This is a genomic window from Lysinibacillus sp. FSL M8-0134 (assembly GCF_038069745.1).
GTDB lineage: Bacteria > Bacillota > Bacilli > Bacillales_A > Planococcaceae > Lysinibacillus > Lysinibacillus irui.
Genome location: NZ_JBBPAJ010000002.1, coordinates 1 through 230,686, shown reverse-complemented (window position 1 = coordinate 230,686; position 230,686 = coordinate 1). Strand labels below are relative to the sequence as shown.

Here is a 230,686-nt window from a genome sequence, read left to right as displayed (position 1 = left end):
AGTACATTACATCAATTAATGGCCTATTTGGTCTCAGGTGAAAAGAAAAATACTGGACAAAATGATATCCCAGAACTAGAAGCAAAGTTGATGAAGCAATTAGATGAAATACTAGAGGATAGTAAAGCACAGTTTGAAGAGGTGGTTGATTTGTTAAAAAGTTATTCGGGATAGGGGGTGTGACGATGGAAAATGATATTGTGAAAAACAATGATCCAATACAGCTCCAACAAATGATTATTTTTTTAAGGGCAGAGTTAGCTAAGTATAAAAATGAAGTAAAAAGACTAAGGGACAGTGATTATTACGCATTGGTACTACGACTTGAACGAGAGAATGTACAATTAACAAGGCTTAGAAAAGAACTTTCGATGGAGCTTTTAAAGTTGAAGAGAGACTTTGATAAGGAGCTGCAGGCATATGATGAAGAGATTCAAAAGCGAGAAGTCCAAAGAAAAAAACAAATTGCATCAATAGAGTCTTTATTAAAGGAAATCGCTGAATTGCGGGCTGAAAATAAATTATTAAAGGAAAGCCAAAAAGTTTCGAATGAAGCTACAATTGATATTGACTATAAAGCGATTGTCGGAGGGCTTGAAAAAAAATTAAGCGACTTTACATCAGCAGCAGGTAGTCATATGGAAAAAATGATAGAGGTCTTGGAAAAATCATATAGAGACAAAATAGAAACAGATAGCCTTCATCAACACTTGATAAAAGAGTTGGAGAGGAAAAATTCAGAGATTGAAAGATTATCAAATGAAATGGAAAAACAAACTAATGATATGAATAAGGAAATGAAAAAGTCCATTCATATGGAGGAGCAAATAGATTACAGATTACGTATACTCGATGAATTAGATCAAAAATTAAATGAGCTGGCATTAGAAATCAATAGAGAGCGGGTATAGCTATGAATTTATACAGACTGTTTCAAAATGTTTACTTTTGAAACAGTCATTTTTATTCTGGAATGGAATCCTCTCAATGCGGTTCTCGAACCGCTCAGAAGGTAGGTGAACCCGCTCAAAGGTAGGGCATAACCACTCGAAAGTATGGAGAATCCGCTCAAAGGTAGGGAATAACCGCTCGAAAGGATGGTGAACCCGCTCAAAGGTAGGACATAACCGCTCGAAAGGATGGTGAACCCGCTCAAAGGTAGGGCATAACCGCTCGAAAGGATGGTGAACCCGCTCAAAGGTAGGGCATAACCGCTCAAAAGGATGGTGAACCCGCTCAAAGAAAGGTCATAACCCCTCAAAAAGAAGATGAACCCGCTCAAAGAAGGCATCAACCATCTAAAGGAATCCGCTCAAAAGAAGGATAACCTTAATCCCTAACGGTTACTTTCTTCAAATTACTTCGTTTCTCTGTGTAGTGTCTTGCGTTTTAAGCGAGGAGAGTACTTTTTTAGCTCCAACCTTTCAGGGTTATTACGTTTGTTTTTAGTTGTTATATAGTTTTTATCACCTGTTTCGGTGCAGGCTAATGTTACTTGTACACGCATAAATAGGCCTCCTTTTAAATAGTAATGATTACGATTTAATTATTGTATTTAAGATTAAATATTGTCAAGTTTATTTTTGAAGGTAATAAAAAGCTTTGCATTTTTCAATATTGTATGTTTAAATTACAAATTGTAAATAGTAATAATTACGATTTAGGGAGTTGTAAACATGACAAAGAGAATTCCTGTTACTGTATTAAGTGGGTATTTAGGATCCGGTAAAACGACGATGATGAACCATGTATTGCAGAATAAGAAAGATTTACGTGTTGCTGTTATCGTCAATGATATGAGTGAAATTAATATTGATGCTGGGCTTATTGCGAATGGTAGCGGTATTTCACGAACGGAAGAAAAATTTGTGGAGCTATCCAATGGCTGTATTTGTTGTACATTACGAGAGGATTTATTGCAGGAGGTGGAACGTCTCGCTAAACTTGGTAATATTGATTATATATTGATCGAATCAACAGGGATTAGTGAGCCAATACCCGTGGCACAAACATTTAGTTACTTAGACGAGGAGCTAGGAATTGATTTAACGAAATTTTGTCAATTGGATACGATGGTTACGGTTGTAGATGCACATCGCTTTTGGCATGATTTTCAGTCAGGGGAAAGCTTGTTGGAGCGGAAGGAAGCAGTTGGCGAATTAGATGAGCGTGATGTTGCAGACCTGCTTATTGATCAAATTGAATTTTGTGATGTCCTTGTGGTAAACAAGTGTGATTTAGTATCTGTGGAAGAGCTTGAACGATTAGAACGTATTTTGCGTGCGCTGCAGCCCGAAGCAAAACTGATTCGTACAACAAACGGTGTTCTTGATCCAGTTGACATATTAAATACAGGTCGCTTTGACTTTGAGCGTGTATCAGAATCAGCTGGTTGGTTAAAGGAGTTAGAACTGGGCCATGAGAATCATACGCCAGAGACAGAGGAATATGGGATTTCTTCGTTTACTTATAAACGCAAAAGACCATTCCATCCTATGCGCTTTGTTGAGTGGTGTGATCAAATGCCAGACTCGATCGTACGAGCAAAGGGGATTATTTGGAGTGCAAGACACCAGGATGTTGCGTTATTACTATCACAAGCAGGATCATCTGCAAAAATTGAACCTGTTTCATATTGGGTAGCAGCTTTGTCTAGTACTCAGCAACAGGATGTATTCCAACAAAGTCCAGAAGTGTTGGAGGATTGGGATGAGGAGTTCGGAGATCGATTGACTCAGCTTGTTATGATTGGTATTGATCTAGATAAAGAGGAGATTATCAAACAGTTAGACAGCTGCTTATTAACAGATGAAGAATTTCGTAACCCATGGGAGCTTCTACAAGATCCGTTTAACTGGGAATGGCATTAATAAGAAAAGAAGATTTCGGTTAAGACTCCGAAATCTTCTTTTGGAATACGTTATTATAATTTGTTGCATCTCGCAATGCCTTTTCTTCTATAGGGATTCGTACAGAGAGCATTGTAATGTTTAGTAATGTAAAGCAAAACGCGGTAAAGTAAGCTTGAAACATAATCGGTAAAAGGAGAATTTCCAAACAAACGACAGCATAATTTGGGTGACGCATATATTCATATGGACCTTTACGAACAACTTGAGCATCAGGTAATATGAGGATTTTTGTATTCCAAAAAGTCCCTAAGGAGCGAATACACCAGATCCGTAATGCCTGAACAGCTATAAATAATATAAAAAATAATGGAAATAAGGGCGAGAGACCATTGTTATTTGTAACGACTTCCACAATTAAAAACAAGAAAAAACTAATATGCATAGTAACCATATACGGGTAGTGAGAAGCACCTTCTTCATAAGCTCCTTGTGAAAGCATCCACTTCTCATTGCGCTTGGCAATGACTACTTCTGTCAGTCTTTGTAGAATGACAAGAGTTAAAATTAGATAGAAGATCATGTTACTCCCTCCAGTTTAATAATACAGCTTCTGCACAAAAACCAGGGCCAAGAGCGACGAGTAAACCTGTATCCTCCACTTGTCCTTCATGTAGCATAAATTGCTCTAATACATATAACACTGTTGGTGATGACATGTTGCCATGGTGGCGTAATATTTCCCGAGAAATGTCGGTTTTTTGGGAAGAAAGATAAAGTGTGTCCTCATATGCTTGTAATACTTTTTTTCCTCCAGGATGAGCAATGAAATGAGTAAGTTGTTCGCTGTACATTCCTTGTTCCATTAAAAATTGTTCAATGAAAGGTCCTAGCCAATTGGTGATAATGGCAGGAATACTTTTTTGAAAGATGACATGGAGCCCATTATTTTTAACATCCCATCCCATGACACTTTCTGAATCTGGCATCCATTTAGAGCCTGTAGCTAGAATAGTAGGGGACGGAACTTTTGTGTCTATTGCTATTTCATCTCCGCAAATGAGAATACAAGCGGCACCATCTGCAAAAAGTGATGCACCGATTAAATTACTTTTAGAATAATCATTTGGCTGAAAAGTGAGGCTACATAACTCAACACAAACAACAAGCACCTTCGCATGGGGATGTGCTTTACAAAAATCATAAGCTCTACTAATTCCAGCTGCTCCACCTGCGCAGCCAAGCCCCCAAAGTGGAATACGTTTAAGTCGATCTGAAAAGGTAAGCTTGTTCATAACACGCGCATCAATGCTAGGTGTTGAAATGCCCGTACTACTAACAAAAATAATGGCATCAATTTCTTCGGGAGAAATTGGGGAAAATAAAAAGGCGTTATTTTCTAAACACGCTTGGATGACGTTCACGCTATATTGTGTAGCTAATTCAATATATAATTCGTTACGTTCCTCAAAAGAGTGATTCGTACGATGCCATTCTGGTGGTACACAAAAATGTCGTGTGTCGATACCACCATTTTCAAAAACCTTTAAATATCGCTCTAGTTTTGGGATTTTTGCATAGAAAAGCTCTTTCGTTAGTTCCTCTGCATTTGCTTGCTGTAATGTGTAGGGCGGTTGATGTGTGCTAATAGAAATGATTTTAGGCAATCCAACATCTCCTCGCAGTTAGTGGTCTTGTTCATTCTATGCGTTGAGGATTGGAATAAATGCTTATAAAATTGGAATTGACAATTTCTGAAAATTTAGCTATATTAATAACAACAAAATGGAAAGTAGGTGATGTGACATGATGAATAGATCTGTTTTTAGTGAACTGCAATTCGGTTTGTTCAATTTCACACGCCTAAACTATACAACATGACACCGTGCTATAGCTCGGAGTATTTGTGTACCTTTTAAACGTGCCTGTGAAACCTTGTAACTGCCGAATTGCAGATACAAGGTTTTTTTATCGTGGTCCCAAATTGCTGAACCGCGATATAGCCTATGGTGTAAGTGTCAATTGCAATTACGCTAAAAGGCATCATGATATGTACGTTTAGGAGGAAAATAAATTGAAATTAACAACATTAGGTTTTACAACTTATTTTGAAGAGCAAATGATAGAAATGAAAAAACAGCTAAAACTGAAAAACTGTGTGCCTGCAAGGGTTACCTTAGAACATAAACATTCTTATCGTGTGTTGGCCGAAGAGGGAGAATGGCTAGCGACAATTGCTGGTCATTATGCCTATACGTCTTTAGCTCGTGAGGACTATCCTGCGGTTGGTGATTGGGTACTAGTAGAGAAAATGCCAGGTGAGGAACGAGCGATCATTCATCAATTATTCCAGCGCAAGTCTGTCTTTTCACGTAAAGTGGCAGGTCAAGAAATTCAAGAGCAGATTGTCGCATCGAATGTCGATATTGTATTACTTGTTATGAGCTTGAATGCGGATTTTAATATTCGACGTATGGAACGCTATTTAGTGGCCGCATGGGATTCAGGTGCAAAGCCTGTTATTGTACTGACAAAAGCGGATTTATGTGAGGATGTTGCAAGCCTAGTTCAAGAAGTGGAGACCGTGGCATTTGGCGTAGATATTTTTGTAACGAGTGCTTTATCTGGTGAAGGATTAATGGAGATTCAGGCATTATTTCAAGAAGGAGTGACGGGGGCGTTACTGGGCTCTTCAGGGGCAGGTAAATCAACATTAACGAATGCATTATGTGGAGAAATGCTGATGAAGGTAGCGGGTATTCGTGAGGATGATGCTAAAGGACGTCATACAACGACACATCGAGAGTTAGTAATGTTACCTACTGGAGGCTGTTTGATTGATACGCCAGGAATGCGAGAACTTCAATTATGGGATCAAGGTGATAGCTTGGCGTCGAGCTTTCAAGATATTGAAGAACTAGCAACAGCTTGCCGCTATCGTGATTGCACCCATCAAACAGAGCCTTATTGTGCAGTACAGCAAGCTATTATAGATGGTGATTTGGACCAATATCGTCTGCAGAGCTACTTTAAGCTACAACGAGAATTGGCTTATATCGAACGTAAAACAAATGCCCAGGCAAAGCTTGAGGAACAGCGTAAGTGGAAGCAAATTACAAAGGGATTGAAAAAAAGAAATAAATAATCATTAGGAGCACTTCTATGACAGTTCAACATATCAATCATTTACTATTTTCGGTTTCTAATTTAGAGGAATCCATCGCTTTTTATGAAAATGTTTTCGATGCTAAGCTATTAGTAAAGGGGAAGACTACAGCCTATTTTGATGTAAATGGGCTGTGGCTTGCCCTTAATGTAGAAAAGGATATACCGCGCAATGATATCCAGCATTCCTACACACATATTGCCTTTACGATCTCTGAGGATGACTTTGATCAAATGTATGATAGATTAGTGCAATTAAAGGTTAATATTTTAGCAGGTAGAGAAAGAGACGAAAAGGATAAAAAATCGATTTACTTTACGGACCCTGATGGCCATAAATTTGAATTTCATACGGGAACTTTGCAAGACCGTTTGAGTTATTATAAGAAGGAAAAGCTGCATATGGAGTTTTTTGATCATTAATCAAGGAGTGATTCAATGAATAAAGCGTTTATTTTTGATATGGACGGTACATTATTTCAAACCAATCTCATTTTAGAGCCTGCACTTGATGCAACATTTGATGTACTACGTTCAAAGGGCTTATGGCAGGGAGAAACGCCGATAGAAAAGTACCGAGAAATTATGGGTGTACCATTACCTGTTGTCTGGGAAACATTATGTCCTATGCATTCGGTAGAAATACGTGAAGAGAGTAATGTCTTATTTCATGTAAAGTTGATTGAGCAAATACGTAATCGTAAAGGGGCATTGTATCCACATGCTGAACAAGCCCTTGCAGCATTGTCAGAGAATTATCCGTTATACATAGCGAGTAATGGGCAGGTTGACTATTTACAGGCAATTGTTGAAACATATCAATTAGGACGCTTTATAAAGGGAATATATAGCATTCAATCTATTGCAAGTGGTCATAAATCCGAATTGGTCAAAAAGGTAATAATTGAAAATGGAGTACAGGACGGAGCAGTAGTAGGAGATCGATCTTCTGATATTCAGGCTGCACATGACAATCAGCTACTGTCGATAGGCGTTCGTTTTGACTTTGCGCAAGATAACGAATTAGCGAAGGCCGATATTGTCATAGAGGATTTAACAGCATTATTAAACATAACGCTAGATTAATTACCTACAAACATTCCTCCCTCAACTTTTGGTGAAGGGCTGCTATAACGACAATCATTGCAATCTCGCACAAGAAAGAGTAAAATAGTGCCAATCCTATAAGAAAAGCATTGAAAAGGAAAAGTAAATTGGACTAGCATTTTGTAGAGAGCCTCTGTTGGTGGAAATGAGGTAAATGACCCCTTTTGAAAATGACCTTTGAGCTTCGTACCGAAAGCTTTTTAGCAAGTAGATTACGACGAGATGGGCACTCGTTACAACAGCGGCAGTATCTTTTATTTATTGAATGAGACGTACTGATAGAGGCAAATAGTGTGAGCTATTTGTAAATATAGGTGGTAACACGGGTATACTCGTCCTAATCAGATTTGATTAGGGCGATTTTTTTTACCATTTTTTATGTGAGGGGAGCAATTTAGAATGACAATTGTTATTGGAGGAGCTTGGCCGTATGCAAATGGCTCTTTGCATTTAGGTCATGTTGCCGCATTATTACCAGGTGATATTTTGGCTAGATATTACCGACAAAAAGGCGAGCAGGTGTTATATGTATCGGGCAGTGATTGTAATGGCACGCCTATTTCAATTCGTGCAGCACAAGAAAATACTACAACAGAGGCTATTGCCAATCATTATCATGATGAATTTACAAGATGTTTCAATGACTTAGGATTTACTTATGATTTATACACAAGAACGGACGCAGAGCATCATCATGAATCGGTTAAGGCTTTATTTTTACAGCTGCTTGCTAACAATTTCTTATACAAGAAAAAAATTGAACAGGCTTACTGTGAGACAGATAAGCAATTTTTACCGGATCGTTTTGTCGAAGGGATATGCCCGAATTGTGGTGCGAAGGCAAGAGGTGACCAGTGTGATAACTGCTCAGAAATTTTAGATCCGCTAGATTTAATTGATAAGCGCTGCAAAATTTGTGGGAATGAGCCAGTGATTAGAGAGACAGAACATTTTTATTTTACCTTTAGTCAATTTCAAGGAAGGCTCGAGTCTTATTTAGCGGAAGCAAAGGCAGAAAAGCGTTGGCGGGATAATGCTATAGGATTGACGGAGCGCTATTTGGCAGAGGGAGTCCCTGACCGAGCGGTAACAAGAGATTTACCAAATGGTATAGATGTTCCAGTGCCTGGCTTTGAGGGGAAAAAGATATATGTTTGGATTGAAGCAGTTGCAGGGTATTTAACAGCCAGTCTAGAATGGGCAAAAGAGCATCAAATAGCAATAGAAGACTTATGGAATGAAGAAACCATTTCGTATTATGTCCATGGTAAAGATAATATTCCTTTCCATACGGTTATTTGGCCTGCAATTTTAATGGGAATCGGAGCTAAGGCTTTACCAACACATATCGTATCGAATGAATATTTAACATTAGAAAAACGCAAATTATCTACTAGTCAAAATTGGGCTGTGTGGGTACCTTATATTCTAAGTCGCTATGATGCAGATTCTATTCGTTACTTTTTAACAATAAATGCGCCAGAAAACCGTGATACTGATTTTTCATGGCGCGAATTTATTTATAGCCATAACGGTGAACTACTAGGAGCCTATGGTAATTTTGTGAACCGTACATTGAAGTTTATTGAGAAATCATTCTCTTGTCAGGTGCCACAAGCGGAAGTGGATAGCGACATTCGTAAACAAACGATTCAGCTATTTAATGAAGCTGGTACTCTTATAGAGGCTGGTCATTTCAAACAGGCGTTAGAGACTATTTTTGAGTATATTCGAGGGGCTAATCGCTATTTTGACGAACAACAGCCATGGCTACAGGTAAAAGAAAATGTGAAGGCTGGCAATCATACATTAGCAACCTGCGTCTATATTATTGCTAATCTAGGCCAGCTACTACATCCGTTTCTACCGTTTTCAGCTGAGAAAATAAGAAACATGTTAGGCATCAATGATATGATGTGGCATGAACAAGTGGAACTGCCTGCAATCATTCAAGATGTGACGCCATTGTTTGAACGTCTAGATGTAGAGCGAATTGATGAGGAGTATCAAAAATTAGTGAGGGACAGTCTCTAGCATCAAAAAGCAGTATGACTCTTAAAGCCATACTGCTCTCTTCTATTATTTAATTCATCACAGGTGTTAATTTTGCCACGACAATGCTATTGATGGCATTAATATAGGCAAGGGCGCTTGCCTTTAATATATCTGTATCTGCTGCTTTAGCAATATACTTTTCACCTGCATGCTCAATCGTAATTTTTACTTTACCTAAAGCTTCTTTGCCTCGTGAGACACTATTGATATTGTACTCCACAAGCTTTACATCAATGTTTGTAATTTCTGCAATGGCTGAATATAAAGCATCAATTGGGCCAGAGCCCACTGCACTTGCTTTAAACACCTCGCCACCTTTACAGATCTTAACACTTGCAGAAGGGAAGCTTGCATTGCTGACGACTTGTAGATCTTCGAAATCAAAGAATTGGTCACTGTAGTGTGTAGCGTTCTTATTGTTGGCATCATGCTTTTCATAATAGCTTTCAACAATAACGTATAAATCGTGATCGTATACTTCTTTTTTTGCATCGGCTAGCTTTAAGAAGCCTTCAAAAATCCCTTCAAATTCATCTGTTGAAAGATTAGAAAACCCTAATTTTTCAAGAGCATTTTTTACGGCATGACGACCAGAACGAGCTGTTAGTACTAGCTCCATATCATCAAGACCTACGTCTTCGGGATGGACAATTTCATAAGCATCACGAGATTTTAGCAACCCATCTTGATGGATACCAGAAGAATGAGCAAATGCATTATCTCCTGTAATGGCTTTATTGACCTGAACATCTAAGCCCATAAAGCTAGAAACAAGACGAGAGGTATTGATAATCTCTTTTGTATTGATGCGTGTTTCAGCATTATAAATAGAGCTACGAGTTTTTAGGGCCATGACAACTTCTTCTAATGCAGCATTACCTGCACGTTCGCCAATACCATTAATTGTACACTCTACTTTATCTGCACCATTTTTAATGGCAGCAAGCGTATTAGCCGTTGCCATTCCAAGGTCATTGTGGCAATGAACACTTAAAAGAACGCTGTCATCTAAATTTTTCATACGGTCATTTAATTTAAAAATCATTTCTCCAAATTCCTCTGGTTCTGCAAAGCCTACTGTATCAGGAACGTTAATCATAGTTGCGCCAGCTCTCATAACAGCTTCGATCGTTTTCCATAGATATTCAAAATCTGAACGAGATGCATCTTCTGTTGAATATTGAACTTGTGGTAATAGTGTTTTTGCGTATTTCACAGCATCAACGCCAATTTGAAGAATTTGATCCTTTGATTTGCTGAATTTTTTCTCCACATGAATATCAGATGTACCAAGTACCATATGAATCATTGGGTTTTCAGCGTATTTGACAGCATTATAGACGGCATCAATATCCGCCTTTACAGCACGTGCTAATGCCGTAATCATAATGTCATTTGTATTGCCAACCTTTTCAGCAACAGCTCTGACGGCATCAAAATCACCTTGTGAGGAAGCAGGGAATCCAGCTTCGATAATATCGACCCCTAATTTTTTTAGTTGCTGGGCAATCTCAACTTTTTCATACAGATTTAGTTTAGCTCCTGGCACTTGTTCGCCATCACGTAAAGTTGTATCAAACACCCAAATTTTTCTTCCCATTTTCAAACACTCCTTTTGTAGTAATCAGTTTAAAATCTACACTTAGGCCAATGATTTAATAAAAATAAAAAAAACCCGTCTCTATAAAAATAGAGACGAGTTTATGCTCGCGGTACCACTCTAATTGACATTTTCTTTACAGAAAATATCCTCTTATCGACAGCTATCACTGTCTATCCTGTTAACGGGGGAAACCGACATCCCTTACTAATATGTTCAGGGAGTAGCTCATGGACGAGTTCAAAATGTGTGTCTACCGATTTACACCAACCATCGGCTCTCTACAAGTACACAACCACTTTTACTATTTCCAATCTTGGCCTGCAATGTGTTATTGAAAGCAATATTACTTGGATATTAATGCGCTGTCAATAATTTTCTAAAAATTTTTTTAATTCTGTCTAAAAGGCGTGGCAATTTAATAAAATTTTGATATTCAATGGTATGTGCAAATGCCTATTTTATATAGTAATTAATGGTATATAATTAAATTTATGGATTAACATTATGGATAGAAGAAAAGTAGTTTTACATAATATGAAGGAGCTGTTTTCAATAAAGAAAAAAGTTATTTGTATTCTAGCATTATTTTTAATAGCAATGATCTTATTAAATTTTTACAATGTATACAAAACAAAATACCTTATAAAGGATTTTCTTTCTACAGATCATTTAGGTGAAGAAAGTTCATAAAATTAGTATCTTAAATGAATCAACGACCAAGATAATAAACATTAATAAAGATAATCCTTTATTTCTCTCGTTAACCGAATCACTAGAAGATTTAAAAGTAAAACGGTCTAACTCACATTTTTCTTATACCGAAGGATATATGTTTATTATTTATCACAAAAACAGTTCATATCATATTTCTATCAATGAAAAGGGGATGCTACGAATTGATAGTGAAAATTATAGAATACAAGAGGAAAAAGCTATAAAGGATTTGATTGCTCTTATAAAAGAAGCATTCAAATAAGTAAATAAAAAACTACTCATTTTCTATAGGCAACACACCTAAAGAAAATGAGCAGTCTTTTTCTTGTTTTAATCTAATTTAAAGCGAGAGACTTGCGTATGAAGTTCTTCTGCCATATTGGAAAGAGTTGATGCAGAAGCTGCTACCTCTTCAATTGTAGCTAATTGTTCTTCCGAGGCAGAAGCGACATTTTGCAAATTGGATGAGGACATTTGAGCAATCGTTGCTATTTCATCAAAGGAAGCATAAATTTGCTCCGCGCTCGATGACATTTCCTCAGACACGGTTGTGGCCTCTTGAATTTGCATGGATACTTGTTCAATAAGCTCAACAATTTTGGCGAAGCCTTCTTCAGCCACTTTTACTACTTGCATACCAATTTGAACTTCTTGGGTACCTGTATCCATCACAGCTACAGCACGGCTTGTATCTTGCTGAATTTCGGAGATCAAAGTAGCAATTTGCTCTGCAGATTTTTTTGATTGCTCAGCTAATTTTTTCACTTCGTCTGCAACCACAGCAAAGCCGCGCCCATGATCACCTGCACGGGCTGCTTCGATAGCAGCATTGAGGGCTAATAAATTTGTTTGCTCTGCTATGTCAGTAATAATGCTAATAATATTGCCGATTTCAATAGAATGACCATCTAAATTTTTAACAACACTTGCAGACTCTAGGACGGCTGTGTTGATTGTAGTCATTTGGGAAATGACACGATGTAATGATTCATTACCTTTTTTAGCTTCTGAGTTTGTTTCCATTGCTAATTCAGAAACAGCTGCTGTTGTAGAAGCTAATTGTTGTATACCATTTGTCATGTTTTTCATTGCTTCAGAGCTTTCTGTAGCATTTTTACCCTGAGCCTCCGAGCCACTAGCAACCTCTTGAATAGAAGAAGTGATTTGTTCGGTAGCCTGTATAGTTTGATCAGCACTTGCTGTTAATTCTGCTGCTGAGCCACTAACTTGCACAGTGTTCTGACGTACATTCTTAATTAACTCCTTTAAGTTTGTAGCCATTTGATTAAATGCTAGTGCTAAATCTCCAACCTCATCGCGATTTTTAATGCGAATTTGTTCGGCTGTTAAATCACCTTCAGCTATTCTTTTCGCTGCCTTAGCCATGCCATTGATAGGACGAGACATTAAACTACCTACAACCATAGCAATTATCAGACTTATGACAACAGCGAAGACCCCAAGAAGAATCATTTGGAATTTAATATCTTGGATTTGTTTTGATGTAGCAGCCATCTTTTCTTCAATATATTTACTTTGATAATTAGAAAGGTTTTCAACACGTTCATCGAACTGTTTGATAATTAATCGACCTTGAGTACTATCAAGCTTTTCATACTTTTCTGTTTCTCCTTCAGCTTTTAAAGAAAACATTCGGTCCGCAAATTGTTGGACGTTTTGCTCGCTTTTGTTAATAGCTTCTAGGAATTTAATAGATTCTTCTGAATCCAAAGTGGCCATTAACTCTTCAGATTTTTTCTTAAATTCCTCTCGTGAATCTTGATTACTTTGTAAATTTTGTTTGTCTCCAAGAAGTAAATAACCTCGCATACTTACAATTTCTTGTTTAGCTATTACACGTAATTCCTGAATACTTATAGATTTAGTAGTTTGCTCCTCCAGTAATAATTGATATGTTTTGTTTACTGAATCCAGCTGTTTTATATTTAAGCCGATTGTTGTAACAAGAACTAAAATAACTATAAAAAAACCGAGTAATAATTTCTTGTAGATAGTAAATCGCATAGTTGAAATATCCTTTCTCAGTAATTAGTAGAAATGTTACAAAATAATGAAATATGTATATATATCATTTATATCAGATTATATGGATTTTACAAAGTATTATGAGTATTTTTACAGTAGTTAATAGTTTGAAGATAGTATTAAATTATGATTAGAGTAATAAAAAATGGAGATTTTTCGGCTATAATACTGCTAATAATAGGGATAATTAATGGCCTGTATTGAATACTAAGTCAATTTTCGTGAATTTTGAAACTTAAACCGTAATTGTACGTAGAAATAATAAAGGAAATGAACAGAGGTGGGAAAAATGTATAGGCCAATTTTAAAACTACCAAAAACTAAATCAGAAAAGATATGGGACTATATTGGTGGTAGTGCATTTATTGTATCTATCCTTTATATTATTTTACTCTGGGGTAAAATACCTAGCGAAATTCCTGGTCATTTTAATGGTTTAGGTGAGGTTGATCGTTGGGGTTCGAAAATAGAGCTATTTATTTTACCATTCATTGGTTTGTTTTTATGGATTGTATTGGGGCTTCTAGAAAAGGTACCACATATGCATAATTATCCAGCACGTTTGAATGAAAATAATGTAAAAGCATTTTATTTAAATAGCAGAAAAATACTAAATGAAGTAAAAAACCTGTGTCTCATTTTATTCGCATTTATTTCGATTCAAATGGTTCGTATAGGTCTTGGTGAAGCCAATTCCATAGGCTGGTGGTTTTTACCGGTCATTATAATAGGGACGGCTATTCCGATTATTAAAGGGATTATGGCTACCGCTAAAATAAAATAAAGTAACAAACTAAACCTTGGGATTATTTCAAGTGATTAGACTGTAAGTAAAAGGAATCGAGAAGTACCATCTCGATTCTTTTTCTTTTTCCGAAAAATATCACCTATGGGGGGCATTCATCTCTAACTAGAGGAAAACTTGAAATATTTTTATACCCAAGTTTTGAATATTTCAGTATACTATCAAAACTAAGATGTAAATGTATGAGCAGTTTGTTAAATGCTAAAATTGAAATAAAGAAGCAGTAGGAGAGGAATGTAAGCTATGCAGAAAAAATTTAAACTGAATGATGAATTATCAGTTTCTATAGTCAATCAACCACAAGATTTGCCATTAGAAGGGATTTCTCAGGTAGGAGAAGCACCTTTTGATCGCATTATTTCATTTGTGTTCTCTGTGGAGGAGATGGTAACGTATTTACAAAAAGTGTTAAAAGGTACTCGTCTAAAAGAACAAGGTTACTTATTTTTTGTTTATCCTAAAAAGGGGAATAAAAAATATGAACAGTTTATCCATCGTGATGAAATTTTTCCAGCAATCCAAGTTGACGACGAAAAGTACATCGTTGGTAGTGATTTGAAATTTGCTAGCCTAATGTCATTAGATGATACATTTTCAATTTTAAGCATCAAGCGAGATGGTAAAGGAAAAGGGAAAAAGAAGACGGCAAGTAGTCAATGTGTAAGTGATTATGAAAGGATGATTCCTCAATTACGTGATTCACTTGCAGACAACCCTTATGATTTAGCATTTTATGATGAGCTAACACCAGGCTATCAAAAGGACTGGGCGCGTTATATTTATAGTGCTAAAAAACAGGATACACAAATAGCCCGCCTACAAGAGATGCGCGAAATTATTGGATTAGGCTACAAAACCAAGGAGTTATATCGCAAAGCAAAAGCTGAGGCAAATGAATAAAGATTTTAAAATAAATGATAAAGTGAGGCAATAGGTATGGAGAATATATACATGGAGCAAGTTGAAGAAAAATGGCGTGTTGCGTTTAGCCAGCTTGTAGATGTTGTTGCAACGAATATACCAGATGGATTTGAACAAACAATGCAATATGGCGTGGTTAGCTATGTTGTTCCTTTAACAGCCTATCCAGATGGCTATCATGTTACACCAAATACCCCATTACCTTTTATTAGCCTTGCAGTCCAAAAACGTCATATTGCGCTATACCATATGGGGATATACGCAGATCCAGCATTGCTCTCTTGGTTTCAGGAAGAATATGCGAAGAGAGTATCAACGAAGTTAAACATGGGGAAAAGCTGTATTCGTTTTACAAGTACAAAATATATTCCATTTGATTTAATAGGAGAGCTTGTTTCAAAAATGACCCCAGCACAATGGATCACTCACTATGAAGGAGCAAAAAAATAGATGAAAAGTGCAACTACATTTTTAATGTTTCAAGGGCAAGCGAATGAAGCTATTGAACAGTATCAGCAATGGTTTACAGATTTAGAGGTTGCCAGTCTGTCGTATACGGAAAATTCACAGCAAGTGGCGATGGCAGTTCTCCATTTAAAGGGATTAAAATTAATGGTGAATGATAGTGTTATCCAGCACAATTTCACATTTACCCCATCCACGTCTATCTTTATAGAGTGTGATTCGGAGGAAGAAATAAGCTATTTAGTTACGCACATATTAGAAGGTGGACTTGCATTAATGCCTCTTGATAATTATGGGTTTTCTAAAAAGTTTGCGTGGATTCAGGATCGTTTTGGTGTGTCCTGGCAGCTATCATATAATTGACGGTCAGGGATATGAATATATTCTTAAAGAATGTTAAAAAATACAATGTTAGTAAAGGGGAATAGTAGATGGCGGTAACTTTAGTGAAGCATGATATTAAATATGCTGAAGCCATGCATGAATTGTCTTCTATGCCACAGGTTCGAGATGCGCTTGGGTTACCTGCTGGTAAGGTAGAGGATACAATTAATTTTATTAAACGTGAATGTGTGGATGAAGAAGAAGGTAAAACAGTTCCTCGTGTTGTCTTGAATGAGGAAGGGCAACTAATTGGCGTGACATCATTAATGTTTATAGACCATCAAAAAAAGAGCTGTCATATTGGGTCTTGGCTTGGCTACCCATTTTGGGGAAAGGGCTATAATCTTGAAGCCAAAACAGCTATCTTAGATATTGCTTTTTTTGAACTTGGTTTATTACGTGTTTTTGCAGGTGCAAGGAAGGTTAATATCCGTTCACAAAAGGCACAGGAAAAGCTATCTTTTATTCGATTAGGAGTTGAAAGTGAATATCCAGAAGAGCATTCATGGTTAGAGGTAAAAGAAAAGCAACCATGTGTGTTAAATGTCTTTGAACGGGAGGATTTTGTTCGTTACAGAACATCGCTAGAGAAAGTAGATGGTAAACGTGAAGACTTCTTACCGCAGCTCTTACTAGCGGATGACAGTGAAAAGGTAGTTCGTGACTACCTAGATCAGGGTACCTTATATAAAATTAAGTGTGGCGAGGTGCTAGCTGGGGTAGCCTTAATAATTCCCCAATCTAATACAACAATTGAGTTGAAGAATATTGCTATTATTCCAACGTATCAAGGGAAGGGAATAGGTAAGGAAGTATTACGACAACTCACTGAAATATGCCAGATGGAAGGCTATAAAACCGTTCTAGTTGGAACAGCAAATTCAAGTATTGATAATATTGCCTTTTATCAAAAAGCAGGCTTCCGCATGGAGGCTATTGAAAAAGATTTCTTTCGTAAATACCCAGAACCAATTTATGAAAACGGCATTCGTGCCTTAGATATGATTTTCTTTTCAAAGCAATTATAAGAATCTTCATAAAGAAATACCCGTCCAACAAGTGTTGAGCGGGTATTTTTACTTACCTAGCAAAAGAGCCATTAATTTTTCTTTAGAATGTAGGAAATCATCTAAAGTGTAACGATCTAGCACACTTAAATAGGCTTGTAAAGCTTCGTACAGAACACCTTTTAGCTGACATTCTGGGGCTATTTTACATAGATTATTTTCTTTGTCGAAACATTCTACAAGGTGAAAATCCTCTTCTGTATGACGCACAATTTCACCAATAGTAATAGTTTTTGGATCGATAGCGAGGCGAATACCGCCACCACGACCACGGATTGTTTCAATATAGCCTAATAATCCAAGCTGATGTGTCACCTTCATTAAGTGGTTTTTCGATATATTATAAGCATCTGAAATCTCTTGAATAGTTGATAATTGGCCGTCTTCCTTTGCACCTAGATAAATAAGCGTACGCAAAGAGTAGTCTGTGTATAAAGTTAAGCGCATTAGAACACCCTACTTTCTATAATTCAAAATTATTATAGCATTTTTACATTGAAGTATAATATTTTCAAACGTTTTTTAAAGATGTATTTAAAATACATTAATTATGTCCATTTTGTTAAAGATGTATTTCATATATTGCTTTAAGGAAATGAAAGCGTTATATTGTAATCACGAAAGGATGGTAAGCGATATGTTAAAACAAGAAACTATTAAAATTATTAAGGCAACAGTACCTGTATTAGAAGTTCATGGTGTTGAAATTACAAAGACGTTTTACAAAAATATGTTTCAAGCTCATCCAGAATTACTGAACATTTTTAATCACACGAATCAAGAACAAGGCCGTCAACAAACAGCATTAGCTAACACTGTTTATGCTGCTGCTGTTCATATTGAAAACTTAGAAGCGATTTTACCTGCTGTAATGCTTATAGCACATAAACACCGTAGTTTAGGCATTTTACCTGAACATTACCCAATTGTTGGAGAACATCTATTAAAAGCAATTAAAGAAGTACTTGGTGACGCAGCAACAGATGATATTATTAATGCATGGGCTGAGGCTTATGGCGTTATAGCTGATATTTTCGTTCAAGTGGAAGAAGAGTTATACCAAAAGGCTGAAAATAATGGTGGATGGCGCCTATTTAAACCATTAAAAGTGGCGAAAAAAGTTGTAGAAAGCGACTTAGTTACATCTGTTTATTTTGTAAATGAAGATGGTTCACCATTACCGACTTATGAACCAGGCCAATACATTAGCATTCGTGTAAAAGTGCCGGGCGAAGAGTATTTAATGAATCGTCAATACACACTTTCACAGGCAAGTGCAGAAGATGGCTATCGTATTTCAGTAAAACGCGAAAGCGATCATACACCAAATGGTAAAGTCTCTAACTTTATTCACGATAACTTACAAGTTGGAGATTTAGTAGATGTAAGTGCTCCAGCTGGTTTATTTGTTCTAGAGGAAACTGCTGCACCAATTACATTTGTGAGTGGTGGTATTGGGGTAACACCTTTAAACAGTATGCTACAATCTTTAAAAGAAGATGCAACAAATAAAGTTAACTTTATCCAATGTGCTCGTAATGAGAAAGTTGTGGCATTTAGCGATGACATTAAGGAGAAAGTAAATGCGTTGCCAAATGCTTCATATACAGCTTTATATTCTGATGAAGACAAGCTTATCACAAAAGAATTATTAGCAGAAAAAGTAGCTGATAATGCAGATGTTTATGTATGTGGACCTGTAGGCTTCATGGAAGCTGTTATTAAAAATTTACAGGAAATTGGCGTGAAGGATGAGAAAATTCACTATGAGTTCTTCGGACCAGCCATGCAATTAGCTAAATAAAAAGAGGATTCCCTGTTATGAGAAAAAACTCATAGCAGGGTTTTTTTATTGTGGGCATAGTGACGGGTAGAAATAAAAAAGTGAAGAGACCAGAAAGAGGCATATAAACGACGGATTACAGTCCTTAAAGAAAAAAGGTTGAAGCTTTCGTGTTGACAATATACCTATAGGGGTATAATATGAATCTCGTAAGTAAGTTCAATCAATCGTTTTGGAAGGGGGCATAACAGAATGGCATATGGCTCAAACACTGCAAATCGTGTGAAACGTATGGAAGGTCAATTGCGTGGTATTTTACGCATGATGGAAGAAGGTCAAAGCTGTAAGGATGTGATCACACAGCTATCTGCCGTTCGTTCTGCGGTTGATCGGACGATCGGTGTTATTGTAAGTGAAAATTTATTGGATTGTGTATCGACTGCCGAAGGTGATGCAGAAAAAATGAATCTAGCCATCCAAGAGGCAATGGATCTAGTTGTGAAAAGCCGATAAATTTATATACCCTTTAACGTATAAAGAAGGAGGAATGATTATTTGGAGATATGGATAATTATTGCGTTAATCGCTGTATTTTTTATTTGGCGAATGAAACCAACAAAGGGCGTTCAGTCAATCTCGACAGCGCAATTAAAAAATATGCTGAATGATAAGGATAAGATATTTATCGATGTACGCACACCTGCTGAATATAAAGGTCGGCATATCTCTCAATTTAAAAACATGCCACTTGGATCGAGCTTTGACAATTTGCCAAAGGATAAAGAAGTAATCGTTATTTGTCAAAGTGGTATGCGAAGTAGTCAGGCGTGTAAACAATTGAAAAAGCAAGGCTTTGAACGTGTTACCAATGTTCGAGGTGGTATGAGTGCTTACTAGGAGGAGATAGAATGAAGGAAATTACGGCGAATGAAGTACAACATTTGATAGATCAGGGGAAAAAGCTGAACCTTATTGATGTTCGAGAGGTAGATGAGGTACAAGCTGGACATATACCAGATGTTATGCATATACCGCTTGGTTTATTGGAATTTCGACTGCATGAATTAAATAAAAATGAGTCGTATATTATGGTTTGTCGTTCAGGTGCCCGTAGTGGTCGTGCTACCCAGCTATTAGAAGATAATGGCTTTGATGCATCGAATATGGCTGGTGGTATGTTAGCTTGGGAGGGTAAAGTACAAATATAGATAATATCTATATTTTTTTGTTAAAAATAATACCGGGTATGGTATATGGAGGTTGTCGAAAATATGAAGGTGGATTTTCAGCTAGATGCCAAGGGCCTTTCTTGCCCGATGCCGATTGTGAAAACAAAAAAAGCTATGGTTGATTTAGTGGATGGTCAAATTTTAGAAGTATCTGCGACAGATAAAGGGTCAAAAGCCGATATTGCGGCATGGGCTGAAACTGTAGGCCACCAATATATAGGTACTATAGAAGAGGATGGCGTGCTGAAACATTATATTCGTAAATGTACCAACGATCAAATAGAAGACATAACGTTTGATCAAACAATTGATCTAGAACAAATCACTAGTCGTGAAGGATTAATTCTTGATGTACGTGAGGAAGCGGAATTCGCTTTTGGCCATATTGAAGGGGCAAAATCTATCCCAATGGGCGAACTAGAGGCACGTCTTTCAGAGCTTGATAAAGAGCAGGAGATTTATATTATTTGTCGTACCGGCAAACGCAGTGATATGGCTGCGCAGAAGCTTGCTTCACATGGTTTTACAAAGGTATTTAATGTCTTACCAGGAATGACATCCTGGAAGGGTGAACTTACAAAAAACATTTAAATTGGAGGAATTTTATTATGTCAAACAAGGTAGCAATTATTGCAAGTAATGGTGGTTTATTTGATGCTTATAAGGTGTTTAATATCGCAACGGCAGCGGCAGCTTCAGAAAAGGAGGTAGCAATCTTCTTCACATTTGAAGGATTGAATTTTATTCATAAGCAAGGTATGCATGCGCTACCAATGCCTGCTGGGGCAGAGCATTTTGCGGAAGGTTTTGCAAAAGCAAATGTTCCGGCCATTCCTCAATTGGTGGAAATGGCACAGGAATTAGGTGTGAAATTTATTGCTTGTCAAATGACTATGGATGTAATGGGTTTATCGACGGAAGATTTTATTGATGGTATTGAGGTTGGCGGAGCTGTAACATTCCTTGAATTTGCGAAAGATGCAGCGCCATCTCTAACTTTCTAAAGACTTGTACTTCAAGGCGGAGAGTGGAGAAAGCTCTCCGCTATAAAAAACATTAAAATTATACCTATGGGGGTAAACTGTATGTCAATTCAGAAGTGGAATGCGTCACAAGTTGCTAAAAAGGTTATTAACAATGAAGAATTGTTTATTTTAGATGTTCGTAATGCGGATGCATTTGAAGATTGGAAAATTGATGGTCGCCGCTTTGAGTACTTAAATATTCCGTATTTTGAACTGTTAGATGGAATTGAGGAGATTTTACCGGAAATCCCATCAGATAAAGAAGTATTAGTAGTTTGTGCAAAAGAGGGGTCATCATTGATGATCGCGGAAATGCTAGCTGAAGCAGGTCGAGATGTTGCTTATTTAGCAGGAGGTATGAAATCTTGGAGTGAATACCTAGAGCCGATTAAAGTTGGCGATTTAACAGGTGGTGGCGAGCTTTATCAGTTTGTCCGTTTAGGAAAGGGCTGTCTTTCTTATATGATCATATCTGAAGGAGAAGCTGCTATCATTGATGCTGTTCGTTTTACGAATATATTCACAAGCTTTGAAGAACAACAGAACGTTAAAATTAAACATGTTTTTGATACACATTTACATGCAGACCATATTTCAGGTGGTCGCCATATAGCAGAAGCAACTGGTGCAGCTTACTATTTACCACCAAAAGATGCGGAAGAGGTTGTCTTTCAATATACGCCATTAGTTGATGGAACAACTGTTCAAATCGGAGCATCTAAAATAGATGTAGGAGCTATCTATTCTCCAGGTCATACAATTGGTTCTACTTCATTTGTGGTCGATAACAAATATCTGTTAACAGGAGATATTTTATTTATTGATTCAATCGGACGTCCTGATTTAGCGGGACTTGCTGATGATTGGGTTGGAGATTTACGTGTTACGCTTTACAAGCGTTATCGCGAATTGTCTGATGAACTTATTGTATTACCAGCGCATTTTATGATTATTGATGAGTTGAATGAAGATGGAACCGTGGCAAAACGCTTAGGAGATTTGTTTGCCCAAAACCATGGTTTGAATATACAAGATGAAGAAGAATTTAGACATGTGGTGACCGATCAACTGCCTCCACAGCCGAATGCTTATCAAGAAATTCGTCAGGTCAATATGGGAAAAATAACACCTGCACCAGATGAACAAACAGAAATGGAAATTGGACCAAATCGCTGTGCTGTACGATAGAGCATGCTAAAGTGCAATGAGTACGCATGCATGCTTATAGCATGTAAATTCCGTGGATTGAAGGCGCTCTTCCTTCATGAAGATAAAAAACAAGAAGACTCGGCAAAATCACTTACAAGCTTTGCCGAGTCGAAGGAGATTATGATGAAACCTAATTTACAACTAGATGCAAAAGGCCTGTCTTGTCCAATGCCTATTGTGAAGACAAAAAAAGCAATCGACACCTTAAAGGCAGGGGAAGTTTTAGAAGTTCAGGTGACAGATAAAGGAGCTTTAGCGGATATTCCTGCTTGGGCAAAAGCTGGGGGTCATATCATTTTAGACCACTCCGAAGAGGCTGGCATCATTACATTTTTAATTCAGAAAGCATAGAGCGGATTGAGGGTTGTCTATTACAGTAGAACAACCCTCCTTTCTCTTTATTGATTGCAGTCAGAAAGAAGGAAAAACAAATGGATATTGCATGGATCTTAACCATTTTACTTATTGGTTTTCTTGGTTCATTTGTATCGGGGATGTTGGGGATTGGTGGTGCTATCATTAATTTCCCGATGCTACTATATATCCCGCCATTATTAGGTTTTGCGGCCTTTTCTGCACATGAGGTGTCAGGGATTAGTGCGATTCAAGTGCTTTTTGCTGCGCTTGCTGGAGTTTGGGTATATCGCAAAGGGGGATATTTAAATAAATCACTTATAATCTATATGGGGAGCTCCATATTAACAGGAAGCTTTGTAGGGAGCTTTGGTTCAAAATTTTTATCAGAGTCCGGTATTAACATTGTCTATGGTATCCTTGCGTTGATTGCAGCTGTGATGATGTTCATCCCGAAAAAGCAAATTGATGATAAATCGATGCAGGAGATTACTTTTAATAAACCACTTGCAGTCATATTAGCATTTATTGTTGGTATCGGTTCAGGGATTGTGGGGGCAGCTGGTGGCTTTTTATTAGTGCCAATAATGCTTGTTGTCTTAGCAATCCCAACACGTATGACCATTGCGTCAAGCCTTGCTATTACTTTTATTTCCTCAATAGGAGGTACCGTTGGAAAATTAATGACAGGACAAGTTGAATATCTTCCAGCGCTCATCTTAATTGTATCTAGTCTAATAGCGGCTCCACTTGGTGCGAAAGTAGGGGGGAAGTTAAATACGAAATTCCTACAAGTTATTTTAGCGGTTCTTATATTAGCAACAGCGATAAAAATTTGGATGGACATTTTATAAGGGGGGATAGCTTTGAAAATTGAAGTCTTTTCTGATTTCACATGTCCGTTTTGTTATATTGGCAAGCGAGAACTAGAACGGGCAATTGATATTGCAGGCTATACAGGACTAGTGGAAATTGAATATAAAGCATTTCAATTAGACCCAGATATACCAAAAGTGAATGCACCAACCTTTTACGAGGCGATGGCTAAAAAATATGATATCACGCTAGAAGAAGTAAAAGAAATGGTCAAGGGCATAGCTATGAGAGCAATGGAGGTTGGTTTGGATTATGAATTTGCTAAGATGTCCACTTCCCATACTGAAAAAGCACATCGTTTAGCGAAGTGGACACAGCAATTTGGTAAAGCGACGGCTTATACAGAAGCATTAATGGCTGGTTATTTTAAAGAGGGTAAAGATGTAAATGATGACGATTTTTTATTAAAAGTTATTGCGAAATTAAATTTAAATGTGGAAGAAGCGAAGAAAATCATAACATCGGCTGACTTTAGTGAAGCATTAGAACAGGATCGCTATGATGCCCAACAACTGGGGGTACAAAGTGTACCATTCTTTGTGTTTGAAAATAGATATGGTATTAAAGGCGCTGAACCAAATGAGGTTTTTGTAAAAACTTTACATCAAGCGGCGGAAAAAGCGGGTATCCAACCAATAATAAAGATAATGGGAAATGGTGAGTCTGTATGTGCCGATGGAGTATGTAAATTGTAAAAGGCTAGATGAGTGTCGAGTACATGATGTGCTCGACACTTTTTTATTCAGATATGGCTATATACTGCAAGAGGTATTAAGTCTTGTTTTCTTTGTTGTAGGACAATAACAAATGTATATTTTAACCATTTTTATCATCTTAATGGTTCTGTTTTAGGTATGTGTGAGAAAAATCACATCCAAATAATTGCTATGTTGCTAAAATGAAAAGGAAGATACAAAGGGGGGTATTATAGATGAAACCTATAGTAGCAGGAGTAGCAGGGACAGTACTGTTAGCAGGCTCAATCTTTGTTGGAACAATTGTCAGCGACAAAATTTCAGTAGAGTCAAATGCTGGCAAGGATGAAAAGACAGTGCAGACACAAATACCAACAACAGCAGCTGCTCAGTCGTTGGTCTATGCTCCACCAAGTATTGAAGAGGTGCCGGATGGACCTATGAAAGAGGCGATATTATACGGCTATGAGCTAGTGAATAACACACATGTTGCAGCAGATGAATATGTGGGGAATCAATTATCTTGCACAAGCTGTCATGCAGGAGCAGGCTATGATGAGCAAGCATCGTCGTTAGTAGGGGTCATGGCAAATTATCCACAATATATTGGACGCTCTGGTGATGTTGTGACGATAGAAGAGCGTATTAATGGCTGTATGGTTCGTAGTATGAATGGTAAAAAATTTGAAATGAATAGTGATGAATTGGAGGCCATGGTAGCGTATTTTGCTTATATTTCTGAAGGTGTACCAATAGGAGCAAAACGTGAATGGGCTGGTACAAGTGATATGAAGAATGTTCCGATTCCAGATGTTGCAAATGGTGAGGAGCTTTATGGACAGTCCTGTATAGCTTGTCATGCTGCTGATGGTTCTGGTACGGGTGCAAATACAGGTCCTGCATTATGGGGAGATAATTCCTTCAATGATGGAGCAGGGATGGCGCGGATATCAAAAATGGCTGGTTATATTCAAAACAATATGCCAGTCGGAGCAGCAGGTACTTTAACAGATCAGGATGCTGCTGATTTAGCCGCTTTTATTTTATCGCAGGATCGACCAGAATGGGCAAACCACGATAAAGACTGGCCAAAAGGCGGGCGCCCTAATGACATTATGAATAAAGAAAAACGAGAACAAATTAAAAATGGCACAATTGATTGGGAAAAAGTGCTTTCTACTAACTAATGAATGAAGGGATGCTGGCTGACAGCGTCCCTTTCCTATTTGTTAAGTTAAGCGGCTCATGGGCAATTTTGGATAACAAAATATTAGTTATGATCCTTGTAAAAGAAAGTTAGTACATAAATTTGCTATACTAGCGGTAGTAAGAGATGGAAATGGTGCAGGAGGTGACACTGTTGATTTTTTTGAAGTTTTTGATCCAAATTATCATAGTATCTGGTTTGATTTACATTGTTAGTGGACGATTAATTGGCTCCAATATCAATTTTGTTCGTAGAGTGCTATCGGTTGTTATTAGTGTGACATTAACCTCTTTTGTTTACTGGTATTCTTATTTGCGCCATACGGATTTTTTATCAGAAACGATGATGCAAACGGTGACAGAAGTCAGTACGCTCATTTGGATTGGGAGTATGCTACTCATTTCTATGTTACTCTATTTAGTTTTTGAACTGTTTGATCCAAGTGGTATAGCAACAGGAGACCGGCGAAACGGCCAAAAATCCATGTTATTTCGACTGCGTAGCTATTGGCGACAACAGAAACGTTTAAGGCAAGTACTAAAAATTGCTGTCACAAACGGTGTTGTGCAAACGATTAAATATGCTAGGCAACGTGAAAATGAAAAAGAGCTTGCCATTGCCTTAAGAGCAACATTAGAGCAATGTGGTGGGATTTTCATTAAATTTGGACAAGTACTGTCAACGAGGAAGGAATTATTTTCGCCCATTTTTATAGATGAGCTAGAAAGACTTCAGCACCGTGTGAAGCCTTTACCAGAGGAGCAAGTTACACAAATTTTAGAAGGCTCACTTCCACAACCAATGAATGAAATATTTAGCCATTTTCAAATGGAACCCATTGCGGCTGCCTCTATTGGTCAGGTGCATAAGGCGCGACTTAAAAATTATGAAGATGTTGTAGTTAAGCTTTTGCGTCCAGAAGTAAAAGGAATCATGCGTGATGATCTTGAAATTTTAGAGGAGTTTGCCAACTGGCTTTCAACAAAATCAACTTGGGCAGAGTCATTAGGCTTTCGGGAGCTAGCTGGTGGATTTGCGGATGGATTACGTGAGGAGATTCATTTAGATATTGAGGTCCGTAATACTTTACAGGTCAAAAATGCTCTAGCGAAAAGTGACTATAAAGTTCGAATACCTAAAATATACACAGCCTACAGTAATGAGAACGTCATTGTGATGGAATATATTCGAGGGCAAAGCGTAGCAGATGGGGCAGCTGAATTCAAACGGTTGTCTATCGATCGTAGGCAATTCGCAAGAACAGTATTATATTCATTTTTTGAACAAATGTTATTCTCTGGAATTTTCCATGCAGACCCGCATCCAGGAAATATCCACATCGATGAAACAGATGGCACACCAGTTCTGCTTGATTTTGGTGCAGTTGGGCGATTAGGCGCTACACAGCAGGAGGGTTTGAAGCTATTCTTGATGGGCATTCAGCTTAATGATTCAAGCGTTTTATATGATGGCTTAACATTATTAGTGGAAAATGCTGATCACGCAGACCGTGCAAGGATGGAGCAAGCAATTGATCAAATTTTATTAAAAATCTCCTATGTTGATCGTATACCGACTGAAGAATTAATTCATGCATTATTTACAGTAGTAAGGGACTTTGGTTTAGCGTTCTATCCTGCAGTAGGGTTGGCTCTTCGATCCTTAGTGACACTGGATGGCACTTTACGAGTAATTGATTCCCGTTTTGATATTTTTACCGAGGCAAAGGATTTTTCTGCTACATATATGCGTGCCTCTTTCTTAAAGCCATTTAAAGAACCAATGGCTACTAAAGAGCGACTTCAGGAAGAACTGTCCATGCTTATACCTACTTTACGTAAAATGCCAAGAAGAGTAGATCAGCTAATTCAACGCGTTGAAAGCGGGAAGATTATTTTACATCATGATGTTTTTTCAGATGAACATAATGCTCGTTTTATTACACATTTGTTTTCTCGCTTTGTGCTGCTTTTAGTAGGGATCACCTTTGGCATTATATCCGTGGCGCTTTTAGCTATCTCCCAATTTATTCATGATTCTTATGCGGTTTACTTAAATACTGCCGCCTATTTAGGTTTATTTTTATGTGCCATTTTATTAGTAAGATTATCGATACAAGCTCTAAGATCAATGAAACAGTAGATAGGGAATCTTTTCCCTATCTTTTTTTTGAAACATTGTAGAGAAATATTACAAAAACATTACAAAACGATGCGTAGGTCTAATGTCGAATAAGCTATTTTTATCGCTATGTAGATTAAATTGGTTATTTGTAGAATAAATACGCATTATATCTAATGTTACAGAAATATTTCGAGTTTTACTAATGTATTAAATAGATGAGAAATAGTATAAAAGTTATGCCGGAAATGCTAAACTTTAAAAGGCTAATATAAATATAAGAACAATTAATTAAAATAGAAATCGTTCAAGTGATTACATAGGATATCGAGAGCGAAATTGATAGATGAAGGGAAATGAAGGTAACGTGGGAAAGCGCAATAAATGGCGTAAGTCGATGGTGCTAGCATTGGCACTAGCAGGCGGCTTATTATTTAATACAATTCAACCAACAGAAGTACATGCCGAAGAAACTTCTCAACAAATGATCGAGAAAAAGGCTGAAATAGATAAACAAGTGAAGAAATTAGAGCAAGAATTAACAAAGCTACAACAAGAGATCGACGCAAAAGTTAAAGTATTTAAACAAGTACAAGCTGAAATTAAAGAAGTAGATGCTAGTATTGTTGAAACACAAAAACGTATTGAACAACGCTCTAAAATCTTAAGTGAGCGTATGGCTGCATATCAAGCACAAGATAACACTGTAGGCGTTTATTTAAATGTCGTTCTTGAAGCAAAAAGCTTTGCAGATTTAATGGACCGTGTCGTAGCGGTTAAAACATTAATGGATGCTGACCAAGAATTAGTGGATCAACAGGAAGCAGATAAAGCAAGCTTAGTGCAACAAAAAGCTACATTAGATGAAAAGCAAAAAGAGCTTCAAAAACAATTCCAAGAGCTTCAACAAAAGGAAAGCGAAATGGAAGTGAAAAAGGCTGAAAACGAAGCGAAATCACTTGCATTAAAAGCTCAAATTGCAACGAAACAAGAAGAAGAACGTTTAGAAGCGGAGCGTAAAGCAGCTGAAGAAGAAGCAGCTCGTTTACGTGCTCTTCAAGCAGCAACGCCAGTAGTACAAGCAACTCAAAATACTGGTGGTGGTCAACCACAAAAAATTATTGTTGGCTCTGGAGCTGGTACAGCATCATCAGGAGATGCTATTTCAACTGCTAAGCAATTCCTAGGTCGTCCTTATGTTTGGGGTGGTAGCAACCCATCAACAGGCTTTGACTGCTCAGGTCTTGTACAATGGTCTTACAAACAAGCAGGTGTTTCTTTACCTCGTACAGCATCACAACAATATTTAGCAACACAGCGTATTTCAGCAAGTGAAGCACGAGTTGGTGACTTAGTATTCTTCAGCTACGGGTCTGGGGTAGCGCACGTAGGTATTTACTTAGGTAACAACACAATGATCGATGCTCAAAACAACGGTGTCGTAATTGAATCACTTGATTGGTGGAATCAATACTTAGTAGGCTTCGGTCGTATTCAATAAGCAAGCCTCTTTAACTAATAGACGATTGACATGAGAAAAAGGTCATCTTTGTAGAGAAAAAATACAAAGATGACCTTTTTTTTATTTAGCTTAAAAATTTTTAAATTTTAAAGTTTAACTTAATGACACCTGTCTCTTTCAATGCAATAAAGAAAATTATAACAAAGGGACCGACAAGTAAACCGATAATACCAAATAACTGAAGACCAATGAACATGGCGATTAATGTTGGCAATGTAGATAAACCGATATGGTCTCCCATTAATTTAGGCTCGACTACTCGACGAATAATAAGTAAAATAGCAGCTAAGATGAATAATTTTACAGCAATAGCTGTGTTACCCATCAGTAAATGATAAAGTCCCCATGGAGCTAAAATAATGATAGAGCCTAGGAAAGGGACAATATCTATTAACCAAATAATAATCGTCATTGTTATGGCATATTTGGGCTGGATTAATAGAAGTCCAATAAGTGTGACGCCTCCAATAATAAAGCTTACAAATAAGTGTGCCTTCATATAACCGAAAGTTGCATCCTTTAGACGATTAAGGATAATCTTTATTTTCTTTGCAGTGTTGGGCTTTAAATATTTATAAGTGATTTGCTTTAATTTAGGCAAATCAAGCATAAATAGGAATAGAGCAATCATATAAACGAGAAGACTGATAAATAGGCTTGGAATTTCTGAAAAGAAGGCTGAAACTTTGCTATAATTAAAGAAGCTTAAAAAGAATTCTTCAACTTTTTTTATGAAATCCATTGTGGTTTTTTGAAGTGAAGCACTTACTTCTGGTGGAAAGTCTTCTGTATATTTAGAGATATTTTCTTGCATATGGAGCCACATATCTGATAGCTTGGAAATATAATAGGGAGCTTGCTTAGATAGTAAAATTATTTGCGACATGATTTGTGTAATGGACAGATAGCAAATAATAGATATAACCATAACACTCACTATGTATATAAAAGCAACTGCTATTTTCCGTGACATCTTCCATCGCCTTTTAAAGAACATGACGATTGGTTCTAAGAAAAATGCACTTATACCTGCAAATAGTAAAGGCATGGACACAGGGATAATAAAATAGGCAGCTACAAGTAAGGATAGAATCACAATTACTCGAAAAATCAATTTCCTAGCATTAAATTTATTCATAAACTCACCTTCTTTGCGAAAAAATTAAGTTAAGTGTACCATAAATCAAATTTTATTACGTTCTGAATCAATAAAGGTAGGGATAAATTATGGAAAAAGAGATTTTGCAACTTTTTAGTAATCTAACAGAGCGTGACCACGATATTCAATATGAATCTTACGAGGAACTAATGAAAATTATGCAGGAGCCCGTAGATTGGACATATGCAGTATGGGAACAGCTTGTACAAGCACTTACATACAAAGATGGACATGCTCGTGCACGTGCTGCACAAATTTTATGTGCCTTAGCCGCAAAAAGTGATCCAGAAGAAAGGGTATTGGAAGATTTTTTGAAAATTTGGGCTGTGACGTATGATGAGCGATTTGCCACGGCGAGGAACGCGTTACAAGCTATTTGGAAAATTGGATTAGCAGGTCAAGTACAAAGAGACTTAGTTGTCTCGTATCTAGCTAAGAGATTTCAAACCTGTTTGGATGAAAAGCATCCCTCTCTTATTCGCTATGATATTATTATTTCTTTTAAAAAGCTTTATGATGAAACGAATGACTCTAAATTAATAGCTATTGCACACCGCTTAATTGATGAAGAGCCCGAAGTTAAACACAAAAAGAAATATAAGGCAGCCATCCGTTCAAAGTAGCGAGATGGTGTTTTTTTGTACAGATGTAAAGTTTCTATTTGGAGTACAACTGTTTTTTCCTATTAATATATGGTAAACTGCTTTACAAATGAAATATTCTTGCAGAATAAAGGTGCTAACTAGCACAATCGGGAATTCGGTGAAAAACCGAAGCTGTTTCCGCAACTGTAAGTACAGCCATTATAAAGATATACCACTGTCTCCAAGGAGATGGGAAGGTTCTTTATAGCTCATTAAAATTCATTAATGAACTGTACAAGCCAGGAGACCGACCTTTATTTGAACGTATAACAACTCTTCGGAAGCTAGGAGGATATACGGCAAATTACATAGGTAATGTCATAGTAATTGGCAATCATTATGTTATTTTCGTCGTTCCTTTGCTTAAAGGAGCGGCGTTTTTTTATGCTATCGTTCATGTAAGAATTTATCAAAATGGGAAGGGGGTACATCAAGTGAAAAAGGATGCACGTTATTCTTGTTATCCGTTTATGCGTGAAAAGGCTTCAACGGTTGATTATGAGATTCGAACAGATAGTCTCACAACACATCTAGGGGTTGCATTAGCTGCAGTAAAAAAGGAGGATGTACAAGTTGTCGTAGATGATTTGCTGCTTATGTTACCTATGGCTTACCATGTCAATGGTTCAGTCCGAGGAAAGCTAGCAGTAACAGAAGAAGATCTTTCTTGGTTAAGCGAACGCTATGACTTTTATGTTCGTCATGTGAAGGAAGAAATACAAAGTTTTGTTTTACCTCAGGGCACAGAGGCTGCTGCTGCTTTACATCTTTGCCGCAGTGAAGCCAAAAAATCATATCGTACATTACATAAGGTTTCAGAGGAACGAGAGGTACCAGCTATCCTTTTCGACTACTTAGGCTTGTTAGCAAATGTATGCTTTGTCATGGCAGTCTATATGAATCACCAAGCAGGTATAGCTGAAATACCGTTTATTAGTAAATCCTATCCAATGAAAAAGAAAAGGGAGAGTAAGAATGAAGAAAGTATTTAATTTCCAATGGCTATCAGTGCTAGTACTAATATTAGTTTTAGCAGGTTGTGGTACCTCAGAAGATACAAAAAATAAAGAGGCTTCACAGGATACGCAACAAACTGAACAAACAACCTACAAAGTAACAGATGATCGTGGTGTAGAAGTAGAATTTAAAGAAGTACCAAAAACTATTGTTTCCTTACAACCAAGTAATACGGAGATTTTATTTGCACTAGGTGTTGGTGAGAAAATCGTAGGAGCAACAGAGTATGACACATATCCAGAAGCAGCACAAAAAATCGAACGAGTATCTGATTCTCAGAATTTCGATAGTGAACGCATTATAGCCTTAAAGCCAGATGTGGTCATTGCTTACACAATTGGCTCTAAGGATGCATTGAAACCATTAGAAGATGCGGGACTGAAAGTTTTTGTTATTGAATCTGCCACATCATTTGATGATGTTTATGGGGATATTGAACAACTAGCTGCTGTAATGGGTGTTGAAGATAAAGGAAATGAATTAAACGAACAGATTAAAGCGAAAATTACTGAAGTACAAACAAAGGTGAAAGAAGTAAAAGCACCGAAAAATGTTTATTTAGAGATTAGTCCTAAGCCAGATATTTATACGGCAGGCGCTGGAACTTTCCAGCAAGAAATATTAAATGCAGCCAATGTTAAGAATGTCTTTGCTGATTTAGACAATTGGGCGCAAGTGTCTGAGGAAGAGGTTATTGCGAAAAATCCAGAGGTTATATTAACAACAGTAAACTATACAGAAGATCCTATAGGGGAAATTTTGACACGTGATGGTTGGAATACTGTGAAAGCTATTCAAGATAAAGCTGTACAGTCTCTTGATACTGATATCTCTAATCGTCCTGGTCCACGTATTGGAGAAGCAGTAGAATTAGTAGCTAAAGCTGTGTATCCAGAGTTATTTAAATAACAATTCAAGGCTAGCTGATCTAACGGCTAGCCATTTTTATATGGTTAGTTATTACCTAGCGTGAAAATTGGAATTAATTTAATTTGTTCTATAGAATAAAGGTAAGAATGCTTAATAATTTAGGGAGGGTAGTGAATGGAACAGTTAGATACACAGGTTATTCCGTTTGAGGCAGTCTATAATTTCCGAGATATGGGGGGATATAAGACAAGGGATGGACGTATTGTAAAGAAGGGTTTATTCTACCGCTCTGCAGCACTTGCTAAAATGACATCAGCAGATAAAGAGCGATTTGAAATGTTAGGTATTAAAACTATTTTTGATTACCGTGACAACAAGGAAGCACAGCATAATCCTAACCCCGTGTTCTCACATGCTCGATATATTCAAATACCAGCAAAGGGTAATCATGCTTTTGAAATGCCCACAAATGCTGGTGGTAAAGATTTTTATAAAGTAGTAAGCCCCGAAATGTTCCGAAATTTTTATGCGCAAATGCCTTTTAATAATCCCTCATTTAAGGAGCTAATGAAAACCATTCAAAATCCTGATAATTTAGGTCTTGTTCACCATTGTGCAGTTGGAAAAGATAGAACAGGTATAGGAGGCGCCCTGATTTTACTAGCTTTAGATGTACCAGAGGAAACAATCATGGAAGACTACCTAGACACTAATATACACTTACAACCCATGGTGGAAAAAATGGCTCAAGCTATTCAGCATCAGTATAATGAACAAGAATTACAGCAATTTTATGCATTGATGTCTGCTCGTGAAGATTATTTACAAGCAGCATTGGATGCTATGGATGATCTCTATGGCTCAAAGACTGCCTTTATGGAACAGGAATTTGGACTAACAGCTGAAAAACGTAAGCAATTACAGTCTTACTGTTTGATGTAAGGAAAAGCCCTTTCACAAAGCTATGTGAAGGGGATTTTTTGTGTGGAAGCGCTGTCTTATCATAAACCTCTTTACAGTCTGAAAATTTGTGATAAGATACAATAGATTTTCAAGAAAAAGATAGGAGAAGTGAAAGTATTGGCAGACACAATTAAAGAGACAAATAAGTTAAGTCTATTCCATTTAACGTGGCCTATCTTCTTAGAAGTATTTTTATTTATGTTAATGGGACTAGCTGATACTTTTATGCTCAGTGCTTTATCAGATAATGCTGTATCAGGAGTAGGTGCAGCCAATCAATATATCCATATAGCTATCTTGATTCTTGAAGTGGTTGGTAATGGTGCATCCATTGTAGTTTCCCAATATTTAGGTTCAAGACGGTTCTTCGAAGCAGCAAAAATATCAGCTTTAGCTGTTACAATGAATTTGGCCGTTGGGCTTTTGATGAGTATTCTATTTTTCTTCTTTGCTGGTCATTTAATGACAATGATGAATTTACAGGGAGAAGTACTCCACTATGCGCAAAGCTATTTAGCAATCATCGGGAGTTTTATTTTCCTTCAGGCTATTATCAATGCTTTAGCTGCAATTATCCGCGTACATGGTTGGACGAAGCAAACAATGTACGTATCACTTGGTATGAATATATTACACGTGGTTTTAAATTATGGTCTTATTTTTGGGAATTTAGGTTTTCCAGAGCTTGGTGTTAAAGGTGCAGCTATTTCTTCTGTTATTAGTCGAGGTTTAGCGGTACTCGTATTTTTCTGGTTGTTATATCAGGTCATGGAAGTGCGTATAAAGATTCAATATTATTTCGAGTATTCTAAGGAATATGTAAAAAAAATATTGAACATTGGCCTACCGTCTGCATTTGAGCAGGTTCTTTATCAGTTTTGTCAAATCATCTTCTTGTATTATGCAACATATTTAGGAGCAGAAACATTAGCGGCACGACAATACGCCATGAATATTTCAATGTTTACCTATTTATTTGCGATTGCTATTGGTACAGGAACAGCAATCATTATTGGTCGTCATGTAGGTGCAGGGAAAAAGGACGATGCTTATCATCAGCTTTGGACTAGCGTACGTGCGGCATTTGTTTTTACGATTATAATGGTCGCTTTTGTCACGATTTTCCGCAAGCAGCTTATGCATGTTTTTACAGATAACCCTAACGTTATAGCAATTGGAGCATCCGTGTTAGCTTTAAGTATTTTACTTGAGACGGGCCGCACGATGAATATTGTTGTCATTAACTCGTTACGTGCTTCAGGGGATGCGAGGTTCCCTGTGAAAATCGGATTTCTGTCAATGGTTTGCATGAGTCTTCCATTGGGTTATTTATTTGTCTTTGTACTGGATTGGGGCTTGGTTGGAATTTGGCTAGCCATTTCAGCAGATGAATGGTTGCGGGCAATTATCGTATACTTTAGATGGAAGAGCCGTAAATGGGAGCGATTTGCCCTCGTTTCACCTAACGAACAGAAGGAGGCATAGCAATGGGTGCATTATCTAAACGTGCAATAGGGGCAGCATTAATGGATCAACAGATTAATCTTTTTGCTTGTCCGGTTTGTCAGCAATCGATGTATGTTTATGAGCAAGGGAGGTTGGTTTGTTCTGCCAACCATTCATTTGATATTGCCAAGCAAGGCTATGTCAATATGCTAACGAATAGCGTCTCCTCTAAATATAGTAAGAGTCTTTTTGAATCCCGCAAGGCTGTAATTGATAGCGGAATCTATGATGTAGTGGAAGCTAAAATCAGTGAGATTGTAGCGCCTGCAAAAAAAGTGCTTGATACTGGATGTGGAGAAGGATCACATTTAGCTCGAATTATGAAGGCCAAAAAGTATGGGATAGGTATAGGAATTGATATAGCAAAAGAAGGCATAATGGCTGCAGCTCGTCATTATCCACAACAAATTTGGTGTGTAGGTGATTTGGCGAAAAGTCCGTTTGCGAAAGCAAGCTTTGATGCAATTTTAAATATTTTATCACCTGCCAATTATGAGGAGTTTAAACGGCTTCTTGCGCCTGATGGCTGTATTGTAAAGGTTGTGCCACAAAGCGGATACTTACAGGAACTGCGTGCTCAATTATATGCAGATTCAAGCAAAGAAACCTATTCTAACGAGCAGATTGTTGCACGTTTTCAAGATAGCTTTCATGAGGTTACCAAAGAACGTGTTACCTATACTCTACCACTTGATGAGAATCTTGTGCCCGCGTTATTAGAAATGACACCAATGGGCTGGCATAAAAAAGAGGATAAAGACCTCATATTAAATGCAATTACAATCGATGTAGATCTACTAGTGGGGAAGGCTTAGATGGTCGCAGGCAATTGCAGTATACTGGTCTTTTCGATTACAATGGGAATAACTATTGAATAAGGTAGGAATGTAACAGTGTATAAATTAGCAGCAAATGTTGTCAAAGTAATATTGAAATTAATGGGCTCAAAGGCTCGTGTATATGGAGAAGAAAACTTACCAAAAGACGGTGGGTTTATTATAGCTTGTACACATACAGGCTATGTTGATATTTTAAACCTTGGTGTAGCCATGTATCCACGGGAAATTCATTTTATGGCAAAGAAGCAATTATTTGAAATGAAAGGCCTTGGATGGCTTATTGAGCGTTTAAATGCCTTTCCGGTAGACCGTGATAATCCTGGTCCAAGCGTGATTAAAATTCCTTCACAGTTATTGAAGGAAGGCAAAATCGTGGGGATTTTCCCATCTGGAACTCGAAATGCAGAAGGCTCTGATTTAAAACAAGGAGCGATTACAATTGCACAGCTGGCAAAGGTGCAAATTGTTCCTGCTGCTTATGTTGGTGCACGCAATGCTGGAGATGTAATGAAGCGTGGCAAAGGCTATTTAATTTATGGTGAGCCGTTTTATGTAACAGGTAAAGGCAAAGAAGGTCGTGAACAATTTACACAACACCTTGAACATGAACTGATTGCTTTAACAGAAGAATTACAGAAACGAATTGCAGTCAAATAAAATAAAGTGGCACTCAGAATCAACTTGATTTTGAGTGTTTTATTGTGGGAGGATAGTAGAATGATTCGAGTACTTTTCGTGTGCTTAGGCAATATTTGTCGCTCTCCAATGGCAGAAGCTGTCATGCGTGATTTAATAGAGAAAGAGCATTTGAATGATAAAATTGAAGTGGATTCTGCTGCTACGAGTTCGTGGCATGTTGGTGAGCCCCCTCATCGTGGTACACAAGATAAGCTTAAAGAGTATGGCATTTCTACTACAGGAATGCGTGGTCGACAATTGCAACAAGCTGATGTTGAAAAATTTGCTTACATTATAGGTATGGATGAAAGTAATATTCGCAATATCCGTACGATGTTAGGTGATCCCCATTCACCAAAGATATTTCGTTTTTTAGATTTAACAGAGCATCATAAGGACGTCCCTGATCCTTACTATACGGGAGATTTTCAAGAAACCTACGATTTAGTACGTGAGGGATGTCAGGCGTTACTCGTAAAAATAAAACAAGAGTTGTTGTAAGGCGATACTAAATAGCGCAAATTTTAACAGTTATTGCTTTAGAAAAAGTTCGCTTAAACATTGGTATATCTAGCTTTGTAAGCATCATTGTGTTATTATTTGCAGAGTAAAGATACGATAAGTATTTAATTACCATTTTCAGATATGCAAAGGTGTATCTATTATTTTTATAAAATTATCTTTTGAAAGAGAGTGGAAACAATGGGTCGTAAGTGGAATAACATTAAAGAAAAGAAAGCGTCTAAAGATCAAAGCACAAGCCGTGTCTATGCCAAATTTGGTCGAGAAATTTATGTGGCAGCTAAATCAGGCGAACCAGATCCAGAGTCAAACCGTGCACTTAAGGTAGTTCTTGAACGTGCTAAAACATATAGTGTTCCAAAACATATTATAGAAAAAGCCATCGATAAAGCAAAAGGTGGCGGTGATGAAAGCTTTGACGAATTACGTTATGAAGGCTTTGGACCAGCAGGCACAATGATTATCGTGGATGCTTTAACAAACAATGTGAATCGTACAGCATCTGATGTTCGTGCAGCATTTGGTAAAAATAATGGGAATATGGGTGTCAGTGGTTCTGTAGCTTATATGTTCGATTCAACAGCAGTAATTGGTTTAGAGGGCAAAACTGCTGATGAAGTACTAGAAATTTTAATGGAAGCAGATATTGATGCTCGTGATATTCTAGAAGAAGATGAAGCAGTTATTATTTATGCAGAGCCAGATCAATTCTTTGCTACACAAGAAGCATTAAAGGCTGCAGGTGTTGAAGAGTTCACAGTAGCAGAACTATCTATGCTACCTCAAACTGAAGTAACATTAACTGGTGACGATGTAGCGAAGTTTGAAAAACTAATAGATGCTTTAGAAGATTTAGAAGATGTACAAAACGTCTTCCACAATGCAGATTTAGGTGAATAAACCGCTAATCTAAATGAGTAAACCAGTAGCTATAAGGCTACTGGTTTTTAATTAGGGAGGAAAATATGCAGACTACTTTAGCGATTATTTTATTTTTAGTTACATTATTTTTCGTTATTGTACAGCCGCGTAAACTATCAATTGGCTGGTCAGCCTGTATAGGAGCAGCTATTGCGCTATTAATTGGCGTAGTCACCTGGCAAGATGTATTAGAGGTAACTGGGATTGTTTGGAATGCCACGCTTTCATTTATCGGTATTATTTTAATTTCGCTTATATTAGATGAAATTGGTTTTTTCGAATGGGCAGCTCTGCATATGGCACGGCTTGCTAAGGGGAGCGGGATTCGTTTATTCGTTTATATTGCCTGTTTAGGAGCTATTGTATCGGCTTTATTTGCTAATGATGGTGCCGCTTTAATATTAACGCCCATTGTTTTAGCAATGGTGAGAAAGCTGAACTTAACGGAAAAAATGATTTTCCCATTTATCATTGCAAGTGGTTTTATTGCAGATACCACATCTTTACCCTTTGTTATTAGTAATTTAACAAATATCGTATCAGCTGATTTCTTTGAGATCGGCTTTATAGATTATGCTATTCATATGGTTGTACCTAACTTCTTTTCTTTAATAGCAAGTATAGTAGTCCTGTACATTGTTTTTCGTCGATCCATTCCACAAGATTATTCTCTGGAGGCAGTTGAGCATCCTAAGCAGGCAATTCGAGACCCGAAACTATTTGCAATAGCTTGGTATGTGATTGTTATTCTATTAGTGGGGTTCGTGATTGGTGAAGTTTTGCACATCCCTGTATCCTTTATTTTATGCGGTGTTGCGGCAATTTTCTTATGGTTAGCACAACGCAGTACGTTTGTTGATACAAAGAGAGTTATAAAAGGGGCCCCGTGGAATATTGTGTTCTTCTCAATTGGTATGTATGTGGTTGTCTATGGCTTGAAAAATGTAGGTATGACGGGGTTATTGGCAAGTTTGCTAGACCAAGCTGTGCAGCAAGGCTTTATAGTAGCCACTATCACTATGGGATTTGTAGCAGCCATTTTATCAGCGATTATGAACAATTTACCCACTGTCATGATTGATGCTTTAGCTATTTCCGAAACAAGCGCAACAGGTATGATGAAAGAAGGTCTAATTTATGCAAATGTCATTGGCACCAATTTAGGACCAAAAATGACACCGATTGGCTCACTCGCGACATTATTATGGCTTCATATATTGGCTCAAAAGGGCATTAAAATTAGCTGGGGGCAGTATTTTAAAATCGGCATTATTCTTACAATCCCAACATTGTTCGCTACTTTAGTCGGATTAGTTATTTGGATAAGTATCATATCTTAGTTTTATTATTGAAATAGGGCACAATTCGATTTCTTTAAAAGGACAAGTTATAAGGCAAATAAAAAAGGCTTGGATGTCTGCACTGAAGAGCTCTTAAATACAAGCTATTGATTAATTTGAACTATTTTTCTATGAGCGTAGATCTTGTAGAAAAATAGTTTTTTATTTTGTTACATAAATTAAACAGTACTACCATCAATGTGTCATTTTGCATATTAAATGTAGAATTAAACCAGATTAAGGGAAATTAGAAAATAATTTGTCGTTTACCCATTGTGAAAACTATCAAACCATAACATAATATAAATTAATATATTTGAACGAAGAAAATAGGGGGGTCTAAAGTATGAGATTTTTACGTTCGATACAGGGGAAACTAATTATTATTTCATTAGCACTATTGACTATTCCAAGTTTGATTATTGGAATGGTTAGTTACGGTAAGGCGAAAAATGGAATGGAGGAGATTGGAGAGCAAGTACTATACAATAGTGTTGAATCGGCTTTGCAATTGATTGAACTCGCAAATGAGAGTGTTGAAAAGGGCGATATTCCTTTAGAAGTAGCACAAGAGCGAGTACGAGAAGCTTTACTTGGTCCTAAAGATAGTGAAGGGAAGCGACCAATTAACTATCCTGGTAATTTAGGTGAATATGGCTATATTTATGTGCTAGATGATAAGGGTACTTTAACAACACACCCTACTAGAGAAGGAGACAATCTATGGAATGACCAAGATAGTAGTGGTAATTATTTTATTCGAGAAGTAACAGAAAAGGCACTTGATGGTGGTGGCTTTACAGAATATGAGTTTGAACTTCCAGGTCAGGATGTTTTAGCTGATAAAATTATCTATTCTGAGAAAGATCCGTATTGGGGATGGATTATTGCATCTGGTACGTATATGCAAGACTTTAACCAAGGGGCACATTCCTTACTGATAGTGATTGCTGTAACATTAATTGGTGCCATTATTATAGGGACCATTGTTGTTATTTTAGTATCTAGACATCTGGCATTGCCCGTACAAAAATTATCGAAGCGTGTGCTCGAAGTAGCTAAGGGGAATTTAACTGTAGACATTGAACATTTAAAGCGTTCAGATGAAATTGGACAGTTAAATGCAGGCTTTAATGAAATGGTTGATCAGCTCAAAACGCTTATTTCGGATGTAGAGGAAGCGATAGTAGAAATTCAATCAACATCAGCGAACCTATCAGCAGTAGCTGAAGAAACAAATGCGTATGGAGATGAGATTGTTAAAGCCATTAATGAAGTATCGGAAGGCGCAGTCCAGCAAGCATCTGATGCGGAAGATACAAATCGAACAGCTATAGAATTTGCGCGTCTAATAGAAGGATTACATGAAAAAAATGAATTAATGCTCGATGCATCCCAGCATATGAAGGAATCAAATGAAGAAGGTCTTGTTAATATAGATAGCTTGAAAGTAAAATCCAATGAGTCTTCAACGTTGATTCAGAACATGCAGTCTGTTTTTAGTAGTCTAATTGTCAAGGTGCGTGAAATTGAAGGTATTGTAGGGACGATAACCGAAATTTCAGATCAAACGAACCTACTTGCTCTTAATGCTTCAATAGAAGCAGCTAGAGCTGGTGAACAGGGCAAAGGATTTGCAGTTGTTGCAGAGGAAGTACGAAAGCTTGCTGATCAAACAGCTGTAGCGACTGAGCTTGTACGCACGACGTTAAAGGGTATTGAAAGTGAAACAAACTTAGTCAACAATGAGATGCAGAAGACACATGTGATTGTGCGTCAGCAAAATGATTCTGTCATAGTAACAGAGACGTCCTTTAAAGAAATTAAATTGGCTGTTGAAAAGATAATAGCCTTCATAGGAGATATGACAGAGGGTGTAGAATATTTAAATAACTCTAAGAATGATATGATGCAATCGATCGAAAGCATAGCCTTGATTAGTGAAAAGAATGCTGCTGCATCTGAAGAGGTCACTGCGTCTGTAGATGAGCAACAACGAGCAATCCAGCTTGTTAGTGAATCATCTAATGATCTAACTGATGAAATATCTGCATTACAGGAGTCCATTAAACGCTTTATATTGAGATGATGTTTCAGGATGCTTGTTGACCAAGCATCCTTTTTACTTTATCCACGTTAATAAAAGGTAAAGGAGGGGTGATTTGTGAAAAAATGGGTGATAAGTATATGTATTCTTCTAGTAGGTATGGGCATTGTTCTTTATATCTGGTTGGGAAAAGAAATCGAGCAGGGAGTTGAACCAAATGCCAATGGCTCTGCCGATTATATGATTATACTTGGAGCAAAAGTAAAGCCTGGTGGTGTACCATCGCTGTCGTTAAAAAGTAGATTAGAGGTGGCGGTACAATACTTAACAAACTATCCGCATGTTAAGGTTATTGTGTCAGGTGGGCAAGGACCTGATGAAGATCGAACAGAGGCATCTGTCATGAAAGATTATCTGGAACAGAAAGGTATTGAGGCTTCAAGAATTATCATTGAGGATCAATCTACATCGACTTATGAAAATTTAGTATTTTCTAAAGAACTATTACCAAAAGAGACAAAGAAAATCACCATCGTTTCTAATGACTTTCATTTGAAACGTGCCAAATATCTAGCTGAAGCATTAAATTTTGAAGTGGATGTCGTAGCGGCCAAAACACCTAAGTCAGTAGAAGCTAAACTAAGAATAAGAGAAAGAGCCGCATTATTAAAAACATATATTATAGGCTATTAAATAATTATGTCCTTCGTTGAAAAATTATCTAGTGCTTCCTCGTAAAAAAACTATTGCTCAGTGTAGATAATTGTTTCTTAATAGGTTTCATTTGGCATATAATAGAAATATTACGGGGATAGGCCAGAAAGAGGGGACTTCAATGAAAACGTTTAAAGACTATGAATACAACCGTCCAAATGTGGCAGTTATGAAAGAGCAACAATTAGCTCTCATCGAACAATTTAAAAATGCACAATCTATGGACGAGCAAAGTGGCATCATTGAACAGTTAAATACAATTAGTAATGACTTTGCTACAATGGCTAACTTAGTATATATTCGTGCTTCTATTGATACAAATGATGAATTTTATCAAGCAGAACGTGATTATTTCGATGAAGTTGGTCCAGAGCTAGAGGAAGTAACTACAGAATACTATAAAGCATTAATTGCTTCACCGTTCCGTCAGCAATTAGAAGAAAAATGGGGTCAGCAATTATTCGATCTAGCAACCTATCAAATTAAAGGGTTCTCCCCAGAAGTGATTGATTTAATGCAAAAAGAAAATAAGCTTGTTTCTGAATATAATAAGCTTGTTGCTTCCGCACAAATCGAATTTAATGGAGAGACATTAACACTTGCTCAGCTTGGCCCATTTTCGGAATCAACTGAACGAGAAACACGTAAGGCTGCGACAGATGCTCGTTTTGGCTTCTTTGCTGAACATGAGGAAGAATTTGATCGTTTATATGATGAGCTTGTAAAGGTGCGTCATGAAATTGCTGTTAAACTAGGCTACAAAAACTATGTAGAGCTAGGTTATATTCGCATGAATCGTATCGATTATAATGCTGAAATGGTAAAAAAATTCCGTGATCAGGTTCGAGATTTAATCGTACCTGTTGCAACGAAGCTATATGAGCGCCAGGCAAAGCGTATTGGTATTGAAGATTTTAAATTCTATGATGAAGCATTAAACTTCTTATCAGGCAATGCTACACCGAAGGGTAATCCAGAGTGGATCGTAGCAAATGGTAAGAAAATGTATGAGGAGTTATCACCAGAAACAGGAGAATTCTTCAACTTCATGATTGAGCATGAATTAATGGACCTTGTAGCGAAGAAAGGTAAAGAGAGTGGTGGTTATTGTACATTTATTGAAAACTATCATTCCCCATTTATTTTCTCGAACTTTAACGGAACGTCAGGTGACATTGATGTGTTAACACATGAGGCTGGACATGCCTTCCAAGTGTATTCAAGTCGTAATATTGGCATACCAGAATATTTGTGGCCAACCTACGAATCTTGTGAAATTCACTCAATGAGTATGGAGTTTTTCACGTGGCCATGGATGGAACTATTCTTTAAAGAAGATACAGAGAAATATAAATTTACACATTTAAGTAGCGGTCTTCTATTCTTACCATATGGTGTTGCAGTAGATGAGTTCCAACATGTTATTTATGAAAATCCTACAATGACACCAGCTGAACGTAAGGCAGCATGGAAGAAAATCGAGGAAACATATTTACCACACCGTAACTATGACGATAATAGCTATCTTGCAGCAGGGGGCGTTTGGCAACGTCAGGGTCACATTTATGCGAGCCCGTTCTATTATATTGATTACACGCTAGCCCAAATTTGCGCCTTCCAGTTCTGGAAGCGTTCACGTGAAGAATTTGAGGCTGCTTGGAAAGATTATTTACATTTATGCGGCTTAGGAGGATCTATGTCCTTTACAAAGCTAGTAAAAGAGGCAGGCTTAATTTCGCCATTTGAGGACGGCTGTGTTGAATCGGTTATTGGGGAAATTGAGGCATACTTAAATTCAGTTGATGACTCCTCACTTTAATTAATCTATAAATTCGCTCCACTTCCATGAAGTGAGCGAATTTTTTAATTGATCATCTCCATACAATTTTATTTTGTCTAAAAATACTAGGATACTTGCGAAATGGTTAATATATCAGTAGTATTTTCAGTAACTGTGATAAAAGGAAGTGAATGAAAGTGACGAGGAAAGTTTGGTTTCAAGTAGGCGTAGGGATATTACTTACACTACTAATCATTAAATATTTTATAGAGATTCATTGGATTTTTTCACCACTAGTCATTATATTAAAAGCTATTTTTGTGCCTTTATTACTTGGTGGTGTCCTATATTATGTGACTGAACCGATTCAGAGATTTTTAGAAAAACGGAGAATGCCTAGATGGGCAAGTATATTGACAATTGTATTTGGGTTAATAGCGATTGCGGGGATATTTGGCTGGATTATCGGTAATCCGATTGCCGAGCAAGTTAATAAATTAGTGAAGAATGCCCCTATGATTAGTACGAGTATTAGTACGAGCATCCAACAACTAACAGACTATGTAACGCAAAATAAAGATAATTTCCCACAGCAATTAAATGATGTTATTGAAAAAATGGCGAATTCTGTACAGGATATCGCAGTAGTAGCGAGTAAGGGATTTGTGTCCTTTTTACAATCCATTGTTTCTGTGTCGTTATTAGCTATTTTAATTCCATTCTTCTTTATTTTTATGCTAAAGGATCATGAAAAATTTGCCCCATCTATCTATAAATATTTCAGTGGCGAGCGTCAACAATGGGTAAAAAAGACATTAAGTGAAATTGATGATGTATTACGCAGTTATATTCAGGGACAACTGCAGATTAGCTTTTTATTAGCACTCATCATGTATGTCGGTTATTTAATTATTGGATTAGAATATTCGTTACTGTTAGTGATCTTTGCGTTCTTTATGAATATGATCCCATTCATTGGGCCTTGGATAGCCTTTGCTCCAGCATTGATTGTGGCAGTTATTCAAGATCCTATTCTAGTTGTTTGGGTATCTGTTGTAACCCTTGTTGCACAGCAAATAGATAGCAACTTTATTACACCAAATGTCATGGGGAAATCACTCGATATTCACCCATTAACCGTTATTACAATTATTTTAGCAGCGGGTAATATTGCAGGCTTTATTGGTATTATTATTGCTGTACCATTTTACGCGGTACTAAAGGTTATCGTATCTAATATTTATGATCAACGTAATGCGATTAAGAAAAAAGCGACGAAGTCAGTATAGGAGCCGAAAAAATGGAACAAGAAATTGTAAAAGTGTTTAACGAACTGCATGAGCAAATTGGCACAGCGACACGGGCAGAAGTACATGAAAAAGGGCTTTGGCATGAGACATTTCATTGCTGGCTTGTCAATGAAGACTATATTTATTTTCAAGTACGTAGTTCGCAGAAAAAGGATTACCCAGGGTTGCTTGATATTACAGCAGCAGGGCATCTATTAGCTATTGAAACAGTTGAGTCAGGTATTCGTGAAGTAAAAGAAGAACTGGGTCTCGATATAGATGTCCATGAAGTAGTGAAAATGGGCATGACCTCTTGTAGTATCGTTTCTGAAAATATGATCGACAATGAATTTTGCCATGTCTACATATATCCCTTCCAACATGATTGGGATTCCTTTGTATTACAGTATGAAGAAGTCTCTGGTGTAGTGAGAGCAAGACTTGATGAAGCAGAGGCATTTTTCTTAGGCGAAACAACGACGTTAAATATTGAAGGCTACGAATATTTTCCAGATGGTCAACGCATGAATATTGTCCGACCAGTTAGTAACGCACAATTTGTTCCTTATCGAGAACTATATGTTGCACAAGTAATAAAATTTGCACGCGAAAAAATATTTAATCAGACATGATATTTTTTATAGGATAGGCTGTTAGTATAAGCTTGTCCTATTTTTATTGGCAAAAATGATTTAGAAACGTCACGATAAAAAAACGAAAAATACGTTATACTGTAAGATAGATTGTAAAGAAAAGGAGCATTTTTTATATGCTAACATTTGAACAAAAACAAGCGGTTATTGAATCGTTTACTGAACTAACAAGAAAGGAAATTTCATTAAAACGCTTAAATTATCACTATATGGACAGTCTTTATGAAAAGACAGTTGTAGTTGAAAAGCTACATCCCAATGGCAATGGATTTGTCTTTGTTGGGGATTTATTACGCTATGAGCATGTGGCTAACGAAAAAGGATTAGTGAATATTCGTGATTTTGATGAGCAACAGCTTCGTGAAATTATTGAAGATTCGATTCAGTACTTATCAGAAGAAGTAGAAGAGCAGGAGCCGATTATAGAGATTTGGCATAGCCGAGAAGGTGCTCAATTGCAACTTGCTTTTGAGCAACGTTCTTGGAATGTATATCATGGGGAAAATCTTGAAGAGGCATTTGGTACGTATGATGCAGCAAAGGAATATTTACTAGAAGAGGGCTTTCGTACAAAGAAATAAAAATACGGGGGATAAATATCAATGAACGGGAAAAAATTAGTGGGAATTGTTATTGTTGTGGTGATTGCAGCATGTTTATTTTCAGTTTATACCATTACTAATTTTTATAAAAATCACGAAGAACAACCAAATCGAGAGAATCGAGAAATTAATAAGTCAAAAAGCTTGAATTTAATTTTGCCACAGGCTACAATTATCTCGAATTCAAGATAATTGAGAGGTGATTGTCAGTGCAACACATTTTTTATAAAGGGACAGATGAAACAAAACCGACGTTATTGTTGTTACATGGCACGGGAGGTAATGAAGAAAGTCTAATTGGGCTGGCAAAAGAGATAGATGAAACAGCTAATATTTTAAGTGTACGTGGAAATGTACTTGAACATGGAATGCCGCGATTTTTCCGTCGACTAGCAGAAGGTGTCTTTGATATAGAGGATTTAATCTTTCGTACAAAGGAGCTATATGAATTTTTACAGGAGGCAGCACAGCAATATGGCTTTGATCGGCAACGAATTGTAGCGATAGGTTATTCAAATGGTGCTAATATTGCGGCAAGCTTGCTATTCCATTATGATGATGCATTAGCGGGAGCTATTTTACATCATCCAATGGTACCAAGACGTGGAATTGAATTACCGCAACTTTCTTCTATTCCTGTATTTATCGGTGCTGGTACGAATGATCAGATGTGTACTGCACAAGAATCTGAGGATTTAGAAACACTGTTAACTTCAGCAGGTGCTAAGGTTACGACAAAATGGTTTGATTTTGGACATCAGCTTACTATTCCTGAAGTACATGCAGCAAAAGAATGGTATAACAGTATCTATGCTTAATTGAAAAATCCGCCTCTTTTTATGAAGAGGCGGATTTTAATTCGTTTATTTACTTTTCTTTGAAAATGGTAGCCACCAGTTCCAATCGCCAAATAGTTTCATGAGACTAGGTACAAGCATTAGACGAATAATTGTCGCATCAATAGCAACAGCAATGGCAATCCCTACACCAATTTGTTTTACAGGCATGACGTCCGTAAAAGCAAATGCTCCTGTGATAACAATCATGATAAGCGCTGCCGATGTAATAATACGGCTAGTAGATGTCAGCCCATCAATGGTTGCACGTGTATTATCTGCCCCTTTTAAATATTCCTCTTGGATACGAGAAATTAAAAAGACTTCGTAGTCCATACTTAAACCAAACACGAGACAGAAAACAATGACAGGAATAATCAAGACAATTGAGCCTGCCTCAATACCAAAATGTCCATATTGGAAAATATAAACGAGTATACCGAATGCAGATGAAAGACCAATAATGTTCATGATAATCGCCTTTAATGGAATTAAGACTGAGCGGAATGCAAGCATTAAAATAAAGAATGTAGAGACGATGATAATGGCGATAGCCAAAACAATTTTACTAGCAATTTCATCGAAAATCTCTTGGTTAAATTTAGCTGGCCCCCCAAGAGCAAAACTTACATTTAAATCTTTTTCCATCCATGTTCGTGCAAACGTTTGAGCAGTAGTGGAAGAACCTGCTGCATCAATGGTAATTGGGATAAATAGTTGTGTATCCTTTGAAAAGGTATGAATAACAGGTTTTAATTGTTCCGCGACCTGTGGAATAGCTAAAGATGCTGATAATTCTTCAGGTGTTTGAATATTCGCGGCTGTATATATTGTAGAGACCTCTAAGACTAACGGATCCTTTAATAGCTTTTCTTGAATAGTATAAATAAGCTCTCGTGCCTCACTATCTTCCCAACCTTCTTTGCGTTCAGCTAACAAATATAAAGTAGATGATTCACCGAGTCCAAATGTTTTATCTAATTGGTCATATGCTGAACGTGCATCATATTTGGTTGGTAAGGAGTCAACCTGTGGAATCACTAGTTTGATGTCCTTTAATGGGAGCATACCAATACCAAGTAATAATAATGCTGAAATGACAATCGCAACTGGATGTTTCATGACAAAACCAGCGAAGCCACGCCAACGGTTCGCACCACCTGGTTTAACACGCAATATACGCCATTTATTAAGTCTATCTCCTAAAAGCATCATTGTGGCAGGGAGTAATGTTAGACCAGAAAGAACGGCTAATAGGACGACGATTGTGCCCCCGAGAGCGATATTGTGAAAAATCTCTACATCAATAACAATCATTGCGCCTAAACCTATCATGACACAAACTGCGGAGAAAATAATGGAACGTCCTGCTGTCTGTATAGCAGTTTGAATAGCTTGTCCAATAGAGGTATGTGCACGCTCTTCTCGGTAACGATTGATAAACAGTAGGGCAAAATCAATACTTAAAGCAAGCCCAAGCATTGGAACAATATTTAACACGAAAATAGATAGATTCACACTGCCGCTAAGTAATGTCATTATTCCGAAGGCAGTAACGACTGTAACAATACCAATGACAATGGGTAGGATAGAAGCAATCACTGTACCAAAAGCCAATAAAAGAACAACAATGGCAATTGGTAACCCAATGGCTTCAGCTGACGCTAAATCTTTTTGGCTGGCTGTATTAATGTCAGCAGAAATAACGGGTCCTCCAGTAATGCTAATGCCGTCTCCTTCAATTAATGAACGGAATTCCTCGACAATCTCCGGAAGATTCTTAACATCATTTTTTAAATGAACCATCGCATAGGCAATGTCATCTTTACGTAAAGAGGAATCTTCTAAAGGCGATTGAATTGAATGTATTTCATTTATACGATCGAGTTTTTTTAAAGTATCTTCAATTTTTTGATCTTTTGCTTGATCAAAGACAATCAAAATCGTATCAGAAGGCAAATCAAAGTTTTCTGCTAGCTCATTTGTAACATAGGTATGATCGCCTTCAACAAAAAAGCCATCCCCTTGAAGTTTACCCGGAAGCTGTAAAGCAAAATAAGCCATAGCTAGAAAAATAATAAGCCATATAGCTACGATTGCTTTCGCATGTGCTGTAATAAATGTCGAAATTGTTTTCATAGTTATTTATGTATCCCCCTTTTCAATTAGTGTAATGGATGTGTCGCTTTTTGTCGTGTGACAAAGTAAAGGCTCCCATCCAGCCATTGGATAGGAGCCTTTTTCGTTAAAAGAATAATGATAATATGAAATAAATAACGGATGCCATCACTGCTGAAATTGGCATCGTAATTACCCACGTAGTAACAATTTTTCGAGCCATTCCCCAGTTTACACCACGTACGCGCTGTGCAGAACCAACACCCATAATAGAGGAAGAAATAACATGTGTTGTCGATACTGGTAAGTGAATTAACGTAGCACCAAAAATAACTGTAGCGGATGCTAAATCCGCCGCAACACCATTAACTGGACGAATTTTCATAATCTTACCGCCAACTGTTTTAATGATTTTATATCCACCAATAGATGTACCTAGACCCATTGCTGTAGCGGCTGCAGCACGTACCCAGAAAGGTATTTCATCTCCAGTATGCAAGCCACCAGCAATTAGCGCCATTGTCATAATCCCCATTGCCTTCTGTGCATCGTTTGTCCCGTGAGTAAACGATTGAATGGCTGCGGTGAAGATTTGCATTGTTCGGAAACCTTTATTTGTTCGATATAAATTTAAATTTTTAAACCATAATTTAAAAAGTGTCATCATGATAAAGCCAGCACAAATGGCAAGTAGTGGGGATAGCACTAATGCCATAATAATTTTAGTAAAGCCGCCGTAGTTTAACACATTAAAGCCTGCTGATGCGATAGCAGCACCTGCAATCGAACCAATTAACGTATGTGAAGAACTAGATGGAATACCAAAGTACCAAGTCAATAAATTCCAAATAATAGCTGAAATTAATGCAGCTAAAATAACAACTGAACCTGTTGTGTCTCCTTCAAAGGCATTTAAAGAGAACGGGTCTACAATGTCTTTAGTTAGAGCTTTAGCAACTCCTACGAAGGTGATGGCACCGATAAAGTTCATAGTCGCTGCCATAATGATCGCTGTGCGAGGTGGCAATGCCCGAGTGGAAACCGAAGTTGCGATAGCATTTGCTGTATCATGGAAGCCATTGATAAAGTCAAATGTAAGGGCAAAGATGACGACCAGTATGGTTAGTATTATGATTGTATTCATTGTAAATTGCCCATCTCCTAATTATGCGTTACGCATGATAATTGTTTCCATAGTATTGGCTACGTTTTGACAATGATCAGCGATATCTTCAAGTTGTTCATATATATCTTTAAATTTAATAAGGCGAATCGGATCTTTTTCGTTTAAAAACAGTTTTTTGATGGAAGTACGCTGTACCTCATCACATTCACGTTCATAGTCTTTAATAAGAATGGCGTGTGGACGCATGCCAATTAGATTCTTTTTCTTTAACTCTTCAGTCGCTTTGACAATTTCATCAGCACTCTTAGAGATATATCCTAGGAAAGTGCGCATGGATTCATCAATCTCTGTAAGTGAAAACATTTCAAAGTGTGCAATACAATGTTCTGTGCCATCTAAAATATCATCCATACGAATGGCAAACTCTAAAATATCCTCACGTTCTATAGGTGTCATAAATGATTTGTTTAACATTACGATCAGTTCGTGAATGAGCTTATCGCCAGCAGTTTCGTAATTTTTCATTGTAATGCTAATCTCTTTAAGGTCAGCTACACTGTGAATACGAAAATCATTTGCGTAATGTACAGCCTCTCTCATATTTTCAGCAATTTTATGCAATGCAATAAAGAAAGGGTCTTGTTTTTTTGAGTTAAGCATGTAAATCGAATCCTCCTGGATATAAATAAATTAATCGACCTCTAAACTTTACTATCATAACAAAATCTTTAATTTATCTACATAAAAATTTACTATTCGACAATAAAATTTACATTGCTGTAATATACAATTCGTTCACAAAATAATGATGACTCCACTGTATTTGTTTTTTATAGTACAGAGAATTACCTTTAATACTAGGTTTTTTGAAGAGTTCTCCTCTGTTTAATACAGATTTATAAGAGAAAAATAGTGTAAACATTTGATTTAGCATGTTGAATTGTAAAGGGAATGTAAATACGTTTTATTTTTGAAGGACTCTCTTCTTATTCTTAAGAATATCTTCATTTTTATCCTTCCTCTTTATTAAGAATTATTCTCTACAATGGGAAATGAAGGAGAAAGGAGCATTATTTATAATGATTCAAGTTGAAAACTTACAACATACATTTTTAATTGGAAAAAAGGGGAAGGAGAAACAAGTACCAGTATTGAAGGGTGTGAACTTCGAGGTCAATAAAGGAGAAATTGTTGCTATTGTGGGAAAAAGTGGATCTGGTAAATCGACCTTATTGCAAGTATTAGCTGGATTTATGAAAGCTGAACAAGGATCTATTAGAGTGAATGGTAAGGAAACTGCCAATCTGACTGAAACAGAAAGTGCTGCATTTCGTTTACGCCACTTCGGCTTTATTTTTCAAAACTTTCAATTGATGCCTGGTTTATCTGCTTTCGAAAATATTGAATTGCCTTTAAAACTACAAGGTTTACGTAAGGCTGTACGTAAGGAAAAAGTAAAGAAATTGATGGACAAGGTTGGTTTGACTGAAGTAGCAGACCATTATCCAAATGAACTATCGGGTGGGCAACAACAGCGTGTCAGCATTGCTCGAGCGCTTATTACAAACCCTCCAATATTGCTTGCTGATGAGCCAACGGGAAGTCTTGATTCAGAAACAGAGCAAGATATATTATTGCTTATTCAAAGTTTAAATCGTGAATTGGGGCTAACCTTTGTCATTATTACACACGATGAAGAAGTAGCCTCTATCGCACATAGACGACTCCGTATGTATGATGGCGAACTCGTAAAGGAGGAGGCTTAAAATGTTATTTAAGGACCAAATCGATTTTGTAACACAGCATATCAAGAAAAATAAATTACGTGTGTTTATGACAATTTTAGCAGCAACAATGGGCTGTGCGTTCCTTATCGTGCTAGCTTCGGTTGGCTTTGGTTTACAGGAATCACTACGCAATGATATTCTTTCGAATGAAACCGTTACGAAAATTCAAATATATGGAGATAATCAATTCACCGAAGAACAGGTTCAAGAAATTAAAAAGTTGGACCATGTGGAAACAGTACTTGAAACGATTAATGTGAATGCTTCTGCACAGTCGTTTTTAGGAGATCGTGAGACAGCCTCTACTTTGACTTTATCGGATATGCAGGACTTTGAGCAGGTAAATGGTAAGCTTGCAGAAGGTCGTTATCCAACAAAACCAAATGAAATCGTTGTAGGTTATCACTTCGCTCAAACATTATTGAATGAAAAAGAACGCGATATTATCGAAGAAAAGAGTAAAAAGGCTGAGGCAGAAGGAACCTACTATGATGGCAGTGAAGAAGGCTATAAAGAGTCGTTGATTGATAAAAATATTGAGCTGTCCTTAGTGCCTCAGACTGGCACAAATGAAAACTCGCCAAAAATGAGCTATACAATTGTTGGTGTGATGGAGAAGCCTTCTTATGACTGGATGGTTGATAATTCCATTCATATGGATAAAGCTCAAAAGTCAGTATTGGTTGAAAATTTATCCACTGATAGTGCTAGTAAAGAGGATGAGTTGTTTTACTCAGAATTTAATATTTATGCTGATACTTTAGAAAATGTAAAGCCGATTTTAGAGAAATTAAAAGATAAAGGCTATAGTGTATATTCAGTAACTGAACAATTAGATCAAATGAATGTATTTTTCCTTGTCTTAAAAATTGGCTTAATCTTTGTAGGGACAATTGCTGTATTGATTGCTTCAATTGGTATTTTTAATACAATGACAATGGCTGTCACAGAGCGTACTCGAGAAATTGGTGTGTTAAAAGCTATTGGTGCAAGTCCGAAGCTTATCCAAAGACTATTTTTAATGGAAAGTACGTTTATTGGTATTTTGGGGACGCTTATTGCAGTTGCCATCTCGTATGCCATTAGCTTTGCGGCAAATGCAGCATTACCCTTGATTCTTAAAGCAGCAACAGGAGAGGATGCTTTTGCCACAAATGATATTACATTTTCTCTTATTCCGTGGCAACTAGTCATTATTGCAGCTGCCATTAGTATAGGGGTAGCGATGATTTCAGGCTATCGTCCAGCACGGAAAGCTACAAAGATTGATGTTATTCAGGCTTTACGACAAGAGCTTTAATCTACGACAAATCGGCGGGGTGTACAAACACTTGAAACACCCTCAGCCACTGTGGGTTAAAATGATAAACAAAGATAAAAAGGCGTCCAATATTGTTTGGGGCGCCTTTTTATTTGAGAAGATTTTCATAAGTAGTCTTTTAGCTCATTTGCTAAAAATGGTGTGGCATTTAGTAATTGTAGAAAGGCATTATAGCTAGTACGCTGCTCTTCACTAGGTTTTTTACCTGTTTTATATGCTCTAATTAAAATGTTTTTAGGTGTATTCTCCATATCAATAAATTCTAAAAGTTGAGCCTCATAGCCAACGAGGTTTAAAATTTCTGCACGAATAGCATCTGTAGCCAGTGCTGCAAAACGCTCTCGGACAAGTCCATGTTGCAACATAATATCAAGAGCTGGTGTATTTAATTGACGATTTAACTCATGCTGACAACAAGGAACGCTTAATATAACACTTGCTCCCCATTTTACAGCGCGTGCTAATGCCATATCTGTGGCAACATCGCAAGCGTGTAAGGTCACTACCATATCCACGGACGATTCTTCATTATAATCATTAATATCTCCTACCAGAAATTCAAGCTGGTCATAACCTAAATCCTGTGCGATTCTTGAACATTCTTCAATAACCTCTTTTTTCAAATCTAAACCAGTAACACGAATATCTAAGCCCTTTTCGATTTTTAAATAATGATACAAAGCAAAGGTTAAGTAAGATTTTCCTGAACCAAAATCTAAAATACGCACTTGTCGATTCTGAGGTAAATAAGATAAAGCATCATCAATAAATTCAATGAAGCGGTTAATTTGTTTAAACTTATCGTATTTTTGTTTTTTAACTTTCCCATCCTCAGTTTGAACTCCTAGTCGAATTAAAAAAGGATATGGTTGATCATCTGAAAGTAAGTAGTTTTTCTTCCGATTATGGGCTAAATTAACCTCTTTCGGTGAAGCTGATTTATCTGATTTCCAAAGTACTTTATTCTTTTTCGATAATTGGATTTGTACTTTTTCATCTAAGAAATCAATATGGGCTTGTCGATAATCTTCAAAAATGGCTTCAAGCTTAGAAGGGAAGTCCGCCAATAAAATATTCTCATGTTTTAAAATGCGTTCATATTGGTATTCAATTTGTATATGGTAGTGATTTTTTAATAGTAAAGGCTTTAATTTTATACGTTTTATTTCATTCGATTTCATACGAGGTTGACTAATAGTAGCAGTCACAAGTTGTTGCTGCAAAATTTGCTCAGTGAGCAGAGTTTTCATTTCTTCAAATGTCATACATTTTCGCCTACTTTATTGTGTAATAGATGGCACTAGTTTATCACATTTTATAATGTACAATGACTACTTTGGCATTCAGAAAAAATTTCACGAAAATTTAGAGTAATCATATGTAGTGTTGTATAATCGTGGTATCTTTAATATAGATAGTGAAATTAAAGATTGAACAAAGGAGGAAAAATATGACGGATAACATGTATCAATTATTGGCGATTATTATTTATATGATAGCCATGCTAGCAATTGGTTGGTATGCATTTGCTAGAACGTCGAATTTAACAGACTATATGCTAGGAGGTCGTTCCTTAGGTCCAGCAGTAACTGCGCTAAGTGCAGGAGCCGCAGATATGTCAGGATGGCTTCTAATGGGTTTACCAGGTGCAATATTTGTATCAGGACTTGTAGAGGCTTGGATTGCAATAGGACTGACAATAGGGGCTTATTTAAACTGGTTACTTGTTGCTCCACGGTTACGTGTTTACACACAGGTTACGAATGATTCCATTACGATTCCAAGTTATTTGGATAACCGCCTACGTGACAATACGAAGCTAATAAGAATTGCGTCAGGTATTATTATCTTAATATTCTTTACATTTTATGTATCATCAGGAATGGTAGCAGGTGGTAAATTCTTCGATAGTTCATTTGGTTACGAGTATCACACAGGATTACTAATTGTTTCGGCAGTAGTAGTTGCCTATACACTATTTGGAGGATTTTTAGCGGTTAGTTATACAGATTTTTTACAAGGACTTATTATGTTTTTAGCACTTATTACTGTACCGCTATTTGGTTTATTTGTAACGGGTGGATTAGGGGATACAATTTCTTCAATTAAAGCCGTTAGTCCAGATCTTCTAAATTTATTACCAGCCACTGCAACAGCAGCAGGGATTATTTCTTCTCTTGCTTGGGGATTAGGCTATTTTGGACAGCCACATATTATTGTACGCTTTATGGCTATTAGTTCAGTAAAGGAAACAAAGCAGGCTCGACGTATTGGTATTGGTTGGATGATGTTAAGCTTATTCGGGGCCATTGGGACAGCTTTAGTAGGTGTTGCCTATTATGAGCAAAACGCTGGTGAGTTAAAGGATGCCGAAACTGTTTTCATTGTACTTGGGCAAATTTTATTCCATCCATTTATTGCGGGTATTATGTTAGCGGCTATTTTGGCAGCTGTTATGAGTACTATTTCATCACAACTAATCGTCACTTCTTCAGCACTTGTTGAGGATATATATAAAGCGTTGTTCAACAAAACAGCCGATGATAAACATTATGTTTTTGTTGGACGTATGGCGGTATTAGTAGTAGCGATTATTGCCGGTATCCTAGCGTGGAATCCAGATAGCTCTATCTTAAGCCTAGTTGGTTTTGCTTGGGCAGGGTTTGGTGCAGCATTTGGACCTGTTATATTGCTTTCTTTATATTGGAGAAAATTAACCAATTATGGAGCGCTAAGCGGAATGATAACAGGTGCCGCAACTGCGTTTATTTGGGGTAAAGTGGATGCTTTATCAAGTGCTTTATATGAAATTGTTCCTGGTTTCTTTGTTTGTTTAATCGTTGCGGTTGTTGTTAGTATGCTGACATATAAGCCGAATAAAGAAATTGAAGAAGAATTTACTCGCTCAGAAGTATTACTAAAAGAAGAAAGAAAGTAATGAAAATGCGCCTTTTAGAGAGGCGCATTTTTTAAAAAAATACGGATGGTCCACAAATACGAAAAAGAGTATTTTATGGTAAGATGAAGAAAATTTGTCGTAGGGACACCAGGCTTTGGTGGGAGGTTTCTAATGGATAGAATTAAGGAAGTTGATGTATTAGTTGAAAAGGCCATACTTGTTGGCGTCAATTTACGAAATGACGAGCATTTTGATTATTCAATGGAAGAGTTACAAAATTTAGCCGAGGCTTTGCATGTAGAAGTGGTAGGAATTGTTACACAAAATTTAGAGCGTGTTACACCTTCACACTATGTTGGTACAGGTAAAATAGAGGAAATCAAAAGTTTTTATGAAGAAGCACAAGCAAATCTTGTTATTTTTAATGATGAATTGTCTCCTTCACAAATCCGCAATTTAGAGCGTGATTTAGCAACGAAAGTTATTGATCGTACGATGCTTATTTTGGATATTTTCGGAAGACGAGCAAAAACAAGAGAAGCACAGATGCAGGTGGAATTAGCTCAGTTGCAATACATGCTACCTCGCTTAGTAGGCCTACATGCTTCTCTAAGTCGTCAGGGTGGTGGTACTGGAGGCGGCTTTAAAAACCGTGGAGCTGGTGAAACGAAGCTTGAACTGGATAGAAGGAAAATTGAAGATCAAATTGTCAAAATTAAAAAGGATCTCGAACACGTGAAAGAGCAACGAGAGACACAACGTAAACAACGCCGTAAAAATGCACTTCCCGTTGTATCAATCGTTGGATATACAAATGCTGGTAAATCAACAATCATGAATCAGTTACTTACACAAATAGGGCAGGAAGAGCATAAACAAGTATTTGAAAAAGATATGCTTTTTGCTACATTGGAAACTTCTGTTCGTCAGATAGAATTACCTGATAAAAAGACGTTTTTACTTACAGATACAGTAGGTTTCGTAAGTAAATTACCACATCATCTGGTAAAAGCATTCCGATCTACATTAGAAGAGGCGCGAGATGCTGATCTTTTATTGCATGTTGTAGATGTTTCAAATGCAGAGCATGCATTTATGATGGATGTAACAAATGAGACATTGAAGGCAGTTGGCGTTGAAGACATTCCAACTATCTATGTATACAATAAGGCGGATATTGCAAATGTTCCTTACCCTGTAGTAAGTGGTGATAATATTTGGATATCAGCGAAACAAGGGATTGGTTTAGAGGAGTTATTACAATTGATTCGTCAGCATATCTTCTCCCACTATGTAACGTGTGATATGTTAATACCGTATGATCAAGGGAATGTTGTTTCTTATTTAAATGAATATGCCTCTGTTTTTAATACTTCTTATGAAGAGGATGGTACATTATTATCCCTTGAAGTAAAAGCATCTGATTATGCAAAGTACCAGCAATATGTAAAATAAAATGAAACCAAGCATGCCAAAAGAAATTTTGGCATGCTTTTTGTCATTAGGGGGAATAGTAGAATCTAGAACAAAGCTGTAATCAAAATCTTAGACGCAATAGTGTAAATTTGTAAATAAAGTTATAAATCTGAATTTTAGATATTTTAGAATAATTAAATGTTATTATGGTGTTTATCGACAATTAAAGAGTGCGAAAACTTAGATATATCAAAGGATTTAATAATTTCTTTATCAATCAGTCAGAATTTATTGAAAAATGATAAATTTTCAACATTTTTTAAAACTCTTGCTAAAGTTTAAAAAACGCTTTAGTATGATGAAACAAAGATTTTTTATCCTTAAATTAGGGTAATGATGTTTTTTAGAGAATAATTTAATCGGGAGAGGGTATTGTATGTCTAGTAAAGATGAAGTTGTAAAATCTGTCCCTCAAAATGGCTTTGTTGGACACCCTAAAGGGCTCTTTACTTTATTTTTCACAGAATTTTGGGAACGCTTCTCGTATTATGGTATGCGGGCAATTCTCATCTTCTTTATGTATTATGAATTGAATGAGGGTGGATTAGGTCTAGACCGCGGAACAGCGAACTCAATTATGGCCATCTATGGTTCACTCGTTTATATGTCTGGTATTATTGGTGGCTGGATAGCCGACCGAGTTTTAGGGACACGTAGAACCATTTTTTATGGTGGTGTCTTAATTATGATCGGTCACTTGCTGCTAGCATTGCCTGGTGGTGTCAGCATGCTATTTGCCTCAATGGCATTTATCGTTATGGGGACAGGTTTATTAAAACCAAACGTTTCAAGTATTGTTGGGGACATTTATGCTGAAACAGATAGTCGTCGCGATGCAGGTTTTTCTATTTTCTATATGGGTATTAACATGGGGGCATTCATTGCACCATTTATTGTCGGAACAATTGGACAAAAGTATAGTTTCCACCTTGGCTTTGGTTTAGCAGGTCTTGGGATGTTTGTTGGTTTAATTGTCTACAAATTAACAGAGAAAAAATATTTAGGCTTAGCTGGCTTACAAGTAAATAATCCATTAAAGCCTGAAGAACGTAAAAAAGTCTTTACACAATTCGGGATTGTAGCATTACTTCTTATCATTTTAGGTGCTATTGGTATTAAAACGGGTACATTAACAATGAATGTATTTAGTTTAATTATTACAGCACTTGGTGTGATTATCCCAACGGTGTTCTTTATTTATATGTACCGCAGTAAAAAGACGTCGAAGGATGAGAAATCTCGTCTACTCGCTTACATTCCATTATTTTTATCAGCGGTAATGTTCTGGGCTATTCAAGAACAAGGAGCAACGATTTTAGCGACCTATGCAGATGAGCGTACACAGTTAAGTATTGGTGGTATTCAGCTTCAATCTTCATGGTTCCAGTCGTTGAATCCGTTATTTGTCATAACATTAGCTCCATTATTTGCTATGCTATGGCTTAAATGGGGGGACAAGCAACCGACAACACCACGCAAGTTCTCATATGCATTGTTCTTTGCGGGTCTATCATTCATCGTAATGATGATTCCAGCACACTTATCTGGTGGAGAAACGTTAGTAAGTCCTTTATGGTTAGTTCTGTCATTCTTCCTAGTAGTTGTTGGTGAACTATTATTATCACCAGTTGGTTTATCAGCTACAACGAAACTGGCACCACAAGCCTTTGCAGCACAAACAATGTCCTTATGGTTCTTAACAAGTGCAGCAGCACAAGCTATTAATGCTCAATTAGTAAGAGTTTACGAAGTTGTAAGCGAATTCACATACTTTGGTTTCTTAGGATCACTATCTATAGTGATTGGAATTATAATATTAATTCTTTCACCGGTTATTTCAAAGGCGATGAAAGGTATTAACTAAAGAAAAGATGTAAGTACAGTAGTTAGTAACTGTGCTTGCATCTTTTTTTGCTGTCTAAATAAATGTCTATCTATGAGCTTTAGAATGAAATATATTATCATAAGTAGTTATTTTGTTGAATGCGGGTATAAGTTTCTATGTAGAACATGATTATTTTCGTTATAATAATTTTAATAATAAGAAAATTTAAGGGGTTGGAAGCCATGAAAGAAGAGTTAGATTATTTGAGGCCAAGGCTAATGGAGATTTTTACATACTTACATGCTCATCCTGAAATTAGCTGGCACGAAGTAGAAACAACCAATTATATAGTGGAGCTATTAACACAAGAAGGATTTTCACCAATACGCTTTAAGCATTCTACAGGGCTATATGTTGATGTGGGCAACGGAAATCCGAAAGTGGGGTTACGAACAGATATAGATGCACTATGGCAGGAGGTTGATGGTCATTTTCGAGCGAATCATTCCTGTGGACATGATGGACATATGACGATGGCCATTGGTACGTTATTACTTCTAAAAGAACTAAAGCAATCATTCAATGGTACAATTCGTGTTATTTTCCAACCTGCTGAAGAAAAAGGGACAGGGGCGTTATCCGTTTTAGAAGAAGGCGTTATAGATGATTTAGATTATTTATTCGGTGTTCATTTAAGGCCTGTTCATGAATTAGAGGATGGTACTTATTGTGCTGCCTTATATCACGGGGCTTCTCGCTTACTAGAAGGTGAGATTATTGGAGAGGATGCCCATGCTGCAAGGCCACATCTGGGCGTCAATGCAATTGAAGTAGGTGCAACAATCATTGAAGATTTACGAACCATCCATACAGATCCTATGGTACCTGTGTCTGTTAAAATGACCAAATTTCATGCTGGAGGAGAGTCAGGCAATATTATCCCTGGCAATGCTTCATTCACTATTGATATCCGCGCACAACAAAACGATGTAATGGATGATTTAGCTCAAGGGGTTAAACGTGTAATTGATTCCTCTAAAATATTGCATAAGGTGCAAATTGAATTACGTACTGTTGCCAATATTGTAGCTGCTGAGGTCGATACAAGTGCTCAATATATTATGGAGCAAGCAATTATACAAGCAGCTGGTTTATCGAATTTAAGAAAGCCTGTTCATACGCCTGGTGGTGAGGATTTTCATCACTATGCTGTACAACGACCACATTTAAAAACAACGATGCTGGGCTTAGGCTGTGGGCTTACACCAGGCTTGCATCATCCTAAAATGAAATTTAAACAAGCAAGACTTGTCACAGGAGTTGAAATTCTGACGAGAGCGGTCTTGCTAGCATTGGAGTCTAGGCATATAAAGGAGGCGTCAGCATAATGTTAGAGAAAGTGCGTATTCACAAAGTAGTGACACCTATAGAAATTGCAGAAGTACAGAAATTGAATGCAGAAATTTGGGGCAGCCAAGCAATTCCCTCCCATCAATTATTAGCTGCTGTTCAAAATGGTGGATTAGTATTAGGGGCATATTTAGATGAAAAATTAATTGGTTTTAATTATTGCTTCGTTGGCTATCGAGATAGAGAAATGTATTTACATTCGCACATGATTGGTGTTGAAAAGGCATATCGTGAACAAGGTGTAGGTGAGTTATTGAAGCACGCACAACAAGAATACGCAAAAGAGAATGGATTTCAGCTTGTTCGCTGGTTAATTGAGCCGTTAGAAGCTGGCTTAGCTAATCTAGCATTTCTTAAACTGAATGCTACGAGCTTTCAATATGAAAATGATTACTATGGCCCGCTCCAAGATGATTTTAATGAAGGACTACCTTCGGATAGGTTGGTCGTTGAGTGGTGGATCGAACGTGAACAGGTGACAGATAGCCTTGATGAGTTAGAAGAAATAGCACAGGAAATCGTGCCGTGGACATTAACCGTAGATGGTTTGCCAGTACTTGATATAGAAAATGAATTTCAGATGGAACAATCCTTTTACAATGATGCCTATCTATTAGCAATCCCTCAATCTTTACAGAAGATGAAAGTCGAGAGTCCAAAACTTGCTGAGGACTGGCGTTATAAAATACGGACAATCTTAACTACATTATTTAATCAAGATTACGCCATTGTACGCGTGAAGAAGCACAAGGAATATGTTCATAGCTATCTGTTAGTCAGACGCTCCTTATTAGCCTTATAATAAGGCTGAGGAGTGAATGTTGTGAGATTAGAAAAGATTATTTTAAGGCACATTAAAATGCCAATGAAAGCTCCGTTTACAACGAGTTTTGGAACAGTGGATGAAAAAGAACTGTTATTAATAGAGGCAAAAGATGCATCAGGAATAACAGGTTGGGGAGAAACGGTAGCATTTGTAGCACCTTGGTATACAGAGGAGACTTTAAAGACGACATGGCATATGCTCAAGGATTATTTAATACCTATCTTGTTAAATAAAGAGATTGGGCATCCTGATGAGGTAACGTCGTTGTTTGCCACTATTCGTCGTAATTGTATGGCTAAGGCTTCGATAGAAGGGGCTGTATGGGACATTTATGCCCAACAAACAAAGCAATCACTTGCACAGGCATTAGGTGGTCATAAGCAACGAATCGAGGTCGGCGTCAGTGTAGGTATCCAACCTTCTACCGCTCAATTAATAAAGTTGATAAAAGGCCATATTGAAAAAGGCTACAAAAGAGTGAAGGTGAAAATTAAGCCTGGTTATGATATCGAGGTAGTACAAGCAATCCGTGCTGAACTACCAGATCTACCTTTGATGGTAGATGCGAATTCTGCCTATACATTAGACGATATCAACATGTTGCAGCAACTAGATGATTATCAATTATTAATGATTGAACAACCACTAGCCCCTGATGATATTGTCGATCATGCAACATTACAGCGAAAAATAAAAACGCCTATTTGTCTAGATGAAAGTATTACTTCTTTTGAAGATGCAAGAAGGGCGATTACTCTTGGGAGCTGTGGTGTAATCAACATCAAAATTGGACGAGTAGGTGGTTTAACGGAAGCGAAGCGAATCCATGATTTATGTAAGGAAAACGGCATTCCTGTCTGGTGTGGTGGCATGTTGGAAGCAGGTATCGGACGAGCACACAATATTGCCTTAACATCACTAAGTCATTTTATATTACCTGGAGATACGGCGGGATCTAGTCATTATTGGTTCGAAGATATAATTGAACCTGAAGTTATAGTTAAAGATGGCTATATTGAGATACCCCAATCAGTTGGCATTGGTTATGCGCCTAATATGGCTGTCATTGATAAGTTAACAATATGTACGGAAGTCTATAAGTAAACCTTGATTGTCAATGCTCTAATAGAAGAAAAAACGAGGAGAGAACTGATTGAAAAAAAGCTTGCAAATCGGCGGTGCCTATGTAGGAATAATCGTTGGTGCAGGATTTGCGTCAGGGCAGGAAATTGTCCTCTACTTTACAAGTTATGGCTTTAAAGGAATATATGGTGCATTGTTAGCGATGATTGGCTTCTCTATAGTCGGAATGTGTGTGGCACAAGTTAGTTCAAGACTGCATACAACCTCTCATAAGGATTTGATTTATCAAATTTCAGGGAATTTTGTTGGCTTTTTATTGGATTTAATATTATCGCTCTTTTTATTTGGAGTTGCTGTCATTATGTTTGCGGGAGCGGGTGCAACCTTTCAGCAAATGTTTGGACTACCTATTTGGTTAGGTAGTATTTGCATGGTTATCCTTACAGTAGCTACCGTTATGCTGGATGTGAAAAACATCATTAATATTATTGCTCTTGCCACCCCTTACCTATTAACAATTGTGTCCATCATCGCTATTTATGCTATCGCAACTATGGATCTCACCTTTGTAGAGCAGGCAGTTATTGCTCAACAAGCTCAAATAAGCGGGAACAGTTGGTGGGTTACAGCCCTACTCTATATGTCATTTAACGTAGGGGTTAGTTTTTCATTGTTAACCGTGATGTGTGGCTCTATACGCAATGATAAGGTAGCGGGTATGGGAGGTATAATAGGTGGTATCTTGTTAGGAGCCTTAATATTACTTATTAATTTCTCTCTTCTTGCAAAAATGAATATTATTGTTGGATTAGATATTCCAATGCTTGCATTGGCTAATGAAATACATCCTATTGTGGGCTTGCTTATGACTTTCTCTCTTTTAGGCATGATCTATAATACTGCTGTGGGGATGCTATATTCTTTCATGGTAAGGTTTATCAAGCCCAATAGAGGTAGCTTTAGGGTAGCCGTTATTATTATTGGAGGCTTGGGGTTTTTAGCGAGTCTTGTGGGATTCACAACATTGGTAGCAAAACTATATGCAGTTATGGGTTATGTAGGTTTAATATTAATTATTTTCATTATTTCAGCATGGTTCAAAAGCGGAACAAAGAAAATTGTTTACTATAAAAAAGGTAATTGAGATATAAATTTGTTCTCAATTACCTTTTTTGCTTGGAGAAGAATATGTAGAAATAGAGAAATGCTTTAGTTGAAAAGATTAGCGAAATAACTGATATTTCGTTAAATAGACACGTTTTTTAGTTAATACTCAATAAAACGAGAATAATTCTCAATTGTTGGTTGACTGATAATAAAATCATGCTTATAATGGGAATCGTGAGTAATGATAATCATTTTCATTGAATAAATGCGTTACACACAAAAATGAAATCTACCGGGGATTACTATGAAAATAAGATATCTTTTAACAGCAACTGTTGTGTTGTCTATTGTGTCGCTATTTATAGGAGTAGTTGATATAAAGCCTAGTGACCTATTAGACTTCCAATCAGAAGAAACAAGACTATTTTTAATTAGTCGAGTACCTAGACTTGTTGCAATTTTGCTAGCAGGTGCAGGTATGAGTATTGCTGGTTTAATTATGCAAAGCTTAAGTAGGAATAAGTTCGTATCACCAACTACAGCTGGTACGTTAGATGCCACTCGGTTGGGTGTCTTGATTTCCATGATGTTCTTTACGAACGTCACGTATTTTCAAAAAATTTCCTTCGCTTTCATATTTGCTTTAGCCGGCACATTACTATTTATGCAAATATTAAATCGAATAAAGTTTAAAGATGCGATTTTTATACCGCTTATTGGCTTAATGTACGGAAATATTTTGTCCTCTGTTACAACGTTCTTTGCGTACAAGGCGAATATTATCCAAAACATTTCTGCATGGTTACAAGGAGATTTCTCATTAATCATGAAAGGCCGTTATGAACTGTTATACATAAGTATACCAGTACTGATTTTAGCTTACATTTACGCAAACCGTTTTACAGTGGCTGGAATGGGAGAGGATTTTGCTAAAAATCTTGGTCTATCCTACAAATTTGTAGTGAACTTAGGCTTAGTATTGGTAGCTCTTATCTCTACAACAGTGGTGTTAACAGTCGGTGTCATTCCATTCCTAGGTTTGATCATTCCGAATATTATTTCACTGTTTAAAGGTGATAATTTGGCAAAGACATTGCCGCATACAGCATTACTTGGTATGTCATTCTTATTATTCTGCGATATTTTAGGACGCGTCTTGATTTTCCCTTATGAAATACCAATTAGTATGACTGTTGGTGTCATCGGAAGTGCAATCTTCCTATTTATGTTGTTTAGGGGGAGAGCATATGCGTAATCGTACAAGAATGTTCATTTTAATAGGTATTGCCGTCATAGCTGTTTTGCTATATTTATTTTGGGAGTTAAACGGTAATTACCATTATGCATTTCCACGTCGTGTCATAAAAGTAGTAGCGATGGCGTTAACAGGTATAGCTATTGCCTATTCAACTGTCGTTTTTCAAACAATTACACACAACCGTATTTTAACGCCAAGTGTCATGGGATTAGATGCACTATACATGCTAATTCAAACATTCATCTACTTTTTCTTTGGCTCTACGTCGATATTGGTAATTAATATTTACTACAATTTTTCACTTGCTATTGTAGCAATGATTATATTCGCTTTAATTTTTTACAGAGTATTGTTTAAAGAAGGCAAGCGACCAATTTATTTCTTACTGCTTGTGGGTATGATTGTCGGAACGTTTTTAGGTAGTATTACAACGTTCTTCCAAGTATTAATAGATCCAAATGAGTTTTTAGGCTTACAAAGTAAAATGTTTGCAAGCTTTAATAATGTCAACTCAGATTTAGTTTGGCTAGCAGGTGTCGTGATTTTACTAACGTTTATTTACGGTTGGCGCCATATGAACCAATTAGATGTCATGTCATTAGGAAGGGATACAGCCATTAACTTAGGCGTACCTTATGATAAGTTGGTTCAACGTATGTTAATCTTAGCTTCCATCCTGATTGCTGTATCAACGGCACTCGTTGGGCCAATTACATTCTTTGGTTTAATCGTAGCAAATTTATCTTATCAGTATTTCAAAACATACAAGCACTCCATCTTAATTGCTGGTTCTTGTGTGATGAGTATTATTGCTTTAGTCGGTGGACAGTGGATGGTTGAAAGACTATTTACTTTCAGTACTACACTTAGCGTCATTATTAATTTTGTGGGTGGGGTCTACTTCATCTACTTATTATTAAAAGAAAGTAGGTCAGCAGGATGATTCAAGTCAAAGAAATTACAAAGTTTTTTGGGAAAAAGCCTGTCGTTCAAGATGTAAGTGTTGATATTGTTTCAGGAAAAATCACTTCATTTATTGGACCGAATGGCGCAGGGAAGTCTACACTACTTTCAATGGTGAGCCGTTTACTAAATGCAGATACTGGTGAAGTACTACTCGATAAAGCAGATGTACGACGCTGGAAATCAGATGATTTTGCGAAGCGGGTATCGATCCTAAAGCAATCAAACTTTATGAATGTTCGTCTAACAATTCGTGAACTTGTATCGTTTGGCCGTTTTCCTTATTCGAAAGGGAACTTAAAACCAGAAGACGAGGAAAAAGTTGACGAAGCTATTCGTTATATGAATTTAGAGGAGATTCAACATAATTATTTAGATGAGCTTTCGGGTGGTCAACGTCAGCGTGCTTTTATCGCAATGGTAATTGCACAGGATACAGAATATATATTACTTGACGAACCATTAAATAATTTAGATATGAAGCATTCCGTACAGATTATGAAGATTTTACGAAAGCTTGTTGATGAGTTAGGGAAAACGGTGGTTATTGTTTTACATGATATAAATTTTGCCTCTGTATACTCTGATCATATTGTTGCATTAAAAGATGGACGCGTAGTTAAAAATGGTCCTACAAACGATATTATTAACTCCCATGCTTTAAAGGAAATCTATGATATGGATATCCCTGTTCAAGAACAGAATGGCTGTCGAATTTGTGTTTATTTTAATTCGTGAAAATAGTTACAGATGGACGAACCATCAAAATACTATCAAATAAATTAATTAAAGGAGAAATATCATAATGAAAAAATGGAAATTACTTACGGTATTAATGGCAATGATGTTATTAGTATTAGCTGCTTGCGGTTCAAAAGACGAAGCAAAAGAAGAAGATAAAGGTACTTCAACTGATAAACCAGCAGAGGAGCAAAATAGTGATTCTTCTGCATATCCATTAACAATTCCAGGTAGCACAATTGAAGGAAAAGATGGTAAGACTACATTTGAAGATGTAACACTTGATAAGATGCCGGAAAAAGTAGTTGTTTTTGATAATGGTTTCCTAGATACATTAGATGCTTTAGGTGTTAAGCCTACTGCGGTGGTACAAGATTCATTACCATCATATTTAAGCAAATTTAAAGATAGCACTTATGTAAATGCTGGTACTTTATTTGAGCCTGACTATGAAAAACTTTCTGAAATTAACCCAGATATTATTTTCATCTCTGGTCGTGCATCAGCTGCTTACGCTGAATTATCTAAAATTGCGCCTACAGTCTATATTGGTGTAGATAACAAAAAATTCTTAGAATCATTTGAAGCTAATACAGAATTAGCTGGTAAAATTTTTGGTAAAGAAAAAGAAGCAGCAGATGCGATTGCTGCATATGAAGCAAAAGTAGAAGAAGTAAAAGCTAAAGCAACTGCCTCAGAAGAGAAAGCATTAATTGTTTTAGGTAGTGAAGGTGCTTTATCAGCCTATGGCTCTGGTTCACGTTTCGGTGTGATTCATGATGTATTTGGTGTGAAAGCTGCTGATGAAAAAATTGAAGCTTCTACACATGGTGCAAACGCATCATTTGAATATGTGCGTGATACAAATCCTGATATTTTATTTGTAGTTGACCGTGACGCTGTTGTAAATGAAAATGGTGAATCAGGTACAAAAGCTGCGATTGAAAACGAAATCGTTAGTGCAACAAACGCTGTGAAAAACGGCAAAGTATTCTACCTAGACCCAGAAATTTGGTATCTATCAGGTGGCGGCTTACAATCTGAAACACAAAAAATTGATGATGTATTAAAGGCGTTTAACTAATATGTTTGTACAAATTAAACGTATCGTTGTAACGGAAGGGAATTCGGATAAGGTTGTGGAACGTTTTGGCGCTAAACCTGATGGTCCGTCATTACTTGAACAACAACCTGGTTATATTGATAAGCAGGTGCTTGTAAAAAAAGTTCGCCGTGGTGATGAAGAAGTGCTAATTATGGTTCGCTGGGAATCAGAAGAAGCATGGAAAAACTGGGAAAAGAGTCCCGAGCACATTGCGGGTCATAAGGCAAACGCAGGTAAACCGAAACCTGAATACGTCATTGAAAGCGGACAAGAAGTTTATTACGTAAAAGGTTAATACGTTAAAGGTGTCTCAAGTAAATTGAGACACCTTTTTTGTTATATATAAAGCAGTCAGCACAATTATTATGACTGCTTAGTTAATTGTACTTTAATGTTTGATCGATGTTTTTCTCCATCCGCTAAATGTTGAATCCAAATTAAAGGAAATAGAGCTTTCGTTAATGGATAATCCTGAGATGTTGGCATTATTGAGCCCATCCAACTCTTGAATAGTCTTCTTCGTTTCTAGTCCTCTAGCATTAATGATGGTGTATTGTGGCGTTACATAAATAGAAGGAGATTCAATATTTAATCCAAAAGGAAATGGATGAATGGATGGCATACTAGATAAGCTCTCATCCGATATTCTTATAATGCCGTACTGCTCCATATACTGATCTCTTTTTTGTTGGAAACAATCCTCAAATCCAGGGGTGTCACTAATAAGGCATGAAAAGGTTGAAATGTTTTTATAGGTTGCTAACGTTTCTTGATAAGCTTTTAACTCAGATTGAATAATTATTTGCTCAATCTGTAGTTGATCAGTTGTAGGCTGTTTAATTGTAATTTCTTCAGCTGAGACAGAGATATTACATGAAAAAGTAGCCGTAAGTATTAAAAGCGATTCGTTTAATCCATTTTTCATTTTTAAATCACTCCCAGTGCAAAAGAATTTATATGTATCAATTTATTCACATCTATTCTGACTTTATATCTATCAAAATCTTATTAATATAAGCGTAACATCTATCAGAACGCCATTTCAATGGTGAGTTTACGCCACTTTAATGGCGGGACATGGTTCTCCACCGCCATTTTTTTAGCATTAATTAACAAAAAAATGGCGTGCTTTATGTAAATAACGCCACTTTTTGGCGGTCATAACCTTTTTGTGAGGTTTGATGGTATTAAATGTATTTAAAATTGTTTTGTCTAGTATTATTTGCCACTAATATATATAATATCTAGTAATAAACGGGAGGGGAGAGAGGACTATTGAACGGTTTTGATGAACGTATTCATGAATCATTGGACATTCTTATAGAAAACGAAACATTACTTGGTGATGAGCTTAAATTGCTGTTAAAAAGTTTTCTAGAAGAGAAAACTGCCGTAGGTTTTTCTTTTGGTAAGTTATGTTTTTTGCATTATGAAGCATTTTCGGATGGCATAAATGAAGATATCTATAAAGTAGCTGCAGCAATTGAACTTCTAATATTGTCTTTTGATATTATCGATGATCTGCAAGATAAGGATTCAGACTATATTTGGAACAATACACCTGAGCTATCATTAAATGTTGCCCTAGCAATGCTGATCATGGCCTCTAAAGCAATAAATGAAACGTCATTTGAGCATAAAAGCGCTGCTATAAGACTACTTGAGAAATACGCCTTAATGAGCATTAGTGGTCAACAATTAGACTTACTTAATATTTGTCGTGATGAGGAATCTTATGTCCAAATGATTACTCAGAAATCGGGCTCTTTAACAGCGATGGGTTGTTTAATAGGCGAGGTGCTTGCAAAGGGGGAAGTTACGAAAGAAGTAGAGGAATACGGGAAATACATAGGTATTATCCAACAAATTAAAAATGACATTCAAAGTTTGAAAGTATGGGGCCCTAAAAATGACCTGCTAAATAAAAGATACTCCTTGCCTATTATTTATCTCTTATCAAAGAAAAATGATGTTTCAAATTCTGTTGCCAGCTATTATAATGATGATATAGTTACAGTTTTGGATAATAAAGCAACAGAAAACGAGTTGACAAATGGTGGGGCAATACGTTATGCCATTACGATAAAGAATATTTACAAGTTTAAAGCGCTGAATTATCTAGAAAATGTAGCTTTAAATAACCTAGGTAGAGAGTATCTAGAAAAACTATTGAGATGAGGAGAGATTAAAATGATTAATGTAATCCAGTATTTAGAGCAAAATCCTAGCCTAGTTGCACTATTAAAGGAACAAAAAGCCGCATTAATTGGTGTCTCATCTACAGAACAAAAAGCAATTTTAGAATCGTTTAACGGTGATATGAATGCAGAAAGTGAAATTTGGAACTAAAAACATTGCGTAATAAATTATTTTGGCCTGCTATAATTCTCTATTTAATTATAGGTCTGTATTTAAATTATGTGAATTATAGCGCGCCGTATATTGAAATAGAGGTAGAAAAAGAAGATGGAAAGTGGCTAGTAACAAGACTGTATTATAAAGACTGGGCTAATAGGCAAAATTTATCCATTGGCGATGCCATTTTAACTGTAGATAAGCGTCCAATTGACTCTTTTGATCAGCTAAGGTATAAATCTAGAATACTATCTGCCAATGATTTAACCATAATGAAGCCCAATGGAGATTTAATTAATATACATATTAAGCATTTGGACATCCCTCAGCAGTTTATCTATGTATTAATCATACCAGCTTGTTATTATTTACTAACGTTATTTGTTGCGTTCTACTTACATTTTAAACAAAGGAATTCAAAGTTAGTAGACTTACTTATTCTTTTTGTATTATCTGTTTCATTAGCATATGTAAGTAGCGGTGTCTCTGGCAGGTTAGATGCTATTGGAATTATTGTAAATCGTAGTAGTATGCTGTTATGTTTAGTCGTCTTATTACATTTTTTAAGAAATTATTATTCATTTGTGAAAACAAATTGGATGTTTACCAATAATATCAGGCTCTTTTATATACTTCCTATATTCGCTTTTATACTAGGGTTAATGGGCACTATTTACCCTACTGCTAACGATATTCTTTCAAATATTGTATTAGCTATGTTTCTAATTCTCCTTGTGATTATCCTTAGTATTTTATTAATAAGCTATTTCAAATATAGCTCACCTCAGTTGAAAATTTTCTTAAATAGTATTTTAATACCGTTTCTACCGTTCCTATTTTTATATGCACTCCCAAAAGTACTTTTTCATACGTACATTCTTTCATCTGAGATTAGCTCATTATTTCTATTGCTTATCCCTTTTAGCTTTATCTTTACACAATTAGCAGAAAGGTTATTTGATATTGAGTACCATATTACAAGATTACGTTATTACGTTATTTTTTCTTTAATCTTTACAGTATGGTTTACTGTGGGACTTTATTTTATTGCTGGTCAGTATTTAACAATGACTGCTGTATCAGGGGTTGCTTTCTTTACATTTTCCTCATTAGTTATCCTTTTTTATATAAAAGAAAAGGTCGATTATCGAAAACGGAAGATACTATTTTCGACGAAGGGTGATTATATTCATCAACTATATACTGCTGTGGATAAAATCAGTAAGACCATTAAAATTGACGAGCTCTTAGAAAAATTTGCTTATGAGGTTTCTATGCACCTTGAGCTGGAAGATGTTTTTGTCCTAACATATAACTATGAAACAAATGAATTCATGACAGTTGCTGAGGAAAATTTCACGATCCATCCTGATACAATGGAAGAAATAAGGTTAGGAGAAATAAGAAAGGTTGACAAGGTTTATGTAGCCTTTCTTCATCAGGATGCACGATATAAGAGAGCTTTAGTGCTAGGGCATAATAATACGATTCATTTAAAAGATGAAGAGCTTTTATGGCTTGAGTTACTCCTATTGTATGTAAATAATTTTATTGAAAATACAAAGATGGTAGAAGAACTATTAGAGGAACTAAAGCATATGAAGCAAGCTGACGATGGTCAATTACCATGGCTGAATAAGCTATTATGGATGAGATTCGAAGAAGAAAAGTATTTGCTAGCCCAAGAGTTGCATGACACCAATTTACAGGAACAACTCCATATAGCCCGAGAGGTGGATGTCCTAGTTAATGCAAAAGATACAACGAATATGCAAGAAAAGCTGGCAGAGATTCATAAACAAATGATTACCTCTCTACATGAATTACGTACCTATTGTGAAAATCTAAAGCCGCCGTTACTAGACACACTAGGTTTAAACGCAGCATTGGAAAAATTAATAAGAAAAGTTCAGGAGAGGGCTAACTTTTTGTTAATTTATACGATTGATCGTCTCTATTTAGAGGATGAGCGTATGAATTTAATGATCTATCGATTGTTTCAAGAGCTACTGAATAATGCTTTAAAACACTCTTATGCAACTTCAGTTGAGATTCATTTAAAAGAAAAGAATGATGGCTTTGAAATTGTATATATAGATGATGGTGTAGGATGTAACGTGGAGGATATAATTGTAGCAGAGTCGATGGGTATTCGAGGTATGCAGGAGCGTGTGAAAGCATTTAATGGACAATTTTATATTGACTCAAACGTCAACAGAGGAATGGCTATTAGAATAATTGTGATAGAAGGGAGTGAAACACATGATTACGATGCTCATAGTGGATGATCACCCTATAGTGTTAGAAGGAACTAAAAATTTATTTCAAGACAATGAAGATATTATTATTGATACTGAAAGTGATGCTACCTGTGTCATTCAAAGAATAAATAATAAGCCATATGATATCTATTTAATCGATATCAATATGCCTTTAGAAAATGGAATTAACTTAGCTCGTAATATTAAAGCCATTCAGTCAAATGCTTCCGTTATTCTCTATACAGGAGATGATATCACGGATTATTATCCACTCATTTTAGAAAGAAAAATAGAAGGAATTTTAGCTAAAACTGCCTCTAAGGAGCAAATTTTAAGAACAGTAAGAGCGATTGCAAATGGTGAAATTGTTTTACCTAAAAACTTCTTAGATTTTCTGGATGATAAATTTAAACTGCAGGATGCTAAAGATATTCATTTAAATGAAAAAGAAAAGAAAATATTAAGACTAATAGCGGAGGGGCATACGAATAAAGCCATTGCTATTGAACTCAATATTCCACAGCGCACAACAGAGAGATATTTAACTCAACTTTTTTCTTTGTTAAATGTAGATTCACGAACAGAAGCTGTGAATCTTGCTGAAAGAATGAATTTACTCTAATTTCGTACTATGCTATACTGTTGGTATATTTTTCAATAAAGAGGGTACTTATTGAAAATAAATAACCAACTCTTAACTTAGTAAAATAAATCCAAAATTCTATGTAAAATAGCCTATAGTATAAGGGAAACACCGCCAAAAAAGTGGCGGTGTTTTTCTATGTCCGCCAAATCACGCCAAAAATTGACCTGAATCACGCCAAAAAATTGGCGTAAACCCGAAGTTGAAAATACGGTATAACAACTGGTACGCTTAATTTAACCGTGGTTAAGTAGATTTGCTATAGTAAGTAATATACAAATGATTTTATTAATAAAGCAGCCTGACTATCTATGAATAAAGTAACGTTAGTAGATTGTAGAATGTTACTAGCTAGTCAATATACTTCACCATAAAACTTTATAAAGGTAGGCGTGTATTGTGAAAGTAGAACTTGAAAATTTGTTTTCCATAGATGAAACTAGTGAAGATCAAGTTATTAACGTTTATAATCGTCATGGTATTGCTATTGGTGCGCCTGAAATTAGAAAAAGAAATTTAAAAACAAAATTTAATCCCATTTTTACACTCAACGAAGATGTAACATACGAGAAGGTTACAGCGTTGTACGAATCCTTAGAACGTGAATTTGGTATTGTGTCAATAGGAGAACGTTTTTATTTTGAATTTTCAGATATTGAATATGAAAGGGCACCTTTATTTACTTTAAATTCAACAGGGAATTCTCCAGAAATGTTCTTAGAAGACAAAGGGACACTCTTCTCTTTAAGTACCCATTGTAAATGTTGCGGTCTTATGGATAAAGAGCAGTTATCACCAATAGTAATTGATACAACGCAGATGAAGGATAGACATTTGGTCCATGTAAATGGTTATTGGGTAGCCTCTGAGGAACTGGTGTCATTAATGAAAAAGGAAAATCTAGAAGGCTACGAGCTTTTGGAAGTTATCCATCAAGGACCTGAAGAAGGAAAACAACCAGCTTATCAAATCATTCCTAGACAAATGCTACCTGAAAGTAGCAAGGACAGAGTGAAATTATACTTTGCCACTGAACAGCCTCCATGTAGCTGTGGTTTAAATGGAGTAATCACTGGCCCTGATACTTATCATCATGAGGATTTAAAGGATTTAAAAGGTGATGTGTTCTACTCAGCTGAGTTTAGTCATGATGGATTATATCTTTATAGAAAGACATTGTTTAGTAGAAGATTTAGAGAAGCTATTATAAAAAATGGTATTTCTCGAGAAGTAAGAGGAGAGAAAGATCCAAACTTTGGTCCTACAGATTGGCTGTTTGATCCGGTATTAATCAAGTAACCAAAGTTGGAACAATAAAAGGATAAGGGAGTGTTTAGGATGTTTAGAAAAATACTACCTATAGTAGCCATTTTATTTATTGTTGCCTTAGCAGTTTCCGATTATTTTCACAGACAAGATGAAGAATCAATCATGATTTATCAAGAATACAAGAATATAAACCTTTCTTAATGCGAAAGCCTATATTTTCACTTAGGAAGAACGTATTTGTGTTATGATGTGAAGAACATAGCATAAATGTTTTAGAGGTGAAAGTATGAAAAAATGGGCTTATCCATTAGCAATTTTAACATTAGTTATCTTTATTGTTTTAAGAGCAACTTATCAAAAACCGTTTATGAATACATTTGATGCGAAAGTGGCAGATATTTTTTTAGGTAATCGGTTTATCGAGTTCTTTCATTATATAGGGGAGCCCAAATTTGTTGTGATTGTGGCAGTAGTGTTAATCGTTTATTTAGCATGGAAGGTAAAAAATTATCGAGGTATGCTATTTGTTGTGTTAACGTTTGCTGCGGGCAACGTATTAAATCAATTACTAAAGAAATGGGTTCAACGACCACGACCAGAACTGGAGGATCAACTGACATCCTTTAGCTTTCCATCTGGACATGCTATGACAGGTATTTTGTACTTGTTCACAACTGCTTATCTTTTAGCTGAAAATAATAGTAAGAGCCGGAAAATCCTTTTATGGCTTGCAGCAATTATACTTATGATACTTATCGGACTATCACGTATTGCTGGAGCCCGGCATTTTGCTACAGATGTGCTTGCTGGGTGGTGTATGGGCTATACATGGTTTGTCATCTGTGTCATTTGGTATGAACGTCGTAAACGAAACTTTCAATTGAATCATAAATAAACATGTAAGCAGTATCATTCAATATTTGTGTGAATTGATACTGCTTTTTTATGTTCTATTGGGCCTTAGTAAAGAATGATATTCACCTTATAAAAAAGAATTGCGTATAGGAAACTTCTACGTTAAGATGAGTACAATAAGAAAAAGAGAAAAGGAAGAAGGGAATGGACGGAAATGTTTTACTGGCATTGGGATTGACTCTTTTTGCCGGGCTTGCAACGGGTGTAGGTAGTTTAATAGCATTTTTTACATCACGTACAAATACAAAATTTTTATCATTAGCATTAGGTTTTTCAGCAGGGGTCATGATCTATGTTTCCCTAGTAGAGATTTTTGTTAAAGCTAAAGATGCTTTAACCAATGCATTAGGCACAACAAATGGCTATTGGATGACAATCCTCGGTTTTTTTGGGGGGATGTTATTTATTGCTTTGATCGATAAATTTATTCCTAAAGCGACTAATCCTCATGAAGTAAAGCTAGTTGAAGATGTCAATGCGATTAAACCAAAGGTCAATGAAGATCATTTGATGAAGATGGGGATATTTACTGCTCTCGCTATTGGCATTCATAATTTCCCAGAGGGGATCGCCACATTTATGTCAGCTATTAATGACCCGAATGTTGGGATTGCCATTGCCATTGCGGTAGCCATTCATAATATTCCAGAGGGCATTGCTGTATCCGTTCCAATTTTCTTTGCAACGGGTAATCGTCGAAAGGCTTTTAAATTATCCTTTTTATCAGGATTAGCAGAGCCTGTCGGTGCATTAGTAGCATTTTTGCTTCTTATGCCATTTTTAACGGATGTAATGTTTGGTATCGTCTTTGCAGGTGTTGCTGGAATAATGGTCTTTATTTCATTAGATGAATTATTACCCGCAGCGCAAAGATACGATGAAACACATTTGTCGATGTATGGTTTAGTAGGGGGAATGGCGGTCATGGCCATTAGCTTAGTGTTATTAGCATAATAAGTAGAAAACAAGAGAGCCATCTTAGTAAAAGTGGCTCTCTTGTTTATTCTCACATTAAATAGTGGGAACAGTGTTTGTTGAATCCAGAAGTTCTTGGACAATGTGTAAACAATCATGGAAAGTAGTAAAAGGTTTATAAGGAACATGAAGCTCCTCACAGCGCTGGATAAGGTGGTCTCTAGCAAGGACTATATCGGCTAGTTTGGCTGCCTCGAAATCAGATAAAGAATCACCAATCACAATTTTATAATGATCTTCTGTAGCAACCTTCCGCATAACGCTAGGCTTGCAGCAGCCGCAACCTTGCGTGCTAAATTTAGTACATGCCTCGTCACAGCTATTTGGATAAATCAGCTCTATCTGATCACCAGAAAAATCTGCTTTATTACAGTAAATACCTGAAAACGGCCCATATTTCTCAACTAAAGGTTTAATGAAAAAATCAACCCCACCACTTACAATATAAAATGGAATATTGTTGTCTTGGGCATAGCGAACAAATTCGCCAAAGCCTTCACGGATGACCGCAGAATTCATAAGGTACTGTATTACATCATCCTTTTGTTGAGTAGAAAGTAAACGAAACATAGCTGAAAGCCCATCTTTAAAGGAAATTGTTTGCTCCATCATAGCTTTGGCAATTTTCTCAGATTCCTCGGGTACAAATTCAGTCATAAGTGAAAAGATATTATCAGTTTCTGTTATCGTGCCATCGAAATCACAGAATATTATTGGTTGCAAGATAGTTCCTCCTTAGAAACATAAGTTCCTAGTAATCTATAAATGTCTAACCTTATACTTCTATAATATTAGTTTTAACCATACTTCCTTTCAAGAAAAAACGCCTACTATTATAGTAGACGTTTCTTCCAATTATCTATTAACTTGTACACCATGTTCATCGGCTTTTGTCAAAATAACCTGATGTTCAGGGAATTGCTCTTTCATTAAATGAACGAAGTCAGAGGCAATAGCCGAGGGAATGATTGAAATCATTGTTGGACCCGCTCCGCTTAATGCTGTTCCATAGGCACCATTAGCTTTTGCAGCTGTACGAATTTCTGCATACGCAGGAATAAGCTTTGCGCGAAACGGTTCATGGAATAAGTCTGCTTCCATATAACGACCAGCACGCTCGAAGTCCCGTGCCATTAAGGAAGCTGCTAACATATTCGCATTTGCAGAAGCACGGACTGTATAGGATCGATTCAATTGTTCTGGTAAAACAGAACGGGACTCACTCGTTTTTAGTTCAACATCTGGTACATATACAACAAAGGATGCATCGATATCATTAATATGAAATGTATCGACTAGGCCGTTATCGTCCATAGAGGATATGGTTAATCCCCCTAAAACAGAAGCGGTTGCGTTATCTGGATGCCCCTCAATTTGTGAGGATAGATTGAGTTTATCTTGAGTAGTTAAATCAAGCTCACATACTTGGTTAGCAAGCTCAATACCCGCAACAATAACAGCTGCACTACTTCCGAGACCACGTGCTAACGGGAGTTCACTAGCCATTTCAACACGACAAGCAGGTAGTTGTTGACCGTATTGTTGGGCGATTTTTTTAGCAATGACGTATAGTAAGTGTTCTTCTAGCTCAAACTCTTTAGGACCATTATCATCAAGATGAATAATATCCCAATGATCTTGTAAAGTCACGGTAAGTTTTAAGTAAAGAGACAAGCCGAGTCCTATTGAATCAAAGCCGGGACCTAAGTTGGCTGTGCTTCCAGGAACTGAGATTTGCCACGTTTTACTCATAGTACACCCTCAATATATGCACGAATTTCTTCTTCATCATTTTTGAGGGATACAACTTCGACAGAAGAAACATTCATTGCAGTATCAGGATCTTTTAGCCCGTTACCTGTAAAGATCGTTACAACTTTAGCGCCCAGTGGAATTTTTCCACTTTCTACGGACTTAATAACACCTGCTAAAGAAGCAGCTGAACCTGGCTCAACAAAAATACCTTCTGTACTTGCAATTAATTTATAGGCAGCTACAATTTCTTCATCTGTAACCGAATCAATCATACCACCAGATTCATCGCGAGCTGCTTCTGCCAATTTCCAACTAGCCGGATTACCTATTCGAATGGCTGTTGCTACTGTCTCTGGGTTTGCAATCGGTTCGCCTTTGACGATTGCTGCGGCACCTTCAGCCTCAAAGCCATACATTTTTGGTAGACCGCAATCTTTTGCAGCATGATATTCTTTAAAGCCTTTCCAGTATGCTGTAATATTCCCTGCGTTCCCAACTGGAATACACAAATAATCTGGTGCTGAACCTAAGGCATCTACAATTTCAAAGGATGCTGTTTTTTGACCTTCAATACGATATGGATTTACCGAATTTACAAGTGCAACAGGAGTTGTTTCACTCACCTGGCGAACGATATTAAGAGCATCATCAAAGTTACCATCTATTTCAATGATTTTTGCACCATACATGGTAGCTTGTGCTAGTTTACCAAGAGCAACTTTCCCTTTAGGGATGACAACGATTGATTGAATACCAGCACGTGTTGCATATGCAGCGGCAGCAGCCGAAGTGTTTCCTGTAGAAGCGCAAATAACACATTGACTTCCGTCCTCAATAGCTTTTGCAACTGCAAACACCATTCCTCGGTCTTTAAATGATCCAGTCGGGTTTGCACCTTCAATTTTTCCATAAAGCTCAATACCTAGTTTCTTTGATAAATTCACTAAATGTATAAGAGGCGTATTGCCTTCGTTTAAAGTTAAAGCGGGTGTATTTTCAGTTACGGGTAAAAATTGTTTATATTCTTCAATAAGGCCTTTCCACATAACGTTACGATCTCCTTTTGTTCTTATAGAAAGAACAGTTGTTTTTGTATAAAAGACATTTTAACGCAAATTGCACTATTATTTCAATAGCATTTCGTTAATTGTCGAAACAATTCGGTAATTTGAATTTTACTTGTCACTTTCTTGAAACAACTGTATAGTAATCTTGTAATGTAAAGTCAAGTGTAAAGACAGGTGATTAGGATGACAATAAATACAGCCGTAACAAATAGACCTCAACAACCCATTTCAAGAAATAAGCTTTTGGGTGTTGCAGGGGTAGGGTGGCTCTTCGATGCAATGGACGTTGGTATATTATCTTTCGTCATTGCAGCGTTAGCAGCAGATTGGGGACTTACACCAAGTCAATCTGGCTGGATTGGTAGTATTAATTCAATCGGGATGGCAGTAGGGGCTCTCTTTTTTGGGGTATTTGCTGATAAAGTAGGACGGAAACAAATTTTTATGTGGACACTTGTTCTCTTTTCTGTTGCAAGTGGTTTGTCTGCTTTTACTACGTCATTAACTGCATTTTTAATTTTGCGCTTTTTAGTTGGGATGGGTCTAGGTGGAGAATTGCCCGTTGCCTCTACATTAGTATCTGAAAGTGTAGCAGCAAAAGAAAGAGGGCGAGTAGTTGTTTTACTAGAAAGTTTTTGGGCAGCAGGATGGTTAATTGCAGCGCTTATTTCGTATTTTGTCATTCCTACATGGGGGTGGCGAGTGGCATTGATACTAACAGCGCTTCCAGCATTTTATGCTATTTATCTTCGTTGGCATCTGCCTGATTCACCTCAATTTACTGTGAAGGAAGAATCTAAAAAAAGAAGCATTAGCCAAAATATGAAAGAAGTTTGGTCGAAGAAGTATGCTAAATCGACATTGATGCTGTGGATTTTATGGTTTACAGTTGTATTCTCCTATTATGGTATGTTTTTATGGCTTCCAAGTGTAATGGTTGGAAAGGGCTTTGATATGATTACAAGCTTTAAATATGTTTTGATCATGACATTAGCTCAATTACCAGGATACTTTACAGCAGCTTGGTTTATAGAAAAATTTGGACGCAAATTTGTCCTTGTTTCTTATCTAATTGGTTCCGCTGTGAGTGCATTAATTTTTGGGAATGCAGATACTCTTGCCATGCTGTTAACTTCGGGTATGTTTTTATCTTTCTTTAACTTAGGAGCTTGGGGAGCATTATACGCTTATACACCGGAGCAGTATCCTTCTATCATTCGTGGAACAGGTGCGGGAATGGCGGCAGCAGTAGGGAGAATAGGTGGTATTTTTGGTCCATTGCTTGTTGGTTTTCTATTAACAGCAGGGTATGACATAGGTTTCATCTTTGCTATCTTCTGTGGAGCAATCATTATTGGCGTTGTGGGTGTTATCTTCCTTGGGAAAGAAACGAAGCAACTTGAATTAGAATAGACATGAAATTGAATGTTCTGGATCTGAATAATGGATCCAGGACATTTTTGTCTTTATTCGCTAGTTTAAGAAGTAAAAATGAGTATTTATTAATTTTTATTTAATTTAACTAAATTATTTGTTAAAATGACAAATCAATAAAAAAGTTAAATTATAAACTAAATTGCTATATTAGCAGGTTAATGCGATAAAGATTTTTCAGAAAAGTCATTGTATTCAAATTGTAATCGTGATACTGTATTTTTAATCGAATTTTGAGCCAGTAGGAAACAATCTCCCATTCGTGATAAGGTCATTGAAAGAAAGGTTGTTAGGAATGAGTATTCATGAGGATATAAAGAAAAGGTTTGTAAGGCTGTCAAAGGGTCAACGCAAAGTAGCGCAATTTGTAATGGATAATCCCACTACTGTTATTGCTAATGGGGCTGCAGAGGTTGGCAGACTTGCTAATGTAAGTGAATCTACAGTGATTCGTTTTTGTTATGCCATGGAATTATCAGGGTATGTAGAACTTCAAGAGGAAATAAGAAATGATATCATGTCTCAAAGTGTAGGAACTAACCTACAGCCTACATATATTGCTAAAAAGCTGACCAATTCTAACTTTGGTAAGATTATGCATCGAGATAGCCAACATATTCAAGAAACAATTCAGCTAATTAACGAGCAACAAATTCAAAAAAGTTCAAAATGGATGCATGAAGCAGATAATATCTATATTCTAGGTACCTGTCATCATGCATCTGTGGCGAATTGGCTTTCAAACACATTAAAAACGTTACGTACAAATATTAAGCAACTTCGTTTGGACTCGGAGGAGCTAGTTAATCAAATGAATAGCATGGGCGAACATACGACTTTAATTGTGCTATCTTTTGATAAACAAATGAAAGATATTAAGACAATTATTGAAATTGCAAAGATAAAAAAGGTGAAGATTATTGCCATTACCGGTTCTGCATTTTCGCCTATTCGGGAATATGCTAGTGCATTATTTGCTCTTGGCACAAATAATCATTCTTCGCTAGACATCGCTCCTGTGTTATTTTCTTTCTTGCATGCACTGATAGAGGAAATGATAAGTCAGGACAAGGGGCAGTATGAAAAATATCAGCAATCCTATGAGCAAGTGGAAAATAATGTACTGTTTTTAGATACTGTTAGAGAGAAACAGGTTTTTTAAGGGAGACAACGCATAGATGGTGTGTAACAACACACAAGTCTATGCGTATTTTTTTGAGAAATTAAAAAAGATGTCCAAATATGATTTAGACATCTAGGAAAAGTGAATTATAGAATTTTACTTAAGCAATATTCGTTAACATAAGTATTATTTAATTTAATAGCATTTTGTCGAATGCCTTCTTGTTGGAATCCTAGCTTTGTAAAAAGATGTAGAGCCACATTGTTATGCTCCATAACCGTTAATTCTAAACGAGAAATATCACGTTGTTTAGACCAATTTTCAACAGCCTTCATTAGTGCTGAGCCAATGCCCTTTTGTTGATGTTCTTCCTTCACAGCTAGACGAATAGAGGCAACATGTCTCACTTTTGATTGTTTATACCCATGTACGACAGCATAGCCTGCAAATATCCCATTTAAAACACAAAGTAGAATTGTACGATTTTTTAGTTGCTTCCAATAGGCTAAATTTTTACGAAGTTGTTGAACAGTTAGGTCTAGCTCATTTTGAACATTATACATGAAGTCAGTTTGTTGGAAAATCTCCTCTTGTAAATGAATGAATGAACGAGCATCGGATGCTTCAATCCCTCTAATTATGTATGCTGAAGGGTTTTCCTCATTGTTAGCAGTATTGTTTTCAGTAGTCTTCATTTGAGTGCGAGAGAAAGTGACACTAGTACCTAATTTAACATCAATGACATAATAACCTGCATTTGTCCATGATAAATAATGTGAGAGAGGGGGCTTCGTTTTTTTCCACCAGCTTTTATTTAAGTAGGCGGCGTTTGGTAGTGCTTGTCCCATAATGTTTTCTAACTCACTAAAGGATAAAGTGATTTCTTGTTGTAAAGCTACTTCAAAATAGTTTGCTAAAGGAATGTACTTTTTTTCCATCTTCTTTGTCATCGTAATCCCCATTTCCTGAATATCCAATAATATAGACTATCTGATGATAGCATAAAATTATGATGACTTAAATATGAAAACACAACTAAATATCTATGTAAACTATATATTTTTAAAAAAAGATATATTTTTACTATTGAATGTTAAAAAAAGGCTGGTAAAAATAGATAATAGTATAAGAGGATTTAATCGCCTTTGAATTGTACATTACAGGTCAAGGGGGTTATAATCTATCTATCCTATTCGAAAAGTAAGTTTTTAAACGTTTAGGATTATTTTTCTATAGTAAATTTTAGACAGAACGATTGTAGTCTGAGACAAATTGTACCGGTTTTGAGAGAGTTTTTGAGAGATCAGATAGTAAACAACTGTCCAAGATAGGACACCGGCTTTGGGGAATGTGGACCCTTATTTTGCAGAGGCATTAATGGATTCAAAGTTTGACTTTATCGCTTATAAGGCTATAAAGTATGATAAAATAAAATACAAATGTAAGTGCTATTTTAGGAGGAATTGATTCAATGAGTAAAGTATTAGTTTTTGGACATAAAAATCCAGATACAGACACAATCACATCTGCTATTGTATATGCCTATTTAAAACAACAAATTGGTGAGGAAGCTGAGGCAGTGCGTCTTGGAGATGTTAATAATGAAACTCAGTTTGCATTAGACAAATTTGGTTTTGAGGCACCTCGTTTAATCACATCTGTAGTAGGGGAAGCGGACAAAGTAATTCTTGTTGACCACAATGAGTTCCAGCAATCTGCAGACGGTATCGAAGAAGTACAAATTACAGAAGTAATCGACCACCACCGTATTGCCAACTTCCAAACAGCTGATCCATTATATTATCGCGCTGAACCTGTCGGCTGTACGGCTACAATTCTAAACAAAATTTTCAAAGAAAACGGTGTTGCAATACCTGCAAACATCGCTGGTTTAATGTTATCAGCAATCGTTTCTGATACATTACTTTTTAAATCACCAACTTGCACAGAACAAGATGTTAAAGCTGGTGAGGAACTAGCTCAAATTGCAGGGGTGGATGCTGCAGAATATGGATTAGCGATGCTGAAAGCAGGTGCTGATTTATCTGATAAATCTTTAGAAGACCTATTATCATTAGATGCGAAAGAATTCCAATTTGGCGAATACAAATCTGTTGTGGCTCAAGTCAATGCAGTTGATATTAACGATGTCCTTAATCGCCAAGAGGAGTTAGAAATCTTATTAAATAAAAATGTTGCAGAAAACGGCTTAGATCTATTCTTCTTCGTTGTTACTGACATTTTAAATAACGATTCAACAGCTGTTGCCATTGGACAAGTAGCTGAAGTGGCTGCAAAAGGATTCGGTGCTGAGCTTATCAACAATCGTGTTGTATTACCGGGTGTTGTGTCTCGTAAAAAACAAATTGTACCTGTATTAACAGAAGCTTTAAAATAATATATATAAAAGAGGTTGTCTATAAAGACAGCCTCTTTTTTTAATCTAGTTTTAATGGTTGTACTGCTGGGCCCTCTAGCACCTCTCCTTTTGCATTAAAACGAGAACCGTGGCATGGGCAGTCCCATGTTTCATCCGCTTCATTCCATTTCGTTTTACAACCTAAATGTGTGCAGGTCGGAGCTGTGACATTCTTCATATAACCAGCTATATATTCCTTTGCGACAAAACCACCTACTTTGAGCATCTGCATGAATTGCGCACCGAATTTTGTACGTGATGGTGAATAAAGGGCAATGGCTCCATCCTCACTTCTTGCACCGGTAATAAGGGAGGATAGGATGTCCCCAGCGACAAAGGAATTTGATATACCCCATTTTCGGTAGCCAGTGGCAATGAGCACATTTGGCAATGAGTTTGTTATTCTACCTACATAAGGTACAATATCTGGTGTTTCAATATCCTGAGCAGACCATCGATAGAGTGGTTGCTGCTCAAAATGCTCCTTCATTTCATTGGATATTGCTTCATAATAAGGCTCTGTATTTACGGTCTCCCCAGCAATATGATTCGCTCCGCCAAGTACTAAGTAATGTTCGTTGTTAATAGTAGCTGTTCGGATAGAACGAGAAGGGAAGTCAACTGATAAATATTGTCCTTGCATCGTCTCTGAAACCTTACTAGCAACCATGTATGAACGACTATTAGACAATTTGAAAAGGTGTAGTCCTCTAAATGCCTCAATTGGATAATGCGAGCACAAAATAAGCTTGTTATATTGAACCGAGATGTTTTTTTCGGTATGTAAGTTATTTTGTGGTATGTTTAATTGCTGCACACGGGTATTTGAATATAGTCTTGCGCCCATAGCCTGTGCCTCTTTTGCAAGAAAATTACTAACCTCTAAAGGATTTATTTGTGCCTGTTGTGACATACATAAGGCTTTTGTAATAGGGAAGGGTAGCTCAGTGTCAGAAGTAATTTTTGACTTAATATTTAAAACCTTATAAGCATTCCACTCTTTTAATAATTGTGCATACCCTTCTTTCGATTGACAATATAATAGCGAATCTACTTGCCGCACACTATTTTCCGGAAGTATTTGTCTGGCTTGATCGATGGCTTGTTGATTAAGCTGATAGTAGAGCTGTGCTTCTTCGACCGATAGTTTTTCTAAAAGATTAGCATACACGATGCTGTGCTGCGCTGTTAATTTCCCTGTGGAATGGCCAGTTGTACCGTGTCCAAAATGGGTATTTGCCTCAAGTAGAACCACATCGACACCAGCTTTTGCTAAGGTGTAGGCTGTATATAAACCAGTCAATCCTCCTCCGATAATACAGACATCACAAGTTACAGAGGAAGTAAGTGAAGAGAGTGATACTGACTCGGCAGTAGCGAGCCAAAGAGATTGTGTCATAGATAAACCTCACATTGTTTTTAACTTCAGTATGTAGATAGGCTTGAAAATTTATGCAATGAAGCATAAATATTGCCTTGGGATTTGCTCTGCCGCTACAATGTAGCAAAAGGAGTGAGTTTAATGAAAATTGAAATTTGGTCTGATTATGTATGTCCATTTTGTTATATAGGTAAAAAGCAATTAGAAAAGGCAATTGAAGATACTGGCTATGGCGGGCAAGTGGAACTAGTCTATAAAAGTTATCAACTAGACCCTACTACTCCAGTGGATTCGAATACTACTGTTTATGAATCCTTAGCGAAGAAATACGGAATGTCTATAGAGAAGGCTAAAGAAATGACACTTGGCGTAACGGAACGAGCGAAAGAAGTGGGCTTAAACTATGATTTTAGCAATTTGATGGAAGAGAATACGCTAAAAGCACATCGACTTGTAAAATGGGCTGAGCAACAGGGAGATGTTACGGCACTAGTGGAGACGCTTTTACACAGTCACTTTATTGAAGGAAAGCGCATAGGTCAAGAAGCTGTTTTATTAGAAATTGCTGAGCAGGTTGGATTACAACGTGATGAGGTTGCTAAGGTTATTGCAAATGATGATTATAAAAATGAAGTGGAAGCGGATATTCAAGAGGGTCTACAGCTTGGCGTTCGCGGGGTACCATTCTTTGTTTTAAACCGCAAATATGGTATTTCAGGGGCACAGCCACAGGAGGTATTCGAAGAAACCTTGCGTAAAGTAGCCGAGGAAGAGGGCTTACAACCAAAGCTAAAGATGGCTGGTTCAGAGGATACTGGTGTATGTACAGATGATAGCTGTAATTTTTAAGAGGGTTTAAATACCTCTTATAATACCGAAAAAATCGTAACATAATATTTCAGTCTAAAGTCTGAGGGAAGGAACATTGACTTTTTAGGTGAAATTTTTTAAGATAAACACATATCTTGAATTCGAGATATCAAAACATGAAATTTAGGGGAGAATTTATATAATGAACGTTTTAGTAGTAAAAGCTAATAACCGTCCAGACGGTATTTCAACAAAAATGTATGATACATTCATGGAAAATGTACAAGGTGTAAACGTTACAACTTTTGACGTATTTGCAGAGGATATGCCTTATTTTGGACAAGACCTTTTCAATGCATTCGGTAAAGTACAAAATGGTGGAGAGTTAACAGACATCGAATCGCGTCTTTTAGCTGCTAAACAAAAAGCAATGGATGCATTAACTGCTGCTGATTTAGTTGTATTTGCATTCCCACTTTGGAACTTAACAATTCCAGCACCATTACAAACATTTATCGATTATGTATATCAAGCTGGATACACATTCAAATATGGCGAAAATGGTGAATTAATTAGCTTAATGACTGATAAAAAAGCGATTGTTTTAAACGCTCGTGGTGGCTACTATTCATTACCAGAAGCACAACCAATGGAAATGTCAGTAAACTACATTAAAAATGTTGTCGGTGGCGTATTCGGTATGGAAATTATCGAAGAAGTAATAATTGAAGGTCACAATGCTTCACCAGATAAAGCACAAGAAATTATTGCAAATGGCCTAGAAGAAGTGAAAAAAGTAGCGCAATCACTACAAACTGTAAATGCATAAAAAATATTTTTTAATAAAAGTCCTCTCATTTTAGAGAGGACTTTTTTATTTTGTGAATAGATGTATGGTGTGGTATGGAGGTCGGACATATTGATATTAATTCATTATTTAGAATTTACATTTACTAACATCCTATTGTGACTATAAAAATAAAAATGATAGTAATCTATTATTTCGGAGAAAAGTAAATACCCATTCTTTTAAAAATACATATATTTAGGACTTTTTATTCAGTAAAAAATAGAGTTAGTTTAATATAATAGGATTTGTAGGAAAATACTTGATTATTAAGGAGGTTGTTGTATGAACAAGAAATTAATAGCTAATTTCTTTGCGATGTTACTAGTTCTATTCGCGTTTATACCATTTGGGCTCTCTGCTGATGCTGCTTCCAATGATGTAACACGTGCAGATTATGTAAAAGAATTAGTAAAAAGTTTAGATGTAGAGCTAGGAGATGGATCTTCTCTTCCATTTACCGATGTCTCTAAAGATTTAGCACCCTATGTAGAAAAGGCCGTACAATTAAAGCTTATTAAAGGTAAAACAGCTACTACATTTGGTCCAGACGATCAATTAACTCGTCAACAAGCATTTGTTATATCCGCTCGTGGACTAGTTAGTGAAAACGCTTCCCTCTCTGTTTTAGAGCAATTTAAGGATGCAGATCAAATAGCAGAGGCATATAAACAAGACTTAGCTAATGCTGTCGCTGCAAATATTTTGCAAGCATTTGAGGATAATACTATTCGCCCTCGCGATTTTGTAACGAAAGAGCAAATGGAGAGTATTGTAGAGCGCTTTGTAGCAGAATACAAAGCACCTTCAACTGGCGTGTTAGTAGACCTTCAAATTTTAGGAACGACAGATATCCATACCAATTTAGCTAATTACAATTACTATCTTGATGCACCGTCATCTGAGGTTGGTTTAGCGAATACAGCTACATTAATTGAACAAGCACGCGCTAAAAATCCAAACACATTACTATTCGATAATGGAGATTTAATTCAAGGTACACCACTTGGCTCTTATAAAGCATTAGAAAGTGTCTTAAAGCCGGGTGAAATTCATCCAGCTATAGCAGCACTAAACGCATTGAAATATGATGGTGGAACATTAGGAAACCATGAATTTAACTATGGTCTAGACTTTTTAGATGAAGTATTAAATGATGCAAAATATCCTGTAGTGAATGCTAATACTTATGATGCAAAAACAAAAGAACGCATGTATACACCTTATGTTATTCTTGATAAAGAAGTGGTTGATAGTACAGGCAAGAAGCATACGCTTAAAGTTGGTGTAACAGGCATTGTCCCAACCAAAATTGTTGAATGGGATGCCATTCATTTAGCAGGTAAAGTTGAAATGCAAGAACCAGTCGAAGCAGTTAAAGAGGTAGTACCAGAAATGCAAAAGGCTGGAGCAGATATCATTGTTGTTCTTTCACATTCAGGTATTGGAGAGGACACTTATGTAAAAGGTGCTGAAAATGTTGGTTACCAACTTGCAGAAATCGAAGGCATCGACGCTTTAATTACAGGGCACTCTCATTTAACATTCCCTGGTGACTATAAGGATTTGAAAGATGTCGATCAAGAAAAGGGTACAATTCATGGTGTTCCTACTGTAATGGCAGGTAGCTATGGTAGCCATCTTGGTGTCATTGATCTAAAATTGGAACAAAAAGGCTCAGAGTGGGTTGTGGTAGATGGCAAAGGTTCATTACAATCGATCAAGCAAGAAGGCTTACAACCATCGACAACCGTGTTGGATGCTATAAAAGAAGCACATGAAGGCACATTAACATACATTCGTCAGCCTGTTGGAGAAACAACTGCGCCAATCCATAGTTATTTCTCAATGGTACAAGATGATCCTTCTATTCAAATCGTAACACAAGCTCAAAAATGGTTTATTGAACAAGAGTTAAAGGGCACTGCTGATGAAAAGACACCAATTCTTTCAGCTGGTGCACCTTTCAAAGCAGGATCTCGAAATAACCCATTGGATTATACAAACATTCCTGTAGGGCCACTTGCTATTAAAAATATGGCCGACATTTATCACTATGACAATACTGTTGCTACTATTAAAGTGACAGGCGCTCAAGCGATTGAATGGCTAGAGATGGCTGCAGGTATTTTTGCAACAATTGACCCGAATAAAACAGAAGAACAAAATATTATTGATCCAGAAGCACGTTCTTATAATTTCGATGTGTTAGATGGTTTAACATATCAAATTGATGTGACATCACCAGCTAAATATGATCGCCGTGGTAATCTTACTGATGAAAAGGCAAATCGTATTAAGAATGTACAATATAATGGTAAGCCAATTGATTTAAAACAAGAATTTATTATTATCACAAACAATTACCGTGTTGGTGGCTCATATGGGGCGACTTTCAAAAATGCTGACGGCTCCAATGTAACAAACTATGCTTATGAAAATCGTCAAGCTGTTGTTGATTATATTATGACTAATAAAACAATTAATCCTGCTGCGGATAATAACTGGTCATTTGTACCGTTCCCGGCAAATACAAAGGTGATATACCAAACTGCAAAAGACGCACAAAAGTTTATTCCTGCAGATAGTGGTATTGAATTTTTAGGAGATACAGAATCAGGCTTTGCTAAATATTTAATTAAATAATGTAAAGCAAAGGAGAGTACGAATTATTCGTTACTCTCCTTTTTATGTCTAATAAAGTTTGAAACCGTGTGCCTTGATAGGTTAACATTCCGCTATCGCCTTCAACTAGTTAACCATAGTCGTAGCCATTCACTTTTAGTTCAAGACCTCTCCATTAGGTCCTTCTAATGTGACGTAATAGGAGGTATATGCCCCAGTATTATTTGAGCCACCGCGTATATTAGTACGTTTTGAAACAACCTTGGCAGGTACTGTTAAAATCAGCGAATGGTTATTTTTAGACCAACGATACTGCCAAAAACAATTAAAAAGATGATAGAAATATAAACAGACTCAAATGGTAAACCATGCTCAAACCATAGCAAATGTGTTCTTCCTTTCATTTAAGGTAGAAACTAACATTAAAGAGGGTTTAGCTCAAGGTCTATGACAATGTCTATTTCGTCACTGATTAATACTCCGCCAGTTTCTAAAAACGTATTGTAGACTAAATTAAAATCACGACGATCGATTTGTGCTTTTGCTTGGAAGCCAAATACTTCTTGTGCCCATGGATTGACACCTTTCCCTGTATATACTGTTGTAAATACGATAGGCTTCGTTATGTTTTTGATTGTTAAATTTCCGTGAATCGCAAAATTTTTTTCACTTAGTTTATCAATATATGTAGAGGTAAATACTATTTTTGGATAGACGTCTGCATCAAAAAAGTCAGGAGACACGAGATGGACATCGCGGTCATAATTTTTGGTAGAGACACTAGCCACAGCAATCGTAAAAGAAATGTTTGTATCTTGCATTTGCTCAATATTGGTGGCAACTATGTCAGCGTTGTACGATTCAAACGTACCATGAATTCGGGAAATCATCATATGTCGCACTGAAAAGCTAATTGTTGAATGACTGAAATCAATAGTGTATTTTTTCATTTAAAAACCCCCTAAAACAGCATTCTACAACGATGATAAAGTAAGTAATTGGTTTATTCAATAAATTTTTCATAATTGTGGAAGTGTTATCTTTGAAAAAAGTGTAATCTGTGAACATAATACGAAATGAATTTATATGAGGTAGTCATAAAATTGTCAACGTGTGCATTTTATTAATAGCAGTGTTATTACGCTTTTGCCCTATTAATGACAATATTGATGTATAAAGTTACTTTTTGTAATTAAATATATAAAAGTTAATTAATTATTTTACGTAAATAAGTTACTCCAAATTTACATTTACTGCAATAATCGTTACAATAGTTACATAGAGGTGAAAAATATGAATGAGACTACTTTATGTCCTCGTTTAGCAAAAGCGATGGATTTAATTGGAAAACGATGGACGGGTTTAATATTATATCAATTACTAGACGGGCCACAGCGTTTTAATGAAATTGAGTCTGCATTACCTGTCAGTGGACGCTTGTTATCAGAACGTTTAAAGGAGCTTGAAAAAGAGGGGCTTGTTGAACGAAAAGTATATTCTGAGGTGCCAGTTCGTGTTGAGTATTCATTAACAGATAAAGGTCGTGCACTAGAAGGTGCGATTCGCAATATAGAAACATGGGCAAGTAGTTGGCTTTAACATGAAATGTAATATTTGTGCCAAAAACGACACTTGGAATGATGGTCAATTTTCTTTATAATATTCATCATCTCTGCACAGGTCTTACCTGTCTTGTAATGTGAGATAAAAATACCCTTCATTTTACTTGTCAAATTGGGGTTCTAAATCCATACTGGTGTAGAGTAAGAAGGACGTTAGAAAGGAATTAGCTCTCATGTCAAAAGAACAATGGGCGATGGATTTAGCAAAGAGCATTAATCCTGCCAATATTAAGTTAGATGAATCATTACAGCAATACACAATGACAAAATTAGGTGGCAAAGCAGATGTTTTTGTTCTTCCTGAATCAGAAGAAGAAGCAGCATCAGTTATTCGCTATGCATATATAAATAATATTCCTTTATTAATGTTAGGTAACGGATCTAATATGGTTGTTCGCGATGGCGGTCATAGAGGTATCGTTGTAACGTTTTCACGCTTAGATGAAATTCGAATTAACGGTGAGCATGTTTATGCACAAAGTGGCGCGCTGATCAAGGATGTATCAAAGCTATCTGCAAGAGCTTCTTTAACAGGTTTTGAATTTGCCTGCGGTATTCCTGGATCAATTGGAGGAGCAATGGCTATGAACGCAGGTGCATATGGCGGAGAAATTAAAGATATTATTATTTCGTCTAAGGTGTTAACGAAAGAAGGAGACATTTTAATATTATCTAAAGATGAGCTAGAGCTTGGTTATCGTCAAAGCATCATTGCCAAAAAGGGCTACTATGTATTGTCCTCTGAATTTCAATTAGCCGTAGGAGTGCAGGAGGAAATTGATGCGAAGATTGCTGATTTAACATTCCAGCGTGAATCAAAGCAGCCTTTAGAATATCCGTCAGCTGGAAGTGTTTTCAAACGCCCACCTGGTCATTTTGCAGGTAAGCTTATACAAGATAGTGGCTTGCAAGGTAAAGGGATAGGTGGAGCAGAAGTCTCTACCAAGCATGCCGGCTTTATTGTCAATAAAGGGAATGCCACTGCTTCTGACTATATTGAGACAATCCAAATGGTGCAACGTGTCGTGAAAGAGAAATTTGGTATTGAGTTAGAAACAGAGGTTAAAATTGTTGGTGATGATCTATAATATGACGCCCTTCGCTGAAGTCGGAGGGCGTTTTTCTTAGGAGTGAGGATGAATTGAAATTAATATCGTGGAATGTTAATGGAATACGAGCTTGCTTAGGAAAAGGCTTTTTGGAGTTTTTTAATCAGGTAGAAGCGGATTTCTTTTGTATTCAAGAAACTAAATGTCAAGCTGGACAAGTGGAACTGCCTCTCGATGGCTATGAACAGTATTGGAATTATGCACAGAAAAAAGGCTATTCTGGAACAGCTATATTCACCAAGCACACACCATTGTCTGTTAAGTATGGAGTAGGAGATGAAGATTCTCAGGATGAAGGTAGAATCATTACCTTGGAATATGAAGCGTTCTATTTAGTAAATGTTTATACGCCTAATGCACAACGAGACTTAGCAAGATTACCACTGCGGTTAGAATGGGAAGAACGTTTAGCCTGCTATTTACAGGAGCTCAATAGCAAGAAGCCCGTAGTCTATTGTGGTGACCTCAATGTAGCACATACGGAAATTGATTTAAAAAATGCAAAGTCGAACATAGGAAACTCAGGATTTACATATGAAGAACGTGAAAAATTCTCAGAGCTATTAGCTAGTGGCTTTGTCGACTCCTTCCGATATAAGCATCCTGAAGAAACTGACCATTACACATGGTGGTCCTATATGAATAAAGTACGCGAACGTAATATTGGATGGCGTATTGATTATTTTATTGTGTCTGATCAGCTGAAGGAACAAATCGACGTAGCAACGATTCACCCTCATGTTATGGGCAGTGATCATTGTCCAATTGAATTGCAATTACATTTCTAGTTTTAAAAATCGTATTTTCTATAGAAAATACGATTTTTTTTTGCCGTTTTAGAAAGCCAAGAAGGGTGTTTGATTGCATACACTCGAATGAAGAATTCACTCAAGAATGGGACTTAATATGCTGGGGGCTTACCATCAGGGAGAGAGTTCGGTCCACATGCAGAGGAAATCGCTCAAAAGAAGATGGAAAAGCACTCCAATGAGGATAACCTTCTGGTCAAAGAATGAGGGAAGGTGCTCCTATCGGGGGAGAAACCGCTCAAAGGTGGTCAGAAAGCGCTCCAACTAGTGGAGAAACCGCTCAAAGGTGGTCAGAAAGCGCGCCAACTAGTGGAGAAACCGCTCCAATCGGGGGAGAATCCGCTCAAAGGTGGTTGGAAGGCGCTCCAATCAGAGGAGAAACCGCTCAAAGGTGGTTGGAAGGCGCTCCAATCAGAGGAGAAACCGCTCAAAGAATGAGGGAAGGCGCTCCAACCAGGAGAGAAACCGCTCAAAGGTGGTTGGAAGGTGCTCCAATCAAAGGAGAAACCGCTCAAAGAATGAGGGAAAGCGCTCAATCGGGGGAGACTCCGCTCAAAGAATGAGGGAAAGCACTTCAATTGGTAGAAAAACCGCTCAAAGATCATGGCAACGCCCCATCAATAGAAACCCTCGCCCAAAATAGCTTCTATATGAAAATATCATTGCACGGTAGCCTTCATAATTCTTATTGTTTATACTATTCTAATAGCGAATAAATATAAAATTTTGTATTTATGGACTATTTTACATACATAACATACGGAAATTTGTAAAAAAATTGTTGATTAAGCTAAGTTTTAAGGGGTTGGGAAGGTAGTACAAGAATATAGTGCAAAGAGGGGGTATTAGATGGGGAAGAGAAAGTTTAAATGGAAAAAGTGGCTGCTTGTTATGGCTGGCATACTGGCAGCTGTAGTGATTGTAGCTTTTATTGGATTTACATGGTTTATGAATAAATCTAAGCCTGTAATTGATGGTGAGTTGGCTGTGGAGATTCTTGATCAGGATGTGACAGTTACAAGGGATGACAAGGGAGTTCCGCATATCTTTGCAAAAACAGATGCTGACTTATATCGTGCGCAAGGCTATGTTCAAGCACAAGATCGACTTTTTCAAATGGACTTAGCTAGAAGGCAGGCAAGTGGTCGATTGTCTGAAATTATTGGGGAAGCAACAGTTAATTCGGACAAACATTTCCGTACATTTAGTTTACGTGATGCAGCCGAAAAATCATTGGCAGCTTATGATGAAGAAAGTAAGCAAGTACTCGAATGGTATGCTGAAGGGGTAAATGCATTTATTGCACAGGCAAAGGAAAAAAATACATTAAGTTATGAATTTGCTTTGTTGGGTTATGAGCCAGAGGAGTGGACCGTCGTTGATTCCTTAACAATTGGTAAGTATATGGCTTATGACTTAGGAGGAAATTGGAATACATTAGCCTTCCGTCATTGGGCTTTACAAAACTTTGAAGAGGAAAAGGCGAAAGAATTATTTATCAAATATCCTAAAAATGCCTCATCTATCATCGAGGCTAACATAAAAAATCCTGTTGCAGTGGCAGGGCAATTCAATGCAGACTTGTTACCAAATGAGTTTAACGGTAGTAATAACTGGGTTGTAGCTGGTGATAAAACAAAATCAGGAACACCGATTTTAGCAGATGATCCACATCTAGGATTAAGCACGCCATCTATTTGGTATCAAATGCATCTCCAATCGCCGGAACAAAATGTTAGTGGTGTTATTTTTGCAGGGATTCCAGGTATTATTTTAGGCCATAATGATGAAATTGCATGGGGTGTTACGAATGTGGGTCCTGATGTTCAGGACTTATACATTGAAATACCAAATCCGGATGATCCAACACAGTTCCGATATGATGGTAAGTGGGAGCAAGCAGAGGTACGTGATGAATCTATCAAGGTGAAGGATGGGGAAACGGTAGACTTTGAAGTCGTTGTGACTCGTCACGGGCCCATTATGACAGATTTAGCATTCAAGGATACAGAGCCAACAGCACAATTTTCAATGCAATGGACGGCACTTCAATCTACAGCAGAACTGAGAGCGGTGCTTGGCTTTAATAAGGCGAAATCTTGGGGTGACTTTGAAAAAGCACTAGAGGATTTTAAGGCGCCAGCTCAAAACTTTGTTTTTGCATCAAAGGATGGCACTATAGCCTATAAAGCCAATGGTCAAATACCAATTCGTAAGCAAGGGGATGGTCAATTACCTGTTCCAGGTGATTCTAGCGAATATGGTTGGGAGGGCTTTATTCCTTGGGAGGAGCTACCAACTGTGGTGAATCCAAAAGAAGGCTTTATTGCAACAGCAAATAACCAAGTAATAGGAGAAGACTATCCATATCACATCACAGATTTCTGGGCTCAACCTTATCGTTTCGAGAGAATTAAGGAAGTGCTAGAGGCAAATGATTCTATCACCGTAGAGGATATGATGGCTTTACAAATGGATCAACATAACCTTTATGCAAGAGAGTTCTTACCCGATTTATTAACTTCTATAAAAGCTCAAGATCAGGATGGTAATTATGCAGAGATTATTGCTATGTTAGAGGATTGGGACATGGTGGATGCAAAAGAATCAGGTGCACCTCTCGTCTTCCATACACTTATGATAAAGCTACAAGAAGTATTGTTTAAAGATCAAATGCCAGAAGATATGTACAACATTATGTATGGGAAATTTAATATTACAGACCAGCTTTTACGAACAGCGTATGCAGGGGAGAAAAGCATTTGGATAGAGGAACAGGGTGGCGTGGATAAAGCAGTTTTCAAGGCACTCGAGCTCACAGTTGCCCAATTAGAGGATCAATTCGGTAAAAACGCTTCGAAGTGGCAGTGGGGGGATTTCCATCAGCTTACTTTTGATCACACATTAGGGAGCGCGTCCCCAATTCTTGCAGCCTATTTTAATGCTAAAAAGGTACCGATTGGCGGCTCCAAGGTTACGGTGCAGGCAGCAGACAATGATTTAGCTGGTAATGTGGATCACGGTGCATCTTGGCGCTTTGTCGTGGATGTCGGTGATCTAAGCTCCGCCTATCATATTGTCGGTCCAGGTCAAAGTGGACATGTAAAGTCTGATTGGTATCAAGACCAGGTACTTGATTGGTCGAAAGGGGAATATCATCAAACATTTGTGAAACAAGAAGAGATAAAAGGTAAAACATTACAATTAAAGGCACAGTAATAAAAGGTTAGCGTACTTATTAAGTGCGCTAATCTTTTTTTTTTCTTGATTCTGTAATTTTCTATATTGACTAGAAAATACAATGATATAAATCATTATCATTCAAATGCACATTTGAATATGATGGATTAATATGTTACATTGAATACAATCAAACGAATATTTGAATGAGGTGATAAAATGCCAAAGGAAATATGTGAAACGACACATGTAAACGAAGAAGCGGTTACAAGGGTACAGCAACAAATGCCAGATTTATCGGGTGTAGCAAAGTTTTTGAAAGCCTTATCTGATGAAACTAGACTTAAAATTGCCTATGCTTTAAAGGTAGAAGAGGAGTTATGTGTGTGTGATGTTGCTTCTATTATTGGTTCATCAGTTGCAACAGCATCACATCATTTACGTTATCTAAAAGACAATAATTTAGCAAAATCACACCGCAAAGGAAAGCAAGTGTATTACTCTTTAGCGGATGAGCATGTATACCAAATCGTAACAATTGCCTATGAACATGCGAAAGAGGGGATTGCGAATGGCAGCGACACCAACTAAACAAGAATACAGGCTAGAAAATTTATCGTGCGCGAGTTGTGCTGCAAAGTTTGAGAAAAATGTAAAGGCTATTCCTGAGGTACAAGATGCACAAGTCAATTTTGGTGCTTCTAAAATAACTGTAGTTGGCTCTATTAGTGTGAATCAAATTGAAGAAGCCGGCGCATTTGATGGCATTAAAGTTACTCAGTCAGTGGCAAGAACACTCGAAAAATCCACACCATTTTACCGTAAAAAGGAAAATGTATTAGCAGGGATTTCTTTGTTCTTTGTTATTCTAGGCTACTTATTTGTTAATATGCGTGGGGAAACAAACCCACTTCCAATTACAATGTTTATCCTAGCTATCCTTATGGGCGGTGTGGGTATTTTTAAAACGGGCTTTCGAAATCTAGCACGTTTTGAATTTGATATGAAGACTCTGATGACCATCGCTATCATTGGAGCTGCCATTATTGGTGAGTGGGAAGAAGCGGCAGTAGTCGTGTTTTTATTTGCTGTCAGTGAAGCATTAGAGGCGTATTCAATGGATAAAGCACGTCAATCAATCCGTCAGTTAATGGATATTGCTCCGCCAACAGCGATTATTAAAAGAGCCCACGGTGAGCATTTCCATGAGATTGAACTGCCTACTGAAGAAATTCAAATAGGGGATATTCTAATTGTTAAGCCAGGCCAAAAAATTGCGATGGACGGCATTGTCATTAGCGGTTTATCGGCAGTAAATCAAGCAGCCATTACAGGCGAATCGATTCCAGTTAATAAAACGGTAAATGATGAAGTTTTTGCAGGTACATTGAATGAGGAAGGTGCACTAGAAGTCCGTGTAACAAAGCGTGTTGAGGACACAACCATTGCTAAAATTATTCATCTTGTTGAAGAAGCACAGGCCGAAAAAGCTCCTTCACAGCAATTTGTTGATCGGTTTGCTAAATATTACACACCTGCCATTATGATCATTGCTTTTCTAGTAGCTATAATTCCACCTTTATTTGTAGGGGATTGGCAACACTGGATTTACCAAGGATTAGCCGTGCTAGTTGTAGGATGTCCATGTGCACTTGTTGTTTCTACTCCGGTTGCGATTGTCACTGCTATTGGAAACGCTGCAAGGCAAGGTGTTCTTATTAAAGGCGGTGTTTATTTAGAACAATTAGGTCATATTGAAGCGGTAGCCTTTGATAAAACGGGGACGTTAACTAAAGGGCAGCCTGCAGTAACAGACATTTTGACAACGGATGAACGGTCCGAGGATTATGTTTTGCAATTAGTGGCTGCGGTAGAAAAACAATCACAGCATCCTTTAGCAAAAGCTATTTTAAATACTTTGCATAATAAAAACTTACAAGAGCTAGTACCAACAGATTTTCAATCAGTAACTGGCAAAGGTGCCTATGCTACTGTAGACAGCCAGAGAATATATGTAGGTAGCCTGAAATGGGTGGCTACATTAGCTTCTGTTGATAAAAATATTGAAAACAAGGTTAAGAAACTTCAAGATCAGGGTAAAACAGTAGTAGCAGTTGTTTCCAATGATCAACTTATTGGCTTGATTGGAATTGCTGATCAATTGCGTCAAGAAAGTAAGGATGTCTTGCATAAATTAAATGCCTTAAAAGTAAAGCATATGGTGATGTTAACAGGTGATGCAGAGCCTACTGCACAAGCTATTGCTACAACATTAAAAATGACAGATGTGCGCGCTAGTTTATTACCAGAAGAAAAATTAATGGCGATTAAGGATTTACGTGCACAATTTGGTGCAGTAGCAATGGTCGGGGATGGTGTAAACGATGCACCAGCATTGGCCACAGCGAATGTAGGAATTGCCATGGGAGGCGCAGGCACGGATGCTGCCCTTGAGACAGCTGATATTGCCCTAATGGGTGACGATTTAACAAAGCTGCCTTACACAATTGGCTTAAGCAGAAAAACATTACGGATCATTAAAGAGAATATTATATTTGCCCTAGCTTTAAAATTAATAGCGTTACTACTTGTCATCCCAGGATGGTTAACATTATGGATAGCCATTTTTGCTGATATGGGAGCTACGTTATTAGTGGTCTTTAATTCATTAAGACTAATAAGAGCAAAAAAGTAGTAATTAAGGTATGTATCAATAGAAATAAGTAGGATATTAACCTTACTTTGACACTATACATTATATGTAAATAGATGCTACTAGTGATTCTTGAAAAAGACTTTTATTAAGGCTATTATAGTTTCAGGAGTAATGTAACAATTAAATATAAATGAGGCGAAAGTTTGAATATGTCAGATCCTATTTTAGTAAATGTTACAGAAGAAATTGTGCGTGGTTTAGTAAGCTTTTTACTACGAGGACCAGAATATCAAACATTTTGTAAATGCACAATCTGTGAATTCGACACGGTGGCACTTACACTCAACGCATTGCCAAGTAAGTATGTTACATCTATGGAAGCTAGAGATGAGGCATTTAAAGAAATGAATACTCCTGAAAGTATTGAGCGCATCAACAAAGAGATTATTCATGCGTTACATGTGGTAAATAAGTATCCTCGACACAAAGTAGAGCCTACTTCTTAATAGAAGGGGCTCTATTTAAGTTTTACAGCGAGTGTTTTTCTGGCATATGTATTTTCAGTTAACTTTTAAGCCAAGCTTGTAGTAAACTAGAGATAAGAAAAGGAAAGAGAGGGAAAAGGATATGCCAACACCAAGTATGGAGGACCATATCGAACAAATATATTTATTAATTGCCAACAAAGGATATGCACGTGTGTCTGACATCGCTGAAGCATTATCTGTTCTTCCTTCTTCTGTTACAAAAATGGTTCAAAAATTAGATAAAGATGGTTATTTAGTTTATGAAAAGTACCGTGGACTGACATTGACGCCTAAAGGAGAAAAGCTTGGAAAGCGTCTTGTGCAGCGCCATGAATTGCTCGAGCAGTTTTTACGGATGATTGGTGTGGATGAAGAGCGTATTTATGATGATGTTGAGGGAATTGAGCATCACTTAAGCTGGAATTCAATCGATCGTATTGCAGATCTTGTGCAAGTAATGGAAGAGAATCCAGACATCGTGAAAAAATTGGAAGCATCTAAGACACAGCACCATCTTTAAAATGATGGTGTGAAGGAAAGGAAGTCAATATGAACGAATTAAAATCGGGTGAAGTCGTTACGTTAACGGTATTAGAGCAACAAACATCGAAATGGATTTTAACAAATGGAGTTGAAGAACTACCTTTAAATGCTTCAGAGGTAACAGAGCCACTTACTGTAGGTGACCGCCTTGAAGTATTTTTATTTGTGGATCGCCGTGGCGATTTAGCTGCTACTACTGCTATTCCGTCTTTTACACAAGGTGAATATGGCTGGGCGCGCGTCTTGAAAGTGGTGGAGCGTGAAGGCGCATTTGTAGATATTGGTACATCACGTGAGGTTTTAGTAAAGGCAGAGGATCTACCTGCTATAAAAGAGTTATGGCCAGAACCAGGCGATCATTTATTTATGACATTGCGTACAGATCGTAATGGTGAGTTATTTGGACGTTTAGCAACGGAAGAAAAAATTTCGGAGCTTTACGAAGGTGCATTTGAAGATATGCACAATAAAAATATCCTAGCACGTCCGTACCGCTTGTTACCAGTGGGCTCATTTTTGCTAGGTGTAGAAATTCCTTACCGTATCTTTGTTCATGAATCGGAGCGCAATGCAGAGCCTCGACTAGGACAAGATGTCGTTGTTCGTATTATCGATGTAAAAGAAGATGGTTCAATGAATGCATCTCTTTTACCGAGAAAACATGAGCGTCTTTCAAATGACGCACAACAAATATTGAATTATCTACAAGGTGTGGGAGGTAAAATGCCATTTGGTGATAAATCATCTCCTGAAGAGATTCAAGACATGTTTAACATGAGTAAAGGTGCATTCAAACGTGCCTTAGGAACACTCATGAAGGCAGGTAAAGTAAAGCAAGAAAACGGCTGGACAGAAGAAGTTTAGTGAATATAAGTGGAAAAGCGACGAGAAACATCTTTGAAACCTTCTCGTCTTTTTTTCGTACTAATTATTGTATAATGACATACATTATACAGGCTAATTACGAGGTTTTAACGAAAGGGGTCACACGATTTGAAAAATACATGGATTAAAATACTAACAGCTACAATGTTGGTATTCGGAGTGATGGCACCAGCAACGGGGTTTGCATCTGATAATACGCCTCCGAAAGCAATTGATGAAAAACTAGGCGTACCTATTGTTGTGTATGGAGCCAATTTATCTGAGGATGAAAAAGAGTCAGTAAAGAAATCATTAAAAGTAAGTGAAGAACCTGAAATCGAAGAAATTACTGTGTCAGGTCAGGATCTGGTTAAATACATTAAAGATAGTAATTCAAGTTCTCGTATGTATTCTTCTGCTAAAATTACACGTCGGGATGCAGGAAAAGGTCTAGTGATCGAGATTGTAACACCATCCAATATAACGCAAGTTACTTCAGAAATGTACGCGAATGCCATGCTAACAGCAGGGATTCAAGATGCAACAGTACAAGTAGCTGCACCGAAAGCTGTTACAGGTCATTCAGCGTTAGTAGGTATCTACAAGGCTTATGAGGTTACAACAGGTGAAACACTTGATATTGATCGTACAGATGTAGCAAATGAAGAATTATCAGTAGCAACATCCATTGCAGAATCGGCTGGGGTAGATGATGCAAAGGTTGCAGAATTATTGACAGAAATTAAAAAGCAAATTGCTGAATTAAAGCCAGCAACACGAGAGGACGTTGAAAAAATCGTCCAGGAGCAATTAAATAAGCTAGAAATCAACTTAAGTGAAAAGGATCGTCAATTGCTAGTGGATTTAATGGATAAAATCAGTAAGCTAGATATTGATTTTAGTAAATGGTCCGAACAATTAAATGATATTAGTAACACCATTCAAGAAAAATTCGGTTCCCTTATGGAAGATAAAGGATTCTGGGAAAGTGTGAAAAGTTTCTTTGCTAATTTAAAAGATACTATTTCTTCTTGGTTTAACTAACGATTTAATAGTAAAAGAATCTGTGATACTCACATACTAGAATGAGTGCACAGATTCTTTTTTGTTTAGGAGAGTTAGGAAGTTTTGTGAAAATATAAAAAGCTATGGTACTATGAATAAAAGGAGTGGTGAGAAATGGAATTCCAATTACAACAACTAGCGGAAAATAAGTTTGCATTTGTAAATGAGCAAGATGGGGAAAGACTAGCAGAAATTACATGGCAGCAAAATGGTCAAGTAATGGTAATGGATCACACATATGTATCAGATAAACTCCGAGGACAAGGTGTGGCTAAACAATTACTCGATCAGGCTGCATCCTATGCACGTGATAAAGGCTATAAAATGGAAGCTGTTTGTTCCTATGTTGTTGCAGCATTTGAAAAATCAGATGCATATAATGATGTGAAACAATAAAAAATAAGGCAATCTGCTTATGAGATAAGCGGATTGCCTTTTAATTTTTTGAGCAAATCATTTTAGCAGCTCCTTACAGTAAGATGACACTATAGATTAATACAGTTAAGAAGCCAGCTCCACCTATTAATGACGCCATATCTACCCAATCATACGCTAAGTCGAAATCTTTCATCCTAATCACTCTCCTGTTTTAGTATTAATTCATTAATTCCCTTTACTTGCCTTTTATAATCATAAGTAGTTACAAAATTATGATGAATGAAAAAAATGATGGTAAGAGACTCGATTTAAATAGAATCTAAGTGTAATTGCCTCCCATCATGGCAAGACGAAGAGTATAGAAATAGTGAAATGGTTACTAGATAACAAGGCAAGGTTTAGCTGTACATTGATATATATGCTAGAGGTTATAAAAAAATAATGTTTATTCTTTTAAGAATAGGGAAAAACTATACTACAGAGCTAGTTTCTATATTTTTAGGAGGTAATAAATCATGGCAAAACGAAAAGGAACAGGTGTTGTCATTGCAGGATTAGCAGGATTAGCAGCATCTTATTTTAGTAAAAAAGAGAATCGTGATAAAGCTTTAACAATGTTTAATGGTTTGAAAGCCAAGTTAGAGTCATTTCTTACAGCAGGTCCTGAAATGCATGACAATATTGCGGAGCGTGTTTCAACAGAGGTTGCAACAGAGGCAGGCACCTCACCAACAAAGATTGCCTCAAATGAAATGGTAGCTGAAGGCGGAGGACATACAGGTGTCCATTTCTATAATGAAGAAATTCAAGAAAAAGAAAAATAACGAAAAAACCTTCTCATCTATGCGTGAGAAGGTCTTTTGTGTGGAAGTAGGATGACTCCCGCGAAGATTAGTAATACTATTCCCGTAAAGATAAAGCCGCTAATAATGCCCAGTGACAGCCAACCTAGTAAAGAGGAGCCAAGCACTACGCCAAGGGAGAAAAATGCATAGAAATAGCCGTATGCTTTTCCACGTACTTCAGCAGTTGTGGAGTCAATTAGTAGGGAATTTACTGAAGGGAATAGGAAACCGAATCCGATTCCATAGCAAGCCATCGCCATATATAGTAAAGAGCTAGAATCAGCCTGACTAATTAATAATTGGCTTATTCCCATTAAACCTATACCAAAGGACAATGTTTTGAGTGGTGAGACCTTATCAAATATACGGTTAGTTGGTAATAGAAAAACTAGGACAGCAATAATACCAAAGGTGCTCATTAAAGTTCCACTTAAACGCGAGTCAAATCCTAAAGATTGAACTTTAAGTGGGAGTAGGTAGGCAATAACACCTTGAGAAAACATTAAGAAGAATGCGCCTAAAAAGGCTTTTAATGTACCCGTGTTATTAAAAAATACACTGATCGAAATATATGTACTGGGTTCTGCTTTTTCTCTTTGTACCTGCTTTGTTTTCAACATAAAGAACGCTAGAATACCTAGCATAAGCATAGAGCTTGCCGTGATATTGAAAACGAATGGGACGCTTGTTCGACTTGCTAATATACCACTAAATGCAGGGCCGATAATTGCTGCAATCCCTACAAATGCGCCGGAAATAGCACTGCCCTTTCCCCTTTTTTCTTGTTCAGTAGCGTTTGCTAAAAAGGTAAAGGCAGCTGGAACTATAAAGCCTGCAACAAGTCCATGGATAAAACGTACAATTAAAAGAGCAATTGGTTCTTCTATTAAATTATATAGTGTTAGCGATAAACCTGTTGTCAGAAGACCTGTTATAAGGATGATAAAAGGTCCTTTACGATCTGTTAAAAATCCGGAAATGATATTACCAAAAGTGTTGGACAGCGAATACATACCTACAGCAAGACCTGTTAGGAATGCAGAGGCACCTAGAGATTCAGCGTATGTACTCATAACAGGCAACTGGGTAAAAAGATCGAAAAATGAAAAGAAAATAATGACATAGATAAATTTTTTCATAGTTCCTCCAATGAAATCGAGCAGTTTAGCAAGGTAGTTTCATATGGTCCTATTATAGCATTTTCCAATAAAAAAGAACGTCCAATAAGTTTGACTTATTAGACGTCCTAAAAAGTAGTGATTAAGCTTTTGCAACTTCTTTTTTCATTGTTTTGTTTTTAGCAAGGTTTACATGCCAAGAAAGTGCTTCTTCTAAAATATGAGGTGTTTGGTGGTTACCAGTTGCTTCAACTGCACGGTTGTAGTAATCCCATAATTGTTCTTTGTAATCTGGGTGTGCACAGTTTTCGATAATTAAAGGTACACGCTCTTTTGGAGCTAGACCACGTAAGTCAGCAATACCTTGCTCAGTTACGATTACATCTACATCATGCTCAGTGTGGTCAACGTGAGAAACCATAGGCACGATAGAAGAGATTGCTCCACCTTTTGCATATGATTTTGTGACAAAAATACCTAGACGTGCATTACGTGCGAAGTCACCTGAACCACCGATACCGTTCATCATACGAGTACCAGATACATGTGTTGAGTTTACGTTACCATAGATATCTAACTCAAGAGCAGTATTGATTGAGATTAATCCCAAACGACGGATAAGCTCTGGGTGGTTAGAAATTTCTTGTGGACGTAAGCAGATTTTGTCAGCATATTTTTCTAAATTGCCGTATACTTTTTTCTGCAATTCTTCAGTAAGTGTAATTGAAGTAGCAGCGGCAAATTTAACTTTACCTGCGTCAATCAAGTTAAATACAGCATCTTGTAGTACTTCAGATGCAACAACTAAATCTTCGAATTCTGAATCTGCAAAACCGTCTAATACGGCATTTGCTACAGAACCTACACCAGATTGTAGTGGCATTAATTGTTTTGTTAAACGACCCGCTTTAATTTCATCACGGAAGAAGTCTAATAGAATGTTTGCCATTGTTTGTGTTTCTTCATCTGGTGGTACGATTAATGAAGGCGCATCTGGCTCTTCAGAAATAACAATTGCTTTAATTTTTGCTGGATCAACTTTGATACCAATATCACCAAGGCGCTGCATAGCATCTGTCATTGGGATAGCTTCACGGTTACCTTGTTCACCAGGTACATAAATATCGTGGATACCGATTAACGCTTCTGGATGAGAAATGTTTAACTCGATAATAATATTTTCAGCATATTCTGCGAAGATTGGTGAGTTACCTACAGAGTTTGTTGGAATGATAAATCCATCTTCAGTAATAGCAACTGCTTCAAGAATTAGATATTTAATTGGTCCAATAATTCCTTGGCGCACTAGCTCAGCATTGTGTGAAAGATGAGCATCTACATAAAGCACATCTCCTGAGTTAATTAAATTACGGATACCCGCGTCACCTTGGAATGGTCCACGTTTACGAATTGCACCAGCTTCTGCTAAGTACTTGTCTACTTCTGGTCCTAATGATGCACCTGTATATACATCAATTTTGAATTCTTCATTTTTTGCGCGCTCAACTAATGCCATTGGCACAACTTTTGCGTCCCCAGCACGAGTAAAACCACTCATACCAACTACATCACCGTTAGAAATAAGTGCTGCTGCTTCTTCTGCAGTAACAATTTTACTCTCAAGTTCTTTTAAACCTAGGCGTTTTTGAACATTTGCATCCATAAAAAATCCTCCCCTAAATAATTTTGATGGAAACCGATTACAAAACTAGAAAAAACCTTTATGAATTTTCTGTTTATTCAGTTGTAGTATGACTCCAACCATTTGAATAATACTATCACCAAATTGTCACAAAAACTTTAGAATTAGCATTAAATTGAGTAAAAAAAGGAAAATCGAGCATTAAGATGATTTTTCGACAGAGAAAACGTTTTATTGTAGAGCTGTATAAATTTAGAGGATATCAACATAAAAACGATGTAAAAAAGGGAAGAGGGGAAAGAAAAGGAATTAAATTTTTTCGTAAAAAAGTACAGCGAACAATTTACAAATTGTTCGCTGTACATAGAAATTAGAAACCTAAAGAACGACGGAAGTAGCTTGCATAGCGTTGGCTTACAGGAATACGAGTACCGTCCTTCATAATTAATAAAAACGTTGAGTGTGAATCTGGTTGAATTTCATCAATGTAGTCAATATTAACGATATATGAGCGGTGACAACGAATAAATGAATCAGGTGCTAAAAATAGCTCTAAATCACTTAGGTTTAAACGGTGATAACCTTCACGAGTCATTGTTTTAACAAATGTTTTACGGAGTTGTGTTTCTAAATAAATAACTTGATCATGTTGAATTGGGTACCAGCAATCATCGATTTTGATTGTAATGTAGTTTGTTAAGAATGCTGATGGTTTTTGCGGGAAGATAGCAGTGATTGCTCCTTTTGTTTCGCCTTCCTCTATTAATGGAATACTCATTCCGTAGTAAGCGACACCGAATACATCGGGTTCGATGTAAGAGCTAATTTTTTGACCATAGCTTAGTGCTTTGTGTGCGGCTGAACCTTCTTTAATAGGGTCACCAGGTTTAATTTTTAAATCAACTTTTTTGCTTGGCTGGTAATATAAATATTCATTGGTATCAGAAATAGCAATGGAAGTATTCTCAGGGAAGAATTCCTTAATAATCTCCATTATTTCTTCTATTTGTTTTGGATCCACTATAAACACCTCGTCTAAACTTTTAAAAATAGTATTATCATCTATTTTACTACATATTCATATAAATTATATAGAGAAGATTTAGGAATAAAATAGAAAAATGTCGATTGACACATTAGAATGACGTCAGAAGTTTTGTATAATTTGTAAATTAATTTATTTAATGACTAATTTTTTTTGATAGGTATATGGTAAAATTTAATTGTTAGAGATAAGTTTACGAGGTTTCTACTATGCCTATGTGATTAATTAGCACTAGAGTAGCAATTAAAATGTGGTTGAAAGGAACTCGCAGAATATGGTAAAATTCACTGTATAGTCTATTTTTTTAAGATCTGGTGTTTTAGTTGGGTTATATTTGAGTTATTTTTTATAAAAAATTGTGAAATAGGACTCAATTCTTATATTGAATTAACAAATACTATTTTCTTATTTTTAATTTGTAAGGATTGGTGTCAAATTTTGTCATGCAATTCGTGTACTCTGAGGAAAGATGGGGAAGATTATGCAACTACATCAACATTCTATGTCAGAAACGATTTCAAAAAGATACTTCCAAGAAATCGATAATATTAATCAATATATCGGTGTCGAAGAATTTTTTAATATTGAGTCGAAATTAATTTTTGAAATTTACCATTTAGAATCTGCCAAAGCTAAAAAATCTTTGCATGAATTAATTGATATTCTTTCAATACGTTTTGGCAAGCAGGTCATAAAAATTGTTCGAAGTTATTTTTCCGTTTTGTCCTCCATTGTGGCCCGTAAATTGCTGGACAATCAAGTGCCTTCGAAAAAAGCTTTTGCTTTTAATATTGCTTGTAACGATATGATAGAAAATCAAATGAAAGATGCAGAGTTTTTACAATTTGCTGATGATTTAATTGATTTCTTTGTCTACTTTATTGCAGATCGCAAACAACCGACTTTCCGACATCAAACTGTCAACAAAGTGATCATGTATATAAATGACGAGCTTGAAAATGATTTAACAGTGGAAAGTATCGCTAACAATTTTCATATAAGTACGAGTCACTTATCACGTATTTTTAGAGAACACGTTGGCATTACATTAGTAGAGTATTTAAACGTGCGACGTGTAGAAGAATCACAATACTACTTACGACATACCAACAAGAGTATTACTTCTATCTCCGATCAATTCCATTTTTGTAATCAAAGTTATTTTACTCGTATTTTCAAAAAATATACTGGGGTAACGCCTAAGCATTTTAGAGATGAACTACATCATGAATTTTACCGTTTTGAAATGGCAGAGACTGAATTACTAAATGTTTAAAACATTGAGCATAGAACAAGAAAAGGTGCGAACGTATTAGCATAGCTAAAACTCGCATCTTTTTTATGAATTAATTTATGGAATGGTGACGAGAATTAGTAGCACTTGCTATTTGATAAAGATAGACCCTATAAGGTATACTTCACAGTAGTTGATAAATAATAGTAGGTGGAAAAATGAAAAATTGGAAGCTATTTTCAATGCTTGGACTGGCTGTTTTTGTTCTTAGTGGCTGTCAAGCTGTGCAAAACAAAGAAGGTTTTTTCTACAGTATCTTTGTAAAACCTATGGAGTTTTTACTGGAATTTTTCGGGAATGATATTTTTTCAGGAAGCTATGGTTTAGCAATCATTGCGATAACAGTTCTTATTCGTTTAATCTTAATGCCGATTATGTTGAAAAACTATCGTCAACAACAATTGATGAAAACGAAAATGGATGCGTTTAAACCTGAAATGGAAGCTGTTCAGAAAAAAATGAAAGAAGCTAAAACGAAAGAAGAGCAAACACAATATCAACAAGAAATGATGGCTCTGTATCAAAAGCATGGCATTAATCCGCTCAATATGGGTTGCTTACCGATGTTGATTCAAATGCCAATTATTATGGGTCTTTATTTCTCGATTTTGTATTCTACAGATGTAAAATCACATGAGTTTTTATGGTTTAGCTTAGGTTCACCTGATATTGTTATGACCATTATCGCAGGGATTGTTTATCTAGTTCAAGCTCGTGTATCATTATGGACTGTACCTGAACAACAAAAGGCTCAAATGAAAATGTTTATTTATATTTCACCAATTATGATTGTCTTTATCTCGATGTCTTCAATGGCGGCCCTACCACTATATTGGTCTGTCAGTGGTGCATTGTTGATTATTCAAACATATATTGGACGTAAATATTATTCGGAGCATCCCGAAAAAGCAAAATCATAAATTCATTGTTGTCGAGGCGCTTCTGTTGCCTCGATTTTTTTAGGAGGACAGCAAGATGAACAGAAAGTGGCTATCATCAATTTTTGTTGCAATTTTTAGTATTGCGGCACTAGTATTTATAATAATGGGGAAATTTAATTTTGCGGTATTGGCAATGACAATTATGTTTACCTTATCGAACGGGTTTAGAGCAAAGAGTTTTGAAGAGCAGGGCTATGTAAAAGAGTCGAAATGGATGAAGTATATGGCAATTTTTTTCGCCATAGCTTCTATAATAGTATTTGTCATTATTCTAACAGACTAAACTGTAAAGATTTGCGTGGGAAAATTGCACTTAAAAATGTGAACAGTGCTAAAATGAGATTATATCAAACAGGTAATATAATAAAATCGGTATTTCAGGATGAACCTTTTAAAAATCATCCGTTGGGATACCTGATAATTATTAAAGGGGCATAAATAGTGAAAAACAATCGTCTTCCGCTTATCCTTGGTGCTTGCATTTCTATCGCTTTAATTGTTGCTATTTTTGTAGTTTATAACTATAAAAATAATCAAGTTAATAATGCAGCGGATGAGCAACCAAAAACAACAGAAACAAATAATTCAGAGAAAGATTCTACTGCAACAGAGAAGCCAGTTAAAGAAAAACCAGAAACACCTGCAAAGCCAGAGCAACAACCTGATGAAAATGGCTATCTACCAAATCAAACATTACCTACTGAACCAACTTATATAAAGGGCGTTCTGCTAGCGAATAAAATTTATCCGCTTCCTTCAACTTTTGCACCTGAGGAAAATCCAGAAGCACGACAAGCGCTAAATCAAATGTTAGCTGCTGCCAAGCAACAAGGGTTTGATTTAGTCGCATTTAGTGGTTACCGATCATTTGAATATCAAACAACGCTTTATGAAAACTATGTTAAACGTGATGGACAAGCAGCTGCAGATCGATATAGTGCCCGTCCAGGCTATTCGGAGCACCAAACAGGTTTAGCGTTCGATATAGGCGAGCGCGGAAAAGAAGATTTATGGCTGACAGAAGAATTTGGAGAAACACCGGCAGGACAATGGCTATTCGCTCATGCCCAAGACTATGGTTTTATTCTTCGATTCCCGCAAAACAAAGAAAACATCACAGGTTATATGTATGAGTCGTGGCATTATCGCTATGTGGGCAAAGATATTGCAAAAGAGATTGCAAAACAAAATATTACGTTAGAAGAATATTTGGGCGTTAAATAAAAAAAGGAAGAGGAGTGGTTCTATAAGAACTAGCTCTCTTCCTTTTTCTATTTTATAAAATAGGTGTTAATAAACGAGAAATGGATTCTTTAAATTTAATAAGTGCTGAGCGGTTTTTGTACATTTCCCATGTTAATTCCGTACAATCAAAAATATCCTTTTCAAACAGCTCTGCAAGTTGGTGCGATATATTGGCATCATAAATAAAGGCATTGACTTCAAAATTAAGACTGAAGCTTCGTACATCGATATTAGCTGTTCCGACAGAGGATGCCTCGTCATCAATAATGATGGCTTTTGCATGGATAAAGCCTTTTTCATAAATGTATACTTTCGCTCCAGCACGTAATAACTGTCCTACATAGGAATAAGTCGCCCAATAAACAAACATGTGGTCAGGTTTATTAGGAATCATAATACGTACATCAATGCCAGATAACGTAGCAATTTTAATGGCATCTAAAAAACTTACATCGGGAATAAAATAAGGTGTCTGAATGTATATATATTTTTGAGCCATGTTAATGAGTTTTAAATAACCGATCTTAATTTGTTCCCAGTCCGAATCTGGTCCGCTTGAAACAATTTGTAAGCCAACGTCTCCTTTTTTAGGAATCGCAGGGAAGTAACGATCAGAGTAACCCATTTTTTGTTGTGCACTTGCTTGGTTCCAATCAAGTAAAAAACGTGTTTGCAAAGGATGTACGGCACTTCCCTCAATGCGTAAGTGAGTGTCTCTCCAGTAACCAAACTTTTTCTGTAACCCTAGGTATTCATCACCGACATTAAAGCCTCCAATATAGCCAATTCGGCCATCAATGACAACTATTTTTCGGTGATTTCTAAAATTTAGGCGGGGATTAAGGAGTGGCAAAATAGAGGGGAAGAAAACTTCTACTTCACCACCAGCATTAAGCAATTCCTTAAAATTGCGCTTTTTCACATTACGTGACCCCATCTCATCGTAGAGAAGACGTACCTTGACACCTTGCTTTGCTTTTTTAGTTAGTGCATTGACGATACGAGTACCTAAGTTATCAAGGCGGAAGATATAATATTGAATGTGAATATGATCTTTTGCTGCTTCAATATCTTTAAGGAGTTGTTCAAATTTATCGGCACCATCGTCAAAAATATCTAGATGGTTGTCCTGGGTTAATACCGCATTATTTGTTCTGAGGTGCATGTAAATCATCTCTTGATAGTTTTCGGCATTTGCAATGCGAAATTCAAATGTTTCATCACGAATGGCTTCCATTTGGTAAGTAATAAGGTTGTCTATCCCAATATCCTTACGTCCTTCCCAACGGAATAAATGTTTTCTTCGTAACTGTCTTCCGAGTAATAGGTACAAAATAAATCCAGCTAATGGCAGGAAAAATAGTACGAGAATCCACGCCCAAGTAGAGGTAGCATCTTTACGTTCTAAAAAAATGATGGTCATAGCTAATAAAATATTAAAAAATAAAGTTAAAGGGACTAAATATTGTATATCTGTAAAAATGCTCATTCCTACACCTGCCTTTACTATTGTTAACAACATACTTTAGTATAGCCTACTTCAAAAGAGGAAAGAAGATACGAAATGGCTAGATCATATGGAAATGGCGTAGCTCGGAAACTGATCAAAGATACTCCAACACCTTAATCAAGTCCTAATCCAAAACCAACCTCCAATGATAACACATTTTAGCTTGAAGTAGCTTGATATCTCCATTTAAAAAATAAGAGCAGCTAGCTATTTTCTTCATCCTATCAGAACAGGAGAGGGGAGAAAGCATTGTCCATGATAATCTTGTTTAAACATAAGCACTTGCATAGAATTGTAATCATGACTTAGCAATACGAAATGTGCTGTAGAAGTCAAAACTATTCATAACGCAATGATTTTTTTGATGCCTTATATATATAAATAAGACTTATCGACAAAATAGCAATCACTGCCGAAGTATAATAACCAAGACTAGCTTGTACTGTAAATAGCCAAGTGAAAAAGAGTGGGCCGAGAATACGACCTAAGTTATCCATTGAATAGGAGAGCCCTGCGGCAGTACCATATTGTCCTCCAGATTCTTTAGAGGAGAGCGATACCACACATGTTCTAGCAAGTGCATTACCAGCTGTAAAGACACAAAGGGCTAGGCCAGCCATAAAAAGGTTAGTAGTTAGTGTGAATAAAAGCATTCCTATAGCTGTTACAATTTGTGCGCCGATTAACCAGGTTGTCTCGCTACCGTTTTTTATACGCCGAACGACGCCACCTTGAATTGCAGCATCAACAAAGCCACTAAACATAAATAAATAACCAATTTGCAATGGTGTAATGTGAATTTTTTCGATTTGGAATAATTGGAATGTAGCCTCAACACCTGCTAGCATAAAGGTTACTAAAAATGAAAACAGAAAGAGATAACGCACTCGGTATTGTAGCATTTTACCAGCGCCTTTTGGCACAATAGCACGTTTATTCGAATCTTTTCGTTTTTCTGGTTCTTTTAAGACGAAACTTGCATAAATAAATAATAGTGCAATTAATATTGCGGAAGCGATAAACGGTAATTGCAAGCTATAATGTCCTAGCATACCGCCGATTGCTGGACCGAAAATAAAACCAAGACCAATGGACATGCCCATAAAGCCCATATATTTATTACGATCCTCTTCACTGGACATATCTGCGATAAATCCTGTTACTGCTGTATATAATGCTCCTGAAAATAAACCACCAATAATACGAGAGACATACAAAATAGTCAGGTTATCAATAAATAATGAAAAAATAACAAAGCTAAGGCTAAATCCAACAAGACCTGTTAAAATTAAATGTTTACGCCCTACCTTATCGGATAGCATGCCCCAAAATGGTGCTGTGAAAAAACTTGCAAGTGAGTAGACAGTTAATAATCCACCAACGTGGAGATCATGCCAATTTTGCTGTACAATCACCTCTGGTAAGACAGGAATAATAATGCCAAATCCAAGATAGACGAGGAATTGAACAGACATCAATAATAAAATTGCCTTCTTCATACAGTTCCCTGCTTTCATACGATATTTCAATATGTATATTCTAACCTTCTTAATCTTGCGATTACAAGAATGTGGAGGGAGATCTTTGGATAATGAGTAATGAATCGGTAGGAAAGAGGTGCCGCTTAAAACAAAAGAGCAAGTCAGTGAATAAAATAAAGCCACTTCGGGCAGTTTAAATATGTTTGATAGTAAAGAGTGATGGGTATAAAAAATTTACAATGTAACAAAATTGAAAAAAATTTTATGTAAGTTAAGTGCTATGATAAATTTGTCAGACATCTACTCTTAGAAAAATGAAACTTTTTTGTAAATAAAACGTTATATAAAATCGAGGAAAGATTGAGGTGGAATGTATGACGAAAGAAGTAGATTTGAAAAAGATTGTTTCGAATTTATCTAAGTTGGGTGTAACAGCCACTGTAACAAAGTCTCGACTAGAACTTTTAAAAGTGCTCACACCACCAACGCAGACACCGCAAGTTCAAGCTTAACTCGTTTACAATAGAAAAAGGGAAGTCTCCATGTAAGAGACTTCCCTTTTTCTATATGTTTATTCATCTTCATCATGTGTTGTAAACATGTATGTGCGATAGTGGAACCGCATACTAAAGACAAGACCAATAGCTAAAGCATTTCCCATTAAAGAACTTCCTCCGTAGCTAATAAACGGAAGCGGAATACCTGTAATAGGTAATAATTGAATTGTCATTCCTATATTTTCGAAAACGTGGAAGGTAATCATAGCAATAATACCAGCACAAACATATGTTGAAAATGGATCTTTTAATAAGAGTGTTGTTTTTGTTAAGTGATAAATTAATAAGAAGAAAATACAAATAACAATACTAGCTCCAATAAAACCCCATTCCTCACCAATTACTGTGAAAATAAAATCGGTATGGTTTTCTGCTACATATACTTCTCGATTTCGAAAACCTTTACCAAAAATTTCACCTGACCCAATGGCATTTAACGATGTAATTAAATGATAGCCATCACTAGATGAATAGGAATAGGGATCTAGCCAGGAGTAAATTCGAGCAAACTGGTAAGCTTTAAAGCCAAATGTTTTCTCAAGGAAATCCTGCATGTAAAGTGCCATCCACAATAGTGAACCACCTGCTAGCACGCCACCTAAAAATGTAGGAAGAATGATTTTCCAAGAGATACCCGCTACAATGATGAGAGCTGCAGTAATCGCTAAGAATACAAGAGCTGAACCAAGGTCAGGCTGTTTTAAAATAATCCCTAAAGGTACGATTAATGTGATACCGATTTTACCAAGTAGTAAAAAATCAGTTTTTAAAGATCTTAATGAATAAACTTCATGATGCTTACTTATCAATCGTGCTAGTGCTAAAATGTAAAAGGTTTTCATAAACTCAGAAGGCTGAATATTTCCAATCGGTGTGTGATACCAGCTTTTAGCACCATTAACGGGTGCACCGATTTGGCCTTCTCCTTCAGGCATAAAAATAAGCAGTACCAATAAGGCAATCCCTGCTCCATACATATACCATGACATTTTTTTGTATTGATCTGGTTCAAAAAACATCACAATGCCAATAATTACGGCACCAATTATATACCATTGCATTTGTTTTGGTACGTAATTAATGCCATACTGACCTGATGTTTGTGCAGATGCAATAGCTAACAAACTAATGACTAGAAAAGTGAAAAGAATAAAAGCAAGGGTCCAGTCAAAACGATTTGCGAAATTTCGTTTATTTTCCATAAAAGCCACCTAAATTAAAATAGTATCTCAGTATGAGTAAATGTGATGCGTTTCTTCCTATTTCGTTTATAATTGTTCAAAGAAGAGAGCAATTTATAGGAGTTAGGTATTGGTGAAAAAATAACCTTCATCTACTGATAAGCTTGCAATTTGCTTTGAATATTGTCAATGGAATTTTAAGCAAATACTTGTACTCAATGAGTAGTCTTAAATTTGTATGCAAATGCATGTTTAACATTCCTATTATAACGCAAAAAACACTTTTATGCCTGCGTATATAGTTGTGACGACAATTAACATAAAATGTTTCAAAAAAATGATGTTTAGTCTTATAATGTATTGAAGAATGGGGTGATGGTTGTGGCTAAAAAATTAAAGTCAGCTGATGATTTTATGTATCATATTTATGTTCACATGAACGATGTCGATAAATTTGTCATTTTTAGCGGGTTAAAATTCTCGCAATTTGTGGCTGCGCTTGAACCACTGCATCACTTACTGTTATTAAAACATTCCTATGAAGACGGTTCTTTTAATATGCATACACAGTTTGAGTATGTACTGGAAGAAGAGGTTCCTCGTTTTGTGAAAAAATCAGCAGAATCGAAGGAATTGTGTTGGGTTGATTTTATGGACGAAAAGAGGCTAGATCATCTAACACCGATGGAACAAGGAGAACTGCTCTACATAAGTCATAAAAAAGAACCGATTACGTCTGCATTTTTTAACAAATTACAAAATAGATTCGTTTATTATTCTTCAGATTTAGAAAAAATGACTAAAATCTATTTCCGGCACTTAAGTGATTCGGATTTACTAGTTGCAAATGTTTTTAATAGTTTAATTCGTGAAAAGGAGCGGAGTACTGGTTTTTGGCGTCGAAAGGTCAAATCGAGTATTCCATCCATATCGCCCGACTTTTTACGTTCTTATCGATCCTTTGCTAAAGATGGAGCGTTATTATCTTTGTATAGGATTGAAAAACCAAAAGCAGCTTACGGGATAGAAGTTCGTAACCTATCAGAATATTCCTTTCCCGATGAAGTTTGGGATGACTTAAATACCATATTGAAAACGGAGCATGATGAATTGATTTATATTATTTAATCTTCATAATAAAGGCAGATGTTTTTATATCTGAATCAAATGAAGATAAACTGTTGGCAGATGTGATAGATTTTGAAGTGTGGATCTAGACAGGACAAAATCCAGACGCAATGAGGCCAAGGTATAAACGTTGAAAAGTACACTCAAATCTCACCGTCAAAATTACGGTGAGATTTTTATGTCATTTGTCAAGACGTTTCATGATAAACTAATAGTACTCAAGAAGTATGTGGAGGGCACAAAAATGAAAAAAAGAATCGGTTTATTATACGGCGGAAAGTCAGCGGAGCATGAGGTGTCCTTATCGACAGCTCGTGCAGTTACAGGAGCTTTGAATTTCGAGGAGTATGAAGTATATCCGATTTTCATTACATCTGATGGGGAATGGCGACGTGGTGAACGTTTAGAAAAACCTGTTAGTACAATTGAAGAATTACAATTTGGTGATGATACCACAATTTTAGAGAATAATATTACTGATTTTTTAATTGATAAGCATGGCAAGATGGTGCAGTTTGATGTTATTTTCCCATTACTACACGGTACAAATGGTGAAGATGGAACGGTGCAAGGTTTACTTGAGGTTCTAAATCTACCGTATGTAGGGAATGGTGTTTTAGCATCTTCTGCTGGTATGGATAAAGTGGTAATGAAGCAATTATTTGAAATTGCTGGGTTACCGCAGGTGCCCTATACGTATTTTATTCGTAGCGAATGGAAGAATGAGCAACAGGTAATTATTGAACGCTGTGAAGAAAAATTAAATTGGCCGATGTTTGTAAAGCCAGCAAACTTAGGATCAAGTGTTGGAATTAGCAAAGCAATAAACCGTGAAGAATTAGTAAAAGCAATTGACGTTGCCTTACAATATGATCGTAAAATTGTAGTTGAGCAAGGAATCACTGCTCGAGAGGTTGAATTAGCCGTGTTAGGAAATGATTATCCTGAAGTTTCTGTTCCAGGTGAGATTAAACCAGTTACTGAATTTTATGATTATGATTCGAAATATAAGGACGGCTCCACAGCATTAATTATTCCTGCTGAGCTTCCGATGGAAACAGTATCTAGCTTAAAGGAACTGGCGAAACGTGCATTTAAAGCAATAGATGGTAGTGGATTAGTTCGTGCTGACTTTTTTGTAACAGCAGATAATAGCATTTTTATCAATGAAGTAAATACAATGCCAGGTTTTACACCTGTCAGTATGTATCCTTTATTATGGCAACATACAAATGTGAGTTATCCAGAGCTGATTGATCGTCTAATTACCTTAGCGATTGAACGTTTTGAAGAAAAACAACAGCTTCACTATAAAAAAGACTGAGTGGGATTATTGTGAAAAAAACATTAAAACAATTAGCTGCATGGTTAAATGAGGATGTGTCAGTTTTTGGTGACACAGTTGTATCAGGTATATCCATTGATACAAGAACAATTCAACAGGGCGATTTATTTGTACCATTCCGTGGAGAGCATTCAAATGGGCATCAGTTTGTGAATCAAGCATTTGAGAAAGGTGCTGGAGCTTCTCTATGGCAAAAAGACGAGCCAAATCCACCAGAAGGGGTCCCTTTATTATTTGTGGATGACCCAGAGTTAGCTTTGCAGGAAATGGCACGTGCGTATCGTAACGAACATAAAGCAACATTTATAGGCATAACAGGGTCAAATGGTAAAACATCAACAAAGGATATTTTAGCAGGGACACTTGCTCCATTTTTTAAAGTACAAAAGACTATTGGGAACTTTAATAATCAATTAGGTTTACCAATTACAGTTTTACAGCTCGATGAAGATACTGATGTAGCTGTCCTTGAAATGGGTATGAGTGGTTTTGGGGAAATTGAATTTTTATCTAAGCTTGCTCGTCCTCATATGACAGTTATAACAAATATCGGTGAAGCCCATATGCAAGATTTAGGATCACGAGCAGGTATTGCGAAAGCGAAGTTTGAAATTATTCAAGGAATGCAGCCAGATGGCCTTTTATTCTATGATGGAGACGAACCACTGTTACAGGAGTTAGTAGCTAAGGAGTCACACTTACAGTCAGTGCCATTTGGATTAGACCCAAGTAATCTTTTATATGCTGAGAATATTCATGCCAATGCAGATGGAAGTAACTTCACAACGCACGGTATAATTGAGGGTGATTTCTTTATTTCAGTTCTTGGCAAGCATCAAGTGAAAAATACACTAGTGGCGATGCTAATTTCTCATAAGCTTGGTTTAAGCAATGAACAAATTCGTACATCCTTAGAGCATGTAGTGTTAACAGACATGAGAATGCAACAAGTACAGGGATCGAATGGTGCTCTCTTTATAAACGATGCCTATAATGCAGCTCCAACCTCGGTGAAAGCCGCTATTCAATTTATGGCTACTTCAACTATTCGTCCTGAAAAATGGCTTGTATTAGGAGACATGTTAGAGCTAGGGCCAAATGAACAAAGTTTTCATGAAGAACTAGCGGAGCATATAAATGAGCAGGAAATAGATTATATCTGTTTATTTGGTCCTCGTATGGCACATCTTTATAAAGTATTAAAAGAGCGCTTTGATGCACAACGGTTACTGTATGTAGAAGATGATTATTCGGCTATTATTGAAAAGCTAAAGCAAGCAAATGAATCCTCTATCGTTTTACTGAAAGGCTCACGTGGTATGAAATTGGAGACAGTTTTAAAAGCATTTGCATTATAGTATTAATGAATCGGTGGGATCAAACCCACCGATTTATTCATATAGTTTATCTTTGTTAAACGAGGTGAGGATGTTGTCAGTAGGTGTACTAAGTATACATGGTTTTTCAGGTGGTCCTTATGAGGTGGAGCCATTCACAGCATACTTACGGGCACATACAGATTGGTTAGTTGAAGAGCCTACATTATCAGGCCATGGAGAAGAATTACATATGAGTGGGTTTACTGCAAGGCATTGGTTAATGGATGCTGAACTCGCCTTCCGGTCATTAGCAAAAAAAGTTGATGAGGTCATAATTGTTGGTTTTTCGATGGGAGGGATTATCGCGTTATATTTGGCCAAGCGCTATAGAGTAAAAAAGCTCGTATTGCTGAGTGCCGCTGCTAAATATGTAAGCCCTAAACAATTGGTAAAGGATTTCAAAATGTTAGCTTCTGAAGCCTATCATCATAATTTAACGAATAATGAACTTTTTTTACGCTATCAACATAAGTTTAACAATGTACCATTAGCGTCAACAATAGAATTTATGAAATTGGTTAAAATGGTGGAACCTTATTATCAGCATATTCAAATTCCAGTTTATATCGTGCAAGGGAAAATGGATGGAATAGTACCCTACCAGACGGCACAATTTCTCTTTGATGAATTATCCTCTAAAGAAAAAAACTTGTATTTTTCTGATAAAGGTAAGCATCATATATGTTTTGAAGAAGATTGTTCTGAATGGTTTCCTCAAGTTTTAATGTTTTTAAAGGGTGAGTAAAGTAGTCAGATTATTACGACTCATGCGTTATCGTTGCATACGATTTAAAGCCATGTTAGACTAGTGTAAGCAATGGATACATTTTGTGCGAAGACTCTTCATATTTGGTTGAAGAGTACTTTTTTTTGAAACATAACGGTTTTATTCTAAAGTGAATAATTACGACAGAATCGAACCGCTCGGTAAAGACCGGGCTTTCCTTTTCATATAAGAGAGCTCTATATGAACTATCATGTAGAGAAAATTTTTAAGTAACGGAAACGTTCCACTACACAGGCTCGAATTTGCCGACAACTTCATCTGAAAATGTAACCATTTGTCAACTTAAAAGGAAAAAAAGGAGATTGAGAAGTTTGACAAATTTTTCAGAATTAAATATTAGCGAATCTACATTACGCTCAGTAAAGCGTATGGGATTTGAAGAAGCAACACCAATCCAAGAAGGTACTATTCGTTTTGCGATTGAAGGCCGTGACGTATTAGGTCAAGCACAAACTGGTACTGGTAAAACTGCCGCTTTCGGGATTCCACTAATTGAAAAAATCGATCCAAAAAACCCTAATATTCAAGCGTTAGTCATCGCACCAACTCGTGAGTTAGCTATTCAAGTTTCTGAAGAGCTATATAAAATTGGTTATGACAAACGCGTAAAATTATTATCAGTTTACGGAGGTCAAGAAATTGGCCGTCAAATTCGTGCACTGAAAAATAGACCTCAAATCATTGTTGGTACGCCAGGACGTATTATTGATCATATTAATCGTCGTACGTTAAAATTAGAAGATGTTCAAACATTAGTATTAGATGAAGCAGATGAAATGTTAAACATGGGCTTTATCGATGATATTAATTCGATCTTAGAAAACGTGCCTGCTGAGCGTCAAACATTATTGTTCTCAGCAACAATGCCACCAGCAATCCGTAAAATTGCAGAAACATTTATGCGCGATCCAGAAATTGTGAAAATTAAAGCGAAAGAATTGACTGTAGACAATATTGATCAATATTTTGTTAAGTCAGCTGAACGTGAAAAGTTCGATATTTTATCTCGTCTTTTAAATGTTCACCAGCCAGAGCTTGCGATTATTTTTGGTCGTACAAAACGTCGTGTAGATGAGCTTGCACAGGCCCTATCAATTCGTGGATATTTAGCTGAAGGTATTCATGGTGATTTAAGTCAAGCGAAGCGTATCTCTGTATTACGTCAATTTAAAGAAAATAAAATTGATATTCTTGTTGCGACAGATGTAGCAGCTCGTGGACTTGATATTTCTGGTGTAACACATGTTTACAACTTTGATATCCCTCAAGATCCAGAATCTTATGTTCACCGAATCGGACGTACTGGCCGTGCGGGTAAATCAGGTCTTGCTGTAACATTTGTTACTCCACGTGAAATGGGTTACTTACGTATTGTAGAAGAAACAACGAAAAAACGTATGACACCACTTCGTCCACCAACATCTGATGAAGCATTAGAAGGTCAACAACGTTTAGCTGTAGAAACACTTGAAGGTCTTATTGCTAATAATAATTTAGGTGATTACCGCACATTTGCAGCGGAATTACTTGAAAATCATGAAGCAATTGATGTTGTGGCAGCTGCTCTTCGCTCGTTAACGAAAGAGCCAGATGATACACCGGTAACAATCACAGAAGAACGTCCATTACCAATGCGACGTGAACGTTCTAGCAATAATCGTGGTGGTGGTGACCGTGGCCGCAGTAACCGTAGCTATGGCGGACGTCGTGACAATGCTCGCAGTGGAGATCGCCGCAACAGCCGTCGCGAAGGTGGTCGCCGTGAAGGCGGACGTCGTGAAGGTGGACAAGGTCGTTCTCGTTCTCCACGCCGTCACGAAGACTAATCTTAATCAAATATACGTAATCTTTATGTTAAACCTTACAGTCTTATTGGCTGTAAGGTTTTTTTCGGCTATAGTTGAAACAAAAAGGTAACTAAATCCGTATACCTAATGAAGAAAGCGAGGGGAACGACTATGAGATCACAACCGATTCATCAAATATCCAGAAAAGGGCTAACTGTGTGGCGTTTATATGGAGTCATACAAACATTGGTGCTATTCATTATAGCGGGGCTAGTAAGCTACGGTACTTATTATTTTGATTGGCCATCATTTATTTATTTCGTTGCTGGTGCAGTAGTAATACTAAGCGCCATATTATCCATATTTTTATTCCCAAAAATAAGATGGGAACGATGGCGTTATGAGGTCCGAGAACATGAAATTGAAGTACAACATGGTTTATTTGTAGTGAAACGGACTTTAATCCCAATGGTTCGGGTTCAACATGTTGATACGACACAAGGGCCGATTTTAAAAAAATACGACTTAGGTAATATTTCTATCTCAACAGCAGCAACTGTACATACGATTCCAGCACTTGTAATGGGTGAAGCAGATTTACTTCGTGCTCGTATCTCTGATTTAGCAAGGGTGGCTGAAGATGATGTCTAAGGAGATTAATCGTTTACATCCAATATCTGCTGTGATTACGAGCGTCAAAGCATTAAAAAGTATGATATTACCAATTGTGATTATTATCGTAAGTAACGGCTTTAATTTTTCTTTAAACTTCCGTAGTGACCATTTTTTTGATACGATTTTACTTTTCGGAGTGTGGGGAGTCGCGGCCCTTCTTGCGCTCATTGGGGGAATTATAAAATGGCGGACATTTGTTTACTGGTTTGAAGACGGGGAGTTACGTGTAACATATGGGTTATTTGTTAAAAAGAAGCGTTATATTCCATTTGAACGCATTCAAAGCTTAAATTACAACGAGGGTATTTTTCATCGTCTTTTTGGTTTAGTGAAAGTTCAAGTAGAAACGGCTGGTAGTAAGGGAGGTAAACCTGAGGTCGAGCTAACAGCCATTCGCAAAGCCGCAGCAGATGTTATTGAATTAGAAATGCGTCGCGCTAAAAATGAAACAGTTCTACAACGGGATGATCAAGAGCAAGTACAGATCATGGAGGAAGCTAGATCAACTCCAACGATTTACCATATGTCCATGCGTGATTTACTCGTATTAGCAACAACATCTGGTGGAATTGGCGTGGTACTGTCAGGTCTTGCAGCTGTTGCCTCACAGTTTTCCGATATTATACCGTATGAAACAGTTTTTCATGAGTTAGCTGACTTTGTGAAAGTCGGTGCATTTTTAATAGCGTTAACGGTAATGTTGGTTTTAATTGTAGCTTGGGTTGTATCGGTGGTCATAACATTGATTAACTATTATGATTACACGGTTCGTATTGAAGATAATAAACTGATTATCACAAAAGGTCTTTTAGAGAAAAAGCGTATAACGCTGCCATTGAATCGAATTCAAGCCATTCGTATTGTTGAAAATCCATTACGTCAATTAACAGGATTTGCTACGGTGGTTGTAGAAAGTGCTGGAGGTAACGGTGAAGATGGAAATGATAAAAAAATTACGTTGTTTCCACTTATTAAGAAGCATGATTGTTTGCAAACATTAGATCAGCTTTTCCCAGATATGGATTGGAATCCAACATTTATTCGATCACCAAAAAATGCGAGACCATTCTTTTATCGTATTGATTTTATTTGGTTAGTCCCTGTTATAGGTGCATGTAGTTATTTCTTTTATCCATATGGACTATTGTCGTTGCTATTAATCCCATTAACGATACTACTTGGTATATGGCAACATAAAACAGCGGGTTTCCAAATTAATGGAAAACAACTAGCTATGCAGTATCGAGTATTTAGTCGAATTACATTGATCATGGAGAAAAAACGAATACAGTCTATTGAAAGTACACAATCGTTCTTTCAAAAACGAAAGAATGTTATGTCTATTAAAGCAACAGTAATGTCAGGGGCAACAGGTACAAAAGGAAGTGTATCAAGCCTTGAGCAACAAGATGCGGAAAAGATCTTAACGTGGTATGAACATTAATTAACAAAAAGCCAATTCTTACAATTTTATGGTAGGATTGGCTTTTTTAGATACAAAAAACTATTTCTGCGTTTATAATAAAATAAATAAAACAAAAGGGGTGGGACTTTGTTTAAATATGTTATTAATGAAAGTGCTTATCTGAAGCTATTGGATTTAAGTGATGTAGATGAATTATTTGCCTTAACTGACCGTTCAAGGGATACATTACGTGAATGGTTACCTTTTGTAGATGATGTCAAAACAGTAACAGATACCGAGCGATTTGTAAAAAGGGCTATGCAACAATATGCTGATCACAATGGTATACAGGCGGGGATATACTATGATGGAAAGCTAGCGGGTGTGATAGGGTATCATCAAATCAACTGGCAGCATAAATGGACAAGCATTGGCTACTGGTTAGGGAATGAATTTGTGGGTAAGGGACTTGTAACGAATTCCATGAAAGCATTGATTGATTATGCTTTTTACTATTTAAAGTTAAATCGTATTGAGGTACGTGTAGCTGTAGGAAATATTCGTAGTCGTACAATTCCAAAGGTGCTAGGCTTCCATGAGGAAGGGCGCCTAAGGGATGCGGAATGGCTTTATGATCATCATGTGGATCAAGTAGTTTATGGTATAACAGCAGCGGAATGGAAAAAAATAAAGATGGCAAATGAAGCTACAGTAGTTTTGTAGCTGAAGTTATGTAACAAAAAAGGAGCTGCCTGTTATGAGCTGCTCCTTTTTAGATGTTATGGTCTACCCGCCATTTTCTGTTTACGCCAGCTTAAGATTCTTTTCGGATGTAAATAGACAAGTCCTAGAATGAACCCTGTTACTAAACCGCCTAAATGTGCATAGACATTCACATTTGGTTGAAGAAAAGTCATAATGACACTGATGACGATGATTGGTAAAATGAGCTTACGAAGCATTGGCATTGTACGACGCGTATAGTAAACCAATGCCCCAAAAGCACCAAAAATACCAAAAATAGCCCCACTTGCACCAAGACTCGTATAACTACTATCATAGAATACATAGGTTGCCATGTTGCCTACAATGCCTGAAACTAAATAAATTGTAATGAAGCGTGCTTTGCCTGCGATTTTTTCTAGCTCTGGTCCAAAGAGATATAATGAAAACATATTAAAAAACGTATGCATAAATCCTGCATGTAAAAACATTGCAGAAAATACACGCCACCATTCACCACTTTGAATCAGGAAATTTGCTTGGATTCCGAAATTCCACAAAAGTGTTCCTATGCCGGGTAAAAGAGACAATACATAGAGAATTAGATTAATTGCTATTAACGTTGAAACAATAGGGTAATACTTTGTGTATTGCTTAAAATTTTCTGTTCTACTAAACATGGCTCCACCTCAACTTACATTTATTATACATGCCTTGTTGGAAATTGGTAAAGGAGAAGGTCATATGATTAAGGGAATTGGTCTCGACATTGTAGAAATAGACCGTATTGCAAAAGCGATGAAACGTACAAATAAATTTAAAGACCGTATTCTAACCGATAAGGAAAAAAGTTTATTTGAAGCCTATTCAGAAACTCGTAAAATAGAATTTTTGGCAGGACGATTTGCTGCTAAAGAAGCATTTTCGAAAGCGATGGGAACTGGCCTTGGGGAACAATGTAAGCTCCATGATATGGAGATATTAAAGGGGGAGGCAGGGAATCCGATTTTATATTTTAAAGGGGAGCTTGTCAATGGATTTGTTAGTATTACACATTCCAAGCAATATGCAGCCGCTCAAGTAATCTTATTAGAATAATGTTTAACTTGTCTAAAAGGTTGGCTTAGAAATTTAAATATATTGCTCTTTCTTCAAATGACATAACTGACAAATACGGTTCATATATTGTCGTAGTGGATTTGAAAGAAGAAAGGGTGAAAGCGTGGGCAACCGTATAGTTAAATGGCTCGTCTTACTTTGTACGATATTACTTCTGTCGGCATGTGGTGCAGCCTCACAGGAAAAAGTGTTGAAGAAAGTGAATGGTAAATGGGCAGAGACTAATGGCTATGAGTTAAATGCAACGATGGAGATTAAATCTGGAGGAGAGCCAAGAAATTATGATGTTACAGTATGGCATACAAAACCAGATTTCTATCGAGTAGAGGTAATGGAAAGTGGGAAAGATGTTTCACAAATGATTGTGCGTAATGCTGATGGCGTTTTTGTTGTAACACCGACATTAAACAAAATGTATAAGTTCCAAAGCGATTGGCCGAAGAAAAATAGTCAAGCCTATTTAATTGGAGCTCTAGCAGAAGATTTAGCGGAAGATAAAAATCTTGTCATGAAAGAGGAAGAAAAAGCATATATATTTGAAGCGGCTACTAGAAACAGCTATAAGAATAGTATGCCTCATCAAGTGATTACAGTAGATAAGAAAACGCTATTGCCAACTTCTGTTGTCATTATGAATGATGTAAAAGAAGAACAAATTCGCATTAACTTTAAGAAAATTAAGCTAGGTGTACAACATGCTGCAAAAGAGTATGCAGTTGAGCAATTTACAGATAAAGATAACACGAAAGGTGAACAAGCTACACCTACTGACAAAGAGGGGCAAGAAGAACAAGACGACAAAGAAGCTGTTGGTGCAGAGGTTGAATATCAAGAATTCCAAACACATTATCCTGTCTTAAGTTGGGCACAGTTGGCTAATGAGAAAGTTGTGCAGGAAGGTGGAATGGAAAGAGTTATCTTAACATTCGATGGTGAAAAGGCATTTACAGTTATGCAACAACCAGTTACGAAGGAAAGCGCAATGTTGCCAGTTGCATCACCTGGTGATCCTGTTGACCTAGGCTTTACAATTGGTGCTATTACAGATACATCGATTAGTTGGGAAAAAGATGGTGTTGAATTCTTTGTAGCTTCAAGCAAATTAACACGAGAAGAAATGATTGAAGTTGCTACATCCATGACGATAAGTAGTATGAAGTAGTAACTTTCTAGCTACAGCTTTCAAAAATGAAGGCTGTAGCTTATTGCCAATATGAAAGTAGTTTTCACCGTTTAGAAATTGTTAAGTCACATTGTTTAAAGTGAAAATAATAAAATAATTTCTCTTACTATTGGACAAGCTAAAAATGAAATGTATGTAATACATAATGTTTTAATTAAAAATAAAGAGGGTATTCTTATGAAGACACAGCAATATTTTCGACCAACCAAAGCAATGATAAATTTGAAAGCAATCCAACAAAACGTTAAAAATTTAAAAGAGTTTTTACAACCTAATGTTCAAATAATTGCTGTAGTAAAGGCAAATGCATACGGTCACGGAGATGTAGCTGTTGCAAGGGCAGCTCTTGAGGCTGGTGCCACAATTCTTGCGGTTGCTACGCCCGATGAGGCATTACATATTCGAGCACATTTTGAAGAACCAGACATACTAGTATTAGGAGCATCTCCAGTTTCATTTGCGCCATATGCTGCACAGCAGCGTATAATTCTTACAGTCTTTGCAGAAGATTGGATTCAGCAAGCTGCTCCTCTGTTAGCAAACGAATCACTTCCTTTACGACTACATATAAAAGTAGATAGCGGGATGGGGAGAATAGGCATTCGCTCAGAGCAAGAATTATTAGCCCTATATCAAACAATACAGTCTATAGATAACGTGGAAATTGATGGAATTTTTACACATTTTGCAACAGCAGATGAAGAAGAAACAACTTACTTTAATCAGCAAGTACAGTTATTTGAGAGATGTTTATCCGAAATGCCTTTTAAGCCTAGACTTGTTCATGCAGCCAATACAGCAGCCTCCTTTATAAAGGATTCACACTTACAATATGACGCTGTTAGATATGGAATTTCTATGTATGGATTAGCACCTTCATCTTACGTGGAAAGCAATTTACCATTTCCATTACATCCTGCATTTGCGCTTGAAAGTGAACTTGTTCATGTGAAGCAAATCAAATCAGGTGATTCGGTTGGATATGGAGCTACATATGTTGCTCCAACAGATATGTGGATAGGAACGATTCCGATTGGCTACGCGGATGGTGTTATTCGCAAGTTGGGCGGACAAGAGGTATTAATTGATGGCCAAAGAATGCCGATTATCGGACGAATTTGTATGGACCAATGTATGGTTGCACTACCAAAAGCATATGCTATAGGTGAGAAGGTAACACTCATTGGCCAACAAGGGCAGAGTGTAATTTCTGTTGATGAATGGGCAACTAAACTTGATACAATTAATTATGAAGTACCATGCATTATAACTGCAAGAGTTCCTAGAATATACTTTTAATTAATCTTCATAAGAAATAGTCTCTTATAGATAGTAATCATTCTCTTGAATAGTTTCAATGTAGTGTAAAGAGTAACGTTCCGACATAAAAAGTTGAATTTAGCAAGCAAACAAACTGGAGAACTTTGTTTCATTTCAAACTTTAAGTGACTCATATTTGGAAACGTATTGCAATGATAATTATTCAGCATATACCTTCGACAACCAACATATTTTTACAATTTGTACTTCAAATTGTCAGATATTTTGTCATTTCATGTCTTTTCAACAATATCTTTCAATGATAGAATGGGAAGTAATGAAAAGTGTATGGTTCCGTTGGAGGTGCTTGCTGTGTACGAGAAAAAGTTAAGAGAAGCTACAATTGCTGTTCAAGACAGACTATTTCTACAAACAAAGGAAGTAATTGAAGGTGAATCTTTTGTGCGTATTTTGGCGCGCAAAAATTTAATGCAGGAGCAACCAAATCAAATACGGGAAGCTATGATAAAAGGATATGTTGAAATGTCTCATATTAATTTAATGATTGCGAGTGAATGCTTGCATGCAGAATATGAAGCACAGCATATGGTGGAGCGTCTCGTTAGCGGGGGATGACACTTTGAATGTAAAACGTGGTGACGTTTTTTTTGCAGACTTATCACCGGTAATAGGTTCTGAGCAAGGAGGCACTAGACCGGTGCTGATTATTCAAAATGATATTGGCAATCGATTTAGTCCGACTGTCATCATCGCAGCTATCACTGCACAGATTCAAAAGGCAAAGTTACCGACACACGTTGAAATCAATGCTGAAAAGTATGGTTTTGAACGTGATTCGGTTATTTTGCTAGAACAAGTGCGGACAATTGATAAGTCAAGATTGACGGATCGTATTACGCAACTTGATCATGCTGTGATGGAAAAAGTAGATGGGGCGTTGATGATTAGTTTAGGTCTGGTTAAATTTTGATATACATATGTGTATAGAAGCATCGAGATAATTAAATCTCGATGCTTTTTTTGTTCGACATCCTCAGTACCTTTTTACCATAATTTCAACTTACTAATTTACTTAAATTTGCTTTTATCTCTCTACAGACATGAAAGTTAATTGTGCCTGATGATTCATTTTCAGAACAATAGAACTGCTAAGGTTAAAAAATACTCCAGCTAAAGGTACGAATATTGTAGTAGGACTTTTCAATCAAGCTCGAAAAAATCCGGAAGTAATAGCGCTAAGGTGTAATTGATAAATAATACAAAAAGTTTTAAGATATATTCAAGATTTGTAATAAAAATAGATTTTTGAAAAAATTCTTAAAAGGTATATGAAATTTTACATAGAATATTCCATTCTATAGAGGTTATTAAATTTATATGAAGTCAGGTCGAACTAAAGTGTAAGAGTATTACTCCGTAAGGAAATGGAGGGACAGCAGTGACATGTAAGTCTTCGGTTGAAATTATTACAGAATGGGATATTGTTGCAGCAAGACAACTGGGGCGCAAGGAAGCAAAAGCACTTGGATTTGGCACTGTTGATCAGGCTCGCATCACCACAGCAGTAAGTGAATTAGCAAGAAATATATATTTATATGCGAGTATTGGTAGAATTGAGATTGAAAGAATTGAGACGGAAACTGAAAAGAAAATAGTGGTTATTGCAACTGATCAAGGACCAGGTATTGAAGATGTTCGAAAAGTAATGGGAGAAGGCTATTCTACTTCTGGAGGGCTAGGCGCTGGTTTACCGGGCGTTAAGCGATTGATGGACAGCTTAGATATTCAATCTGTAGTTGGGGTAGGTACAACAATAAGGGCGGAAAAATGGTTGCGTTAGGACGTGAAGAAATTGAAACAATTAGAAGCACAGTATAGAAAAATATTATCAGATTTTATTGTTAATCAAACTGAAAGAAATTTATATATCGCTCAAAATTTCACACGTCAGTTAATTCAAAAAAATATATCTCCAGAGGATGTTGTTAGTATTCACAAAAATGCTGTTGAACAAATATTCCCTAATCAAATGAATGAAACACAACCAGCCTATGATTTTCTTATTGAAGTAATGGTGCATTATGGCATGGCCCATAGAGAGCACCAAAGCTTACTGCAAAAACAAGCAGAATATGAGATGGAAATGAAAATAGCAACAAACATTCAAAATACTCAATTGAAAACACATGTACCACAGCTACAAAGTTTTGATATAGGAATGATTTCGGTTCCGATACGTAAAATGAATGGAGACTATGTCCATTTTTTTCATGACGGTGACGAATATTTAAGTGTAGCTGTAACAGATGTTGTTGGAAAGGGAGTGCCGGCGGCTTTATGTATGTCGATGGTGAAGTATGGTCTTGAAACATTGGTATATGCATATAAAGATCCCTCCTATGTTTTAGAAGTTATTAATAGGGTAATAGAAAAAGGTGTAGATGATAGTATGTTTGTTTCCATGTTTTATGGGTGCTTAGATGTACAACAAAATATCTTTGCCTACGCCTCAGCAGGTCACGAGCCAGCGTTGCATTACAGTGCTAAGGAAGATCAATTTATTTCCTTAGATGCTAAAGGTTTATTACTTGGTGTATTGCCAGAAACAACATATTCGTTTCATGAAATCGTTTTAGAAGAAAATGATTTAGTAATTATGATGACGGATGGAGTAACAGAATTTAGAGCACAGGAAAGCTTAAATTCACGAGAGGTTATTACTGCTTTAATTAAGGAGAATAAGCATTTAACAGCTCAGCAATTGTGCCAAATTCTTTATAAGGAAATAGAGAAAGTGCAGAATTTTAAACTAACTGATGATTTTACTGTAGTTATTTTAAAAAAATAGGTTTACGTTTTAATTGAACAGGGAAGAGAAAATAGTCTAACAAATATGGTGGAGGTGTGCTATATGGACGTGACAATACATTTTAAAGAAATTGATCATAAATTATTTGGTTTTGTTGAAGGTGAAATTGATACATTTACTGCTTCTGGATTACGAGAGGAATTAGAAGCTGTAAAGATAACTGAAGGGTTAGAGATTGAACTTGATTTATCAAAGGTAAATTACATGGATAGTACAGGTCTTGGGATTTTTGTTGCCTTTTATAAAAGAGCGTTACGTGAAAATGGCAAAGTAAAGCTGGTTGGTTTATCAAATAGATTAAAAAGATTGTTTGAAATTACAGGACTAAGTGATTTGATGGATATCGAAACTGATAAAAAGGTGGAATTAAGATAATGAAGGAATTTGACTATATTGAAATTAGAGTTCCTGCTAAACCGCAATTTGTCAGTGTCATTCGATTAACTGTCTCGGGCTTAGCTAGTAGGATCGGTTTTAATTATGATGATATCGAAGACTTAAAAATTGCAGCAAGTGAAGCTGTAACGAATGTTGTTCACCATGCTTATAAAGAAGATGAAGAAGGCGAAATTGTCATTGGATGTGCGCTATACGACAATAAAATGGAAATGATGATTGCGGATTATGGCAATAGCTTTAATTTCGAAGAGATCAAGTCTAAGATTGGACCATATCATCCTGAAGAAAGTATTGCGGGGCTTAGAGAAGGTGGTTTAGGACTTTATTTAATGGAAACTTTGATGGATGAGGTGATGATCAATAACGATGGTGGCGTAACTGTCTTTATGACAAAGTATGTCACTAGGGAGCAGGTGGAAAAAAATGTCGAAAGAATCACTACATAAATCTTCATCCAAGGAAGATGTACTAAAGTGGATTGAATTGTACCAGTCAACGGAGGATGATGAAGCACAAACAAACTTAGTGATTCATTATCGATATCTAGTTGAATCAATAGCACGTAAATATTCGAATGGTAAATCTTACTATGATGATATTGTTCAAGTAGGGATGCTGGGTTTATTAGGTGCAATCAGACGTTTTGATCCGAATGTTGGTCGTAGTTTTGAGGCATTTGCGGTGCCAACGATAGTTGGGGAAATTAAGCGATTTTTACGTGATAAAACATGGGATGTTCACGTGCCTAGACGAATAAAAGAACTAGGACCGAGAATCAAATCAACGGTGGAGGCGCTGACAATTGAACTACAGCGCTCTCCTTCTATTAAAGATATTGCAGAACGCTTAGAGGTTGCTGAAGAAGAAGTTTTAGAAGCTATGGAAATGAGCCGTAGTTATCAAGCTCTTTCTATGGATCATTCGATAGAGTCAGATTCAGATGGTAGTACAGTCACGTTATTCGATATTTTGGGTAGAGAAGATGACGGCTACGAAATAACTGATAAACGAATGATCGTTGCTGATGCGCTAGTTGTGTTGAATGAGAGAGAAAAACAGATTATTCAGCTTACATATTTAGAGCAACTTAGTCAAAAAGAAGCTGGAGAACGATTAGGAATTTCTCAAATGCATGTATCAAGAATACAAAGAAAAGCAATAAAGAAATTACAAGAGGCTATTCTAGCGAGTGGCAGTGTTTCGCTCTAATCTATCTATCGGTTTGTTAATATGCAAAAAAATAGTCTACTCAAACAGATATGAGTAGACTATTTTTTTGCATTTTTAGTAAAGTGTAATGGTAAAATGAAAAGAAAAAGGGTAGTGATGATGTGGAACAAAAACAAATGTTACAGCTCATTGCAAAAGATGTAGCGGTCAAACCAGGGCAAGTAGATGCTGTTATAAAATTATTAGAAGAGGGAAACACGGTACCATTTATTGCGCGTTATCGTAAAGAAGTAACAGGATCTCTCGATGAAGTGCAGATTAAAGCTGTAGAGGATCGTTATCACTACATACAGCAACTTGAACAACGGAAAGAGGAGGTTATCCGTTTAATTCAGGAACAGGATAAACTTACGCCCGAATTAGAAAAGGCGATTCTTTCAGCAACAGTCTTACAGCGCGTGGAGGATTTATACAGACCGTATAAGCAAAAACGACGTACAAAGGCAACTGTTGCGAAAGAAAAAGGCTTAGAACCACTGGCAGACCTTCTATTAGCATTTAGTAATGATACATTAGAGCAATTAGCTGTTGATTTTGTAGATAATGAACAAGTTGCCAATACAGAGGAAGCTCTAATGGGAGCTCGAGATATTTTAGCAGAACGTTTTGCTGATGATGCTGCAATTCGTGAGAAAATCCGTGCGTACTCATGGAAAGATGGAGTCCTTGTAACAACTGTGAAAAATGCTGAAATTGATGAAAAAAATGTTTTTGAAATGTATTACGAGTACGAAGAGCCTGTTAGTCGTATCGTTCCACACCGTATTTTAGCCATCAACAGAGGAGAGAAAGAAGAAGTTTTAAAGGTTTCAATCCATGTACCAGTGGATCGAGTATTAATGATTATGTGGAAGGAATGGATACCTGCCACTGGTTCATCTCCTGCTATTGCAGAAGTTAAACTAGCTATAGAAGATTCATACAAGCGTTTAATTCAGCCTTCTATTGAAAGAGAATTACGAAATGAGCTTACAGAAAAAGCGGAGGCTCAAGCTATTCACATCTTCTCTGAAAACTTAAGAAATTTATTACTGCAACCACCAATGAAAGGGAAATATGTATTGGGAGTTGACCCGGCTTACCGCACAGGCTGTAAGCTAGCGGTTGTAGATGAAACTGGGAAAATGCTAGAGGTAACAGCTATTTATCCACATCCCCCTAAGCCCGATGTGGCAAAATCTAAAGCTACGGTGAAAGGTATTTTAGCTAAGTATCCAATAAGTATAATTGCAATCGGTAACGGAACAGCATCCAGAGAAACGGAACAATTTATTGCGGACGTATTAAGTGAAATTACGACCGATGTGGCTTATGTTATTGTCAATGAAGCGGGAGCGTCTGTCTACTCGGCGTCTGATATTGCACGTGCAGAATTTCCTGATTTGCAGGTTGAGCAACGCAGTGCTGTTTCCATTGCACGCCGTTTGCAGGATCCTTTATCAGAGTTGGTGAAAATTGAACCAAAAGCAGTAGGGGTAGGTCAATATCAACACGATGTTTCTCAAAAAAAATTAAATGAATCGCTAACATTTATAGTAGAAACAGCTGTTAACCAAGTGGGGGTTGATGTTAACACAGCTTCCTCATCACTCTTACAATATGTTTCTGGTTTATCGAAAACAGTTGCTGAGAATATCGTGAAGATGCGAGAGGAAAATGGTCAATTTACTACACGAGCACAATTAAAGAAGATTCCAAGGCTTGGTGCTAAAACTTATGAACAAGCTATTGGATTCTTGCGTGTTCCTGAAGCAAAAAATCCATTTGATGCGACGGGAATTCACCCTGAGAGCTACAAACTTGCTGAGCAAATTTTAGCTGAGGCACAAATAGATAAAAAAGAGCTCGGAACATCCAAGGCAGAAGCAGCAATTGCAGCTTTAGATATTGACAAGTTAAGTGAAGTTCTTGGCATAGGCGTTGTGACCATTCAAGATATCGTGGATACTTTAATGAAACCAAGCCGAGACCCACGTGATGCCTTCCCACAACCATTGCTGAAAACCGATGTGTTGAAAATGGAAGATTTAAAAATAGGGATGGAGCTCCAGGGGACAGTTCGAAATGTAGTAGATTTCGGTGCATTTGTTGATATTGGAGTGAAACAAGACGGACTTGTGCATATTTCTAAACTACAAACTAAGCGCATTAAACATCCATTAGAAGTTGTAGCTTTAGGTGATATTGTCACTGTTTGGGTTGAACAAATAGACGTAAATAAAGGGCGTATTTCTTTAACAATGCTTCCGCCTAAAAATCAAACATTAGAATAAGTAATAAATTTTTACCACACTGTCTATACTACGCAGTGTGGTATTCTTGTTGTTAGAGGTGATCATTATGAACAATGAGGAATTACAACAGCTTGTTCGTCGCTTATCCTTGGAAAGTTTTCAAAAGCCATTTCAACATCAAGCCTACTTTAACGCTAGATTACGTTCAACAGGAGGGCGGTATCTTTTACAATCCCATAATATAGAAATTAATCCTAAAGCCTTTGAGCTATATGGCGTTAAGGAAATTGAAGGTATAGTCCTGCATGAACTATGTCATTATCATTTACATATAGAAGGTAAAGGGTATCAACATCGAGATCAAGACTTTCGGGCATTATTAAAAAAAGTAAATGCACCTCGATTTTGCTCAGTTTTACAACCTCCTAAAGCATCAACTACCAAATATAGTCGTCGTTATACTTATACTTGTGTCAATTGCCAACAATTATATGTTCGAAAAATAAAAATGAATGTTGAAAAGTATTGTTGTAGCAAGTGTTTGGGGAGATTAAAACTATTAGAGTAAAAAAATAAAAAAACAGTTGACGTTTTATTAAGTTGTCCCTATAATAGTAAAAGTCGACAAGATAACGACGACAACATTACATGATTATTCCGAAGTAGCTCAGTTGGTAGTAGCACCTGACTGTTAATCAGGTTGTCGCAGGTTCGAGTCCTGCCTTCGGAGCCATGGCCCCTTGGTCAAGTGGTTAAGACACCGCCCTTTCACGGCGGTAACACGGGTTCGAATCCCGTAGGGGTCATTTTCTTTATATTTTAAATTACAATAATTTGGTCCCGTGGTGTAGCGGTTAACATGCCTGCCTGTCACGCAGGAGATCGCCGGTTCGATCCCGGTCGGGACCGCCACTTATTGGGGTATAGCCAAGCGGTAAGGCAACGGATTTTGATTCCGTCATGCCTAGGTTCGAATCCTAGTACCCCAGCCATTCATTTCTTAATTTGAGCCATTAGCTCAGTTGGTAGAGCATCTGACTTTTAATCAGAGGGTCGAAGGTTCGAGTCCTTCATGGCTCATCTTATTTTAAGAAAAAAGGTTGACTTTTTTGGTTATCGTAGTATAATGAGAAAGTTACTAATCGAATGCGGTCGTGGCGGAACGGCAGACGCGCTAGGTTGAGGGCCTAGTGGGGGCAACCCCGTGGAGGTTCAAGTCCTCTCGGCCGCACCAAGTCATTTAATTTTATATGCGCCCGTAGCTCAATTGGATAGAGCGTCTGACTACGGATCAGAAGGTTGTGGGTTCGACTCCTGCCGGGCGCGCCAATTTTAAACAATAAATACGCGGGTGTAGTTTAATGGTAAAACCTCAGCCTTCCAAGCTGATGTCGTGAGTTCGATTCTCATCACCCGCTCCAAAAAAAGTGTTGACAACCAAATGGTTGTGTGATAACATAAAGAAGTTGTCTGAAAGACGACGTTATGAACCTTGAAAACTGAACAAGCAAAACGTAATCAATAAAGTTTTAAGTAACTAGTTTCGGCTAGTGAACAAAACAAAATTTTGGACATCAAAATTGATGCCAGCAAAACAATTTGAGCTAATCAAATTTCTTTTATGGAGAGTTTGATCCTGGCTCAGGACGAACGCTGGCGGCGTGCCTAATACATGCAAGTCGAGCGAACAGAGAAGGAGCTTGCTCCTTTGACGTTAGCGGCGGACGGGTGAGTAACACGTGGGCAACCTACCTTATAGTTTGGGATAACTCCGGGAAACCGGGGCTAATACCGAATAATCTGTTCCACCTCATGGTGGAACACTGAAAGACGGTTTCGGCTGTCGCTATAAGATGGGCCCGCGGCGCATTAGCTAGTTGGTGAGGTAACGGCTCACCAAGGCGACGATGCGTAGCCGACCTGAGAGGGTGATCGGCCACACTGGGACTGAGACACGGCCCAGACTCCTACGGGAGGCAGCAGTAGGGAATCTTCCACAATGGGCGAAAGCCTGATGGAGCAACGCCGCGTGAGTGAAGAAGGTTTTCGGATCGTAAAACTCTGTTGTAAGGGAAGAACAAGTACAGTAGTAACTGGCTGTACCTTGACGGTACCTTATTAGAAAGCCACGGCTAACTACGTGCCAGCAGCCGCGGTAATACGTAGGTGGCAAGCGTTGTCCGGAATTATTGGGCGTAAAGCGCGCGCAGGCGGTCCTTTAAGTCTGATGTGAAAGCCCACGGCTCAACCGTGGAGGGTCATTGGAAACTGGGGGACTTGAGTGCAGAAGAGGAAAGTGGAATTCCAAGTGTAGCGGTGAAATGCGTAGAGATTTGGAGGAACACCAGTGGCGAAGGCGACTTTCTGGTCTGTAACTGACGCTGAGGCGCGAAAGCGTGGGGAGCAAACAGGATTAGATACCCTGGTAGTCCACGCCGTAAACGATGAGTGCTAAGTGTTAGGGGGTTTCCGCCCCTTAGTGCTGCAGCTAACGCATTAAGCACTCCGCCTGGGGAGTACGGTCGCAAGACTGAAACTCAAAGGAATTGACGGGGGCCCGCACAAGCGGTGGAGCATGTGGTTTAATTCGAAGCAACGCGAAGAACCTTACCAGGTCTTGACATCCCGTTGACCACTGTAGAGATATAGTTTCCCCTTCGGGGGCAACGGTGACAGGTGGTGCATGGTTGTCGTCAGCTCGTGTCGTGAGATGTTGGGTTAAGTCCCGCAACGAGCGCAACCCTTGATCTTAGTTGCCATCATTTAGTTGGGCACTCTAAGGTGACTGCCGGTGACAAACCGGAGGAAGGTGGGGATGACGTCAAATCATCATGCCCCTTATGACCTGGGCTACACACGTGCTACAATGGACGATACAAACGGTTGCCAACTCGCGAGAGGGAGCTAATCCGATAAAGTCGTTCTCAGTTCGGATTGTAGGCTGCAACTCGCCTACATGAAGCCGGAATCGCTAGTAATCGCGGATCAGCATGCCGCGGTGAATACGTTCCCGGGCCTTGTACACACCGCCCGTCACACCACGAGAGTTTGTAACACCCGAAGTCGGTGAGGTAACCTTTTGGAGCCAGCCGCCGAAGGTGGGATAGATGATTGGGGTGAAGTCGTAACAAGGTAGCCGTATCGGAAGGTGCGGCTGGATCACCTCCTTTCTAAGGATTATTTCGGAATACAAACCTAGGGTTTGTAAGATTACGTTTTGCGTTCAGTTTTGAAGGTTCATTCTTCCGAATGAAATACTTCAAAACTTGTTCTTTGAAAACTGGATAAAACGACATTGAAATTGTAACAAACACATTTATTTTTTAAGTTTTTTATAGGCTTAATAACATTAGTAAGGTTTCAAGACACAAGCAGTTCTAGGAAGCAATCGAGTGAATGAAGGAGCGTACTTCAGTACGTGACTGATTGAACGAGTGAAGCTGACAACGAAATGCGATGTGTATTGAAAGCTGTAGGTTAAGTTATTAAGGGCGCACGGCGAATGCCTTGGCACTAGGAGCCGAAGAAGGACGGCACTAACACCGATATGCTTCGGGGAGCTGTAAGTGAGCTTTGATCCGGAGATTTCCGAATGGGGGAACCCACTACGTTTAATCGCGTAGTATCTTGACGTGAATACATAGCGTCTTGAAGGCAGACCCAGGGAACTGAAACATCTAAGTACCTGGAGGAAGAGAAAGAAAAATCGATTCCCTGAGTAGCGGCGAGCGAAACGGGAAGAGCCCAAACCAAGAGGCTTGCCTCTTGGGGTTGTAGGACACTCTATACGGAGTTACAAAAGAGCGAGTTAGATGAAGCGACTTGGAAAGGTCCGCCAGAGCAGGTAAAAGCCCTGTAGTCGAAAGTTCGTTCTCTCCTGAGTGGATCCTGAGTACGGCGGAACACGTGAAATTCCGTCGGAATCCGGGAGGACCATCTCCCAAGGCTAAATACTACCTAGTGACCGATAGTGAACCAGTACCGTGAGGGAAAGGTGAAAAGCACCCCGGAAGGGGAGTGAAAGAGATCCTGAAACCGTGTGCCTACAAGTAGTTAGAGCCCGTTAATGGGTGATAGCGTGCCTTTTGTAGAATGAACCGGCGAGTTACGATTACGTGCGAGGTTAAGCTTTAGAAGGCGGAGCCGCAGCGAAAGCGAGTCTGAATAGGGCGAAATAGTACGTGGTCGTAGACCCGAAACCAGGTGATCTACCCATGTCCAGGGTGAAGGTAAGGTAACACTTACTGGAGGCCCGAACCCACGCACGTTGAAAAGTGCGGGGATGAGGTGTGGGTAGCGGAGAAATTCCAATCGAACTTGGAGATAGCTGGTTCTCTCCGAAATAGCTTTAGGGCTAGCCTCGTGATGAGAATACTGGAGGTAGAGCACTGTTTGGACTAGGGGGCCATCCCGGTTTACCGAATTCAGACAAACTCCGAATGCCAGATATTTATACACGGGAGTCAGACTGCGAGTGATAAGATCCGTAGTCAAAAGGGAAACAGCCCAGACCACCAGCTAAGGTCCCAAAGTAATCGTTAAGTGGAAAAGGATGTGGCGTTGCACAGACAACCAGGATGTTGGCTTAGAAGCAGCCATCATTTAAAGAGTGCGTAATAGCTCACTGGTCGAGTGACGCTGCGCCGAAAATGTATCGGGGCTAAACGATTCACCGAAGCTGTGGATTGACATCTACGATGTCAGTGGTAGGAGAGCGTTCTAAGTGCGTTGAAGTCAGACCGGAAGGACTGGTGGAGCGCTTAGAAGTGAGAATGCCGGTATGAGTAGCGAAAGACGGGTGAGAATCCCGTCCACCGTATGACTAAGGTTTCCTGAGGAAGGCTCGTCCGCTCAGGGTTAGTCGGGACCTAAGCCGAGGCCGACAGGCGTAGGCGATGGACAACAGGTTGATATTCCTGTACCACCTCCTCACCGTTTGAGAAATGGGGGGACGCAGTAGGATAGGGTAAGCGCGCTGTTGGTTATGCGCGTCCAAGCAGTAAGGCGTGTGTGTAGGCAAATCCGCACACTGTAACGTTGAGCTGTGATGGCGAGTCCGTATGGACGAAGTTCCTGATTTCACACTGCCAAGAAAAGCCTCTATCGAGGTGAGAGGTGCCCGTACCGCAAACCGACACAGGTAGTCGAGGAGAGAATCCTAAGGTGTGCGAGAGAACTCTCGTTAAGGAACTCGGCAAAATGACCCCGTAACTTCGGGAGAAGGGGTGCTCTTGAGCGTGCAAGCGCATGAGAGCCGCAGTGAATAGGCCCAGGCGACTGTTTAGCAAAAACACAGGTCTCTGCAAAACCGTAAGGTGACGTATAGGGGCTGACGCCTGCCCGGTGCTGGAAGGTTAAGAGGAGTGGTTAGCGCAAGCGAAGCTGCGAATTGAAGCCCCAGTAAACGGCGGCCGTAACTATAACGGTCCTAAGGTAGCGAAATTCCTTGTCGGGTAAGTTCCGACCCGCACGAAAGGCGTAACGATCTGGGCACTGTCTCAACGAGAGACTCGGTGAAATTATAGTACCTGTGAAGATGCAGGTTACCCGCGACAGGACGGAAAGACCCCGTGGAGCTTTACTGTAGCCTGATATTGAATTTTGGTACAACTTGTACAGGATAGGTAGGAGCCAGAGATCTCGGAGCGCCAGCTTCGAAGGAGGCGTCGGTGGGATACTACCCTGGTTGTATTGAAATTCTAACCCATGCCCCTTAGCGGGGCAGGAGACAGTGTCAGGCGGACAGTTTGACTGGGGCGGTCGCCTCCTAAAAGGTAACGGAGGCGCCCAAAGGTTCCCTCAGAATGGTTGGAAATCATTCGTAGAGTGTAAAGGCACAAGGGAGCTTGACTGCGAGACCTACAAGTCGAGCAGGGTCGAAAGACGGGCTTAGTGATCCGGTGGTTCCGCATGGAAGGGCCATCGCTCAACGGATAAAAGCTACCCCGGGGATAACAGGCTTATCTCCCCCAAGAGTCCACATCGACGGGGAGGTTTGGCACCTCGATGTCGGCTCATCGCATCCTGGGGCTGTAGTCGGTCCCAAGGGTTGGGCTGTTCGCCCATTAAAGCGGTACGCGAGCTGGGTTCAGAACGTCGTGAGACAGTTCGGTCCCTATCCGTCGTGGGCGTAGGAAATTTGAGAGGAGCTGTCCTTAGTACGAGAGGACCGGGATGGACACACCGCTGGTGTACCAGTTGTCTTGCCAAAGGCATCGCTGGGTAGCTATGTGTGGACGGGATAAGTGCTGAAAGCATCTAAGCATGAAGCCCCCCTCAAGATGAGATTTCCCATTACGCAAGTAAGTAAGATCCCTCAAAGACGATGAGGTAGATAGGTTCGAGGTGGAAGTGTGGTGACACATGGAGCTGACGAATACTAATCGATCGAGGACTTAACCAAATTGTTTGAAGCATTCAATGTACGTTTATCTAGTTTTGAAAGAACAACCCTTTCAAAAATGAGAGCTTCAAGACACAAGTAGAACAAGGAAGCAACCGAGTGATTGAGGGAGCGTACTTCTGTACGTGTCTGATTGAGCGAGAGCAGCTGACGCAGTAATACGCCGTGTATTGAAGATTGAATATAGTCTAGTGATGATGGCAAAGAGGTCACACCCGTTCCCATACCGAACACGGAAGTTAAGCTCTTTAGCGCCGATGGTAGTTGGGGGCTTCCCCCTGTGAGAGTAGGACGTCGCTAGGCAAGAAAGCAGTCAGCTGTGAGCTGGCTGTTTTTTTATTTAAAAAATTAAAGAATAATTACATTTGTAATTATTCTTTGATGTTATTGTTTATTTATAAAATAATGAGTTCCTTTGGAGAGTGGGTAAGTACTTCCACACCGTCTTTCTTAATGATAACGTCATCCTCGATACGTACGCCGCCTATATTTGGTATATAAATACCTGGTTCAACTGTTAATACCATATTCTCTTCTAGAATATCTTCACAGACCGTAGACATAAATATATTTTCATGGATATCTAATCCTATACCATGTCCTGCACCATGTCCATAATTATGTCCATAACCTTTTGCTGTAATATAGTCACGAGTATAGCTATCTGCCTCTCGTCCTGTAATACCTGCTCTCATTTTGGAAAGGGCATGTTGGAGAGAGTCATAAACGATTTGGTATACTTCCTTTAAGTGGTCTGATGGCTCCCCAATTGCAATCGTTCTAGTCATATCCGAACGATAGCCTTGAAAATAAGCGCCAAAATCCATTATCAGCATATCACCTTGCTCAACTACTTTAGAGGACGCTACACCATGCGGTAATGCTGAACGATAACCTGAAGCGATAATCATGTCAAAGGCTGCCCCAGTGGCACCATTTTTTCGCATATGAGATTCTAATGCATGGGCAATATCAAGTTCAGAAATGCCTGGTTCAATGATAGTTAAAATATATTTAAATGCCTCATCCGAAATCCATGCTGCTTTTTTTATTATTTCAATTTCTTCGGGTGTTTTAATCTTTCGTAAATCTTCTACAATAGTAGACAATGGCTTCAATGTGGCTGTCAATTTATTATTCATTAATTGATAACTATGATATGTAACATGATGTTGCTCAAAACCTGCTGTTTTAATTGAATCCTGTTCAAAAATTTCCTGAATGGTTTCATATAAACGGTTGCGATCAATTTCTAGAACCTCAAAAGCTTTACATTGATCCTTTGCCTGTTGTGTATAGCGGAAGTCTACTAATAAGAGAGCGCGAGTGTTTGTTACGATAACTGTTCCTGCACTGCCTGTAAACCCTGTTAAATAACGGCGATTCTGAGCGTTTGTAATAATAATTGCGTCCGTATCTTGTCCTTGTAAAGATTGTCGTAATTCGTTTAATTTTGACATATAATTTTCCCCCTTTACGTTAACTATACTGCAAATTTTGCATCATGTTTAGAGTCTACAAAAAATAGATACGTAGATAATTTTTGAATAAAAAATATGAAAATATTTGTTGCATATCTAATTTTTTTATGATATATTTATAAATGTCTTAAAGAGGTCCCGTGGTGTAGCGGTTAACATGCCTGCCTGTCACGCAGGAGATCGCCGGTTCGATCCCGGTCGGGACCGCCATTTATAATTAAATATATAGCCCTTATGATTGTTAAAGTCATAAGGGCTTTTTTGTGTTCAATCGGATATTCATTCAGTTATACACCTCCAAAGTGAACTTTTTCAAATATGCTGGAAGCGTCAATGTTAAACTTCATGAGGACCTAGTTCATAGCGTATCAACATTGGGGCTTAAAGCTTTATAGTCGGCGAAGGACTCATGACGAACCTACCGTTATTTTATAAAAAATAACATCTAACGTCCTAAATAGCTCATCAAATTCTCTTAGAAAGACGTCTAATCGCTGTAAAAGCTTTTTATAAGCGTAATAAATAAAACTTATTACATATATTTAATATTATCTAAAGATAGTAAAAATTACCGATAAATGATGGCGTTTCTATAAGGTAAAATTAGATATGTTTCTAAAATAAAAATTAGGGGTAAACATTAGAAGTAATCGGATTGGCTACGGAGGTGTTAATATGAGCAAAGACTATTCTTTTAAACGTCTTTATTTACCTTTGCTTATTGGTTCCATGATATTGATGGTAGGCTGTGGAGATCCTATTATAGAGATAGAAGAATCAAATGCGTATCACTGGCAAAAAAATATGAATGAAGCAGAATTTGAGAAATTAAAAAATGATATGTCATATATTGAAGTAGTAGAAACAGTAGGCGGCGCAGGTAAAAAGCTCAAAAATAATGAATATCGGTGGAATGATGAAATCCTGATGACACAGGCTTATTTATTGAAATTTAAGAATGATAAACTAATTGATAAAGAGATTATTGCTGTTAAAGGCCATTCCAATAGATAGATAGTTGACACGTCTTCACAATAGAAGGCGTGTTTTTTTAATTCAATGGTTACCCTTCTTACAAGCACAATATCAAAGCCAAGACACATTGCTTCTTTAGTTAGAACCATTTCAGCAAGATATAATTCATATTGGATTCTTTGAACATTTCCGCTAGTTTAGGTAAACTAGAGGTAATGTAGTGATGAGAGGAAAAAGAGTATGTATGAAATAATCATGAATTCAGTTGATGATACAGAACGCTTTGCCGTGAAGCTAGCAAATTTACTAGAAGCGCAAGACACCATAACATTAGAGGGGGATCTAGGCGCTGGTAAGACAACATTTACAAAAGCTTTAGCGAAGGGACTTGGAGTCAAAAGAACAGTCAACAGCCCAACTTTTACGATTGTTAAGCAGTATGAGGGAAGGTTACCCTTTAATCATTTAGATGTCTATCGGTTAGCAGAAAGTGATGAGGATCTTGGTTGGGATGAATTGTTTTATGGAGATGCGGTATCAGTGATCGAATGGGCACATTTAATTGAACAAGATTTGCCACAGGATCGCTTGGCGATAGAGATTTACCGAATCGGAGAAAATGAACGACGCTTTGTGTTATTACCTCGTGGGGAACGCTATGAGGCACTATGTGAGGAGCTAATGAAATGATTTGGTTAGGAATAGAAACAGCGAATACACCGCTTTCTGTTGCAGTTGTGAAGGATGGCAAAGTGGTGGCCGAAATGATACAAAATATAAAATTAACCCATTCAGCAGGTGCGATGCCAGCTATTGAGGAGATACTAGCTCGAGTAGGTATTAAACCAAACGAATTGGATGCAATTGCCGTATCTGAAGGGCCAGGTTCTTATACAGGTGTCCGTATAGGAGTGACGCTAGCCAAAACCCTTGCATGGACATTGCAGAAGCCTTTAGTGGGGATATCTAGTTTAAAGGCATTAGCTGCAAATGCCGCCTTATATAATGGGTTGGTTTGCCCAATTTTTGACGCAAGAAGAGGCAATGTCTATACGGCCGTTTATCAAGGCCAAGCATTAGAGGCTATTGTCGAGGATTATCATACACATATCACTGATTTATTAGAGCGTTTGAAGGCATTAGAGGCACCTATTTTGTTTGTGGGAACAGATGTAGATATTTTTTGGGACAATATTGTAGAAGTTCTTGGTGATACAGCAGTACGTGCACCATTTAGTCTTGACTTGCCACGAGCGGCGGAAGTAATTCGTGTTGCGACTAAAATGGAACTTCCAAGTGTTGAAGCTACCCATCACTTTGTCCCACAATATAAACGTATTGCGGAAGCAGAGGCAAATTGGCTGAAAGAACAGAAGGAGAAGGAACATGAGTAGTACTGTAACTTATCGTAAAATGGTCTCTGATGATGTACCTGCAGTCTATGAAATTGAAGTGGCTTCTTTTCCTGTGCCATGGACACTAGATTCATTTTACTATGAGGTACATGAAAATCAGTATGCACACTATGTATTAGCCATCGATGCAGATGACACTATTATTGGTTTTTGTGGCATGTGGATGGTTATAGATGCAGCCCAAATTACAAATGTAGCTGTTATAGAAGCAGCACGTGGCCGAGGGATAGGCGAGGGGCTAATGCGTGAGGCGATGCAAATAGCTCGTTTACACGGAATGGAAGTTATGACTTTAGAGGTACGTGTGACAAATAGCATTGCGCAAAACCTTTATCGCAAGCTACAGTTCCAAGATGGTGGCATACGTAAAGGCTATTATACTGATAACGGGGAGGATGCCCTTGTCATGTGGGTGAATTTATAATGAAAAATGGATTGATATTAGCAATAGAATCGAGCTGTGATGAAACAGCAGCAGCAATCATTCGAAATGGACATGAAATCGTATCGAATGTGGTTGCTTCTCAAATAGAAAGTCATAAGCGATTTGGTGGCGTTGTACCTGAAATTGCCTCACGTCATCATGTCGAACAAATTACAATGGTGATAGAAGAGGCATTAGCACAAGCTAAGTTAAAGCCAGAAGATTTAGATGCGGTTGCTGTTACAGAGGGTCCTGGTCTAGTAGGGGCCTTGTTGATTGGCATTAATGCGGCTAAGGCTTTTGCTTTTGCAAACAACTTGCCGATTGTTGGTGTACATCATATTGCGGGTCATATTTATGCAAATGCACTCGTTCAGCCAATGGAATTTCCCTTATTAGCACTTGTCGTATCAGGTGGTCATACAGAGCTTGTCTATATGAAGGAACATGGTTCTTTCGAGGTCATTGGTGAAACGCGAGATGATGCAGCTGGAGAAGCCTATGATAAAGTGGCACGTGTATTAAATTTACCTTACCCAGGTGGCCCACGTATTGATCAGCTTGCTCATGAGGGCGAAGAGGCTGTTCCATTTCCAAGGGTATGGCTAGAAGAGGATTCTTACGATTTTAGTTTTAGTGGCTTAAAATCAGCCGTCATTAATTATAAACATAATATGGATCAAAGAGGTGAAGACATTTCACCTGCAGCTGTTGCAAAAGGCTTCCAGGAAAGTGTTGTAGAAGTATTAACTGCTAAAACGTTGCGAGCTGCTCGACAATATCGAGTGAAACAGGTCATTGCAGCAGGCGGTGTAGCTGCGAATAAAGGCTTGCGTGCTTCATTAGAGGCTGTATTTTCAAAGGAAGGTATTCCGTTTTTTGTACCACCACTTAAATTGTGTACGGATAATGCGGCGATGATCGGTGCTGCAGCTATGCCAATGTTGGAAGCGGGCGTTAGAGGAAATTTAACGATGAATGGACGTCCAGGAATGGAGTTAAAATCCTGGGTGTAGAGATGAAAGAGGTATCTATTTTTTAGATATCTCTTTTTGATTGTCGAAAATATGTAGATAATATAAGAATGATGCTAAGAGAATAGGTACTATTTAAGTTTAATTGACAAATTTTTCAGAAAATTATCCACAGGTAAAGTACTGAACTAAATAGCGAACACGCGTACTTATGCACAAAATGTTGATAACTTGTGCATAACTTGTGATTATTCAATATATAGTAGCTCTTTTTACGTGAATATATGTGGATAAAATAAATTTTGGTTGTGGACAATGTGGAAAACTCTGTTGATATGTTGGTATTACTAGATTTTTAGTGTGTATAAAACTGTGGGCATTTTTTGTCGAAAAATAGCACTTGACCAATATATATGAAAAATAAAGAGGAGTAAAGAAAAAAGCCATATGTGAAGGCATATGGCTTAAATCAAATTACATATTAATATTTTCTAATTCCTCATTCAACTCAAGCCATTCTAATTCCAATAGCTCATGCTGTTCTTTAGCAGTGGCTAATTCATTTTGTAGCTGTGAAATTTTTTCATGGTCAGTGAAAATAGCAGGGTTGCAAAGGGCTTCCTCTAGATTTTCAACAATAGCTGTTGTTTCTTGCATTTTACCTTCTAAATCTTCGATAGAACGTTTAATTTGACGTTCACGTTTTTTTGCTTCTTTATCAATTTTAGAGGTGGAAGTTTTATCAGGAAGGTCTTGCTGTACTTGTGGTTGAGAAGCTGCCTTCATTTGAGCTAGCTCCAATAGTTCCTGTTTTTTCTCCACATAATAATCATAGTCACCTAAATATTCAAATGACCCAGTTCCAGATAATTCAACAACTTTTGTCGCAATCCGATTAATGAAGTAGCGGTCATGTGAGACAAATAGAAGCGTGCCAGGATAATCGATTAACGCATTTTCCAGCACTTCTTTACTATCTAAGTCTAGGTGGTTTGTAGGCTCATCCAAGATTAAAAAATTTGCCTTTTGCAACATTAATTTAGCGAGAGCAAGTCGTGCTTTTTCTCCACCAGATAAAGAGGATACGACTTTGTCTACATCTTCTCCACTAAAAAGGAAACGCCCCAATACGGTGCGAACATCTTTTTCATTCATGAGCGGCCATTCATCCCATAGCTCTTTCAAGACACTTTTATTGCTTGAGAGCTTGGCTTGCTCTTGATCATAATAACCAATTTGTACATTTGTACCATAGCGAATATCGCCTGAAATAGGTGGTAAGTCTTTCACAATTGTTTTTAATAATGTCGATTTACCAACCCCGTTAGGACCTACAAGCGCTATCCGGTCTTCGCGAAAAGTTCGGAGGTTGATGCCATTAGAAATAGGAAGATTATAGCCGATTGTTAAATCATCAACTGATAAAACATCATTACCACTTTGTCTTTCAATAGTAAAACCGAAACTAGCAGATTTTTCATCACCGTCTGGTGAATCCATCCACTCAGTTCGTTCAAGCATTTTACGTCGACTCTGTGCCATTTTTGTTGTGGAGGCACGAGCAATATTCTTTTGAATAAAATCCTCTAGCTTGGCCTTTTCGTCTTGCTGACGTTCATAGAGCTTAACATCTCGTTCGTAGTTTTTAGCTTTTTCATCTAAATAAGCACTATAATTACCTGTGTATTTAGTGACACGATGGCGGGATACTTCATAGACAATAGAAACAACTTGGTCTAAGAAATAGCGGTCATGGGAAACAATTAAAATAGCGCCTTCATAGCTCTTTAAGTAGGATTCCAACCATGATAATGTTTCGATATCTAAATGGTTTGTAGGCTCATCGAGAATTAACAGATCAGGTTTACTAAGCAAGAGCTTAGCAAGTGCTAAACGTGTGCGCTGTCCGCCGGATAGTGAGCTAATTGGTTTATCATAGTCTTCTGGATAGAACTGCATTCCATGAAGTACTGAGCGAATGTCTGACTCATATTGATAACCACCAGCATCCTTAAAATTATGTTGTAATTGATCGTATTCAGACATAACTTTCGCATAGACAGTTGGATTTTCGTATACTGCAGGATCAGCCATTCGCTGTTCGAGCGAGCGTAGTGTTTGCTCTTGGGCTAAAAGTGATTCGAAAATTGTCATCATTTCATCCCAAATAGTTAGTGTAGAATTTAATCCAGCATGCTGCTCTAAATAACCAATCTGAATATCCTTTGGAATAATGATATCGCCTGAATCATAGGACATTTGACCAGCGATTATTTTTAATAATGTCGATTTACCTGCACCGTTTCGCCCTACTAAGGCAACGCGATCACGGTGTTGAACTTCTAATTTAACGCCACTTAAAATTTCATCTGCAAGAAAGGATTTTGTTAGTTGATTGACCTGTAAAACAATCATTCTTGACACCTCAATTCTACCTTAGTTTAATGGATGAACGATCTACGTGCAATGTCGGTGCTTTACTTATTCCTAGCAGTCATGTAAGATTGAAACGATTTCTTTTTAGTTAGCTGCGTAAAAGCGCCGTTAACTAAAGAGAAATACTAGAGGGTAAGCAAAAATTTAGTATATAGTTCAGGATGAATGTATTAAAATTATTAGTTATATAAAGTAAAATGGACTGAGGTACATTGTAAGGAGGAAAAAGTTTGAAACAAGAATTAAAAATTCCACAAGCCACTACAAAAAGACTTCCTCTGTACTATCGATTTATTCAAAACTTTGCACAAGAAGGTATGGAACGTATATCGTCAAAGGAACTGAGCGAAGCGATGAAAATAGATTCTGCAACCATTCGCCGTGATTTTTCTTACTTTGGTGCTCTAGGGAAGAAAGGCTATGGCTACGATGTGCAGCATCTATTACAATTTTTTAGCCAGACGCTTGATCAGCATGAAACAACAAAAGTAGCGTTAATTGGCGTGGGGAATTTGGGCAGTGCATTATTAAAATATAATTTTCAAAAAAACCATAATACCCATATTGTCGTAGCTTTTGATTCAAAAGCGCCTAAGGATGGCAAAATGATTAGCAATATTCCTGTTTTTCATCCAGATTTATTGGAGGAGAAATATGCGGAGTATGGCGCAGAGCTTGCCATTTTAACCGTTTCGCCACGCTCTGCACAAAAAATGGCAGATCGCTTAGCGGCAATGGATGCAAAGGGCATTTTGAACTTTACACCAGAGCGGTTAACAGTACCTGATAGAATGCAACTCTTAACTATTGATTTATCGGTAGAATTGCAAGCGCTTATTTATTTAATTCGTAATCAGGAAGAGTGAAAATTATACATATTTTTTAAGTGTAGTTCACCGTTTCTGTCAAATAGAAATTGTAAATAAAAGGCGGTAAAAACTGTGAGAGTGACGAAAAACTTTCACATATAATTAGTTAGCAAAATGGCGAATTATGCGTTAAAATGATGGATATAAAGAGGAGGTGGCTGTAATGGGTGGTATTGGTCCTATGAGCCTCATTATTATCGGAGTTGTCGCGTTACTAATTTTTGGTCCTAAAAAGTTACCAGAGCTTGGTAAGGCATTTGGTTCAACACTACGTGAATTCAAAAATGCTACTAAAGGTTTAGCAGACGAAGATGATGATGATAAGAAAAAGAAAGAACTAGATAAGTAAGTTAGGATGTTTGAGGAATGAATCCAAAAGATCTAACTGTTATTGAGCATATAGAAGAATTAAGAAAACGGCTGTTCATTGTTGCCGTTTTCTTTGTTCTAGCTATGGCTGGCGGTTTTTTCGTCGCAAAGCCGCTTGTAAAATACCTTCAAGCTACTGGAGCAAAATATAATATAGAGCTCCATGCATTTGACGTAGTAACACCGCTTGCAATTTATATCCAAATTGTATTTTTAATAGCATTTATTCTTTCATCGCCTGTGTTAATGTATCAATTATGGTCGTTTATTAGCCCTGGACTAAGGGAGGTAGAACGAAGAGCAACCTTAAGCTATATACCGTATTCATTTTTATTGTTTATCGCAGGGTTATCCTTTTCATACTTTTTGCTATTCCCGTATGTCATAAAATTCATGATGAATTTATCAAATGATTTAGACATACAGCAAACCATTGGTATACATGAGTATTTTACATTTTTGTTTAAGCTCACAATACCGTTTGGTTTCCTTTTCCAGTTACCAATTGTTGTATTATTCTTTTCTCGAATTGGGCTTTTAAATCCTGACTTGTTAATACGTATCCGTAAATATTCATACTTTGCTTTATTCGTCTGTGCTGCTATCATTGCACCGCCTGAGCTGGCGTCACATTTAATGGTTTCGGTACCTTTGTTTATTTTGTATGAAATTAGTATTATGATTTCTCGGATTGGTTATAAAAAATACCTTAAATCTGAGGAGATCCGATTAAAAGAAGAGCAGGAAGCTGAGCAAAAGCGTCAGATTGAAGAGGCACTTGAACAGCAAAGAAGACAAATAGAAGAATTCAATCAACAGTAATAAATAAAGCTCGATGCCAAAATAAAGGCATCGAGCTTTTTTTTTGTTACAATTCCTTTTTTCAATAAATTTACATAGCTTTACAAAAAATTATTGCATTTTTTCTAGTTCTTGAAGAAACTTTTGCAATGGTTCTGCATAGAATTGTACAAGTGTTACAAAACCATTGAGCATGACGTGTGCAATAATAGAAGTCCAAATACGTTTTGTTTTGTGATACAAAAAGGCAAAGATTAAACCACAAATAGTATAAAGCAAGATATGAGAGAAGTCGAAATGGATAATCGCAAAGAATATAGCACTTACGATTGCGGCCACCCAGAAATTTGTTGTTTGGACAAGCGAACCGAATATAACTCTTCGGAAAACAAACTCTTCTAATATGGGCCCAAATACTACAATTGCTAATATAGCAATAGGAGCTCCTTTTGCTATAGCAACGATATCTGCGGTATTTTGGGAGCCTCCTTCGATACCAAAAACAGCCATTTCAATGGCGGCACCAATCATTTGACCAAAGAACACCAGGAAGAAGCCGATGATCCCCCAAACAATCGTGAGAGGTATCGTTTCCTTTTTTCCTTGATAAATGTTCCAAAAGGCTTTATCACGAGATGTAAGGATTAAGCTCAAAATGAGTGCAACAGCAAAACTAAGGGCAATATACCAGCCTTGCGTAATGGGGGCCGCTTTTTCAGAAGCTAGACCAGTTATCTTCATAACGAGCTTATGGAACGGTAAGAGCAGCCATCTGCTTGAAATCTGCATAAGAATATAAATCAGCAAAACATACAGCGCTGTTTTTTTATGTTTCGTTATTTTTTGAGAATTAGTCACAATCAAAATCCTTTCCATTTATATGCTTCCTTTCTATTGTAGAGGAATATGGAAAGAAAACAAAATTTTTCGAAGTTCTGACTTGCAAAAAAAAGAGCGATTGATTATCATAATAATTGTGTTAGCACTCATTGAGATAGAGTGCTAATAAATTTAAACAATTATTTATTATTAGGAGGTTGTTTCACTTGTTAAGACCACTAGGAGATCGTATTGTAATTGAACTAATCGAGGTAGAAGAAAAATCTGCATTCGGTATTGTACTACCTGACTCTGCAAAAGAAAAACCACAAGAGGGTAAAGTAGTAGCAGTTGGGACAGGTCGTGTATTAGAGAACGGACAACGTGTAGAGCTTGACGTTAAAGTTGACGACCACATTATTTTCTCTAAGTACTCTGGTACAGAAGTTAAATTTGAAGGTAATGAATACCTAATTTTACGCGAAAGCGATATCCTTGCAATTATTGAATAAGAACATGTAAAGCACCTTAAGTAAGGTGATTGCCTATTGTTTCTTAACATAAGTGACAATAAGGTGAAATTGATATAAATATATTGAAGAAGCTTAACGAATATTCCATTTCAGGAGGGTAAATTCACATGGCAAAAGATATTAAATTCTCAGAAGACGCTCGTTCATTAATGTTACAAGGTGTAGATAAATTAGCGAATGCAGTGAAAGTAACATTAGGACCAAAAGGACGTAATGTTGTATTAGAAAAAAAATTCGGTTCACCACTAATTACAAATGATGGTGTTACAATTGCAAAAGAAATCGAGCTAGAAAACCCATATGAAAACATGGGAGCAAAATTAGTAGCAGAAGTTGCTTCTAAAACAAACGAAATTGCGGGTGATGGTACAACTACAGCAACAGTATTAGCACAAGCAATTATTCGTGAAGGCTTGAAAAATGTAACAGCTGGTGCAAATCCTGTAGGTATCCGTAAAGGTATTGATAAAGCAGTTGCTGCTGCACTTACAGAATTACACGCGATTTCTCGTCCTGTAAGCAATAAAGAAGAAATTGCACAAGTCGCTGCTATTTCGGCTGCTGATGATGAAGTTGGACAACTTATTGCTGAAGCAATGGAGCGAGTTGGTAACGATGGTGTTATTACAATCGAGGAGTCTAAAGGCTTCACAACAGAATTAGATGTAGTAGAAGGTATGCAATTTGACCGTGGCTATGCTTCACACTATATGGTAACAGACACAGATAAAATGGAAGCGGTTCTTGATAACCCATACATTTTAATTACTGATAAAAAAATCACAAACATCCAAGAAGTATTACCATTATTAGAACAAGTGGTACAACAAGGTCGTCCACTGTTAATTATTGCTGAAGATGTTGAAGGTGAAGCTCTTGCAACACTTGTAGTGAACAAGCTTCGTGGTACATTTAATGCTGTAGCAGTAAAAGCACCTGGCTTCGGTGATCGTCGTAAAGCAATGCTAGAAGATATCGCTATCTTAACTGGTGGGCAAGTGATTACAGAAGAATTAGGCTTAGACCTAAAATCAGCTGATATTTCTTCACTTGGTCGTGCAGCAAAAGTTGTTGTGACAAAAGATAACACAACAATTGTTGAAGGTGTAGGCGGTGCAGACGCAATTGAAGCACGTATTACTCAAATCCGTTCACAACTTGCTGAAACAACTTCAGAATTCGATAAAGAAAAATTACAAGAACGTCTTGCAAAATTAGCAGGTGGTGTAGCAGTCATTAAAGTTGGTGCTGCAACTGAAACAGAGCTAAAAGAACGTAAACTTCGTATTGAAGATGCGCTTAACTCTACTCGTGCTGCTGTTGAAGAAGGTATCGTATCAGGTGGTGGTACAGCTCTTCTTAACGTCTATGGTGCTGTGGAAAAAGCAGCTGAAGCTGTAGAAGGCGATGTAGCTACAGGTGTGAAAATTGTTCTACGTGCTTTAGAAGAACCAGTTCGCCAAATTGCTAATAACGCTGGTCTAGAGGGCTCTATCATCGTGGATCGCCTAAAACGTGAAGAAGTGGGCATTGGTTTCAATGCAGCTACTGGCGAATGGGTAAACATGGTAGAGGCAGGCGTAGTAGACCCAGCGAAAGTAACTCGCTCAGCGCTACAAAACGCAGCATCTGTTGCAGCATTATTCTTAACAACAGAAGCAGTTGTTGCTGATATCCCTGAAGCAGCACCAGCAATGCCAGATATGAGCGGTATGGGCGGTATGCCTGGAATGATGTAAGAACCTTACCCCTTTCGTTAGGTATGTAAGGCTAAACATAGTGAATTAGTAGAGGCTTCTCATTAGTTGTGAAAACTTTTGAGGAGCTTCTATTTTTTTGCTTTTCTTCCGTGGGAAATTATATCTCAAAATATGATGTAAAACCAGTTCTCAATGCTTCAGTTGGGAACTGGTTTTTTACTAGCATAATAGCGTTGCTATTGAACCGATTAAGAATGATGTTGAAAACTATGAAAATAATTTTCCTGTTGTTTTTCAATAGATTATCACTTACAATACATATTGATAATGATAATCGTTATCAATAATGATTAATTTTATAGGTAGAGGTGAAATTTTGGATAAACAGGAAGCTAACAGAATAGGGATGGGTACTATTTATTATGTTATTATTTTACTTTTAATCGGCTCCATTATAGTCTCAGCAGTTTATTCTGTATCAATAGGACAGGTTAGTATTCCTTTTAAGCAATCAATGGATATTTTGCTTCATGCTATAACCAATGGAAGGCTAGGCTCGCTTGACAATGTGGATAGTGAATCCTACTTGAATATTATTTTACAAGTCAGAATGCCACGAGTAATTTTTGCCTTATTGATTGGGATTGGACTTGCAATATGTGGGACTGTTATGCAGGCAGTTGTGCAAAATCCTCTGGCTGATCCATACATACTTGGTATTTCTTCAGGCGCTTCGCTGGGAGCAACTTTTGCCATTTTGGTTGGATTTGGTAGTAGTGCATTGTTAGCGCAGTTTGGTGTGGCCTTTGGTGCGTTTGCTGGGGCGATGATAACTTCTATGGCTGTGCTTATCTTATCTAGCATAGGGGGTAAAGCCACATCTGTAAAACTCGTTTTATCAGGTGTTGTCATCGGTGCCTTATGTAGTTCATTTTCGAGTCTTATCATCTTTTTTGCGAATAATGCTGAGGGCATTAAAACAGTTACATTTTGGTCGATGGGGAGTTTAGCTTCTGCCAGTTGGGACAAAACACCGATTTTAACCATTGTGATTGTACTCGGGGCTACCTTATTTTTGTTCCAGCATCGAGTGCTTAATACGATGCTACTTGGGGATGAATCAGCTATTACATTAGGTATCAATTTAAGTGTTTATCGTAAATTATATATGATTCTAACTTCTTTAATTACAGGAACAATGGTCGCTTATGCAGGTATGATTGGCTTCGTCGGCTTAATTATTCCCCATATTACGAGAGGTATTTTCGGAGCAGATCATAAACGATTAATGTTAGGGACATTACTCTTAGGAGGCCTTTTCATGATTTGGGCAGATATTCTGTCTCGTACATTAATCCAAAATGTTGAATTACCGATTGGCATCATTACTTCTGTCATTGGGTCACCATTATTTATCTATATGATTGTAAAAAAAGGTTACAACTTCGGAGGGTAGAGCAATGGAATTAGTAGCAAAAGAAATAGAAGTAAAGATTGGCAAAAAGGAAATTGTAAAAAACATATCGATTCACGTGAATAAGCAGCAATTTGTGGGTTTAATCGGACCAAATGGATGTGGAAAGTCAACTTTATTAAAAAGTATTTATAAAAGCCTTGTGCCACAAAAAGGAATGGTCTTTTTAGATGATTTAGATGTTTTGAAAAGTCCCGAAAAAAAGATATCACAGCACTTGGGTGTTGTTGGGCAATTCAATGAAATGCACTTTGATTTAACGGTACAGCAAATGGTGATGTTAGGCAGAACACCCCATAAAAAAATGCTAGAGTCAGATAATCAAAAGGATTTTGACATTGTGGAAGAGGCATTAACACGCACGAATTTACAAGCATATAAGGGACGTAGTTTTCTTTCATTATCTGGAGGTGAAAAACAACGTGTTATTTTAGCCAGAACAATTGCTCAGCAGCCTCAATTTATGATTTTAGATGAACCGACAAACCATTTAGATATTCGCTATCAAATTGAAATACTATCCTGCGTGAAAAGTTTAAACATTGGTGTATTAGCGGCGCTCCATGATTTAGAGATGGCAGCACATTACTGTGATTATCTTTATGCAGTTAAAGATGGCGAAGTTTATGCACATGGCGTACCAGAGGATGTTTTAACACCAGAAACAATAGAAGCTTTATATCATATAAAGTGTAAAACGTTTACGAATCCAGTGACGAATGGATTAGGTTTTGCTTATGGACTATAGGAGGAGCAAGATGAAGAAAAAACTACTAATAGGAATCGGACTAGCGGCGCTATTAACATTAACAGCTTGCGGTAACACATCCAAAAATATAGCTGAGGAAACACAGGCTAGAGATCATTATCCGCTGACAGTTGAAAACTTTTCAAAAACAGAGGGTGGATCAACATGGGAAAAGAAAGATCAAGTATTCGATAAAGCACCTGAAAGAATTATGGCAAATACACGTCCAGCTGCAGAATTATTATTACATTTAGGATTGGGCGATAAAATTGTTGGTGTTGGAGCAAACTTTGGTGCAGTAGATAAATCTGTGGAAGGGGAATACGCTAAACTGACTATTTTAAGCGATGAATATGTTGGCAAAGAGGTTACATTAGGAACAGACCCTGATTTAGTATTTGGCCGCGGAGGCTTATTTGATAATGCTGAATGGGGAGTAGGTACAGTAGATTCACTTAATGAAATGGGCATTAAAACATTTGTTTTAGAGTCGTCGGTAACAGGTGGTACATATGATTCTATTTACAATGATATCAAAAATATTGGTGAAATTTTTAATGTGCAAGATAAGGCGGATAGCTTTATTAAAGAACTAAAAGGGAGACAACAAAATATTTCTTCAAAATTAGAAAGCATTAAAGAAGAGAAAACATTTGCTTATTTGCATACAAATGATCCAAAAGAGCTTTTTGTCTTTCCAGCACACGATGAAACATTCTTTAATGATGCATTCAAAATGGTTAAGCTAGAGAATATTTTTAAAGATGAAACAGGTGATGTAAGTGTCGAAACACTAATAGCAGCAGATCCAGATGTATTAATTCTTCCTAACTGGGATGGCTCTGATTTAACAAAAGTACGTGAAGAAATTTATGCTAATCCTAAACTTTCAAGCATGAAGGCTATTAAAAATAAACAAATGTACATTGTAGATTATAATTATATGTTCGGTTATGGCTATAACACAATTGATGGAATGGAAGCCTTAGCTAAGGAAATGTATCCTGACTTATTTAAATAATATTGAAAGAGCTATCCCTGAGAGTCGAATAAAGGACATGATGGGATAGCTTTTTTGTTATCTCTGTAGAAGCTGCTCTCTATTTAACTTTGTGGTTTTTATAGTGGAGGATACGTTGTTCCAGCATATAGATACAGGGTGTAGTGGATCGAGATAAAATAACTGTGTTGAAAGGTCTTTTCTTGTTCTTTTAATATCAACCGTATCCAGCAAATGGGGTGAACGACTCGGCAATAGGCCTGTTTTAAAGAATGCTTCTTTTAAAGTCCAAAGCTCATAAAAAACATGGTGAGACTGATGAGAGACTAATTGTTGCTCTGCCTTGGAAAGTGCATAGTGCATGAGCTCTTTACTCACAGGCTTTATTTCTTCAACGTCGATGCCTACTCGCCCACTAGGTGTTACGGCTAACACAATCCAATCACCAGAATGAGAAAGATTAAAATCACCTTGCCAATGGGGATGGCCTGCAATATAAGGGCGACCATGTTCATCCTGTGCCGTGTGTAATAAGGCATCATCTAAATATGGAAGAAGAGCCCATCTGATGAGAGTCTTACCTAGTAATGCTCTTTGACGGTCCTGCCAATGCTTGTAATGATTAAGCTTTTTTTTCACATCAGAAGGGAGTACTTTGCTGAAAGTATCCCATTCTGATGGTGTTAACTGAGGCCCTAGAGGCGTGGCAAATAGTTGTATATCCTGTTGAATCATCTTATGTTGACTTGTTGTGGTTCAGGGAAGTAGCCTGTATCAATGCCGTATTGAAGCATTCTTTGAATAAAAGCTGTATTTGGTACTGCACATTCAATTTTCGTATTAGCTAAAAATTCTAGAGTTTTTTTGCAATTGAAGATAAACGGTGAGTCACTTGCTCCATCACCTTCAAGCTGTGCAATAGCTAATGATAAAAATTCCTGTACATCTTTCGAATGCTCACCATTTAATAACCAATTTGTATATTCCTGAGTAGACACAATTGTTAAGTCATAACCGAGTTCCTTAATAGTGTCGATTAATTCTAAATAAGTAATCGACACAGGGTTACATAAGTGGAAGACATGACCATTCACCGCTGATTGTGCTGCCAGAGAAACGAGGGCCTGACTTGCATAATTAATTGGGGTAAAGTCAACATGCCATTGTGCCGTAGGTGTCTTACCTAAATAAAGCATTGATTTAATCATACGGTAAAAGGCGTTATCATCGATATTACGTTGGAATTTTCCCGTTTCAGAATGACAGCTTAAATTACCTACACGATAGATGGAAACAGGAATTGCATCTTGAACCGCATTTCGAACAAGATTTTCTGCCTCTAGCTTACTTTGTGTATAAACATTATCCAATTTCACGTCGTAATTAAAATTCCCTTTTTCTTCATTTGGTCCCCATTGAAGGGCAGCTAACTCCTCTGGAATACCAATTGTTGATATGTAATGGAAATGTACACCTGGTTTCTTTTTGGCTATTTCCAGCAAATAGCGAGTACCGTTAACATTCACATTATTAAAGTGGTCAGTCGCACCGAAATGACGTACATCTGCACCACAGTGAATGATGGTAGTGATTTCTTCCATTATCTTTTGTTCATCGGCATCAGATAATTGAAGGCGTTGCTTTCCTAAGTCGCCTTGGATAACAGTAATACGGCCTTTTATCTGATCAGCAAAAGCACTGCCAAAATAAAATTGCATACTGTCTATTAGCTTTTCTTCAATTGTTACATGAGCACTTGGTCGAATAAGACAATAAATATGTGCAGCAGTTGTAGTTAACAGCTCGTATAATACATGGCTACCTAAATAACCTGTGGCCCCTGTTAATAATACGGAAGTCATTGGCAATGGTTTCGCAGTTTGTGAGACTTCTAACGGGCTTGGTTCCATAAGATCCTTGAAAATAATTGGAGCTGCATTTTCCTGAACATCAACAGCTTCAGGCTGATAGCTAAGAATATATTGATCGAGCTCCGCAATTGTTTGATACTGGAAAAAGTCCTGGATTTTTAAGAATGGTATATGCTTTTTCACTTGTACAAGAATTTCCAATACTTTTAAAGAATGTCCCCCAATGTGGAAGAAATTATCGTGAATACCTATTGGTTCGATACCTAGCACATACTCCCATGCGGCAGCTAGCATACGCTGTGTATCATTTTCTGGTGCAATATATGTAGTGCTTCTTGATAAGGTTACTTCCAGTGAGGCTAATTGTTTTCGATCAATTTTTCCTGTAGGAGATAGAGGCATTTCAGGTAATTCCATAAAACGCTCAGGCACCATGTAATCAGGTAAAAGATTCGCTAAGTAATCTCTTAACATATCTTCGTCAAGCTGCATACCACTTGCTACCGTATAGTAGGCAAATAAATGATTATTACCATCAGACATTTTCTTTGCAATAATGACGACTTCTTGAATGCTTGGATGATTACTTAATACGGTTTCAATTTCTCCAAGCTCAATACGGAAGCCCCTTACTTTGATTTGTGAATCCTTACGTCCGACAAATTCGATATTACCGCTAGGCAATAGGCGAACTAAATCACCTGTTCGATACATTTTTTCGTTTGGTTTCAATAGATGTGGAACAAAGACCTCAGCCGTTTTCTCAGGCTGATGTAAATAACCTGCTGCTAAACCAACACCTGCAATACATAACTCTCCTGTTACATGAACAGGGCAAAGCTGTTCCTCTGCATTTACAACATACATCTCATAATTAGCGACAGGTCTACCAATAGGGATGCTAGATTGCATGTCTGTTATCTGACTCTTTACTTTAAAATAGGAAGACAGTACTGTACATTCAGTTGGCCCATACACATTAATAATCTCTGTAGATAGCCCGAATTTTTCCTGCCATTTTTGAACAATAGCAGGCAGTAGGGCTTCCCCACCAACAGATAAATAATTTAGAGTAGTTAGCTTTGTTCGGTATTCTTTAGGTAAATGTGTCGCTAGTTGTGTAAAGAAAGCATTTGGTATAGTGGCAGTTGTTACTTGCTCACGACTAATCATTTCAGCAAAAGCTTCAATCGATAGACGCTCTACACTTGTTAGCATATGAAGTCTTGCTCCTGAAAAGAAAGCAGTAAAAGTTTCTGTGACAGAAGGGTCAAAACTATAAGAGATAAATTGAGAAAAAACATCATCTTCCGTTGAATGGTAGATTCTTTGATTATCTGTAATTAAATTAATAACAGCTCCATGCTTAAGCAAAACACCTTTTGGTTTGCCTGTTGAGCCAGATGTATAAATGATATAAGCTAAATCAGATGGATGTAATTCACAATGAATATTTTCCTGTGAATAGCCGTTCTCTGATTGGCTTACAGTTAACACGGTATGTTTTTGAGAATCACTATGTATGAAATCGTTCAATAAAGCTATATATTCGCTTTTCGTTAAGATATATGGAGCACCTGTATCGTTTAATAGATATTGACAACGTTCTTTTGGATAGCTTGGATCTATAGGAACATACACTCCACCTGCTTTTAGGACACCGAGTAAGCTAATGACAGTTTCTTTACTACGCTCCATAAAAATTGCCACATGATTTCCTTTTTGAAGACCGTTTGCAACTAACATATGAGCGACTTGGTTGGATTGTTCATTTAGCTGACGGTATGTCAATTTGCCACCCTCATATGATAATGCAATTCGTTCAGCAAACTGTTGTGCAGCCTGATAAAATACGTCAGGTATTGTTGCATCTTTATCGTAGTCAGCTATTGTTTGATTCAATTTTTTGTATGCCCGTAAATCTTCTTCATTTAAAAGTTGAATACGATCGGATGGAAAACTTTGTGGCTCAAAAGAGTACGTATGATTATGCGATGGGTGTACATCAAAATTATGTTTAGTATTCAATTATGACAACTCCTATTTTAGAAAAGGGCAGACACTTATGAAGGAGTGTTTGATGTATTAGTTCCACAGAATGAATTCTCTGCGGGAGCTAATGGACATCAACCTCCTTATAAGAGCAGCCCTTTCGTTTTTTATTTCACTACAAAAGTATGAACAACATTTAATAATTCGTCAGATAACTCGGATAAGACTTGAGCTTCTTCAGAAACTCGCTGTACCGTGTTCAGCTGAGAAGCAGACGTTGCTGCTACAGCTCTTGTATTATCTTTAGAATTGATTGAGAACTCTTCCATATCTTTTACAGCGGACGTCACTTCTTCCATACCAGCTGCCATTTCCTCAATTGTGGCAGAGAGTTCTTGAATTTGACCTGTCACATGATGAATGGAAGTTAATATTTGACTAAATGATTTTTCTGAATCATTGATCATGACAATTCCATGATCTACTTCTTCCACAGCATGAATCATGATGTTGACCGATTCATTTGTATCGTGCTGGATATGAGAAATAAGGGTAGAAATCTCTCTTGCAGATGCCTCAGATTGTTCGGCAAGCTTACGGACTTCGTCTGCTACCACTGCAAAGCCGCTACCAGCTTCTCCAGCACGTGCTGCTTCAATAGCTGCATTCAATGCAAGTAAATTGGTCTGAGAAGCAATACCTGTAATAATCCCAACAATTTCTTCGATCTTATTAGAATGCTCACCAAGCAATTTGACAGAAGCAGCAGACTGATTAACCGCTTTACTAATAGCATTCATTTGTGAGACGGATTTATTTGTCGATTCATTGCCTCTTTCAGCTTCCTCTGATGCTAAGATCGAGGACTCCGAAATTTCGTTGGAAGTCATTGCAATACGTTGAATTCCTATACTCATTTCTTCAATTGTAATCGTACTTTCTTTTGCCTTTTGAACTTGGAGGTCAGCACCACTTGCAATTTCTTGCATAGAAGAAGCTACATTATTGTAAGAATCAGTTGCTTCCTGCATATTGGCAGATAATACATTAGCAGTGTTTGAAACACGTGCAGAAACATTTGTTGTGCTTTTAATAACATTCTTTAAAGTTTCAATCATAGAGTTAAAGTTTTGTGTAAGTGTTCCGATTTCATCCGCTGATGTAACTGGTAATGGGTCAAGCTCTAAATTACCTTCTGCTACTTTTTTAGACTGTAGGGACAGTTGTTGAATAGGTGTTAATTTTTTTCTTAAAAGACTGTATACAGCAATGGATGAACCAATTAAGAAAATAACAGTTACTAATAATGTCCAGAGTGCTTCAGACATTGCTTTTGCAGTTACCCTGGATACATCATAGTCAATGGCATAAGCAGCTAAAATGTTACCATCCTCATCTAATATAGGTGTAAGACCAGTTTTGTAACTACCAAATTCATCGCTATAAATGTCAGTAGCCGTTGCTTTTTTTGTATTAAAAATTTCTTTGATTCTTGCTAGGAAATCTGGAGATAGCCCCATGGCAATCATATCTTGATTATACTCAGCTCCTAATTCCAATATACTAGATGAAAGAACAGGAGCATTAATATTCTCCCCATTAACTGTAATTAAATATAGATTGGTAATACTATCAGAGTTTTCATTGATCGCATCCATTTCACTTGTTAAACGAAGGGCATCAGAGTTATTTTTTGATGGATTATCTAATATGGATCGTAATGTATCGATATCAATGGTTTTTGCTAATATCATGCCTTTGTCAGATAGTGATTGATCCATGTCTGTTAAATTACTGTTTCGTACTATATAATAAGAAAGACCTAAAGTAACTAATCCAAATAATAATAAAATACTTACCATTATCGCAGTTAATTTTTTACTTATGGACATATGTTGCTTCTTGCGTTTTTTCATGTTTTTCCTCCTAGTATGGTATAACAAATATTTCATGCAAAAACTATAAATGGATAATTCAGTAAATGTGTTGTATACTTAGAGCCTGATGTTATTCGTAGAAGCTAAAGTACGCTCAAAATATGTATAAATGCAAAATAATCTATTTATCCCCCAACATTAAACTACTATACTGCCAAAAAAATTGATTCACAACCCAGAAAACTTCCTATTTAAAGGTTGGTTTAATAAAGATAAATATAAATTTTTAGTTCAATTGTCTATTTATTTCATATCGTAGGATGTATTTTTACGAAAAGTAGGGTGATTTCTAGTACAAAAAAGAAGTATGCTCAAAACTGAGCCAATTTCACTTGAATAAAAAACATTGGCTGTAATCCCTTTTTTTAATTTCGTTATAGGTCTTTTGTACTTATTTGATTATTGCTTGTGCTTGGAAATATTATAGTTTTCCATATTTTTTTATTATCGGGATAAAATGAAAAAAGGCTATTTCTTTATTCAGCAAACAAAGAAATAGCCTTTCTAGTTGTTATTATGGTCGTGGATTACCAAAGTTACCTGGTAGTATATTCGGAAGTCCTGGTATTAATGGTGGTGGAAAACCAGGATATTGGCCCCCAGGACGTGGCGGATATGGTTGCGGTGGATATGGCATTGGTGGATAAGGTTGTGATGGGGATGGCTGTGGATACGGACGTGGTGGGTAAGGTTGTGGTGGATAAGGTGATGGGTATGGATAAGGGTATGGTGGAGGGTAGGAGCCTCCAGGTGGTGTTCCTGTACCTGCTGCAGTTATTTGACTAACATCAACAGTCACTATTTGACCATTATCAAGTTGGATTTCTGCAGTTCTTCCTCCAGTTCCAAATGTTCGAATTAATGTACCAGAGTAAGTGCCTGTAGGGAGAGTCACCCATATTTTCATACCAGGGCGAAATTGACTGTTGAAATCTTCTGGAGCTAATCTAGGATAAACCAATTAAACACACCTTTCTTCATTTTTTCTAACATATGCCTAGAGCGATTTTTATTATAGGCTTTTGGCCAGAAGTTGTTTAAATCAAATTTGTTATAAAATATAACAATTTTCATTATAATAGGGAAAAAAGCTAAAAGGATGTTTAGCAAATGGCAATCATTAAAATAAAAAAAATGAACATACAAAATCTTCGTAATGTACGACATGGGGAAATTAAACTCGCAGTAAATTTTGAGACATTTTTTCAAGCAACTGTTGTAGGGCTTTATGGACAAAATGGCTCAGGAAAGACAACCATTGTGGATGCATTCGGTATATTGAAAACACTGTTATCAGGTTGGTTTACTGAAGGGAAGTTACCTTCACAAGAGAAGCGACTCATTTTAGCAGGGGAGCATACAGCCAGCATTCATGTTGAGTTTTTAGTTGAAAACCAATACGGTACTTTTTTTGTGGATTATTATGTAGAGCTACAGGAGGATCAGCATCGACTATATACGACGCTGGAACGACTCTCTTATCGAGAAAATGCTAAAGGGAAGCGTTCAAAAGTTTTATTTGCTGCGAAAGAGAAGGATGTACAAATCCGTAAATTAAGACTAACAGATTTGAGTGAACAGGCACGTATTCAGTTACTCGTTATTCAACAGATAGCAAGAAAGCGTTATACGTCTTTTTTATTCCATAAAGATTTAAAGCCTTTATTACAGGAACGACTTTCAGAGCAAGAAATGGAGCTCATGCAAAATATTGCTGTTGATTTTAGTAGAGATTTACATGTTGTTAATAATCATAATATTGCACCATTATTTGAAGAACGTATCATGCCATTTAGTATACATTTAGAGAAAACGAGGGGTCTAATTCCTTATGATTTAAATGGACCAGCTATATTGCCAGAGGATGCATTCTATGCCTTGTGTGAAGTAATTGAGCAAAGTAATCGTGTTTTAACAGCTATTATTCCTGGACTGACCATTAAAATTAATGTGATTACAAAACAAATGATGGATAATGGAGAGCCGGGAATACGGTTTGAGTTTTTATCACAGCGCGGGGAACGGGAATTACCACTACGAACAGAATCAGAGGGGATATTAAAGATCATTTCTGTTCTTAGTGTCTTGATTGCCGTATACAATAATCCGAATGCTTGTGTCGTTATTGATGAGTTAGATTCAGGTGTTTTTGAATATTTGTTGGGTGAGTTGTTAACAGTGATAGATGAGGGTGGAAAAGGACAACTTATTTTTACATCCCATAATCTACGTGTGTTAGAGGTGTTAGCTATTAAAAATTTATGGTTCACAACGACAAATGAACATCACCGCTATATCCAGCTTAAAGGTATTAAAGAAGTGAATAATGCTAGAGACGTCTATCTGCGTGCTATCCAACTTGGCGGACAGGATGAAGAGGTTTATAAAGAAACTAAAACATTTAAAATAAAACGTGCCTTTCGTAAAGCGGGGGTTCAGCATGACTAAAAAGGTATTGTTGATCATTGTGGAAGGACAGACAGAGCAAATCATTTTAGAGGATTATTTAGATGCTCATTTTGCTAATTCAACCATACGTTTTGATGTGCAACGCGAAGATATTTTGACAAAGTGGGATGCTCATAAACGTATACCGAATATTAAAAACAGTGTTGTAAGGGTGATTCAGAGCTATCTTGAAAAATATAAGTTTTTAGCAAATGACTTAACTGCTGTCGTTCATATTACAGATGCAGATGGCTGCTTTATTGCACCAGAATGTGTCAAAGTGGATGAGAATATTGAGCACAGTCTGTTTTATACGGAGGACGCTATTTTAGTAAAAACGGCAAAGCGTAAAGAGCAAATTGAACAACGCAATGATATGAAAGCAAAGAATGCTAAAATTTTAATAGCCAATGACCACTTTAGCATTAATCGAATGAAAGTACCTTATCAATTATTTTATTTTTCTACGAATTTAGAGCATGTCCTATGGGATGAACGCAATGAAATTCCAACAGAAAAAATACAAAAAGCAGACGAGTTTATCGACAATCTGTCTGGCACAATTGAGGACTATTTAGGTGCTTACCTCCCGGTTAGTGCAGAGCTTCCTTATAGGGAAAAAATAAAAAAAAGTTGGTCATTTTTGATGGAAGGCTGCCATTCATTACAACGAGGGACGAATGTACCGTTACTATTTGAAATGATTAAAACGAATGGACAATAAAAACAGGTGACTGATATAGATCGTCACCTGTTTTAATTAATGTTTGTTAAAGCATTTGTTCATAGCTCCGAATATGAGCTAGTATGGCAGGATCTTTAATTTTTGTATCTTCACTTAACAGTAATAGTTTTGACATAATTTCAGCTGTGCGTGGATCGTCATCCACCATTGGTAAGAAGATTCGACCACGATGTTGCGATGGTACTGCAATTATCGGTATCATTGATCCACCTATTTGATGTACCACGCCACTACCTAAATGCAAGGAATAGCTTGCTAGTTTACCTTCGATTAGGGCATGCTGTTTTTTCACTTCCACGTTGTTTAGCTTTAATAATTTGGCCAATTCTTCTACGATGATACTGCGCATTTCAACGGTAGAATGGCTAGCTTCTGGGTCTACACCACCAACATGAGCGACGCTAACAACGAGGTCAAGATCCCGCATGATTTCCGAGAATATCGTTGCAGGAATGTCATCTAAGACGATATCTTTACCAGTTAAACGATCATAGAAATATATCCCTTCAATTGCAGGTGCTTCAATTTCTGCTGGGGTAAACCAATCTGCTTGAGCATACAAGGATGCTACAATATTTTCCTTGTAATAAACTTTTCTTGGCCCTGTTTCATAACTAATTTGCCAGCCTCTTGTTTTCAACAAGGCTACAGTTTGGGATGGATTTACTTGATGTCCAGCATAACGCAATGATTGTTTTTGTGCTTTTTCATCTGCATTGATAAGGTACAACTCACGGAACACTTGCTTAAATGGTTGCTGTATTTTGTGTTCGAACATATGAGCTTGCCACTGTCTCCATTGACCACTTTCAAGAAGATGATGTGGGTGAGCAATCTTGATAGTAGATGTTGGGGCAAGCGACATCGTATCATTCGATACTAAACGTAAACCGTCAGCTGTAAGCATTCCAACATGCTCATCACTGATAAAGATTAGCTTTTGTAATAATGGAGCCAGTATTGGATGGGCTAATAAATTGATGAGCTCCTTAGCTGAAAATACTGTTTCTAATTCCATTGCTTGCTCAAGTGCTGGCCTTGCCCGTTTATACTGCTCTTGTAAACTTTTTCGAGCTTCTTGCAAGGTTACAATGTCGGCATGCTTCTTTAATGCAGCAGGAATGCTTTTTAGACGTTTGCCATCTTTTTCAACGATAATGCTAACAGATGCATCTTCTTCAATTTGCAAATGAGCTGTTATTTGCTCAATCTGTTGTGCTTTAAATAAATGCTTGATATCGTCAAAGGCTGATAACTCCATACGCCATGTGAAGCGAGTAGCTTCTCCATCACCTGCATTACGTGCTAAATTTTCCATTGCTATACTTGCAGCCCGTGCCTCACTTGCGCGACGTTGAGCGCCAAATTGCTTACTTTCCTTTAAAAACTGTTGAATAAATTGGTAGCGTGTTAAGGCATCTTTATCATCTGATTTTTTTAGTGGGATAAGGCCTAATGCACGTAGTTTATCTTTATTACGCTTGTCTTGGATTTCTTGCATTAATGGTTTTGAACTAAGCTTACCAATGGCAGTATCTGCATAAAGCTGTGCCCTACGATGATTAGCTCCTTCTGAAGCATATTTTGCTGCATCATAGACAAGTTTGAAATTTTTTGCACCGAGTGTTTGGTAGGCACTTTGGAACCAGGCTAAATCGAATGCACCATCACGAAAATCTTCAGCTGTTATGCTGGAGAAGAGGGCAATCTGATCTTTAGCAAAGTCCGATAAAGAATCGGTTGTATGCGCGATAAAATACCAAGCTGATTCCTTTAGTCCTTTCCAACCAATTACTTCACTAACCAGGTCAATCCAATGCTGGTTATACATCATGGCTTCAATTAAACGTTCTATAGAAATTTCTGTTTTTTCCCATGCTTCTTTTAATTGCTGTGCTGTTTCTTCTTTTTTAGGGTAGCAGCTAGTTAACAATCGCGAGAATACATCCTTTTTTGTTTCAGCTTGCCAAATATAGCCTCGTGCAAGTTTTTCTCCATCTAAGGCCTGGAGAATTTTGAAGAAATAATCGATTCCTTCAAAATACGAAATACTACTCGCTAGCTTTGTAACAGCAGTAGGTGTATCACCACGTTTGAGCTCAATGGCTAAAATACGATCGATTGCTTGTTCACGAATGGCAAGGAAATCGTTTAAGTCTTCAAATAACGGTTGATAACGTTCAAGTAATTTAGTTGGTTCATTAAAAATTTCTGATGCGAGCGTGTTGGTAAAGATTGCTTCGAATAAATGGTCGCGAGTTAACAAGCCAGTCTTCATAGCTTCTAAATATTGGAATATAGATAAATTGTATAAATTTGGGCTATAGCTCTCTTTGTTCATGCGTTTTGTTAGCTCTTCATTGATAGCTAACATTTTGACAAATTCGCCATACGTTGAGTAATCAGACCAGCATCGATCAACAAATACTTCTATAACATCTAAATCAATAATGGTTGATGTAGAACGATAGTAATAATAACCTTTATCTCTAACATCAAGTTGCCACTGATCTGCAGGAATTTCGTTGAATAGCTGTAGCATGATACCTATTGCCTGCTCAAAGCTGTTAAATTCAGGTGCATGCTTTTCTAGCAATGCGAGTGCTTCCTTATGCAGCGCCATCTCTCCTGAAATAGTGTCAATGTCCTGTGACAAAACTGAAAAAATTTGTTGCAGTGTATAGTTATATTTCAAGGAATTAAATTGTGCAACACGTTTTTTGATTTCTTTATAATCGAAGAAAGGTTTGATAAGAGTTTGAGCTGCATTGGAAAGATCACGAGCAGCAGGATATACTGATAGACCATTGTAAAAATTAAAATAGGCTAAGTCTTCTTTACTAAACATAGATGTCTTTATCCATTGAACAATGTTCTCAGGAATAGGGTAAACATCAAGACTAGCATGTCGTTTATTATCTGTTTTAGATGCTAGGACACTATATCTTTGACCTAATGTAGTAGCAATTGGCGTGTCATTCCATTGGTATGTTTCATACTCCAATTCAGCGTAATCATCAAGTATTTCAATAAGTTCTTCAAGCTTTGTTAATAAGTTTTCAATATCATATTGTAAGAACTTTTCAAATGGTTTAGGTGTCTGTACATAGAAAGGAACTAGCTGCTGCCAAGGTTCTTCATCACTCATCTGAATAGCACCATCGGTAATACGATCGTATTGAATAGGATGATGGGGTGTATATAAGCCAAAACCATTGCTCTCGTTATACTCCGGTACATTCTTTGTAATTAATTGTTCTAATAGCACTTGTTCGTTTTTGGTTACTTTTGGTAATAAGGTGCATAAAGCGCTAATTTGTTCGCTTGCTAAGTCATATTCCTTAGAGGCTTCTAATAATAATTCAAGTCCTCCAAGTCTTTTCAATTGTTTGCTGTCTTTTATTAGTCTTTCAGCACTTTGCAGTAAATGGTCCTGTGGCTGAACTTTCAAGAGAGAGATAGCCTCTTTGCGAAGAGCCCCTGATTTATTAGCTAAAAGATCTTCGATTCTGATAATTTCATCTTCAGTTGGTGTTAAAGCATGTATTTTCTTTAACGCAAGGGAACGATTGATGGAGCTTCGATCTCGTAAAGAGTTAAATAAAAATTCACGTTGACCTAGTGTGATAGGGTCAAGGCAATAAATATTCAGTAAGCCAATTCTACTTGATGGCGAGTACGAATCTGCGTGTGCAATAATTCGCTGGAATAATGCCTCGTCTTGGATATGATAGGCTAAAATAATTTGTGTTGAAATTAAATCCTCTAAGGACAGATGGACTTGCACAAAGGATAAAGGTTTACCTGTAATAGTTAGTCCATCTCTCGTGATCTCATTTTTAGCCCATTCAAGTTGCTCAAATAAGGGATATTCAATGCCTTGTAGTTGAGTATTTTCATTCATAAAGTCTTGAAGGATTTGATCCCATTCATTATCGCTTGCATACTCGCTATTAATATAATGGTTGGCATAAAGGAAATTACCCCATGCAAAGGCAAATAACTCAATATCCTTTGTTGTTAACATTAAATCCTTAACATACGGTGCAGTAAAGGAGATTTTAGATAAGTTTTTCAAGAATGCAAGTGTTGTCAGTTGGATATGTTTATCGCGTTTTAAAAGTTCTGTTAGTATACTATCTAGCTTTGTATAATCCTTTGTGGAGATGGCCCATAGCCCGACATAAATATCGATTGTTCGTTCACTTTTTAGTAGTTGCTCGACGAAATTGTCCTCTTCCATTGCTTGGATGGCTAAGGCCAAAACTTCCTCTGTTATTTTTTGATTTTCAAAGCTATTATAGCCAAGACCCATCCATGTATCGATTGCTCGTATTACTGAGGAGAAACGAGTTAATTGATGTTCCTGAATAAGTTTCATCATCGCTACTTGTGCTTCCAAGTTTCCGTGATCTATGTTTTCCACAATCACTTGTCGTAGCCCTTCCTGACGCGCAGCTGCTACTAATAATTTACCGACTGCTTCATGCATACGACAATTGCTTGATTTGAAAATGCCACGGATTAATGGATGGCCAAAAAAGGTACTATGATGCTCATCGAATAAAATACTCTCGACTGCCTCTTCAATCAAAGGATTATTTAATGACAGTTCTTCAGCAAGCAATTGCTCAAATACAAGAAAGCCCATTACTTTTACATTGTCATTTTTCAAGACATAGGAGCTATAGTTCGGATAGGAACCATGCTCATATTGACTATGGTTTGCCAATAACTCCTGTAGACTTATTTCCTCGAATGTCAGCATTTCTTCTATTAATTGTAAACATTGAAAAAGATGATCTTGGACTGGTTGAGCAGAACGGAAAGATCGACGTAAAATACCAGTTTGGAACATCGTAGTATCAAAACGTAAAGCTAATTGCTTCATTTTCAGTGCACGTTCCGGTGAAGATAATAGCGAAAGTACCTCAAAAAAAGGTCCACTAAATAGCTCTTCAAGTGTATGATTTTGCTGAGTAGCGATAAGCTGTTCAATGTCATAATCTCTATTATCCATATACTTTAGTAATGCTGCTGCTAGTGGCTGTAAACTGGCAGGTGCGGAATCGATTAAATTTTGAAAATGCATTTTTTGTTCATGTGAAAGTGTCATGAAAAACCTCTCCTTACCAAATGCGTCCTGCAAGCATTGTTAGTTTAATAAATGTAAAAACATCATCTTCCTGTAAGGTTAATGGTGTTGTAAGTGAATCGAGTGACTCCTCATTATGAAGGACTAAGAAAAGCTCATCTTGAAAGGCTAGAAGCATTGTAGAGATAGCTTGGTCAACTGACTGTAAGGTGTCATTTTTTTTCTCTCCAAAATGTACTTTTCCATGCTGGGCTGCGTCTTCTATTTGTTGATCTGTTAAATAAAGATGAAGCGGGGTATCTACCTTTTTATCGTTATACTGTTGTACCTGCTGTGTCACAAGCTGGACGAGTAATTCTTGTAAAGTTGTAACAGGTTCCTCAATGGAGAATGGGATTTTTTGAAGCTTACGAGATTTCTTACCGATTACTTTTTGTTGGTAAAATAAGCGCAATCTAACACCTCCTTACAATAATTTCATTATACAAGAGTGATAACCTTGAAAAGAATAAGGCATATGATGCTAGTTGTATAAATTATTTTGGGAAAAGTGTAACGAAAAGTAGTAGGGAGAGACGTACTGATAAGGTAGAAAGTGGGGTGAAGTTTTGTCAAAGAAGTATCGAAAATAGAACATTTGTACGATTGATGACATGGTGGAATGTAGCATTTTGCGCTTTATTATAAAAATAACAAAGAAAAAGTAGAAGATATGACATAAAAGAAATTTTCAATATATGAAACAATGGGCTAATTTAAAAAATGAATGATGAAATAAAATACGAACTAACCGATAGCTTACCAATACACTATCAGAAATACATAAAGCAAAGTCATTAAAGTTATATACATTCAAAATGTATTTTCCTAAAAATCATTTGTATAAGAAGCAATGGTTTTTTGTGAAATCGTTGAAAGGCATCTTTTCTTTTCGGAATTCATAAGCTTTATAGGTATGATTTTATCAAGCTAGAAGGAGGCAAAACCATTCAAATACATGTTGTACGAGCTGGTGAGTCTATATGGGGTATAGCGCAAGCATATGGGACAACGGTACAGAGTATTGTAGATGCCAATCAAATTCCAGAGCCAAATCGTTTAGTTGTGGGGCAAGCTCTTGTAATACCGATTATCGGGAGCTTTTATTATGTACAGCCCGGGGATAGTTTGTGGTCAATCGGACAACGCTTCGGTATTAATTATGTAACACTAGCTCAAGTAAATGGTATTAATCCGAATCAGCCATTAACTGTTGGAATGAGATTGTATATTCCACAACCTCCAAAAACAAGGGCAGAAACATTAGCGTACTTAGAGCCAAGAGGAACGTCTGTTAGTGAAACACTCTTGAATCAAGCTAGAGAAGCGGGTCCCTATTTAACATATTTAGCTTTATTTAGTTATGAGGCAAGACGGGACGGTACTCTACAAAGTCCACCAAGTCAAGGTGTGACACAAATTGCAAATGATACTGGGGCATCTCTTGCTATGGTCGTTTCGAATCTGGAAAATTTTAGTTTTAGCGGAGAATTAGCAAGAGATATTTTTCAAAGTACTGCTGTTCAGGATTTACTCTTTGAGAATATTCTTGCGGAAGCTAGACAACTTGGAGACGTTAAAGACATTCACTTTGATTTCGAAAATTTACCAGGTGACCAACGACAAGCCTATAACGATTTTTTAAGAAGGGCAGTAGAAAAATTCCATGCACAAGGATATACAGTATCTACAGCCTTAGCACCAAAAATAAGTGCAGGTGAGCGCAATCCATGGACGGAGGCGCATGATTATAAGGCACATGGAGCAATCGTGGACTTTGTTTTACTAATGACCTATGAATGGGGATATTCGGCAGGCCCACCAATGGCTGTTTCACCTCTCCCAGAAGTAGAAGAAGTTGTAAAATATGCAATTAGTGAAATGCCTGCAAATAAAATTATGCTAGGGCAAAATTTATATGGCTATGACTGGACATTACCATTTGTCCAGGGAGGACCAAATGCAGAGGCGCTTAGTCCGCAAAGAGCTATTGAAATTGCCAAACGTTACAATGCTGCGATTCAGTATGATTGGCGTGCCCAAGCACCATTTTTTGAATACTATGATGAACAAGGCAGAGCTCATGTGGTGTGGTTTGAGGATGCTAGATCTATTCAAGCTAAATTTAATCTTGTCAAACAGTATAATCTTCGTGGTATTGGCTATTGGAAATTGGGATTACCATTCCCACAAAATTGGGTATTAATAGGTGCTAATTTTGACGTGGTGAAGAAATGATACAGTCAAAGGATTACCCAATATATGTTTCCTTTGTGGAAATTTACTGTCAAATGCATTTCTAATTATAGTAAAGTATATTATAATTATGGTAAATAGTATTTTAGGAGGGATATTTTGGGTAAATTTAAAAAGTTAGGTATTATTTTAACGGCTACAGCATTTTCAGTTGGTGTTCTTACACCAATTTCCCAAGCATCTGCAAATGTGAAGGAACCATCAGAGCGCATTGAAATTCAGCTTGCAGCATCAGAGACAAAGGTTACAAAAAGCATGCTGATTAAAAAATTACGTGCACTATTCCCTAATGAGTTCAGTTTTGTAACGGATAACGACTTTAATTCTGGGGGAGGTCATTTCTATAGAGATGATACAACTGTCCGTTATGATTTAAACTTCCATAAAACAGTGAATGGTAAAGATATTTATGGTGGCTTTACATTTAAAGGAGAAGATTTAGAGTTAGAGCATTTCTATTACCAGCCAGCTAATATTACAGAAGCAATGTATCCCGCAAAATATTCAGAGAATGAAGCAAAAAAAATTGCAGAAGATTTCCTGAAAAAATTTGCAAATACAGAGAACTATAAACTTCGTAATGATGGATTAAACTATATTAACATGGGATTCAATCGACCATTATCCCAACCAATTACGTATTCATTCTCTTATTCACCAACTTATAATGATGTGCTGATTGGTGATCAAAGTATTACTATTGATGTTCTTGCTAATGGAGAAATAACAGGAATGTATCGTAATACAGAATCTATAAATAAAGCATCCTTTGATAATGTAAGTGAGAAAAAGAATGAGGAAGAAATGGTTTCACAAGTACGTGATAATTTAGCGGTTGAACTTCGTTATTATGTTGATTATTCTTCAGATACACGTAATGTGAAGCTTGTCTATATGCCAGCTTCAGGATTTAATGGTGTACATGCTTTAACGGGGCAATGGCAAACAACGAATGGCTTTTCTACACAAGTTCCAAAAACGAAGAGTGCCATAAAAATATCTTCACAGCAGTTACCACCAAGAAAAAGTGGTATGACAGTAGCAGACGCTGAAGAATTTGCTAAAACTTTCTTAAAAGTTGACGATGACAAGGCGAAGCTCAATATTGAAATGGTTGATGAAAGAGAAAATGAAAATGGTGAGACAATTTATTCAATAAATTATATGTATATGTACAGTAATGGTGGTTCTGGTACCACTTTTGAAATTAATAAGGCCACAGGCGACATTGTACAGTATCACGATCTAAAGAGAGACTTTACAAATTCTGATAAAACAAATGTCCTTTCTAAGGATGCTGCATTATCGAAGGCGATTGAATACTTAAAGCAATGGTCTCCTTCTTATTTACATGAGTATTCAATGCCGATCGATGAGCCCGCAATTGATGAATATAGTAAAACATATTACTTCTCCTTCCCACGCATAGTGAATGGTATTGCAGTTGTTGGAGATGAAATAAGTGTAGGTATTGACTCTGATGGATCACTACTTTCATTGAATGTTAATAAACAAAAGATAAATAACTGGCCGTCTATTAGCCAAGCAATACCAAATGAAAAAGCAAAAGAGGCATATAGTAATGCACTTACATTACAGCTACAATATGTAAAACAAAATACAGAAGATAAACAACAGTATGATTTAGTGTATGCTCCTATCTTCAATGGTAGTGTAGTTAATCAAATTGATGCAATTACTGGTGAGTGGTTATATCAGGTAGATAGCTCAAAAGAGAAGCCTACGATTTCACACCCTACAGCAGCCAATGAATTAAATTATCTTTTAAATCAAAATGTGTTAGAAGTTAAAGATTTAGCAAACTTTAACGCGGATGCTGCTATAACAAAGGGTGAGGCATTAAAGATTTTACTGAAATCGTTAACATATGGCTATTACGGTGGCGGAGATGGAGAGAAGCAATCGTTCAACAATATCGATAAAAATCATCCATTATATGGAACTGTTGAACAAGCAGTAAGAATGGGAATTTTACAACCAGCAAATCAATTCGCAATTGATGAAACGTTAACACGCCAAGAGCTAGCAGTTTGGTCGGTTAAAATTTTACAATTAGAAAATGTTGCGAAATTAAAGGAGATTTACAAACTAAACTTTGCTGATGCGGCATCTATTGATCCAGCGTATGCAGGTCATATTGCCATAGCAAATGGTATGGGACTAATTGATTTACAGCAAAATAACTTTAATGCCACTAAGAATGTGTCTTATGCAGACCTTGCTGTTTCAACTGTCCGTTTAGCAAAAGCAATTCAAGAAAATACAAGTGATCGCAACTTCTACTATTAATAAATCCAAAGACATCTCCTCAATTTGATCTGACCCAAAAAAGTTAGACATATTTAGTTAAGCTACTTCTAAGACCTGAGTTCGGTACTCCACCGGGCTTAGGTCTTTTAATTTTGTCTTCATTCGTTTGTGATTGTAATAATGAATATAGTCATGAAGTTCCTGTTCGAAATGTGCCATGGATTCAAATTTTTGTAGATACAGGAGTTCAGATTTTAATAAGCCAAAGAAATTTTCTATGACTGCGTTATCTAAACAATTGCCCTTACGGGACATACTTTGCGTAATCCCATGTTGTTTTAAGGTTCGTTGATACTTTTTCATTTGATAGTGCCAACCTTGATCCGAATGAAGAACGACTTGATCACCTGATTGAATGCGCTCCAATGCTTGTTCTAGCATATCATGGACGAGGTTATACACTGGACGATTCATTACCGTGTATGCAATAATTTCGCCATTACATAAATCAAGGACTGGTGATAAATAGCGTTTCTCACCAAATAGATGGAACTCTGTCACGTCTGTTACCCATTTCTCGTTCATTTTTTTCGCTGTAAAATCACGTTGTAATATGTTTGGGGCAATTTTTCCGACTTTTCCTTTATACGAACGATATTTCCTCATGCGGACTTCACATTTTATGCCAATGGCATTCATCAAACCGTTAATCGTTTTGGGATCATGAACAATGCCGTATTTTTTAAGTTCTTTAGCAATCCGACGATAGCCATAACGTCCCTTATGTTCATGATAAATGGACTGAATTGCGACTTTCACATCAGCGTATTTATCAGTACGATTCAAACGCTTTTCCCAGTAATAATACGTACTACGTGGAATATCAGCGACTTTGATTAATTCCACCACTTCATAGATTTCCTTTAGTTCGTAAATTACTTGCGCTTTGATTTGGTTGGTAATTTTTCTTTCATTTGAACTAAAGTATTCAACTTTTTTAAGTAGGCATTCTCCATTTCTAATTGTTTAATACGTGCTGTTAACGCCTCAACAGACCCTTCAGCTGGTATTGATTTCGTTGTTCTTTTTGTGTCTTTTTTCATGGATGGACGCCCCTTTTTCTTGGAAACAAGAGCATCATAACCACCAACTTCAAACTTTAATTTCCAACCCCGAATTAAGCCAGAAGATGAAATATTAAAGAGAGCAGCTGTATCAACTGAAGATGTACCTGTCTCGTTCATATAATTTAGTACATTCATTTTATAGTCAGCTGAATAGTTTGTATAGGACTTTAAGAAAGTCTCTACACCATTTTTTTGATATCGGCGAACCCATTCACTTACAACCCTTTTTGTCACTCCGATGTCTTCTGCGATTTCAATCATAGATTCATCTCCATTTAAGTATCGCTGGACTGCTTGAATACGTTGTTCAGCCTTTACTTTTGCCATAAAAAAACCCCCGTAAAAGTTAGATTGGTGTCTAACTTTTACGGGGCAGTTCAATTGAAGGGGATGTCTTTTTTAGGTTAGTTTGAAAGGAAACGGGGAAGAATATGTAAGAAAGGAGTGTCTATATGAAATGTAAACTTTTATTAGCAGTTTCTTTAGTAACTGTCATTCTTTATGGTTGTAATAAGGATGAAGTTAAGGATGTACCTGCTAATGCACCAGCAGGTCAGAATGCTAGTCAACAAACTGGTGAAACACCTACAGACCAAATGACATTTAATTTTATTGAGTTTTCATTAGATGTTGATTACTCTGCAACGGAGTCTTATGAGGTAGAGTATGAGGATAAGAAAACAGGGATAGAGGCAAAGTTACAAGATGATCGAAAAAATGAAAAACTGCAGGGTGATGAGGCTTATACAAAATTAGAGCCGTTATTTAAGCAGTTGAATTTTGATTCGACAACGCCTAATGATAAAGTGATTGATCAAGTAATCAAAGTATTTAATATTGATGATAGCTTTCAATCCATTGAGGTGGATGTAGAGTTTGTTGACGGCAATGAAAAGGAATTTAAACGAATTAAATAATATGAGCCAGCTAACAAACGTTAGCTGGCTTTTTGATTAGCGTACCCAATGTCGATGTTTTGCAAGTAAATGAATAAAAGAGTTTAGATTGTTTGTCACACCATTTTGATTGGCAATATGCTGTAAAAACGAAATATTTTCTGTAAAGCCTATCGTTTTACAATGTTGATAGGCCTCTTCAATGAACTGTTCTGATTTTACTTGTAGTGAGGAATCTTGGAATGTCCCCGTAACATAAACACCATCATAGAGCACTGAAGAAGTAGTAGAAAATGTTTCGTGAACTTCATAACCATTTATTATGCCCTGTTTAGTACTCACAAGTTCAACTACTATATTTTCACTTAATAGAGTAGCAATCAGATCATTTAATTTTTCATTCGTGTTTTCTGAAACGATTACCGCTACTTTAGAAGTTTGGGCACTTTCAACAGCATTGATGATCTGGCTAACAGCAGGTGAAGTTTGTGTAATAGGGGGTACCTCTTTTTGTACTGGCGGAATAATACCAATATTATCTGCGATAGACGCTGCGAGTGTATAACTGACATGAGCAAACATATCTACAACTTGTTTTCGAATCGATTTATTCTTTACTTTTCCTAATTCAAAGCTAAAGGCATTGATGATATGCTTTTTCTCAATTTCTGTCATACTAAGCCAGAATAATCTCGCTTGTGAAAAATGGTCTTTAAAACTATCGCTACGTGCACGTACTTTATGGCCTTCCACTTTTTCCTGATAATGTGTGTATCCTCCATCTGCTTCAGAGACAGGGCTTGGTGTATTACTAGCTAAGGAATTTTTATGATAGCTAACTTGCCCAACATTGATTGTTTGTCGGCCATAGCCATCACGCTGATTATTATGGAAAGGACAGATCGGTTTATTAATAGGGATTTCATGGAAGTTTGGTCCTCCAAGTCTTATTAACTGCGTATCTGTATAAGAGAATAAGCGACCTTGTAATAAAGGGTCGTTTGAAAAATCAATACCAGGTACAACATGTCCGACATGGAATGCAGCTTGCTCTGTTTCAGCAAAGAAATTATCAACGTTTTTATTTAATGTCATCTTACCAAGAATGCGTACTGGAACTTCCTCTTCTGGCCATATTTTTGTGGCATCGAGAATATCAAAACTAAATTTAAACTCATCTTCAACAGGAATTAGCTGCACACCCAACTCCCACTCTGGAAAATGACCACGCTCTATTGATTCCCATAAATCTCTACGATGGAAATCGGGATCTTTTCCGGCAATGATTTGTGCCTCATCCCAGACAAGTGATTTAACGCCAAGTTTAGGTTTCCAATGAAATTTAACAAAATGCGCTTTTCCTTCTTTATTGACGAAGCGGTAGGTATTCACACCAAAGCCCTCCATCATTCGGTAACTTCGTGGAATGGATCTATCCGACATATGCCACATCACCATATGAGCAGATTCCTGATTGTTTGCAATGAAATCCCAAAATGTATCATGGGCACTTTGAGCTTGAGGAATTTCGTTATTCGGTTCAGGTTTTACTGCGTGTACAAAATCGGGAAATTTAATAGCGTCCTGAATAAAAAATACAGGAATATTATTGCCGACTAAATCGTAATTACCTTCCTGTGTATAAAATTTTGTAGCGAAGCCACGTGCATCACGGACAGTATCTGCTGAGCCTCTTGAGCCTGCAACAGTAGAAAAACGAACAAAGACAGGTGTTTTGGTTCCTTTTCCGTTTAAAAATTGTGCCTTTGTAATGTCACTTGCACATTCATATGTTTCAAAAATTCCGTGTGCTGCAGATCCACGTGCGTGTACTACTCTTTCAGGAATTCGTTCATGATCAAAATGCGTCATCTTTTCACGAAAATGAAAATCTTCCATTAAAGTAGGTCCTCGTTCACCTGCTTTTAATGAATGTTCATCTTCTGATATTTTCAAGCCTTGATTGGTTGTGAGAGGTTGACCTTTATCACTTACTCGGAATGCTTCTAGCTGCTGTTGTTTTTGATTTACATCTTTTTTCATTTAGAATCCTCCTTTATAAGTTACAACTACCTTCTACCCGTACAAGAAGATAACAAACATGAAGAAAGAAAATAGTTGCCGATTAAAAATGAATGTGTTATTATTATCTCGAATTAAAGATAATTGAATTCGAAGTAAAAGAGGGAGTCGTATGAAGGATAACAATCGTAACTTAAAAGCATTTACGGTCTTGTTCCGAGCATATCAAACGATTCAGGATGCAACTAAAAGAGATTTACTTCAATATGATTTAAATCAAACCGAGTTTTCGGTTCTTGAATTTTTGTACCATCGCGGAGAACAACCTATTCAAGTAATTGGTAAAAAAATATTAATTGCAAGTAGTAGTATTACCTATGTGATTGATAAGCTCGAACAAAAAGGCTTTGTATATCGAAAGTCGTGTCCAAAAGATCGTCGTGTTACTTACGTATTATTAACGTATGAGGGACAGACATTGATGGAAGAGATTTTCCCTAAGCATGAACAAAAAATAAATGAGATTTTTGAAGTATTGGAATCTCAAGAGCTGGACACAATGATTTTGTCTCTTAAAAAGGTTGGCAAAAATGCTTTAAAACAATAAAAAAATTTTTACACATATATCTCGATATCGAGATAAATAGGTAGGAGGAATAGAAAATGAATCATTTAAAAGGTGTACACCATGTAACGGCTATCACAAGTAGTGCTGAAGAGAATTACAAATTCTTTACATTTGTTTTAGGAATGCGTTTAGTGAAGAAAACAGTGAATCAGGATGATATTCAAACATATCATCTATTCTTTGCGGATGATAAAGGTAGTGCAGGAACTGATATGACATTCTTTGATTTCCCGAACATTCCAAAAGGAGTGCATGGTACAAATGAAATTTCAAAAACTTCTTTCCGTGTACCAACGGATGCAGCTTTAGATTATTGGGTTAAACGCTTTGATCGTTTAAATGTAAAACATACTGGTATTAAGGAACAATTTGGTGCGAAAACTCTGTCGTTCGTTGATTTTGACGATCAGCACTATCAGCTTATTTCTGATGAACATAATACAGGTGTTGCTTCTGGTACGCCTTGGCAAGATGGCCCTATTCCACTTGAATATGCGATTACAGGATTAGGTCCAGTATTCGTCCGTGTGGCCAATTTTAAATACTTTAAAGATATGTTAGAAAAAGTAATGCTCTTTAAAGAAATTGCTGAAGAAGGCGACTTCCACCTATTTGAAGTAGGTGAGGGAGGGAATGGCGCTCAAATAATTGTTGAGCATAACACTGTGTTACCAGTTGCTCGTCAAGGTTTTGGCACAGTTCACCATGCAGCCTTCCGTGTAGAAGATCGTGCGGTATTAGATGAATGGACTGCACGCTTTGAAAGCTTTGGTTTCCACACTTCTGGCTATGTAAATCGTCATTTCTTTGAATCATTGTACGCACGAGTTGCACCGCAAATTTTATTTGAATTAGCTACTGACGGTCCTGGATTTATGGGAGACGAGCCATATGAAACACTAGGAGAAAAATTATCATTACCACCATTTTTAGAACCTAAACGCGCACAGATTGAAGGACTTGTACGTCCAATTGACACTGTAAGAAGCTCTATTACGTTCGATAAAGAATATGAGTAATACTATTCCATTCAGTAGAGAGATGTTTCTCTACTGAATGAATACATAACTGTATTGGGGGTTTAAAAATGGAATTTTCCAAGCTGATTGATAAGCGTCGCTCTGCTAATAATTTTCTCAAGGACGTCAAAATGACTGTGGAAGACATACGTCCTATTTTGGAGGAAGTTAAGCTCGCTCCATCAGCATTTAACTTACAACATGCTAATTATATAGTGGTGTTGGATGAAGATATGAAAGAAAAGGTTCGAGAAGCAGCCTATGGACAATATAAAGTACATTCAGCTTCAGCGGTAATACTTGTATTAGGTGATAAAGAGGCGTATAAAAATACTGCTGAATTAAGTCAAGGTATGGTTGATTTAGGTATTATTACAGCTTGTGAATTAGATGAGCTAGTAGCTGAAAATACAAACTTTTATGAAGAACGTGGGGATGCATTTATGAAAGATGAAGCAATTCGTAATGCATCTTTGTCTGCCACGTTATTTATACTAGCTGCAAAAAATCGCGGCTGGGACACTTGTCCAATGATTGGTTTTGATGATCAAAAAATGCGTGAACTATTTAATGTACCAGAAACACATGAAATAGCTCTAATGATCACAATTGGGAAAGAAAAAGAAAGTAGTCGTCGTCTTCGTGGTTATCGAAAGCCAGTTGAAGAATTTGCCACTTACTATTAAAGTGGTATAAAATACAATAGCTATACAAATACTAAGTTTAATGTACATTTAGGAGGAAACATCATGAAAGTAGTAGCCATCGTTGGTAGTATTCGTAAAGAATCTTATAACATGCAATTAGCTCACTTTATTCAAAAGCGTTATACAGAAAAATTAGAGCTTGAAGTTTTAAGCTTAAAGGATTTACCAATGTACAATCAAGATATCGAAAATGAAGCACCACAAGAAGTTCTTGATTTTAAAGCAAAAGTAAAAGCAGCAGATGCTGTGCTATGGGTTACACCAGAATATAATGGTACAGTTCCAGGTGTGATGGTTAATGCCATTGACTGGTTGTCTCGTGTAGATAAAGTAATGATTGGTAAGCCATCTATCATTATGGGCGCATCTATGGGGAACTTAGGTACTGTAAAAGCTCAATTACATTTACGTGATATTTTATTCTCTCCTGGTATTAACTCACCATTACTAAGTGGCAATGATGTTTATATTGGTGCTGTTCACACTAAATTCGATGCAGAAGGCAATTTAACAGATGAAGGCACTGTGAAATTCCTTGACGTTGTCATTGATAACTTCTTAAACTGGGCAAAAAAATACATTTAAATTAATCTGACCCATAGGTATTCAATATACTTATGGGCTTTTTTTACTTCTGCATGGATTTTTCACATTTACACGTTATACTTTTAAGAAAAAGAAAAATGGTGGTTATAGATGAGAAAGTTATCACTGAAGTTAGGTATCATTTTTTTCATCACATTATTTTGTATCGAAACATTTATGATGTTTTTTTTACATGCCTCCTTGACTAATTCTCGTGTTGAAGAGGAATTAGCAAGCTTACAAGCAAGGGGAAACTCCCATCGTACAATATTAGAACAGAACTTTAATAACGAAACCTTGGCCCATATAGTACTTATGGAATCGGATGAAAGTACGGATGTAGTGGTTACTAATCATCAGGGAGAAATACTAGCTTCATCGCAACCCCATCCAGAAATTAGAGATATGTTCAGTAAGATAGACGGGGAAATACCTTATAAGGGAAGAGTATTGCAAGCTAACTGGCAAGAGGCTAAGGCTATTGCCACTATCAGTCCTATTAAAGAACAGCAAACAACGATTGGCTACGTTTTTATGTTTCAACATACAGATTCCATCCACGCCTTAATGAAACGTTTAAATAAGCATTTTCTTATAGTTGGCATTGTTTCTGGTCTTGTCACTATAGCGGTGATTATCGTGCTATCTAAAAAGCTTGCAAAACCATTAATCCAGATGAAAGAGGCTACATTGAACATGAGTAAAGGTGATTTTACAGTCGACCTTTCTACGAATTCAAAAGACGAACTTGGTGATTTAGCGAATGCCATCCAACTGTTGTCTAATGACTTAAATCATTTAAGGCAAGAGCGTAAGGAGTTTTTGTCAAGCATTGCACATGAGCTCCGCACCCCACTAACATTTATTAAAGGCTATACCGACATTCTTGCCAAACGGGATTTGATAGAGCAAGATCGTCAAAAGTATTTAGCCATTATAATAGAAGAAACCAATAGACTTTCTCGACTCATCAAGGATTTATTTGATTTAGCGAAAATGGATGAAAACTCATTTGTAATTGAAAAACAATGTATCCAGCTACATTCATTTATTACAAGCATGGAAGAAAAATTACATCCTGCTTTTCAAGAGAAAGGTATATATTTCGATGTACATTGTGAAAAAGGCTTACTTCTATGGGCAGATGAAGCAAGACTAGAGCAAATCCTCCTTAATCTATTAAATAACGCGTTAATCTACTGTGCACCTGGAGAAACCACCTCAGTCACTGTTAAAAAAAACAAAGATGTGATAAGCATCATTGTGAAAGATACAGGAAAAGGGATTCCAGCGGAGGATGTACCTTATATTTTCGAACGGTTTTATCGAGTGGAAAAATCCCGTAGTCGTGCTCTAGGTGGCTCTGGTCTAGGACTTGCTATTGTTAAGGAATTGGTAGAGGCACATGGGGGGAAAGTGAAGGTTAGCAGTGAAATCAATAAAGGGACTACTTTTGAATTATTGTTTAAGGGAGTAGAAGCGAATGAAGACTATTTTATGCATAGACGATGAGCCAAGAATGTTAGATTTATTGACCCTTTACTTAGAGCCTACTTTTCATTGTAGAGCCATGTCGTCCGTTCTAGAAGGACTCGATTATTTAGAAGAAGAGCATGTGGATTTAGTTCTGTTGGATATTATGATGCCGGAGATGGATGGGTGGCAAGCTTGCCAGGAAATTAGGAAGTTTTGGGATGTGCCTATTATTATGCTTACGGCAAAAGGAGAGCATGCTGATATTGTAAAAGGCTTAAACATGGGTGCTGATGATTATATTTTAAAGCCTTTTGATGAGGAAGAGTTATTAGCGCGTATACATGCGGTATTAAGAAGGGCGAAAATAGATGAAAAAGTTATATGCTTTGAGGGGCTACGATTAGATAAGGAAGCGTTTGAACTTTATTTTCAACAAAAGGCAATCTCATTAACACCAAAGGAATTTTCCATGCTAGCCTTATTTTTAAATCATCAAAATAAAGTATTTTCCAGAGAACATCTTATCAACACAGTTTGGGGATATAATGTAATGATTGAAGATCGTACGATTGATTCACATGTGCGTAATTTACGAGAAAAATTAAGAAAAAGCGGCTTCCCTGCGGATGATTATTTACAAACAGTATGGGGTATCGGTTATAAATGGCATAAGTCCGCAGCACTTGAACATAAAAACTAGAAAACAACCTCTACCATACCTACTGGGAGAGGTTGTTTAAATTATTTTGAAGTTAACTCTTCTTCTGTTACCCATTTATGATTTTTTACTGCCTCACCATTTAAAGTGGAAGTGTAATCCACCATATAAACAGTTGTTTGTACAGCCTCTTCAATATGGACAAGCGCATTTTCCATACCTTCCATATGCGCTGCATCCGTTTTTACTTCTGTACCAGGAGCCAGAGGTGCTTCTTCGGGATCAATTAATTCTTCGTGAATGACCCACTTATGATTTTTAACAGGTTCTTCACCTGTAGTTGGTTCATAGGAAATAACATAAGCAGTCGTATCATAGGCCCCGACTATTTCTGCTTCTGCACCTTTCATACCGTCCATATGCCCGTTCGTAATAATAGCTGTACTTCCTACAGGAAACTTCGGATTTTCAGCAATTTTTAATGTAGCTGGTACTTCGCCTGAACTTGAATGGTTCATTGTCGAATGATCCATTTCTTCAGTCGTATGATTAGATGTAGACGCAGGCTTCGTTTGATCCACCGTACAAGCAGATAAAGTAAGTAAAGCTAATACTGATAGTAGTGCCATTGACCATTTTTGTTTGAATATCATGTTATATCCTCCTCACTATTTGCTAATACTGTAGCAAATAAATGTGCAGAAATAATGGACATGATCTACTACCAAAAATCAAATCACATCTTTCATCTAACAAGAAAGATGTGAGGAATTATTTATTGAATGGGCATGATTTTCAATGTTTTTTGTAATCGATAGGCGAAGATGCCAGCGAAAATCGCTAAGATAAAATCTTTTGGTAGTGGGGGGATCATCCAGAGCCAAGCTAGTTTATATGAAAAGACCTCTGGTGCACTTGCCCATAGTTTGTAGGCAAAATACATCCAATTTGTCCCTAGGAAATAATTAAGCGCAGTTGCGATTAACGCTGCCGCAATATAGCTTTTCTTTGTTGCACTTCGTTCTACAATTAGTCCTGCAACAAATGCTGCTCCAATAAATGTAATAATAAACCCAAAGGTAGGGCTTAAAATTTGTCCAACTCCCCCACCAAAACGAGCAAAAACAGGCGCTCCTGCTAATCCTATGCACATATAAACTGTACAGGCGAGCGCACCCTTTCTGCTACCAAGAACCAGTCCTGCTAAAATAGCAAAAAACGTTTGTAGTGTAATCGGTACACCACCCACCATCATAAATGGGGCAAAGGAGGTAATATTAGCCCCTATCATCATAAGTGTTGAGAATAACCCAATATAGGTAATGTCAATAGTTCTTAATTTATGATGACTCTGTTGTGTAGCAGTAGCCATAAATTTCACCTCGTTATAAACCTTCTTACTGCTAGTGTAAAAAACGAATATAATTGTGTCAACCTTATTATAGTTTTAAGTTAACTCAATTATAGTGTAGACTAACTAATTATAAAAATGTATGATAGAATCGTCACAATTTTATAACTTTAAGTACTATTGGTGTGATATTTTTTGAATGTCACTTAAAAGGGAAGTCGGTGGAAGTCCGACGCTGTCCCGCAACTGTAACGAGGAGTCTTATAATATTTTTTGCCACTGTGTTAGTATGGGAAGGCCATTATAGGATGCTGATTCGAAGCCAGGAGACCTGCCATTAGTAATACCTGTAATGCCCACGAGGATGCAAGCAATTACGGACAATAGCTGGATATTTTCTGACTTTGTTTAATCTAGGGTATTTCTATGCGTATTTTCGTATGGAATACCTTTTTTTATTGCTTCATCCATCAATACTTAGTAGGAGCTTTAAACGGATGAATAAAAAATTTATGTTTTTTTCCTTAATACTTTTCTTCGTATTAATCGTTTCTATGACAATAGCCGTTATGGTTGGGTCTGTATCAGTTACACCCTTCTATGTATGGAAAGTTATTCTTTCTAAAATCCCCATTATACAAAATGGCATAGAGCAAGACTGGAGTCGCTCACAGGAAATCATTATTTGGCAAATAAGAGCACCACGTGTTTTACTCGCAGCTATTGTTGGAGCTGGTCTAGCTATTGCTGGGGCAGCAATTCAGGCACTTGTGAGAAATTCCATTGCTGACCCTTATATATTAGGGATTTCGTCAGGTGCAGCTGTTGGAGCGACCTCAGTAATTATTTTAGGTGCCTTTTCATTTTTAGGAATCTATGCTCTTTCTGTATCTGCATTTTTAGGGTCATTACTTGCCATTGCGCTCGTATTTTTCTTATCACGAGTTGGTGGTCGTGTCTCAATTTTTCGCTTGTTATTGGCGGGGATGGCTGTGTCCTTTATTTTAACGGCCGTTTCCAATTTCATTTTGATGATGTCGAAACAAGAAGGGGCTTTAAAGGCTGTTATGTTTTGGATGCTAGGGAGTCTAGCTGGAGCCAAGTGGAATAATATTGTAATCCCGGCTTTCATATTCTTCCTCGTATTTGGGCTACTATGGCTACACTATCGAAATTTAAATTTATTATTACTAGGGGAAGAGGCAGCTGTAACGTTAGGGGTTAATTTACAGCAATTTCGTATTCAGCTCATTTTACTTGTTTCGTTGTTAACTGGTGTACTTGTCGCAGTCAGTGGCTCTATTGGATTTGTGGGATTAATCATTCCACATATCGTTCGGTTAATTGTGGGGTCAAACTATAAATATGTGATACCTATTAGTGCTTTAATTGGAGGAATCTTTTTAGTGTGGGCAGATGCTTTTGCCCGAATAATCATCGCACCTCAAGAAATGCCAATTGGTATTATAACGGCCTTTTGTGGAGGACCATTTTTTATTTGGCTACTCCGTCGTAACAATTATTCTTTCGGTGAAGGAGACTAACTTATATGACATTAGAAGCAAAGCAGCTATCATTCTCCATTTACGATGAGCGTATACTACATGAAGTAAGTATTCAAATAAAAGAAAAACAACTTGTTGGACTCATTGGCCCTAATGGTAGCGGCAAATCCACATTGCTAAAAAATATGTATCGTCTGCTAAAACCGGAAAGTGGTATGGTATTATTAAACGAACAAGATATTTTAAAGCAATCAAGTAAATCGATTGCTAAAAATTTAGCCGTTGTTAGTCAAGAAACACCTGTTTTATTTGACTTCACAGTACATGATTTAGTCAGTATGGGAAGAACGCCACATAAAAAACTATTGGAGCTTGATCAAGAACAAGATTTCCGAATTGTGGCAGATGCTCTTCTACAAACTGGTATTTCACATTTGGAGAAACGAAGCTTTAGCTCTCTTTCCGGTGGAGAGAAAAAGCGCGTAATGGTTGCACGTGCTCTGGCACAACAAGCTAAGGTATTGATATTAGATGAGCCGACGAATCATTTAGATATACAGCATCAACTCCAGCTTATGGACTTAATTCAAACTCTACATTTAACTGTAGTCGCGGCTTTACATGACTTAAATATCGCAGCAATGTACTGTGATCAAATTTACGTTTTACAGAATGGACGAATAGTTTGTCATGGGACGCCAGAAGAAGTACTTACTCCAACGTTGTTACGGGAAGTATTTCATGTTTTTGCTGATATTCAAATACATCCACTAACTGGTAAGCCTTATCTTACATATGTTCCAGAGCAATTTGCCAAAAAGGTTAACCAATCATAAGAAAGTTAAAAGTCTATACATCTACCATCCTTTACAAGGAGTGAATGTATGAAAATAGCCTTTACGAAAATGCATGGTATTGGCAACAGCTATATTTATCTTGATCTTTTCAGGTATGATTATAATGACAATATCTTTTGTGAATTAGCTAAAAAGATAGCAAATGTCCATACAGGCATTGGCTCGGATGGATTAATTATTATTCAACCTTCTAAAATTGCTGACTGTGGTATGCGCATTTTTAATAAGGATGGTACAGAGGGATCTAACTGTGGAAACGGACTTCGCTGTGTTGCAAAATATATTTTTGAACGCCAAATTGTGCGACAAAAGTTTTTTACAATTGAAACAAAAGCAGGCATTATGTACGTAGAGGTAGTGGTTCAGGATAATACAGTCATAGATGTGATTGTCGATATGGGTAAACCTTTATTGTATCGTAAAGATATACCGATGTTAGGTACCCCTAATAAGCTCGTCATCAATGAATTATTTACAGTGCCTCCACATAATTTGTTCCTAACAGCGTTGTTTTTAGGAAATCCAAACGCGGTATTTTTTATCGATGATATAGAAAAAGCGCCGTTAAGAACACTAGGAGGCATTATAGAAAATGATGTGAGATTTCCTAATCGTGTTAATGTTGAATTTGTACAGGTCATCCATTCAAAAGCCTTACAATTTAGAGTTTGGGAGCGAGGTTCTGGTGTTACGGAGGCGTGTGGAACAGGTGCTTGTGCTGCAGTAGTAGCTGCTATTTTAAATGGTTTTTGTCAGAGGGGAGAAGAGATAACTGTTCATCTGAGTGGAGGTGACTTAAACATACGATGGGCTGACGATGACCATGTTTGGATGCGAGGCCCAGCGGAGTTTATTGCAGAGGGGATATACGAATTTTTATAGCGTCTAGCAAGTCACATTGTTCTTCGGAGCATGCTTAAAAAATTTACAAGCAATATCACTGAAGTGTAAATGATCCTTGAAGGGATGTGAAGATGGGAAAACTGAGGGCTTATCGGTTTTCTATGTTTTTATTAATTGCCATTCTTCTAGGTGTTATTATTGGCTTGCTTTTTGGTGAGAAGGCTACGGTGTTAAAGCCTTTTGGTGATATTTTTATTAATTTATTATTTATGATTGTTGTGCCATTAGTGTTTTTCTCCATTGCATCCTCCGTTGCTAGTATGGAAAGCCTCAAACGTTTAGGTAAAATTATGGGCTCAATGATGCTCGTATTTATAGCAACAGGCATTATTGCCGCCATTATCATGTTAATTGCTGTTACTATTTATCCCCCTGGGGCTGAGGTATCCGTTCAGATTGTATCCCCTGAAACAACAGAGGATTTAAGCTTTGCTGAACAATTAGTTAACACCTTCACTGTGCCTGATTTTATGAATTTATTATCCAGAAGTAATATGCTAGCACTTATTTTATTTGCTGTCTTAATCGGGCTTGGCACAGGATTAACAGGAGAAGCAGGTAAGCCGTTTGCGCGTTTTTTAATAAGTGGTTCGGAAGTATTTATGAAGGTCATCAAGCTAGTGATGTACTATGCACCAATTGGATTAATGGCTTATTTTGCAACATTAATAGGGGATTTTGGAGCGGCATTGCTTGGGGATTATGCTAAAGCCATCATTCTCTACTATCCTGTTGCTATCCTTTATTTTTTAATCGGCTTTACTTTATACGCTTTTATTGCAGGTGGAAAAGTAGGAGTTATAAAGTTCTGGCAAAATATTTTAACGCCTGCTGTGACAGCATTAGGTACAGGAAGTAGCTTTGCAACACTGCCTGTTAATCTAACAGCTGCCAAACAGATTGGAGTGCCAAAGGATATTCGTGAAACCGTATTACCGCTTGGTGCTACCATTCATATGGATGGCTCATGCTTGTCCGCCATATTGAAAATAGCGTTTGTTTTCGGTGTGTTTAATATGGATTTTACAGGATTCAGTACTTTTGTAACCGCAATTGGCGTCGCCTTACTATCAGGTATTGTGATGAGTGGTATTCCAGGTGGAGGTTTCATTGGAGAAATGCTTATAGTCACATTGTACGGTCTACCAGTTCAAGCTTTACCGATGATCTCTGCTATAGGAGTAGTAGTAGACCCTCCTGCTACAATGGTAAATGCTACAGGTGATACTGTGGCAAGTATGATTGTAACAAGAACAATAGAAGGAAAAGATTGGATACAGCAAGAAGTGGATTAAAAAGGACGCCTCTGAGGGGCGTCCTGTAATATTGTCCGATTAAGAGACTGCTTTTAAACCTGCAACACCAATGATAATAGCAATAATACTTATAATACGTGTTAGGTTTTTTGATTCTCCAAAGAAAATGATATTTACAAGCACAGCGCCAACAGTACCAATACCAACCCAAACAACATAGGCAATGCTTAACTGTAAATAATTGAATGATGCATATAAAAGGGCGAATGATAATCCAAAGCCACCGATATATATTAATAAATTTCGTACGGTTTTATTTTGACTATAAAAGCGTAAACCTACAACACCTATAATTTCTGACATTGCTGCTAATACTATATATATCCAACCCATTATGCATTCACCTCTTTCTGTTCTTCATGCTCTGCTGATGAGCTATCTGCAAGTTTTAACCCGATAACGCCTGATACTAATATCAACATAAAAATACCTTTAATGGCATTAAATTCTCCATCGAAAATAAAAATATCCATTAATGTAGTACCGATTGCACCTGCTCCAGCAAAAATAGCGTAGACTGTGCCAGTAGGTAAGTTTTCACATGCTTTTGATAAAAAGTGAAAATCAAGAGCAATCATAGACACAATAATAACCCAATGCCACCAAGAGTTAGCTACATTAAAACCAAATATCCAAAACAACTCAAATAAACTTGTTAGTCCAACATAAACCCATTCTTTTTGCATAAAAAATTTCCTTCCATATAGTATATTAATGACTGACATTCAGTCATTTTCGAGGTAAAGAAGAACGCCACTTATGTGTGACGTAGGCCAAGTGCATGATATAAAAAGTCTAGAAGCTCAAGCTTTAGTAGCTTCATCGTTTCATCTTTGCTATCATCAAACAAATAAATTTGTTCTGCAGCAGATTCTATGAGACCAATAATAAGCTTTGCTGAACGTGATGGATCGATAGAATCACGAATCATTCCTTGTTGCTGAGCAGATAATAAAAAATTACCCATCCAAGCATAATAAGGGGCGTAAATATTTTCCCATTCTTTTAAATGCTCTGTTTGAGCAATACCCGCATAAATGAGTGCAACGATATCGCCATATTCTTTCGTAATTAAGAAAATCATCTCAACAACCTCTTCTAGTTGTTGCTCAAAAGGTTTATCAATAGAAATACCTTCTTCTAAGGTTACAATAATTCTTTCAACCATATGTTTTGCAATAGCAGGCATAACAGAAAGGCGAGACGGGAAATAGAGATAAAAAGTTCCTTGGGCAATCCCTGCAGCTTTGACGATATCCGAAACCTTTGTTTTTTCAATTCCTTTTTCACGAAAAACTTCAATAGCAGCTTGAATAATCTTTTCTTCCTTTGACATGCAATCCCTCACTTTTGCCTTACTTGATTAGTATGTTACAGGAGAAGAAAATGAATGTCAACAAAAAATGACTGATAGTCAGTCATTTCCCTCTAGACCTTAAAAAAGACAATACGACTTCAGTTGTTGCAGGACATGAGTCTTTGGATTAACATTCCTACTCGTCAGCTTAAAAGATTAGTTTGGGACGATTGTTTATTAGCGTGAAAGCGAAGATTTATGGCAATCAAGTGGATGTATTATTATTTGCATAGTTATCATGATTTCAGGGAACTTTATGATTGAAAGGATGATGATAATGGATAATATAAAATTTGCTCAATTAGATCCACAACAACTTGCAAAAATTAATGAACTTGAAAAAAAGATTGGTGTGACATTAGTGGCTTATGATTCTTCTTCTATGCCAACACCTGGTTCTGGTGCTTACGAGACTAATAATAGCACGACCAACAATCATCCATCATAATAAATGAAAATGCCTTGCAGTGATGTAAGGTATTTTCGTTTTAAAAAAGCTAAAGGAGTCATGAAAATGAAAGAATTCTATGCAGATTTACATATTCATATTGGGCGTACTTATAAGGGGCGTGCTGTGAAAATTACTGGCAGTAAAACACTAACATTAGCTAGGATTTTAGAGATGGCGAGTGCAAGAAAAGGATTAGATATGATTGGTATTATTGATTGTCATTCACCTGAGGTCATTGAAGAAATGATGGACATGATCGAACGAGGTGAATTAAAGGAACTGAAGGAAGGAGGATTACGCTTTCAAGACACAACTTTGATACCGGGATCGGAAATAGAAATCTATGATCAATATTGCCATGGTCCTATTCATGTGCTTGCTTACTTTCCTACTCTTAAGCTCATGAAGCATTTTTCAACATGGATGTCCCAATATATGAAAAATATTCACTTAAGTTCACAGCGTATATATTGTGATGGACGAACTTTGCAGCAAAGGGTGCATGAATTGGGAGGGCTTTTTATACCTGCACATGTATTTACTCCTTTTAAAAGTTTGTTTGGCAAAGGGGTTCTTCGCAGTTTAACGGAAGTTTTTGATCCTCAACTAATAGATGCGATTGAATTAGGCTTAAGTTCAGATACAGACATGGTGAGCCACATTAAAGAACTTCAGGCGTACACGTTTGTTAGTAATTCGGATGCCCATTCTCTTGGGAAATTGGCACGTGAGTATCAAAAGTTACGCTTAGAGGAAGCTAATTTTACAGAACTAAAAATGGCCCTTCATGAACAACAAGGTCGAGCAGTAATTGCCAATTATGGCCTAAACCCATTGCTTGGCAAATTTCATCAGACAGTCTGTGCCAAATGTGGTGAACAGCTAAGTAACGAAGTAACGGTTTGTACTGTCTGTGGAAGTACTCAAATCATAAAAGGGGTCGCTACACGCATACATGAGCTATCTGAGGATTTTTTGAAAGAAAGATATCGACCACCTTATATTCATCAGGTTCCCCTTGATTTTATCCCAGGTATTGGGCCGAAAATGATGGAACGTTTGATAGAAGCATTTGGTACAGAAATGGATATTCTGCATAATGTAACGATTGAAGAGCTTGAACGAATAGTACCTCATAAAATTGCTCATTTAATTGATTTAGCAAGAACAGGCCAACTAGCAATAGAGGTTGGTGGTGGTGGTGTCTATGGAAAGATTCAGACAGATTAGATACAAGATGAAAAAATTTAAAAAGATTGTTATATTTTAACCTTTTTTTAACCCTCCTCTAGTAAAATAGTGAAAACAATGACTATTTTCTAAATGGAGGAGAGCGTATATGCGATTATCAAAAAAATTTCGTTATGTGGCCGCAAGTATACTAGCATTGCAATTAACCATACCGGCAGTAGCTAATGCAGAAGAACAAAGTGATTACATAGCCCCGAGTTGGGTTATACAGACTGATTATTTAGCACTGGGGGACTCATTAGCACATGGAATGAATGAGGTAGGTGTAATAGGTTTAGGTTACACAGATTTTATTGCACAGGCTCTACAGCAAAATGGCTTTCTTGCTTCATATAATAAAGGCTTTGCTATGTCTGGCTACACAACCAAAAATGTTTTAGCTGATCTACAAAACGATGTAGAAAAGACAGTAACAGGTTTTGGTTATACAAAGGAGCAGGTAAAATTAAGAGCTTCTATAAAAGAAGCAGAGATTATTACATTAACTGCTGGGGCAAATGATTTATTGCCTCTTTTAAAGGAGTCGCAAACTACAGGGATTGATACTGTAGCTATCGTAAAAGCAACTAAAGAAGCTGTATCTAATATAGCTTCGATTCTAGCTGAAATTAAAAAGTTAAATCCACATGCGGAAGTATATGTGATGGGCTATTATAATTCTTTCCCTTACTATAGTGAGAACTTACAAAAGCAATTTAAGCTGTTATTGACTACAGTAAATGCAACAATCAAAACAACAGCTGAAAAAGCAGGGGCCATTTTTGTACCAACACATGATGTTGTGGCAAAGGATGTTCCTAACTACCTACCAAATCCAGAAAACATTCATTTAAGCGAAGCGGGTTACTTTGCGGTAGCCAATGAAGCATTTTTACCAATCATTAAAACAAGTTCTCTATGGGATGTAACGAAGGCAATCCAAATAGATATGAAGGATAAGACAACGGTAGAGGTGAGCTGGCAAGAAGCAATGGATAATGTAGGTGTGACAAATTACAATGTTTATGTGAATGGTAAGTTAGCCAGTACATTGAATGCGAATACTACTAAGATGACGCTCGAAAATTTAACAGAAAATACTGCCTACAGTGTTTCAATCAAAGCAATAGATGCAGCTGGAAATGAGAGTGTTCAAAACCCTACAGTTACGTTTACTACAAGGGGAGCAATAAGTTTCACAGATACAGAGAATCATTGGGCGAAAGAGTATATTCAAAATGTAGCAGAAACCGGTATTATGAATGGTTATCCCGATGGTACATTTCGACCTGAGAGTAGTCTAACTCGTGCTCAAGCTGCTGCTATTCTTGTAAGAAGCTTGGGCTTAACTACAACGGAAAAAGCACCATTTACGGACATTGCAAACTATGATGCTACAATGCAGTCTGAAATTGCAGCAGCATATGTACATGGTCTCGTAAAGGGAACGGATGGGAAATTTAATCCTGGACAGTCTGTTACACGTGCCCAATTAGCATTAATGATTCAACGTGCCTATGAGCAACAATTTAATCAGCCATATATTGCAAAAGCTGAATCGCCATTTTCAGATGTAGCCTCCTATAATGCTGAAACAAAACGTGCAGTCTCTATGTTATATGAATTAGGGATTGTGACAGGGAATCAGGGGAAATACTCTCCGGAATCTGCCACAACGAGAGGTCAAGCAGCGAAAATATTTACAAACCTTAGTCATGTATTGATTAAATAAAGTTTACAAGGTAGAGGTAATTTGCCTCTACCTTTTGACGTTTTTGTTAAAAACAACGTATAGTCTAACTATGTTATAGAACGTTTAGAAAAAAGGAGGTTAGGGATGCTCTCATTTATATTATCTGCTAAAAGATTAGCGAAAGGATTGTGGAGGTCATTTAAGCGACCACAGTTTATCTCATTATTTACTACACTGTTTTTAATCATTCTTTCAGGAACATTGTTTTACAAGGGGACTGAAGGATGGTATTGGCTGGACGCTATGTATTTTGCAGTTGTCAGTTTGATTCCAACAGGCGTAGAAACAGGGCTCTATCCAACTACGGCATATTCTAAAGTTTTCACAATGATCTATTTAATTGTTGGTACGGGAGTCATGTTTATCATGCTATTAATGCTTGGCCGTTCAATAGTCGATTTTTCTCTTAATGAAGAAGAAAAAGAAGAGGTGAAGAAACGGATGAAAAAGTAAAATAGCAGTACGATGAATCTTATGAAGGATTCATTGTACTGCTATTTTTATTATGATAATTTGGCAATAATGCCTTCTTCATCGTCTAAAACTAGCTCAATTCCTGTTGAGAAAGGGTCACCATGTAGAACGTCTTTAATCCAAACACGTAATGCGCCAATCATGGCTGCCGTATTGAGCATCTCAATTTGACCGTTTACTTCAACCTCAGCACCGAAGCCTGTATCATCATCGTATGTTAATTCAACTAGCACATCTTCTGGGCGGATGTTTTTATAATATGCCTGAGATAAACAAATCGCATTAATAATATCTTGCTCATTAATTATTTGTGCCATTGTGCTTCCTCTTTACGCTTTTTATCTTTAAACATATTCACAATTTTTATGACAAGCATCACAATAACGACAATTGCCGCTACGTTAATTAATAAACCTAAAATATTTCCGAGTAACCCCATACCACTAAATAGACTACCGAATAATAAACCAGCAAGTCCCCCAAGCATTAAGCCTTTCATCAGACCTCCTGAGAAAAAGCCACCTTTTTTAGTAGTATCCACTTTATTAGTAGATGTTGAATTAGATTTATTTGTTGTTGCATTGTTTTGATCTTTAGAAGTATCCTGTGATTTCTGGATATTCGAGCTATTATTATTGTTAGAGAAGCCTTTTTTACCTGATTTATAGGATTTAGCTTCTGCCGTTGGTGTATCTGAAATGAATAATGTTGCACCAACCGTTGAAAATATCAGTGTCGCTGCAAAAAGAGCGGCAAGAATTTTTTTCATTACTTACATTCCTCCAATATAATTTTGAGTTTGGTCATAAACTATTTCTTATATAGTAATATTACATGAACTTTATTAAAAAATAAAACAAACGCTTCAGATAATTGGGCTCTATCAAAAAAATTGAACAAGTAGTGACAGATACAATGATTGTAAAAATGAAGTAATAGGAAGGGGTGAAGTGATGCTACTAACATTCATAATATTAATTTCAATATTTTTCCTGTTGTACCTAACAGAAAAAAGGCGCTTTCTCAATGTGGTAGCTCTTGGTTTGATAGGTGTATATGTTATTCGATTACTTATGATCCATTATCCGTTATTGCTGCCAAATGATCAGGGGATTATTTCAGAAATGGGGATATTTATTATATTAGCAAGCTTTCCTAGCATTATGTTTATTTTATCAATCGCCATGTTTTTCAATAGTAAAGTATTATTGGAAAAGGAAGGACGTAAAGTACGTAATTTAATGTTAGCCATTCTGGGGCTAAGTTTTGTTATGATGATGATATGGTATGTTTTTATCATTTTTATTGAAATTGAAAATGTCCTTTGGCATATTCTTTTCTTCTATGCATTTTTGATTTTTGGCTATACAATGTTTTTATACACAAGTGTCCTAGCATATGCCATATTGTATCATTATACGCCGATACGCTATGAACCTAACTATATAATTGCTCTGGGCTCAGGGTTAATTGGTGATAGAGTGCCCCCTCTTTTAGCAAGTCGTTTAGATGAGGCGGTGAAGCAATATAAAAAGTATGGGGAAAGGCCTTTTATCATTGTGTCAGGTGGGCAAGGGAATGATGAAAGGATATCGGAAGCATTTGCTATGAAACAATACTTAATTAATATTCACCAAATTCCCCCTGACAAGATTCTAAAAGAGGATCAATCCTCTAATACAGAACAAAATATGTCCTTTTCGAAAAAGGTAATGGACCATCATGCACAAGGTGAAAAATATCGCTCTATTTTTGTTACGAATAATTTTCATGTGTTTCGTGCAAGTATTTATGCGAAAAAGGCAAAATTAGATGCGGAAGGAATTGGTTCTAAGACAGCCTTTTACTATGTTCCAAACGCATTCACAAGAGAATTTATTGGCTTATTAGAAATGTATAAATGGGCACACATTACAGTCTTTTTAATCATCACCCTATTCGTAGGCTTGCTATTGAGAGCGTATGTGTAACCAAAATTCAACTGTCTTCCATATAATAGTGGTAAGGCAGTTTTTTAGCTTGATTCAGCAATTTTTATTCTGATTGTGAAGCGGTAGTTGTGAAGGTGAGCTTTTCGAGCAAGTTCGAAAAAATTTGGACGTAATTGATAGAGCGTGCAAGGGAGGAAAATAATGTACGAGCAAATGGTAGTTAAGCGAAACAAAGAACGAATTGATTCTCTACAAAATCTGATACAAACAGAAAATTCATGGTTTGCTCAAAATATAAAATTACTTACATTCGCTGAAGTTAACCTAGCAGCCTTGCAAAAAATATTGTATCAAATAGTGAGGAGGCTATTAAAAGAACAGCAGCAACGCCATTTACAAATTGTCCAATCAGAACAATACCAATCAGTGCAGGAGAATGTATTAACATTGTTAGCGGAGTATGACGATGTGTTGCGTGAGGCCATACCACAGTCAATCTATATACTTGTTTGGCAAATTTCCTCGCTAGAAAAGCTAGCAAATCGTATAGAAGTAGTGGATGATGTGCTTGATATTATAGAATGGTACTTCCACAACCAAAATAATGAACAAGTTGCTATTTCAGAGGAAGAGGATTTGGATCATGAGGTCATGATTGATCTATATAAAGAGGCGGTTGAAGAACAGGACGCGGATGCACAGTATCAACTAGGTGAATATTACAATGCTAGGGAAGGTAATCATTTTCAGATCGAAAAATCATTGAAATGGTTTGAGTTAGCTGCGACTCAAGGGAATGCCGATGCACAATATATGTTAGGTAATTTTTACTTTGAAGGAATTGGAGTAGAAGAAAGTCATTCGATGGCCTTTTTATACTATGAAAAGGCGTCAATGCAGGGACATGCGGATGCTGCCAATAATTTAGCGGATATGTACTTTAATGGTGAAGGAGTAACGAAGGATTATACATTAGCAAAAAAATGGTTTGACTATGCTGCTAAAAAGAATGTACCAGAGGCCATGTTTACGCTAGGGATTATATATGAGCAGGGGTTAGGCGTGACTGTAGATATGGAGGCAGCATTCAATGCCTATAAACAATCTGCAGAGGCCGGTTATGTAGAAGCACAATATCTTCTTGGTGGAATTTATTTAGAGGGACGCCTAGGCCAAACGAAGGAGGTAAACCGCGCACTATTTTGGTATGAACGAGCTGCAGAACAATATCATGTAGATGCTTTTTATGATTTGGGGTATATATGGAGTAATGGGCTTGCAGGTATACGAAATATTGAAAAAGGCATTCATTGGTTTAAACAGGCTGCCCTTCAAGGGGATGCAGAGGCCAAGTTACAGCTAGGGCATATGTACAATAAAGGTGAAGGGATAGCTAGAAATCTGAAAGAGGCCATCAAGTGGTATGGACTTGCAGCAGATGCAGGCATTAAAGAAGCTTCGGAAATATTACAGGAACTTAAAAGTTTGTAAATTTTGTGTTAAAAAATATAGTGTCTTTGAATTATTTATACATCTGATTAACATGAAACTTTTGGTATATGAATAAACCTTTTAGTAAGTATATAGTTTTAGTTGTTATAAGGGTAAAAATTATTAATATAGTGAAATTTATAGGGTGCCAGAAGAAATTTTAAAAAAATAAGCATAATAATCAAGAAATCGGGTAAAAAAAGCTACCAATTAATAGTGTGGTAGCTTTTTAATTGTTTTTTAAAGTGAATTTACTGTAGGGACTTTTTATACATTTTATGTAAAATATTGGGTGGTTAAAAATTGACAGCAAATTATAAAATGATTAAGGTATATGAGTGATTTTGAAAAGGTACATATGCAAAAAATCTACTGTTTGTCATTCATAGTGTTTGAAAGGGAAGTTTTTTTCAATAAACTTGGAAAAATGTATATGGTTATGCCAAGACGTTATGGATAGGTATTTTTTCATTAATCTATCAATATGTTAAAAGGTATTTGATGTTTCTCGGCCTGCTGAAAGTAAACAGAATGAAAGAGGGAAGATGTGTGATTTTTCAAAAACAGAGAAAGACGAAGGTATTGGATCTACAGCAATACACAGTGAAAATGGATTTGTCTAATCGCCAATCAATGGCGAAGCAAATTGAAATGCTGAACTTAACGGAGCAAGACTTACAATATTTAAAGGCTTTCCAGCCATATGTTATGGACAATGTAGATCACATCGTAAACCGCTTTTATAACATGATAGGAACAGAGCATCATTTGGTAGATATTATTAGTCAACATAGTTCTGTAGAAAAGCTTAAAGTAACGTTACGGAAGCATATTATCGAAATGTTTAATGGAATAATTGATGAGGAGTTCTATCTAAGGCGTGTAAAAATTGCGAAGGTACATGTCCACATTGGACTAAGAACACAATGGTATATTTGCGCATTCCAAGATTTATCTATTTCATTTATTGATTTAGTTGAAAAAAATATAGAGTATCCTTATGATCAGTTCAATACAATAAGAGCTATATCGAAAATTTGTAACTTTGAGCAACAGCTCGTCTTAGAAGCTTTTGAAAATACTGTTGAAGAAATGAAAGAAAGCATGGAGCATGAGAGAGTCGCAATTGAACAACAAATTGTACGTTCTTCTGAAGAGCTTGCCACAATCTCTCAGGAAACCAATCATTCTTTTTGCTGTCTCAGCAAGCAGTCTGATGAGATTAAAAAATTGGCCAAAAAATCGCTTGATGTATCGACTTTAGCTGAAAATGAAGCACTTGCAGGACGGGAACGTTTAAAAAATCAATCACAAAATATGCATAATATTATTCATTCACTTCATGATATTGAAGAAAATATAGAACAATTATCAGGTATGTCTAGAGAAATGGAGACAATCATGAGTGTTGTTACTACTATTGCGAATCAAACTAATCTGTTAGCTTTGAATGCAGCTATTGAAGCGGCTCGAGCTGGAGAGGCTGGAAAAGGATTTAGTGTAGTAGCAGACGAAGTTCGAAAGTTATCTATTCAAACAAAAGAATCGGTAACAGCGGTTGCTTTGTTATTGAAAAAAACAAGCGAACGGACTGAGAAATTAGAGTATTCTTTGACGAATATTCAAGGAGAAGTAGCGTCTGGTGAGGAAAATATGTTGCAAACAGAAGGCCAGTTTACGAGTATACTAGATGCCATGACTGAAGCAAAAGAACAAAATGATTGCATGGCAACAAAAATACAAGCAATCGTAGGTATATTAGGTGAGTTAGGGACATCATTTACAGAAGTAACGAATTCGGCAGAAAAATTAGCGACCTTTGCGCAAAATTTAAAAGTATAGACGGTTAGTATTTACTACAATGTATTAGGCGTAATTAACACTATAGTACCTATTAATATATATGTTGGCTAGAGCTATCTCCTAAAGGGATAGCTCTATTTTTGCTAAATTTGTAAAGGGTTGAATGCAATTTTCAATGAAAATAGGTTTATACTGTAGAAAGAACTAATAATAGGGGCGGTTTATATGAAAACAGTTGTTGTATTAGGTGGCGGAATTACAGGATTATGCACAATGCATTACTTACAACGTCAAGTGAAGGAGAATAATCTAGATGTTCGTCTAGTACTTGTAGAGAAAAATACATATCTAGGTGGTAAGTTACATTCGGCGTATGAAGAAGGATTTATTATGGAAACAGGTGCTGATTCTATTGTCGCTCGCCATAAAGGTGTTATGGAGCTAGTGCAGGAGCTTGATTTTGAAGATAATCTAGTTTATAACGAAACCGGCATTTCTTATATTTACACAAATAATGAACTACATGCTATTCCAGCTGATTCTACATTTGGTATTCCAATGAGCTTGGCATCCTTAGAGGAAAGCACATTAATATCAGAGCAAGGAAAGCAGGAAGCATTAAAGGATTTGACATTACCAAACAAAGGCTTTACAAAGGAAAGTTCAATTGGCGAGTTCTTAACCTACTATTTAGGAGAGGAACTAGTAAAAAACCAAATTGCACCAGTTCTAGCAGGTGTGTATTCAGGTGATTTACATCAGCTTTCAATTGCTTCTACTTTACCGTATTTAATTGATTATAAGAATGATTATGGAAGTATCATTAAAGGTTTTGATGCGAACCGTGAGCAATTTGTTAAAGCTGCCAATAAAAAATTTATATCATTTAAAAATGGTTTAACTTCTTTAATCGATCGACTTGAGCAAACATTAACCAATGTTGAAATTATCAAGGGTGTCGCTACTTTACATGTTCAAAAACAGGAAGACCGCTATACAATTTCATTAGTAAATGGTGAAAATATCGGAGCAGATTATGTTGTGCTTGCACTACCGAATGAAGCTGTTCAAAGCCTCATGAAGGACGAATCATTAAACCGTTATTTTAATCAATTTACTACTGCGTCAGCCATTACCATATACTTAGGCTTCGATGTACCAGACGCGAAATTGCCAGCAGATGGAACGGGCTATATTGTCTCTCATAATTCTAACGTTACTTGTAATGCAGCAACTTGGACAAGTCGTAAATGGAAGCATACATCGAGAGACAATAAATTACTTGTACGACTCTTCTATAAGAGTATTAACCCAGCGTATGAACAACTACGTGCCATGACTGATGAAGAATTGGCAACCGTTGCTTTAGAGGATGTTCGAAAGAGCTTGGGAATAGAAGAGGATCCAACCGTAGTAAATGTAACAAAATGGATTGATCAAATGCCTAAATACGACTTAGCTCACAGAGAAGCGTTACAAGGGTTGCTTCAGGAACTGAACAAAAACTATCCAAATTTAGCTATAGCAGGCTGTTCATATTTTGGTGTAGGTATCGGAGCTTGCATTCAAAATGGGAAAAAAATTGGTGAGGAGCTTGCAGAGGAACTATCCAGTTTCTAAGATTTTAAGTTAAAAATTACTTTGTTACGTGAAATACTCTTGACTCATTCGTCAGTAAACGATATGATTCTTTTAATTATTTAAAAAATTCATACTTAATTCTTATCAAGAGAAGCAGAGGGACTGGCCCATTGAAGCTTCAGCAACCAACTTATTGTCAGGTGCTAAATCCAGAAGACCGTTGAGTCGAAGATGAGAAGGAACAACAATGCTGAATCGTTAAAGCCTTCTTTTTTATGAAAGAAGGCTTTTTATTATACAGAGACATAGGAAGAGAGGCTAGTTTTATGGGATTGCTTGAGAAGTTAAACACGCATGTATTGACGGCGGATGGTGCAATAGGCACAGTTCTTTATGGCTATGGATTGGAATATTGCCATGAGGAAATGAATGTGCAGAGACCAGAGTTAATTGAAAAGATTCATAGAGAATATATTGCGGCTGGTGCTGACATCATTCAAACGAATACGTACGGTGCAAATGCCATCAAATTAGCTCGCTATGGATTAGAATCACGCGTTCAACAATTTAATGAAGCAGCTATTACAATTGCTAAGCGAGCAGCTGCAGATGGAGGTCAATTTGTTTTAGGGACAATAGGAGGTATTCGTGGTATCCGAAAAAGTGATGCAACACTAGAGGAAATATTAGCGACTGTAGAGGAACAAGCAAGTGTTTTACTTGCAGGAAATCCAGATGGCCTCTTACTTGAAACCTATTATGATTTTGAAGAATTAACTGCAACATTAAAAATGTTACGTGCAAAAACAATGTTACCACTTATTGCACAAGTATCTATGCATGAGCCTGGTGTTTTACAAAATGGAATGTCTTTAAATAATGCTTTGCATGAGCTAGAAACACTTGGTGCAGATATCGTTGGTGTCAATTGCCGGCTAGGCCCACATCATACAATACAAGCATTTGAAGGCGTAGAACTTCCTGAAAAGGCATTTATGTCAGCTTATCCGAACGCTTCACTTCTTGACTTAGAAGATGGGCGTGTCGTTTATGAATCGGAGGCTGATTATTTTGGTCGAGCAGCAGTAGAACTACGTGATCAAGGGGTACGCTTGATTGGGGGCTGCTGTGGTACGACACCAAAGCATATAGCGGCAGCAAAAAAATATTTAGAGGAGTTATCACCCGTTCATGAAAAGCATGCGAAACCTGAAAAGATTGAGGTCGTTCGAGAAGCAGAGCCTCCTAAGTATGAGCCTCTTCATGAAAAAGTAAAACGTGAACGATCTGTCATTGTAGAGCTGGATACACCTAGACATTTAGAAATTGATGGATTCCTTGAAGGAGCAAAACAATTGTATGATGCTGGCGCAGATGTAGTCATGATGGCAGACAATTCTCTAGCCTCTCCTCGTATTAGCAATATTGCAATGGGAGCATTGTTGAAGAATACACATGGCGTACGTCCTCTAACACATATTACATGTCGAGATCGTAATTTAATCGGTCTGCAATCACATTTAATGGGATTAAATGCTTTAGGAATTCACGATGTCTTAGCTGTTACGGGTGATCCAACAAAAGTTGGGGACTTCCCAGGTGCGACAAGCGTTTATGATGTCTCCTCGATGGAGCTAATCCAATTAATTAAGCAGTTAAATGAAGGGGTCTCTTTCTCTGGTAAACCCCTTCGAAAAAAAGCAAATTTTTCAGTGGCTGCTGCATTTAATCCAAACGTTCGTGTGTTAGACCGTGCTGTGGCACGTTTAGAAAAGAAAATCGAACATGGTGCAGATTATTTTATTTCACAGCCAGTGTATACGAAGGAAAAAATTGTGGAAATTTACGAGGCAACAAAGCATCTACAAGCACCGATATATATTGGGATTATGCCCGTTACGAGTTATAAAAGTGCAGAGTTTTTACACCACGAGGTGCCTGGCATCAAATTATCAGAAGATGCCTTAGCAAGAATGAAGGCTTGTGGTGAAGATAAAGAACGTGCAACAGCTGAGGGTATTGCCATTGCAAGGGAATTAGTAGAGGTGGCTGCGCAATATTTTAATGGTATTTACCTTATTACACCTTTTTTACGCTATGATGTGACACTAGAGTTGATGAAATATATTGAGCAATTGGATGAACAAAAAAAAGGAGTAAGTATACATGGCTAAGCACTTGATTGAAGAGCAATTAGAGAAACGTATTTTAATTCTTGATGGCGCAATGGGAACAATGCTACAAAATGAAAACTTATCGGCAGATGATTTTGGTGGAGAGGAGCTCGATGGGTGTAATGAAAATCTTGTGCTTACTAGACCTGATGTTATAGAGAAAATTCATCTTAAATATTTAGAGGCTGGCGCAGATATCATTTGTACGAATACATTTGGTGGAACTCCTCTTGTGTTAAATGAATACGATCTGGGTGCAAAAGCGGAAGAGATTAATAAACGTGCAGTTGAAATTGCTCGCCAAGCGGTGGATAAATTTACAACATCGGATTGGCCGCGATTTGTAGCTGGAGCTATGGGACCAACAACAAAAACATTATCCGTAACTGGCGGTATTACATTTGATGAGCTCGAGGAAAATTTCTTTATCCAAGCGAAGGCCTTAATTGAGGCAGGAGCAGATGTGCTGTTATTGGAAACAAGTCAGGATATGCTGAATGTTAAAGCCGGCACATTAGGGGTAACACGTGCTTTCGCGGCAACTGGCAAGGAACTTCCCGTTATGATTTCGGGAACAATTGAACCGATGGGTACGACACTCGCAGGACAAACGATTGATGCCTTTTATATATCTATTGAGCATATTAAACCATTATCAGTTGGCTTAAACTGTGCGACAGGACCAGAGTTTATGACGGATCATATTCGTTCATTAGCAGAGCTTTCAACAGGCTATATAAGTTGTTATCCAAATGCTGGCTTACCTGATGAAGAAGGCTGTTACCATGAATCGCCAGAATCTTTATCGCAAAAATTAAAAGGCTTTGCAGAAAAGGGTTGGCTTAATATTGTAGGTGGTTGCTGTGGAACAACTCCAGCACATATTGCAGCTATTCGTGAAGTTTTAAAAGGTGAAAAACCACGACAATTACCAGAAAAAACGCATGGTCATGCGGTATCTGGTATCGAACCATTATTGTATGACGATTCCATGCGTCCATTATTTATTGGAGAAAGAACGAATGTTATCGGCTCCCGAAAATTTAAAAATTTAATCATTGATGGAAAGTTTGAGGAAGCAGCAGAGATTGCACGTGCGCAAGTTAAAAATGGTGCCCATGTTATTGATATTTGTTTAGCAAACCCAGATCGTGATGAATTAGAAGATATGCGTGGCTTTATGCAGGAGGTGGTGAAAAAAGTGAAGGTTCCTCTTGTGATTGACTCAACAGATGAAAAAGTCATCGAGGAGGCGCTAAAATTTTCGCAAGGGAAAGCCATTATTAACTCTATTAATCTGGAAGATGGCGAGGAGCGATTTGATGCCGTATTACCACTTGTGAAAAAATACGGTGCGTCATTAGTTGTTGGTACAATTGATGAAAAAGGTATGGCGGTTGATCGTCATCGTAAGCTTGAAATTGCTGAACGTTCCTATCAACTTTTAACTGAAAAATGGGGTATTGCACCAGAAGATATTATTTTTGACCCATTGATGTTCCCAGTAGGAACTGGAGATGAGCAGTATATTGGATCTGCTCTCGAAACCATTGAAGGGATTCGACTAATCAAAGAAAAAATGCCGCAAACATTAACAGTTCTAGGTGTAAGTAATATCTCGTTTGGCTTACCGCCAGTGGGCCGAGAAGTACTGAATGCTGTGTATCTCTATCATTGTACAATTGCTGGTTTGGATTACGCTATTGTTAATACAGAGAAGCTAGAGCGATATGCTTCCATTCCTGAAGAGGAAATAAAGCTAGCTAATGACTTGCTGTTTAATACAAATGATGAAACCTTAGCCGTATTCACAGACTTCTATCGTGACAAAAAGAAGGAAAAAACGGAAGCCGATATACCAAAAACGGTTGAGGGTCGTTTAGCTTACTATATTCTAGAGGGTACGAAGGAAGGACTAATAGAGGATTTAGATGCAGCCCGTGAAATCTTTGAGACACCTCTTGATATCATTAATGGTCCTTTAATGGAAGGTATGGCTGAGGTAGGTCGATTATTTAATGATAATCAACTCATTGTAGCAGAGGTTTTACAATCAGCGGGTGTGATGAAGGCTGCCGTTGCCCATTTAGAGCAATTCATGGAGAAGAATGAAGAGAGTGCTGGGAAAGGGAAAATGGTACTTGCTACCGTCAAAGGAGATGTGCACGATATTGGGAAGAACCTTGTGGATATTATATTAAGTAATAATGGCTATAAGGTTGTAGATCTAGGCATTAAAGTAACCCCTGCCCAATTAATTGAAGCCATTCGCAAGGAAAAACCAGACTTTATCGGATTATCGGGTTTGCTAGTAAAATCAGCGCAACAGATGGTCATTACTGCTCAAGATTTCAAAGAGGCAGGTATTGATGTACCTATTTTAGTGGGTGGAGCGGCACTTTCTCGACGCTTTACTGAAACAAAAATAGCAGATGAATATGATGGTCCTGTAATTTATTCAAAAGATGCAATGCAAGGCCTAGAGCAGGCCAATCTTTTAATGGGAGAGGGGACACGTGCCAATTTCTTAGCTGAAATCGCAGAATCTCGCCAAAAACGTTTAGAGGCAGATGAAAAACGAGCTGCTCGTCCTGTAAAAGAGGTAACGATAAAACCTGCACGAACAGTCAAAGAAGCAGCTGTATATTTACCAGCAGATTTACGTCGCCATGTAAAAAAAGAATATGCTGTATCACATTTATATCCATATGTTAATATGCGGACATTGCTAGGACATCATTTAGGCTTGAAAGGGCAAGTTCATCAACTGCTTGAAGCGGGAGATTCTAGAGCTACAGAGCTAAAAGAATTAGTAGATGATTATTTGAAAAGTGATTTATTAAAGCCTTCAGGTTTGTATCAATTTTTCCCTGCCCAAGCGGATGGGGATGATGTCGTTGTTTATGATCCTGCTGATAGTAAAACAGAAATTGAACGTTTTACTTTCCCGCGCCAGCAGGTAGAACCATTTTTATGTCTTGCTGACTTCTTAAAAACAGTAGAAAGCGGTGAAATGGACTATATTGCACTCATGGTAGTAACTGCAGGAAAAGGAGTGATGGCTACAGCACGCCAGTTAAAAGAGGACGGTAAATTCCTCGAAAGCCATGCACTACAATCGACTGCACTAGAATTAGCAGAGGGCTTTGCTGAACGTATGCATCAAGAAATTCGTGACCAATGGGGCTTCCCTGACGCGACAGATTTCACGATGAGAGATCGGTTTGCAGCAAAATATCAAGGGCAACGTTTTTCATTCGGTTACCCTGCCTGCCCTAATTTGGAAGATCAAGAGAAGCTGTTTGGCTTATTAAAGCCTGAAGATATTGGTGTTCATTTAACTGAAGGATTTATGATGGAGCCGGAAGCATCTGTATCTGCGATTGTTTTTGCTCATCCTGATGCTCGCTATTTTAATGTTTAAGGGTGTAATATAATAACATTCTGCTGATGATTATTTTTAAACATTGAATGTGTGACCAATTTCGTTAAGGAAGTGAGCAACATGATTCGATTCATGGAAGAACAAGATATACCTGAAGTTTTGGACATCTATAATGATATTATTTTAACAAGCAAGGCAGTCTATCGATATGAAATACAATCTTTGGATGAAAAAATGCAGTGGTTTAAGGAGCAGCAGGCACTAGGAAATCCTTTGCTTGTTTTCGAGGAAAATGGGATGATCGCTGGCTTTGCTACCTACAGTCAATTCCGTCCATATCCCGGTTACCAATATACAATGGAGCACTCTGTTTACGTGCATAAAGAGCATTATCAAAAAGGGATTGCCACAAAGCTTATGCACAGGCTCATAGCATTTGCACAAGAGAATGGTGTGAAAACGCTTGTAGCAGGTATAGATGGTGAAAATATTGGTAGTATAAAGGCACATGAAAAATTAGGCTTTGAATATGCAGGAACAATCAGAAATGCAGGTTATAAGTTTGAACAATGGCTAGACCTTGTGTTTTATCAACTCCATTTGGTTGGACCAAAATGATAAAGGGTATGACAAATGTCATATCCTTTTTATGATGATTGCATCTGTTCTCACTTGTACTCTTATTTTATGATGAGGTCATAAGGAAAAGGAAACGAGGGAGTAAAAGATGGCAACAATTAAAGAAAAAACGAAAAAGTTACGCCAAGATGTAGCGCCATTTGCTAAATCAGATACGCGTAAAAGTGTTTTTCAAATGATAAATACAATTGTACCGTTAATTGCATTGTGGGTAGCAGGTTACTTGTTAGTGGATGTTTCACCTTGGCTAACTGTCGGTTTAAGTGTCATTTCAGCTGGGTTCGTCGTAAGAACTTTTATTATCTTTCACGATTGCACACATGGTTCATTTTTCAAAAGTAAAAAGGCAAACGACTGGGTTGGATTTTTTACGGGAGTACTAACATCATTCCCATATGAAAAGTGGAAACGTGAACATACAATTCACCATGCAACAAGCTCGAATCTAGACAAGCGTGGTATTGGTGATATTGATATGATGACAGTGGAGGAATATTTACAAGCTTCAAAAGGTCAACGATTATGGTATCGTTTTTATCGAAACCCATTTGTTATGTTTGGGTTAGGGCCTTTATATATGGTACTTGTCTTAAATCGCTTTAATCGTAAGGATGCAAAGAAAAAGGAACGTTTCAACACGGTGTTAACGAATATTGTCATTGTCGGATTGTGTGCCTCTTTAATTTTCTTTATGGGCTGGCAAGCATTTCTATTAGTCCAAGGTGTTACATTATTTATTGCCGGATCATTAGGAATTTGGTTATTTTATATCCAGCACACATATGAAGATTCTTACTTTGAACATAACTCAGAGTGGGATTATGTGAAAGCCGCAGTTGAGGGTAGCTCGTATTATAAATTACCGAAAATTTTACAATGGGTTACAGGGAATATCGGATTCCATCATGTCCATCACTTAGCCCCTCGTGTACCTAACTATAATCTTGAAAAAGCACATAATGAAACACCGCCATTACATATGGCGACAACGATTACTTTAGCTACAAGCTTAGAATCATTACGTTACAAGCTATATGATGAAGATCAAGGTAAATTTGTTACGTTTAAAGAAGTAAATGAAATTATAAAACGCAAAGAAAGAGGCAGCATTGCCGCTTAGTTGATAACAGCCATCTCTGCAAGGGAGATGGCTGTTTTATGTAAAGGGAAGAGTCTTATCCAAAGCACAGGCATAAAATTAATTTTCTTGTTATAATAAGGGAAAAGTAGGAAAGAGCGTGAGATTATGTTGAGGAAATGGCATAGTATTATTCCGAATAGTCCAATGCTCAGCGTATATTTATGGATTATTTTTTGTTTCCTACCGTTTTTCTTTATTTTTAGAAAATCATCATACATTGAAATATCAATAGGTATTACATTTTTAATGCTCTATTTTATTTTCTATCGATTTTCCATGAATTCGAAAAGCGGCTTAGTTTATATGTGGATTAGCTTCGAGATGGTCATTAATATAGTCATGACCATTCTATATGGTTATGTATATCTATCTATTTTCACAGCCTTTTTTATTGGTAACATAAGAAGACCGGTCGGCTTTTATATTATGTATGGTCTACATATAGGGTTTACAGTTATTTCTACAGGAGCAGGCTTTTTTGTTGAGCTCCACTTATTTTTATCACAGCTACCCTTTGTAGTGTTGACCATTTTAGCTGTTGTCTTATTGCCATTAACGATTTATTCCAAAAATAAGCGTGAAAACTTGGAAGGTCAATTAGAGACTGCGAATGAACGTATTGCTGAGTTAATTGTTTTTGAAGAACGTCAACGGATAGCTCGTGATTTACATGATACGCTGGGTCAAAAATTGTCTATGATTGGTTTAAAAAGTGATCTTGCCTCTAGGCTGATAGAACGTGACCCACAGCAAGCTTTAGTTGAGATTAAGGATATACGCCAGACGGCTAGTATCGCCTTAAAAGAGGTACGTGAATTGGTTTCGGACATGCGCACGGCGAAATTTGAAGATGAGCTCATGCGTATTTCCCAAATATTAAAGGCGGCAGAAATGGAGTTTATCTTTGAGGGCGATAAAAATGCATTGCAAGTTCCACCGCTTGTAGAAAACGTTTTATCTATGTGCTTAAAAGAGGCAGTCAATAATGTTGTCAAACATAGTGGAGCAACCAAATGCGAAATTGCTTTTCATCAAAACTTTAAGGAAGTTTACTTAGTAGTCCGAGATAATGGACAAGGAATAACGAAAAAACAAGCATGGAAAACTGGTAATGGATTAAATGGGATGCGGGAACGCTTAGAGTTTATTAATGGGTCCTTTAAAATTGAAAGTGTTGAAGGTACTACATTAACGGTTACGATTCCAGTGACGATTACACATCAAAATGTCAAAGAAAATTTGAAGAACATATAGAAAAGAGGCATGTGACATGATACGAATTGTAATTGCTGAAGATCAGGGGATGCTATTAGGCGCTCTTCGCTCTTTACTTAGTATGGAGGAGGATATGGAGGTCGTTGGCTTAGCAAAAAATGGTGAGGAAGCATTGATGCTTGTGGAAGAGCATCAGCCTGATATTTGTATTATGGATATTGAAATGCCAGTTAAAACTGGACTAGACGCAGCAGAAGAAATGCATAGCACTGGATCAAATTGTAAAGTCATTATTTTAACTACATTTGCAAGGCCAGGATACTTTGAGCGTGCTAGAAAGGCGGGCGTAAGGGGCTACTTATTAAAGGATAGTCCTATTGAGGAACTAGTTACTGCAATCCGTACCATCATGGACGGCAAACGCATTTATGCGCCAGAACTTGTTGATTTTGTCTATGAGGATGATAGTGAAAATCCTTTAACAGAACGGGAAAGCCAGGTACTGACACTTGTGGCGGAGGGCAAGACTACTAAGGAAATTGCCGCAGAGCTGTTTTTATCCGCTGGTACGGTTCGTAATTATATTTCAACGATTCTAGAAAAACTAAATGTCGGTAATCGTATTGAGGCTATTGCACGCTTTAAAGAAAAAGGATGGAACAAATAAAAAAGGAACCTTATCGCATGGTGCGGCAAGGTTCTTTTTCTATATTATTTTTTGCGTTTTGTTAAACGACCAAGAACGAATGCACCTGCTGCTACAGCAAGAACTGTATTCGTTTTTTTCGTAAACACTTGCTTTGTTACAAGGTTAAGGTTTTGAGGCCGTTCAGCTAAACGGCGCATAAAGTAGCCGTACCAATCTTCGCCGAATGGAACGTATACACAGAAGTTATAGCCTTCTTTTGCAAGCTCTTTTTGCATATCTGTACGGAAACCGTATAGCATTTGGAATTCAAATTTATCGAGCGGAATATTGTGATCCGCAACAAATCGTTTAACATGAGCAATGATATTATGATCATGTGTTGCAATAGATGTAAATTTACCATGAAGTAAATGGTATTCAATCAACTCAATAAAGTTTAAATCAATATCTAATTTATCTTGGTAAGCTACTTCTACTGGCTCTTTATAAGCTCCTTTTACAATGCGTAAACGGTAGTCTTTGAATTTTTCGATATCGTCTTTTGCACGGTAAAAGTAAGACTGGATTACTGTTCCAACATTATTAAATGTTTTTGATAATTCTTCTACCATATCAAAAGATGTTTGCAGACGTCCATAGTCTTCCATATCAAAGTTAACAAATATATCATAAGAAGCGGCTTTTTCTACAATTTCATACAGGTTGTCATAACAAAAATCAACATCAATATCTAAACCTAATTGGGATGGTTTTAATGAAATATGTGCATCAACACCATTCTCATGAATAGCTTCGATTACAGCAAGGATTTTTTCTTTTGCAGCAGTAGCTTCTTCTTTATTTGCAACAAATTCACCTAGGTTATCTACTGTACAAGAAATATGATGTGCATTTAGTTCTTTGATGCTTGCAATGGTTTCTTCAATATTTGTACCAGCTACTACACTTTGTGCTCCTAATTTTAGGCCATATTTCTTTGCAGCACTATTTAATAGTTGGTTTTCAGATAAATGGATGAAAAAATCGCGTAATAACATGGTCATTCTCCTAACTGCATTTTCTTCTTAGTATAACATAAATTATTTAAACTATATTACATTCAGCCTAACAATTATTTCATTTCAAGTAATTGCATTCGTTCATTAAATAACGCAGGATAGCTTAAAAAGCCAATCATGATGCTGGATAATGTAGCTGTTGTTAGTAGAGCGAAAATAATTAAAAGTTGAAATTGGACGGCTTGGATTGGATCTGCTCCGCCAATAATTTGACCGCTCATCATTCCTGGCAACTGTACTAAACCGATAGTTTTTTGGCTTTCAATAGTAGGAATCATACTAGCCTTAATAGCATTGATCAGCTGTCGATGTATGGCCTGCTTTGGTGACCCTCCTAATGATAAAATCAATTCCATTTGATCCTTATGACTAGTAATTTCAGAAGTGAATCGATTTAAAAATAAAATGGATAGCACCATTGAATTACCAATTAACATGCCACTAATAGGGATTATATATTGGGCAGTTGCCGGAACAATTTTAAAGCCAAGCAAAACGCCTTGTGTCACTATTTCGATCATCACTAGTGTAAGTGCTATTTTCCAGGTGATCCCCTTTATGCCTGCTCCTTTTTTTCGTGCATTTAACGTAGCGACTATAATCATTAAAGCTACCATGAGAAAAATATAGATATAGCTGTTGGCCTCGAAGATAAACTTTAAAATATAACCGACCGCAAGCAATTGAACGATAGAGCGAAATGTTGCGATAAGTGTATCTCTTTCAAGTCCTAATTTTAATGTTTTGGATAACAGAAGGGGGATACATACAAAAATCAAAGATAGTAATAAAGCTGTATAGGTCATTTGCTTACCCCCTGTACAAATTCTGCTACGCGTGGGTTTGTTGGGGCTTTGAGTAAAGCGCTTTTACCGGTTTCGATTAATTCTCCATCCATCATGACCCATGTGTAATGCCCAATTGTTAATGCTTGTTGTAAATTATGTGTAATCCAAATCATCGTAACATTGTATTTTTTATTTATTGTAGCGATCAGCTTTTCAATTTCCTGTACTGATTGACGATCCAGTGCAGATGTTATTTCATCTAATAACAAAATAGAGGACTGATTGATTAGTGTTCTTGCGATCGAGACCTTTTGACGTTGGCCTCCCGATAATTCGCTGGCTGATTGGTGGAGGAAGCTTTCATCTAAACCGACATCCTCTAAAAATTGGATGGCCTCCTGTTGTGATAGTTTTTGTCCTTGCAATGTTCGTGGGATTGCAAGATTTTCTAGTACAGTGCCCGTTATCATAGGAGCTGCCTGTAAAGCAATACCTACATGTCTTCTTAAGGTTGTAGGCTCATAGGTAGAGATGGGCTGATTATCAATTAGTATGTGTCCATTTGTTGGAGAAAGAAGGCCATTACATAATTTTAATAAAGTTGTTTTACCCGCCCCAGAGGGACCGACAAGGGTAGTAATTTGGCCTTTAGGAAAAGACCCAGTAATTGACTTTAATATCAATTTGTCATTTACTGAAAAGTGAACTTGTTGAAAATGAATGGCAGGCTCGTATAGCGTGTTCATCAATTAAACTCCTTTGCTATAGTCAGTAAAATAACTGTAGCATGAAATGACTGAAGTTGCAGTTTAAATAAAGAAAGTTGGGGAGATTAGGAAATGGGAATATTGTATTTTGATACAGTGACGTATGCACAAGGAGAAATGTATATTGTAGCTTCAGATATAGGTATTGTTTATATAGGAACGCCCAATGCTTCATTTGAAGAGGTTGAAGAGTGGGCAAAAAAACGATTTAAAGGATACAATTTTGAAGAGAACCGAGAAAAATTACAACCGTATAAAGAACAACTAATAGCTTTTTTTAACAAGGAACTAACTGAATTTGACCTACCCATTCATGTAAAAGGAACGCCTTTTCAATTAGCGGTTTGGGATGCTCTTAAAGAATTACCCTATGGAACAACGACATCGTATGGGAATATCGCACAGCGTATTGGTAATCCGAAAGCGGTGAGAGCTGTAGGCAGTGCAATTGGAGCAAATCCAATTCTAGCTATTATTCCGTGTCATCGTGTCATTGGCAAAAATGGTCAATTAACTGGTTTTCGCAGTGGCCTAGAGATGAAGCAGTTTTTACTTGATTTAGAGAAAGCTTAAGTGAATCGATAGTGGGAATGATCACTTGGATCGAGGTTAGGAGCGCTTTCGGCAAAGAAATGATCACTTTAACAGTGGTTAAGAGCACTTTCGGCAAAAGTATGATCACATCTCTCTACCTCGAGCAAAAAAAGAGATAACTTTCGATAGACAAATATATATAGAAATCTGCCCCCATTACTTTAAGAAAAGGCGGCAGATTTCCCTAGTTATACGTGTTGTTCTTCTTTTACATGGTTTTGCTGTGTTTTACCAAAGTGTGTTAAACGGTGGGCGAAGGTTTCCCCTCGAACCGCGGAGCTTTTAAATATATCCTGGAATTCGTAAGCTGGAGCACCGTGTTCCATTACATCTAAGCCAGCAATTTCTTCTTCAGCCGTTACGCGTAATGGAATAAATGCTTTGATAATTAAAAGGCCAACTGCCACAGATACGCTAACCCAGGCAATGGTTGCGATGATACCGATTGCTTGGATACCTAGCAGACCAAATCCACCACCATAAAATAGGCCTTGACCACCGATGTCAAATAATCCAACGGCTAGTGTTCCCCAAATCCCACATATCCCATGAACAGCAATTGCTCCAACGGGATCATCTACTTTTAGCTTCCACTCTAGGAAACGTACACCTTCAACAAGGAATGGAGCTGCTACAAGGCCAATAATAAGGGAACCTATAATACTAACATTTGCAGCACCAGCTGTAATCCCTACAAGACCTGCTAATGCACCGTTTAATGTAAGGGAACCATCAATATGTCCGTAACGAAATTTCGTATAGAATGCGGTAGCAGCTACGCCAGCTGCTGCGGCAAAGAATGTATTGGCAATGACATTGGGAACTAGTTCAGGATCTGCGGCTAAAGTAGATGCCCCATTAAAACCAAACCAACCAAACCAAAGTAGAAATACGCCTAAAGCGCCTAATGGAATACTGTGCCCTGTAATAACATTTACCCGACCATTTTCATATTTACCAAGTCGTGGTCCTACCATAACGGCTGCGACAAATGCTGCGACAGCCCCTGTTAAGTGAACAACCGTAGATCCGGCAAAATCAATAAAGCCTAAATCTGTTAACCAGCCTTGACCACTCCAAACCCAGTGACCTACAACAGGGTAGACAACTAAAGACATGAGTATAATAACTCCGATATAAGCGAAAATATTCGTACGTTCTGCAACAGCACCAGATAATATAGTTGCTCCTGTTGCGGCAAACATAGTTTGGAAAATAAAGAAAGAAAGATCGTCGACCCCATTTAAGGCGAAGCCGCTAGTGCCGAAAATACCACCTAATGTGTCGCCAAACATTATGGCGTAGCCACATAAAAAATAGACGATGCCGCCGATTGAAATAGTAAGGAAATTCTTCATGATAATATTGACTGCATTTTTAGAACGAGTAAATCCTGCCTCAACCATGGCAAAGCCTGCATGCATAAAGAATACTAAAATTGTGCCTAGCATTACCCAAATTAAATTAACAGATAAGAGTACTTCATCCATCTATATCGCCCCCTTTATTCTACTGCAACCGAACCGACTTCTTTTGTTCGGATGCGAATTGCTTGTTCTACAGGATAAATGAAAATTTTTCCATCGCCAACCTTGCCAGTTGCTGCCTCATGCAACAAAATCTCTACGATGGCATCAACTTTTCCATCGTCTACAATCATTTCTAACTTTAATTTAGGTGAAAATTCTATTTCATACGTATTGCCGCGAAATAGCCCTGTTCTACCGAGCTGACGACCGCAGCCAGCGATTTCAGAAACACTTAAACCAGCAATTCCTTCCTGTGCAAGTCCGTCCCGAACTGCCCCAAAAACTTCAGGCCGAATGATTGCTTCAATTTTTTTCATGTCTACCAGCTCCTTGCGTAAATTTAATTTACATGTTAAAACGGTATGAAAAACAGTGCAATTGTTTTTTTAGAATACATGTAATGTTATATAACATGATATATTTCTGGTATCGAACTATTTTTCAAAAAAGGTTTTTATAAAGGGAATGAAAGCGGTACTAAAATTTGTGTCTAAAATGTGTACAGTTCTAAATTTTCTGACTATTTATGTTAGGAAAGCTGACATCGGGTAGAAGAAATGTAAGGCGCAAGAATTTGGGTATATAGTGTATACTAGGACTAATTATCAAAGCGGAAGAAGGGGTTTATGTGAGATCAAACTATGCAGATGATAGCTTAGCGCTACACACAGACTTATATCAAATAAATATGGCAGAATCCTACTGGGCGGATGGCATACATAATAAGAAAGCGGTTTTTGAATTATATTTTAGGAAATTACCTTTTGGTAATGGTTATGCCGTATTTGCTGGATTAGAGCGAATGCTTGATTATCTTCGTGATTTTCATTTTAGTGAATCCGATATTGCGTATTTACGTGAGGAAGTAGGCTATAAAGAGGACTTTATTGACTATTTGAAGAATGTTCGATTCACAGGGGATATGTATTCCATGGTAGAAGGAGAGCTTGTTTTTGCTAATGAACCAATTGTTCGAATTGAAGCTCCGTTAGTGGAAGCTCAACTAATTGAAACAGCATTGCTTAATATTGTTAACTACCAAACATTAATTGCAACAAAGGCGAGTCGAATTAAGCAAATTATCAAAAATGAAGTGGCTATGGAATTTGGAACAAGGCGTGCACAGGAAATGGATGCGGCCATTTGGGGAACGCGTGCAGCGTTTATCGGAGGTTTTGCTTCCACTAGTAATGTTCGAGCGGGTAAACTTTTTAATATTCCTGTCTCAGGTACACATGCGCATGCATTAGTACAAGCTTATAAAAATGACTATGATGCATTCCATGCTTATGCTAAACGTCATCGAGATTGTGTGTTTTTGGTAGATACTTACAATACGTTGAAATCTGGGGTGCCAACCGCTATAAAAGTTGCGAAAGAACTAGGAGACAAAATTAATTTTATTGGCATACGTTTAGATAGTGGAGATATTGCGTTTTTATCAAAAGAAGCTCGTCGGATGTTGGATGCTGCTGGCTTCCAAGATGCTAAAATCATTGTTTCAAACGATTTAGATGAATATACAATCTTAAATTTAAAAGCTCAAGGTGCAAAAGTAGATGTTTGGGGAATAGGTACAAAACTTATTACAGCTTACGATCAACCTGCATTAGGTGCGGTTTATAAAATGGTTGCTATTGAAAATAGTGAAGGGCAGCTAGAGGATACAATTAAAATCTCGGCCAATGCTGAAAAAGTATCAACGCCTGGACTAAAAAATGTTTACCGAATTATTGATAAAAAGAATGGGAAGGCAGAAGGGGATTACATCACGATGCAAGATGAAAATCCTCAAGCAGAGGAACGCATTAAAATGTTCCATCCAATCCATACATTTGTATCAAAGTTTGTCACAAATTTTGAAGCGAAAAATCTTCATCAGCATGTCATTGAAAATGGGACAATCCACTATCAAAATCCTACTTTAGAGGCAATGCGTGACTATGCTGCTGAAAATTTAGAATTGCTGTGGGATGAATATAAACGTGCGATGAATCCTGAAGAATATCCAGTCGATCTCAGTCAAAAATGTTGGGATAATAAGATGCGAAATATTGAAGAAGTACACAATATGGTAAAGCGAATGTAAAAGAAGGAGTGAACGGTACGATGACTTTACAGCAAAAAATTATTGAGGAGCTGCGTGTATTACCTACTATTAATGTTCAGGAGGAAATACGTAAATCCATTGATTTTTTAAAGGAATATGCAAAACGTTATAACTTTGTGAAAGGGTTTGTTCTTGGTATTTCTGGCGGTCAAGACTCAACTTTAACTGGGAAGCTAGCGCAGTTGGCGATTGATGAATTAAATGCAGAGGCAGGAGAAATGAAGTATTCATTTTTTGCCGTTCGTTTACCATATGGCGTGCAAGCAGATGAACAAGATTGCCAAGATGCCATTGATTATATAAAACCAACGAAAACGTACACAGTGAATATAAAAGAGGCTGTAGATGCAAGTGTGATCGCCCTAGCAAATGCAGGTGTTGAGCTAAATGACTTTGTAAAAGGGAACGAAAAAGCTCGTGAACGTATGAAGGTGCAGTATTCAATTGCTGCAATGAATGGGGCAGTTGTCTTAGGGACGGATCATGCTGCCGAAGCTATCACAGGCTTTTACACAAAGTTTGGTGATGGCGGAGCAGACTTAATGCCAATCTTTCGATTGAATAAACGCCAAGGAAAACAGTTGTTAGCAGAACTAAATTGTCCAGAGCATCTTTATAAAAAGGTACCAACAGCAGATTTAGAGGAAAATCGACCATCATTACCAGATGAAGTGGCGCTTGGTGTAACGTATGATCAAATTGATGATTATTTAGAGGGTAAAGAAATTCCAGAAGAATCACGCAAGCTATTAGAGGGCTATTATTTACGTTCTCAACATAAACGTCATATGCCAATTACGATATTTGATGATTTTTGGAAGTAAGATGAGAGAAAAGGGTTATGAAAAAGTGTTTATCACTTTTAAAAATAGCTCTTTTCTCTCTTTTTTTATTTAATTTGGTTCTATACTGTTCATTAACAGCATATAATGTCGATATAATTACCTATAAGGATAATAAAATGTAGAGGAGGGTAACTTTTTATGAGGACTTCTAGAATAAGTGCAACGACAAGTAGTGTTTTTCGACAGGAAACTCAATATTTACATGCTGGTGATTTAAGCCACAATTTTGGAGGGAATCCACAAAAGCAATTTAGACATAGTTTGCAAAGAAATAAAGAGAAGAAGCACAATACAATGGCTACACCAACTCAACAGAGACAACTTCAACATGTTGCGCCTATTCATATGGATAGTGCGTGTGATTTGCAAATACGTCACGAATTAAATGAAACAGCCTTAAAACTAAGTCGTTTAAGTAAGCAAAAGAAGAGACTCAATAGTTACCGCTCATCTATTTAAAAATGGCTCTCCCTACATTTTCTGATGTGGGGAGTTTTTTTTGTAATCTAATTGTGAAAAATATGGTTAAAAAGATTAAAATTGTAACATTCTAATTGTGAAGAACGTTATATAATAAGAACTAGGCTTGTTTGATGACATTCAAACAAGCCTTCTTTAATAGCTATAGGTAGAAGTTTCAGATAATTGTTTTACTAGCCAAATTTCGATATGCTTAGATAAGTTATCGTACAATTCTCGCAATTGTCTGACGGAATGGGAGGTTTTTTGATTTATGAATTCTCAAATACAAGATGTTTTGGAAAATATAGAAAAAGTAATGATTGGTAAAAGAGAGGTTGCTGAGCTCGGTATTGTCGCATTATTAGCGAGGGGCCATGTATTATTGGAAGATGTTCCTGGGGTCGGAAAGACAATGATGGTGCGAGCACTTGCAAAATCTTTTGATGCACAATTTAAGCGAATTCAATTTACGCCAGATTTATTGCCATCAGATGTAGTTGGTGTTTCTATTTATAATCCAAAGACTATGGAGTTTGAATTTCGTCCTGGACCAATTATGGGGGATGTTGTCTTAGCGGATGAAATAAACCGTACGTCGCCAAAAACACAGTCCGCCTTGTTAGAGGGTATGGAGGAGGCCTCTGTTACAATTGACGGAACAACATTGATGATAAATCAGCCGTTTTTTGTTATGGCCACACAAAATCCGATTGAACATGAAGGTACCTATCCTTTGCCAGAAGCGCAATTAGATCGATTTCTATTGAAGATAAAAATGGGTTATCCATCTAGGGGACAGGAAATTGAAATTTTGCGAAGAGCTGAGAATGGTAAACCAATTGAAAAAATTGAAGCGGTGTTATCCGTAGCGCAATTAATAGAACTACAGGAGCTCGTCCAAGGTGTGTATGTAGAAGACTCAGTAAAAAATTATATGGTGGAACTTGCTACCCAAACTAGGGAAAATAACTATGTACATTTAGGGGTGAGCCCACGGGCAACAATCGCGCTAATGAAAGCTTCTCAAGCTTACGCATTTATGAAAGGAAGAAGCTATGTTACTCCTGACGATGTTCAATACCTAGTGCCGTTTGTTTTCAGCCATCGTTTAGTTCTAAAGCCAGATGCTCGCTACGATAATGTGACAGCAGATGAAATTATCCAGCGTATTATTGCTAAAACACCAGTGCCAACAAAAAGGTTTGCAGAACAATGAAGCGATGGAAAGCTTTATTAGAAAAAAGTAAACATTTCCTATTAATTACTTTCTTGATGGTCGTAACATTTTGTTATGCTATGTTCCAAGGTGGATTTGTTAGCTGGTTTGTTTTTTTTACAGTTAGTCCATTTTTAGTGTACGCACTCATGTTCTTTGTTGTTCGAGAAGATATTCTATTAGTAGAACGCAAAATTGAACCAGCGCATATAGAACGTGGGCAATCAGCAAAGGTGCATATTACGATAGAACGAAAAACAAGTTTCCCTTTTGCTTATATTATGATGGAGGAACTTGTCGATAGTGAAGGGTTGGTACAAGCTAAAAAAGAAAATTCAAATGCCATTAAGTTTGTTGGATTTAGAAAAAAGTTTAGCTGGCATTATGATTTGGATAATGTTCCTCGTGGAGAGCATCGCTACTTAGGAGTTACAGTTATCTTCTATGATTTCTTTGGCTGGGCAAAAAAAGTTGTCGTAGCGGAAAAGGAACAAACTATTTTAGTTTATCCGAGAATACGAGAGATGAAATACGCAGCACTTCAGACGAAATATGATGTTGGTCCAATGATGTCTCCTTATTCCATTGTAAAGGACACTTCTATGGCTGTTGGGTTAAGAGAGTATGTTCCGGGTGATCGATTTTCATGGATTCATTGGAAATCGTTTGCGAGAACACAAACCTTACAATCTAAGGAATTCGAGGATCGGCAATCATCTGAGTTAATGTTAGTGCTTGACGCTAAAAGGTCTTCAATGTTTGAAGAAAAAGTGGAATTAGTTGCATCGATGCTCCAGATGATTATACAAGAGCGTGGTGATTTATCTTTTATTACAGCTGGGGAAATGACGAAAGTTTTTCCGGTTATACAGGGTGAAAAGCAGTTAGATCAGGTCATGTATCATTTAGCTGCTATCAAACCTGCTGAGAATGTTAAATTCCGATTCTATGATCAACAAGCCTTTAAGCAAGTAGCAACATTGCTTTATGTGACAAGTGATGTCTCTGACGAGTTGCTACATACTCTTGCGAATATAGTAAAAAGCTGTATTTGTTTTGTAGTGGCAAAACAGCCGCCTGTGCAATCAGAGCACACGATGCGTTATAAACATATTCAAGTTGTCTTTGTAGACCCAACAGATTTTTATCATTTATTCACGGAGGTGATAAAACCGTGAAGCAATCGTTAGGGGAATTTATAGAATTGGCCATTGCGTATATAATTGTATTCTTCATTTTACGAGAATGGCTCATTCCTATTATGCAATTAACTAATACTGGTGGAATGAATCTCTTCCTTGTTTTTATTGGGATGTCCTTAGCGCTAAGTTTACTCCGTGTACATCCGTTGTTATCGGGATTCGTAAAGTTTAGCTATATAACTTGGTTTATCGTTTTTGTTTATAGCAAAAGTCCTGTTCTTTCTCGAGAAACTGTACCATTCTTATTGTCTGAATGGAAAGGGAATATGGCAACGATACTATCAGGAGATTTTGGACAAGTTTCAGATGCTTTTAGGACAGTGCTCTTTCTTGTTTTAATCTGGATGCTCGTATATTTAATTCACCATTGGGTATCAGTACGAAAAAATATATTTTACTTTTTTGCCATGACAGTATTCTTTATTGCCACTTTAGATACGTTTAGTGACTACGATGGTAAAGCTGCAATTGTAAAAGTTGTTGTTCTTGGATTAATCATGACAGGTGTACTTTTTGTTAAACGTCTATGGCTTCAAATGGAAACAACAAGTACTGCAATAGAGAAGTGGAAAATTATTATTCCTATGCTTGTGTCAGTATTACTTGTTAGTTCTGTTGCATTCTTTTTACCAAAGACTGGACCAACATGGGCAGATCCTGTTCCATTTATCCAGGGAGTTACTGGACAAGATGGAAATGGAGCTGGTGAAAAATCAGTTGGTTATAGCCAAGACGATAGTCAGTTGGGTGGTCCCTTTCAAGGAGATAATACATTAATTTTTACTGCCTCTTCTCGTGATCGTCATTATTGGCGCATCGAAACGAAAGATACCTATACATCTAAAGGCTGGGTTGTTTCAGAGGGGAACTTTGGGAAAAATGTCTATGAGACAGATACACCGATTTTAACCTCTTTACAAGTAGGACCATCTGAAAATGAACGCCACATCCAACTAGATATTGCTATTCCAATGCCGTTTTTAATTCAAACATATGGTTTGATATCTGTTTCAGCACAAGGCTCCACGTTATTTATTCAAGATGAGCAGACTGAAAAGATGATGATAGAGCAGCAGGTAGATGAATCAAAATCATTATCAAACTACTCATTATCTTATAGTGAACCAGTTTATAGTATGGAACAGCTCCAATTGTCCTATCCCTCTACACTTGAAATATTAGATTCTTCGTTTAATCGTTTTTTACAATTACCAAATCAGCTTCCGCAGCGTGTAAGAGACTTGGCGTCTGAAATAACGCAAGGTAAAGCTTCGGTATACGATCAAATTAAAGCTGTAGAAAGTTACTTTAGAACAAATGGCTTTAGATATGATAAAAAGGAAGCTGCAATTCCTGCTGAAAATCAAGATTATGTCGATCAATTTTTATTTGATACAAAAGTAGGGTATTGTGATAATTTCTCTACTTCAATGGTTGTGCTCTTACGTTCTGTAGGAATTCCGGCAAGATGGGTTAAAGGTTTTGCGCCTGGAACAGCAGGACCAATGACAGACGGACTACGTGAATATCAAGTCACAAATGACAATGCACACTCTTGGGTTGAAGCATATATACCAGGGGCTGGTTGGATGGAATTTGAACCTACCATCGGATTTTCCGGTAATGTGAACATAGATTATGATGTGCCATTAGATACATCTGACCAGGAAGAAGTAATACAGCCAGAACAAAAACCTGAGCAGAAGAAACAGCAAAAAGAGGTAACTGAAAAGGTACAGTCTCAGGCAACATTTAGCTTAGATGTTGTGTGGACGTGGTTGAAAAAGTATACTTATGTGTGGATTGGCATCATTGTTTTATTAATCATTACTGGTATTTCCTTATATTTGAAAAGGAAAACGTGGATCCCGAAAATGCATGTAAGGTCATATCGCAAAAAGGCAGCTGATTGGTCAAACTTTGATTCTTCTTATCATGTGTTATTAAAGCAATTATCTCGTATTGGCTTGCGCAGGAGAGATGGGGAAACATTACGTGCTTTCGCAGAGCGTGTAGATTTAGCACTTGAGACAGATGAAATGCAAAAGTTAACAGTAGTATATGAGCAACATGTTTATGGGAAAGATAAAGAAGACGTTGATTTTATAAAGCTGAAAGAAAGTTGGGAATATTTAATCAATCGCACTATCAGTTGATTTTAACGTAGACAAAGAGTAAAATGAAAAAAATTAAATGCAAGGATTGCTTTCATATAAGTTCGATAATAGGGTTCGGATGTTTCTACGAAATCACCATAAATGATTTCTCTATGAAGGCGGATGTTTTCGTTAGGTGAAAAGTATAGTAAATCACTTTACTTTGCTACGCATTCGCCTTTATCACGATTCTAGAGCTTTTGAACGCGTAGAAAGTTATTTTACTTTCTTCGCGTTTTTCTTTGAACAAATGAAAATATCCTTTAAAAATAGTAGAAGAGGTGGAAATTTTGACAGCTAGCCCTTTATTAAAAGAGCAAGAAAAAATCGTTGTACTAGACTTCGGTAGCCAATTTAACCAATTAATTACGCGTCGTATCCGTGAATTTGGTGTTTTCAGTGAATTACATCCACATACGGTAACTGCGGAAGAAATTAAAGATATGAATGCAACGGGTATTATTTTTTCTGGTGGCCCTAACTCTGTTTATGATGAGAATGCTTTCCATGTGGATCCAGCTATTTTCGATTTAGGCTTACCTATCTTAGGTATTTGCTACGGTATGCAACTAATGGCGCATACAAACGGTGGTAAAGTTGAAGGTGCTGAAACGCGTGAATATGGTAAAGCTGAAATTCAAGTAACGACTTCAAACAAGTTATTTGGTGAGTTACCTGCTGAACAAATCGTATGGATGAGTCATGGGGACCATGTAACTGAAGTTCCAGCTGGATTTGAAGTTATCGCAACAAGCGCATCTTGCCCAATTGCTGCAATGGCAAATGTAGAACGTAAATTATATGCTGTACAATTCCATCCAGAAGTACGTCACTCTGTTTATGGTAATGACTTATTACGACAATTCGTATTCGATATTTGTGAAGCAAAAGGCGATTGGTCAATGGCAAACTTCATTGAGATTGAAATCGCTAAAATTCGCGAAACAGTTGGCGATAAAAAAGTATTATGTGCACTTTCTGGTGGAGTAGACTCTTCAGTTGTGGCAGTGTTAATCCATAAAGCAATCGGCGATCAATTAACATGTATGTTTGTAGACCATAACTTAAACCGTAAAGGTGAAGTTGAACAGGTAATGAAAACATTCACAGAAGACTTCGACATGAATGTTATTAAAATTGATGCACGTAAACGTTTCATGGACAAACTTGCTGGTGTTTCTGATCCTGAGAAAAAACGTAAAATTATCGGTAATGAATTCATTTATGTATTTGATGAAGAAGCATCAAAACTTGAAGGTATGGATTTCTTAGCACAAGGAACTCTTTACACGGATATTATTGAATCGGGTACTTCTACTGCACAAACAATCAAATCACACCATAACGTTGGTGGTCTTCCAGAAGATATGCAATTCCAATTAATCGAGCCACTGAAAACTTTATTTAAAGATGAAGTACGTGCGCTAGGTTTAGAACTTGGTCTTGACGAAAAAATCGTTTGGCGTCAACCATTCCCAGGTCCTGGATTAGGTATCCGTGTACTTGGAGAAGTAACAGAAGAAAAATTAGAAATCGTTCGCGAATCTGATTATATCCTACGTGAAGAGATTGCAAATGCTGGTCTTGATCGTGACATCTGGCAATACTTCACGGTATTACCTGATATCCGTTCAGTTGGCGTAATGGGCGATGCTCGTACGTATGACTATGCAATCGGTATCCGTGCCGTTACATCTATCGACGGTATGACTTCTGACTGGGCACGTATTCCATGGGATGTGCTAGAGAAAATCTCAGTTCGCCTAGTAAACGAAGTAAAACATGTTAACCGTGTAGTGTATGACATTACATCTAAGCCACCTGCAACGATTGAGTGGGAATAAAAACAAATACCCTAAAGACCTTGATAAAAGGTTTTTAGGGTTTTTTTCGTTTATAAAGTGAAACTTCAGTCAAAAACTTCAAAGTGTAAAATAAAGCAATAATTGCTGATAAAGCGCTGTATGTAGTAAACTAAATGAATGGAAGAATGATACTATTTAGATTAGGGGTGATTTAAATGAAGCAAAAGATGCCGATGATTCACACACTTGCAGTTGGAATGCCGAAAGAATTACTTGATAGTAAAGGGCGTTCGATGATTACAGGGATTGAAAAGCAACGAGTACAAGAAGTTTATTTATCATCTCGTGGTTTCGAGGGGGATGATGTGGCAGATAAAAAACATCATGGTGGCCCTGATCGTGCTGTTTGTTTATACCCAGCGGAGCATTACATACAGTGGGAACAGGAACTTGGTAAAACATTGCCTACTGCTGCATTTGGTGAAAACTTAACTGTAACGAATATGTTGGAAGCAGAAGTTTGTATTGGTGATATTTATAAAATTGGGGATGCTGTCATCCAAATTACACAAGGGCGTATTCCATGTAGCACGATTGATCGATATACTGAGGCCAACATATTACTTAAACGTTTAATTGAGACAGGCTATACAGGCTTCCTTGCGCGCGTACTAGAAGAAGGAACAATCTGTGCAGACTCAAAAGTTGAATTAGTAGAAAAGCACCCTGCACATATATCCGTTTTGTATTGCAATGAAGTATATTTTAAAAACAAAGATGCTATTGCCATGCAACAAATACAAGCAGTAGATGCATTAGCGGAAGATTGGAAAGAAAAATTAGAAAAAAGAATTCAGCTCTTGCAAAGTAAAGTGTTGAATTAGGACAGACATAAGATGGGCATCCTCTAAAATTCGAAAGAATTCTGGGGGATTTTTTACTTTCTATCGGTTAATAATTGTTCAGTACTTTTGCTTTTCTGGCGATGATTTTTTAGAATGTGAACATTAAATAGGAATTTTACACGAACTTTCGTATTTTATTTTATGAAAATGTTCGGAAATGGGGTTGAAATCTAAAAAATGAAATGATATATTACGAATGTAAATTAAATAAGTCGTCGTATAATGTCGGGAATAAGGCCCGTGAGTTTCTACCAAGTTACCGTAAATAACTTGACTACGATTGGAGTTTATATAAAGATGTATAAACCCTAATTTATTTCACACACTATTTGTGATGAAATTATCGTAGACATGCGACTAGTAGAGTAGTCAGCGTGTCTTTTTTGTTTTCGATATTGAAGACGACCACACGGAGGATTTTTTGAAAATGAAAAAATATTTCATGTTCGATGAATTGGGAACTAATTATCGCCGCGAAATAATAGGTGGTATTACAACTTTCCTTGCAATGGCATATATTCTAGCTGTTAACCCAGGTATTTTAGAAAATGCAGGGATGGATAAAGGTGCAGTTTTTGTAGCTACAGCGTTAGCAGCAGCAGTTGGTTCTTTGATTATGGGGATTTTCGCTAAGTTCCCAATCTCACTTGCTCCTGGTATGGGCCTAAATGCATTCTTCGCCTTTACCGTAGTAGGCGCATATGGCATTCCATGGCAAACTGGTTTAACTGGAGTTTTCTTCTCTGGAATTATCTTTATCATTTTGTCTTTAACAGGAATTCGTGAAACAGTTATTAATGCAATTCCAGTACAACTTAAATATGCAGTATCAGCAGGTATTGGTTTATTTATCACGTTCGTAGGTTTACAAGGTGCAGGGATTGTTGTAGATAGTCCAGCTACATTAGTTACTTTAGGAACGTTTACTGGTGCAACATTACTAGCAGTATTCGGAATTATTCTTTCTGTTATTCTTATTATTAAATTACGCAGTATCGGTATTTTCTTAGGGATGGTAATCACTGCAGTTGTTGGAATGATTACAGGTATTATTGAACCGCCAGCAGCGATTGTTTCTGCAATTCCAAGTGTGGATTCTACATTTATGGTTGCGTTAAAACCCCTTGGTGACATTGAAACCCTATTTAACGTGAAGTTTTTAGTAGTAGTGTTAACATTCTTGTTTGTTGATTTCTTTGATACAGCTGGTACTTTAATGGCTGTAGCAACACAGGCAGGCTTAGTAAAAGATAATAAATTACCACGTGCAGGCCGCGCATTGATGGCTGATGCACTTGCAACGACAATTGGATCTTTATTTGGTACATCAACAACAACAGCTTATGTAGAATCGACTTCTGGTGTTGCTGCGGGTGCTCGCTCAGGTTTCTCTGCAGTCGTAACAGCGGTATTATTCTTAGTAGCTTTATTCTTCTCGCCATTACTAGCGGTGGTAACGCCCGCTGTTACTGCTCCTGCTCTAGTAATTGTAGGTGTATTAATGGTATCATCATTACGTTTAATTGATTGGGATAAATTCGAAATAGCAGTACCTGCATTCTTTACAGTATTAATGATGCCACTAGGTTATTCAATTGCTACGGGTATTGCAATTGGCTTCGTCTTCTATCCAATTACAATGCTATTAGCAGGTCGTAAAAAGGAAATTCACCCTATGATGTATGGCTTATTCTTCGTCTTCCTTGCATACTTCATCTGGGTAAGATAGTTAAACACACTTTTATAGGCACCTCAATGGTTAGGTAAGATACTAACTGTTGAAGGTGTTTTTTTATTGAATATAATTTTTTATGCACTATTTTTCAACGGGTTGTTCTTTATGTAAGTAATTTTTTGTTTGATTAAGGTAATCACACATAGTGTTTCTCTAAACATATCAAGTAATGGATTTTATACATTAATATAGAAGAAACTCATTTTTAAATTATATGAATAGTTTTACTTTGAAGAAACACTTGCAAACTCAATTTTAAGATGATATATTTAAACACGTTGTTACGAAACAAACGAACAACATAAAAAATAATAACATTAATAGTTGACAGTAAGTTGGCATTATGTTAAAGTATAAAAAGTTACTTCTTGTAACTACTAAATGAACCTTGAAAACTGAACAAGCAAAACGTAATCAATAAAGTTTTAAGTAACTAGTTTCGGCTAGTGAAAG

Annotated in this window: 210 protein-coding genes, 9 tRNA genes, 3 rRNA genes, 5 riboswitches and 2 other annotated features (1 of these 229 cut by a window edge); of the genes, 173 read left to right on the top strand and 49 right to left on the bottom strand. The window is 37.2% G+C overall.

Annotation, left to right across the window (positions count from 1 at the left end):
* Both MKY49_RS20955 and MKY49_RS20950 read left to right on the top strand, forming a co-directional pair.
* Nucleotides 1-174, top strand: the 3' portion of a protein-coding gene (locus MKY49_RS20955; protein WP_322610570.1) for a hypothetical protein. The gene continues 108 nt to the left of window position 1, outside the view; only the last 174 of its 282 coding nucleotides appear in the window; its start codon lies off the left edge, out of view; it ends in the stop codon at nucleotides 172-174.
* Between the two features lie 11 nt (nucleotides 175-185).
* Complete coding sequence (locus tag MKY49_RS20950) at nucleotides 186-911, top strand: hypothetical protein (RefSeq protein ID WP_322610571.1); 726 nt, start codon at nucleotides 186-188, stop codon at nucleotides 909-911.
* Between the two features lie 446 nt (nucleotides 912-1,357).
* Here MKY49_RS20950 and rpmG read toward each other — a convergent pair whose 3' ends face one another.
* Nucleotides 1,358-1,507 carry a 50S ribosomal protein L33 gene (rpmG, locus tag MKY49_RS20945; protein ID WP_274794800.1) on the bottom strand — a complete coding sequence of 50 codons (150 nt, stop codon included), beginning with the start codon at nucleotides 1,505-1,507 and terminating at the stop codon, nucleotides 1,358-1,360.
* 169 nt (nucleotides 1,508-1,676) lie between these two features.
* Here rpmG and MKY49_RS20940 point away from each other — a divergent pair, with 169 nt between their 5' ends.
* Nucleotides 1,677-2,870, top strand: coding sequence for a GTP-binding protein (locus MKY49_RS20940; protein WP_322605285.1), 1,194 nt, complete (start codon nucleotides 1,677-1,679; stop codon nucleotides 2,868-2,870).
* Between the two features lie 19 nt (nucleotides 2,871-2,889).
* On the opposite strand, the gene MKY49_RS20935 is transcribed toward MKY49_RS20940, so the two are convergent.
* Together MKY49_RS20935 and MKY49_RS20930 are read right to left on the bottom strand one after the other, a co-directional pair.
* The gene (locus tag MKY49_RS20935; protein ID WP_274794798.1) at nucleotides 2,890-3,432 is read right to left on the bottom strand and encodes an isoprenylcysteine carboxyl methyltransferase family protein; all 543 of its coding nucleotides are present in this window, start codon (nucleotides 3,430-3,432) and stop codon (nucleotides 2,890-2,892) included.
* A gap of 1 nt (nucleotide 3,433) precedes the next feature.
* On the bottom strand, nucleotides 3,434-4,516 hold the full coding sequence (locus tag MKY49_RS20930) for a type III polyketide synthase (protein ID WP_312507010.1): 1,083 nt from the start codon (nucleotides 4,514-4,516) through the stop codon (nucleotides 3,434-3,436).
* Between the two features lie 407 nt (nucleotides 4,517-4,923).
* Between MKY49_RS20930 and rsgA the strand changes: the two genes are divergently transcribed.
* The 4 genes from rsgA (at nucleotide 4,924) to metG (ending at nucleotide 9,155) form a co-directional block, all read left to right on the top strand.
* Nucleotides 4,924-5,994, top strand: a complete 1,071-nt coding sequence (gene rsgA / locus MKY49_RS20925; RefSeq protein WP_341387029.1) for a ribosome small subunit-dependent GTPase A — start codon at nucleotides 4,924-4,926, stop codon at nucleotides 5,992-5,994.
* Nucleotides 5,995-6,011: 17 nt separating this feature from the next.
* The gene (fosM, locus tag MKY49_RS20920) at nucleotides 6,012-6,437 is read left to right on the top strand and encodes a FosM family fosfomycin resistance protein (protein ID WP_312507008.1); all 426 of its coding nucleotides are present in this window, start codon (nucleotides 6,012-6,014) and stop codon (nucleotides 6,435-6,437) included.
* Between the two features lie 15 nt (nucleotides 6,438-6,452).
* Nucleotides 6,453-7,100 carry an HAD hydrolase-like protein gene (locus MKY49_RS20915; protein ID WP_341387028.1) on the top strand — a complete coding sequence of 216 codons (648 nt, stop codon included), beginning with the start codon at nucleotides 6,453-6,455 and terminating at the stop codon, nucleotides 7,098-7,100.
* A gap of 101 nt (nucleotides 7,101-7,201) precedes the next feature.
* Nucleotides 7,202-7,464, top strand: a binding site (T-box leader).
* A 56-nt stretch (nucleotides 7,465-7,520) separates the two neighbouring features.
* Nucleotides 7,521-9,155, top strand: coding sequence for a methionine--tRNA ligase (gene metG, locus MKY49_RS20910; RefSeq protein WP_341387027.1), 1,635 nt, complete (start codon nucleotides 7,521-7,523; stop codon nucleotides 9,153-9,155).
* Nucleotides 9,156-9,204: 49 nt separating this feature from the next.
* On the opposite strand, the gene MKY49_RS20905 is transcribed toward metG, so the two are convergent.
* Together MKY49_RS20905 and MKY49_RS20900 are read right to left on the bottom strand one after the other, a co-directional pair.
* Nucleotides 9,205-10,776, bottom strand: a complete 1,572-nt coding sequence (locus tag MKY49_RS20905; RefSeq protein WP_274794792.1) for a 2-isopropylmalate synthase — start codon at nucleotides 10,774-10,776, stop codon at nucleotides 9,205-9,207.
* Nucleotides 10,777-10,864: 88 nt separating this feature from the next.
* Nucleotides 10,865-11,103, bottom strand: a binding site (T-box leader).
* A 720-nt stretch (nucleotides 11,104-11,823) separates the two neighbouring features.
* Nucleotides 11,824-13,518 carry a methyl-accepting chemotaxis protein gene (locus MKY49_RS20900; protein WP_341387026.1) on the bottom strand — a complete coding sequence of 565 codons (1,695 nt, stop codon included), beginning with the start codon at nucleotides 13,516-13,518 and terminating at the stop codon, nucleotides 11,824-11,826.
* A gap of 310 nt (nucleotides 13,519-13,828) precedes the next feature.
* Here MKY49_RS20900 and MKY49_RS20895 point away from each other — a divergent pair, with 310 nt between their 5' ends.
* The 5 genes from MKY49_RS20895 (at nucleotide 13,829) to MKY49_RS20875 (ending at nucleotide 17,142) form a co-directional block, all read left to right on the top strand.
* Nucleotides 13,829-14,323 (top strand): DUF1648 domain-containing protein, encoded by a 495-nt coding sequence (locus MKY49_RS20895; RefSeq protein WP_322605289.1) that lies wholly within the window; start codon nucleotides 13,829-13,831, stop codon nucleotides 14,321-14,323.
* 264 nt (nucleotides 14,324-14,587) lie between these two features.
* The gene (locus MKY49_RS20890) at nucleotides 14,588-15,244 is read left to right on the top strand and encodes a YdeI/OmpD-associated family protein (RefSeq protein WP_322605290.1); all 657 of its coding nucleotides are present in this window, start codon (nucleotides 14,588-14,590) and stop codon (nucleotides 15,242-15,244) included.
* 51 nt (nucleotides 15,245-15,295) lie between these two features.
* Nucleotides 15,296-15,715 (top strand): DUF1801 domain-containing protein, encoded by a 420-nt coding sequence (locus MKY49_RS20885; RefSeq protein ID WP_341387025.1) that lies wholly within the window; start codon nucleotides 15,296-15,298, stop codon nucleotides 15,713-15,715.
* Complete coding sequence (locus MKY49_RS20880) at nucleotides 15,716-16,093, top strand: VOC family protein (RefSeq protein ID WP_274794786.1); 378 nt, start codon at nucleotides 15,716-15,718, stop codon at nucleotides 16,091-16,093. It abuts the gene before it with no gap.
* Between the two features lie 68 nt (nucleotides 16,094-16,161).
* Entirely contained in the window at nucleotides 16,162-17,142 is a 981-nt protein-coding gene (locus MKY49_RS20875) for a GNAT family N-acetyltransferase (RefSeq protein ID WP_341387024.1), read from the top strand.
* A gap of 48 nt (nucleotides 17,143-17,190) precedes the next feature.
* Here the strand turns inward: MKY49_RS20875 and MKY49_RS20870 are convergent, their stop codons facing one another.
* Nucleotides 17,191-17,628, bottom strand: coding sequence for an Rrf2 family transcriptional regulator (locus tag MKY49_RS20870; RefSeq protein ID WP_155593299.1), 438 nt, complete (start codon nucleotides 17,626-17,628; stop codon nucleotides 17,191-17,193).
* Nucleotides 17,629-17,818: 190 nt separating this feature from the next.
* On the opposite strand from MKY49_RS20870, the gene hmpA reads away from it, so the two are divergent.
* The 13 genes from hmpA (at nucleotide 17,819) to MKY49_RS20805 (ending at nucleotide 29,181) form a co-directional block, all read left to right on the top strand.
* On the top strand, nucleotides 17,819-18,985 hold the full coding sequence (hmpA, locus tag MKY49_RS20865; RefSeq protein ID WP_274794783.1) for an NO-inducible flavohemoprotein: 1,167 nt from the start codon (nucleotides 17,819-17,821) through the stop codon (nucleotides 18,983-18,985).
* A gap of 231 nt (nucleotides 18,986-19,216) precedes the next feature.
* On the top strand, nucleotides 19,217-19,477 hold the full coding sequence (locus MKY49_RS20860; protein WP_274794782.1) for a metal-sensitive transcriptional regulator: 261 nt from the start codon (nucleotides 19,217-19,219) through the stop codon (nucleotides 19,475-19,477).
* A gap of 42 nt (nucleotides 19,478-19,519) precedes the next feature.
* Nucleotides 19,520-19,861: a rhodanese-like domain-containing protein gene (locus MKY49_RS20855; RefSeq protein WP_274794781.1), complete on the top strand. Its 342-nt coding sequence runs from the start codon at nucleotides 19,520-19,522 to the stop codon at nucleotides 19,859-19,861.
* Nucleotides 19,862-19,872: 11 nt separating this feature from the next.
* Nucleotides 19,873-20,172, top strand: a complete 300-nt coding sequence (locus MKY49_RS20850) for a rhodanese-like domain-containing protein (protein ID WP_274794780.1) — start codon at nucleotides 19,873-19,875, stop codon at nucleotides 20,170-20,172.
* 63 nt (nucleotides 20,173-20,235) lie between these two features.
* Nucleotides 20,236-20,784 (top strand): sulfurtransferase TusA family protein, encoded by a 549-nt coding sequence (locus MKY49_RS20845; RefSeq protein ID WP_322605293.1) that lies wholly within the window; start codon nucleotides 20,236-20,238, stop codon nucleotides 20,782-20,784.
* Nucleotides 20,785-20,801: 17 nt separating this feature from the next.
* Nucleotides 20,802-21,197, top strand: a complete 396-nt coding sequence (locus MKY49_RS20840; protein ID WP_274794778.1) for a DsrE/DsrF/DrsH-like family protein — start codon at nucleotides 20,802-20,804, stop codon at nucleotides 21,195-21,197.
* Nucleotides 21,198-21,278: 81 nt separating this feature from the next.
* Nucleotides 21,279-22,406 carry an MBL fold metallo-hydrolase gene (locus tag MKY49_RS20835; protein ID WP_341387022.1) on the top strand — a complete coding sequence of 376 codons (1,128 nt, stop codon included), beginning with the start codon at nucleotides 21,279-21,281 and terminating at the stop codon, nucleotides 22,404-22,406.
* A gap of 144 nt (nucleotides 22,407-22,550) precedes the next feature.
* The gene (locus MKY49_RS20830) at nucleotides 22,551-22,778 is read left to right on the top strand and encodes a sulfurtransferase TusA family protein (RefSeq protein ID WP_445928419.1); all 228 of its coding nucleotides are present in this window, start codon (nucleotides 22,551-22,553) and stop codon (nucleotides 22,776-22,778) included.
* Nucleotides 22,779-22,858: 80 nt separating this feature from the next.
* Nucleotides 22,859-23,635, top strand: a complete 777-nt coding sequence (locus MKY49_RS20825) for a sulfite exporter TauE/SafE family protein (RefSeq protein WP_322610576.1) — start codon at nucleotides 22,859-22,861, stop codon at nucleotides 23,633-23,635.
* Nucleotides 23,636-23,647: 12 nt separating this feature from the next.
* Entirely contained in the window at nucleotides 23,648-24,352 is a 705-nt protein-coding gene (locus tag MKY49_RS20820; protein WP_341387020.1) for a DsbA family oxidoreductase, read from the top strand.
* Between the two features lie 236 nt (nucleotides 24,353-24,588).
* Complete coding sequence (locus MKY49_RS20815; RefSeq protein ID WP_274794774.1) at nucleotides 24,589-25,539, top strand: c-type cytochrome; 951 nt, start codon at nucleotides 24,589-24,591, stop codon at nucleotides 25,537-25,539.
* 173 nt (nucleotides 25,540-25,712) lie between these two features.
* Nucleotides 25,713-27,701 carry an ABC1 kinase family protein gene (locus tag MKY49_RS20810; RefSeq protein ID WP_274794773.1) on the top strand — a complete coding sequence of 663 codons (1,989 nt, stop codon included), beginning with the start codon at nucleotides 25,713-25,715 and terminating at the stop codon, nucleotides 27,699-27,701.
* 325 nt (nucleotides 27,702-28,026) lie between these two features.
* Nucleotides 28,027-29,181 carry a C40 family peptidase gene (locus MKY49_RS20805; RefSeq protein ID WP_274794772.1) on the top strand — a complete coding sequence of 385 codons (1,155 nt, stop codon included), beginning with the start codon at nucleotides 28,027-28,029 and terminating at the stop codon, nucleotides 29,179-29,181.
* Between the two features lie 100 nt (nucleotides 29,182-29,281).
* Here MKY49_RS20805 and ytvI read toward each other — a convergent pair whose 3' ends face one another.
* Nucleotides 29,282-30,340 carry a sporulation integral membrane protein YtvI gene (gene ytvI, locus MKY49_RS20800; protein ID WP_274794771.1) on the bottom strand — a complete coding sequence of 353 codons (1,059 nt, stop codon included), beginning with the start codon at nucleotides 30,338-30,340 and terminating at the stop codon, nucleotides 29,282-29,284.
* 89 nt (nucleotides 30,341-30,429) lie between these two features.
* On the opposite strand from ytvI, the gene MKY49_RS20795 reads away from it, so the two are divergent.
* The 18 genes from MKY49_RS20795 to MKY49_RS20710 all read left to right on the top strand — a co-directional run bounded on the left by MKY49_RS20795 (nucleotide 30,430) and on the right by MKY49_RS20710 (nucleotide 47,564).
* Entirely contained in the window at nucleotides 30,430-30,984 is a 555-nt protein-coding gene (locus MKY49_RS20795) for a hypothetical protein (RefSeq protein ID WP_341387019.1), read from the top strand.
* A gap of 93 nt (nucleotides 30,985-31,077) precedes the next feature.
* A riboswitch (cobalamin riboswitch) is annotated at nucleotides 31,078-31,275 on the top strand.
* A gap of 164 nt (nucleotides 31,276-31,439) precedes the next feature.
* Nucleotides 31,440-31,997, top strand: coding sequence for an ATP:cob(I)alamin adenosyltransferase (locus MKY49_RS20790; protein WP_341387018.1), 558 nt, complete (start codon nucleotides 31,440-31,442; stop codon nucleotides 31,995-31,997).
* Entirely contained in the window at nucleotides 31,981-32,931 is a 951-nt protein-coding gene (locus tag MKY49_RS20785; protein ID WP_274794768.1) for an ABC transporter substrate-binding protein, read from the top strand. The genes MKY49_RS20790 and MKY49_RS20785 overlap by 17 nt, the downstream gene beginning before the upstream one ends.
* A gap of 135 nt (nucleotides 32,932-33,066) precedes the next feature.
* The gene (locus tag MKY49_RS20780; protein ID WP_341387017.1) at nucleotides 33,067-33,834 is read left to right on the top strand and encodes a tyrosine-protein phosphatase; all 768 of its coding nucleotides are present in this window, start codon (nucleotides 33,067-33,069) and stop codon (nucleotides 33,832-33,834) included.
* Nucleotides 33,835-33,972: 138 nt separating this feature from the next.
* Nucleotides 33,973-35,340, top strand: coding sequence for an MATE family efflux transporter (locus tag MKY49_RS20775; RefSeq protein WP_341387016.1), 1,368 nt, complete (start codon nucleotides 33,973-33,975; stop codon nucleotides 35,338-35,340).
* 2 nt (nucleotides 35,341-35,342) lie between these two features.
* Nucleotides 35,343-36,176 carry a putative RNA methyltransferase gene (locus MKY49_RS20770; RefSeq protein ID WP_341387015.1) on the top strand — a complete coding sequence of 278 codons (834 nt, stop codon included), beginning with the start codon at nucleotides 35,343-35,345 and terminating at the stop codon, nucleotides 36,174-36,176.
* A 78-nt stretch (nucleotides 36,177-36,254) separates the two neighbouring features.
* Nucleotides 36,255-36,857 carry a lysophospholipid acyltransferase family protein gene (locus tag MKY49_RS20765; RefSeq protein WP_274794763.1) on the top strand — a complete coding sequence of 201 codons (603 nt, stop codon included), beginning with the start codon at nucleotides 36,255-36,257 and terminating at the stop codon, nucleotides 36,855-36,857.
* A gap of 60 nt (nucleotides 36,858-36,917) precedes the next feature.
* Nucleotides 36,918-37,379 (top strand): low molecular weight protein-tyrosine-phosphatase, encoded by a 462-nt coding sequence (locus tag MKY49_RS20760; RefSeq protein ID WP_274794762.1) that lies wholly within the window; start codon nucleotides 36,918-36,920, stop codon nucleotides 37,377-37,379.
* A gap of 201 nt (nucleotides 37,380-37,580) precedes the next feature.
* Complete coding sequence (locus MKY49_RS20755) at nucleotides 37,581-38,300, top strand: YebC/PmpR family DNA-binding transcriptional regulator (RefSeq protein ID WP_341387014.1); 720 nt, start codon at nucleotides 37,581-37,583, stop codon at nucleotides 38,298-38,300.
* Nucleotides 38,301-38,365: 65 nt separating this feature from the next.
* The gene (locus MKY49_RS20750) at nucleotides 38,366-39,661 is read left to right on the top strand and encodes an arsenic transporter (RefSeq protein WP_274794760.1); all 1,296 of its coding nucleotides are present in this window, start codon (nucleotides 38,366-38,368) and stop codon (nucleotides 39,659-39,661) included.
* Nucleotides 39,662-40,007: 346 nt separating this feature from the next.
* Nucleotides 40,008-41,750: a methyl-accepting chemotaxis protein gene (locus tag MKY49_RS20745; RefSeq protein WP_274794759.1), complete on the top strand. Its 1,743-nt coding sequence runs from the start codon at nucleotides 40,008-40,010 to the stop codon at nucleotides 41,748-41,750.
* Between the two features lie 117 nt (nucleotides 41,751-41,867).
* The gene (locus MKY49_RS20740) at nucleotides 41,868-42,401 is read left to right on the top strand and encodes a YdcF family protein (protein WP_396631764.1); all 534 of its coding nucleotides are present in this window, start codon (nucleotides 41,868-41,870) and stop codon (nucleotides 42,399-42,401) included.
* Between the two features lie 142 nt (nucleotides 42,402-42,543).
* Nucleotides 42,544-44,241: a M3 family oligoendopeptidase gene (locus MKY49_RS20735; protein ID WP_341387012.1), complete on the top strand. Its 1,698-nt coding sequence runs from the start codon at nucleotides 42,544-42,546 to the stop codon at nucleotides 44,239-44,241.
* A 152-nt stretch (nucleotides 44,242-44,393) separates the two neighbouring features.
* Nucleotides 44,394-45,491, top strand: coding sequence for an AI-2E family transporter (locus MKY49_RS20730; RefSeq protein WP_274794756.1), 1,098 nt, complete (start codon nucleotides 44,394-44,396; stop codon nucleotides 45,489-45,491).
* A gap of 11 nt (nucleotides 45,492-45,502) precedes the next feature.
* Entirely contained in the window at nucleotides 45,503-46,123 is a 621-nt protein-coding gene (locus MKY49_RS20725; RefSeq protein ID WP_312506991.1) for an NUDIX hydrolase, read from the top strand.
* 137 nt (nucleotides 46,124-46,260) lie between these two features.
* Nucleotides 46,261-46,725: a hypothetical protein gene (locus MKY49_RS20720; RefSeq protein WP_274794754.1), complete on the top strand. Its 465-nt coding sequence runs from the start codon at nucleotides 46,261-46,263 to the stop codon at nucleotides 46,723-46,725.
* A gap of 21 nt (nucleotides 46,726-46,746) precedes the next feature.
* Entirely contained in the window at nucleotides 46,747-46,938 is a 192-nt protein-coding gene (locus MKY49_RS20715; RefSeq protein WP_004231917.1) for a hypothetical protein, read from the top strand.
* Nucleotides 46,939-46,955: 17 nt separating this feature from the next.
* Nucleotides 46,956-47,564: an alpha/beta hydrolase gene (locus MKY49_RS20710; protein WP_274794753.1), complete on the top strand. Its 609-nt coding sequence runs from the start codon at nucleotides 46,956-46,958 to the stop codon at nucleotides 47,562-47,564.
* 45 nt (nucleotides 47,565-47,609) lie between these two features.
* Here the strand turns inward: MKY49_RS20710 and MKY49_RS20705 are convergent, their stop codons facing one another.
* The 3 genes from MKY49_RS20705 to MKY49_RS20695 form a co-directional block, all read right to left on the bottom strand.
* Complete coding sequence (locus tag MKY49_RS20705) at nucleotides 47,610-49,721, bottom strand: MMPL family transporter (protein WP_341387011.1); 2,112 nt, start codon at nucleotides 49,719-49,721, stop codon at nucleotides 47,610-47,612.
* Nucleotides 49,722-49,827: 106 nt separating this feature from the next.
* Complete coding sequence (locus MKY49_RS20700; RefSeq protein WP_274794751.1) at nucleotides 49,828-50,844, bottom strand: inorganic phosphate transporter; 1,017 nt, start codon at nucleotides 50,842-50,844, stop codon at nucleotides 49,828-49,830.
* A 21-nt stretch (nucleotides 50,845-50,865) separates the two neighbouring features.
* A complete protein-coding gene (locus MKY49_RS20695; RefSeq protein WP_274794750.1) occupies nucleotides 50,866-51,486 on the bottom strand; it encodes a DUF47 domain-containing protein in 621 nt (206 codons plus the stop codon).
* A gap of 419 nt (nucleotides 51,487-51,905) precedes the next feature.
* Between MKY49_RS20695 and MKY49_RS20690 the strand changes: the two genes are divergently transcribed.
* Both MKY49_RS20690 and MKY49_RS20685 read left to right on the top strand, forming a co-directional pair.
* A complete protein-coding gene (locus MKY49_RS20690) occupies nucleotides 51,906-52,592 on the top strand; it encodes an ABC transporter ATP-binding protein (RefSeq protein ID WP_341387010.1) in 687 nt (228 codons plus the stop codon).
* Between the two features lies 1 nt (nucleotide 52,593).
* Complete coding sequence (locus MKY49_RS20685; RefSeq protein WP_312506988.1) at nucleotides 52,594-53,913, top strand: ABC transporter permease; 1,320 nt, start codon at nucleotides 52,594-52,596, stop codon at nucleotides 53,911-53,913.
* 125 nt (nucleotides 53,914-54,038) lie between these two features.
* Here the strand turns inward: MKY49_RS20685 and MKY49_RS20680 are convergent, their stop codons facing one another.
* A complete protein-coding gene (locus MKY49_RS20680) occupies nucleotides 54,039-55,199 on the bottom strand; it encodes a class I SAM-dependent methyltransferase (RefSeq protein WP_312506987.1) in 1,161 nt (386 codons plus the stop codon).
* Nucleotides 55,200-55,384: 185 nt separating this feature from the next.
* Here MKY49_RS20680 and putP point away from each other — a divergent pair, with 185 nt between their 5' ends.
* From putP to MKY49_RS20620, 12 genes are all read left to right on the top strand, one after another.
* On the top strand, nucleotides 55,385-56,872 hold the full coding sequence (putP, locus tag MKY49_RS20675) for a sodium/proline symporter PutP (protein ID WP_341387009.1): 1,488 nt from the start codon (nucleotides 55,385-55,387) through the stop codon (nucleotides 56,870-56,872).
* A 132-nt stretch (nucleotides 56,873-57,004) separates the two neighbouring features.
* A complete protein-coding gene (hflX, locus tag MKY49_RS20670) occupies nucleotides 57,005-58,288 on the top strand; it encodes a GTPase HflX (protein WP_341387008.1) in 1,284 nt (427 codons plus the stop codon).
* Nucleotides 58,289-58,685: 397 nt separating this feature from the next.
* Nucleotides 58,686-60,173 (top strand): peptide MFS transporter, encoded by a 1,488-nt coding sequence (locus tag MKY49_RS20665; protein WP_274794744.1) that lies wholly within the window; start codon nucleotides 58,686-58,688, stop codon nucleotides 60,171-60,173.
* A 203-nt stretch (nucleotides 60,174-60,376) separates the two neighbouring features.
* Nucleotides 60,377-61,522, top strand: a complete 1,146-nt coding sequence (locus MKY49_RS20660; protein WP_341387007.1) for a M20 peptidase aminoacylase family protein — start codon at nucleotides 60,377-60,379, stop codon at nucleotides 61,520-61,522.
* Nucleotides 61,522-62,346, top strand: a complete 825-nt coding sequence (locus MKY49_RS20655; RefSeq protein ID WP_274794742.1) for a GNAT family N-acetyltransferase — start codon at nucleotides 61,522-61,524, stop codon at nucleotides 62,344-62,346. The genes MKY49_RS20660 and MKY49_RS20655 overlap by 1 nt, the downstream gene beginning before the upstream one ends.
* A 21-nt stretch (nucleotides 62,347-62,367) precedes the next feature.
* A complete protein-coding gene (menC, locus tag MKY49_RS20650; RefSeq protein WP_341387005.1) occupies nucleotides 62,368-63,474 on the top strand; it encodes an o-succinylbenzoate synthase in 1,107 nt (368 codons plus the stop codon).
* A gap of 49 nt (nucleotides 63,475-63,523) precedes the next feature.
* Nucleotides 63,524-64,597, top strand: a complete 1,074-nt coding sequence (locus tag MKY49_RS20645; protein ID WP_322610588.1) for a YkvI family membrane protein — start codon at nucleotides 63,524-63,526, stop codon at nucleotides 64,595-64,597.
* 267 nt (nucleotides 64,598-64,864) lie between these two features.
* On the top strand, nucleotides 64,865-65,815 hold the full coding sequence (locus tag MKY49_RS20640) for an ABC transporter permease (RefSeq protein WP_274794739.1): 951 nt from the start codon (nucleotides 64,865-64,867) through the stop codon (nucleotides 65,813-65,815).
* Entirely contained in the window at nucleotides 65,808-66,761 is a 954-nt protein-coding gene (locus MKY49_RS20635; RefSeq protein WP_274794738.1) for an iron chelate uptake ABC transporter family permease subunit, read from the top strand. The genes MKY49_RS20640 and MKY49_RS20635 overlap by 8 nt, the downstream gene beginning before the upstream one ends.
* Nucleotides 66,758-67,519, top strand: coding sequence for an iron ABC transporter ATP-binding protein (locus MKY49_RS20630; RefSeq protein WP_312506982.1), 762 nt, complete (start codon nucleotides 66,758-66,760; stop codon nucleotides 67,517-67,519). Before MKY49_RS20635 ends, MKY49_RS20630 begins: the two co-directional genes overlap by 4 nt.
* A gap of 67 nt (nucleotides 67,520-67,586) precedes the next feature.
* Nucleotides 67,587-68,606: a siderophore ABC transporter substrate-binding protein gene (locus MKY49_RS20625; RefSeq protein ID WP_312506981.1), complete on the top strand. Its 1,020-nt coding sequence runs from the start codon at nucleotides 67,587-67,589 to the stop codon at nucleotides 68,604-68,606.
* Between the two features lies 1 nt (nucleotide 68,607).
* Entirely contained in the window at nucleotides 68,608-68,922 is a 315-nt protein-coding gene (locus MKY49_RS20620; protein ID WP_274794734.1) for an antibiotic biosynthesis monooxygenase family protein, read from the top strand.
* Between the two features lie 93 nt (nucleotides 68,923-69,015).
* Here the strand turns inward: MKY49_RS20620 and MKY49_RS20615 are convergent, their stop codons facing one another.
* A complete protein-coding gene (locus tag MKY49_RS20615; protein ID WP_274794733.1) occupies nucleotides 69,016-69,552 on the bottom strand; it encodes a hypothetical protein in 537 nt (178 codons plus the stop codon).
* 350 nt (nucleotides 69,553-69,902) lie between these two features.
* Between MKY49_RS20615 and MKY49_RS20610 the strand changes: the two genes are divergently transcribed.
* From MKY49_RS20610 to zupT, 8 genes are all read left to right on the top strand, one after another.
* Entirely contained in the window at nucleotides 69,903-70,805 is a 903-nt protein-coding gene (locus MKY49_RS20610) for a polyprenyl synthetase family protein (RefSeq protein ID WP_312506980.1), read from the top strand.
* A 12-nt stretch (nucleotides 70,806-70,817) separates the two neighbouring features.
* Nucleotides 70,818-70,976: a competence pheromone ComX gene (gene comX, locus MKY49_RS20605; RefSeq protein WP_274794730.1), complete on the top strand. Its 159-nt coding sequence runs from the start codon at nucleotides 70,818-70,820 to the stop codon at nucleotides 70,974-70,976.
* 5 nt (nucleotides 70,977-70,981) lie between these two features.
* Nucleotides 70,982-73,270 (top strand): sensor histidine kinase, encoded by a 2,289-nt coding sequence (locus tag MKY49_RS20600; RefSeq protein WP_341387003.1) that lies wholly within the window; start codon nucleotides 70,982-70,984, stop codon nucleotides 73,268-73,270.
* Nucleotides 73,245-73,865: a response regulator transcription factor gene (locus tag MKY49_RS20595; protein ID WP_274794728.1), complete on the top strand. Its 621-nt coding sequence runs from the start codon at nucleotides 73,245-73,247 to the stop codon at nucleotides 73,863-73,865. Before MKY49_RS20600 ends, MKY49_RS20595 begins: the two co-directional genes overlap by 26 nt.
* A 420-nt stretch (nucleotides 73,866-74,285) precedes the next feature.
* Entirely contained in the window at nucleotides 74,286-75,185 is a 900-nt protein-coding gene (locus tag MKY49_RS20590) for a hypothetical protein (RefSeq protein WP_274794727.1), read from the top strand.
* A 39-nt stretch (nucleotides 75,186-75,224) separates the two neighbouring features.
* Nucleotides 75,225-75,356, top strand: a complete 132-nt coding sequence (locus MKY49_RS20585) for a hypothetical protein (RefSeq protein ID WP_312506977.1) — start codon at nucleotides 75,225-75,227, stop codon at nucleotides 75,354-75,356.
* A gap of 85 nt (nucleotides 75,357-75,441) precedes the next feature.
* Entirely contained in the window at nucleotides 75,442-76,050 is a 609-nt protein-coding gene (locus MKY49_RS20580; RefSeq protein WP_274794724.1) for a phosphatase PAP2 family protein, read from the top strand.
* Between the two features lie 164 nt (nucleotides 76,051-76,214).
* Nucleotides 76,215-77,024, top strand: coding sequence for a zinc transporter ZupT (gene zupT / locus MKY49_RS20575; protein WP_274794723.1), 810 nt, complete (start codon nucleotides 76,215-76,217; stop codon nucleotides 77,022-77,024).
* A gap of 57 nt (nucleotides 77,025-77,081) precedes the next feature.
* Here zupT and MKY49_RS20570 read toward each other — a convergent pair whose 3' ends face one another.
* The 3 genes from MKY49_RS20570 to thrC form a co-directional block, all read right to left on the bottom strand.
* Entirely contained in the window at nucleotides 77,082-77,768 is a 687-nt protein-coding gene (locus MKY49_RS20570) for a 2-hydroxy-3-keto-5-methylthiopentenyl-1-phosphate phosphatase (protein WP_312506976.1), read from the bottom strand.
* Between the two features lie 132 nt (nucleotides 77,769-77,900).
* Entirely contained in the window at nucleotides 77,901-78,797 is an 897-nt protein-coding gene (gene thrB, locus MKY49_RS20565; RefSeq protein WP_274794721.1) for a homoserine kinase, read from the bottom strand.
* Nucleotides 78,794-79,846 carry a threonine synthase gene (gene thrC, locus MKY49_RS20560; RefSeq protein ID WP_274794720.1) on the bottom strand — a complete coding sequence of 351 codons (1,053 nt, stop codon included), beginning with the start codon at nucleotides 79,844-79,846 and terminating at the stop codon, nucleotides 78,794-78,796. The genes thrB and thrC overlap by 4 nt, the downstream gene beginning before the upstream one ends.
* Before the next feature lie 204 nt (nucleotides 79,847-80,050).
* Here thrC and MKY49_RS20555 point away from each other — a divergent pair, with 204 nt between their 5' ends.
* Both MKY49_RS20555 and MKY49_RS20550 read left to right on the top strand, forming a co-directional pair.
* On the top strand, nucleotides 80,051-81,280 hold the full coding sequence (locus MKY49_RS20555; RefSeq protein ID WP_341387000.1) for an MFS transporter: 1,230 nt from the start codon (nucleotides 80,051-80,053) through the stop codon (nucleotides 81,278-81,280).
* Between the two features lie 316 nt (nucleotides 81,281-81,596).
* Nucleotides 81,597-82,463, top strand: coding sequence for a MurR/RpiR family transcriptional regulator (locus tag MKY49_RS20550; protein ID WP_341386998.1), 867 nt, complete (start codon nucleotides 81,597-81,599; stop codon nucleotides 82,461-82,463).
* A gap of 107 nt (nucleotides 82,464-82,570) precedes the next feature.
* Here MKY49_RS20550 and MKY49_RS20545 read toward each other — a convergent pair whose 3' ends face one another.
* Complete coding sequence (locus tag MKY49_RS20545; protein ID WP_274794717.1) at nucleotides 82,571-83,374, bottom strand: GNAT family N-acetyltransferase; 804 nt, start codon at nucleotides 83,372-83,374, stop codon at nucleotides 82,571-82,573.
* 521 nt (nucleotides 83,375-83,895) lie between these two features.
* Here MKY49_RS20545 and MKY49_RS20540 point away from each other — a divergent pair.
* The gene (locus tag MKY49_RS20540; RefSeq protein ID WP_274794716.1) at nucleotides 83,896-84,822 is read left to right on the top strand and encodes a manganese-dependent inorganic pyrophosphatase; all 927 of its coding nucleotides are present in this window, start codon (nucleotides 83,896-83,898) and stop codon (nucleotides 84,820-84,822) included.
* A 40-nt stretch (nucleotides 84,823-84,862) separates the two neighbouring features.
* Here MKY49_RS20540 and MKY49_RS20535 read toward each other — a convergent pair whose 3' ends face one another.
* Nucleotides 84,863-86,242 (bottom strand): FAD-dependent oxidoreductase, encoded by a 1,380-nt coding sequence (locus tag MKY49_RS20535; protein WP_274794715.1) that lies wholly within the window; start codon nucleotides 86,240-86,242, stop codon nucleotides 84,863-84,865.
* A gap of 123 nt (nucleotides 86,243-86,365) precedes the next feature.
* Between MKY49_RS20535 and MKY49_RS20530 the strand changes: the two genes are divergently transcribed.
* The 3 genes from MKY49_RS20530 (at nucleotide 86,366) to MKY49_RS20520 (ending at nucleotide 90,527) form a co-directional block, all read left to right on the top strand.
* Complete coding sequence (locus tag MKY49_RS20530; RefSeq protein ID WP_341386997.1) at nucleotides 86,366-87,073, top strand: DsbA family oxidoreductase; 708 nt, start codon at nucleotides 86,366-86,368, stop codon at nucleotides 87,071-87,073.
* 163 nt (nucleotides 87,074-87,236) lie between these two features.
* Nucleotides 87,237-87,863 (top strand): FMN-dependent NADH-azoreductase, encoded by a 627-nt coding sequence (locus MKY49_RS20525; RefSeq protein WP_274794713.1) that lies wholly within the window; start codon nucleotides 87,237-87,239, stop codon nucleotides 87,861-87,863.
* Nucleotides 87,864-88,166: 303 nt separating this feature from the next.
* The gene (locus MKY49_RS20520; RefSeq protein ID WP_341386996.1) at nucleotides 88,167-90,527 is read left to right on the top strand and encodes a bifunctional 2',3'-cyclic-nucleotide 2'-phosphodiesterase/3'-nucleotidase; all 2,361 of its coding nucleotides are present in this window, start codon (nucleotides 88,167-88,169) and stop codon (nucleotides 90,525-90,527) included.
* Nucleotides 90,528-90,662: 135 nt separating this feature from the next.
* Here MKY49_RS20520 and MKY49_RS20515 read toward each other — a convergent pair whose 3' ends face one another.
* Both MKY49_RS20515 and MKY49_RS20510 read right to left on the bottom strand, forming a co-directional pair.
* Nucleotides 90,663-90,788 carry a hypothetical protein gene (locus tag MKY49_RS20515; protein WP_341387129.1) on the bottom strand — a complete coding sequence of 42 codons (126 nt, stop codon included), beginning with the start codon at nucleotides 90,786-90,788 and terminating at the stop codon, nucleotides 90,663-90,665.
* 140 nt (nucleotides 90,789-90,928) lie between these two features.
* Nucleotides 90,929-91,456, bottom strand: a complete 528-nt coding sequence (locus tag MKY49_RS20510; RefSeq protein ID WP_341386995.1) for a YceI family protein — start codon at nucleotides 91,454-91,456, stop codon at nucleotides 90,929-90,931.
* A gap of 343 nt (nucleotides 91,457-91,799) precedes the next feature.
* On the opposite strand from MKY49_RS20510, the gene MKY49_RS20505 reads away from it, so the two are divergent.
* From MKY49_RS20505 to MKY49_RS20445, 13 genes are all read left to right on the top strand, one after another.
* Nucleotides 91,800-92,105, top strand: coding sequence for a winged helix-turn-helix transcriptional regulator (locus MKY49_RS20505; protein WP_036119224.1), 306 nt, complete (start codon nucleotides 91,800-91,802; stop codon nucleotides 92,103-92,105).
* 196 nt (nucleotides 92,106-92,301) lie between these two features.
* On the top strand, nucleotides 92,302-93,216 hold the full coding sequence (gene murB / locus MKY49_RS20500; protein ID WP_341386994.1) for a UDP-N-acetylmuramate dehydrogenase: 915 nt from the start codon (nucleotides 92,302-92,304) through the stop codon (nucleotides 93,214-93,216).
* 53 nt (nucleotides 93,217-93,269) lie between these two features.
* Entirely contained in the window at nucleotides 93,270-94,025 is a 756-nt protein-coding gene (locus MKY49_RS20495) for an exodeoxyribonuclease III (protein WP_322610593.1), read from the top strand.
* A gap of 234 nt (nucleotides 94,026-94,259) precedes the next feature.
* A complete protein-coding gene (locus MKY49_RS20490) occupies nucleotides 94,260-94,484 on the top strand; it encodes a hypothetical protein (protein WP_341386993.1) in 225 nt (74 codons plus the stop codon).
* A 411-nt stretch (nucleotides 94,485-94,895) separates the two neighbouring features.
* On the top strand, nucleotides 94,896-97,265 hold the full coding sequence (locus MKY49_RS20485) for a penicillin acylase family protein (protein WP_341386992.1): 2,370 nt from the start codon (nucleotides 94,896-94,898) through the stop codon (nucleotides 97,263-97,265).
* 180 nt (nucleotides 97,266-97,445) lie between these two features.
* Entirely contained in the window at nucleotides 97,446-97,817 is a 372-nt protein-coding gene (locus tag MKY49_RS20480) for an ArsR/SmtB family transcription factor (protein WP_274794706.1), read from the top strand.
* Complete coding sequence (locus tag MKY49_RS20475; protein ID WP_341386991.1) at nucleotides 97,798-99,921, top strand: heavy metal translocating P-type ATPase; 2,124 nt, start codon at nucleotides 97,798-97,800, stop codon at nucleotides 99,919-99,921. Before MKY49_RS20480 ends, MKY49_RS20475 begins: the two co-directional genes overlap by 20 nt.
* A 170-nt stretch (nucleotides 99,922-100,091) precedes the next feature.
* Entirely contained in the window at nucleotides 100,092-100,388 is a 297-nt protein-coding gene (locus MKY49_RS20470) for a late competence development ComFB family protein (protein ID WP_396631763.1), read from the top strand.
* 121 nt (nucleotides 100,389-100,509) lie between these two features.
* Nucleotides 100,510-100,929 carry a transcriptional regulator MntR gene (gene mntR, locus MKY49_RS20465; protein ID WP_274794703.1) on the top strand — a complete coding sequence of 140 codons (420 nt, stop codon included), beginning with the start codon at nucleotides 100,510-100,512 and terminating at the stop codon, nucleotides 100,927-100,929.
* Nucleotides 100,930-100,958: 29 nt separating this feature from the next.
* Entirely contained in the window at nucleotides 100,959-101,816 is an 858-nt protein-coding gene (locus MKY49_RS20460; RefSeq protein WP_274794702.1) for a CvfB family protein, read from the top strand.
* Between the two features lie 129 nt (nucleotides 101,817-101,945).
* On the top strand, nucleotides 101,946-102,860 hold the full coding sequence (locus MKY49_RS20455) for a DUF1002 domain-containing protein (protein WP_274794701.1): 915 nt from the start codon (nucleotides 101,946-101,948) through the stop codon (nucleotides 102,858-102,860).
* A gap of 135 nt (nucleotides 102,861-102,995) precedes the next feature.
* Entirely contained in the window at nucleotides 102,996-103,277 is a 282-nt protein-coding gene (locus tag MKY49_RS20450; protein ID WP_341386990.1) for a GNAT family N-acetyltransferase, read from the top strand.
* 497 nt (nucleotides 103,278-103,774) lie between these two features.
* A complete protein-coding gene (locus tag MKY49_RS20445; protein ID WP_274794699.1) occupies nucleotides 103,775-104,083 on the top strand; it encodes a hypothetical protein in 309 nt (102 codons plus the stop codon).
* A 17-nt stretch (nucleotides 104,084-104,100) separates the two neighbouring features.
* On the opposite strand, the gene MKY49_RS20440 is transcribed toward MKY49_RS20445, so the two are convergent.
* The 3 genes from MKY49_RS20440 to MKY49_RS20430 all read right to left on the bottom strand — a co-directional run bounded on the left by MKY49_RS20440 (nucleotide 104,101) and on the right by MKY49_RS20430 (nucleotide 107,885).
* Nucleotides 104,101-105,243: an MFS transporter gene (locus MKY49_RS20440; protein ID WP_274794698.1), complete on the bottom strand. Its 1,143-nt coding sequence runs from the start codon at nucleotides 105,241-105,243 to the stop codon at nucleotides 104,101-104,103.
* A 121-nt stretch (nucleotides 105,244-105,364) separates the two neighbouring features.
* A complete protein-coding gene (locus tag MKY49_RS20435; RefSeq protein ID WP_274794697.1) occupies nucleotides 105,365-106,885 on the bottom strand; it encodes a succinate CoA transferase in 1,521 nt (506 codons plus the stop codon).
* A 349-nt stretch (nucleotides 106,886-107,234) separates the two neighbouring features.
* The gene (locus MKY49_RS20430) at nucleotides 107,235-107,885 is read right to left on the bottom strand and encodes a LytTR family DNA-binding domain-containing protein (protein WP_341386989.1); all 651 of its coding nucleotides are present in this window, start codon (nucleotides 107,883-107,885) and stop codon (nucleotides 107,235-107,237) included.
* Nucleotides 107,886-108,390: 505 nt separating this feature from the next.
* Between MKY49_RS20430 and MKY49_RS20425 the strand changes: the two genes are divergently transcribed.
* From MKY49_RS20425 to MKY49_RS20410, 4 genes are all read left to right on the top strand, one after another.
* Nucleotides 108,391-109,185, top strand: coding sequence for a helix-turn-helix transcriptional regulator (locus MKY49_RS20425; RefSeq protein WP_274794695.1), 795 nt, complete (start codon nucleotides 108,391-108,393; stop codon nucleotides 109,183-109,185).
* A 176-nt stretch (nucleotides 109,186-109,361) separates the two neighbouring features.
* The gene (gene yidC / locus MKY49_RS20420) at nucleotides 109,362-110,123 is read left to right on the top strand and encodes a membrane protein insertase YidC (protein WP_274794694.1); all 762 of its coding nucleotides are present in this window, start codon (nucleotides 109,362-109,364) and stop codon (nucleotides 110,121-110,123) included.
* Between the two features lie 55 nt (nucleotides 110,124-110,178).
* Nucleotides 110,179-110,427: a hypothetical protein gene (locus MKY49_RS20415; RefSeq protein WP_274794693.1), complete on the top strand. Its 249-nt coding sequence runs from the start codon at nucleotides 110,179-110,181 to the stop codon at nucleotides 110,425-110,427.
* 158 nt (nucleotides 110,428-110,585) lie between these two features.
* Nucleotides 110,586-111,368 carry a M15 family metallopeptidase gene (locus tag MKY49_RS20410; RefSeq protein WP_322610596.1) on the top strand — a complete coding sequence of 261 codons (783 nt, stop codon included), beginning with the start codon at nucleotides 110,586-110,588 and terminating at the stop codon, nucleotides 111,366-111,368.
* A gap of 52 nt (nucleotides 111,369-111,420) precedes the next feature.
* Here MKY49_RS20410 and cls read toward each other — a convergent pair whose 3' ends face one another.
* Both cls and MKY49_RS20400 read right to left on the bottom strand, forming a co-directional pair.
* Nucleotides 111,421-112,878, bottom strand: coding sequence for a cardiolipin synthase (cls, locus tag MKY49_RS20405; RefSeq protein WP_274797388.1), 1,458 nt, complete (start codon nucleotides 112,876-112,878; stop codon nucleotides 111,421-111,423).
* 359 nt (nucleotides 112,879-113,237) lie between these two features.
* Nucleotides 113,238-114,398, bottom strand: a complete 1,161-nt coding sequence (locus MKY49_RS20400; RefSeq protein WP_274794691.1) for an MFS transporter — start codon at nucleotides 114,396-114,398, stop codon at nucleotides 113,238-113,240.
* A 356-nt stretch (nucleotides 114,399-114,754) separates the two neighbouring features.
* Between MKY49_RS20400 and MKY49_RS20395 the strand changes: the two genes are divergently transcribed.
* Nucleotides 114,755-114,892, top strand: a complete 138-nt coding sequence (locus MKY49_RS20395; RefSeq protein ID WP_004232019.1) for an Lmo0850 family protein — start codon at nucleotides 114,755-114,757, stop codon at nucleotides 114,890-114,892.
* Nucleotides 114,893-114,951: 59 nt separating this feature from the next.
* On the opposite strand, the gene MKY49_RS20390 is transcribed toward MKY49_RS20395, so the two are convergent.
* Nucleotides 114,952-116,139, bottom strand: a complete 1,188-nt coding sequence (locus MKY49_RS20390; protein ID WP_274794690.1) for an FtsW/RodA/SpoVE family cell cycle protein — start codon at nucleotides 116,137-116,139, stop codon at nucleotides 114,952-114,954.
* A 354-nt stretch (nucleotides 116,140-116,493) separates the two neighbouring features.
* Between MKY49_RS20390 and MKY49_RS20385 the strand changes: the two genes are divergently transcribed.
* The 8 genes from MKY49_RS20385 to MKY49_RS20350 all read left to right on the top strand — a co-directional run bounded on the left by MKY49_RS20385 (nucleotide 116,494) and on the right by MKY49_RS20350 (nucleotide 125,347).
* A complete protein-coding gene (locus MKY49_RS20385) occupies nucleotides 116,494-117,246 on the top strand; it encodes a hypothetical protein (protein ID WP_274794689.1) in 753 nt (250 codons plus the stop codon).
* Nucleotides 117,247-117,490: 244 nt separating this feature from the next.
* Nucleotides 117,491-118,570, top strand: coding sequence for a D-alanine--D-alanine ligase (locus MKY49_RS20380; protein ID WP_312506964.1), 1,080 nt, complete (start codon nucleotides 117,491-117,493; stop codon nucleotides 118,568-118,570).
* Between the two features lie 11 nt (nucleotides 118,571-118,581).
* Nucleotides 118,582-119,949 carry a UDP-N-acetylmuramoyl-tripeptide--D-alanyl-D-alanine ligase gene (locus MKY49_RS20375; protein ID WP_312506963.1) on the top strand — a complete coding sequence of 456 codons (1,368 nt, stop codon included), beginning with the start codon at nucleotides 118,582-118,584 and terminating at the stop codon, nucleotides 119,947-119,949.
* A 73-nt stretch (nucleotides 119,950-120,022) separates the two neighbouring features.
* Nucleotides 120,023-120,715 carry an alpha/beta hydrolase gene (locus MKY49_RS20370; RefSeq protein WP_274797387.1) on the top strand — a complete coding sequence of 231 codons (693 nt, stop codon included), beginning with the start codon at nucleotides 120,023-120,025 and terminating at the stop codon, nucleotides 120,713-120,715.
* Between the two features lie 353 nt (nucleotides 120,716-121,068).
* Nucleotides 121,069-122,583: a DEAD/DEAH box helicase gene (locus tag MKY49_RS20365; protein WP_274794686.1), complete on the top strand. Its 1,515-nt coding sequence runs from the start codon at nucleotides 121,069-121,071 to the stop codon at nucleotides 122,581-122,583.
* A 132-nt stretch (nucleotides 122,584-122,715) separates the two neighbouring features.
* A complete protein-coding gene (locus MKY49_RS20360; RefSeq protein ID WP_274794685.1) occupies nucleotides 122,716-123,195 on the top strand; it encodes a PH domain-containing protein in 480 nt (159 codons plus the stop codon).
* Nucleotides 123,188-124,663 (top strand): PH domain-containing protein, encoded by a 1,476-nt coding sequence (locus MKY49_RS20355; protein WP_322610599.1) that lies wholly within the window; start codon nucleotides 123,188-123,190, stop codon nucleotides 124,661-124,663. Before MKY49_RS20360 ends, MKY49_RS20355 begins: the two co-directional genes overlap by 8 nt.
* A gap of 108 nt (nucleotides 124,664-124,771) precedes the next feature.
* Complete coding sequence (locus tag MKY49_RS20350; RefSeq protein WP_274794684.1) at nucleotides 124,772-125,347, top strand: GNAT family N-acetyltransferase; 576 nt, start codon at nucleotides 124,772-124,774, stop codon at nucleotides 125,345-125,347.
* 56 nt (nucleotides 125,348-125,403) lie between these two features.
* Here the strand turns inward: MKY49_RS20350 and MKY49_RS20345 are convergent, their stop codons facing one another.
* On the bottom strand, nucleotides 125,404-126,027 hold the full coding sequence (locus MKY49_RS20345) for a rhomboid family intramembrane serine protease (RefSeq protein WP_274794683.1): 624 nt from the start codon (nucleotides 126,025-126,027) through the stop codon (nucleotides 125,404-125,406).
* Between the two features lie 64 nt (nucleotides 126,028-126,091).
* On the opposite strand from MKY49_RS20345, the gene acpS reads away from it, so the two are divergent.
* The 23 genes from acpS (at nucleotide 126,092) to rrf (ending at nucleotide 142,368) form a co-directional block, all read left to right on the top strand.
* Entirely contained in the window at nucleotides 126,092-126,445 is a 354-nt protein-coding gene (gene acpS, locus MKY49_RS20340) for a holo-ACP synthase (protein ID WP_312506961.1), read from the top strand.
* A gap of 124 nt (nucleotides 126,446-126,569) precedes the next feature.
* On the top strand, nucleotides 126,570-127,628 hold the full coding sequence (locus tag MKY49_RS20335) for a LolA family protein (protein ID WP_274794680.1): 1,059 nt from the start codon (nucleotides 126,570-126,572) through the stop codon (nucleotides 127,626-127,628).
* Nucleotides 127,629-127,826: 198 nt separating this feature from the next.
* Entirely contained in the window at nucleotides 127,827-128,948 is a 1,122-nt protein-coding gene (gene alr / locus MKY49_RS20330) for an alanine racemase (RefSeq protein ID WP_312506960.1), read from the top strand.
* 333 nt (nucleotides 128,949-129,281) lie between these two features.
* Nucleotides 129,282-129,545, top strand: coding sequence for a hypothetical protein (locus tag MKY49_RS20325; protein WP_004232053.1), 264 nt, complete (start codon nucleotides 129,282-129,284; stop codon nucleotides 129,543-129,545).
* 4 nt (nucleotides 129,546-129,549) lie between these two features.
* Nucleotides 129,550-129,900, top strand: a complete 351-nt coding sequence (locus tag MKY49_RS20320; RefSeq protein WP_004232054.1) for a type II toxin-antitoxin system PemK/MazF family toxin — start codon at nucleotides 129,550-129,552, stop codon at nucleotides 129,898-129,900.
* 468 nt (nucleotides 129,901-130,368) lie between these two features.
* The gene (locus MKY49_RS20315) at nucleotides 130,369-130,770 is read left to right on the top strand and encodes an anti-sigma regulatory factor (protein WP_274794678.1); all 402 of its coding nucleotides are present in this window, start codon (nucleotides 130,369-130,371) and stop codon (nucleotides 130,768-130,770) included.
* Nucleotides 130,771-130,827: 57 nt separating this feature from the next.
* Complete coding sequence (locus tag MKY49_RS20310) at nucleotides 130,828-131,778, top strand: PP2C family protein-serine/threonine phosphatase (protein ID WP_274797385.1); 951 nt, start codon at nucleotides 130,828-130,830, stop codon at nucleotides 131,776-131,778.
* A gap of 63 nt (nucleotides 131,779-131,841) precedes the next feature.
* Nucleotides 131,842-132,174, top strand: a complete 333-nt coding sequence (locus MKY49_RS20305) for an STAS domain-containing protein (protein WP_322610598.1) — start codon at nucleotides 131,842-131,844, stop codon at nucleotides 132,172-132,174.
* Complete coding sequence (gene rsbW / locus MKY49_RS20300; protein ID WP_274794677.1) at nucleotides 132,174-132,644, top strand: anti-sigma B factor RsbW; 471 nt, start codon at nucleotides 132,174-132,176, stop codon at nucleotides 132,642-132,644. Before MKY49_RS20305 ends, rsbW begins: the two co-directional genes overlap by 1 nt.
* Nucleotides 132,622-133,407 carry an RNA polymerase sigma factor SigB gene (sigB, locus tag MKY49_RS20295; protein WP_274794676.1) on the top strand — a complete coding sequence of 262 codons (786 nt, stop codon included), beginning with the start codon at nucleotides 132,622-132,624 and terminating at the stop codon, nucleotides 133,405-133,407. The genes rsbW and sigB overlap by 23 nt, the downstream gene beginning before the upstream one ends.
* A 122-nt stretch (nucleotides 133,408-133,529) precedes the next feature.
* Nucleotides 133,530-135,701 (top strand): Tex family protein, encoded by a 2,172-nt coding sequence (locus tag MKY49_RS20290; RefSeq protein WP_274794675.1) that lies wholly within the window; start codon nucleotides 133,530-133,532, stop codon nucleotides 135,699-135,701.
* Nucleotides 135,702-135,768: 67 nt separating this feature from the next.
* A complete protein-coding gene (locus MKY49_RS20285) occupies nucleotides 135,769-136,230 on the top strand; it encodes a SprT family protein (RefSeq protein ID WP_274794674.1) in 462 nt (153 codons plus the stop codon).
* 88 nt (nucleotides 136,231-136,318) lie between these two features.
* Nucleotides 136,319-136,395: transfer RNA gene (locus tag MKY49_RS20280), tRNA-Asn, on the top strand.
* A gap of 1 nt (nucleotide 136,396) precedes the next feature.
* Nucleotides 136,397-136,468 (top strand) — tRNA-Glu (locus MKY49_RS20275).
* A gap of 30 nt (nucleotides 136,469-136,498) precedes the next feature.
* Nucleotides 136,499-136,574 (top strand) — tRNA-Asp (locus tag MKY49_RS20270).
* Nucleotides 136,575-136,579: 5 nt separating this feature from the next.
* A tRNA-Gln gene (locus MKY49_RS20265) sits at nucleotides 136,580-136,654 on the top strand.
* A gap of 15 nt (nucleotides 136,655-136,669) precedes the next feature.
* Nucleotides 136,670-136,742: transfer RNA gene (locus MKY49_RS20260), tRNA-Lys, on the top strand.
* A gap of 68 nt (nucleotides 136,743-136,810) precedes the next feature.
* Nucleotides 136,811-136,896, top strand: a tRNA-Leu gene (locus tag MKY49_RS20255).
* Between the two features lie 18 nt (nucleotides 136,897-136,914).
* A tRNA-Arg gene (locus MKY49_RS20250) sits at nucleotides 136,915-136,991 on the top strand.
* 18 nt (nucleotides 136,992-137,009) lie between these two features.
* Nucleotides 137,010-137,083: transfer RNA gene (locus MKY49_RS20245), tRNA-Gly, on the top strand.
* Between the two features lie 197 nt (nucleotides 137,084-137,280).
* Nucleotides 137,281-138,832 (top strand): 16S ribosomal RNA (locus MKY49_RS20240).
* 305 nt (nucleotides 138,833-139,137) lie between these two features.
* Nucleotides 139,138-142,065, top strand: a 23S ribosomal RNA gene (locus MKY49_RS20235).
* A gap of 187 nt (nucleotides 142,066-142,252) precedes the next feature.
* Nucleotides 142,253-142,368 (top strand): 5S ribosomal RNA (rrf, locus tag MKY49_RS20230).
* Together the 16S, 23S and 5S rRNA genes with 8 tRNA genes alongside form the textbook arrangement of a ribosomal RNA operon.
* Nucleotides 142,369-142,460: 92 nt before the next feature.
* Here rrf and MKY49_RS20225 read toward each other — a convergent pair.
* Nucleotides 142,461-143,525: a M24 family metallopeptidase gene (locus tag MKY49_RS20225; RefSeq protein ID WP_341386986.1), complete on the bottom strand. Its 1,065-nt coding sequence runs from the start codon at nucleotides 143,523-143,525 to the stop codon at nucleotides 142,461-142,463.
* Nucleotides 143,526-143,680: 155 nt separating this feature from the next.
* Between MKY49_RS20225 and MKY49_RS20220 the strand changes: the two genes are divergently transcribed.
* The 6 genes from MKY49_RS20220 (at nucleotide 143,681) to tsaD (ending at nucleotide 147,376) form a co-directional block, all read left to right on the top strand.
* A tRNA-Asp gene (locus MKY49_RS20220) sits at nucleotides 143,681-143,756 on the top strand.
* Nucleotides 143,757-144,221: 465 nt separating this feature from the next.
* On the top strand, nucleotides 144,222-144,560 hold the full coding sequence (locus tag MKY49_RS20215; protein ID WP_312507128.1) for a hypothetical protein: 339 nt from the start codon (nucleotides 144,222-144,224) through the stop codon (nucleotides 144,558-144,560).
* 201 nt (nucleotides 144,561-144,761) lie between these two features.
* Nucleotides 144,762-145,211: a tRNA (adenosine(37)-N6)-threonylcarbamoyltransferase complex ATPase subunit type 1 TsaE gene (gene tsaE / locus MKY49_RS20210; RefSeq protein WP_274794671.1), complete on the top strand. Its 450-nt coding sequence runs from the start codon at nucleotides 144,762-144,764 to the stop codon at nucleotides 145,209-145,211.
* Nucleotides 145,208-145,915, top strand: coding sequence for a tRNA (adenosine(37)-N6)-threonylcarbamoyltransferase complex dimerization subunit type 1 TsaB (tsaB, locus tag MKY49_RS20205; RefSeq protein WP_274794670.1), 708 nt, complete (start codon nucleotides 145,208-145,210; stop codon nucleotides 145,913-145,915). The genes tsaE and tsaB overlap by 4 nt, the downstream gene beginning before the upstream one ends.
* Complete coding sequence (gene rimI / locus MKY49_RS20200) at nucleotides 145,908-146,360, top strand: ribosomal protein S18-alanine N-acetyltransferase (RefSeq protein WP_274794669.1); 453 nt, start codon at nucleotides 145,908-145,910, stop codon at nucleotides 146,358-146,360. Before tsaB ends, rimI begins: the two co-directional genes overlap by 8 nt.
* On the top strand, nucleotides 146,360-147,376 hold the full coding sequence (gene tsaD / locus MKY49_RS20195) for a tRNA (adenosine(37)-N6)-threonylcarbamoyltransferase complex transferase subunit TsaD (RefSeq protein ID WP_274794668.1): 1,017 nt from the start codon (nucleotides 146,360-146,362) through the stop codon (nucleotides 147,374-147,376). Before rimI ends, tsaD begins: the two co-directional genes overlap by 1 nt.
* Nucleotides 147,377-147,808: 432 nt before the next feature.
* Here the strand turns inward: tsaD and MKY49_RS20190 are convergent, their stop codons facing one another.
* A complete protein-coding gene (locus MKY49_RS20190; protein WP_274794667.1) occupies nucleotides 147,809-149,749 on the bottom strand; it encodes an ABC transporter ATP-binding protein in 1,941 nt (646 codons plus the stop codon).
* Nucleotides 149,750-150,000: 251 nt separating this feature from the next.
* Here MKY49_RS20190 and MKY49_RS20185 point away from each other — a divergent pair, with 251 nt between their 5' ends.
* The 3 genes from MKY49_RS20185 to tatC all read left to right on the top strand — a co-directional run bounded on the left by MKY49_RS20185 (nucleotide 150,001) and on the right by tatC (nucleotide 151,830).
* A complete protein-coding gene (locus MKY49_RS20185; protein WP_274794666.1) occupies nucleotides 150,001-150,636 on the top strand; it encodes a redox-sensing transcriptional repressor Rex in 636 nt (211 codons plus the stop codon).
* A 166-nt stretch (nucleotides 150,637-150,802) separates the two neighbouring features.
* Nucleotides 150,803-150,988, top strand: coding sequence for a twin-arginine translocase TatA/TatE family subunit (locus MKY49_RS20180; protein WP_008176991.1), 186 nt, complete (start codon nucleotides 150,803-150,805; stop codon nucleotides 150,986-150,988).
* 17 nt (nucleotides 150,989-151,005) lie between these two features.
* Nucleotides 151,006-151,830, top strand: coding sequence for a twin-arginine translocase subunit TatC (gene tatC, locus MKY49_RS20175; RefSeq protein WP_274794665.1), 825 nt, complete (start codon nucleotides 151,006-151,008; stop codon nucleotides 151,828-151,830).
* 90 nt (nucleotides 151,831-151,920) lie between these two features.
* Here the strand turns inward: tatC and MKY49_RS20170 are convergent, their stop codons facing one another.
* A complete protein-coding gene (locus tag MKY49_RS20170) occupies nucleotides 151,921-152,685 on the bottom strand; it encodes a CPBP family intramembrane glutamic endopeptidase (RefSeq protein ID WP_341386982.1) in 765 nt (254 codons plus the stop codon).
* 170 nt (nucleotides 152,686-152,855) lie between these two features.
* Here MKY49_RS20170 and groES point away from each other — a divergent pair, with 170 nt between their 5' ends.
* The 5 genes from groES to MKY49_RS20145 all read left to right on the top strand — a co-directional run bounded on the left by groES (nucleotide 152,856) and on the right by MKY49_RS20145 (nucleotide 158,104).
* A complete protein-coding gene (groES, locus tag MKY49_RS20165; RefSeq protein WP_054612084.1) occupies nucleotides 152,856-153,140 on the top strand; it encodes a co-chaperone GroES in 285 nt (94 codons plus the stop codon).
* Nucleotides 153,141-153,268: 128 nt separating this feature from the next.
* On the top strand, nucleotides 153,269-154,900 hold the full coding sequence (gene groL, locus MKY49_RS20160; protein ID WP_322606721.1) for a chaperonin GroEL: 1,632 nt from the start codon (nucleotides 153,269-153,271) through the stop codon (nucleotides 154,898-154,900).
* A 367-nt stretch (nucleotides 154,901-155,267) separates the two neighbouring features.
* Nucleotides 155,268-156,317 (top strand): FecCD family ABC transporter permease, encoded by a 1,050-nt coding sequence (locus MKY49_RS20155; RefSeq protein ID WP_445928418.1) that lies wholly within the window; start codon nucleotides 155,268-155,270, stop codon nucleotides 156,315-156,317.
* A 4-nt stretch (nucleotides 156,318-156,321) separates the two neighbouring features.
* Nucleotides 156,322-157,083 carry an ABC transporter ATP-binding protein gene (locus tag MKY49_RS20150; RefSeq protein WP_312507132.1) on the top strand — a complete coding sequence of 254 codons (762 nt, stop codon included), beginning with the start codon at nucleotides 156,322-156,324 and terminating at the stop codon, nucleotides 157,081-157,083.
* Nucleotides 157,084-157,093: 10 nt separating this feature from the next.
* Nucleotides 157,094-158,104 carry an ABC transporter substrate-binding protein gene (locus MKY49_RS20145; RefSeq protein WP_274794659.1) on the top strand — a complete coding sequence of 337 codons (1,011 nt, stop codon included), beginning with the start codon at nucleotides 157,094-157,096 and terminating at the stop codon, nucleotides 158,102-158,104.
* A gap of 57 nt (nucleotides 158,105-158,161) precedes the next feature.
* Here the strand turns inward: MKY49_RS20145 and MKY49_RS20140 are convergent, their stop codons facing one another.
* The 4 genes from MKY49_RS20140 to MKY49_RS20125 all read right to left on the bottom strand — a co-directional run bounded on the left by MKY49_RS20140 (nucleotide 158,162) and on the right by MKY49_RS20125 (nucleotide 164,844).
* Nucleotides 158,162-158,818: a 4'-phosphopantetheinyl transferase family protein gene (locus MKY49_RS20140; RefSeq protein ID WP_341386980.1), complete on the bottom strand. Its 657-nt coding sequence runs from the start codon at nucleotides 158,816-158,818 to the stop codon at nucleotides 158,162-158,164.
* On the bottom strand, nucleotides 158,815-161,982 hold the full coding sequence (locus MKY49_RS20135) for a non-ribosomal peptide synthetase family protein (protein WP_341386979.1): 3,168 nt from the start codon (nucleotides 161,980-161,982) through the stop codon (nucleotides 158,815-158,817). Before MKY49_RS20135 ends, MKY49_RS20140 begins: the two co-directional genes overlap by 4 nt.
* A 131-nt stretch (nucleotides 161,983-162,113) precedes the next feature.
* On the bottom strand, nucleotides 162,114-163,862 hold the full coding sequence (locus MKY49_RS20130) for a methyl-accepting chemotaxis protein (RefSeq protein ID WP_274794656.1): 1,749 nt from the start codon (nucleotides 163,860-163,862) through the stop codon (nucleotides 162,114-162,116).
* 535 nt (nucleotides 163,863-164,397) lie between these two features.
* Complete coding sequence (locus tag MKY49_RS20125) at nucleotides 164,398-164,844, bottom strand: hypothetical protein (protein WP_341386978.1); 447 nt, start codon at nucleotides 164,842-164,844, stop codon at nucleotides 164,398-164,400.
* 149 nt (nucleotides 164,845-164,993) lie between these two features.
* Between MKY49_RS20125 and MKY49_RS20120 the strand changes: the two genes are divergently transcribed.
* Together MKY49_RS20120 and MKY49_RS20115 are read left to right on the top strand one after the other, a co-directional pair.
* On the top strand, nucleotides 164,994-166,331 hold the full coding sequence (locus MKY49_RS20120; protein WP_312507135.1) for an AAA family ATPase: 1,338 nt from the start codon (nucleotides 164,994-164,996) through the stop codon (nucleotides 166,329-166,331).
* Nucleotides 166,324-167,055: a hypothetical protein gene (locus MKY49_RS20115; RefSeq protein WP_312507136.1), complete on the top strand. Its 732-nt coding sequence runs from the start codon at nucleotides 166,324-166,326 to the stop codon at nucleotides 167,053-167,055. The genes MKY49_RS20120 and MKY49_RS20115 overlap by 8 nt, the downstream gene beginning before the upstream one ends.
* Before the next feature lie 46 nt (nucleotides 167,056-167,101).
* Here the strand turns inward: MKY49_RS20115 and MKY49_RS20110 are convergent, their stop codons facing one another.
* Entirely contained in the window at nucleotides 167,102-172,192 is a 5,091-nt protein-coding gene (locus tag MKY49_RS20110) for a DUF4132 domain-containing protein (protein WP_341386976.1), read from the bottom strand.
* Nucleotides 172,193-172,205: 13 nt separating this feature from the next.
* A complete protein-coding gene (locus tag MKY49_RS20105) occupies nucleotides 172,206-172,625 on the bottom strand; it encodes a hypothetical protein (protein WP_341386975.1) in 420 nt (139 codons plus the stop codon).
* 650 nt (nucleotides 172,626-173,275) lie between these two features.
* Between MKY49_RS20105 and MKY49_RS20100 the strand changes: the two genes are divergently transcribed.
* Both MKY49_RS20100 and MKY49_RS20095 read left to right on the top strand, forming a co-directional pair.
* Nucleotides 173,276-174,448, top strand: coding sequence for a glycosyl hydrolase family 18 protein (locus MKY49_RS20100; protein WP_445928417.1), 1,173 nt, complete (start codon nucleotides 173,276-173,278; stop codon nucleotides 174,446-174,448).
* A gap of 117 nt (nucleotides 174,449-174,565) precedes the next feature.
* A complete protein-coding gene (locus tag MKY49_RS20095) occupies nucleotides 174,566-176,776 on the top strand; it encodes a YcdB/YcdC domain-containing protein (protein WP_274794650.1) in 2,211 nt (736 codons plus the stop codon).
* A 57-nt stretch (nucleotides 176,777-176,833) separates the two neighbouring features.
* Here MKY49_RS20095 and MKY49_RS20090 read toward each other — a convergent pair.
* Nucleotides 176,834-178,191, bottom strand: a protein-coding gene (locus tag MKY49_RS20090) for an IS3 family transposase (protein ID WP_341386973.1) whose coding sequence is annotated in 2 segments (ribosomal slippage) — nucleotides 176,834-177,738 and nucleotides 177,738-178,191 — 1,359 coding nt in all. Because the reading frame shifts where the segments join, the coding sequence is not laid out codon by codon here.
* A gap of 125 nt (nucleotides 178,192-178,316) precedes the next feature.
* On the opposite strand from MKY49_RS20090, the gene MKY49_RS20085 reads away from it, so the two are divergent.
* Nucleotides 178,317-178,781, top strand: coding sequence for a YusW family protein (locus MKY49_RS20085; protein ID WP_341386972.1), 465 nt, complete (start codon nucleotides 178,317-178,319; stop codon nucleotides 178,779-178,781).
* A 36-nt stretch (nucleotides 178,782-178,817) separates the two neighbouring features.
* Here the strand turns inward: MKY49_RS20085 and MKY49_RS20080 are convergent, their stop codons facing one another.
* Nucleotides 178,818-180,803, bottom strand: a complete 1,986-nt coding sequence (locus MKY49_RS20080; RefSeq protein WP_274794647.1) for a catalase — start codon at nucleotides 180,801-180,803, stop codon at nucleotides 178,818-178,820.
* Nucleotides 180,804-180,954: 151 nt separating this feature from the next.
* On the opposite strand from MKY49_RS20080, the gene MKY49_RS20075 reads away from it, so the two are divergent.
* From MKY49_RS20075 to MKY49_RS20050, 6 genes are all read left to right on the top strand, one after another.
* The gene (locus MKY49_RS20075) at nucleotides 180,955-181,389 is read left to right on the top strand and encodes a MarR family winged helix-turn-helix transcriptional regulator (RefSeq protein WP_274794646.1); all 435 of its coding nucleotides are present in this window, start codon (nucleotides 180,955-180,957) and stop codon (nucleotides 181,387-181,389) included.
* A 56-nt stretch (nucleotides 181,390-181,445) separates the two neighbouring features.
* A complete protein-coding gene (locus MKY49_RS20070; protein ID WP_274794645.1) occupies nucleotides 181,446-182,429 on the top strand; it encodes a ring-cleaving dioxygenase in 984 nt (327 codons plus the stop codon).
* A gap of 68 nt (nucleotides 182,430-182,497) precedes the next feature.
* The gene (locus MKY49_RS20065) at nucleotides 182,498-183,115 is read left to right on the top strand and encodes a nitroreductase family protein (protein WP_341386971.1); all 618 of its coding nucleotides are present in this window, start codon (nucleotides 182,498-182,500) and stop codon (nucleotides 183,113-183,115) included.
* A 63-nt stretch (nucleotides 183,116-183,178) separates the two neighbouring features.
* Nucleotides 183,179-183,721, top strand: coding sequence for an NADPH-dependent FMN reductase (locus MKY49_RS20060; RefSeq protein ID WP_274794643.1), 543 nt, complete (start codon nucleotides 183,179-183,181; stop codon nucleotides 183,719-183,721).
* 111 nt (nucleotides 183,722-183,832) lie between these two features.
* Nucleotides 183,833-185,233 (top strand): HAMP domain-containing sensor histidine kinase, encoded by a 1,401-nt coding sequence (locus MKY49_RS20055; protein ID WP_274794642.1) that lies wholly within the window; start codon nucleotides 183,833-183,835, stop codon nucleotides 185,231-185,233.
* Nucleotides 185,205-185,897, top strand: a complete 693-nt coding sequence (locus MKY49_RS20050; protein WP_322606710.1) for a response regulator transcription factor — start codon at nucleotides 185,205-185,207, stop codon at nucleotides 185,895-185,897. The genes MKY49_RS20055 and MKY49_RS20050 overlap by 29 nt, the downstream gene beginning before the upstream one ends.
* Before the next feature lie 41 nt (nucleotides 185,898-185,938).
* On the opposite strand, the gene MKY49_RS20045 is transcribed toward MKY49_RS20050, so the two are convergent.
* Together MKY49_RS20045 and MKY49_RS20040 are read right to left on the bottom strand one after the other, a co-directional pair.
* Entirely contained in the window at nucleotides 185,939-186,508 is a 570-nt protein-coding gene (locus MKY49_RS20045; protein WP_341386970.1) for a YdhK family protein, read from the bottom strand.
* 122 nt (nucleotides 186,509-186,630) lie between these two features.
* Nucleotides 186,631-187,227, bottom strand: coding sequence for a biotin transporter BioY (locus tag MKY49_RS20040; protein WP_312507144.1), 597 nt, complete (start codon nucleotides 187,225-187,227; stop codon nucleotides 186,631-186,633).
* Nucleotides 187,228-187,370: 143 nt separating this feature from the next.
* Nucleotides 187,371-187,559: riboswitch (cobalamin riboswitch) on the top strand.
* Between the two features lie 144 nt (nucleotides 187,560-187,703).
* Here MKY49_RS20040 and MKY49_RS20035 point away from each other — a divergent pair.
* The 4 genes from MKY49_RS20035 to MKY49_RS20020 all read left to right on the top strand — a co-directional run bounded on the left by MKY49_RS20035 (nucleotide 187,704) and on the right by MKY49_RS20020 (nucleotide 191,766).
* On the top strand, nucleotides 187,704-188,750 hold the full coding sequence (locus MKY49_RS20035; RefSeq protein WP_312507145.1) for a FecCD family ABC transporter permease: 1,047 nt from the start codon (nucleotides 187,704-187,706) through the stop codon (nucleotides 188,748-188,750).
* Between the two features lie 5 nt (nucleotides 188,751-188,755).
* A complete protein-coding gene (locus tag MKY49_RS20030) occupies nucleotides 188,756-189,547 on the top strand; it encodes an ABC transporter ATP-binding protein (RefSeq protein WP_341386969.1) in 792 nt (263 codons plus the stop codon).
* 48 nt (nucleotides 189,548-189,595) lie between these two features.
* Nucleotides 189,596-190,450, top strand: a complete 855-nt coding sequence (dapF, locus tag MKY49_RS20025; protein ID WP_274794636.1) for a diaminopimelate epimerase — start codon at nucleotides 189,596-189,598, stop codon at nucleotides 190,448-190,450.
* Nucleotides 190,451-190,542: 92 nt separating this feature from the next.
* Nucleotides 190,543-191,766, top strand: coding sequence for a dicarboxylate/amino acid:cation symporter (locus MKY49_RS20020; RefSeq protein WP_274794635.1), 1,224 nt, complete (start codon nucleotides 190,543-190,545; stop codon nucleotides 191,764-191,766).
* 39 nt (nucleotides 191,767-191,805) lie between these two features.
* Here the strand turns inward: MKY49_RS20020 and MKY49_RS20015 are convergent, their stop codons facing one another.
* The 3 genes from MKY49_RS20015 to MKY49_RS20005 form a co-directional block, all read right to left on the bottom strand.
* Nucleotides 191,806-192,120, bottom strand: coding sequence for a DMT family transporter (locus MKY49_RS20015; RefSeq protein ID WP_274794634.1), 315 nt, complete (start codon nucleotides 192,118-192,120; stop codon nucleotides 191,806-191,808).
* Nucleotides 192,120-192,473 carry a DMT family transporter gene (locus tag MKY49_RS20010; RefSeq protein WP_312507147.1) on the bottom strand — a complete coding sequence of 118 codons (354 nt, stop codon included), beginning with the start codon at nucleotides 192,471-192,473 and terminating at the stop codon, nucleotides 192,120-192,122. Before MKY49_RS20010 ends, MKY49_RS20015 begins: the two co-directional genes overlap by 1 nt.
* Before the next feature lie 71 nt (nucleotides 192,474-192,544).
* Nucleotides 192,545-193,123, bottom strand: coding sequence for a TetR family transcriptional regulator (locus tag MKY49_RS20005; RefSeq protein WP_274794632.1), 579 nt, complete (start codon nucleotides 193,121-193,123; stop codon nucleotides 192,545-192,547).
* 298 nt (nucleotides 193,124-193,421) lie between these two features.
* Here MKY49_RS20005 and MKY49_RS20000 point away from each other — a divergent pair, with 298 nt between their 5' ends.
* From MKY49_RS20000 to MKY49_RS19985, 4 genes are all read left to right on the top strand, one after another.
* Nucleotides 193,422-193,592, top strand: a complete 171-nt coding sequence (locus tag MKY49_RS20000) for a hypothetical protein (protein WP_274797398.1) — start codon at nucleotides 193,422-193,424, stop codon at nucleotides 193,590-193,592.
* 66 nt (nucleotides 193,593-193,658) lie between these two features.
* Nucleotides 193,659-194,825, top strand: coding sequence for an endonuclease Q family protein (locus tag MKY49_RS19995; protein ID WP_341386968.1), 1,167 nt, complete (start codon nucleotides 193,659-193,661; stop codon nucleotides 194,823-194,825).
* Nucleotides 194,826-194,934: 109 nt separating this feature from the next.
* Complete coding sequence (locus MKY49_RS19990) at nucleotides 194,935-196,557, top strand: S-layer homology domain-containing protein (RefSeq protein WP_312507148.1); 1,623 nt, start codon at nucleotides 194,935-194,937, stop codon at nucleotides 196,555-196,557.
* Nucleotides 196,558-196,662: 105 nt separating this feature from the next.
* Nucleotides 196,663-197,031, top strand: coding sequence for an ion channel (locus tag MKY49_RS19985; RefSeq protein ID WP_274794629.1), 369 nt, complete (start codon nucleotides 196,663-196,665; stop codon nucleotides 197,029-197,031).
* A 50-nt stretch (nucleotides 197,032-197,081) separates the two neighbouring features.
* Here the strand turns inward: MKY49_RS19985 and MKY49_RS19980 are convergent, their stop codons facing one another.
* Nucleotides 197,082-197,369: a DUF2653 family protein gene (locus MKY49_RS19980; protein ID WP_274794628.1), complete on the bottom strand. Its 288-nt coding sequence runs from the start codon at nucleotides 197,367-197,369 to the stop codon at nucleotides 197,082-197,084.
* Entirely contained in the window at nucleotides 197,357-197,821 is a 465-nt protein-coding gene (locus MKY49_RS19975) for a hypothetical protein (protein WP_274794627.1), read from the bottom strand. The genes MKY49_RS19980 and MKY49_RS19975 overlap by 13 nt, the downstream gene beginning before the upstream one ends.
* A 184-nt stretch (nucleotides 197,822-198,005) precedes the next feature.
* Between MKY49_RS19975 and MKY49_RS19970 the strand changes: the two genes are divergently transcribed.
* The 10 genes from MKY49_RS19970 (at nucleotide 198,006) to MKY49_RS19925 (ending at nucleotide 213,079) form a co-directional block, all read left to right on the top strand.
* Complete coding sequence (locus tag MKY49_RS19970) at nucleotides 198,006-199,022, top strand: YdcF family protein (protein ID WP_341387125.1); 1,017 nt, start codon at nucleotides 198,006-198,008, stop codon at nucleotides 199,020-199,022.
* A 162-nt stretch (nucleotides 199,023-199,184) separates the two neighbouring features.
* A complete protein-coding gene (locus MKY49_RS19965) occupies nucleotides 199,185-200,474 on the top strand; it encodes an SEL1-like repeat protein (protein ID WP_341386967.1) in 1,290 nt (429 codons plus the stop codon).
* A gap of 549 nt (nucleotides 200,475-201,023) precedes the next feature.
* Nucleotides 201,024-202,316 carry a globin-coupled sensor protein gene (locus MKY49_RS19960; RefSeq protein ID WP_322611888.1) on the top strand — a complete coding sequence of 431 codons (1,293 nt, stop codon included), beginning with the start codon at nucleotides 201,024-201,026 and terminating at the stop codon, nucleotides 202,314-202,316.
* 186 nt (nucleotides 202,317-202,502) lie between these two features.
* A complete protein-coding gene (locus tag MKY49_RS19955) occupies nucleotides 202,503-203,897 on the top strand; it encodes a protoporphyrinogen oxidase (protein WP_341386966.1) in 1,395 nt (464 codons plus the stop codon).
* Between the two features lie 99 nt (nucleotides 203,898-203,996).
* Nucleotides 203,997-204,096: riboswitch (SAM riboswitch) on the top strand.
* A gap of 88 nt (nucleotides 204,097-204,184) precedes the next feature.
* The gene (locus MKY49_RS19950) at nucleotides 204,185-206,032 is read left to right on the top strand and encodes a bifunctional homocysteine S-methyltransferase/methylenetetrahydrofolate reductase (protein ID WP_341386965.1); all 1,848 of its coding nucleotides are present in this window, start codon (nucleotides 204,185-204,187) and stop codon (nucleotides 206,030-206,032) included.
* Nucleotides 206,025-209,456 carry a methionine synthase gene (gene metH / locus MKY49_RS19945; protein WP_274794621.1) on the top strand — a complete coding sequence of 1,144 codons (3,432 nt, stop codon included), beginning with the start codon at nucleotides 206,025-206,027 and terminating at the stop codon, nucleotides 209,454-209,456. Before MKY49_RS19950 ends, metH begins: the two co-directional genes overlap by 8 nt.
* 81 nt (nucleotides 209,457-209,537) lie before the next feature.
* Nucleotides 209,538-210,035, top strand: a complete 498-nt coding sequence (locus MKY49_RS19940) for a GNAT family N-acetyltransferase (protein ID WP_341386964.1) — start codon at nucleotides 209,538-209,540, stop codon at nucleotides 210,033-210,035.
* Between the two features lie 109 nt (nucleotides 210,036-210,144).
* Entirely contained in the window at nucleotides 210,145-211,176 is a 1,032-nt protein-coding gene (locus MKY49_RS19935) for a fatty acid desaturase (RefSeq protein ID WP_274794619.1), read from the top strand.
* Nucleotides 211,177-211,302: 126 nt separating this feature from the next.
* Nucleotides 211,303-212,451 carry a sensor histidine kinase gene (locus MKY49_RS19930; RefSeq protein ID WP_429978485.1) on the top strand — a complete coding sequence of 383 codons (1,149 nt, stop codon included), beginning with the start codon at nucleotides 211,303-211,305 and terminating at the stop codon, nucleotides 212,449-212,451.
* 16 nt (nucleotides 212,452-212,467) lie between these two features.
* Nucleotides 212,468-213,079, top strand: a complete 612-nt coding sequence (locus tag MKY49_RS19925; protein WP_274794618.1) for a response regulator transcription factor — start codon at nucleotides 212,468-212,470, stop codon at nucleotides 213,077-213,079.
* A 44-nt stretch (nucleotides 213,080-213,123) separates the two neighbouring features.
* Here MKY49_RS19925 and MKY49_RS19920 read toward each other — a convergent pair whose 3' ends face one another.
* From MKY49_RS19920 to MKY49_RS19910, 3 genes are all read right to left on the bottom strand, one after another.
* Nucleotides 213,124-214,098 (bottom strand): proline dehydrogenase family protein, encoded by a 975-nt coding sequence (locus MKY49_RS19920; RefSeq protein ID WP_274794617.1) that lies wholly within the window; start codon nucleotides 214,096-214,098, stop codon nucleotides 213,124-213,126.
* Between the two features lie 74 nt (nucleotides 214,099-214,172).
* A complete protein-coding gene (locus MKY49_RS19915; protein ID WP_341386962.1) occupies nucleotides 214,173-214,925 on the bottom strand; it encodes an ABC transporter permease in 753 nt (250 codons plus the stop codon).
* On the bottom strand, nucleotides 214,922-215,653 hold the full coding sequence (locus MKY49_RS19910) for an ABC transporter ATP-binding protein (protein WP_322611883.1): 732 nt from the start codon (nucleotides 215,651-215,653) through the stop codon (nucleotides 214,922-214,924). Before MKY49_RS19910 ends, MKY49_RS19915 begins: the two co-directional genes overlap by 4 nt.
* A gap of 93 nt (nucleotides 215,654-215,746) precedes the next feature.
* Between MKY49_RS19910 and MKY49_RS19905 the strand changes: the two genes are divergently transcribed.
* Entirely contained in the window at nucleotides 215,747-216,247 is a 501-nt protein-coding gene (locus MKY49_RS19905) for a methylated-DNA--[protein]-cysteine S-methyltransferase (RefSeq protein ID WP_341386961.1), read from the top strand.
* A gap of 209 nt (nucleotides 216,248-216,456) precedes the next feature.
* Here MKY49_RS19905 and MKY49_RS19900 read toward each other — a convergent pair whose 3' ends face one another.
* Nucleotides 216,457-217,758, bottom strand: a complete 1,302-nt coding sequence (locus MKY49_RS19900) for an ammonium transporter (RefSeq protein WP_274794613.1) — start codon at nucleotides 217,756-217,758, stop codon at nucleotides 216,457-216,459.
* A 14-nt stretch (nucleotides 217,759-217,772) separates the two neighbouring features.
* The gene (locus tag MKY49_RS19895; protein ID WP_274794612.1) at nucleotides 217,773-218,114 is read right to left on the bottom strand and encodes a P-II family nitrogen regulator; all 342 of its coding nucleotides are present in this window, start codon (nucleotides 218,112-218,114) and stop codon (nucleotides 217,773-217,775) included.
* Nucleotides 218,115-218,425: 311 nt separating this feature from the next.
* Here MKY49_RS19895 and MKY49_RS19890 point away from each other — a divergent pair, with 311 nt between their 5' ends.
* The 9 genes from MKY49_RS19890 to MKY49_RS19850 all read left to right on the top strand — a co-directional run bounded on the left by MKY49_RS19890 (nucleotide 218,426) and on the right by MKY49_RS19850 (nucleotide 230,227).
* Complete coding sequence (locus tag MKY49_RS19890; RefSeq protein WP_274794611.1) at nucleotides 218,426-219,886, top strand: nicotinate phosphoribosyltransferase; 1,461 nt, start codon at nucleotides 218,426-218,428, stop codon at nucleotides 219,884-219,886.
* 20 nt (nucleotides 219,887-219,906) lie between these two features.
* Complete coding sequence (gene nadE, locus MKY49_RS19885; RefSeq protein ID WP_274794610.1) at nucleotides 219,907-220,731, top strand: ammonia-dependent NAD(+) synthetase; 825 nt, start codon at nucleotides 219,907-219,909, stop codon at nucleotides 220,729-220,731.
* 159 nt (nucleotides 220,732-220,890) lie between these two features.
* Nucleotides 220,891-221,211 carry an NAD synthetase gene (locus MKY49_RS19880; protein ID WP_274794609.1) on the top strand — a complete coding sequence of 107 codons (321 nt, stop codon included), beginning with the start codon at nucleotides 220,891-220,893 and terminating at the stop codon, nucleotides 221,209-221,211.
* A 274-nt stretch (nucleotides 221,212-221,485) separates the two neighbouring features.
* Nucleotides 221,486-222,430, top strand: coding sequence for an AAA family ATPase (locus MKY49_RS19875; RefSeq protein ID WP_274794608.1), 945 nt, complete (start codon nucleotides 221,486-221,488; stop codon nucleotides 222,428-222,430).
* Entirely contained in the window at nucleotides 222,427-223,608 is a 1,182-nt protein-coding gene (locus MKY49_RS19870; RefSeq protein ID WP_274794607.1) for a DUF58 domain-containing protein, read from the top strand. The genes MKY49_RS19875 and MKY49_RS19870 overlap by 4 nt, the downstream gene beginning before the upstream one ends.
* Nucleotides 223,605-225,788 carry a DUF4129 domain-containing transglutaminase family protein gene (locus tag MKY49_RS19865; RefSeq protein ID WP_341386960.1) on the top strand — a complete coding sequence of 728 codons (2,184 nt, stop codon included), beginning with the start codon at nucleotides 223,605-223,607 and terminating at the stop codon, nucleotides 225,786-225,788. The genes MKY49_RS19870 and MKY49_RS19865 overlap by 4 nt, the downstream gene beginning before the upstream one ends.
* A 32-nt stretch (nucleotides 225,789-225,820) precedes the next feature.
* Nucleotides 225,821-225,922, top strand: a riboswitch (purine riboswitch).
* A 156-nt stretch (nucleotides 225,923-226,078) separates the two neighbouring features.
* A complete protein-coding gene (gene guaA, locus MKY49_RS19860; RefSeq protein ID WP_274794605.1) occupies nucleotides 226,079-227,632 on the top strand; it encodes a glutamine-hydrolyzing GMP synthase in 1,554 nt (517 codons plus the stop codon).
* Nucleotides 227,633-227,808: 176 nt separating this feature from the next.
* Nucleotides 227,809-228,477 (top strand): MOSC domain-containing protein, encoded by a 669-nt coding sequence (locus MKY49_RS19855; protein ID WP_341386958.1) that lies wholly within the window; start codon nucleotides 227,809-227,811, stop codon nucleotides 228,475-228,477.
* A 216-nt stretch (nucleotides 228,478-228,693) separates the two neighbouring features.
* A riboswitch (purine riboswitch) is annotated at nucleotides 228,694-228,795 on the top strand.
* A 130-nt stretch (nucleotides 228,796-228,925) separates the two neighbouring features.
* Nucleotides 228,926-230,227 (top strand): NCS2 family permease, encoded by a 1,302-nt coding sequence (locus tag MKY49_RS19850; protein WP_274794603.1) that lies wholly within the window; start codon nucleotides 228,926-228,928, stop codon nucleotides 230,225-230,227.
* Nucleotides 230,228-230,686: the final 459 nt, after the last annotated feature.

Excerpts from the sequence above, each read along its gene's own strand:
- MKY49_RS20950 (WP_322610571.1), top strand. The coding sequence starts at position 186 with ATGGAAAATGATATTGTGAAAAACAATGATCCAATACAGCTCCAACAA.
- rpmG (WP_274794800.1), bottom strand. The coding sequence starts at position 1,507 with ATGCGTGTACAAGTAACATTAGCCTGCACCGAAACAGGTGATAAAAAC.
- MKY49_RS20940 (WP_322605285.1), top strand. The coding sequence starts at position 1,677 with ATGACAAAGAGAATTCCTGTTACTGTATTAAGTGGGTATTTAGGATCC.
- MKY49_RS20935 (WP_274794798.1), bottom strand. The coding sequence starts at position 3,432 with ATGATCTTCTATCTAATTTTAACTCTTGTCATTCTACAAAGACTGACA.
- fosM (WP_312507008.1), top strand. The coding sequence starts at position 6,012 with ATGACAGTTCAACATATCAATCATTTACTATTTTCGGTTTCTAATTTA.
- MKY49_RS20915 (WP_341387028.1), top strand. The coding sequence starts at position 6,453 with ATGAATAAAGCGTTTATTTTTGATATGGACGGTACATTATTTCAAACC.
- metG (WP_341387027.1), top strand. The coding sequence starts at position 7,521 with ATGACAATTGTTATTGGAGGAGCTTGGCCGTATGCAAATGGCTCTTTG.
- MKY49_RS20905 (WP_274794792.1), bottom strand. The coding sequence starts at position 10,776 with ATGGGAAGAAAAATTTGGGTGTTTGATACAACTTTACGTGATGGCGAA.
- MKY49_RS20900 (WP_341387026.1), bottom strand. The coding sequence starts at position 13,518 with ATGCGATTTACTATCTACAAGAAATTATTACTCGGTTTTTTTATAGTT.
- MKY49_RS20895 (WP_322605289.1), top strand. The coding sequence starts at position 13,829 with ATGTATAGGCCAATTTTAAAACTACCAAAAACTAAATCAGAAAAGATA.
- MKY49_RS20890 (WP_322605290.1), top strand. The coding sequence starts at position 14,588 with ATGCAGAAAAAATTTAAACTGAATGATGAATTATCAGTTTCTATAGTC.
- MKY49_RS20885 (WP_341387025.1), top strand. The coding sequence starts at position 15,296 with ATGGAGCAAGTTGAAGAAAAATGGCGTGTTGCGTTTAGCCAGCTTGTA.
- MKY49_RS20880 (WP_274794786.1), top strand. The coding sequence starts at position 15,716 with ATGAAAAGTGCAACTACATTTTTAATGTTTCAAGGGCAAGCGAATGAA.
- MKY49_RS20875 (WP_341387024.1), top strand. The coding sequence starts at position 16,162 with ATGGCGGTAACTTTAGTGAAGCATGATATTAAATATGCTGAAGCCATG.
- MKY49_RS20870 (WP_155593299.1), bottom strand. The coding sequence starts at position 17,628 with ATGCGCTTAACTTTATACACAGACTACTCTTTGCGTACGCTTATTTAT.
- hmpA (WP_274794783.1), top strand. The coding sequence starts at position 17,819 with ATGTTAAAACAAGAAACTATTAAAATTATTAAGGCAACAGTACCTGTA.
- MKY49_RS20860 (WP_274794782.1), top strand. The coding sequence starts at position 19,217 with ATGGCATATGGCTCAAACACTGCAAATCGTGTGAAACGTATGGAAGGT.
- MKY49_RS20850 (WP_274794780.1), top strand. The coding sequence starts at position 19,873 with ATGAAGGAAATTACGGCGAATGAAGTACAACATTTGATAGATCAGGGG.
- MKY49_RS20845 (WP_322605293.1), top strand. The coding sequence starts at position 20,236 with ATGAAGGTGGATTTTCAGCTAGATGCCAAGGGCCTTTCTTGCCCGATG.
- MKY49_RS20840 (WP_274794778.1), top strand. The coding sequence starts at position 20,802 with ATGTCAAACAAGGTAGCAATTATTGCAAGTAATGGTGGTTTATTTGAT.
- MKY49_RS20835 (WP_341387022.1), top strand. The coding sequence starts at position 21,279 with ATGTCAATTCAGAAGTGGAATGCGTCACAAGTTGCTAAAAAGGTTATT.
- MKY49_RS20830 (WP_445928419.1), top strand. The coding sequence starts at position 22,551 with ATGAAACCTAATTTACAACTAGATGCAAAAGGCCTGTCTTGTCCAATG.
- MKY49_RS20825 (WP_322610576.1), top strand. The coding sequence starts at position 22,859 with ATGGATATTGCATGGATCTTAACCATTTTACTTATTGGTTTTCTTGGT.
- MKY49_RS20815 (WP_274794774.1), top strand. The coding sequence starts at position 24,589 with ATGAAACCTATAGTAGCAGGAGTAGCAGGGACAGTACTGTTAGCAGGC.
- MKY49_RS20805 (WP_274794772.1), top strand. The coding sequence starts at position 28,027 with ATGAAGGGAAATGAAGGTAACGTGGGAAAGCGCAATAAATGGCGTAAG.
- ytvI (WP_274794771.1), bottom strand. The coding sequence starts at position 30,340 with ATGAATAAATTTAATGCTAGGAAATTGATTTTTCGAGTAATTGTGATT.
- MKY49_RS20795 (WP_341387019.1), top strand. The coding sequence starts at position 30,430 with ATGGAAAAAGAGATTTTGCAACTTTTTAGTAATCTAACAGAGCGTGAC.
- MKY49_RS20785 (WP_274794768.1), top strand. The coding sequence starts at position 31,981 with ATGAAGAAAGTATTTAATTTCCAATGGCTATCAGTGCTAGTACTAATA.
- MKY49_RS20780 (WP_341387017.1), top strand. The coding sequence starts at position 33,067 with ATGGAACAGTTAGATACACAGGTTATTCCGTTTGAGGCAGTCTATAAT.
- MKY49_RS20770 (WP_341387015.1), top strand. The coding sequence starts at position 35,343 with ATGGGTGCATTATCTAAACGTGCAATAGGGGCAGCATTAATGGATCAA.
- MKY49_RS20760 (WP_274794762.1), top strand. The coding sequence starts at position 36,918 with ATGATTCGAGTACTTTTCGTGTGCTTAGGCAATATTTGTCGCTCTCCA.
- MKY49_RS20755 (WP_341387014.1), top strand. The coding sequence starts at position 37,581 with ATGGGTCGTAAGTGGAATAACATTAAAGAAAAGAAAGCGTCTAAAGAT.
- MKY49_RS20750 (WP_274794760.1), top strand. The coding sequence starts at position 38,366 with ATGCAGACTACTTTAGCGATTATTTTATTTTTAGTTACATTATTTTTC.
- MKY49_RS20745 (WP_274794759.1), top strand. The coding sequence starts at position 40,008 with ATGAGATTTTTACGTTCGATACAGGGGAAACTAATTATTATTTCATTA.
- MKY49_RS20740 (WP_396631764.1), top strand. The coding sequence starts at position 41,868 with ATGGGCATTGTTCTTTATATCTGGTTGGGAAAAGAAATCGAGCAGGGA.
- MKY49_RS20735 (WP_341387012.1), top strand. The coding sequence starts at position 42,544 with ATGAAAACGTTTAAAGACTATGAATACAACCGTCCAAATGTGGCAGTT.
- MKY49_RS20730 (WP_274794756.1), top strand. The coding sequence starts at position 44,394 with ATGAAAGTGACGAGGAAAGTTTGGTTTCAAGTAGGCGTAGGGATATTA.
- MKY49_RS20725 (WP_312506991.1), top strand. The coding sequence starts at position 45,503 with ATGGAACAAGAAATTGTAAAAGTGTTTAACGAACTGCATGAGCAAATT.
- MKY49_RS20720 (WP_274794754.1), top strand. The coding sequence starts at position 46,261 with ATGCTAACATTTGAACAAAAACAAGCGGTTATTGAATCGTTTACTGAA.
- MKY49_RS20715 (WP_004231917.1), top strand. The coding sequence starts at position 46,747 with ATGAACGGGAAAAAATTAGTGGGAATTGTTATTGTTGTGGTGATTGCA.
- MKY49_RS20705 (WP_341387011.1), bottom strand. The coding sequence starts at position 49,721 with ATGAAAACAATTTCGACATTTATTACAGCACATGCGAAAGCAATCGTA.
- MKY49_RS20700 (WP_274794751.1), bottom strand. The coding sequence starts at position 50,844 with ATGAATACAATCATAATACTAACCATACTGGTCGTCATCTTTGCCCTT.
- MKY49_RS20695 (WP_274794750.1), bottom strand. The coding sequence starts at position 51,486 with ATGCTTAACTCAAAAAAACAAGACCCTTTCTTTATTGCATTGCATAAA.
- MKY49_RS20690 (WP_341387010.1), top strand. The coding sequence starts at position 51,906 with ATGATTCAAGTTGAAAACTTACAACATACATTTTTAATTGGAAAAAAG.
- MKY49_RS20685 (WP_312506988.1), top strand. The coding sequence starts at position 52,594 with ATGTTATTTAAGGACCAAATCGATTTTGTAACACAGCATATCAAGAAA.
- MKY49_RS20680 (WP_312506987.1), bottom strand. The coding sequence starts at position 55,199 with ATGACATTTGAAGAAATGAAAACTCTGCTCACTGAGCAAATTTTGCAG.
- putP (WP_341387009.1), top strand. The coding sequence starts at position 55,385 with ATGACGGATAACATGTATCAATTATTGGCGATTATTATTTATATGATA.
- hflX (WP_341387008.1), top strand. The coding sequence starts at position 57,005 with ATGGATAGAATTAAGGAAGTTGATGTATTAGTTGAAAAGGCCATACTT.
- MKY49_RS20665 (WP_274794744.1), top strand. The coding sequence starts at position 58,686 with ATGTCTAGTAAAGATGAAGTTGTAAAATCTGTCCCTCAAAATGGCTTT.
- MKY49_RS20660 (WP_341387007.1), top strand. The coding sequence starts at position 60,377 with ATGAAAGAAGAGTTAGATTATTTGAGGCCAAGGCTAATGGAGATTTTT.
- MKY49_RS20655 (WP_274794742.1), top strand. The coding sequence starts at position 61,522 with ATGTTAGAGAAAGTGCGTATTCACAAAGTAGTGACACCTATAGAAATT.
- MKY49_RS20640 (WP_274794739.1), top strand. The coding sequence starts at position 64,865 with ATGAAAATAAGATATCTTTTAACAGCAACTGTTGTGTTGTCTATTGTG.
- MKY49_RS20635 (WP_274794738.1), top strand. The coding sequence starts at position 65,808 with ATGCGTAATCGTACAAGAATGTTCATTTTAATAGGTATTGCCGTCATA.
- MKY49_RS20630 (WP_312506982.1), top strand. The coding sequence starts at position 66,758 with ATGATTCAAGTCAAAGAAATTACAAAGTTTTTTGGGAAAAAGCCTGTC.
- MKY49_RS20625 (WP_312506981.1), top strand. The coding sequence starts at position 67,587 with ATGAAAAAATGGAAATTACTTACGGTATTAATGGCAATGATGTTATTA.
- MKY49_RS20620 (WP_274794734.1), top strand. The coding sequence starts at position 68,608 with ATGTTTGTACAAATTAAACGTATCGTTGTAACGGAAGGGAATTCGGAT.
- MKY49_RS20615 (WP_274794733.1), bottom strand. The coding sequence starts at position 69,552 with ATGAAAAATGGATTAAACGAATCGCTTTTAATACTTACGGCTACTTTT.
- comX (WP_274794730.1), top strand. The coding sequence starts at position 70,818 with ATGATTAATGTAATCCAGTATTTAGAGCAAAATCCTAGCCTAGTTGCA.
- MKY49_RS20595 (WP_274794728.1), top strand. The coding sequence starts at position 73,245 with ATGATTACGATGCTCATAGTGGATGATCACCCTATAGTGTTAGAAGGA.
- MKY49_RS20585 (WP_312506977.1), top strand. The coding sequence starts at position 75,225 with ATGTTTAGAAAAATACTACCTATAGTAGCCATTTTATTTATTGTTGCC.
- MKY49_RS20580 (WP_274794724.1), top strand. The coding sequence starts at position 75,442 with ATGAAAAAATGGGCTTATCCATTAGCAATTTTAACATTAGTTATCTTT.
- zupT (WP_274794723.1), top strand. The coding sequence starts at position 76,215 with ATGGACGGAAATGTTTTACTGGCATTGGGATTGACTCTTTTTGCCGGG.
- thrB (WP_274794721.1), bottom strand. The coding sequence starts at position 78,797 with ATGAGTAAAACGTGGCAAATCTCAGTTCCTGGAAGCACAGCCAACTTA.
- thrC (WP_274794720.1), bottom strand. The coding sequence starts at position 79,846 with ATGTGGAAAGGCCTTATTGAAGAATATAAACAATTTTTACCCGTAACT.
- MKY49_RS20555 (WP_341387000.1), top strand. The coding sequence starts at position 80,051 with ATGACAATAAATACAGCCGTAACAAATAGACCTCAACAACCCATTTCA.
- MKY49_RS20550 (WP_341386998.1), top strand. The coding sequence starts at position 81,597 with ATGAGTATTCATGAGGATATAAAGAAAAGGTTTGTAAGGCTGTCAAAG.
- MKY49_RS20545 (WP_274794717.1), bottom strand. The coding sequence starts at position 83,374 with ATGACAAAGAAGATGGAAAAAAAGTACATTCCTTTAGCAAACTATTTT.
- MKY49_RS20540 (WP_274794716.1), top strand. The coding sequence starts at position 83,896 with ATGAGTAAAGTATTAGTTTTTGGACATAAAAATCCAGATACAGACACA.
- MKY49_RS20535 (WP_274794715.1), bottom strand. The coding sequence starts at position 86,242 with ATGACACAATCTCTTTGGCTCGCTACTGCCGAGTCAGTATCACTCTCT.
- MKY49_RS20530 (WP_341386997.1), top strand. The coding sequence starts at position 86,366 with ATGAAAATTGAAATTTGGTCTGATTATGTATGTCCATTTTGTTATATA.
- MKY49_RS20525 (WP_274794713.1), top strand. The coding sequence starts at position 87,237 with ATGAACGTTTTAGTAGTAAAAGCTAATAACCGTCCAGACGGTATTTCA.
- MKY49_RS20520 (WP_341386996.1), top strand. The coding sequence starts at position 88,167 with ATGAACAAGAAATTAATAGCTAATTTCTTTGCGATGTTACTAGTTCTA.
- MKY49_RS20510 (WP_341386995.1), bottom strand. The coding sequence starts at position 91,456 with ATGAAAAAATACACTATTGATTTCAGTCATTCAACAATTAGCTTTTCA.
- MKY49_RS20505 (WP_036119224.1), top strand. The coding sequence starts at position 91,800 with ATGAATGAGACTACTTTATGTCCTCGTTTAGCAAAAGCGATGGATTTA.
- murB (WP_341386994.1), top strand. The coding sequence starts at position 92,302 with ATGTCAAAAGAACAATGGGCGATGGATTTAGCAAAGAGCATTAATCCT.
- MKY49_RS20485 (WP_341386992.1), top strand. The coding sequence starts at position 94,896 with ATGGGGAAGAGAAAGTTTAAATGGAAAAAGTGGCTGCTTGTTATGGCT.
- MKY49_RS20480 (WP_274794706.1), top strand. The coding sequence starts at position 97,446 with ATGCCAAAGGAAATATGTGAAACGACACATGTAAACGAAGAAGCGGTT.
- MKY49_RS20475 (WP_341386991.1), top strand. The coding sequence starts at position 97,798 with ATGGCAGCGACACCAACTAAACAAGAATACAGGCTAGAAAATTTATCG.
- MKY49_RS20470 (WP_396631763.1), top strand. The coding sequence starts at position 100,092 with ATGTCAGATCCTATTTTAGTAAATGTTACAGAAGAAATTGTGCGTGGT.
- mntR (WP_274794703.1), top strand. The coding sequence starts at position 100,510 with ATGCCAACACCAAGTATGGAGGACCATATCGAACAAATATATTTATTA.
- MKY49_RS20460 (WP_274794702.1), top strand. The coding sequence starts at position 100,959 with ATGAACGAATTAAAATCGGGTGAAGTCGTTACGTTAACGGTATTAGAG.
- MKY49_RS20450 (WP_341386990.1), top strand. The coding sequence starts at position 102,996 with ATGGAATTCCAATTACAACAACTAGCGGAAAATAAGTTTGCATTTGTA.
- MKY49_RS20445 (WP_274794699.1), top strand. The coding sequence starts at position 103,775 with ATGGCAAAACGAAAAGGAACAGGTGTTGTCATTGCAGGATTAGCAGGA.
- MKY49_RS20440 (WP_274794698.1), bottom strand. The coding sequence starts at position 105,243 with ATGAAAAAATTTATCTATGTCATTATTTTCTTTTCATTTTTCGATCTT.
- MKY49_RS20435 (WP_274794697.1), bottom strand. The coding sequence starts at position 106,885 with ATGGATGCAAATGTTCAAAAACGCCTAGGTTTAAAAGAACTTGAGAGT.
- MKY49_RS20425 (WP_274794695.1), top strand. The coding sequence starts at position 108,391 with ATGCAACTACATCAACATTCTATGTCAGAAACGATTTCAAAAAGATAC.
- yidC (WP_274794694.1), top strand. The coding sequence starts at position 109,362 with ATGAAAAATTGGAAGCTATTTTCAATGCTTGGACTGGCTGTTTTTGTT.
- MKY49_RS20415 (WP_274794693.1), top strand. The coding sequence starts at position 110,179 with ATGAACAGAAAGTGGCTATCATCAATTTTTGTTGCAATTTTTAGTATT.
- cls (WP_274797388.1), bottom strand. The coding sequence starts at position 112,878 with ATGAGCATTTTTACAGATATACAATATTTAGTCCCTTTAACTTTATTT.
- MKY49_RS20400 (WP_274794691.1), bottom strand. The coding sequence starts at position 114,398 with ATGAAGAAGGCAATTTTATTATTGATGTCTGTTCAATTCCTCGTCTAT.
- MKY49_RS20395 (WP_004232019.1), top strand. The coding sequence starts at position 114,755 with ATGACGAAAGAAGTAGATTTGAAAAAGATTGTTTCGAATTTATCTAAG.
- MKY49_RS20390 (WP_274794690.1), bottom strand. The coding sequence starts at position 116,139 with ATGGAAAATAAACGAAATTTCGCAAATCGTTTTGACTGGACCCTTGCT.
- MKY49_RS20385 (WP_274794689.1), top strand. The coding sequence starts at position 116,494 with ATGGTTGTGGCTAAAAAATTAAAGTCAGCTGATGATTTTATGTATCAT.
- MKY49_RS20380 (WP_312506964.1), top strand. The coding sequence starts at position 117,491 with ATGAAAAAAAGAATCGGTTTATTATACGGCGGAAAGTCAGCGGAGCAT.
- MKY49_RS20360 (WP_274794685.1), top strand. The coding sequence starts at position 122,716 with ATGAGATCACAACCGATTCATCAAATATCCAGAAAAGGGCTAACTGTG.
- MKY49_RS20355 (WP_322610599.1), top strand. The coding sequence starts at position 123,188 with ATGTCTAAGGAGATTAATCGTTTACATCCAATATCTGCTGTGATTACG.
- MKY49_RS20345 (WP_274794683.1), bottom strand. The coding sequence starts at position 126,027 with ATGTTTAGTAGAACAGAAAATTTTAAGCAATACACAAAGTATTACCCT.
- acpS (WP_312506961.1), top strand. The coding sequence starts at position 126,092 with ATGATTAAGGGAATTGGTCTCGACATTGTAGAAATAGACCGTATTGCA.
- alr (WP_312506960.1), top strand. The coding sequence starts at position 127,827 with ATGAAGACACAGCAATATTTTCGACCAACCAAAGCAATGATAAATTTG.
- MKY49_RS20305 (WP_322610598.1), top strand. The coding sequence starts at position 131,842 with ATGGACGTGACAATACATTTTAAAGAAATTGATCATAAATTATTTGGT.
- rsbW (WP_274794677.1), top strand. The coding sequence starts at position 132,174 with ATGAAGGAATTTGACTATATTGAAATTAGAGTTCCTGCTAAACCGCAA.
- sigB (WP_274794676.1), top strand. The coding sequence starts at position 132,622 with ATGTCGAAAGAATCACTACATAAATCTTCATCCAAGGAAGATGTACTA.
- MKY49_RS20285 (WP_274794674.1), top strand. The coding sequence starts at position 135,769 with ATGAACAATGAGGAATTACAACAGCTTGTTCGTCGCTTATCCTTGGAA.
- MKY49_RS20225 (WP_341386986.1), bottom strand. The coding sequence starts at position 143,525 with ATGTCAAAATTAAACGAATTACGACAATCTTTACAAGGACAAGATACG.
- MKY49_RS20215 (WP_312507128.1), top strand. The coding sequence starts at position 144,222 with ATGAGCAAAGACTATTCTTTTAAACGTCTTTATTTACCTTTGCTTATT.
- tsaE (WP_274794671.1), top strand. The coding sequence starts at position 144,762 with ATGTATGAAATAATCATGAATTCAGTTGATGATACAGAACGCTTTGCC.
- tsaB (WP_274794670.1), top strand. The coding sequence starts at position 145,208 with ATGATTTGGTTAGGAATAGAAACAGCGAATACACCGCTTTCTGTTGCA.
- rimI (WP_274794669.1), top strand. The coding sequence starts at position 145,908 with ATGAGTAGTACTGTAACTTATCGTAAAATGGTCTCTGATGATGTACCT.
- tsaD (WP_274794668.1), top strand. The coding sequence starts at position 146,360 with ATGAAAAATGGATTGATATTAGCAATAGAATCGAGCTGTGATGAAACA.
- MKY49_RS20190 (WP_274794667.1), bottom strand. The coding sequence starts at position 149,749 with ATGATTGTTTTACAGGTCAATCAACTAACAAAATCCTTTCTTGCAGAT.
- MKY49_RS20180 (WP_008176991.1), top strand. The coding sequence starts at position 150,803 with ATGGGTGGTATTGGTCCTATGAGCCTCATTATTATCGGAGTTGTCGCG.
- tatC (WP_274794665.1), top strand. The coding sequence starts at position 151,006 with ATGAATCCAAAAGATCTAACTGTTATTGAGCATATAGAAGAATTAAGA.
- MKY49_RS20170 (WP_341386982.1), bottom strand. The coding sequence starts at position 152,685 with ATGGAAAGGATTTTGATTGTGACTAATTCTCAAAAAATAACGAAACAT.
- groL (WP_322606721.1), top strand. The coding sequence starts at position 153,269 with ATGGCAAAAGATATTAAATTCTCAGAAGACGCTCGTTCATTAATGTTA.
- MKY49_RS20155 (WP_445928418.1), top strand. The coding sequence starts at position 155,268 with ATGGGTACTATTTATTATGTTATTATTTTACTTTTAATCGGCTCCATT.
- MKY49_RS20150 (WP_312507132.1), top strand. The coding sequence starts at position 156,322 with ATGGAATTAGTAGCAAAAGAAATAGAAGTAAAGATTGGCAAAAAGGAA.
- MKY49_RS20145 (WP_274794659.1), top strand. The coding sequence starts at position 157,094 with ATGAAGAAAAAACTACTAATAGGAATCGGACTAGCGGCGCTATTAACA.
- MKY49_RS20140 (WP_341386980.1), bottom strand. The coding sequence starts at position 158,818 with ATGATTCAACAGGATATACAACTATTTGCCACGCCTCTAGGGCCTCAG.
- MKY49_RS20130 (WP_274794656.1), bottom strand. The coding sequence starts at position 163,862 with ATGAAAAAACGCAAGAAGCAACATATGTCCATAAGTAAAAAATTAACT.
- MKY49_RS20120 (WP_312507135.1), top strand. The coding sequence starts at position 164,994 with ATGGCAATCATTAAAATAAAAAAAATGAACATACAAAATCTTCGTAAT.
- MKY49_RS20115 (WP_312507136.1), top strand. The coding sequence starts at position 166,324 with ATGACTAAAAAGGTATTGTTGATCATTGTGGAAGGACAGACAGAGCAA.
- MKY49_RS20110 (WP_341386976.1), bottom strand. The coding sequence starts at position 172,192 with ATGACACTTTCACATGAACAAAAAATGCATTTTCAAAATTTAATCGAT.
- MKY49_RS20085 (WP_341386972.1), top strand. The coding sequence starts at position 178,317 with ATGAAATGTAAACTTTTATTAGCAGTTTCTTTAGTAACTGTCATTCTT.
- MKY49_RS20080 (WP_274794647.1), bottom strand. The coding sequence starts at position 180,803 with ATGAAAAAAGATGTAAATCAAAAACAACAGCAGCTAGAAGCATTCCGA.
- MKY49_RS20075 (WP_274794646.1), top strand. The coding sequence starts at position 180,955 with ATGAAGGATAACAATCGTAACTTAAAAGCATTTACGGTCTTGTTCCGA.
- MKY49_RS20070 (WP_274794645.1), top strand. The coding sequence starts at position 181,446 with ATGAATCATTTAAAAGGTGTACACCATGTAACGGCTATCACAAGTAGT.
- MKY49_RS20065 (WP_341386971.1), top strand. The coding sequence starts at position 182,498 with ATGGAATTTTCCAAGCTGATTGATAAGCGTCGCTCTGCTAATAATTTT.
- MKY49_RS20060 (WP_274794643.1), top strand. The coding sequence starts at position 183,179 with ATGAAAGTAGTAGCCATCGTTGGTAGTATTCGTAAAGAATCTTATAAC.
- MKY49_RS20055 (WP_274794642.1), top strand. The coding sequence starts at position 183,833 with ATGAGAAAGTTATCACTGAAGTTAGGTATCATTTTTTTCATCACATTA.
- MKY49_RS20050 (WP_322606710.1), top strand. The coding sequence starts at position 185,205 with ATGAAGACTATTTTATGCATAGACGATGAGCCAAGAATGTTAGATTTA.
- MKY49_RS20045 (WP_341386970.1), bottom strand. The coding sequence starts at position 186,508 with ATGATATTCAAACAAAAATGGTCAATGGCACTACTATCAGTATTAGCT.
- MKY49_RS20040 (WP_312507144.1), bottom strand. The coding sequence starts at position 187,227 with ATGGCTACTGCTACACAACAGAGTCATCATAAATTAAGAACTATTGAC.
- MKY49_RS20035 (WP_312507145.1), top strand. The coding sequence starts at position 187,704 with ATGAATAAAAAATTTATGTTTTTTTCCTTAATACTTTTCTTCGTATTA.
- MKY49_RS20030 (WP_341386969.1), top strand. The coding sequence starts at position 188,756 with ATGACATTAGAAGCAAAGCAGCTATCATTCTCCATTTACGATGAGCGT.
- dapF (WP_274794636.1), top strand. The coding sequence starts at position 189,596 with ATGAAAATAGCCTTTACGAAAATGCATGGTATTGGCAACAGCTATATT.
- MKY49_RS20020 (WP_274794635.1), top strand. The coding sequence starts at position 190,543 with ATGGGAAAACTGAGGGCTTATCGGTTTTCTATGTTTTTATTAATTGCC.
- MKY49_RS20015 (WP_274794634.1), bottom strand. The coding sequence starts at position 192,120 with ATGGGTTGGATATATATAGTATTAGCAGCAATGTCAGAAATTATAGGT.
- MKY49_RS20010 (WP_312507147.1), bottom strand. The coding sequence starts at position 192,473 with ATGCAAAAAGAATGGGTTTATGTTGGACTAACAAGTTTATTTGAGTTG.
- MKY49_RS20005 (WP_274794632.1), bottom strand. The coding sequence starts at position 193,123 with ATGTCAAAGGAAGAAAAGATTATTCAAGCTGCTATTGAAGTTTTTCGT.
- MKY49_RS20000 (WP_274797398.1), top strand. The coding sequence starts at position 193,422 with ATGGATAATATAAAATTTGCTCAATTAGATCCACAACAACTTGCAAAA.
- MKY49_RS19995 (WP_341386968.1), top strand. The coding sequence starts at position 193,659 with ATGAAAGAATTCTATGCAGATTTACATATTCATATTGGGCGTACTTAT.
- MKY49_RS19990 (WP_312507148.1), top strand. The coding sequence starts at position 194,935 with ATGCGATTATCAAAAAAATTTCGTTATGTGGCCGCAAGTATACTAGCA.
- MKY49_RS19985 (WP_274794629.1), top strand. The coding sequence starts at position 196,663 with ATGCTCTCATTTATATTATCTGCTAAAAGATTAGCGAAAGGATTGTGG.
- MKY49_RS19980 (WP_274794628.1), bottom strand. The coding sequence starts at position 197,369 with ATGGCACAAATAATTAATGAGCAAGATATTATTAATGCGATTTGTTTA.
- MKY49_RS19975 (WP_274794627.1), bottom strand. The coding sequence starts at position 197,821 with ATGAAAAAAATTCTTGCCGCTCTTTTTGCAGCGACACTGATATTTTCA.
- MKY49_RS19970 (WP_341387125.1), top strand. The coding sequence starts at position 198,006 with ATGCTACTAACATTCATAATATTAATTTCAATATTTTTCCTGTTGTAC.
- MKY49_RS19965 (WP_341386967.1), top strand. The coding sequence starts at position 199,185 with ATGTACGAGCAAATGGTAGTTAAGCGAAACAAAGAACGAATTGATTCT.
- MKY49_RS19955 (WP_341386966.1), top strand. The coding sequence starts at position 202,503 with ATGAAAACAGTTGTTGTATTAGGTGGCGGAATTACAGGATTATGCACA.
- MKY49_RS19950 (WP_341386965.1), top strand. The coding sequence starts at position 204,185 with ATGGGATTGCTTGAGAAGTTAAACACGCATGTATTGACGGCGGATGGT.
- metH (WP_274794621.1), top strand. The coding sequence starts at position 206,025 with ATGGCTAAGCACTTGATTGAAGAGCAATTAGAGAAACGTATTTTAATT.
- MKY49_RS19940 (WP_341386964.1), top strand. The coding sequence starts at position 209,538 with ATGATTCGATTCATGGAAGAACAAGATATACCTGAAGTTTTGGACATC.
- MKY49_RS19935 (WP_274794619.1), top strand. The coding sequence starts at position 210,145 with ATGGCAACAATTAAAGAAAAAACGAAAAAGTTACGCCAAGATGTAGCG.
- MKY49_RS19930 (WP_429978485.1), top strand. The coding sequence starts at position 211,303 with ATGTTGAGGAAATGGCATAGTATTATTCCGAATAGTCCAATGCTCAGC.
- MKY49_RS19925 (WP_274794618.1), top strand. The coding sequence starts at position 212,468 with ATGATACGAATTGTAATTGCTGAAGATCAGGGGATGCTATTAGGCGCT.
- MKY49_RS19920 (WP_274794617.1), bottom strand. The coding sequence starts at position 214,098 with ATGTTATTACGCGATTTTTTCATCCATTTATCTGAAAACCAACTATTA.
- MKY49_RS19915 (WP_341386962.1), bottom strand. The coding sequence starts at position 214,925 with ATGACCTATACAGCTTTATTACTATCTTTGATTTTTGTATGTATCCCC.
- MKY49_RS19910 (WP_322611883.1), bottom strand. The coding sequence starts at position 215,653 with ATGAACACGCTATACGAGCCTGCCATTCATTTTCAACAAGTTCACTTT.
- MKY49_RS19905 (WP_341386961.1), top strand. The coding sequence starts at position 215,747 with ATGGGAATATTGTATTTTGATACAGTGACGTATGCACAAGGAGAAATG.
- MKY49_RS19900 (WP_274794613.1), bottom strand. The coding sequence starts at position 217,758 with ATGGATGAAGTACTCTTATCTGTTAATTTAATTTGGGTAATGCTAGGC.
- MKY49_RS19895 (WP_274794612.1), bottom strand. The coding sequence starts at position 218,114 with ATGAAAAAAATTGAAGCAATCATTCGGCCTGAAGTTTTTGGGGCAGTT.
- nadE (WP_274794610.1), top strand. The coding sequence starts at position 219,907 with ATGACTTTACAGCAAAAAATTATTGAGGAGCTGCGTGTATTACCTACT.
- MKY49_RS19880 (WP_274794609.1), top strand. The coding sequence starts at position 220,891 with ATGAGGACTTCTAGAATAAGTGCAACGACAAGTAGTGTTTTTCGACAG.
- MKY49_RS19875 (WP_274794608.1), top strand. The coding sequence starts at position 221,486 with ATGAATTCTCAAATACAAGATGTTTTGGAAAATATAGAAAAAGTAATG.
- MKY49_RS19870 (WP_274794607.1), top strand. The coding sequence starts at position 222,427 with ATGAAGCGATGGAAAGCTTTATTAGAAAAAAGTAAACATTTCCTATTA.
- MKY49_RS19855 (WP_341386958.1), top strand. The coding sequence starts at position 227,809 with ATGAAGCAAAAGATGCCGATGATTCACACACTTGCAGTTGGAATGCCG.
- MKY49_RS19850 (WP_274794603.1), top strand. The coding sequence starts at position 228,926 with ATGAAAAAATATTTCATGTTCGATGAATTGGGAACTAATTATCGCCGC.